The organism is Cohnella rhizosphaerae (assembly GCF_029525575.1).
GTDB lineage: Bacteria > Bacillota > Bacilli > Paenibacillales > Paenibacillaceae > Cohnella > Cohnella rhizosphaerae.
This window is the reverse complement of sequence record NZ_JAPDIA010000003.1, coordinates 2,360,750-2,571,642: the sequence shown is the minus strand read 5'-3', so window position 1 is coordinate 2,571,642 and position 210,893 is coordinate 2,360,750. Positions and strand designations below refer to the sequence as shown.

At 60.7% G+C, this 210,893-nt stretch carries 177 protein-coding genes, 25 pseudogenes and 1 riboswitch (1 of these 203 cut by a window edge); of the genes and pseudogenes, 53 read left to right on the top strand and 149 right to left on the bottom strand.

The genetic code is table 11. The features are described from left to right. Window positions 1-159: 159 nt before the first annotated feature. The gene (locus OMP40_RS17100; RefSeq protein ID WP_277533000.1) at window positions 160-825 is read right to left on the bottom strand and encodes a hypothetical protein; all 666 of its coding nucleotides are present in this window, start codon (window positions 823-825) and stop codon (window positions 160-162) included. A gap of 311 nt (window positions 826-1,136) precedes the next feature. Beyond that, window positions 1,137-1,931, bottom strand: a complete 795-nt coding sequence (locus OMP40_RS17095) for a nucleotidyltransferase-like protein (protein ID WP_277532999.1) — start codon at window positions 1,929-1,931, stop codon at window positions 1,137-1,139. A 268-nt stretch (window positions 1,932-2,199) separates the two neighbouring features. On the opposite strand from OMP40_RS17095, the gene OMP40_RS17090 reads away from it, so the two are divergent. Continuing rightward, window positions 2,200-2,574: a DUF2614 family zinc ribbon-containing protein gene (locus OMP40_RS17090; protein WP_277532998.1), complete on the top strand. Its 375-nt coding sequence runs from the start codon at window positions 2,200-2,202 to the stop codon at window positions 2,572-2,574. Window positions 2,575-2,638: 64 nt separating this feature from the next. On the opposite strand, the gene OMP40_RS17085 is transcribed toward OMP40_RS17090, so the two are convergent. The 8 genes and pseudogenes from OMP40_RS17085 to gatC all read right to left on the bottom strand — a co-directional run bounded on the left by OMP40_RS17085 (window position 2,639) and on the right by gatC (window position 10,313). Then, window positions 2,639-4,384 carry a glycosyl hydrolase family 18 protein gene (locus OMP40_RS17085; RefSeq protein WP_277532995.1) on the bottom strand — a complete coding sequence of 582 codons (1,746 nt, stop codon included), beginning with the start codon at window positions 4,382-4,384 and terminating at the stop codon, window positions 2,639-2,641. A 143-nt stretch (window positions 4,385-4,527) separates the two neighbouring features. After that, window positions 4,528-4,959 carry a Fur family transcriptional regulator gene (locus tag OMP40_RS17080; protein WP_277532993.1) on the bottom strand — a complete coding sequence of 144 codons (432 nt, stop codon included), beginning with the start codon at window positions 4,957-4,959 and terminating at the stop codon, window positions 4,528-4,530. Window positions 4,960-5,062: 103 nt separating this feature from the next. Further along, entirely contained in the window at window positions 5,063-5,731 is a 669-nt protein-coding gene (locus OMP40_RS17075; protein ID WP_277532991.1) for a hypothetical protein, read from the bottom strand. Window positions 5,732-5,757: 26 nt separating this feature from the next. Next, window positions 5,758-6,456: an MgtC/SapB family protein gene (locus OMP40_RS17070; protein ID WP_277532989.1), complete on the bottom strand. Its 699-nt coding sequence runs from the start codon at window positions 6,454-6,456 to the stop codon at window positions 5,758-5,760. An 84-nt stretch (window positions 6,457-6,540) separates the two neighbouring features. Next, the gene (locus OMP40_RS17065) at window positions 6,541-7,011 is read right to left on the bottom strand and encodes a GNAT family N-acetyltransferase (RefSeq protein ID WP_277532987.1); all 471 of its coding nucleotides are present in this window, start codon (window positions 7,009-7,011) and stop codon (window positions 6,541-6,543) included. A 71-nt stretch (window positions 7,012-7,082) separates the two neighbouring features. Continuing rightward, the gene (gene gatB, locus OMP40_RS17060; RefSeq protein WP_277532985.1) at window positions 7,083-8,528 is read right to left on the bottom strand and encodes an Asp-tRNA(Asn)/Glu-tRNA(Gln) amidotransferase subunit GatB; all 1,446 of its coding nucleotides are present in this window, start codon (window positions 8,526-8,528) and stop codon (window positions 7,083-7,085) included. Window positions 8,529-8,546: 18 nt separating this feature from the next. Then, window positions 8,547-10,001, bottom strand: a pseudogene (gene gatA, locus OMP40_RS17055) (Asp-tRNA(Asn)/Glu-tRNA(Gln) amidotransferase subunit GatA). A gap of 24 nt (window positions 10,002-10,025) precedes the next feature. Further along, a complete protein-coding gene (gene gatC, locus OMP40_RS17050) occupies window positions 10,026-10,313 on the bottom strand; it encodes an Asp-tRNA(Asn)/Glu-tRNA(Gln) amidotransferase subunit GatC (RefSeq protein WP_277532984.1) in 288 nt (95 codons plus the stop codon). A 393-nt stretch (window positions 10,314-10,706) separates the two neighbouring features. On the opposite strand from gatC, the gene OMP40_RS17045 reads away from it, so the two are divergent. The 5 genes from OMP40_RS17045 to OMP40_RS17025 all read left to right on the top strand — a co-directional run bounded on the left by OMP40_RS17045 (window position 10,707) and on the right by OMP40_RS17025 (window position 13,529). Next, window positions 10,707-11,579 carry an EAL domain-containing protein gene (locus OMP40_RS17045; RefSeq protein ID WP_277532982.1) on the top strand — a complete coding sequence of 291 codons (873 nt, stop codon included), beginning with the start codon at window positions 10,707-10,709 and terminating at the stop codon, window positions 11,577-11,579. A 27-nt stretch (window positions 11,580-11,606) separates the two neighbouring features. After that, window positions 11,607-12,026, top strand: coding sequence for an organic hydroperoxide resistance protein (locus tag OMP40_RS17040; RefSeq protein WP_277532979.1), 420 nt, complete (start codon window positions 11,607-11,609; stop codon window positions 12,024-12,026). Window positions 12,027-12,287: 261 nt separating this feature from the next. After that, window positions 12,288-12,683: an IS110 family transposase gene (locus OMP40_RS17035; protein WP_277532978.1), complete on the top strand. Its 396-nt coding sequence runs from the start codon at window positions 12,288-12,290 to the stop codon at window positions 12,681-12,683. Next, complete coding sequence (locus OMP40_RS17030) at window positions 12,676-13,242, top strand: transposase (protein WP_277531187.1); 567 nt, start codon at window positions 12,676-12,678, stop codon at window positions 13,240-13,242. The genes OMP40_RS17035 and OMP40_RS17030 overlap by 8 nt, the downstream gene beginning before the upstream one ends. A gap of 35 nt (window positions 13,243-13,277) precedes the next feature. Continuing rightward, window positions 13,278-13,529: a hypothetical protein gene (locus OMP40_RS17025; protein ID WP_277528396.1), complete on the top strand. Its 252-nt coding sequence runs from the start codon at window positions 13,278-13,280 to the stop codon at window positions 13,527-13,529. Between the two features lie 159 nt (window positions 13,530-13,688). Here OMP40_RS17025 and OMP40_RS17020 read toward each other — a convergent pair whose 3' ends face one another. The 14 genes and pseudogenes from OMP40_RS17020 to uptA all read right to left on the bottom strand — a co-directional run bounded on the left by OMP40_RS17020 (window position 13,689) and on the right by uptA (window position 23,784). After that, window positions 13,689-14,012, bottom strand: a complete 324-nt coding sequence (locus OMP40_RS17020; protein ID WP_277532976.1) for an ATPase — start codon at window positions 14,010-14,012, stop codon at window positions 13,689-13,691. Between the two features lie 158 nt (window positions 14,013-14,170). Further along, window positions 14,171-15,327: pseudogene (locus OMP40_RS17015) on the bottom strand (M24 family metallopeptidase). A 129-nt stretch (window positions 15,328-15,456) separates the two neighbouring features. Further along, window positions 15,457-15,942 (bottom strand): hypothetical protein, encoded by a 486-nt coding sequence (locus OMP40_RS17010; protein WP_277532974.1) that lies wholly within the window; start codon window positions 15,940-15,942, stop codon window positions 15,457-15,459. A 21-nt stretch (window positions 15,943-15,963) separates the two neighbouring features. Further along, window positions 15,964-16,389, bottom strand: coding sequence for a hypothetical protein (locus OMP40_RS17005; protein WP_277532973.1), 426 nt, complete (start codon window positions 16,387-16,389; stop codon window positions 15,964-15,966). Then, a complete protein-coding gene (locus OMP40_RS17000; RefSeq protein ID WP_277532971.1) occupies window positions 16,386-16,559 on the bottom strand; it encodes a hypothetical protein in 174 nt (57 codons plus the stop codon). The genes OMP40_RS17005 and OMP40_RS17000 overlap by 4 nt, the downstream gene beginning before the upstream one ends. Window positions 16,560-16,565: 6 nt before the next feature. Beyond that, window positions 16,566-16,715, bottom strand: a complete 150-nt coding sequence (locus OMP40_RS16995; protein WP_177244168.1) for a hypothetical protein — start codon at window positions 16,713-16,715, stop codon at window positions 16,566-16,568. A 53-nt stretch (window positions 16,716-16,768) separates the two neighbouring features. After that, window positions 16,769-17,653 (bottom strand): hypothetical protein, encoded by an 885-nt coding sequence (locus OMP40_RS16990; protein ID WP_277532967.1) that lies wholly within the window; start codon window positions 17,651-17,653, stop codon window positions 16,769-16,771. Between the two features lie 72 nt (window positions 17,654-17,725). Next, a complete protein-coding gene (locus OMP40_RS16985; protein WP_277532965.1) occupies window positions 17,726-18,220 on the bottom strand; it encodes a hypothetical protein in 495 nt (164 codons plus the stop codon). Window positions 18,221-18,649: 429 nt separating this feature from the next. Further along, window positions 18,650-20,107 carry an ATPase, T2SS/T4P/T4SS family gene (locus tag OMP40_RS16980; protein WP_277532964.1) on the bottom strand — a complete coding sequence of 486 codons (1,458 nt, stop codon included), beginning with the start codon at window positions 20,105-20,107 and terminating at the stop codon, window positions 18,650-18,652. Continuing rightward, window positions 20,104-20,349 carry a hypothetical protein gene (locus tag OMP40_RS16975; protein WP_277532963.1) on the bottom strand — a complete coding sequence of 82 codons (246 nt, stop codon included), beginning with the start codon at window positions 20,347-20,349 and terminating at the stop codon, window positions 20,104-20,106. The genes OMP40_RS16980 and OMP40_RS16975 overlap by 4 nt, the downstream gene beginning before the upstream one ends. Continuing rightward, window positions 20,270-21,664 carry a hypothetical protein gene (locus OMP40_RS16970; protein ID WP_277532961.1) on the bottom strand — a complete coding sequence of 465 codons (1,395 nt, stop codon included), beginning with the start codon at window positions 21,662-21,664 and terminating at the stop codon, window positions 20,270-20,272. Before OMP40_RS16970 ends, OMP40_RS16975 begins: the two co-directional genes overlap by 80 nt. Window positions 21,665-21,861: 197 nt before the next feature. Further along, window positions 21,862-22,497, bottom strand: coding sequence for an MBL fold metallo-hydrolase (locus OMP40_RS16965; protein WP_277532960.1), 636 nt, complete (start codon window positions 22,495-22,497; stop codon window positions 21,862-21,864). 12 nt (window positions 22,498-22,509) lie between these two features. Further along, complete coding sequence (locus OMP40_RS16960; RefSeq protein WP_277532958.1) at window positions 22,510-23,076, bottom strand: thioredoxin family protein; 567 nt, start codon at window positions 23,074-23,076, stop codon at window positions 22,510-22,512. Window positions 23,077-23,175: 99 nt separating this feature from the next. Beyond that, window positions 23,176-23,784: an undecaprenyl phosphate transporter UptA gene (uptA, locus tag OMP40_RS16955; RefSeq protein ID WP_217595448.1), complete on the bottom strand. Its 609-nt coding sequence runs from the start codon at window positions 23,782-23,784 to the stop codon at window positions 23,176-23,178. A gap of 337 nt (window positions 23,785-24,121) precedes the next feature. Here uptA and OMP40_RS16950 point away from each other — a divergent pair, with 337 nt between their 5' ends. Both OMP40_RS16950 and OMP40_RS16945 read left to right on the top strand, forming a co-directional pair. Beyond that, window positions 24,122-24,439, top strand: a complete 318-nt coding sequence (locus OMP40_RS16950) for a cupredoxin domain-containing protein (RefSeq protein ID WP_277532956.1) — start codon at window positions 24,122-24,124, stop codon at window positions 24,437-24,439. 87 nt (window positions 24,440-24,526) lie between these two features. Continuing rightward, window positions 24,527-24,838, top strand: a complete 312-nt coding sequence (locus OMP40_RS16945) for a dehydrogenase (protein WP_277532954.1) — start codon at window positions 24,527-24,529, stop codon at window positions 24,836-24,838. A gap of 92 nt (window positions 24,839-24,930) precedes the next feature. On the opposite strand, the gene OMP40_RS16940 is transcribed toward OMP40_RS16945, so the two are convergent. From OMP40_RS16940 to yyaC, 7 genes are all read right to left on the bottom strand, one after another. Further along, a complete protein-coding gene (locus OMP40_RS16940) occupies window positions 24,931-26,262 on the bottom strand; it encodes an O-antigen ligase family protein (protein WP_277532952.1) in 1,332 nt (443 codons plus the stop codon). 270 nt (window positions 26,263-26,532) lie between these two features. Continuing rightward, complete coding sequence (locus OMP40_RS16935) at window positions 26,533-27,105, bottom strand: hypothetical protein (protein ID WP_277532950.1); 573 nt, start codon at window positions 27,103-27,105, stop codon at window positions 26,533-26,535. Window positions 27,106-27,191: 86 nt separating this feature from the next. Continuing rightward, window positions 27,192-28,871 carry a histidine kinase N-terminal 7TM domain-containing diguanylate cyclase gene (locus tag OMP40_RS16930; protein ID WP_277532948.1) on the bottom strand — a complete coding sequence of 560 codons (1,680 nt, stop codon included), beginning with the start codon at window positions 28,869-28,871 and terminating at the stop codon, window positions 27,192-27,194. Between the two features lie 122 nt (window positions 28,872-28,993). Next, a complete protein-coding gene (locus tag OMP40_RS16925) occupies window positions 28,994-30,226 on the bottom strand; it encodes a class I SAM-dependent methyltransferase (protein WP_277532946.1) in 1,233 nt (410 codons plus the stop codon). Continuing rightward, window positions 30,193-30,855: a DUF6483 family protein gene (locus OMP40_RS16920; RefSeq protein WP_277532943.1), complete on the bottom strand. Its 663-nt coding sequence runs from the start codon at window positions 30,853-30,855 to the stop codon at window positions 30,193-30,195. Before OMP40_RS16920 ends, OMP40_RS16925 begins: the two co-directional genes overlap by 34 nt. Continuing rightward, on the bottom strand, window positions 30,825-31,595 hold the full coding sequence (locus OMP40_RS16915; protein WP_277533241.1) for an alpha/beta fold hydrolase: 771 nt from the start codon (window positions 31,593-31,595) through the stop codon (window positions 30,825-30,827). Before OMP40_RS16915 ends, OMP40_RS16920 begins: the two co-directional genes overlap by 31 nt. A 103-nt stretch (window positions 31,596-31,698) precedes the next feature. Then, window positions 31,699-32,310 carry a spore protease YyaC gene (gene yyaC / locus OMP40_RS16910; RefSeq protein WP_277532940.1) on the bottom strand — a complete coding sequence of 204 codons (612 nt, stop codon included), beginning with the start codon at window positions 32,308-32,310 and terminating at the stop codon, window positions 31,699-31,701. 312 nt (window positions 32,311-32,622) lie between these two features. Here yyaC and OMP40_RS16905 point away from each other — a divergent pair, with 312 nt between their 5' ends. Next, complete coding sequence (locus OMP40_RS16905; protein WP_277532938.1) at window positions 32,623-32,844, top strand: DUF1128 domain-containing protein; 222 nt, start codon at window positions 32,623-32,625, stop codon at window positions 32,842-32,844. Here the strand turns inward: OMP40_RS16905 and OMP40_RS16900 are convergent. The 5 genes and pseudogenes from OMP40_RS16900 to OMP40_RS16880 form a co-directional block, all read right to left on the bottom strand. Continuing rightward, window positions 32,841-33,056: a hypothetical protein gene (locus tag OMP40_RS16900; protein WP_277532936.1), complete on the bottom strand. Its 216-nt coding sequence runs from the start codon at window positions 33,054-33,056 to the stop codon at window positions 32,841-32,843. The two genes, OMP40_RS16905 and OMP40_RS16900, sit on opposite strands and share 4 nt — an antisense overlap. A gap of 143 nt (window positions 33,057-33,199) precedes the next feature. Then, a pseudogene (locus OMP40_RS16895) lies at window positions 33,200-34,922 on the bottom strand (IS1182 family transposase). Between the two features lie 155 nt (window positions 34,923-35,077). After that, window positions 35,078-36,669, bottom strand: a pseudogene (locus tag OMP40_RS16890) (UDP-glucose--hexose-1-phosphate uridylyltransferase). A 187-nt stretch (window positions 36,670-36,856) separates the two neighbouring features. Next, a complete protein-coding gene (gene galE / locus OMP40_RS16885) occupies window positions 36,857-37,843 on the bottom strand; it encodes a UDP-glucose 4-epimerase GalE (protein WP_277532934.1) in 987 nt (328 codons plus the stop codon). A 1-nt stretch (window position 37,844) separates the two neighbouring features. Continuing rightward, window positions 37,845-39,026, bottom strand: coding sequence for a galactokinase (locus OMP40_RS16880; RefSeq protein WP_277532932.1), 1,182 nt, complete (start codon window positions 39,024-39,026; stop codon window positions 37,845-37,847). Between the two features lie 215 nt (window positions 39,027-39,241). Between OMP40_RS16880 and OMP40_RS16875 the strand changes: the two genes are divergently transcribed. The 3 genes from OMP40_RS16875 to OMP40_RS16865 all read left to right on the top strand — a co-directional run bounded on the left by OMP40_RS16875 (window position 39,242) and on the right by OMP40_RS16865 (window position 41,301). Beyond that, entirely contained in the window at window positions 39,242-40,039 is a 798-nt protein-coding gene (locus tag OMP40_RS16875; RefSeq protein ID WP_277532930.1) for an AraC family transcriptional regulator, read from the top strand. A 148-nt stretch (window positions 40,040-40,187) separates the two neighbouring features. After that, window positions 40,188-40,355: a hypothetical protein gene (locus OMP40_RS16870; protein ID WP_277532928.1), complete on the top strand. Its 168-nt coding sequence runs from the start codon at window positions 40,188-40,190 to the stop codon at window positions 40,353-40,355. Window positions 40,356-40,383: 28 nt separating this feature from the next. Further along, complete coding sequence (locus OMP40_RS16865) at window positions 40,384-41,301, top strand: LysR family transcriptional regulator (protein ID WP_277532926.1); 918 nt, start codon at window positions 40,384-40,386, stop codon at window positions 41,299-41,301. A 75-nt stretch (window positions 41,302-41,376) separates the two neighbouring features. On the opposite strand, the gene OMP40_RS16860 is transcribed toward OMP40_RS16865, so the two are convergent. Together OMP40_RS16860 and OMP40_RS16855 are read right to left on the bottom strand one after the other, a co-directional pair. Further along, the gene (locus tag OMP40_RS16860; protein ID WP_277532924.1) at window positions 41,377-42,372 is read right to left on the bottom strand and encodes a glycosyltransferase family 2 protein; all 996 of its coding nucleotides are present in this window, start codon (window positions 42,370-42,372) and stop codon (window positions 41,377-41,379) included. Window positions 42,373-42,415: 43 nt separating this feature from the next. Next, window positions 42,416-44,209 carry a glycosyltransferase family 39 protein gene (locus OMP40_RS16855; RefSeq protein WP_277532922.1) on the bottom strand — a complete coding sequence of 598 codons (1,794 nt, stop codon included), beginning with the start codon at window positions 44,207-44,209 and terminating at the stop codon, window positions 42,416-42,418. A 184-nt stretch (window positions 44,210-44,393) separates the two neighbouring features. Between OMP40_RS16855 and OMP40_RS16850 the strand changes: the two genes are divergently transcribed. The 3 genes from OMP40_RS16850 to OMP40_RS16840 all read left to right on the top strand — a co-directional run bounded on the left by OMP40_RS16850 (window position 44,394) and on the right by OMP40_RS16840 (window position 45,432). Beyond that, complete coding sequence (locus OMP40_RS16850; protein ID WP_277532921.1) at window positions 44,394-44,705, top strand: YtxH domain-containing protein; 312 nt, start codon at window positions 44,394-44,396, stop codon at window positions 44,703-44,705. 92 nt (window positions 44,706-44,797) lie between these two features. Further along, the gene (locus tag OMP40_RS16845) at window positions 44,798-45,079 is read left to right on the top strand and encodes a hypothetical protein (RefSeq protein WP_277532919.1); all 282 of its coding nucleotides are present in this window, start codon (window positions 44,798-44,800) and stop codon (window positions 45,077-45,079) included. Continuing rightward, window positions 45,076-45,432 (top strand): hypothetical protein, encoded by a 357-nt coding sequence (locus OMP40_RS16840; RefSeq protein ID WP_277532917.1) that lies wholly within the window; start codon window positions 45,076-45,078, stop codon window positions 45,430-45,432. Before OMP40_RS16845 ends, OMP40_RS16840 begins: the two co-directional genes overlap by 4 nt. 165 nt (window positions 45,433-45,597) lie before the next feature. Here OMP40_RS16840 and OMP40_RS16835 read toward each other — a convergent pair whose 3' ends face one another. The 4 genes from OMP40_RS16835 to OMP40_RS16820 all read right to left on the bottom strand — a co-directional run bounded on the left by OMP40_RS16835 (window position 45,598) and on the right by OMP40_RS16820 (window position 47,630). Beyond that, the gene (locus tag OMP40_RS16835; protein WP_277532915.1) at window positions 45,598-45,945 is read right to left on the bottom strand and encodes a hypothetical protein; all 348 of its coding nucleotides are present in this window, start codon (window positions 45,943-45,945) and stop codon (window positions 45,598-45,600) included. Between the two features lie 95 nt (window positions 45,946-46,040). Then, window positions 46,041-46,817: a sigma-70 family RNA polymerase sigma factor gene (locus OMP40_RS16830; RefSeq protein ID WP_277532914.1), complete on the bottom strand. Its 777-nt coding sequence runs from the start codon at window positions 46,815-46,817 to the stop codon at window positions 46,041-46,043. After that, entirely contained in the window at window positions 46,814-47,257 is a 444-nt protein-coding gene (gene rsbW / locus OMP40_RS16825) for an anti-sigma B factor RsbW (RefSeq protein ID WP_277532911.1), read from the bottom strand. Before rsbW ends, OMP40_RS16830 begins: the two co-directional genes overlap by 4 nt. Window positions 47,258-47,303: 46 nt before the next feature. After that, complete coding sequence (locus OMP40_RS16820) at window positions 47,304-47,630, bottom strand: STAS domain-containing protein (protein ID WP_217595409.1); 327 nt, start codon at window positions 47,628-47,630, stop codon at window positions 47,304-47,306. 158 nt (window positions 47,631-47,788) lie between these two features. Here OMP40_RS16820 and OMP40_RS16815 point away from each other — a divergent pair, with 158 nt between their 5' ends. Together OMP40_RS16815 and OMP40_RS16810 are read left to right on the top strand one after the other, a co-directional pair. Continuing rightward, the gene (locus OMP40_RS16815; RefSeq protein WP_277532908.1) at window positions 47,789-47,941 is read left to right on the top strand and encodes a hypothetical protein; all 153 of its coding nucleotides are present in this window, start codon (window positions 47,789-47,791) and stop codon (window positions 47,939-47,941) included. Window positions 47,942-47,995: 54 nt separating this feature from the next. Continuing rightward, on the top strand, window positions 47,996-49,222 hold the full coding sequence (locus tag OMP40_RS16810; RefSeq protein ID WP_277532907.1) for an NAD(P)/FAD-dependent oxidoreductase: 1,227 nt from the start codon (window positions 47,996-47,998) through the stop codon (window positions 49,220-49,222). A gap of 39 nt (window positions 49,223-49,261) precedes the next feature. Here OMP40_RS16810 and OMP40_RS16805 read toward each other — a convergent pair whose 3' ends face one another. The 5 genes from OMP40_RS16805 to OMP40_RS16785 all read right to left on the bottom strand — a co-directional run bounded on the left by OMP40_RS16805 (window position 49,262) and on the right by OMP40_RS16785 (window position 53,173). Further along, window positions 49,262-49,804 carry a hypothetical protein gene (locus OMP40_RS16805; protein WP_277532905.1) on the bottom strand — a complete coding sequence of 181 codons (543 nt, stop codon included), beginning with the start codon at window positions 49,802-49,804 and terminating at the stop codon, window positions 49,262-49,264. Window positions 49,805-49,903: 99 nt separating this feature from the next. Further along, complete coding sequence (locus OMP40_RS16800; RefSeq protein WP_277532903.1) at window positions 49,904-50,752, bottom strand: CheR family methyltransferase; 849 nt, start codon at window positions 50,750-50,752, stop codon at window positions 49,904-49,906. A 121-nt stretch (window positions 50,753-50,873) separates the two neighbouring features. Further along, window positions 50,874-52,007, bottom strand: coding sequence for a PP2C family protein-serine/threonine phosphatase (locus OMP40_RS16795; protein WP_277532902.1), 1,134 nt, complete (start codon window positions 52,005-52,007; stop codon window positions 50,874-50,876). A 167-nt stretch (window positions 52,008-52,174) separates the two neighbouring features. Then, on the bottom strand, window positions 52,175-52,501 hold the full coding sequence (locus OMP40_RS16790) for a YflT domain-containing protein (protein WP_277532901.1): 327 nt from the start codon (window positions 52,499-52,501) through the stop codon (window positions 52,175-52,177). A 96-nt stretch (window positions 52,502-52,597) separates the two neighbouring features. After that, complete coding sequence (locus OMP40_RS16785; RefSeq protein ID WP_277532900.1) at window positions 52,598-53,173, bottom strand: DUF948 domain-containing protein; 576 nt, start codon at window positions 53,171-53,173, stop codon at window positions 52,598-52,600. Between the two features lie 384 nt (window positions 53,174-53,557). On the opposite strand from OMP40_RS16785, the gene OMP40_RS16780 reads away from it, so the two are divergent. The 4 genes from OMP40_RS16780 (at window position 53,558) to OMP40_RS16765 (ending at window position 57,577) form a co-directional block, all read left to right on the top strand. After that, on the top strand, window positions 53,558-53,722 hold the full coding sequence (locus tag OMP40_RS16780) for a DUF1328 domain-containing protein (RefSeq protein ID WP_277532899.1): 165 nt from the start codon (window positions 53,558-53,560) through the stop codon (window positions 53,720-53,722). 312 nt (window positions 53,723-54,034) lie between these two features. After that, window positions 54,035-55,063 (top strand): nucleotidyltransferase family protein, encoded by a 1,029-nt coding sequence (locus OMP40_RS43130; protein ID WP_277532898.1) that lies wholly within the window; start codon window positions 54,035-54,037, stop codon window positions 55,061-55,063. Next, window positions 55,063-56,244 carry a glycosyltransferase family 4 protein gene (locus OMP40_RS16770; RefSeq protein WP_277532897.1) on the top strand — a complete coding sequence of 394 codons (1,182 nt, stop codon included), beginning with the start codon at window positions 55,063-55,065 and terminating at the stop codon, window positions 56,242-56,244. Before OMP40_RS43130 ends, OMP40_RS16770 begins: the two co-directional genes overlap by 1 nt. Next, window positions 56,234-57,577: a hypothetical protein gene (locus tag OMP40_RS16765; RefSeq protein ID WP_277532896.1), complete on the top strand. Its 1,344-nt coding sequence runs from the start codon at window positions 56,234-56,236 to the stop codon at window positions 57,575-57,577. Before OMP40_RS16770 ends, OMP40_RS16765 begins: the two co-directional genes overlap by 11 nt. A 924-nt stretch (window positions 57,578-58,501) precedes the next feature. Here the strand turns inward: OMP40_RS16765 and OMP40_RS16760 are convergent. Next, entirely contained in the window at window positions 58,502-59,182 is a 681-nt protein-coding gene (locus OMP40_RS16760; protein WP_277532895.1) for a helix-turn-helix domain-containing protein, read from the bottom strand. 134 nt (window positions 59,183-59,316) lie between these two features. Next, window positions 59,317-60,519 carry an RluA family pseudouridine synthase gene (locus tag OMP40_RS16755; protein WP_277532893.1) on the bottom strand — a complete coding sequence of 401 codons (1,203 nt, stop codon included), beginning with the start codon at window positions 60,517-60,519 and terminating at the stop codon, window positions 59,317-59,319. A 424-nt stretch (window positions 60,520-60,943) separates the two neighbouring features. Between OMP40_RS16755 and OMP40_RS16750 the strand changes: the two genes are divergently transcribed. Then, on the top strand, window positions 60,944-61,258 hold the full coding sequence (locus tag OMP40_RS16750; RefSeq protein ID WP_277532891.1) for a hypothetical protein: 315 nt from the start codon (window positions 60,944-60,946) through the stop codon (window positions 61,256-61,258). An 85-nt stretch (window positions 61,259-61,343) separates the two neighbouring features. On the opposite strand, the gene OMP40_RS16745 is transcribed toward OMP40_RS16750, so the two are convergent. From OMP40_RS16745 to OMP40_RS41850, 4 genes and pseudogenes are all read right to left on the bottom strand, one after another. After that, entirely contained in the window at window positions 61,344-62,015 is a 672-nt protein-coding gene (locus OMP40_RS16745) for a tetratricopeptide repeat protein (RefSeq protein ID WP_277532889.1), read from the bottom strand. A 93-nt stretch (window positions 62,016-62,108) separates the two neighbouring features. Next, the gene (locus tag OMP40_RS41860; RefSeq protein ID WP_420871944.1) at window positions 62,109-62,480 is read right to left on the bottom strand and encodes an ATP-dependent helicase C-terminal domain-containing protein; all 372 of its coding nucleotides are present in this window, start codon (window positions 62,478-62,480) and stop codon (window positions 62,109-62,111) included. A gap of 305 nt (window positions 62,481-62,785) precedes the next feature. Continuing rightward, a pseudogene (locus OMP40_RS41855) lies at window positions 62,786-62,974 on the bottom strand (hypothetical protein); the annotation flags it as partial. Window positions 62,975-63,199: 225 nt separating this feature from the next. After that, window positions 63,200-64,147, bottom strand: a complete 948-nt coding sequence (locus OMP40_RS41850; protein WP_420871986.1) for a helicase-related protein — start codon at window positions 64,145-64,147, stop codon at window positions 63,200-63,202. Between the two features lie 731 nt (window positions 64,148-64,878). Here OMP40_RS41850 and OMP40_RS16735 point away from each other — a divergent pair. Both OMP40_RS16735 and OMP40_RS16730 read left to right on the top strand, forming a co-directional pair. Beyond that, on the top strand, window positions 64,879-65,442 hold the full coding sequence (locus tag OMP40_RS16735; RefSeq protein WP_277532887.1) for a hypothetical protein: 564 nt from the start codon (window positions 64,879-64,881) through the stop codon (window positions 65,440-65,442). 116 nt (window positions 65,443-65,558) lie between these two features. Then, entirely contained in the window at window positions 65,559-66,512 is a 954-nt protein-coding gene (locus tag OMP40_RS16730) for a D-2-hydroxyacid dehydrogenase (protein ID WP_277532885.1), read from the top strand. Between the two features lie 68 nt (window positions 66,513-66,580). Here OMP40_RS16730 and OMP40_RS16725 read toward each other — a convergent pair whose 3' ends face one another. Then, the gene (locus OMP40_RS16725) at window positions 66,581-67,417 is read right to left on the bottom strand and encodes a methyltransferase domain-containing protein (RefSeq protein WP_277532883.1); all 837 of its coding nucleotides are present in this window, start codon (window positions 67,415-67,417) and stop codon (window positions 66,581-66,583) included. A 235-nt stretch (window positions 67,418-67,652) separates the two neighbouring features. On the opposite strand from OMP40_RS16725, the pseudogene OMP40_RS16720 reads away from it, so the two are divergent. From OMP40_RS16720 to nagA, 3 genes and pseudogenes are all read left to right on the top strand, one after another. After that, a pseudogene (locus OMP40_RS16720) lies at window positions 67,653-68,517 on the top strand (MurR/RpiR family transcriptional regulator). After that, window positions 68,514-69,242, top strand: coding sequence for a glucosamine-6-phosphate deaminase (nagB, locus tag OMP40_RS16715; RefSeq protein ID WP_277532881.1), 729 nt, complete (start codon window positions 68,514-68,516; stop codon window positions 69,240-69,242). The pseudogene OMP40_RS16720 and the gene nagB overlap by 4 nt, the downstream one beginning before the upstream one ends. Continuing rightward, window positions 69,239-70,450, top strand: a complete 1,212-nt coding sequence (gene nagA, locus OMP40_RS16710; RefSeq protein ID WP_277532879.1) for an N-acetylglucosamine-6-phosphate deacetylase — start codon at window positions 69,239-69,241, stop codon at window positions 70,448-70,450. Before nagB ends, nagA begins: the two co-directional genes overlap by 4 nt. 53 nt (window positions 70,451-70,503) lie before the next feature. Here the strand turns inward: nagA and OMP40_RS16705 are convergent, their stop codons facing one another. The 4 genes and pseudogenes from OMP40_RS16705 to OMP40_RS16690 form a co-directional block, all read right to left on the bottom strand. Continuing rightward, on the bottom strand, window positions 70,504-71,169 hold the full coding sequence (locus OMP40_RS16705; RefSeq protein WP_277532876.1) for a hypothetical protein: 666 nt from the start codon (window positions 71,167-71,169) through the stop codon (window positions 70,504-70,506). A gap of 562 nt (window positions 71,170-71,731) precedes the next feature. Next, window positions 71,732-72,368: pseudogene (locus tag OMP40_RS16700) on the bottom strand (TVP38/TMEM64 family protein). Window positions 72,369-72,608: 240 nt separating this feature from the next. After that, on the bottom strand, window positions 72,609-73,370 hold the full coding sequence (locus OMP40_RS16695; protein ID WP_277532874.1) for an SDR family NAD(P)-dependent oxidoreductase: 762 nt from the start codon (window positions 73,368-73,370) through the stop codon (window positions 72,609-72,611). Then, the gene (locus OMP40_RS16690; RefSeq protein WP_277532873.1) at window positions 73,360-73,707 is read right to left on the bottom strand and encodes a Dabb family protein; all 348 of its coding nucleotides are present in this window, start codon (window positions 73,705-73,707) and stop codon (window positions 73,360-73,362) included. The genes OMP40_RS16695 and OMP40_RS16690 overlap by 11 nt, the downstream gene beginning before the upstream one ends. Before the next feature lie 319 nt (window positions 73,708-74,026). Between OMP40_RS16690 and OMP40_RS16685 the strand changes: the two genes are divergently transcribed. Together OMP40_RS16685 and OMP40_RS16680 are read left to right on the top strand one after the other, a co-directional pair. After that, window positions 74,027-74,329 carry a hypothetical protein gene (locus OMP40_RS16685; protein WP_277532871.1) on the top strand — a complete coding sequence of 101 codons (303 nt, stop codon included), beginning with the start codon at window positions 74,027-74,029 and terminating at the stop codon, window positions 74,327-74,329. 40 nt (window positions 74,330-74,369) lie between these two features. Further along, window positions 74,370-75,029, top strand: a pseudogene (locus OMP40_RS16680) (LCP family protein); the annotation flags it as partial. Window positions 75,030-75,050: 21 nt separating this feature from the next. On the opposite strand, the gene OMP40_RS16675 reads toward OMP40_RS16680, so the two are convergent. The 9 genes and pseudogenes from OMP40_RS16675 to trhA all read right to left on the bottom strand — a co-directional run bounded on the left by OMP40_RS16675 (window position 75,051) and on the right by trhA (window position 81,738). Continuing rightward, on the bottom strand, window positions 75,051-75,311 hold the full coding sequence (locus OMP40_RS16675) for a DUF1294 domain-containing protein (RefSeq protein WP_277532870.1): 261 nt from the start codon (window positions 75,309-75,311) through the stop codon (window positions 75,051-75,053). A 19-nt stretch (window positions 75,312-75,330) separates the two neighbouring features. Beyond that, entirely contained in the window at window positions 75,331-75,801 is a 471-nt protein-coding gene (locus tag OMP40_RS16670; RefSeq protein ID WP_277532868.1) for a DUF1904 family protein, read from the bottom strand. Window positions 75,802-75,974: 173 nt separating this feature from the next. Beyond that, entirely contained in the window at window positions 75,975-76,655 is a 681-nt protein-coding gene (locus OMP40_RS40195; RefSeq protein WP_338131140.1) for a metallophosphoesterase family protein, read from the bottom strand. Continuing rightward, entirely contained in the window at window positions 76,627-77,082 is a 456-nt protein-coding gene (locus tag OMP40_RS40190; protein ID WP_338131139.1) for a metallophosphoesterase, read from the bottom strand. The genes OMP40_RS40195 and OMP40_RS40190 overlap by 29 nt, the downstream gene beginning before the upstream one ends. Window positions 77,083-77,218: 136 nt before the next feature. Further along, window positions 77,219-78,508, bottom strand: coding sequence for a homocysteine synthase (locus OMP40_RS16660; protein WP_277532867.1), 1,290 nt, complete (start codon window positions 78,506-78,508; stop codon window positions 77,219-77,221). 101 nt (window positions 78,509-78,609) lie between these two features. After that, entirely contained in the window at window positions 78,610-79,077 is a 468-nt protein-coding gene (locus OMP40_RS16655) for an AAA family ATPase (RefSeq protein ID WP_277532866.1), read from the bottom strand. Window positions 79,078-79,171: 94 nt separating this feature from the next. After that, window positions 79,172-79,339: pseudogene (locus tag OMP40_RS16650) on the bottom strand (AAA family ATPase); the annotation flags it as partial. A 761-nt stretch (window positions 79,340-80,100) separates the two neighbouring features. Next, window positions 80,101-80,937, bottom strand: coding sequence for a sugar phosphate isomerase/epimerase family protein (locus OMP40_RS16645; RefSeq protein ID WP_277532864.1), 837 nt, complete (start codon window positions 80,935-80,937; stop codon window positions 80,101-80,103). 153 nt (window positions 80,938-81,090) lie between these two features. Next, the gene (gene trhA / locus OMP40_RS16640; RefSeq protein ID WP_277532863.1) at window positions 81,091-81,738 is read right to left on the bottom strand and encodes a PAQR family membrane homeostasis protein TrhA; all 648 of its coding nucleotides are present in this window, start codon (window positions 81,736-81,738) and stop codon (window positions 81,091-81,093) included. Between the two features lie 285 nt (window positions 81,739-82,023). Here trhA and OMP40_RS16635 point away from each other — a divergent pair, with 285 nt between their 5' ends. Next, window positions 82,024-82,926 carry an aldo/keto reductase gene (locus OMP40_RS16635; RefSeq protein WP_277532861.1) on the top strand — a complete coding sequence of 301 codons (903 nt, stop codon included), beginning with the start codon at window positions 82,024-82,026 and terminating at the stop codon, window positions 82,924-82,926. Window positions 82,927-83,139: 213 nt separating this feature from the next. Next, window positions 83,140-83,808, top strand: coding sequence for a DUF559 domain-containing protein (locus OMP40_RS16630; RefSeq protein WP_277532860.1), 669 nt, complete (start codon window positions 83,140-83,142; stop codon window positions 83,806-83,808). Between the two features lie 423 nt (window positions 83,809-84,231). Here OMP40_RS16630 and OMP40_RS16625 read toward each other — a convergent pair whose 3' ends face one another. From OMP40_RS16625 to OMP40_RS16580, 10 genes and pseudogenes are all read right to left on the bottom strand, one after another. After that, window positions 84,232-85,194, bottom strand: coding sequence for an ABC transporter ATP-binding protein (locus OMP40_RS16625; RefSeq protein ID WP_277532858.1), 963 nt, complete (start codon window positions 85,192-85,194; stop codon window positions 84,232-84,234). After that, window positions 85,161-86,220: pseudogene (locus OMP40_RS16620) on the bottom strand (ABC transporter ATP-binding protein). Before OMP40_RS16620 ends, OMP40_RS16625 begins: the two are co-directional and overlap by 34 nt. A gap of 13 nt (window positions 86,221-86,233) precedes the next feature. After that, the gene (locus tag OMP40_RS16615) at window positions 86,234-87,148 is read right to left on the bottom strand and encodes an ABC transporter permease (RefSeq protein ID WP_277532856.1); all 915 of its coding nucleotides are present in this window, start codon (window positions 87,146-87,148) and stop codon (window positions 86,234-86,236) included. A 3-nt stretch (window positions 87,149-87,151) separates the two neighbouring features. Beyond that, window positions 87,152-88,082: pseudogene (locus OMP40_RS16610) on the bottom strand (ABC transporter permease). A 129-nt stretch (window positions 88,083-88,211) separates the two neighbouring features. Then, window positions 88,212-89,909 carry a peptide ABC transporter substrate-binding protein gene (locus OMP40_RS16605; protein WP_277532853.1) on the bottom strand — a complete coding sequence of 566 codons (1,698 nt, stop codon included), beginning with the start codon at window positions 89,907-89,909 and terminating at the stop codon, window positions 88,212-88,214. A gap of 326 nt (window positions 89,910-90,235) precedes the next feature. After that, window positions 90,236-91,690, bottom strand: a complete 1,455-nt coding sequence (locus OMP40_RS16600; RefSeq protein WP_277532852.1) for a nicotinate phosphoribosyltransferase — start codon at window positions 91,688-91,690, stop codon at window positions 90,236-90,238. A 319-nt stretch (window positions 91,691-92,009) separates the two neighbouring features. Further along, entirely contained in the window at window positions 92,010-92,678 is a 669-nt protein-coding gene (locus OMP40_RS16595) for a GTPase (RefSeq protein ID WP_277532850.1), read from the bottom strand. Continuing rightward, on the bottom strand, window positions 92,675-93,718 hold the full coding sequence (locus OMP40_RS16590; protein ID WP_277532847.1) for a GTPase: 1,044 nt from the start codon (window positions 93,716-93,718) through the stop codon (window positions 92,675-92,677). The genes OMP40_RS16595 and OMP40_RS16590 overlap by 4 nt, the downstream gene beginning before the upstream one ends. A gap of 26 nt (window positions 93,719-93,744) precedes the next feature. Further along, window positions 93,745-94,551 (bottom strand): adenosylmethionine decarboxylase, encoded by an 807-nt coding sequence (speD, locus tag OMP40_RS16585; RefSeq protein WP_277532845.1) that lies wholly within the window; start codon window positions 94,549-94,551, stop codon window positions 93,745-93,747. A 186-nt stretch (window positions 94,552-94,737) separates the two neighbouring features. Further along, complete coding sequence (locus OMP40_RS16580) at window positions 94,738-95,034, bottom strand: late competence development ComFB family protein (RefSeq protein ID WP_277532844.1); 297 nt, start codon at window positions 95,032-95,034, stop codon at window positions 94,738-94,740. A 165-nt stretch (window positions 95,035-95,199) separates the two neighbouring features. Here OMP40_RS16580 and OMP40_RS16575 point away from each other — a divergent pair, with 165 nt between their 5' ends. Further along, on the top strand, window positions 95,200-95,412 hold the full coding sequence (locus tag OMP40_RS16575; protein ID WP_277532843.1) for a hypothetical protein: 213 nt from the start codon (window positions 95,200-95,202) through the stop codon (window positions 95,410-95,412). 1,418 nt (window positions 95,413-96,830) lie between these two features. Then, window positions 96,831-98,201 (top strand): FAD-dependent oxidoreductase, encoded by a 1,371-nt coding sequence (locus OMP40_RS16570; protein WP_277532841.1) that lies wholly within the window; start codon window positions 96,831-96,833, stop codon window positions 98,199-98,201. Window positions 98,202-98,287: 86 nt separating this feature from the next. Here OMP40_RS16570 and OMP40_RS16565 read toward each other — a convergent pair whose 3' ends face one another. Further along, window positions 98,288-99,790: an L-fucose/L-arabinose isomerase family protein gene (locus OMP40_RS16565; RefSeq protein ID WP_277532839.1), complete on the bottom strand. Its 1,503-nt coding sequence runs from the start codon at window positions 99,788-99,790 to the stop codon at window positions 98,288-98,290. A 122-nt stretch (window positions 99,791-99,912) separates the two neighbouring features. On the opposite strand from OMP40_RS16565, the gene OMP40_RS16560 reads away from it, so the two are divergent. Then, window positions 99,913-100,788 carry a helix-turn-helix transcriptional regulator gene (locus tag OMP40_RS16560; protein WP_277532837.1) on the top strand — a complete coding sequence of 292 codons (876 nt, stop codon included), beginning with the start codon at window positions 99,913-99,915 and terminating at the stop codon, window positions 100,786-100,788. Window positions 100,789-100,877: 89 nt separating this feature from the next. Here OMP40_RS16560 and OMP40_RS16555 read toward each other — a convergent pair whose 3' ends face one another. The 3 genes and pseudogenes from OMP40_RS16555 to OMP40_RS16545 form a co-directional block, all read right to left on the bottom strand. Beyond that, on the bottom strand, window positions 100,878-102,059 hold the full coding sequence (locus tag OMP40_RS16555; RefSeq protein ID WP_277532835.1) for a YecA family protein: 1,182 nt from the start codon (window positions 102,057-102,059) through the stop codon (window positions 100,878-100,880). A 74-nt stretch (window positions 102,060-102,133) separates the two neighbouring features. Continuing rightward, window positions 102,134-102,352 carry a hypothetical protein gene (locus tag OMP40_RS16550; protein ID WP_277532833.1) on the bottom strand — a complete coding sequence of 73 codons (219 nt, stop codon included), beginning with the start codon at window positions 102,350-102,352 and terminating at the stop codon, window positions 102,134-102,136. A 154-nt stretch (window positions 102,353-102,506) separates the two neighbouring features. Then, a pseudogene (locus OMP40_RS16545) lies at window positions 102,507-102,908 on the bottom strand (hypothetical protein); the annotation flags it as partial. A gap of 234 nt (window positions 102,909-103,142) precedes the next feature. Between OMP40_RS16545 and OMP40_RS16540 the strand changes: the two are divergent. Then, window positions 103,143-104,293 (top strand): annotated as a pseudogene (locus tag OMP40_RS16540) (zinc-dependent alcohol dehydrogenase). Window positions 104,294-104,830: 537 nt separating this feature from the next. Then, window positions 104,831-106,195, top strand: coding sequence for a bifunctional folylpolyglutamate synthase/dihydrofolate synthase (locus OMP40_RS16535; protein ID WP_277532831.1), 1,365 nt, complete (start codon window positions 104,831-104,833; stop codon window positions 106,193-106,195). A 54-nt stretch (window positions 106,196-106,249) separates the two neighbouring features. Here the strand turns inward: OMP40_RS16535 and OMP40_RS16530 are convergent, their stop codons facing one another. The 4 genes and pseudogenes from OMP40_RS16530 to OMP40_RS16515 form a co-directional block, all read right to left on the bottom strand. After that, complete coding sequence (locus tag OMP40_RS16530; RefSeq protein WP_277532830.1) at window positions 106,250-110,311, bottom strand: glycoside hydrolase domain-containing protein; 4,062 nt, start codon at window positions 110,309-110,311, stop codon at window positions 106,250-106,252. Window positions 110,312-110,399: 88 nt separating this feature from the next. Further along, window positions 110,400-111,989, bottom strand: a pseudogene (locus tag OMP40_RS16525) (glycoside hydrolase domain-containing protein); the annotation flags it as partial. A gap of 54 nt (window positions 111,990-112,043) precedes the next feature. Further along, window positions 112,044-113,747, bottom strand: coding sequence for an S-layer homology domain-containing protein (locus OMP40_RS16520; protein WP_277532828.1), 1,704 nt, complete (start codon window positions 113,745-113,747; stop codon window positions 112,044-112,046). Then, window positions 113,744-116,800: a PA14 domain-containing protein gene (locus OMP40_RS16515; protein WP_277532827.1), complete on the bottom strand. Its 3,057-nt coding sequence runs from the start codon at window positions 116,798-116,800 to the stop codon at window positions 113,744-113,746. Before OMP40_RS16515 ends, OMP40_RS16520 begins: the two co-directional genes overlap by 4 nt. 227 nt (window positions 116,801-117,027) lie before the next feature. Here OMP40_RS16515 and OMP40_RS16510 point away from each other — a divergent pair, with 227 nt between their 5' ends. Beyond that, on the top strand, window positions 117,028-117,423 hold the full coding sequence (locus tag OMP40_RS16510; RefSeq protein ID WP_277532825.1) for a hypothetical protein: 396 nt from the start codon (window positions 117,028-117,030) through the stop codon (window positions 117,421-117,423). Between the two features lie 85 nt (window positions 117,424-117,508). Here OMP40_RS16510 and OMP40_RS16505 read toward each other — a convergent pair whose 3' ends face one another. Then, window positions 117,509-118,360 (bottom strand): ATP-grasp domain-containing protein, encoded by an 852-nt coding sequence (locus OMP40_RS16505; protein ID WP_277532822.1) that lies wholly within the window; start codon window positions 118,358-118,360, stop codon window positions 117,509-117,511. Next, window positions 118,357-118,941, bottom strand: a complete 585-nt coding sequence (locus OMP40_RS16500) for a nucleotidyltransferase domain-containing protein (RefSeq protein WP_277532821.1) — start codon at window positions 118,939-118,941, stop codon at window positions 118,357-118,359. Before OMP40_RS16500 ends, OMP40_RS16505 begins: the two co-directional genes overlap by 4 nt. Window positions 118,942-119,446: 505 nt before the next feature. On the opposite strand from OMP40_RS16500, the gene OMP40_RS16495 reads away from it, so the two are divergent. After that, window positions 119,447-120,556, top strand: coding sequence for an FAD:protein FMN transferase (locus OMP40_RS16495; protein WP_277532819.1), 1,110 nt, complete (start codon window positions 119,447-119,449; stop codon window positions 120,554-120,556). After that, window positions 120,540-121,094 (top strand): ferric reductase-like transmembrane domain-containing protein, encoded by a 555-nt coding sequence (locus OMP40_RS16490; RefSeq protein WP_277532818.1) that lies wholly within the window; start codon window positions 120,540-120,542, stop codon window positions 121,092-121,094. Before OMP40_RS16495 ends, OMP40_RS16490 begins: the two co-directional genes overlap by 17 nt. 78 nt (window positions 121,095-121,172) lie before the next feature. On the opposite strand, the gene OMP40_RS16485 is transcribed toward OMP40_RS16490, so the two are convergent. Continuing rightward, window positions 121,173-122,093, bottom strand: coding sequence for a phosphodiester glycosidase family protein (locus OMP40_RS16485; RefSeq protein WP_277532816.1), 921 nt, complete (start codon window positions 122,091-122,093; stop codon window positions 121,173-121,175). 799 nt (window positions 122,094-122,892) lie between these two features. Then, on the bottom strand, window positions 122,893-124,308 hold the full coding sequence (locus OMP40_RS16480) for a DEAD/DEAH box helicase (RefSeq protein WP_277532814.1): 1,416 nt from the start codon (window positions 124,306-124,308) through the stop codon (window positions 122,893-122,895). A 202-nt stretch (window positions 124,309-124,510) separates the two neighbouring features. On the opposite strand from OMP40_RS16480, the gene OMP40_RS16475 reads away from it, so the two are divergent. Both OMP40_RS16475 and OMP40_RS16470 read left to right on the top strand, forming a co-directional pair. After that, window positions 124,511-124,894 carry a hypothetical protein gene (locus tag OMP40_RS16475; RefSeq protein ID WP_277532812.1) on the top strand — a complete coding sequence of 128 codons (384 nt, stop codon included), beginning with the start codon at window positions 124,511-124,513 and terminating at the stop codon, window positions 124,892-124,894. After that, on the top strand, window positions 124,891-125,526 hold the full coding sequence (locus tag OMP40_RS16470; RefSeq protein ID WP_277532810.1) for a DNA-3-methyladenine glycosylase family protein: 636 nt from the start codon (window positions 124,891-124,893) through the stop codon (window positions 125,524-125,526). The genes OMP40_RS16475 and OMP40_RS16470 overlap by 4 nt, the downstream gene beginning before the upstream one ends. Window positions 125,527-125,956: 430 nt before the next feature. Here OMP40_RS16470 and OMP40_RS16465 read toward each other — a convergent pair whose 3' ends face one another. The 6 genes and pseudogenes from OMP40_RS16465 to OMP40_RS16440 form a co-directional block, all read right to left on the bottom strand. Continuing rightward, window positions 125,957-126,673 (bottom strand): SGNH/GDSL hydrolase family protein, encoded by a 717-nt coding sequence (locus OMP40_RS16465; RefSeq protein WP_277532808.1) that lies wholly within the window; start codon window positions 126,671-126,673, stop codon window positions 125,957-125,959. Between the two features lie 33 nt (window positions 126,674-126,706). Continuing rightward, entirely contained in the window at window positions 126,707-128,110 is a 1,404-nt protein-coding gene (locus tag OMP40_RS16460) for an FAD-dependent oxidoreductase (RefSeq protein ID WP_277533239.1), read from the bottom strand. A gap of 21 nt (window positions 128,111-128,131) precedes the next feature. Next, window positions 128,132-129,130: pseudogene (locus OMP40_RS16455) on the bottom strand (glycoside hydrolase family 130 protein); the annotation flags it as partial. A gap of 28 nt (window positions 129,131-129,158) precedes the next feature. Then, the gene (locus tag OMP40_RS16450; RefSeq protein WP_277532806.1) at window positions 129,159-130,073 is read right to left on the bottom strand and encodes a carbohydrate ABC transporter permease; all 915 of its coding nucleotides are present in this window, start codon (window positions 130,071-130,073) and stop codon (window positions 129,159-129,161) included. A gap of 13 nt (window positions 130,074-130,086) precedes the next feature. Then, window positions 130,087-130,986, bottom strand: a complete 900-nt coding sequence (locus tag OMP40_RS16445; protein WP_277532805.1) for a carbohydrate ABC transporter permease — start codon at window positions 130,984-130,986, stop codon at window positions 130,087-130,089. Between the two features lie 69 nt (window positions 130,987-131,055). After that, window positions 131,056-132,063: an extracellular solute-binding protein gene (locus OMP40_RS16440; RefSeq protein ID WP_338131138.1), complete on the bottom strand. Its 1,008-nt coding sequence runs from the start codon at window positions 132,061-132,063 to the stop codon at window positions 131,056-131,058. A 245-nt stretch (window positions 132,064-132,308) separates the two neighbouring features. Between OMP40_RS16440 and OMP40_RS40185 the strand changes: the two genes are divergently transcribed. Beyond that, a complete protein-coding gene (locus OMP40_RS40185; protein ID WP_338131137.1) occupies window positions 132,309-132,500 on the top strand; it encodes a hypothetical protein in 192 nt (63 codons plus the stop codon). 83 nt (window positions 132,501-132,583) lie between these two features. Here OMP40_RS40185 and OMP40_RS16435 read toward each other — a convergent pair whose 3' ends face one another. From OMP40_RS16435 to OMP40_RS16420, 4 genes and pseudogenes are all read right to left on the bottom strand, one after another. Then, window positions 132,584-132,943: a helix-turn-helix domain-containing protein gene (locus OMP40_RS16435; protein ID WP_277533238.1), complete on the bottom strand. Its 360-nt coding sequence runs from the start codon at window positions 132,941-132,943 to the stop codon at window positions 132,584-132,586. A gap of 451 nt (window positions 132,944-133,394) precedes the next feature. Further along, a pseudogene (locus OMP40_RS16430) lies at window positions 133,395-133,652 on the bottom strand (DNA-binding response regulator); the annotation flags it as partial. A 271-nt stretch (window positions 133,653-133,923) separates the two neighbouring features. Next, window positions 133,924-134,196: pseudogene (locus OMP40_RS16425) on the bottom strand (response regulator); the annotation flags it as partial. 25 nt (window positions 134,197-134,221) lie between these two features. Then, the gene (locus tag OMP40_RS16420; protein ID WP_277532803.1) at window positions 134,222-135,973 is read right to left on the bottom strand and encodes a sensor histidine kinase; all 1,752 of its coding nucleotides are present in this window, start codon (window positions 135,971-135,973) and stop codon (window positions 134,222-134,224) included. 217 nt (window positions 135,974-136,190) lie between these two features. Here OMP40_RS16420 and OMP40_RS16415 point away from each other — a divergent pair. After that, a pseudogene (locus OMP40_RS16415) lies at window positions 136,191-136,663 on the top strand (DUF4385 domain-containing protein). Here the strand turns inward: OMP40_RS16415 and OMP40_RS16410 are convergent. Then, window positions 136,600-137,556 carry a hypothetical protein gene (locus tag OMP40_RS16410; protein WP_277532801.1) on the bottom strand — a complete coding sequence of 319 codons (957 nt, stop codon included), beginning with the start codon at window positions 137,554-137,556 and terminating at the stop codon, window positions 136,600-136,602. The pseudogene OMP40_RS16415 and the gene OMP40_RS16410 sit on opposite strands and share 64 nt — an antisense overlap. A gap of 89 nt (window positions 137,557-137,645) precedes the next feature. Beyond that, window positions 137,646-138,458 carry an AAC(3) family N-acetyltransferase gene (locus OMP40_RS16405; protein ID WP_277532800.1) on the bottom strand — a complete coding sequence of 271 codons (813 nt, stop codon included), beginning with the start codon at window positions 138,456-138,458 and terminating at the stop codon, window positions 137,646-137,648. 178 nt (window positions 138,459-138,636) lie between these two features. Here OMP40_RS16405 and OMP40_RS16400 point away from each other — a divergent pair, with 178 nt between their 5' ends. Beyond that, window positions 138,637-138,987, top strand: a complete 351-nt coding sequence (locus OMP40_RS16400; protein ID WP_277533237.1) for an MmcQ/YjbR family DNA-binding protein — start codon at window positions 138,637-138,639, stop codon at window positions 138,985-138,987. A gap of 41 nt (window positions 138,988-139,028) precedes the next feature. Here OMP40_RS16400 and hflX read toward each other — a convergent pair whose 3' ends face one another. Then, window positions 139,029-140,318, bottom strand: coding sequence for a GTPase HflX (gene hflX / locus OMP40_RS16395; RefSeq protein WP_277532798.1), 1,290 nt, complete (start codon window positions 140,316-140,318; stop codon window positions 139,029-139,031). A 463-nt stretch (window positions 140,319-140,781) separates the two neighbouring features. Further along, the gene (locus OMP40_RS16390; protein ID WP_277532796.1) at window positions 140,782-141,189 is read right to left on the bottom strand and encodes a DUF1801 domain-containing protein; all 408 of its coding nucleotides are present in this window, start codon (window positions 141,187-141,189) and stop codon (window positions 140,782-140,784) included. Window positions 141,190-141,321: 132 nt separating this feature from the next. Continuing rightward, window positions 141,322-141,406: riboswitch (ZMP/ZTP riboswitch) on the top strand. Window positions 141,407-141,497: 91 nt separating this feature from the next. On the opposite strand from OMP40_RS16390, the gene OMP40_RS16385 reads away from it, so the two are divergent. Continuing rightward, the gene (locus OMP40_RS16385; RefSeq protein WP_277532794.1) at window positions 141,498-142,358 is read left to right on the top strand and encodes a bifunctional 5,10-methylenetetrahydrofolate dehydrogenase/5,10-methenyltetrahydrofolate cyclohydrolase; all 861 of its coding nucleotides are present in this window, start codon (window positions 141,498-141,500) and stop codon (window positions 142,356-142,358) included. Then, on the top strand, window positions 142,355-142,990 hold the full coding sequence (locus tag OMP40_RS16380; protein ID WP_277532793.1) for a cyclodeaminase/cyclohydrolase family protein: 636 nt from the start codon (window positions 142,355-142,357) through the stop codon (window positions 142,988-142,990). Before OMP40_RS16385 ends, OMP40_RS16380 begins: the two co-directional genes overlap by 4 nt. A 335-nt stretch (window positions 142,991-143,325) precedes the next feature. On the opposite strand, the pseudogene OMP40_RS16375 reads toward OMP40_RS16380, so the two are convergent. The 10 genes and pseudogenes from OMP40_RS16375 to OMP40_RS16330 form a co-directional block, all read right to left on the bottom strand. After that, window positions 143,326-143,901: pseudogene (locus OMP40_RS16375) on the bottom strand (chitinase N-terminal domain-containing protein); the annotation flags it as partial. Between the two features lie 352 nt (window positions 143,902-144,253). Continuing rightward, window positions 144,254-147,292 (bottom strand): annotated as a pseudogene (locus OMP40_RS16370) (Ig-like domain-containing protein); the annotation flags it as partial. A 1,101-nt stretch (window positions 147,293-148,393) separates the two neighbouring features. After that, window positions 148,394-149,941 (bottom strand): ABC transporter substrate-binding protein, encoded by a 1,548-nt coding sequence (locus OMP40_RS16365; protein WP_277532790.1) that lies wholly within the window; start codon window positions 149,939-149,941, stop codon window positions 148,394-148,396. A 39-nt stretch (window positions 149,942-149,980) separates the two neighbouring features. Further along, window positions 149,981-150,865, bottom strand: a complete 885-nt coding sequence (locus OMP40_RS16360; protein WP_277532788.1) for a carbohydrate ABC transporter permease — start codon at window positions 150,863-150,865, stop codon at window positions 149,981-149,983. 13 nt (window positions 150,866-150,878) lie between these two features. Further along, window positions 150,879-151,904, bottom strand: a complete 1,026-nt coding sequence (locus OMP40_RS16355; RefSeq protein WP_338131135.1) for an ABC transporter permease — start codon at window positions 151,902-151,904, stop codon at window positions 150,879-150,881. 617 nt (window positions 151,905-152,521) lie between these two features. Beyond that, on the bottom strand, window positions 152,522-154,498 hold the full coding sequence (locus OMP40_RS16350) for an AraC family transcriptional regulator (protein WP_277533234.1): 1,977 nt from the start codon (window positions 154,496-154,498) through the stop codon (window positions 152,522-152,524). Next, window positions 154,452-154,835, bottom strand: a complete 384-nt coding sequence (locus tag OMP40_RS16345; protein WP_277532786.1) for a hypothetical protein — start codon at window positions 154,833-154,835, stop codon at window positions 154,452-154,454. Before OMP40_RS16345 ends, OMP40_RS16350 begins: the two co-directional genes overlap by 47 nt. 125 nt (window positions 154,836-154,960) lie before the next feature. After that, entirely contained in the window at window positions 154,961-156,121 is a 1,161-nt protein-coding gene (locus OMP40_RS16340; RefSeq protein WP_277532784.1) for a BNR-4 repeat-containing protein, read from the bottom strand. Window positions 156,122-156,874: 753 nt separating this feature from the next. Then, complete coding sequence (gene bshB2 / locus OMP40_RS16335) at window positions 156,875-157,531, bottom strand: bacillithiol biosynthesis deacetylase BshB2 (RefSeq protein ID WP_277532783.1); 657 nt, start codon at window positions 157,529-157,531, stop codon at window positions 156,875-156,877. A 27-nt stretch (window positions 157,532-157,558) separates the two neighbouring features. After that, complete coding sequence (locus OMP40_RS16330; protein ID WP_277532782.1) at window positions 157,559-157,903, bottom strand: YojF family protein; 345 nt, start codon at window positions 157,901-157,903, stop codon at window positions 157,559-157,561. Window positions 157,904-157,959: 56 nt separating this feature from the next. Between OMP40_RS16330 and OMP40_RS16325 the strand changes: the two genes are divergently transcribed. Beyond that, complete coding sequence (locus OMP40_RS16325) at window positions 157,960-158,085, top strand: hypothetical protein (RefSeq protein ID WP_277532780.1); 126 nt, start codon at window positions 157,960-157,962, stop codon at window positions 158,083-158,085. A 102-nt stretch (window positions 158,086-158,187) separates the two neighbouring features. Next, entirely contained in the window at window positions 158,188-159,180 is a 993-nt protein-coding gene (locus OMP40_RS16320; RefSeq protein WP_277532779.1) for an LLM class flavin-dependent oxidoreductase, read from the top strand. A gap of 873 nt (window positions 159,181-160,053) precedes the next feature. Here OMP40_RS16320 and OMP40_RS16315 read toward each other — a convergent pair. From OMP40_RS16315 to OMP40_RS16295, 5 genes and pseudogenes are all read right to left on the bottom strand, one after another. Next, complete coding sequence (locus OMP40_RS16315) at window positions 160,054-161,229, bottom strand: sugar ABC transporter permease (RefSeq protein WP_277532778.1); 1,176 nt, start codon at window positions 161,227-161,229, stop codon at window positions 160,054-160,056. Between the two features lie 286 nt (window positions 161,230-161,515). Beyond that, window positions 161,516-161,731, bottom strand: a pseudogene (locus OMP40_RS41845) (hypothetical protein); the annotation flags it as partial. Window positions 161,732-162,457: 726 nt separating this feature from the next. After that, window positions 162,458-162,745, bottom strand: a pseudogene (locus OMP40_RS41840) (ATP-binding cassette domain-containing protein); the annotation flags it as partial. Window positions 162,746-162,865: 120 nt separating this feature from the next. After that, entirely contained in the window at window positions 162,866-163,972 is a 1,107-nt protein-coding gene (locus OMP40_RS16300; protein ID WP_277532777.1) for a sugar ABC transporter substrate-binding protein, read from the bottom strand. Window positions 163,973-164,163: 191 nt separating this feature from the next. Continuing rightward, a pseudogene (locus OMP40_RS16295) lies at window positions 164,164-165,519 on the bottom strand (MATE family efflux transporter). A gap of 216 nt (window positions 165,520-165,735) precedes the next feature. Between OMP40_RS16295 and OMP40_RS16290 the strand changes: the two are divergent. Continuing rightward, window positions 165,736-166,416, top strand: coding sequence for a TetR/AcrR family transcriptional regulator (locus tag OMP40_RS16290; RefSeq protein WP_277532774.1), 681 nt, complete (start codon window positions 165,736-165,738; stop codon window positions 166,414-166,416). 434 nt (window positions 166,417-166,850) lie between these two features. Here OMP40_RS16290 and xylF read toward each other — a convergent pair whose 3' ends face one another. From xylF to OMP40_RS40175, 27 genes and pseudogenes are all read right to left on the bottom strand, one after another. Next, window positions 166,851-168,092: a D-xylose ABC transporter substrate-binding protein gene (gene xylF, locus OMP40_RS16285; RefSeq protein WP_420871984.1), complete on the bottom strand. Its 1,242-nt coding sequence runs from the start codon at window positions 168,090-168,092 to the stop codon at window positions 166,851-166,853. Between the two features lie 5 nt (window positions 168,093-168,097). Beyond that, entirely contained in the window at window positions 168,098-169,708 is a 1,611-nt protein-coding gene (locus OMP40_RS16280) for a response regulator (RefSeq protein ID WP_277532770.1), read from the bottom strand. After that, a complete protein-coding gene (locus tag OMP40_RS16275; protein ID WP_277532768.1) occupies window positions 169,701-171,146 on the bottom strand; it encodes a sensor histidine kinase in 1,446 nt (481 codons plus the stop codon). The genes OMP40_RS16280 and OMP40_RS16275 overlap by 8 nt, the downstream gene beginning before the upstream one ends. Beyond that, window positions 171,143-172,120, bottom strand: coding sequence for a sugar ABC transporter substrate-binding protein (locus OMP40_RS16270; RefSeq protein ID WP_277532766.1), 978 nt, complete (start codon window positions 172,118-172,120; stop codon window positions 171,143-171,145). The genes OMP40_RS16275 and OMP40_RS16270 overlap by 4 nt, the downstream gene beginning before the upstream one ends. A gap of 1,104 nt (window positions 172,121-173,224) precedes the next feature. Then, window positions 173,225-174,364, bottom strand: a complete 1,140-nt coding sequence (locus OMP40_RS16265) for a toxic anion resistance protein (protein ID WP_277532765.1) — start codon at window positions 174,362-174,364, stop codon at window positions 173,225-173,227. Window positions 174,365-174,393: 29 nt separating this feature from the next. Beyond that, window positions 174,394-176,082: a vWA domain-containing protein gene (locus OMP40_RS16260; protein WP_277532762.1), complete on the bottom strand. Its 1,689-nt coding sequence runs from the start codon at window positions 176,080-176,082 to the stop codon at window positions 174,394-174,396. 14 nt (window positions 176,083-176,096) lie between these two features. Then, window positions 176,097-176,837: a hypothetical protein gene (locus OMP40_RS16255; protein WP_277532760.1), complete on the bottom strand. Its 741-nt coding sequence runs from the start codon at window positions 176,835-176,837 to the stop codon at window positions 176,097-176,099. Window positions 176,838-177,114: 277 nt separating this feature from the next. Beyond that, window positions 177,115-178,923, bottom strand: coding sequence for a cyclic nucleotide-binding domain-containing protein (locus OMP40_RS16250; RefSeq protein ID WP_277532758.1), 1,809 nt, complete (start codon window positions 178,921-178,923; stop codon window positions 177,115-177,117). Between the two features lie 35 nt (window positions 178,924-178,958). Further along, window positions 178,959-179,090 carry a hypothetical protein gene (locus OMP40_RS16245; protein WP_277532757.1) on the bottom strand — a complete coding sequence of 44 codons (132 nt, stop codon included), beginning with the start codon at window positions 179,088-179,090 and terminating at the stop codon, window positions 178,959-178,961. 104 nt (window positions 179,091-179,194) lie between these two features. Next, window positions 179,195-179,717 (bottom strand): annotated as a pseudogene (locus OMP40_RS16240) (DinB family protein). A gap of 941 nt (window positions 179,718-180,658) precedes the next feature. After that, a complete protein-coding gene (locus OMP40_RS16235) occupies window positions 180,659-181,105 on the bottom strand; it encodes an iron chaperone (RefSeq protein WP_277532755.1) in 447 nt (148 codons plus the stop codon). Window positions 181,106-181,353: 248 nt separating this feature from the next. After that, window positions 181,354-182,250: an SDR family oxidoreductase gene (locus OMP40_RS16230; RefSeq protein ID WP_277532753.1), complete on the bottom strand. Its 897-nt coding sequence runs from the start codon at window positions 182,248-182,250 to the stop codon at window positions 181,354-181,356. A gap of 81 nt (window positions 182,251-182,331) precedes the next feature. Next, window positions 182,332-183,657 carry a Gfo/Idh/MocA family protein gene (locus OMP40_RS16225; RefSeq protein ID WP_277532752.1) on the bottom strand — a complete coding sequence of 442 codons (1,326 nt, stop codon included), beginning with the start codon at window positions 183,655-183,657 and terminating at the stop codon, window positions 182,332-182,334. Window positions 183,658-183,717: 60 nt separating this feature from the next. Continuing rightward, the gene (locus OMP40_RS16220; protein ID WP_338131134.1) at window positions 183,718-184,905 is read right to left on the bottom strand and encodes a DUF4091 domain-containing protein; all 1,188 of its coding nucleotides are present in this window, start codon (window positions 184,903-184,905) and stop codon (window positions 183,718-183,720) included. Beyond that, window positions 184,835-185,380 carry a carbohydrate-binding protein gene (locus tag OMP40_RS40180; RefSeq protein ID WP_338131133.1) on the bottom strand — a complete coding sequence of 182 codons (546 nt, stop codon included), beginning with the start codon at window positions 185,378-185,380 and terminating at the stop codon, window positions 184,835-184,837. Before OMP40_RS40180 ends, OMP40_RS16220 begins: the two co-directional genes overlap by 71 nt. Before the next feature lie 40 nt (window positions 185,381-185,420). Beyond that, on the bottom strand, window positions 185,421-189,536 hold the full coding sequence (locus tag OMP40_RS16215; protein WP_277532750.1) for an S-layer homology domain-containing protein: 4,116 nt from the start codon (window positions 189,534-189,536) through the stop codon (window positions 185,421-185,423). A 196-nt stretch (window positions 189,537-189,732) separates the two neighbouring features. Beyond that, window positions 189,733-189,921, bottom strand: coding sequence for a helix-turn-helix transcriptional regulator (locus OMP40_RS16210; protein ID WP_277532748.1), 189 nt, complete (start codon window positions 189,919-189,921; stop codon window positions 189,733-189,735). Window positions 189,922-189,941: 20 nt separating this feature from the next. Then, window positions 189,942-192,086, bottom strand: coding sequence for a hypothetical protein (locus OMP40_RS16205; protein WP_277532746.1), 2,145 nt, complete (start codon window positions 192,084-192,086; stop codon window positions 189,942-189,944). A gap of 124 nt (window positions 192,087-192,210) precedes the next feature. After that, window positions 192,211-193,506 (bottom strand): enolase-like domain-containing protein, encoded by a 1,296-nt coding sequence (locus OMP40_RS16200; protein ID WP_277532745.1) that lies wholly within the window; start codon window positions 193,504-193,506, stop codon window positions 192,211-192,213. 643 nt (window positions 193,507-194,149) lie between these two features. Then, window positions 194,150-194,323 (bottom strand): annotated as a pseudogene (locus tag OMP40_RS41835) (hypothetical protein); the annotation flags it as partial. A 121-nt stretch (window positions 194,324-194,444) separates the two neighbouring features. After that, window positions 194,445-195,011 carry a nitrilase-related carbon-nitrogen hydrolase gene (locus OMP40_RS16190; protein WP_277532741.1) on the bottom strand — a complete coding sequence of 189 codons (567 nt, stop codon included), beginning with the start codon at window positions 195,009-195,011 and terminating at the stop codon, window positions 194,445-194,447. Continuing rightward, window positions 195,008-195,397, bottom strand: a complete 390-nt coding sequence (locus OMP40_RS16185) for a hypothetical protein (RefSeq protein ID WP_277532740.1) — start codon at window positions 195,395-195,397, stop codon at window positions 195,008-195,010. The genes OMP40_RS16190 and OMP40_RS16185 overlap by 4 nt, the downstream gene beginning before the upstream one ends. 21 nt (window positions 195,398-195,418) lie before the next feature. Next, entirely contained in the window at window positions 195,419-196,405 is a 987-nt protein-coding gene (locus OMP40_RS16180) for a hydroxyacid dehydrogenase (protein WP_277532739.1), read from the bottom strand. Between the two features lie 94 nt (window positions 196,406-196,499). Then, complete coding sequence (locus tag OMP40_RS16175) at window positions 196,500-198,062, bottom strand: ABC transporter substrate-binding protein (RefSeq protein ID WP_277532738.1); 1,563 nt, start codon at window positions 198,060-198,062, stop codon at window positions 196,500-196,502. 86 nt (window positions 198,063-198,148) lie between these two features. Beyond that, the gene (locus tag OMP40_RS16170) at window positions 198,149-199,714 is read right to left on the bottom strand and encodes an ABC transporter substrate-binding protein (protein WP_277532736.1); all 1,566 of its coding nucleotides are present in this window, start codon (window positions 199,712-199,714) and stop codon (window positions 198,149-198,151) included. 179 nt (window positions 199,715-199,893) lie between these two features. Beyond that, window positions 199,894-200,832 carry a carbohydrate ABC transporter permease gene (locus OMP40_RS16165; protein ID WP_277532735.1) on the bottom strand — a complete coding sequence of 313 codons (939 nt, stop codon included), beginning with the start codon at window positions 200,830-200,832 and terminating at the stop codon, window positions 199,894-199,896. Window positions 200,833-200,845: 13 nt separating this feature from the next. Next, window positions 200,846-201,223, bottom strand: a complete 378-nt coding sequence (locus OMP40_RS40175; RefSeq protein WP_338131132.1) for an ABC transporter permease subunit — start codon at window positions 201,221-201,223, stop codon at window positions 200,846-200,848. A 133-nt stretch (window positions 201,224-201,356) separates the two neighbouring features. Between OMP40_RS40175 and OMP40_RS40170 the strand changes: the two genes are divergently transcribed. Together OMP40_RS40170 and OMP40_RS16155 are read left to right on the top strand one after the other, a co-directional pair. Next, on the top strand, window positions 201,357-201,746 hold the full coding sequence (locus OMP40_RS40170; protein WP_338131131.1) for a hypothetical protein: 390 nt from the start codon (window positions 201,357-201,359) through the stop codon (window positions 201,744-201,746). 345 nt (window positions 201,747-202,091) lie between these two features. Next, window positions 202,092-202,583 (top strand): hypothetical protein, encoded by a 492-nt coding sequence (locus tag OMP40_RS16155; protein WP_277532734.1) that lies wholly within the window; start codon window positions 202,092-202,094, stop codon window positions 202,581-202,583. 15 nt (window positions 202,584-202,598) lie between these two features. Here the strand turns inward: OMP40_RS16155 and OMP40_RS16150 are convergent, their stop codons facing one another. Continuing rightward, window positions 202,599-203,711 carry an ABC transporter substrate-binding protein gene (locus OMP40_RS16150; protein WP_277532733.1) on the bottom strand — a complete coding sequence of 371 codons (1,113 nt, stop codon included), beginning with the start codon at window positions 203,709-203,711 and terminating at the stop codon, window positions 202,599-202,601. An 819-nt stretch (window positions 203,712-204,530) separates the two neighbouring features. Here OMP40_RS16150 and OMP40_RS16145 point away from each other — a divergent pair. Then, on the top strand, window positions 204,531-206,321 hold the full coding sequence (locus OMP40_RS16145; RefSeq protein ID WP_277532732.1) for a glycoside hydrolase family 36 protein: 1,791 nt from the start codon (window positions 204,531-204,533) through the stop codon (window positions 206,319-206,321). On the opposite strand, the gene OMP40_RS41830 is transcribed toward OMP40_RS16145, so the two are convergent. Further along, a complete protein-coding gene (locus OMP40_RS41830; RefSeq protein ID WP_420871983.1) occupies window positions 206,322-206,765 on the bottom strand; it encodes a DUF4091 domain-containing protein in 444 nt (147 codons plus the stop codon). It lies immediately after the preceding gene. Then, window positions 206,746-207,837: a glycoside hydrolase domain-containing protein gene (locus OMP40_RS16140; protein WP_277532730.1), complete on the bottom strand. Its 1,092-nt coding sequence runs from the start codon at window positions 207,835-207,837 to the stop codon at window positions 206,746-206,748. The genes OMP40_RS41830 and OMP40_RS16140 overlap by 20 nt, the downstream gene beginning before the upstream one ends. Here OMP40_RS16140 and OMP40_RS16135 point away from each other — a divergent pair. Then, a complete protein-coding gene (locus tag OMP40_RS16135; RefSeq protein WP_277532728.1) occupies window positions 207,818-208,090 on the top strand; it encodes a hypothetical protein in 273 nt (90 codons plus the stop codon). The genes OMP40_RS16140 and OMP40_RS16135 overlap by 20 nt on opposite strands. A gap of 123 nt (window positions 208,091-208,213) precedes the next feature. On the opposite strand, the gene OMP40_RS16130 is transcribed toward OMP40_RS16135, so the two are convergent. Further along, window positions 208,214-210,893, bottom strand: partial view of a DUF4962 domain-containing protein gene (locus tag OMP40_RS16130; protein ID WP_277532726.1) — the 3' portion only. It continues 3,464 nt past the right edge of the window; the window shows 2,680 of its 6,144 coding nt (coding positions 3,465-6,144); its start codon lies off the right edge, out of view; the stop codon is at window positions 208,214-208,216.

Sequence of the window (210,893 nt, the reverse complement as noted above, 5' to 3'; positions counted from 1 at the left end):
AGCAGCCCATTTCAATGCAAGCATTTTTTTTAACCGCTCGGCATTTTCTTTTTTCGCTGCCGTTCGCCATGATCCTTCTGTCGAAGGCGGCGAGAATTAATTTATCACAGATGTACATGCCCCGTCAACACCAAATGTCGAATATTTTCGAGCTTTGTTTTAACGCCACGGAATGGTCTGAATGCCTTCGTTGAGCGTCGCCATATGCAGCTGTCCTTCCCTCAGGTCGATATCGGTCACCGGGCATCCCAAAGTTACGGATACGAGCGAAAACTGGCCGCGCAGCTTCGCCGCCCGATACAAGCCCCGGTCTGTGCAGAAGTATAAGTTCTGACCGAGCCGGACCGCGTTAAACGCAAAAATACCGGGCATGCGGAACCGTTCGAAGCCGCCCTTCAGATCACCCAGCACGATCTCGCCCCTTTCGGCGATTCCTAAAAGCGCTCCCTCCAGCGCAGCCAGTCGAATGATCGCCGTCTTTAAGGGAAACTGCTCCCACGTACAGGTCAAACGGTCGTACATGGCAATTCCCCAAGGCAAAGCTAAAAACATAAAGTGAGGCGTGGCAAATAAATCGTATACCGGATTTTCCGTAGACGCGATATTTCTCCACCCTTCTTTCGTACGGCACCATAGTCCTCGCTCAGTCGCCGCAAATCCGATGCCTCCCACCTCTTTGTACGCGTAACAGACGAAGGGAAGACGAAGGTCCGACCAACGCTCATTACCCAGCTCGTAAAGGCCATAGTTCGTACAAGCGACGATCGAACCAGCCGCAGCCTGCTCGAGGCGGTTTACGTGCACCTTTTGCGGAATGCCTTCCATGAACGCTTCCCATCCTCCCTCTTCGGCCGACCTCCAAAGACCGCGGCCTGCAGGAGAAACGAGAAGCCGACGATCGACAAGCGTTCGAACCGCGGACTGATGGAAGAGCAAAGGCTCCAAACGGGGTGAATTTCGAGACATTTATAATCGCACCTCATTTTCGATAATGAGAATCGTTATCAACTGAACTGATTATAGCTTCCCTGCTTGTATCCTGCAAGCTGATCGCAACATTTGCCCGGACGTCCAACGCCAAGCAGCATAAAAAAAGAGCCCTTCCTTAGGAAGGACTCCGCATCCAAGCCGAACGATTATTCAAAACCCGACGCCGTATAGCGAAGATCGAGTAAATGAAGGCCGTGCTCCTTGACGCCTCTCGTGATCTCCGCCACGTATCCGCGATGCGAGAGCTTGCGCAGCAATGGAGTAAGTTCAAGATTCAGATCCGAAAGCGACGGATGATCCTGCAATTCGGATAAACTCCAAGGCTCCGGACGGCTCTGCAAAATGCGCAAAAGCAGCGAAGAGGAGGTCTTCATCTTCGTCAACACGGCGAACTCGACGGCAAGAATCACGAGATTCACACGTTGCTCCATCGTTTCCCCGCTCGAAGTCAATTCGTCGTAAAGCTTAAAGATCCCTGGATTTACGCGTCTTACTTGTTCCCACAAGCTCGGTTCCGGGTGAAGCGTTTCTTCAATAATAACGATATGTGCCCAATGATTCAGCGCCGCCAATATATTCGTATACGCGTCCATCGCGTGTCGATCCTTCAAATTCTGCTTGGCCTGCGAATAAGCGCCCAAAAATCGCGAATATTCGCTGATGAGGCGTCTCTCGCGCAACTGCTCGGGCCACCGGTCGAGCCTGTCGCGCGTGACGGCAAGGTAGCCGTCTCTGTCCAGAAGCACCTCGCCGGTCGTCAGCCATTGAAAAAACGGCTGCCAATGCTCCCCGCCAGCGATCCAGGCGTTCAACCGCTCCGGCGTCGACCTGCGCACCATGATCGTCATGTCGCTCCACTTCCAATGCTCCTCTGACGCCTTGCCTTCGATATGGCCGTCTTCGTACAGCGCGAGGATCAGACGATCCATCCCGCCGATCAAGGAGGGGGGAAGCTTCGAGATTCTTTACGAGCAGCAGCCCGCAGAGCCGCTCGTCGGAGCCGAACAGCGCCGTATAAAATAGATTGGTGTCTTCAAGACGCTTCATGAAATTTCACCACCTAGTCAGGCTTTGAAGTGGCTTGCCTGCTATTTGTAGGCTATAATGAGATATCTCGATTCGAGGATAGCTCGACAGTTTATTTTAATTCTACGCCGGGAGCAAGTTTCCTGCCGACAGGCGAATTAAGATCATGGGGGCAATTAGGCAATGAAAATGAAGGCCAGCAAAATATCGACGATGCGCACTTGGGGCCTGCTGCTGGTGCTCGGCGGAATGGGACTCATGGTGCTCGGGACAAGCGGCATCATCCTGTTCGGACAAGTCGGCAAGATCATCGCCGCGATCTTTATGGTGATCGGCATTCTTACCTGCGGAGCAAGCATGTTTATCTATTTCTGGGTCGGCATGTTATCGACCAGCGCGCCAGTCATCGAATGTCCCGAATGCGGCAAGCGCACCAAGATGCTCGGCAAAACCGACCGGTGCATGTACTGCCACACGATCCTGACTTGGGATCCTTCCCAGGCGACGAACGCTTCGGTCCCGAAAGAACACGAACCCTCCCCGTCGACGACGGTATAAAAAAAGGCGCTCCGCCGTTTTAACGGCAAGCGCCTTTTCTATTGCATGATGCGAAGCAGAGGGCTTACGGATAACTTTGCAACGCCTTATCCAGCACGCTCCAGATATCGTCCGCAGCAAACGCGCGGGTCCAGGAAGCGACGCCGGCCAGCTTGTACTTCTTGACGAGCTGCACCCTCGCTTGAACCGACAACTCGTCTTCAAGCCAAATACGCTGCAACGCGCCGTTAGCTTTGAATTCGACGTAATGCTGTCCCGTCTCTTCGGATAACGCGGGTGTCAGCTTGTTGTCTTCGATCAGCTTCCGGACGGCGTCCATTCCGATCGCTTTGGACGATACCTCGACTTTTCCGTTATCGTCGGTCTTTTCCGTCCATACTCTCGTGTAAAACGGAACGCCCAAGATCAATTGGCTTGGGGCCACGCCGTCTTCCTTCAATATTTTCGTAATGGCGTTTTCCGTCCATGGCAACGATGCGACCGAGCCGGATACCGGACTTGCCGCCCAATGCTCGTCGTAAGCCATCAAAATCAGATAGTCGACGGCATCGGCGAGGCGTCCCCGATCGAGGTAAGCCGACCACATCTCGCTATTGGACTTGGGAGACACGTCGATCGATACGCTCAGCCCCTGCTCGTGCATAAGCGGCGTCAGTTCGCGAACGAATTGGATCAGATTGTCTTTATCTTTGGTATACACATTTTCGAAATCTAGGTTAATGCCCTGAACCCTGAACGTTCGCGCGTAGGCGATCAATTGCTGAATCATCGAACTGCGGGAAGCGTAGGAAGAAAGCGCTTCGTGCGTCATATCAGGTTCGAACGAATTGCCGAACATTGCCCATACTTGCATGCCTTTATTCCGCGCCCAAGCGGAATACGCGGCGTCGGCTTTGCTGCGAATATTGCCTTTGCCGTCCGAGAGCGAAAACCAGCTCGGACTGACGACGTTGACGCCGTTCCAGTCGCCGATTTTCGTCGGGTCCGGCTGAACGTTATAAATGGCGTCCCAAGTTAAATTAATCCGTTTGCCGGTCACCTTCCACGGCACATACGGCTCTTTTTGCTCGGTAACGGCGCCCGAAGCCGTCTCCTCGACGCCGACCAGCGCGATATCGCGCTTGCTCGCATAACCAATATAACCATCGGCGGCTTGAACTCGATACCAGCCCTCTTCTTCTCCCCATACGACGACGGCAGATCCGGCGGGCAGATCGTGCACGATCGGATTCGATTTTCCCGCGGCGCTGCGAAGTTTGGCGCCTTTCCCCCGTGCCGGCGCTTCGCCCTTTTGTATCGCGCGGCCCGGCTTCGTCAAGGTGACGATGCCGGTATCCGCATCCGTCACGGCCGTCAAACCGAACAGTTGCTGAAGCGGCGCGAACGGAAGATACAATGTGCCGTCCTCCGCTTTTTTGGCGCCAAAGCTCATATTGAAAGGCTTCGCATTAAGCGTCGCGCTCAGTTTGCCTGTCTTAAAATGAAGCACGCTCGTATCCGAGGTTAAAATAACGGAATCCGTCTCCGCTTCGTAACGTACCCCGTCTCCGATCAGTTCTTTGGCGAGCGGTAGCGGGATCCATATCCCTTCGCCTTCGCCCAACGCGTAATCTCCGGTCCAATCCCCTTCGCTCATGATCGGATGCGCCTTTGCCATATAATCCGGCTTGACGTGGGCCCGATTCGGCTGGGAGGACCACCATGCGAACGCAACCGCCGTGGCGGAAAGAAAAAATAATAGCAACAGGCCGAGGATCGGCGCCATTTTCCTGCGCCGCTTGCCGCGTCCGCCCATTATCGTCGTCTGCAATCTCTCACGCTCCTATGTCTATTCTATTAAAGGACGAATGAAAAGCCCGAGAGGTTTCGACCAATTTTTGCCCCTCGATATAACAAACGCGCCGGATGCCCGGCGCGGTCTATGCGAAAATATGGTTCAAGTCGATAGAGAAATCAGGAAATCGGTCCGCGGCATGACGGACATAGACCGTAAATCTCCATACGGTGTCCTTGCACGAGAAACCCTGTACGCGCCGCCGCCGCGCGTTCGACCTCAACGACCGGATCGTGATCGAAATCGACCATCGCACCGCATCCGGTGCAAATGGCATGATAATGATCGGATAAGTCGGCGTCGAACCGGCTGGAATCGTCGCCGTAGGTCAGCTCCCGGATCAGACCGGCGTCGACGAACAGCTTCAGGTTGTTGTAGACGGTAGCGACGCTCAAGCTGGGATACGCCGGGGACAACGACTTGAAAATATCGTCTGCCGTCGGATGCGAGGTGGACTCCATCAAGTACTTCAAAATCGCGTATCGCTGCGGCGTCATCCGGACGCCTCCGGATTTGAGCTGGTCCACGGCATGATAGATCCGGGTTTCCATGCTCCTCACAGCCTTTCCTTCGGGTTAAAGTATATTTTAAGCGGTTTAAAAAGGCGCTGTCAATGGCAAAGGCCGCCACGCGCGTGACGGCCCTTCTTCATGTTTAGGATTTGCGGCCCTGCTGGCCCCGATTTTCCCATAACCAGAGCGCTGCGCCTGCGCCGATCAGTACGATCGCGCCGACCATCGCGCCTGCGGAATGGAAGAGCCAGCGAATATTGGACGATCCGAGCAAAATAGCCGCTCCAGCCGCCAGCAGCACGAGGCTCAGCGCAGGGAAGGCGCGCGAATCGCCTTCGGCGCGGGCATCCGGACGCCCGTCCCAGCCAAGCGGCGGCTGACGATAGTAGTAGCCGCCGGAAGCGATCCGTTCGTTCACGGCTTCGGCGCTCTGCAGCGTATCGAACAAATTGTACAAGTAAATGATCGGCAGAAGCAGACTGACGAGCACGACGGTCAGTACGTTGCCTTCCATCTCCTGCACGACGAACACGACGCCGCAAATGTTGAGCGCAAGAAGCAGCATCATCATGACGCCCTTGCCCATGAGCCCCAGGTACATGTAGCCGGTTCCCGGGAAAATAAAAGCGAACAATCCCGCCAGAAACTTGCTTTTCTTTTTGCTCGCCGTCGATGCTGCGTTTTGATCGTAGCCGGGCGGGTAAGGCAGGGCGCCAGGATCGGTCCAGACGGTCTCTCCGGAGGAGCCCTGCGAGGTATTCGACGGCTGTCCCTGCGGCTGCTGCCATTCCTTGTTCTCGTTATTCATCATTCATCCCCCCGACATCAATTTTGGCGCTACTCCGCGGACACGGTCCGAATGCCCTCAAGCCTGCGCAACTGCTCCGCGAGCGATACCGCCTGCAGCGGATCGCCGAGCCGGATCGTAAGCCGGATCCGAATACCGCCTTCTCCCCTGCTCTCGATCGCGCTCTCGTCGAATTGCACTTTGATCAGCTTAGCTTCCTTCGCCTCCAGCAGCAGACGGATCGGCCCCGTGAGTTCCCGATCGGCTTGCGCCGCCAAGGTGAAGACGAACTCCCGCGGGTGGGCGACGTACCGCTTCTCGACGACGTTCAGCCCCCATAACACCGCGAGCGCCAAGAACACCGTAAAGGATGCGCCGACGTAGAAGCCGGCTCCCACAGCAAGGCCGATCGCCATGACGACCCACAAAGAAGCGGCCGTCGTCAAGCCTTTGATCGACTTTCCCGTAAACAGTATCGTACCCGCGCCCAAAAATCCGATGCCCGTAATCGCCTGCGCCGCCAACCGTGCCGGATCCCGGTTCACGCCGTACTGTCCGGTAAATTCGGAAAAGCCGTAAATCGACAGGAGCATGATCAGGCAGGAGCCCAAGCTTACGAGCGTATGCGTGCGCAAGCCTGCGGCATGGTTTTTGCGTTCGCGCTCGTAACCGATCAAAGCCCCGAGCAGTACGGACAGCAAAAGGCGAAGCATTAGGTGCCAATCGTCGATAACCCATGGATTGTCCAAGTCAGTATCACGCCTTATAAGTCACATTTTAATTGGAATTCGCCTGAAGCGGCAACGGCTTCCCGTCGGGGAGGGATGCCCGACTTAAGTCTTGGGCTGCAGCTTCATGGTGACCATCGTAATATCCTCGCGCGGATGGAAGGTGTCGACCGCGACGAAGCCATTGCGCCCGTAGAGCGCGATGGCTGGCAGGTTGCGCGCTTCGGCCGTGACCTCCCACCCCGGCACTTCGTTCCATGCTTGCATCATATGCACGATCAACGCGCCGGCGATTCCCTGGCGAAAATGGTCGGGATGCACCATCATCCTGCTGATGACGCCCGTACCGTCCTTGGCCTGCTCCGCGGCGATCGCGCCGACCAGCTCGCCGTCGTCGTCCCTGCAGCCCCAGAACGTCTCCTCCGACGCCTGGAGCGTAGCGATGGTGTCGTGAAGCGGCGGCAGATCGGGAGCGCCGATGAGCTCGGCTTCGATCCGATAAGCGGCGTGCTGAAGACGCCAGAGATCGCCGGCATCGTCCTCGCTGGTCAGGTCCAGCAGCTCTATCGTTGGCATCGGGCCAGCTCCTCCGGATGATTTTAAAAGAGGCGGCTTCCCGACTATCGGGTATGCCGCCTCAGCCAATCTTATGAATTTTTCAAACGATCCATGAGCAATTTGTTGACGAGCCCCGGGTTGGCCTTGCCCTTCGTCTCCTTCATGATCTGGCCGACGAGGAAGCCGATCGCCTTGTCCTTGCCGCCGCGGAAATCCTCGACCGACTGCGGGTTGGCCGCAACGATCCGGTCGACGATCGCCAGGATGGCGCCTTCGTCGCTGATCTGCACGAGTCCTTGCTCTTCGACGATCTGTTGCGGCAGCTTGCCGGATTCGAGCATCGCCTTGAATACGGTCTTGGCGATCTTGGAGCTGATCGTGCCCTTGGCGATGAGTTGAATCATCTCTCCGAGTCCTTGGCCCGTGATCGGAACCTGCTGGATCTCCAGATTGTTCGCGTTCAAGTAACCGAGGAGATCGCCCATGATCCAGTTCGCCGATGCTTTGGCATCGTCGGTATACTTCAACGACTCCTCGAAGAAGTCGGCCAGCTTCATCGACGACGTGATAACGCCGGCATCGTAGGACGGCAAGCCGTACTCCTGCGTATAGCGAGCCTGGCGTGCGTCCGGCAGCTCGGGAATCGAAGCGCGGACGCGATCCTTCCAAGCCGCGTCGATCTGTACCCGCACGAGATCGGGATCGGGGAAGTAACGATAGTCGTGCGCCTCTTCCTTCGAGCGCATGCTGAACGTCTTGCCCTGCGATTCGTCCCAGCGGCGCGTCTCTTGCACGACTTTGCCGCCGCTGTCCAGCACGTCGGACTGTCGCATGACCTCATACTCCAGGCCGCGCTGCACGCCTCGGAACGAGTTCATGTTTTTCAGCTCGGTACGCGTGCCGAACTTCTCCTGGCCCCAAGGGCGAATGCTGACGTTGGCGTCGCAGCGCAGGCTGCCTTCCTCCATCTTCACGTCGGAAACGTCGCAATATTGCATGATCGCCTTCAGCTTTTCGAGATAGGCCTTGGCCTCCTCGGGAGAGCGAATGTCAGGCTCCGACACGATCTCGACGAGCGGCGTGCCGACGCGGTTGAGGTCGACGAGCGAGCCCAGGCCGCCGTCCATATGCGTCAGCTTGCCTGCATCCTCTTCCAGGTGAAGCCGGGTGATGCCGATTCGCTTCGTCTGCCCGTTAACCTCGATGTCGATCCAGCCGTTCGAGCCGATCGGCTCGTCGTATTGGGAGATCTGATACGCCTTGGGCGAATCGGGATAAAAGTAATTCTTGCGGTCGAACTTGCACCAGTCGGCGATCTCGCAGTTGATGGCCATGGCGGCCTTCATGGCGTATTCGACGGCCTGGCGGTTCAATACGGGCAGGACGCCCGGATGGCCAAGACATACGGGGCACGTATGGCTGTTGGGCGACGCCCCGAACGAGGTCTCGCAGCCGCAGAAGATCTTCGTTTTCGTGTGCAGCTCCACGTGCACTTCGAGGCCGACGACCGTCTCGTATGGGGATACGGTGGACATGAGTGGTTGTTCCTCCTATTAGAGCGCCGGGCGCAGCTTGTGGAATTCGGTCATGCCTTCGAAAGCATGAGCGGCGCGCAGCACGGTCGATTCGTCGAACGGCTTGCCGATGATCTGTAGACCGACGGGCAGGCCGTCCGCCAGACCGCAGGGCACGCTGATCGCCGGCACGCCCGCAAGGCTAACCGGGATGGTGCAAATATCGTTCAGGTACATCGTGAGCGGATCGCCGACCTGCTCGCCGATGCGGAACGCCGTCGTAGGCGCCGTGGGGCCGACGATGAGATCGAAGCGCTCGAACGCTTGGTCGAAATCGCGCTTGATCAGCGTACGGACCTGCTGGGCTTTTTTTATAATAAGCGTCGTAATAGCCGGAGCTGAGCGCGTACGTTCCGAGCATGATCCGCCGCTTGACCTCGGGGCCGAAACCCTCGCTGCGGGACTTTTTTGTACAAGTCCAGCAGGTTGGCGGGATTCTCCGCCCTGACGCCGTAACGGACGCCGTCGAACCGCGCGAGGTTAGAGGATGCTTCGGACGAAGCCAGCAAATAATAAGTCGCGATCGCGTAATCGGTATGCGGCAGAGACACTTCTTCCCATTCGGCGCCGAGGGCTTCGAACGTCTTAAGCGCCTCCATGACGCGCGCCTTGACCTGCGGGTCGATGCCTTCGCCCAGGTATTCCTTGGCGACGCCGATGCGAAGACCCTTGATATCGCCCGTCAGCGCGGACGTATAATCTGGAATCTCGACGTTGGCCGACGTCGTGTCGCGCTTGTCGTGACCCGCGATGGCCTGCAGCACGTACGCCGAATCTTCGACGTTCTTGGTCAGCGGGCCGATCTGGTCGAGCGACGACGCGAAAGCGACCAGTCCGTATCGCGAGACGAGTCCGTAAGTCGGCTTCAGGCCGACGATGCCGCAATAAGCGGCCGGTTGGCGAATCGAGCCGCCGGTATCGGAGCCCAAGGAGAAATAAACCTGTCCGGCCGCGACCGAAGCTGCCGAGCCGCCGCTGGAGCCGCCGGGAACGCGATCGGTGTCCCAGGGATTGCGCGTCAGTTGGAACGAGGAGTTCTCGTTGGAGCCGCCCATGGCGAACTCGTCCATGTTCAGCTTGCCGATCGTGACGGATTGGGCGGTCTTCAGCTTCTCCACGACCGTCGCGTCGTAGATCGGATCGTAATTGGAAAGAAATTGGCTCGCGCAGGTCGTGCGCAGCCCCTCGGTGACGATGTTGTCCTTGATGCCGGCCGGCAGACCGTACAGCAGCCCCCCGTTCGGCCGTAACGGATGCATCCATGGCTTTGGCCTGGGCGAGCGCGCCATCTTCGTTTAACGTCAGAAACGCGCCGATCTTCGCGTCCGTCTCGGAAATCCGGGCCACCGAGGCCTCGACGAGCTCCTGAACGGACAAGTCTCTATGATGAAGCCTGTCGTGCACTTCGGACAATCTCAGGTTAAACAGCGACAATGCAGCTTCCTCCTCGGAGTTGTTCTATTCCAGTACGGCCGGAACCTTGAATTGATCGTCTTCGGCTTCCGGCGCGTTGCGGAGCACCTTTTCGATCGGCAAGGAAGCCTTCGGCGCGTCTTCGCGCATGACGTTCGACATCGGCAGCACGTGACTCGTCGGCTCGACGCCGGAAGTGTCGAGGCCGTTCAGCTTTTCGGCATATTTAAGGATGGCGTTCAATTGTCCTGTAAACTGCTCTTTTTCGTCGTCGGTCAGCGTCAAGCGCGCCAGGTTGGCGACATGCTCGACGTCCTTCGCTGTGATGCTCATGAACCGTTCCTCTCCTTTGCTTCGATACCCTTTCAATTCTCATTATTATATCGGACATATCGGGGGAACTCAATGCGCGCGGGCATTCCGAATTGTTTCATAAAGACTGGAATTGGGGAAATACTTAGATCGAATTGTCGGGGTAGTCGGGAGTAAACGCCATTATAAAAAACAGGGAGGTTGTCTCGATGTTGACTCGTCAAGCCTTCGAACGGCAGACGCCGCTGCGCGACAGCGGCTACGTCGAATTCAAAGCGGACAGGGACGCAGGCGCTGCCCGGACGTTGAAGGAATTGCTCGGCCCTCCGGGCGAATCGGGCAATTGGAGCGTCCGATACGACCATTACCAGCAGCTTCTTCAGATGCTGAACGCCGCGGACCGCCGGCTGACCGATGCGCAGAGGCAGTCCGTCGAATGCCGTTTTTTTTTTCGAGGAACCTGTCGCGGGAACGGAGCCGGACGAGAGCGACGGATGGGTTCAAGCATCGCGTCTGCTTACCGGTTTCGGTTCTCATCGCGTCGTCGATTATATCGCCAATCGCCGTTTTTCCAGTTATATGCAGCCGATCGTGCAATTAAGCGGCGCGCCGATCGGTTACGAAATGCTGCTGCGTCCGCTGCCCGAGCAGCCGCCGTTTCGGCCGTCGCAGCTTTTTGAAGCGGCGCGGGAAGCCGGACTTCACTCTTTCTTGGACCGCGAGGCGAGGAACAGCGCCATCCGTGTCGCTTCGCGCCAACTGCCGGCCGGCGTTAAAAAGTTCATCAATTTCCTGCCGTCTTCGATTTATCGCCCCGACCAATGCCTGCAGCAGACCTTTGAACGCATCATTATGAGCGGCATGGATCCGGCCGACTTCGTTTTCGAGGTCGTGGAGACGGAACGGATGGACGACGTGAAGCATCTGAATAAAGTGTTTGCGGCCTATCGTAATATGGGCATCCGTCTGGCCATGGACGACCTTGGCGACGAATTCGCTACGGTCGAAGCGATGGAGCAGCTGCAGCCGGACTATATCAAGCTCGACCGCAAATGGGTCGCAGGCTGCGACGCGGATGCGGACAAGCAGCGCCGGATCGAGGACGTGCTCGAGCGGGCGTCCCGCTTCCATGGCGTCGTGCTGGCCGAAGGCGTCGAGCGCGAGGAAGAATGGCGATATTTGCGGGAAGCGGGCGTACCGCTCATGCAGGGCTATCTGTTCGGCCCGCCTTCGCCAGTTCCGATGCCGGTCAGGTTCGAACGCACCGCTTCAACCGTCTCTGTCTGAATCGTACATTAAAAGGAGCGATAGGAAATGAACAAAATTTACACGGCGCAAGTAACCTCGAGAGGCGGACGCGAAGGCTTCGTCAAATCTTCCGACGGCAAACTGAACCTGAAGCTCTCCCAGCCGTCGGCTTCGGCCGACAGCGCGACGAATCCCGAGCAATTATTCGCTGCAGGTTACGCTGCCTGCTTTCACAGCGCGCTGAAGCTGATCGCGAAAAACAAAGGAATCGAGACGGAAGGCTCCGAGGTAGCAGCGGAGGTATCTCTGTTCAAAGGGGACGGCGCCGATTTCAGGCTTGCCGTTACGCTTAACGTGTCCGTGCCCGGTCTCGATGCCGATCAAACGCAGCAGTTGGCCGAAGAAGCGCATCAAGTTTGTCCGTATTCCAGGGCGACCCGCGGCGATATCGACGTCGAGGTCAAGACGGGCGCGCCGCAGCGTTAATCGCCTATATCACAAAACATTCATGATCCTGCCGGGTCACAGGCTATGATGAATATCTCATCGTAGCCTTTTTTTAGTGATTTCTAAGATACTGAAGTTGACCAGGTCAAGTTCGTGGTTTTTTGCGGTGGATCTTACCCCGAACACAAAACTGAATGGACAACCTTCGAAGCACAGGCTATTGGACTGCGAGTCCGGATAAAAAATTTTCACGTTTCAGGTTGTCTTCCTGGTTTTCATGATGGAAAGGAGCGCATGGGTATGCTTGAAGCCATTCTAGAGCGTTGTGCTGGACTGGACGTGCACCAGGAATCCGTCGTCGCTTGTGTGCTGTCCGGTCCGCTTGACCAAAAGCCCAAGTGCGAAATTCGCACGTTTGGCACGATGACCGACGAACTGCTGGCCCTTGGCGAGTGGCTGTCGGAACAAGGTTGTAGTCAGGTCGCCATGGAAAGTACCGGCGTGTACTGGAAGCCCGTTTGGAACGTGCTGGAATCCTTCGATTTCGATCTGCTGCTTGCCAATGCACATCATATCAAGAATCTACCCGGCCGTAAGACCGACATCAAGGATGCTGAATGGATTGCCAAGCTGCTTCGCTGCGGTTTGATCGAGAACAGCTTCGTCCCCCCCGGTCGATATTCGCGAATTGCGTGATCTGACACGATACCGCAAGAAGTTGGTCCAGGAAGCGACAGCGGAGAAAAACCGCATTCACAAGCTGCTGCAGGATGCCAATGTGAAGCTGACCTCGCACATGTCCGACATCTTCGGCGTTTCCGGCCGCCTGTTGCTCCAGAAGATTGTGGATCACGAGGTCATCACGATGGATTTTCTGGAGACGCACATGAAGGGTGCGCTAAGGCATAAATCTCCCAAGCTGCTTCAATCGCTTAACAGCCGCCTTCGCGCTCACCATCGCAGCATGATCCGTATGTCCTGGGAGCATTTGCAATACATCGAGTCCTCCATCGCTCAGATGGAAACGCATATTCGCAACTACACCAAAGACAAAGAGGAGAGCTTCAACCTGCTGCTGACCGTACCGGGAATCAACGAAAACGCGGCGGCCGTGATCTTGGCCGAAATCGGAACGGACATGAGTCAATTCAAAAGCGACCACAGTCTGGCAGCTTGGGCAGGTATGAGCCCGGGCAATCACGAGAGTGCGGGTAAAAAAAACGGCAGCGGGCAAGGTCCGGAAACAGTCAACTAAAAGCGATCCTTTGCGAATGTGCTTGGGCGGCCTCGATGACACGAAATACAAGGCTTTCTGCCCGTTATTGGTCGTGGGTAAAACGACTGGGCAAGAAGAAAGCGTTGGTTGCGCTGGGCCATACTTTGCTTCGAATCGTCTATCACCTCCTGCTTCATCGCCGTCCGTATCAGGAGTTGGGACCCGATTACCTGGATCGGCATCGCGCTGAACGTCAGCTTCGCAAGCAGTCTCAAATGATTAAACAGCTTGAAGAAAGCGGCTTTTCCGTCACCAAATTGGCTTAATGAATACTGACTCTACAACCCCCTAAGAACTTCCAAATCGGCAGTTCTATTTTTGCATGCGCGTCGAAGGCAGTACGTGCATGGCGATATTCATAAAAAAAAAGCTTCCGAATTCGCTTAGCAGCGGCTTCGGAAGCTTTTTTTTGTTGCGGCGGAAAATCAAATCCACGCCTTCAGGTTAACGAGGCGGATGAATTCTTCGCGGCTCTGAACCTCGCGCGGCGCCTCCTCCTCGGTCTCATCCAGCTCGCCGTTCATGATGCGCTTGAACAGCTCGGCATTGTGCGTCGCCAGTGCATAATCGATAAGCGCCTCGCGGCCGATCCGATCCGCTTCGAGCTCGAGCAGCACTTCTTCCAGTTCGACGTCGGAAGCGGGCACATAATATTGACGGTTCGCATTCGGAACCCGGATGATATAATCGAAGGCGCTGTCGTTGTTGCGGTCATAAGCGATGATATAGCCGTATTCGCCGACGGGCATGTTCTGCTCGAAACGGTCGTTTACGATGATGATCTTCTCCCCCCAGCTTCAGCATCCGTTTCTCCCTCCCCCTGATCAAGCGGACATAAATCGTAGGTAGCTGCTTATCCTACTATCCTACTAGATAACGCGACGATTGTCCAAGAGCAATAGACGCGTCAGGGTTGAAGAGGCAGACGGAAAAGCCGCTCCGGGGAAGCCGTAAGCGTGCGAAAGCCGTCTACGGTAATCGCGTACGTGTTTTCGATGCCCACGACGCCTCTGCCGGGGAACGTAAATTTAGGCTCGATCGCCAACACGACGCCGGGCAAGAGCGGATCGGAAAAACCGCGTGCGAGCACGGGCCATTCGTCGATCTCCAGACCGATGCCGTGGCCCAGGAAGCGGACCTGATCCGCGCCGAACCCCATGAAGTGCGCGGCCAAACCGGCTTCGTCCGCAAGCCGAAGCGCCTCTGCGTACAGCGATTCCGGGGAAGCCCCGGGACGCAGCAGTGACTCGACGTGCCTAAGGATGCGCACCGAGACGTCATATGCGCGGGACAGCTCGTCGTCCAGTTCGCCGATGACCGCGGTTCGGGTCTGATCGATCGTGTAGCCGTCTATGCAGCAGCCGATATCGAGCAAAATCGGCTCGCCTGCGACGATCTGCCTTCGGCTCGCGCTTTGCGGCGCCGCCGGCGTCAAGCCTCTGCCGCCGGCGGGTCCGTCGAAGTAAGAGGGCTCGGGCAGCCGCTTCTCCCGCCGCGACCATGCCGGTCATGATCTCCTGATTGTAGCCTCGCATGCGCATCAGTCCGATATGCCCGTGGCGACGCATCTCGCTCTCGATGATCGCCATGACTTCAAGCTCCGTCATGCCTGCCCGTATGCGGCCGAGCGCCAGGTCGAGAGCGGCCGCGGCCGCTTTGGCCGCCTTCTCGATCAGCGCGATCTCGCCTGCCGACTTCACCGAACGTACTTGCCGCATGATGGCCGAGCCATCCAGCAGCTCCGCATTCGGCACCCCCCTCCTGCAACCGCAGGAACAACTGCGCCGGCAGCACGTCGAGGTCTGCCCCGACGGCCGGACGGCGGCCTTCCGCGAACAGCTTCGGATAATCGCGGCATAGGGCGTCGCCGAAGGAGCGAAGCGACCCGAGAGGCGCCGTCCTCGCGGCCGACTCTCGGGTCGCCCTGCTGAGGCTGCGGCGCACATAATAGGTCGGTTCGCCCCGCTCGGGAATAAACAAGTAGCCCGTCTGCATGGAGCCCGTCCAATAATACAAGCCTACGTTTTGCGTAATCAAACATGCCTGCAGGCCGCTTGCCTTCATCAGCCGCTGAAGACGGTGCCGTCTTTCTAGGTTCTCTTCGGCCGAGCAATATTGGGTCTCGTTCAAATCGGATTTCCCCTATCGTATGCGCTTTTCTCTAGTTTATCACATACGGGAGCTTATCCATGCTCAAGCGAACACCAGCTCCGCCGTCCCCTTCAAATTCCATTCGATCGGATCGATGAACCCGAACACGCGCGGGCAAACGAGGCGAACGATCATAACGACGCCGGGTTTGCGCAGCGTGACCTCGTAATCGTAGGCCGTATTGATATATGTATAAGGGAAGGTATACTGCTCGTTGATCACGGCAAATTCCACGATCTCGGGCGCCGAATCCAGCCATTCTCCCTCAATCGGCGTCAAATCGGCAGCCGTCCGCAAATTGGCGGCAAGGTAGGCTCGCGCAATCGCTTCGGCTCGCGCGGGATCGATGGACACCGTGCCCGCTTCCAGCTTCAGCTCGTCCATTTGCTGGGCAGCCGCGTGCGCAGCCCGATCGACGGCTCGTTTGCCTTCGTGCAAAGTGCCGAGCGCCGTCTCCTCTTCGAGCTGCATCGCATGCAGCAGCCACCAGACAACGATCATGAGAAAGCTGAAAAATAGCTTGTGCAAGAGCGATGCTCTCCCTTCGCCTTACGGCACGTATTCGCTCATCTTCATGCCCGCCGCTGCCATCCGCGACGTGCTTGAAGGCGGATCGACGCCGATCAGCTTGTCGATATCCATCAGACCGTCGTACGGATAACGGATCACAAGCCGCAGACCGTCGCCTCGACGAAGCGGCACCGTCCCATCCGTTCCCGGCAAACCGCTCGTCGTCGTCACCTCGTACTCGAGCATCTCCGGCCTGAATCCGTAATCGGACAATCTCGTCCGGGAGTCGTCGATCATCGCCGCGTCGATATACCCGTACCGTCCGCTCGCTCCGACCTCCAGCATGTAATCGACCTCCTGCTGCAAAAGCGATTGGCGAAGTACGACCACATGCTTGTAGATCGGGGAAAACATAAGCCAGCAGAACAACGTCGCGAACAACACAAAAACAAGCAATTGCTTCATGGACTGATCCGGGCGATTGCGCCGGCCATTCCCGTGCCTGAATCGCGGATCGTGGCCTTGGTGCCCCCTTCCCCTCCCGCCACATTGATATAGATGAGCGCAACGGTCAGGATGAGCATCACTGTCATCAGCAGCTGTCTCATGACGAATTCCTCCTTGCTTCCGGACATCGTGCCTTAAGGCTCCATCGATCCAAGCGTCGTATTGGCCGTCGTGCCGTGCGTCTCGATACGCGCGCGGGTCCCCGTCGTGTCGTTCGCGACGATCCCGTTAAACATTAAAGCGACGACGATGAGCATCATGACTGTGATCAAAATATTCCGCATTATGAAGCACCTCCTTTCCTAGGGCCTGAATGCTTGCTCCCTTTTCCTCCGCGTCAGGGCTTCAACACTTCAAAAAGCTTCTGGGACTCCCGAACCCACGGATACAAAAAAATTTGAAAAGTATAAAGAATGGGCAAGCCCGCCAGCACGAACAAAGCGTACGATGCCGTCTCTTTTCTCCCCGCCTTGGCGAGTTCGATGCTCGCTTTGTACTCGGCCAGCACGTCCCTAAGCATCCGGTAAACCTCGTCGCTCTCGTGAAGGCGCATCGACCGCATCGTCTCGGAGAAGCTGTAGCCCTCCGAGGTGCCCAGCCGCTCTTTAAAGCGAAGGAGCGCTTTGTCCGCGTCGTAGTACCATTCGTTCAGAAGCAGTTGAAAGTCTCCCCGAATGATGCGGGTGTAAGGCATGCAGCGCATGAGTTTGCCGTGAAGGTGCAAGCGGGAGCCCATATAGTAGATCAACTGGTTCATGACCGCGATCAATTCCTTTCGGATCCGATCGCATCGATACCGCTTGAACGAATCCAGCAAAACCTTGTCGAACGCGGCGACGACCGCCGGTGCCGACACCGCGGGCAAGGCTTTCCACAACATTATTTCGGAAACGATGCCGAATGTCCCGCCCGCAGCTGCCGCGCAAACCGCCGTGACGCATATGAAGATCAAGCTTCTCCTGGATGCCAAATAGACCGCCGGCTCGAGTCTGATGCCGCAACCGGCGAGCAGCAGCCGCCTCTCCTGTAAAGCGGAGCTGTCGGTGACGCAGCCCGTCGCCCGGAGCCACCACTGCGGCGGACCGTGCTTCCGCCAGTTGGCGAACGTAATTTTCCATCGCGGCTTTCGGTACGTGACCGCATGCAGTACGAACGCGACGCCGACAGCCCCCGCCATAAACTGGACCAGCCATAGTACGTTGACATATAGCGTCTGACTCATGTCCGCCAACTCCGTTCACCTCCCAAGCAGGATCGGATTGATCGCCGAGAGACGCGTCGCCTCGTCGCTCGCTCACATTTTCCGCCTGGATAAATACAACCCCATCAAAAACGATCCGAAAATGAGCACCAAAGCGTTCAACAGCATGCGCCGGCCGCCCGGATCGGACAAGTAATACAAGGCGCTCGATTGTGCGTTCAGCCTGAAATTGATGGCCAAGAAAAGTCCCAGGAAAAACAAGGGCGTAAAGTTGGCCAAACGAATCTCGAGCAGCCTGTGGCGTTCGGCATGGTCGTCCATACGCGCTTTTCGCATATCGTCGATAAGCTCCCGCAAGTTGTCCGCGATGTTGTTGCCTTCGCTTAACGAGACCGCCAGCAAACTCGAGAAATAATCCGCCCAGATATGGCCGATGGACATCGAGAATCGCCTTAAGGTTCGTTCGTCGTCGTGATGGATGTTCAACTGCCGATAAAGCTCCTCGAATATCGCCTGCGTGTCGCCGGGCAGTTGCCGCTCTTCGATCATCCGCTGCAGCGCGGTGCGCACGTGCCTGGAGCCGTTCACAAGATAGCACTGATAAAAAAAGCTCGGCCGCCGGCAAAAAATTGAGCCTGGCCGAAATCTGACGGTTGATCAGCGACATTCGCAAAAGACTGTACGGCAGTACGGCAAGCATCGCGCCAAGCAGCGCCGCCGAGCGCAACGACTGAAACACGATGGCGCCTCCCGCGAAGCCCGCGATCGCCAACCCCAGCGCGAGCTTCCAAAATGCGCTCGGCTTCATCCGCCATCCGGAAGCCGAAAGAACGTCCGCCAGGTGCGTAAATAGCGGCCCTAACCAGGCAATGCTCGCTTGCGGCGCCGCATCCTCGGCTTCGTATCTGCCCAGTCGCTTGGAGCGGCTGTGACTGTCCTCCGCCAAAGCGAACAATGCCTTTAGCGCGGCGAACAGCAGCAAGAACAGCAAGCAGCCTGCCGCCGCAAGACCGGCCGTCAGCATGAGTCAACCCTTCGCATGTCGCTGAGCCAGGCGAAGCTCTCTGGATCGAGCCTGCCGATTCGTTCCCATGCCCGCTCCGACAGCTCTAATCTCAGCAGCCAAACATCCCGCGCTTCGTCGTAACGCGCCCAATCCCGAACCTCGATCGCATCGCCGCTGCAGACGTACTCCCCGATTCTGACCAGCTTCCGGCTGCCGCCCACCATACGCATCTCGAACCCGATCTGCGTGACGTGCTCCGCGATCCGGCGGGTCAATCGGAGCGCGTTCATCGCCCTGCCGTCCAGCATGCACATGTCGGTGATGGCATCGGGCACGTCCTCCAGGCTGTTCGCATGGACGGACGTAATGCTGCCTTCGTGCCCGCGCGTGCAGGCGCGTACGTAGATATTGGCATCCGCGTCGCGAATCTCGGCGTGACAGATTCGCTGCGGCGACTGGCGAAGCGCCAGCTTGAACGCCTGCTGCGGGCCGTGCTGCGGATCGTCCTCGTCCGCCTCGTATTCGATGACGTTTTTGTCGGGGAAGTCCCGCTGCAGCCGCAGCTCGAACCTGCCTTCGATCGTCACGATCCGCTCCTCGTCGGGCATTGCCGCGATCAATGCCTTGATCAGATGGGTCTTGCCGGTATTCGTAGGGCCGATCACGACCATGTTGAAGCGGGACTTCACGATGCAGCGCAGCAGCTTGTACACGGACTCGTCGATCGAGCGATATTCGGGCTTAAGCAGCGTCTGCAGATCGAACCGCCTCACGGTATAAAACCGAATCGTGAGCGAGGGCTGGGCCGTAAAACCGAAGCCGGTCATCGTCACCCGCGAACCGTCCTGCAACAGTACCTCCGCCCATCGCTTGCGGGGACTGATCGAGTCGTCGTTGAACAGCACCAGGTTCTGTTGGATACGCTCCACCTGCGCGACCGAACTGAAGCTGAAGGCGGAACGGGCGGCCGCGCCGTCCCTCACCTCGAAAATTCGCGTTCCTACGACTTGCACTTCCTCAAGCCCTTCGCGATCCTTGAGGACGAGCTCCAGCACGTTGAGGCCGATGACCTCCGCGAACAGCGCTTCGGCAAGCGAGCCGTAAGGCAGCGGGCCGAAGCTCGCATGCTGAAGCCGCTTTTTAATGATCCAATCGGATAAAATGGCGAGCAGCTCCTGCCTCTCCCGCGGAAACCCGATCACGGCCCGATTGAGCTTTTCCGCATAACGCCTTCGGTCTTCGTCGCTGAAGCCTCGCGGCGCCGCCAGCATATGGCGGGCTTCCTCCGTCAAGGCGCCGAGATCCTGGCCGCCGGCTCCCGAACCGCCTTCCTGCGAGGCGCCGTAAGGGACGACGCCCTGCTTGTCCTCCTGCAGCCGCGCCGCGTAAGCCGCCGCCGAGAAACGAGCCGACGCATCAAGCGGCTCCCCGATTCGATCTTCGCCGGCTTGCCGATAAACAGCCGTCATCGGCTTCTGCTCCTATGCTGCAGCAGCCTCCGCAGCCAGGGCCGCTCTGTTCGCTTTAGCCGCTCTTCCCAATTCAACTGCCGCAGCAGCGTGCCCGCGACCGGATCGAAAGCGGAGGCGTGCCGCTCGTCCGCCGCCAGCCATTCGTCCAGACGCCCGCTGTCAAGCTGCAGATGCACGCTCTCCGCGAGCTGCAGCTCGGTCAGCGAGATGGCTCCCGTTTCTTTGCGAATTTCCTTCATCCCAAATCCCCCCCGCGTGCCTGTATTTGCTCTGCATCAGCACTAAATGATAATTCGCTAGCGACAGCCCGAACTGCGAGCCGACTTGCCCTGTCCATCGGTTCACGTCTTCCTGAAAGTGCGTCAGGCTCCCCGTCGTCACCAGACACCGGTGATCTGCGGATCGCATGGCGCATACCGTCGCGGCGTTGTCCCAATAGGCGCTGACGTCCGCCACCGTCACGTCGAACGCGTCTCGCGCGGCCGCCAGCAGCGTGTCCATCTGCCCGGGCTCGTAATACTCGGCCTGGTCTCTCGCCAGATTGCCGAACAGCACGTGCAGGCCGTCAAGCCGCGAAGGCGCGAAGGCGTACTGCCTGAGCTTCGCGCCCGTCAGCGTGCCCGACTTCAGCTCCGGCCGCATGCCGCTGAGCGTGATCTCGGGTCTGTCGATGCCGAGATACAGATGCGTCTTGGCGCTTTTCAAATTCAGGCATAAATAGCCGACGCGCTTGCCCGTTACGGAGGCGATCCGGTAAGCGGTCCCGAACGCCGCGAGCGAAGTGCCGATATTCGGCGTCGAACCCGCGAACGCGATCAGCGATCCACGCTGGCCGCTCATGGGCCCGTCGCCTCCCCCCGAATCGAACGACGATGCGTCGAAGGCGACGATCAGCTTGGCCTTCCCGTCCTTGCACGCTGCGTCCAGCTCCAGCCACTGCGCTTCGGTCAAGTTCAGGTTGACCGCGTCGATGCTGCCGTTCGCATCCCGTCGGGAAGCGTACATCCGCTCCTTGTCTCCTTCGGCCATGGACAACAGATTCGAACTCTTCGGATTATCGATCTCTTGATTCGAAGCCGTCTTGACCGCCGCCACGACGACCGGATCCGCGAACAGCCGACGCGAAGCTCCGTCCTCCGCCGACAAATATACGATCGCCCGGTCGCCCGCCCGGATGCCGCTGGAGACAGACTTTACGTAGTCGCGCGGCACCTGGAAGGTCGCTTCCCCGACGCGCGGCAGCAGCCTGAACTTGTCAAGCTTCCATCGCAGCAGCGGCTCCCCGCCGCCCAACGGAACGGAAGACTCCAATCCGTCCGCTTCGTCCATGTCGACGATCATCTCGCCGGTAACCGCGCCGCTGGGCAGTCGAAGCTTCGTCAGCATCTCGCGGCCAAGCGAAGTACCGGCGGGCACGAACTGCTTCGGCACGACGACCTCCGTCGTCTCCGTCAGCCTGATCTGCCTCATCTGCAGCAAATAAACGCCGTAGACGAGCAAACCGGACAATACGGCCGCGGAAACGCTGATCCGTATTTGCCTTCCTCTGTTCAAACGACTAGCCTCCTTTTACGACGACAAACGAAAAAACGCAGGCGCAAGAGAGACCGAGCTCTCTGTCGCCTGCGTTCTTCGCAGCCGTTACTATACATATATCTTCGTACCGCCAATATAGCAGAGGAACGCAAGGGTTGTAAACCCCTTTTTTTCCATCGATCGACAATTTCCCGGGAAATCCGGAAGCGCCGCCATTAAGATAGTGCCGGTACGTAAGGATTTTCCCGTTTTTCTTCGCCGATCGTCGTCGACGGACCATGCCCCGGCAGGACGATCGTATCGTCCGGCAGCGGGTACAGCTTGCTGCGAATGGACTTCGCAAGCGTATCCTGATGGCCGCCCGGCAAGTCGGTACGCCCGACTGAGCGCCTGAACAACGCATCGCCGGCGAACAGCAAATCCCCGCAAACAAAGCTGACGCTGCCCGGCGAATGACCAGGCGTATGGCGCACTTCGAACGTCTCGCCGATCAACTGCAGCTTCTGTCCGTCCTGAAGACTATAGTCGGGAAGAGCGCTCTTGACCGGCGCGGTCACGTCGCTCCATCTTGCGGAGCCGTTTTTGGCGGGATCGGTCAGCCAGTCCCTCTCCAGCGGATGTAGATAGACGGGGCAGCCCCACTTCGCACGAAGCTCGTCCACGCCGCCGATATGGTCGAAGTGGGCGTGCGTAAGCAAAATCGCCTCGACTTGGAGACCCGCGACCTTGCGCGAAAGCGCCGGATCGGCGGTGCCAGGATCGATCACGATCGCCCGCGTCCGCGCCGCATCGACGACCACGTAGGCGTTGGTCTGCAGCGGACCGAGCGGAAAAGCTTGAAAAGTCAGCATCTCCCGGCTCCCTTAGACGCGCTCGAGCACGTCCTGCAGCTCCCAAAGGATGACAGGCGTGTATTCGGAGGCGTCGCCGTATTGCTTGACGATCTCCGTGCGAGCAACCGCGAGGTTGTCCTGATAATCGGACGCCTGATTGTCCGGATTCGCTTCCTTGAAGGCGATCATCACATCCTGCACATGCTGCGGACGCGGTCCCCACTTGCCCAGAAGCGCGCCGCCCGTGTCCGTGACGAGGACGATCGGAATCGAACGTCCGCCCAAGGTCAGGTGCTGGTCGATCAGGTCGAAATGCTGCTCGATGATCATGACCTCGGTCGGAATGCCGGCGGCCTCGAACGCGCGAAACACGACGGGTACGCTGCGCAGCGCGTCGCCGCACCAGTCCGCCGTGATGATCATGGCGCGAAGATCGTCCCGATTGTTCAACGATTCGAAAAACTCCCGGCTCTTGTCGTCGGGCCATGCGAAGCTGTCGTAGTTGGCGTTAAAGGCTTCCTTGTTCTTCTCCATCCCGTCCATAAACGCGCGCGGCGAGATGCCCTGGTTAAACTTGTGTGCGAGCTGTTGGCTCATGCGAATCCCTCGTTTCGACAACTTGAATGAACTTGATCCTATTGTAGCAATCCCTGCGGCAAAAGGAAAACCCATGTATACGAAAAAAAAGCAAATCCGTTAAATGGATTTGCCGCGCTTGCGCAGGAAGATATAAACGAAATAAACGATCAGTGCCGCTAGCGCGATCAAAATAATCGGACGCACGTAAGGCGCGGCTTTTTCGTCGATCTGCTCCCAGTTGTCTCCGAGCGACTTGCCCAGCCAGACGAACAAAATCGACCAGGGGATGGAAGCGAGCAGCGTCAAGCCGCTGAATAAAGCCAGATTCATCCTGGCCATGCCGGCCGGGATGGAGATGACCTGTCGCATAACCGGCACGAATCGCGCGGTAAACACGATAATCGGCCCGTACTTCTGAAACCATTGCTCCGATTTGTCGACATGCTTCGGCTTCAGATGCAAGAATTTACCGTAACGGTCCACGATCGGTCTGCCGCCGTAACGGCCGATCGCGTATAAAATCCATTGCTGGATGAGCGCCCCGATCACGCCGCACACGACCGCTCCCCAGAAGTTGACGTCTCCCTTCCAGACCAGGTAACCGCCGTAACCGAGCACGATCTCGCTGGGTATGACTTCGATGGCAAGACCGATGATGATGCCGAAATAACCGAGGCTTTCAATCCATTGAAGCAGCTGGTTAAGCCATTCGTGAACCGTATCCATCATAAACGTATGTACCTGCTCTCTTCATCGTATTTGCGTCGTTGGACAAACGCGATATAAGTAGGGGCCGGAACCTTTATTATTCTAGCATATCCGCGCCTCCCGATTCTACTTGGGCGCCGGTCCAGGTAGAAACGATGTCATGCGGGGACGGGCCCGCGCATACAAATGCAATAGGACAAAGCCGAAGAGGAGCGAACGGATATGAGCAGAGTCATGTTTATCAGCAAAAAAAAGAATTCAATGGTACATCGCAGCCCTGGCGATCGTCGTCCTGGGCGCAGCCTACGCGGGATGGCACCGGTCGCAGGCGGCTTCCGCGCCTCCGCCTTCGGACGTGCAAGTCCGGTACATCGTGACGACGGAATTCACTTCGAAGACGGACAGCGGGCAGCAACTCGAGGCGTATCGTTGGGATCCCGGCACGATCCCGGTGAAAAAGGGACAACCCGTCGAACTTCGCATTACCGGCGTAAACGGCGAGTCCCATCCCTTCACGATCGAAGGACTGGGCGTCAAGGCGACCGTAAACAAAGGTAAAACGACGGTCGTCCGCTTCACGCCAAAGGAAGCGGGCACCTACGCGATCGTCTGCGAGACGCATAGCGATCCGAAAGACGGCGTCCCGATGGTCGGTTATCTCGTCGTCCAATAGTTTCCCCCCGATTGTCGGCCGCCCGCCGCCGCTCGTAACCAAGCGCTCCGCTTCCGCATAGATTAACGCGGAGAGGAGCGCTTGTGCATGAAAAACGAATCAGGCAAGCACGCCGGCTCGCTGCCTACCGCCAGGACGATCAGGCGCGCGTGCGGCAACGAGCTGTACCGTACCGTGAAGCGGCTCAAAATATACGTACCCGACGCGAAGGTAAGGGAAGCGGAGGAGCTGTACGTACGCCGGGTTATGCTGAACCTGCTCTGGATCCACGAGCACCGCAGCGACCGCAAAAAGCTGGCGGACTGGTGGGAAGCCGAAGTCGCCGCCGATATCGCGAGCCTGTGGGAAATCGCCCCTGACCGTCTCGTCCGGGCGTTCCGCGACGCGTTCGGCGGTTGAAGCTTCGTGCGCAGTCCGCAAATAAAAGCCCGGCAGCGCCGCCTTCATAACGATGCGGGTGCTGCCGGGCTTGTTAGGGTTCGCCTATAGAATCAAGCAAGAGAGTCAAGCAAGGCTTGCGCCTCGCTTCGCCAGTCGGCGTCCCCGTCCCGCAGTGCCTCGCGCAGCCAAGAAGCGGCCTCTTCCGGGCGGTCGGCCAGTATCGCGCATCTCGCGGCGTTGACCTTGGCGGAGACGAACAGCCCCGTGCCGGACCACGGATTGGTCTTACCGGCGTACTGACGCGCGTAAAGCGCTTTGTATCGTTCGAAAAATCCGATGCCTGCGAGGCCCGCTTGCCTTGCCCCTTCATCGTCTCCTTCGTCCATCAACTGCTGCGCAAGCTTCGCGAACCTGGCGATAACCGCGTTTTGCGAGTCGCGATCGAAACGGGCGAGCCGCAGCGCCTCTTTCAAGTGCGTCTCCGCCTTTGCAACCTCGCCTGCGTCCGCGTAGGCCAGCCCTAGCGCATAATGCACGGTCGGCGAATCCGGCTCGTAGCGCAGCCCGGTCGACAGCAGGTCGGCCCGTTCGGCCGCCGGCAGCAACGCCGCGGCTTCAAGGCGCGGTCGATTCCACGGCGGGTTGGCCCGCTGGGCTTCGCGGAGCAGCGCGAGCTTCGCCGCCTCGCCCCTGGCCGTCTGCGCCGCTTCGTACGCGCCCGCCGCCGACTTGTAGCGGACGGCCGGCGCCGCGGCAGCGATCGCCGTCGCAAGCAGCACCAGCGCCGGAACGGTCAGCCCGACATTGCGCGCGGCCCTTGGGGCGTCCGCGGCGCGCATGGGCGCCAGGGAGCGCGCCGGCGCAGGCTCTCGCGCCGGCAGCGACAGATGCAGCGCCAGCCAGAACAGCAGCAGCAGCCAAATATAGGCATAGGACCAATCGAAGTCGACGCCTGCATGCAGCGCCAGCACGGCCGCGGGTCCCCAGACACGCCCGGTTCCCTGACGACGCCAAAGGATGACGGCAAAGCCTGCCAGCATGGCGAGCAGCGCTGCGAAACCAAGCGCACCCGTATCGATAAGCGCTTCAAGGTAACCGCTGTGCACCTCGTTGCCGATATACGGAGCGCTCTGGTACAAGCCTACCTGCATGCGCCAGGTCTCCCCTCCCGCGCCGAAGAGCGGACGGTCGGCGAACATGCGCAGCGCGTCCTTGTAATAAAGCGCGCGCGCGCCGGCGGTCTCGAGGTTGCCTCCCGCGCGTCCGCCAGAGCCGCCGTCGGAAGCAAGCAGCAGGTAAGCGATCGCCGCGCAGACCGCGAACACCGCCGCCCCGCCCCAAAACGTCGTGAGCTGCCGTCGCAGCCCTGCGCCGATGCCCGACGACCGCTCCCCCCTCGGGCGGTCGCAGCAGCAGCGCCGCCACGGCGTACGCGGCGGCAAGCCGCGGCCAGCGTCCAGGCTGCCGCTCCCGGCGTCCCGGCCTCCATCGCGAAAAATGCGGATCTGGCCGCGATCGCGGCGCCAAGCGCGGCAATTCCCGCTGCCGCGAGACCGTAGCCCCTGCGGTCCCTGCGATAGGACGCCAGCAGCGACACGAGTCCTGCGGCGGCAAGCGCGAGCATGGCCCCTCGCGACTCGGTCAGCAGCAGCACGGTCAGCGCCGGCACGAGCGAGACGGCCGCAAAGATCCTCGCGACGCATCCCGGCCGGTCAAGCTGCTGCCATAGGGCAAGCGCAAAAAAAAGCCGCAACGGCGCCGCAGGCGTTGGGGTACTGAAGAAAGCCGGCCAGCCTCGCGCCGGTCATCGATAAGGCGGCATCCGACGACCGGTAGACGATATCCGGGTAATGGATCCAGCCATACCAGCCTGCCAATCCGCCCCATACGAAATACAAACCGGCGACGTGCAGGGCGGCATGTCCAGCCGTCCTTCCGCCGCGCCGCGCGGCAAACAGCGCCGCCAGCGCGAGCCATGCGCCGTATGCGCACCATCGGAGCAGACTGTCCGCCGTCCCTTTGACGGACGCCGGGCCCGCCAGCCAGGCGCAGCCGTATGCGGCCGCAAGCCCCAGCGGCGCGAGCGCCCACCAAGGCGGCGCCCGTCCGACGGCGACCGCGGCGATCGACGCGACGGCCGCGGCGAAGAGCAGCGCCGACTCGAGGCCGTACAAGTCCGCGTCGTAAAATAGCCCCTGCTTGTAAGCGGCCCAGCATAACACCCAAGCAAACAGCAAGCCGCCGGCCAGCGAAAACGTTATCCGCAGCAATCCTTTGTAAAACATATCAAATCCCTGCTTCGTTCAGCGTCTTTTCTCTAGCGTAGCGGCTTTGCAGGCCCGCCGCAAGCGCGGCTCCGCTCTGCCCTGCATTAAGAGACGACGACCCGATTGCGCCCATCGTTTTTCGCTTTGTAGAGCGCCACGTCCACCTTCGCGAACAACGCGCGCAATTCTCCGGCGATGTCCGTCCGTTCCTCGCCTGCGTCCGAAGCGGCCGCCGCTTCGTCGCTTCCGTCGGTTACGATTCCCATACTGATCGTGACGCTTATTTTCTCGCCTGCGATCCACGCTTCGTTGCCGACCACGGAAGCCATGATGCGATCCGCCACCGCCTGCGCCTCGTCGCGATTCGTCTGGGGCAGGAACACCGTAAACTCCTCCCCGCCGTAACGCGCCAGCAGGTCGATGCTTCTAAGCGCCGAGCGCGCAGCCTCGGCCGTCGAACGGAGCACTTCGTCGCCCGCAAGATGTCCGTACCTGTCGTTGATCTGCTTGAAGTGGTCGATATCGAACAGGAGGATGGAGAAAGGAACGCCTCGCTGCTTGCAAAGAAAGGCTTCATGTTCGACGTAATGCTGGAAAAAGGTCCGGTTGAAGCAGCCGGTAAGACCATCCGTAATCGCGGCCTTTTCCAGCTTCTTGTTCGCGCGATAGAGCTCGTCCTGAATCGCGATCAGCTCCAGATTCCGCTCGTGGAGCGCTTCGTTTTTCTCGTTCATCTCGTCGATCAGCTTGCGCTGCTCGGTGACGTCGTAGAAGGCGACGATCCGCCCCTGCAAGCTCTTGAACTGATCCATCAACGGCGAGATCTGCAGCGAGACCGATCGGTAAGGCCCGTCCGTCAGCAAAATTTCCGTACGAATCCGATCCTCCGGATGATGCCTGTAACGGAACAGGAACTCGCTCACGTCGTTCGCGGGCTGTCCCGACAGCAAAATCCGTTCGAGATCGAAGGTCTCTCCCTTGACGAGGTGCGCGAAGCCGACGGCGCTGCGGTTGAAGTCCAACACTTTGCACGATTCGTCGATCACGACGATCCCGGTCTCCACCTGCTCGAAAATCTTGTGCTTGGCGGTATCGACCAGATCGAATACGCCGTACCGGTAAATCGCGACGACGAAACAAATATCGGACAGGACGATGCCTGTCGAGGTAAGCCCTTGAACCACGCCGAGCCAAGGCGACAGCACGACGTTGAACAGCAGGTCTAGCACCGCGAACACCGTGAGCACGAACATGCCGAGCAGGGAGGTGGCCAGCTGCTTGCGTTCGTTGAGCGAGCGAACCGTCCGGTGGGCATTAAACATATGGAGAAGCGCGATAAAGAAGTACGCGAATTGAACGAAAGTCATGATCCAGAACAGCGGGCCGTACTGCCGATCCGCGTACTGTCCGTCTTCCGGCTTCAGAAATTGGCCGAACGGATTGAAGATCGCGGACGCCGCGCAGAGAAGCGCGGGCATGAAAAACGCCAGCAGGCGGGGCGGTCTTCGCAAATAGTGCGTTCTCTTTGTGAGGAACAGCACGAAAGCGAGCCAGCCGGGCCCGAGCAAGCTTAACGCGACGAAGGATACGGTCAAGTAGAAATGCTGATAGGAGGGGATATCCGTGGAACGCACGCCGACCTGCCCCAGCGGCCAGAGCATCATGATAAAATGGAATGCCAGATAAGCCTTGTGCGTTCTGGATATCGGATTAAGGGCAATGAAAAGGCCGAGCAGCACAAACAGACAAACGAACAACAGAAAGTCTGGCCGGATAAATTCCAATCGGCTCACCTTTTCATGGAAAGACTAACCCATTAACCCGGGCAATTGATTTATTCTATCACAGGCCGGATTTTGCCGACAAGGCGAATGGCAAACATTGTAAAACCAAATCTTGAATTCCCCTATACCTTCGCTTTAAATTCCATACCTTTTTCCATATAAGGCGAAATCGATAGAAAATCCCTGAATTTCTCGTAATCCTGCCACGTTTGCGCAGAGACCGGCGAGCCTGTGCGGACGGCGCGAATGAGCAAATTTTTGGGCGTATGCTCCAAATCGATGAATTCCAGCATTTGCACCTTGTAGCCCGAAGCTTCCAGCAGTTGAGCGCGCACCGCATCGGTGACGAGCGCGGAAAAACGCTCTTTCAATATACCGTGCCGCAGCAGCGGCTTAAGCAACGGCTGTTCGATCTGGCCCATCAGCTCATGCTGGCAGCAAGGCACCGACAGGATGACCGACGCTTGCCAGCCCACGGCCTTCAGCAGAGCGGCGTCCGTCGCCGTATCGCAGGCATGCAGCGTCACGACCATATCGACCCGGTCGGCGTCCGCATAATCCGCGATATCGCCTACCGCGAACCGAAGGCGATCCCAGCCGAGCCGTTCGGCCAGCTTCGCGCAGTCCGCGATGACGTCGGCCTTCAGGTCGAGTCCGATGATCCGCACGCGCAGACCTGTCCTGATGGCGAGCAGATGGTACAGCGCGAACGTTAAATAAGACTTGCCGCACCCGAAGTCGACGATGGTCAGCTCCTTGTCGGCCGGCAAATGGGAAACGACGTCCGCCACCATCTCGAGAAACCGGTTGATTTGCCGGTACTTGTCGTACTTCGCCTTGATCACTCGCCCCTCGGACGTCATGACGCCGAGCGCTTCGAGGAAAGGCACAGGTTCTCCTTCGGGCAGCACGTACGATTTGGTTCGGTTGTGCGAGGGCGCCGGTTCGGCAGCGCCTCCGGCCGCCGCAGCCTTCGCCGTCGGCGCGCCGCGAAGAACGGCGGCCTTGCCCTTTTTGCTGACGAGAATCTGGATGTCGTTCTCCGGCGTCTTGAGCAGCGCCTGGCGGTAATCGCGTTCGACGAGGCGCAGCAGCTCGTCGGCGGCGTCGGCGGGCGCCATATTGTGATGAAGCGCCTTCGCGCCGGCGAACCGTTCGAATTGATAACGCAGCTCGCCTTTAAGCAGGACGGGACGAACGGCAATCTTGCGCGTCTCCTCCGACTTGCTTCGCGGTTGGCTGACGGTCGCCTGGATCAGCTTGCCCGCCTCGATCGCGCCCCTGACGAGCGCGCTCAATTCTTCCGTTGTCGTCTCCGCGCTCATGATGCCGTCTCCTTCGTCAGATTGTTCCATTGACGCACGCCTTCGCGCAGCTCGTCGCGCGAGAGTCCGCCGCGTTCCAGCGCCTCGTCATCCAAGGCCTTCAGCCTTTCGTAAAAGGACAGGCCTTCCTCGGTCCCGGCCTCCCCGGCATCGAACAGCTCGTACAAGCTGTTTTCCGCATCCGCGTAGCGCCCGGCATGCTCCTGCCATTCCCAAGCGGCGCGCAGCGTCTGCGCGGAGCCGTACAAGCGGGCCGGACCTTCGACAAGACGCTCCATCCGTCGCTCGAGTTCGAGACCTTCGACAGGCCCGTGCGTGCGGAGGACGTAGCCGATCAAGCGCAACGCCTTTTCCAGGCGCTGAAGGCTCTCCGCTTCGCGTCCCATATCCGCCAGCACGTCGCCCTCCTCCTGCAAAAAGGCGCCGATCGCTCCGATCGCTTCGGCGTCCGATCGCCCCCCGCCGCCGAACATCGCGATCAGGTCCGCGTCCGACAGCCCAAGCGCCAGCCTGGCCCGCATGCGCAGCTCCTTGCTCATGAACTCGTCGATCAGCAGCAGCGCCTCTTCGTGCTTGCCCTGCTGTTTGAGCCCCATCAGCGCGCCGAAGGCGACCGACATCTGATTGATCATCCGCATGAAGTAGTCGCGATCAAACATCGGCCGCTCCCTGCTTCGGCCCGGCGGCCGAGACGAACGAAAGGATCGCTTCGGCGAATGCCGCCGGTTGCTCCATCATGCCCATATGTCCAGCGCCTTCGAGCAAAACGTGCGTCACGTCCGGACCGGAGACCGGGAAGCGCTTGTCCGGGCCGATGACGTTGTCCGACGCGCCCGCCAGCAGCAGGATCGGAGCATCGAGCCCTTCCAGCACGCCGCGCCGGTCGGGACGGGCTCTCATGCCGAGCGCGGCCCCGATGCCTCCTTCGGGGGGAGGTGCCGAAGCCGATCGCCAGCGCGCGGTCGACCTGCGGTTGCAGCCGCGCCAGGTTATCCGGCGAAAACAGCTTCGGCACGAGGTCGCGGATATGCCCTTCCATGCCTTCGCTGGCGATGCGCGCCGCCACTTTGTCGCGATTCGCCTTGCCGTTTTCGTCGTCCGCGAAGGTCGTAGCGTGCAGCAAGCCGAGCCCCAGCAGCCGGTCCGGAGCGCGCTCCGCGAGCGCGAGCGCCGCATAGCCGCCCATCGAATGGCCGAGCACGAACGCTTGTCCGATATGCAAAGCGTCGAGCAACTGCAAGGCATCCTCCGCAAGCTGTTCCATCCCGTACGTTCCTCCGGTCGCCGCTGTCTCTCCATGTCCCCGCGCATCTGGCGCGACAACTCGCGCATGCGCAGTCAACAGGGGCAGCAAGTCGTCCCAATACGCCGCGCTGCCGCAATAGCCATGGAGCAGCACCAAGGGGGACGCCCCGTCCCTCGTCCTGATACGAGACTTCGAGCCCGTTATTTAATGTCAACCGGTTGCGAGCCATGCCAGCACATCCTTCCGCCGTTTTGTATTATTTTAACGAACTGTCGTCCTCGAACTCAAATGAAGCCGCCGCAATTCCCGTCGCGCGCGCGCCGAACGCGTCCGGACGCACATCGCCGAGCGCGGCGGCGGCCGCGGCGGCAATCCGCTTCGCCATCTCCATCACGGCGTAGAGCGAGGTCGTCTGCAGCGTCATGTAAGGCTTGGGGCCGAATTCGGCCACGACCGCCGCGACGCTGTAATCCCCGACCGGCGGGAGCGTCCCGCCCACAGACCTGGCCGGCTGCAGCGGTCCTTCGCCGAGCAGAAACTTTCCGACGTTCTCCGGCCGGCCCAGACAGGCGTCGATCGCGATCACGACGGCTTCCGCGGGCAACGACGACGCATTGCGCTCCAGCCTGTCCGCGTCGCAAGGCTCGCGCAGCGTGCCGATCACGCCGACGACGCCGCGCGCCTCCAGCATCGTGCCGACCAGCGGACCAAGGCTGTCCCCGGTCGAGCGGTCCGTGCCGATGCAGAGAAAGACGATCGGCTCGCCGGGATGCCTGACGAACGCGCTTCGAAAAAAACGCTCTAGCTCCGGCTCACCGGAAGCGGCAAAAAAAAATGGAAGCGGCCCTGGGGCGCGGTTTGCGGTCATCGTCAAGCCCCTTTCCGAAGTGATCCGTACGATCATGCAAAAATACAACGACCAAGGCCGGGACAGTGATTTTTTCTTGCGACCGCGCAAACGTATTCGATTGCTCGACTCACTGGGCAAAGCTCCGTGTTTTGAAAGGCCTCTCCATGTACTCCTTCATGCTGCTTCTCCCCGTCTAACGGATAGAAGATTCACCTTGGACGAACGGTTTCTCGTTACAGCGTATCACGCGACGATCGCTTATGCCAGCGCGGAGAAGGCTACGCTGTGATACAATGGGATGAGTTTATACAGAGAGAGGATGCTGCGCCAATGGATCTGTCCAAGCCGACACAGGAGAACGTAGAATATATGATTGAAGCGATCAAGACGAAGCTGCGGATGGCGTCGGGTGCCGCGATGCAAGCATCGCATTTCAACGCGGAGCGCTACGAGGATCTCAAGGACATATACGACATGGTCGCGTCCAAGGACCGGTTCAGCATCAGCGAGGTCGAAGCGCTCGTATCGGAGCTGGGCAAGCTGCGGGGTTAAACGGGCTCCGTTTCGTGCACGGGCAGACGCTTGGCCACGGCTTGGCCGCTTAGCGGCATTCCGTGCTGCTGTTGCTCCGATTCGCTGTCGTTCGGTCCGCTTAGCGGCATTCCGTGCCGCTGTCGCTCCGATTCGCTGTCGTTCGGGCAGCTTAGCGGCATTCCGTGCCGCTGTCGCTCCGATTCGCTGTCGTTCGGGCCGCTTAGCGGCATTCCGTGCCGCTATCGCTCCGATTCGCTGTCGTTCGGGCCGCTTAGCGGCATTCCGTGCCGCTGTCGCTCCGATTCGCTGTCGTTCGGGCCGCTTAGCGGCATTCCGTACCGCTGTCGCTCCGATTCGCTGTCGTTCGGGCCGCTTAGCGGCATTCCGTGCCGCTGTCGCTCCGATTCGCGGCCAATCCAGCGCTGGCCAAGCATCCGTCACGCCAAGCCAAAAGGGGCTGTCCCAAAAGCCCTCTAAAGTTGAAGTAGAAAGCTGAAATGATGTCAATAATAGCCAAACGGGACGAAGCAGAGGAATTTCCTGCTTGGTCCCGTTTGCGTTTTTGGTCGATGGCTAGCTTCTTGAGCAGATTATGGGCAAGGCAAAGCCATCCGACCTCGAGACTTACCTTGTCCAAGCCTCGAAGCAGAAAGCGCCGGAATCCCCGGTTGTTTTTTACTTGGCCGAATACACTTTCCGGCTCGATCATGCGACGGACGGATAGCTCATATCCTTCTTCGCTTCGCAACCGTTCCCGCATTTCATTCTTTTGCCGCCAGTACGTCAGGCTTACGGATATCTCCCGGTTACCTTTGGCTTTGGTGCATGCGGTTTTAAGCGGACAATCTTCACAGCTTGCGCTCCGGTAATGGCGCGTATGTATCTCGTAGCCACTCTCTGTCGTCGTTTTACTCTCGTAACGGAACGCAAGCTTCTGTCCGGCTGCGCAGGTCCAACTGTCTTCCTCTTCGTTGTAGTGCCAGTTGTCGATCTTGCCGATGTCTTTTTTCCAGGCTCTGCTCTTTTCTTTGTGGTAGGTGCCGTACTTTACGAGGGCATGGACCTGCTCCTTTTCCAGATAGGCATAGTTCTCCTCCCCACCATAGCCTGCGTCTGCAATGACGGTACCCGGCAGCTTGCCCAGCTTTTCTTTAACGCTCTCCAGATGCGGCTTTAGACATCTCGTGTCTGTCGGCCGCTGATGTACGCTGTAGCCGAGCACGAACTGGTTTTCCGTTCCGATCTGCACATTGTAGCCCGGCTTTAGCTGGCCGTTTCGCATATGATCTTCTTTCATCCGCATGAACGTCGCATCCGGATCGGTCTTGCTGAAGCTGTTCCGATCGCCCAAAAGTGCCTCTTGATGCTCGTATTTTTGAAGGCGTGGCAACAAGTCTTTCCGCAGCAAACGAACCGCTTTTTTTGAGCGGCTTGTCTTTGGGCTTCTCCTGTAGTTGTTCCTCTAGTCGCTGGATGGCCTGCTCCAGCCGGTCTGCCGTGAGCTCCGACGCTTCTCCAAGCTCCAGTAGATCAGCTCCGGCGTGCTCGGCATCCTCTTGCTGCTGCGCCTCTTCGATGGCTCCAAACAGCGTCCGCACCTTCTCTTGCAGCTTCGCGTGCTGCTTGACGACCGCCTTCTTCCAGACGAACGTGTAGCGGCCCGCATTGGCCTCAATCTTTGTCCCGTCGATAAAATAATGCTCGAGCTGTACATATTTTTCTTCCACGAGCAATTCCAGCACAGCCGTAAAAATCTGCTCGAGCACGTCCCTCATCCGTTCCGAGCGAAAACGGTTGATGGTGCGGAAGTCCGGCTGCTGGCGGCCGGCGAGCCACATGAACATGATATTTTCGCGGACGGCTTTGGCAATCTGGCGAGAGGAATAGAGGCGCTGCGTGTAGGCATAGATGATGACTTTGGTGAGCATTTTGGGGTGATAGCTATGCCGTCCGCCGCCGGGATAGGCTGCGTCGAACAAGGCGTCGCTCAGACGGTTCACCGCGCTATTCACGACGCGTACGAGATGATTTTCAGAAATATCCGTTTCCAAATCCATTGGCAGACAAAGTTGATCCATGCTATATTGAATGTACAAAGAAACCGTTCCTTTCGTAAATGGTTGCTCGACACTTCCATTTTACCAAAGAACGGTTTCTTTTTGTTTTACAAAAACAAAAACAGGGCTGCCCCTCAGGTCATTTTCATGATCCTTTTGGGACAGCCCCTTTTACGATGTCAAACCGCGTGCAGCTACTCTGCGCCGACGGGCTCGAAGCCCGCCGCCGCCAGGAAGCGCCCGAACGCCGCCCGGCCCGCGGCGTCCTGCTTGAACACGCCGGCGTCGCGCAGCACGGCGTGGAACTTGTCGCCCACGGCCGCCTGCAGCGCGGCCTTCGCGGCTTGCGGCGCCATCGCCGTGCCGTGCGCGGCGACCAGCTCCGCGATCCAATCCGCGTGCTTCGCGAGCGGATGCGATGCCCCGTCGTCATGGCCGCCGCCGATGGCCGCGGGATCGTACGCCGTCTCGCCCGTCAGCAGCGCCGCGATCTGCGACAGCTCCGCGTCGAGCCGGCCCGGCAGCACCGCAAGACCCATCACTTCGATCAAGCCGATGTTTTCCTTCTTGATATGATGCAGCTCCCGGTGCGGATGGAAAATGCCGTCCGGGTGCTCGTCGCTCGTGCGATTGTTGCGCAGCACGAGATCGAGCTCGTATTCGCCGCCTTCGGCGAGCCTGGCGATCGGCGTGATCGTGTTGTGGGGCACGTCGCCGCTCGCCGCATACACCTCTGCGGCCGGATCGCTATATCCGCGCCAATCGGCCAGCACCCGATCCGCCACGCGGAGCAGCGCCGCGCGGTCGCGGCTGCGCAGGCGCAACGCCGACATCGGCCACTGCACGATGCCCCCCGCGCACCCCGCGCTCCCCGCCGTGCGTCGCCCATTCCGCCACGCCCGCCTTTTCCATCGGGAATACGTGCCTGCCCCCCCTGGAAGTGGTCGTGATTCAGGATCGAGCCGCCCACGATCGGCAGATCCGCGTTCGAGCCGATGAAGTAATGCGGATAAGCGTCCACGAAGTCGAGCAGCCGCTCGAACGTCTCGGGCACGATCCGCATCGGCACGTGCTCGCCCCGCAGGATGATGCTGTGCTCGTTGTAGTACACGTACGGCGAGTATTGGAAAAACCACCGTTCGCCCCGCAGCGTGAGCGGCAAAATCCGCAGATTCTGGCGCGCCGGATGATCGGGCCGGCCCGCGTAGCCGACGTTTTCGCGGCACAGCAGGCACTTGGGATAGTCGGTCTTCGTCTGCGGCAGGCTGCGCAGCAGCGCGATCTCTCGCGGATCCTTTTCCGGCTTGGACAGGTTGACCGTGATCTCCAGCTCGCCGTCGTCCGTCGGATGCAGCCAGTAGCCGTTCTTCGCGATCCGGTCCATCCGGATGTAGTTGGAATCGATGTTAAGCCTGTAAAACCAATCCGTCGCCGTGCGCACGCCTTCCGCATCCGACAGCCTGGCGAAAGCGGCCGACGTCTCCGACGGACGGGGCATCAGCAGTCCCATGATGCGGGCGTCGAACAGGTCGCGCTGCGTCGTCGTATCGTCCGGGATCAGCCCCAGCGCGGCGGCCGCATCCAGCAGCGGCTCCAGCACGGATACCGGGCTGTCCAGCGTTTCCTCCGGCAGCGGGCCGCCCGCAGGCGCCGTCAGTCCGAACAAATCCAGCAGCGCGTTATGCGCGTCGTCCTCGTCCAGCTCGCCGATCATGCCGCGCTTCAGCGCGAAACGCACCAGCCGCCGGATCAGCGATCCGATCTCGTCCCTGCGCGCTTCCGTCATCAAGCCCGCGTCCGCGGCTTCGCCGTTGTTGCTCATCTCGCGTCATCCCTTCGTCTGCTCTAACCTTCCCTTGTCGCCGGCGCGGCCGGCGAAAACGCGCATTAGAAGCACATTATCGTGCAAAACGCATGCATGACGCATGCTTAACGCGCGCGCATCGCGCATTTCCACTCAACCCGCCGCATCTTTACTTGCCGTACCCGTCCGGATGCGCCGAATGCCAGGCCCACGCGCTCTCGACGATCGGGCGCAGATCGGCGAACTTCGGCGTCCAGCCGAGCTCCGTGCGCGCCCGCTCCGACGAAGCGATCAGCACAGCGGGATCTCCCGAGCGGCGCGGCACGATTTTCGCCGGAATCTCTCGCCCGGTCACCTCGCGGGACACGTCGATCACCTGCTTGACGGAGAAGCCCGTGCCGTTGCCCAAGTTGTAGACGGCGCTCTCGCCGCCTTCGCGCAGACGGTTCAGGGCGCGAATGTGCGCGTCAGCCAGATCGCTGACGTGAATATAGTCGCGGATGCAGGTGCCGTCCTCGGTCGGATAATCGTCGCCGAACACCGAGATGAATTCGCGCTGTCCAAGCGCCACCTGGAGCACGAGCGGGATCAGATGGGATTCGGGCGTATGGTCCTCGCCGATCTTGCCGCTCTCGTGCGCGCCGGCGGCGTTGAAGTAGCGAAGCGACACGTTCTTGATGCCGTGCGCGACGTCGAACCAGGAGATCATCTTCTCCATGGCCAGCTTCGTCTCGCCGTAAGCATTGGTCGGCTTGGTGCGGTCGTATTCGTCGATCGGCACCTTCTCCGGTTCGCCGTAAGTCGCCGCGGTCGAGGAGAATACGATGCGCGAGACGCCCGCCTTCTTCATCGCCTCGAGCAGCACAAGCGTGCCGTATACGTTGTTATGGTAGTATTTGCCCGGGTTCGTCATGCTCTCGCCGACGAGCGAATTGGCCGCGAAGTGGATGACGCCGTCGATTTCGTTTTCGGAAAAAATCCGGTCCAGCAGCGCTTCGTCGCGCAGGTCGCCCTTGTACAGCTTGCCGCCGAGCAGCGCTTCCTTGTGACCTTGGTACAGATTGTCTACCACGACGACCTCTTCGCCTTTGTCCAGCAGCGCCGCTACCGTATGGGAGCCGATATAGCCCGCTCCGCCCGTCACCAATACCGCCATATCAGTTCGCCTCCTTGATCTCGTGGACGCCGTCGCCGATGTCGCATACGTAAAAATCCGCCGTCAATCCCGTCTCCGCCTTATACTTGTCGCCCACCTCGGCGATAAAGCGCTCCGTGCTATCCTTGTGCACGAGCGAGATCGTGCATCCGCCGAAGCCCGCGCCCGTCATGCGGGAGCCGAGTACGCCCGGCACCTCGCGGGCCGCGGCCACCATCGCGTCGAGCTCCGCGCCCGTCACCTCGTACAGGTCGCGCAGCGAATCGTGCGACGCGTTCATCAGCTGTCCGAAGGCGGCCAGATCGCCCTGGCGCAGCACCTCTACGGAGCGGCCGACGCGGTCGATCTCTTCGACGACGTGGCGCGCGCGCTTGCGGACGATCTCGTCGGCGATCAGATGCGCGTTGTCGTTGAACTGGGCAAGCGTCAGCTGCCCGAGCAGCGTCAGCTCCGGAAAAGCTGCCCGCAAGTCGCCTACCGCCGCCTCGCACTGGGCGCGCCGCTCGTTGTACGCGGAATCCACGAGCCCGCGCCGTTTGTTCGTGTTGCCGATGACGAGCTTGTAATCGCCCGACTCGAACGGGACGAGCTCGTACTTCAAGGTGTCGCAGTCGAGCAGGATGGCATGGTCCTTGCGCCCGTTGGCGACCGCGAATTGGTCCATGATGCCGCACTTGACGCCGACGAACTCGTTTTCCGCATGCTGCGACCAGAGCGCGATCTCGACCGTGTCGGTCTTGCGGCCTTCGAGCGTCAGCAGCGCGAACGCGGTGACGACCTCGATCGAAGCGGACGAGGACAGCCCCGCGCCGTTCGGAATCTCGCCGTGATACAGAATGTCGTAGCCGCGCGACAGCGAGATGCCCCGCTGCGCCAGCTCCCAGACGACGCCCTTCGGATAGTTGGTCCAGTCGTCGTCCTCGGAGAAGACGAGACCGTCCGCCGGGACGAGCCGCGACTGCGGGAAGTTCGTGGACGCCAGGTGCAGCTGACGATCCGCGCGCGGACGGATGAGCAGCGTCGTGCCGAACGTGAGCGCGGCCGGGAAGACGGCGCCGCCGTTGTAATCGGTATGCTCGCCGATCAGGTTGACGCGGCCCGGCGCGGCGAAGACGCGGATGTCGGACTCGCCCTCGCCGAGGCGGGTGATGAATTGCTCGCGAAGCGTCGGATAATGAGGCATGGTGGGTTTCCTCCTGAATTAGGGCTGCGATTTACTACCAGTATAACGCCGGAACGCGAGAACGGGAAATGGCTTGAAATGCGGTCTCTATGGAGAAATGTGACTTCGTGCGGTACAATCGCGAAGAGAAGCCCCATAAGGAGTCGAATTCAGATGAACCGAGCCCCCCGATTACCGCGTCGCCTCCAATCCCGCGCGCGCGCTCCAGCAAGGGCTTGCCGCGCTGTTCGCGGGGGGAGAGCCAGACCCGTCCGGCGCACCGCGTCGGACCGAAGGTCGTCGATTACTACTTGCTGCACCATGTGGTCTCCGGGCACGGCGTCTTCGAGACCGAGGGACGCGTTCACGCGCTCGGGCCCGGCCATACGTTCCTGATCCGTCCCAAGCGCCTGTTCAGCTATGAATCGGACTCCGACGATCCCTGGCGGTACCGCTGGGTCGCCTTCGCCGGCGACGGGGCGGCGTCGTTGCTTGCCGAAGCGGGCCTGGACGCCGACCGCTCTATCGCCTACACCGGCGACGACGGGTCGCCCGACGAGCGATGCCGTCAGATTTACGAGGCGTTCCGCGCGCGGCGTCCCTCTGCCTCGCTTGAAGCCGCGGGCTTGCTTCATCTGCTGCTCGCCTCCTTCATGATGACCGGCGCGGAGCGCGCGGAGCAGCCGCCCATGGCCGATACGCACGGCGAGGAGCTCGTCCGCCAGGTGATCGGCTACCTCTCCACGCAATATGCCGAGCCGGTATCGATCGAGGCGATGGCGGAGACGCTCGGCTACAACCGCGCCTATCTGTCCCGCTTGTTCAAGCGCCACGCAGGCGTGACGCCGATCGCGTTTTTGACGCGCATCCGGATCGACCGCGGCAAGCGTCTGCTGCGGGAACGGCCCGAGTTGACGGTCGAGCAGGTCGCCTCCTCGGTCGGCTTTCCGGACGCTTTGTATTTCTCCAAGCAGTTCAGGCGCGCGTTCGGCACGACGCCGACGGGCTACAGGACGGACGCTTTGCGCTCCTGATCCGCGACCGCTCCGACTCGCGCTAACGTTCGCATGATGGCGTTTCCATCGATATTATCGATAATCGGCATGCAAATCGCTCGATAACCCCCGGTCCGGCGACGGTGTTAAGATATTCCTCAACCAAAGACCGAGGGGGGCGATTTAGATGTTGATCCAGGACCGGACGGCTTATAAAATATGGGAGAACGAGATCAAAGTCAGCGAGCGGCGCTGGGACCTCGAACGGCATGTTCGGGAGACGAAGCGCCCGCATGCGGAGCTGCCGGCCTCCTGGCTGGCGTTGATGCTGCTCGGCTGGCTGCGCGGTCACTGATCCGTCCTTCAGACAGGTGGTGGCAAAGGTGGACTTTATTTATATTCGTTCTTTTATCGAAGTAGCGCGCTGCCACAGCTTCACCAAAGCCGCCGAGAACCTGGGCTACGTCCAGTCCAGCGTCACGACGCACATACAGAAGCTGGAGCAGGAATACGGCGTGGTCCTGTTCGAGCGGTTCGGCCGATCCATGAGGCTCACCTCCGCGGGCGAGCAGCTTCGCGACACGTTCGAGCAGATCCTGGCGCTGTACGAGAGCTCCAAGCATCTGATCTCCAGGCCCGCCAAGGGACATCTGGACATCGGCACGATCGAATCGCTTTTCTCTTACTTCCTGCCTCCCGTCTTTCACCGGTACCGCCAAGTTTATCCGGAGATCAATCTCCAGGTGCATCCGATCACGGAGACCCAGATCCTGCAACTGATCAAAGCAGGCGAGATCGACCTGGGCGTCGTCCTCGACCAGCCGATCCAGGAGGAGGATATCGAGGCGATCAAGCTGCGCGAGGAAGAGCTCGTGCTCGTGGCGAGCCCGGGACACCGGCTGCAGCAGGCCGTCCAGATTTGCGCAGCCGATTTGAACGGCCAATCCTATATCGCGACCGAGCACACGTGCACGTACCGCAATGCCTTCGAGAAGCTGCTGGGCAAGCATGGCGTCGCTTGCGACGTGCATCACGAATTCGGCAGTCTCGAGGCGATCAAGCAGTGCGTTTCCTACGGTCTTGGCATCGGACTGCTGCCTCGGATCGCGGTCGTTCGCGAGCTGGCGGAGGGCAGACTCGTTCGGCTTCCCTTTTCCCACCCGGATATCACCTTCTATACGCAGATCGTCATTCACCGCAAAAAGTGGCGCGATCCCGCGATTCGCCATATGATCGAGCTGCTTCGCGAAGCGGCCGGGCGAGGCGGCGAAGGCGAAGGCGAGATATCGGCAGCGCTGTGAGAAATACGAAAAAACGGGACACTGCAGAGCGCCGACGCTCCGCGATGTCCCGTTTTCGATATTCGGCGACGCTATTCATCTCCGCAGCGCGTAAGGTGCGTGCTCCCGGGAATCGCGGGAGTCATCCGGCGCTGCCTCGAAGTTCAGCTTGTCCGCCACCAGGTAGAGCGGGCGCCGCTTGGACTCCTCGTAAATACGGCCGATATACTCGCCCAGCACGCCGAGCAGCGACAGCGTGATGCCGTGGAAAAACAGGCTGATCACGATGAGCGACGTCCATCCCGCTGTCGTCGTGTCGGTGAAAATGCGCTGACAGATGACGACGATCAGGTAGATAAAGCCTGCGGCCGACAGCAAAAAGCCGAGAATGCCGGCCAGCTTGAGCGGCTTGGTCGAAAAGGAGGTGATCGCGTCGAGCGACAACCGGACCATTTTGCGCAGCGGGTACTTGGTCTCGCCTGCGAAGCGCTCCTCGCGCGCATACTCCAGACCGATCTGGCGGTACCCCGCCCAGGCGACCATGCCGCGGATGAAGCGGCTTCGCTCGCGCATCCCGCTCAGCGCGTCGCACACTTTGCGGTCCATCAGCCGGAAATCGCCGGTATCGACCGGGATGTTGACCGAAGTCAGCGCCGCCAGCGTGCGATAAAACCACTTGGCGGTCGTTTTCTTGAACCACGTCTCTCCCTGGCGGGAGATACGCTTGCCGTAGACGACGTCATAGCCTTCGCGCCATAACGCCAGCATCTGCGGGATGAGGCCCGGCGGGTCCTGAAGGTCGGCGTCGATCAGGACGACGGCTCTGCCGGAAGCGTGGTCCATGCCCGCGGTCACGGCGATCTGGTGCCCGAAGTTGCGCGCGAAGTCGAGCAGCTTCACTCTCGCGTCCCGCCCGCAAATTCCCCGCACGATGGCGGCCGTTCGATCCCTGCTGCCGTCGTTGACGAATACGAGCTCGTAGCTCTCTCCCGTCGCCTCCAGCACCTCGGTCAATTTCGCATAAGTGGTCTCGATGACCTCTTCCTCGTTATACATCGGGACGACGACGGACAGCGTCACCACAGCAGCCATGCGGCTTCCTCCTCAACTTGCCTGAACTTCAGGACGAATACGATCAGAATCCCCAGCTCGGCAGCCAGCGTATGCCGAAGTTCATCCACTCGCGGCTGATGGTCATGCCGGTCAGGACCGGATAGAACCAGACGAACAGGACGGCGGCGCCGGCGATGACGAGCGCGGTGAACGTCCTGCCGTAGTACCAGCGCTGCTCCAGCCAGCGAAGCATCCACACGATGGACAGGATCAGCAGCGGCACCATCGGGAAGTAATGGTACAGGAACGTAATGCTGCGCGGCGACACCATCCACGGGACGTAAAACGACAAATACATGACCGCGATCGTCAGCACAATCTTGTCCCTGTTGCGCGCGCCCAGCCACCAGGACAGCAGCATGGCCGCAAGGCCGCCCCACCAGACGAGCGGATTGCCGATGGCGGCGATGCTCTGCGCATCGCCTTTCGCCAGGTCCTTGCCGCCGTAGTACCAGACCGGTCGAAGCATTTCGGGCCACGTATACCACTTGGACGAGTACGGGTGCTTCTCCTTGACGCCTTTATGATAGTTGTAAATGTCCTTCTGGTAACGCGGCAGATCCTTCAGTCCGTCGTCGGCTTTGGTCGCCTTTTCATACGGAATGTATGAAGCCGCGTAGATTCCCGCCGGAACCGCGACGAACAGGATCAAGCACGACAGCAGCGTGAGCGTCAGCTTCTTGAAGTAGGCGCTGCCGTATTCCCAGCGGGACTCGCGCCAGCGTCTGTATAGCGCCAGGAACAGCAGGACGGCAAGGCCTGCGCCGCCGTACATGTAGTTCCACTTGACCGCGGCGGCGCATCCGAAAAACACGCCGGAAAGCGCCAGGTAGCCGAAGCTTCGTCCGAAGCCCCCGCTTTCCCATTTTTTCTCTCCGTACTTGTACATAAACGTGTACATCAGAATCGTGAAGGTCACGCCGAAAACGTCGACGTTGGCCATCCGCGAATGGACGAGATGAAAGCCCTCCAGCACGAGCAGCAAAGCCGCGATGAACGCATAGCGCGTGCTTCGGAACATCGCCCTGGCCGCCGCGTAGAAAACCGGCACCATCAGCGTGCCGCACACCGCCGCCATGAACCTCCAGCCGTAAGGCGTCATGTCGAACAGGCGGATGCCGAACGTAAGCAGCCACTTCCCGAGCGGCGGATGCGTCCATTCGTAAGGCTGGATCTCATGGATGAATTCGTAGGCGGTGCGGCCGTGATAGATCTCGTCGAAATACATGCTGTTCCGATAATCCGGCCGATACGGCGCTTCGTCCTGCTCGTCGAATACCTGCTCGCCGCCGCCCGCGGAGGTCTCTCCCTTGGCGCCGGCGGGCTCGATGCCGGCGATGGCGATCCGCGCCTTCGTACCCGCCTCGAAAAAGCCGGCCTCGTAAAGGCTGTAACCGGTGCGTTTGGCCGTAAATTTCATGTACCGCGCGCTGACGGGCTTGTCCTCCGCCATCCAGGTGAATACCCTTCCCGTCTTGTGTTCGACCGTCAGATACGGCGACCAGTTCACGCCGTCGGCCGACGATTCGATCTGCGTCTCGCCCGCGGCGCCCGGCCCCTCGTACAGGCTGATGCGGCCGACCTGGCGCAGCTCCCCGAAGTCGGCTACGAAGCCCTCGCCCGATACGTCGGGTCTCCAGAACGTCTGCGGCGCATGCCGGTTGCCCAGATCGTGGAGCGACAGCCAGGCCGAGACGAGCATCAGAATCCCGATCAAAATAAAATCGATCCGGCCCCAGGGCCTTCTGTCCCGCTCCGATTCGCTGCGGCCCCAGCCGTACGAAGACAGGCTGCCGCGGTATTCTTGTGATTCCATGAACGTCCTCGCCCTCTTTGATCGTCTGCTACCTATTGCTACCTATTGCTACCTATTGTAGTCGAAAGCACGCCCTGCGGAAAGTCCGCATTGATTCAGCGCCCACCGTCAAGGGTAAAAAAAACTCAAGCAGGACGTTAACACTTATAACAAAATGGCATAGCCATTACAAGGAGGAATTCACATGGCAGGAATGGTAAAGGGTGTTGTTATCGGCGGCGTGGTTGGCGCAGCGGCAGCGTTGCTTCTGGCTCCCAAGCCAGGCAAGGAGACGCGCCAGGATCTGATGAACGCCTACAGCAAGTCCATGGATAAATCCAAGGAATGGGCTTCCACCGCCGGCAGCAAGACGCAGGAGCTGGCATCCAAGGTCGGTCAATCCGCTTCGGATATGATCAGCCAGACCAAATCGGTACTGTCGAACGCGAAGGACGGCATGAATACCGCCAAGGACGACATTACGAGTTCCCTTCAGGAATCCACGAAGCCGAACTGAATAACTTCCAAAAGCCAACCCCGAGCTTGCTCGGGATTGGCTTTTGTCTGTGTCAATTTCTGTGCCGATTCATGAAAAAGGGGCGAATCGAGATGAACGAATTCAAGCAGTCTGACGTACGCGAGTCCGTCGCCGAAAGCGCCGAAGTTAGGCCCCATGCGACGAGCGGGGAGAACGGCGATTACCGATCCGACGAAGACAGCAAGCCCTCCGGCCCGATCGAGACCCGCTCCCTCGACGAGGCGATGAACGGCTCGATGGTTCAGGACTTCGACGATCTGAAGCGTCTCGGCCGCGACATGGAGCGCGTGAAGACCGGCAGCGAGCTGAGCGAGGAAGGCCTTGTAAGCGACCCGATTCAGGAGGAGGCGTGAACGCCTCCTGTTGTAGCCGCTATTGGTCGCAATGGCGTGACTGTTGTTCCCACGCCGGTTTTCCTGGCCACAAACATATAGGTGACAGCTTGCCTCAGTTACAGGCAAAAATAGAAAACCATCAGTTGGGTATTCTGCGCACGTGCCGTTTCTGCACCGCAATGCCTGCAAATATACATCTATCTTCTTCCATGTCTGCCGTTTGGGACAAGATAGATGCAAAAGCGCAGTTATTTTCCTTCATCAGCCGGATTTCCGGCTTTTGCTTTGGAAATACCTGCATAATTGATAAGCGCAGTTATTTTCCTTCATCAGCCGGATTTCCGGCTTTTGCTTTGGAAATACCTGCATAATTGCATGTATTTCATGAACTGGCGCAAATCGGCAGAAAATGCATGTATAAATGCAGGTTTTCAATCTATCCGCGATTCCTACATTGAAAATTTGCATTTACTTATACGCTGAATCGTTGAAAAAAAGAGCCTCCGAAGAGGCCCTCATTTATGCTGCAACCGGTTTCACCCTGTCTGCTGAATGCCGTGCTTGATGGCTTCGCGATTGAGAAGCGACTTCAGATCGGATGCGTCGAGTTCCTGTCTGAGCAGCGTTACGACGTCGATGGAAGGTACGCCGTCTCTGACGAACTCCCCACCGGAGAGATGGTAGCCGAATTCCCTCGCAATGGTGTACGACTGGCAGAGTTGATCCGCCGCGTGTACGGCCTCTTGCTCGGATGCATATTCGGCTAACCGGTTGCCGTTGCCAAGTGGCGTTTTGCGGGATTGAATGCTAAGTGTATGGGCCTCGTCTTTTTGCCTGACTACGATGTCGCACTCGAAACATTCGATTCGATATTTAACCGTCATTATGTCCACCGCCTTCGGCGAAGTGAATGGTGTAGCTTACCGATTATTACCCGGCGGGGGGACGGTAGAAACAATTGATCGAATGGAAATTAATCTTAGTCCTCGTCGTCGCCGGGTTCGGTAAGCCAGCCCTTCAGCTTTTCGATGGCGCGACGCTGGATGCGGGAGATGCTCATCTGCGACACCTGCAGACGGTCGGCGGCGCTCCGCTGGGACAGCCCTTCTTCGTACAGGAGCAACAGCACCTGCCGTTCCTCGGGCTTCAGCTTCATCATCGCCTCCTGCAGATCGATGCGGCGGTCGACGCCGGCAAAGTCGTCGGCGGTGGAGCCGATCAGTTCGCCGAGCGTGGCGGTGTTTTCTTCCTGCGATACCGGCGTATCGAGCGAGACATAGTGATGCAGCTCGCGTCCGGCGAGCACCTCGAGCGTATCCTCGACGCTCATCTCCAGGAATTCGGCGATTTCCTCGACGCTCGGCGAGCGCTCGAGGCGTACGGTCATCTCGTCGATCGCTTGCTGCACGACGAGCCCCTTCTCTTTGATTCGCCGCGGCACTTGAATGTACCACGACTTGTCGCGGAGGTAATTCTTCATCTGGCCGACGATGCTCTTCATCGCGTACGGCTCGAACGGCATGCCCAGATCGGGATCGAACTGCTTCAACAGCCGGAACAGCGTCATTCGGCCGACCTGGAACAAATCCTCTTGCAAGCTAAGATGGCTGCGCGACATTTTGTGCGCGGCCATGCGGACGAGCGGCTCGTAGTGCCGGATGAGCTCCTCGGCCAGCTCGTTGCGCAACGTTTTTTGATATTCCAGCAGCTTCAAGATCGCGTCGTCGGGCAGACGGGCGCTCGATTGAAGACTCATACCGTTTCTTGGGCCAGCCGCCGTTTAGTTAGGATGACGCTCGTGCCCTGATTGCTTCGAATCTCCACTTCGTCCATCAACGCTTGCATCAAGTAAAGTCCCAATCCGCCCGACTGGATTTCATCGATGGACTTTCCATGCAAGGTGGACGTGGTCCGGTCGGTCACCTGTTCGAAGCTGACGCCCGAGTCGCTCACCGCGATCTGGAGACGATCTTCGTTCATGATCGTGAAGGATACCTCGATCTGGCCCGGCTGAGAGTGATCGTAAGCGTGCAATACGGCGTTGTTGCAGGCTTCGGAGACGGCAACCTTCATATCCTCGATCTCTTCGAATGAAAATTTCATCTTGGCGGCTATGCCGTACAAGGTCAAGCGGATAATGTCAACGAACTCGGCTTTGGCGGGTACCGTAAGCGTCACTGTCCCATCGTTTCTCATCGTTGTTTCGTCCTCGTTCCCTTCGGAATGTAAGTGCTCGCTCGCGTTAAGCATTGGGAGAAGCGGCCAAGAACGGGGTGATCCCCGTCATATCGAATAGCTTTTGAATCGTCGAAGGCACTTCTTCAACTCCGAACGGGGCGTTGCGAGCATGACGGGCCTTCACGATGCTGATCAAAATACCGATGCCGGTGCTATCGATGTATTTGAGATCTCGAAGATTAAGTACGAGCTTGCGGTCGGACAATTCCATCAGGGGCTCCATCACGGAGCGCATCTGCGAAGCAACCTCGAGATCGAGTTCGCCCGCGATCCGCACGACGGTCAGGCCGTCCAGATTTTCTGTTTGAAAAGTCAATTTTTCGCTTTGCATACGAAACCCCTCTCCGTTATTCATAAATTTTATTACCCCCGCCCCTGCCGGTTGAAACAGCCCTAAAGCTGGAAAAAGCCTTTGTTTTGGGCGGTCCGCGGTCGGGTAAAGAAGCATAACCCAGCGCAGGTTAAAATTACGCGAAGGAGCTGAACATCATGAACAAGGACGTCGACATCGAAAGGCACGAGGTTCAGGAAAAGTCGGATTCCAGCATGGTTTGGTCGACCTTCATCAAGTATGCCGCATATTTGATCATTTTCTTCGGCGTGTTGTACTTGATTATCTACTATCTGCTGCCGCTCGTCTAACGGACATTCCCTTTGGATATACTTGGACGAATCCCGTTAGATGGAGGCGTTCGATTGGAACCGCTATATTTCGGCTCTTTGCTCTGGCTCGCCGGCGGCGGCGAGCCTCCCCGTTATCCGCCCCTGTCCGGCTTATCTTCGCAATGCGACGTTCTGGTCGTCGGCGGAGGCTTGACCGGCACCATGGCGGTCGACGCATTGACCGCGGCCGGCATGTCCGTCGTCCTGATCGACGAAGGAAGGATCGGCGAAGGCAGTTCCGCCGCCAGCACCGGTTTGCTTCAATATTCCAATGATATCATGCTCACGGATCTCTTGTCCCGGCTCGGCGATGAACGGGCTTCGCATTTTTATCGGGCCTGCAAATACGCCGTGGAGCGATTGTGCCAGCTTGCGGAGACGCTTCCGGGCGACGTCGCGTTCAAACGCCGCAGCAGTCTCTACTTTGCCAGCGCCGACACGGACGTCCCCAAGCTCAAATCGGAATACGAGGCGCTCCGCGCCAGAGGCTTCAGCGTCGATTGGCTGGAGGAAGCCGACATTCGCGCGATCTTCCCTTTCGCCAAGCCCGCGGCGCTCGTGACGAGCGGCGACGGCGAATTGAACCCATATCGTCTGTCCGTCAGGCTCGCCGAACGGGCTGCGAAAAAAGGCGCGCGCATTTACGAAAATACGTCCCTGAAGTCCGTCGAAGGATCGAAGGGCGATTTTGCGTGTCAAACGTCGCACGGCATCGTGCGCGCTGCTTCTGTCGTTTACGCGGTCGGCTATCGTCCTGAGATCGCCGGCATCGGCAATCTAGCCATCAGGTATGCCCGTACCAGCGCCATCGCGACCCGCGTCTTGCCTTCGCTCGCGGATTGGCATCAAAGATGGCTGCTGTGGGAAACCGCAAGGCCCTATTTGTATGCCCGGACGACGCAAGACGGCCGCATCGTGATGGGCGGCCTCGACGAAAACATTCGCCGCCCCGTGACAGACCTATACGATTTGAACAAATATGCGAATCGGCTGCTCGAAGAAGCCCGCAAGCTGTTCCCAGGCTTATCGCTGGAAACCGAGTACGCATGGAATGCGACCTTTTGCGAATCCGCGGACGACCTGCCATGGATCGGCGAGGATCCGGAGCGTCCCGGGCGTTATGTAGCGCTTGGTTACGGTGGCAACGGTGCGGTATACAGCATGCTCGCCAGCGACATTCTGACGGACTTGCTCCAAGGCAAGACCAGCGCGTTGGCCGATATCGTCGGGCTCCGCAATCGAAGAACCGGTCCGCAATAACGCGGAGACCGGTTCTTTTTTCTGCGGCGACACGCGCCGTCAGTTAAGTACTTCGATAGCTCCGGCTTGACTCAGCAGGCTGCCCGCTTGTTCGTCGGGGCGATCGCCGACGACGACCAGATATCGGCCCTCGTTGACTTCGTCGGCCAGTCTGTCGGCATCGCCGTCCGGCAAGCCGAGATCCGACAGCACGTCGTCGGTATGCGGCCCGTCGCCGTCCACGTCCAACAGGCCGCCGCCCCGTCCGGTAAAGCCGGCGGCCACGATACCTGCAGGCGCGACGCCGCCGACGTAGCCGCCGGTGCCGCTGACGCCAGGCGTCCCCAGGAGCCCGGCCGCCGGAAGCGGAATTACGCCTTCATCTCCCCACGAAGAACCGTCGCCGTCGGAACGATTCCTAGCTTCCTCGATGCCGGCGATGCTCTCGACCTGGACCGCTTCGCTGGCAGCAAGCAGCGGCACGTTCTCCTCGCTCTTGACGATGACGCGAACGTCGCCCTGATGCGCGCCGTTGGCGCGAAGCAGCTCCACGGCGTCCAACACGCGTTGTTCGCTTTCAAAAATGCCGATCGTGACTCCCATGGCCATACCCTCCTTATAGGCGGCAAACGAACGCTTCGCCTTTTTGTAATTTTACCCGAGGGATGGCGCTTTGAACCGCGCGCCGCTTAACCGCATGCTTCAGCGAGGTTTGCGATAGATCCGGTATTCGTCGTTCCAGGTCTCGTAGCGTCCGGCAAAGCTCGTGAAGGCGACCGATTCCTTGTTGCCGAGCACGAGGAAGCCGCCGGGCGACAAGCTTTCGTACAACAGCGCATGGACCCGCTCGCGAAGCTCGTTGTCGAAGTAAATCATGACGTTGCGGCAAAAAATGATCTGAAACTCGTTAAACGAGCGATCCGTGACCAGATTGTGCTCGGCGAAAACGATTCGTTCGAGATACCTGGCATGCAGCATCGCTTGACCGTGATTCGTTTCGTAAAAAGACGCGAAGGGCGCCTTCCCTCCGGACTGCTCGTAGTTATGCGCGTACAGACTCATCCGCTCCTGCGAGATCAGGCCTTGCCGGGCGCGCTGCAGACTCGCCTCGCTAATGTCCGTCGCATAGATGCGGGAATGATTCAGCATCCCGATCTCATCCAGCAGAATCGCCATGGAATAGGCTTCCTCGCCGGTCGCGCAGCCCGCATGCCAGACGCGAATGAAGGACGCCTCTTTAAGGATCGGCATGACGCGCGCTCTGAGAATCTGGAACAAGCCGGGGTCTCGGAACATCTCCGTGACCGGAATGACCAGATCGGACAGCAGCCGCTCGAACGCGTCGCGATCGTGAAGCACGAGATTTTGCAGCAGGGAAATCGTCTCGAGCTGTTCGATCGAAGCGCGGTGCCATATTCTGCGGCGCAGCGACGGATAGGCATAATTGCGAAAATCGTAGCCGTACCTTTTGAAGAGCGCTTCCAGAAGGCTTTCGATTTCGATTTTTTCCAGGCGCTCGTCGTAGGGACTGTTATCTAAAAAATCGGTCAAAGTAACACCACGCTTCTTATGAATCGCCGTTCGCCGGCCTGCCGGCCAAGAGAAACTTTCCTTGCGCTCGCTATGTAAAGATGTTTCCGGCGTCGCAGAGCCGCCTTAACGCATTGCCTTTTTAACTTCGACCCTGACGAGGCAGCGATCGTCCGGCCGCCGGTCCAGCGACTCCTGGACGAGCAGGCTCTCGAGCGCTTTGTTGTCGCCTCCGGCCTCCAGGATCGTGCCCGTAAGCTGTTCGATCCGCTGCTCCATGTCTCCGGGGAACAAATCGAGCAACCCGTCCGTGAAAAGATGGAGCACATCCCCCCGTTCGCAGGCTGGCCGTCTCCATCTGCACGTTCATCTGCTCGAACATGCCGATCGGCGGCGCGGTGGTGCAGAGCTGCTGCGTACCGCCGTCTCCTCTCGTGATCAGGCCGGGCGGATGGCCGGCATTGACGTATTCGATGATCCCGTTCTCCAGATCGATCCAGGCGCATATGCCGGTACAATAATACTGAACCATCTCGTTCTCGTATTGCAGCTGCAGCAATCGCCTGTTCAGCTCGTGCACGATGCGCTTCGGAGTCACCGTCGTGCGCATCGCTTCATGCAGCACGGAGGCGGTGAACATGCTGATCAGCGAGGAAGAGATGCCATGTCCCATCGCGTCCATGATCGCGATCAAGTAATGTTTAGAATCGAGCGCATGCCAGGCGTACAGATCGCCCGCCAATCCCTCGGAGGCGCGAAAGTAAGCCTGCACGCTCAGATTATCGCCATCGACGTCGTTGGGCATGACGGCCTCCTGAACCTGTCTTGCCAGGCTCAGCTCCTCATGCAGCCTGCGATCCCGCTCTTTGTGCCAATCGAGTTCGGTCTTCAGGCGAAGGGCGGACCTGATTCGCGCCAGCAGCTCGATCTTGTTGATCGGCTTGGTCACGTAGTCGGTCGCCCCGGCGTCCAGCGCTTCCGCGAGCTTGCGCGAGTCGCCGATCGCGGTCACCATGATGACCGGAATATCGCGAAGACGCTCGTCTTTCTGAAGCAAGGCGCAAGCCTCGATGCCGTCCATGCCGGGCATCATGAGATCGAGCAAAATCAGGTTGATCGAAGTAGGCGCCTGAGCGCCGCGATTGTCCGATCTTAGTATATCGAACATCTCATCGGCTGAATAGGCGATCTGCACGTCCTCGTACCCCGAGCGGTTCAGCATCTCCCGGACAACCATCACGTTCATCGGATTGTCGTCTACGACCAAAATGCTCATTGTCCAATTCTCCTCGCCTGTATCATACGTTAAAGTTATCGCAGCCGACGGCCCGCTGTAAAGCAAAGCCGGCAAACGGGAATAAGGAATGAGCAGGCTTAAGCCTCTCATTCCTTATTCCCGTCAACCAGAATCCATAACCTTGGGAAGGGTCGCGAATCTCGCGATTAATGCTTAGCCAGCACGAGGACTTTGCCCCGATCAAGCTCGGCCTCGTATTGTTCCGCCTCGGCGGCGTCGAATCCGAGCGCCTTGATCTTGGCCCTTAGCTCGTCGCCCCGATCCCTGAACAGATTCGCGACGGATTGGATGACGCCTTCTTCGGAAGCGCCGATCGTGTTGGCGTTCGCCACGTCCGCGATCCGGTCCGTGCGGTTCTCGCCGTGCGCCAGCACGTAAATCTCCTCTTCCCGATAGCCCTGGCGGTGCAGGTCCTTGACCGTGTCGAACGCTTCGAGTCCGTTGTTTACCAGCTTGGCATAAGCTTTATCCATGTCGGTTCCTCCTTATCGATCGTTCCGTTATCTTCTTCGAGCGGTTGCCGCCGGATCGGCGACAACTTGCCTTGAAACTTGCCTTGAATTGATTTTTCAGCTGTGGCTGTGACCGTTATATACCCTTTGACCGCCCGGCTGAAACGGCTCCGGAACATACGCGGCGCTGTCGTACAAACGATGTTCCTCTTCCTGGCGTTCGGCGGCGAAAACCGCTTTTTCTTCCTTGCTCTGCTGCTTGGCGCTGCGAATCGCGGAGACGACGTTCATGCCGATCTTGAACCACTCGGTCCACGTTTTCTTATGCTCCGGACCGGGCTCCAGCGCGGCGACCTGCTGCCTGACGGCCCGGGAGAGCGTCGTGGAGATATCCTTCACGGCTCCCGTCGTTTCCTTCAGCGTCATGCCCGCATTGCGCGCGGCTTGGAAAAAGTCGTCCGTCGACCGAATCTTGTTTTTCACGTCCTCGGAGATGACTTTGACGTTGTTGGTCAGGTCTTCGACTTTCGTATGCAGCATTCCTACCGTCTGATTCGCCTCTTTGATCGTGCCCTGAACGGAGACCAGCGTCTCCCGGGCCGCCTTCAAGGTGACGATCAAGTATACGCAGAGGGCGGCAAAGCTAATCGCGACGACGACGACGCTCCAAGCCATCAATGCCTGGTTGCTCATGCGTATCACCTTCCTTTCAAGGGAATTTCGATTGTCTCTTGCTTAACGTCAATTACCCTAGCCGACACGCGGCGAAACGACGTATACGCGGTAAGCGTGCGCGCTCCCGGGCCAGCCCCTGTATGTCCCGCACGTAAAATCAAGAAGTTAATGTAGGATTAATTTGCCTTGATCCGCACCTGATTCAGCCGGTTAGGGCAGTGGTAAGGATGCAGCAAGATCATACCGACGCTCGAAACTAGCGGGAGCCGATAAGGGCGAACTGAATCTCTCGAACTTCGTCCTTCGGCAAGGCGTTAGAGCCGTTCGATAAAAGCTCGGCCACCCCGACCCGCCACGATCCCGCAAGGTATGACCATCATTTATACTTCAGGAGGCGTTCTTATGTTATACTGGGCATTTATTTTCCTGCTCGTCGCCATCGTCGCGGCCATCTTCGGATTCGGCGGCATCGTCGGCGCGGCAGTGGGCGTAGCCAAGTTCCTCTTCTTCCTGTTCCTGATCCTGTTCGTCATCTCGCTCATCTTCGGCCGTCGCCGGAATTTATAAAGCGATAAACGGGCAGAGTCGGGTAACGCTGCTTCATAACAGGCTGAATACAAGCCCATTATATAAGTAGCGTTATATTTTCGAAAAAATTCAACAGAGCTGAATTTAAAAGGCAATCGGCCGCGGGAACCCCCCCGCTGCGATTGCCTTTTTTACTGCGGCAGAACGTTCGGATCGTTCGGAAAATTCATGAGAAAGGAATGAATTTCTGACAATTCCTGTTTCATCGGACGTCGAAATGCGTTAATTAAGTACATGCCGCTTGCGCCGGATCCCGCGATGGCAATTTCCGTTACGGAGGTCGACATGTCCATGCAAGCATTGTTACTCGGCGCGAATCCTGGAGCGGATGGCTTGGGTGCGTGGACGACTCCGGTCGTCAATCGCCCCTGGATCGAGCATTGGATCTCGCAGGGACGCGAGCAAGGCGTCCTCGAACTCGTCGTCGCGGTCGGCCGGCAAGATCAGGCGGACCTTATTGGACTGCTTGGAGACGGTTCCCGCTTCGACATGCGCGTCTCTTATCTGACTGGTTGGGAGCGTCTCGGATCGGCGGGCGCGATCAAGCTGGCGGAGCCGCTGCTTCAGGACCGGTTCGTCGTCTTGCACCCCGCTGCCGTTCATGCCTTTCGTCTCGACCAGGCGATGGAGCTCCATGGCGACCGGGCGGCGCTTGTGACGATGTGCCTGACGCAGAGCGGACGCGATTCTCCTTACGGGATCGCGCAGCTCGGTTCCGAAGGGGACGTCCTCTCGCTCGTCCAAGGGTCAAGCAAGCAGAATGCGCCGTCTAACCTTCTCAACTCGGGCGTATACATGATGAGTAAATCCGCGCTGTCGCACATCCCGGCAGGACGACACGTCTCGTTCGAAAACGAAACATTTCCTCTCCTGATCGGCAATGGAAGCAAGATATCCGGCTACATGCCGGACAACTATTGTATCTTGGCAACCATGCCCGAGAGCTACGCCCAGCTTCACTGGGATCTGCTCGACCGCAAGCTTCCGCTTTCGATCAGCGGCACGGAAATGAACGAACAAGGCATTTGGATCGGAGAAGGCGCGGTCATCGGAGAAGGTGTGCTGCTCGTCCCCCCCCGTGTTGATCGGGGAGCATGTCAGGATCGGCGACAAAGCGATCGTCGGTCCTTATACGGTCATCGGTTCCCATTGCGAGATCGGCCAAGGAGCCCGGATCTCCAGGACGATCGTCCCTGCCCGATCGGTCGTCGGCGATTCGTCGCGACTCGACGGGCATGCGTTCGGATTTGGCGGTTCCGTCGCCGAAGCGGCGCTATGAGTTGGCAATTTCGCTACTACAAGCTGGAGGTGCGACATTAATGAGTCCAAAAACATTTCAAATCGCCTATGTGAGCACCTACGTACCGAAGAAGTGCGGGTTGGCCACGTATACCCACCATCTTCGGGAAGCGGTTCGAGTTGCCCACAACGGCATTTTTCCGGATCCGATCGTCGCCATGTGCAATGAAGACGAGCTGGAACTTTATAACGAAAGCTGGCATTTTCCCCTTCTTAAAAACGACAAAGAAGAATATCGCAAAATGGCGGACTATTTGAACCGAAGCGCCGTCGACATCGTCTCGCTCCAGCATGAATTCGGTATTTTCGGCGGAGAAGCCGGCTCCTACGCGCTCGAGCTGCTGAATAGGCTTAATAAGCCGGTCGTCACGACCTTCCACACCGTGTTCGAAACGCCGCAAGAGCCTTATGCCGCCGTTCAAGCCGAGATCGCGAAGCGAAGCGACCGCATTCACGTCATGAATCGCAAGGCGATCGGATATCTCAGCGACAATTTCGGAATTCCATTGGAAAAAATCTCCTATATCCCTCACGGAACGCCCGTTCCCAGCAAAGCGGACCGGATCCGCACGCGCAGCGAATACGGCTGGGAGCAGCGCAAGGTCGTCTTCCAATTCGGTCTGCTCAGCCGCAGCAAAGGCGTAGAACTGATCCTCCGCTCCATGGCTGCCGCTGTCAAGGCCGTGCCCGACCTGCTCTACGTGCTTGCCGGACAGACGCATCCCGAAGTGCGCAAGCACGAGGGCGAAGCCTACCGGGAGGAACTGAACGCGCTGATCGAGGAGCTCGGTCTGCAGCATCATGTGCGCATGATCGACCGTTACATCCCCGAGGAGGAGCTCACTTCTTTGCTGCAGGCTTGCGATCTGTACGTTACGCCTTATCCCGGCATGCAGCAAATTACGAGCGGCACGCTGGCTTATGCGGTCGGCCTCGGTCGTCCGGTGCTGAGCACGCCTTACATTTACGCGAAGGATCTGCTTCAAGGCTGCGAGGAGCTACTGCTTCCTTACGGCGACGTAGAAGCCTGGAGCGTGAAGCTCATCGAGCTGTTCTCCTATCCCGAAAAGCTCAAGCTGTGCGAGAAGCTCGCTGCCGATATCGGAAAAAGCATGCAATGGCCCGTCGTGGGCCAAGAATACCTGCAGCTGCTTGAACGGACCGCTGCGGAGAAGCGTTGGAGGATGGCCGATGTTATATAACTCCAAGGGGCGGAGCCATCCGCCCTCTTTTACCCATTTGCGGCGAATGACGGACGATACGGGGCTGATCGAGCATGCGCTCGGGCGCACGCCCCGCAGACGCGAAGGTTATACGACGGACGATAATGCGCGTTCGCTCTGGGCGGTCACCGAATGGCTGCGGGACGTGCCCGGAGCCGAAGTAAGCGAGTCGGATCGCGCTCAGTTGCTCGAGCTCGCGTCCATTTACCTGTCGTTCATGCTGTGGCAGCAAAAAGAAGACGGCTGGTGGCACAATAACGTCGCTTACGATCGCGCTCCCGAGTCGGAATCGGTCTCTTACGACTGCCAGGGAAGGTCGATTTGGGCATGCGTCAGCGCCTGGGTCGGGCTTCCCGACTCGCACAAGGACGCCGCGAAGGCGATGTTCGAATGCGCGATGCCCACGCTTGGACAACTCGGTTCGCTGCGCGGCAAGGCGTACGCGCTGTCGGCTTGCGCGCATGCGCTCGAGAGCGAGCGCCTCGGCGCGATCGCCTTCAAGCCGGGTTGGCGCGAGCAGCTCAAGACGCATGTCGTCCGTTTCCAAGACGAGCTGATCGAGACGTTCCTTCGCCATTCGGACGAGGAATGGCGCTGGTTCGAAACGCAGATGAGCTACGGCAACGGCGTGCTCCCATGGGCGCTGCTGCGTTCCTACCGGGTTACCCATGCGCCGGAAGCGCTCGAGATCGGCCTCGACAGCCTTTCCTCTCTCCACGCGGCGATGACCGCGGAAGAAGGCTGGTTCCGCCCGATCGGCAATTCCGGCTGGCGCACGCGCTCGAGAAGCAGCAAGTGGGACCAGCAGCCGCTCGAGATTTTCAAGCTGGCGCTGGCGCTCGAGGAAGGCGCCGTCGCGTTGGAGGAAGCGGGCAAGCAGGGCGTCGCGCTGCTGCTTGCTTACGATCAAGGCGCCGCGGCGAAGGGCGGCTCGGCGGAAGCGGGGGCGCCGGGCGGAGACCGCGGCACGGGCGGATTCCGCGGCGCAGGCGCTATACGGGCGCCGGAGGTCGGTATCGCGCTCGCCGTCAGGTCTGAGACGGAGGACGGCCAGGTCGAGAGTCGCGGCGCAGCCAGTACGGCTAGCGAGTCCGCCGCGCACGCGATCGAGGTCGCCGACTATGCGGCGCAGCTGCGGTCCGCGCGCAATCGCTGCCTTCAATGGTTTTTCGGCGACAACGATCTGGGCGCCATCATGGCGGACCCAAGCGACGGCAGCGGCTGCGACGGTCTCCAGGAAGACGGCCCCAATGTCAACTGCGGCGCCGAATCGACCATCGCCTATCTGATGACCGCGGCCTTGTGCCGCTAAGGGCTATCATAGGTTGTGCGGATCCCCTGCCGGGAGGCGGGGGGATTTTTGGCTACCTAAGCCCCTTGCCGCCGTATGTGCTTTCCCACGGCAGTACTTCAGCTACCTACGCTCGCATGCCGCCGTATGTGCTTTCCCTCGACAGTACTTCTGCTACCTATGCTCGCCTGCCGCCGTATGTGCTTTCCCATGGCAGTACTTTAGCTACCTACGCTCGCCTGCCGCCCATGTGCTTTCCATCGACAGTACTTCTGCTACCTACGCTCGCATGCCGCCCATGTGCTTTCCCACGGCAGTACATCTGCTACCTACGCTCGCCTGCCGTCGGATGTACTTTCCCTCGACAGTACTTTAGCTACCTACACTCGCCTGCCGCCGTATGTGCTTTCCCTCGACAGTACTTTAGCTACCTACGCTCGCCTGCCACCCATGTGCTTTCCATCGACAGTACTTCTGCTACCTACGCTCGCATGCGTCGGATGTGCTTTCTCTCGACAGTACTTCAGCTACCTACGCTCGCCTGCCGACCATGTGCTTTCCCCCGACAGTACTTCAGCTACCTACACTCGCATGCCGCCGTATGTGCTTTCCCTCGACAGTACTTCTGCTACCTACGCTCGCCTGCGTCGGATGTGCTTTCTCTCGACAGTACTTCAGCTACCTACGCTCGCCTGCCGCCCATGTGCTTTCCATCGACAGTACTTCTGCTACCTACGCTCGCATGCCGCCCATGTGCTTTCCCACGGCAGTACATCTGCTACCTACGCTCGCCTGCCGTCGGATGTGCTTTCCCTCGACAGTACTTTAGCTACCTACACTCGCCTGCCGCCGTATGTGCTTGCTTTCCCACGGTAGTACTTTAGCTACCTACGCTCGCCTGCCGCCCATGTGCTTTTCCTCGACAGTAGTTGATTCGGGAGTTAGTTAGAAGTCTCGTACGGGTGCAAGCTTCATGATTCTCCCGCCGGCAGAGCGCTCTAAAATCAAAAGTCCCTTTTGCTCAAGTTCAAGGGTGTGCCTGCCTATGGAGCGGTAACTTACTTGCAGTTGTTCGACCAATTCACCGATTTTCACGTTGCAGGTTTGCTCCCTCGCGTAATGCAGGATCGCCCGTTCGTACACGTTCAGCTTCGGCCGGTCCCTGGGAGCGATAAAGCCCCATGCCGAGAGCGCGGCAAGCAGCGTCTGCTGGCAGCGTCTTGGCTTCTCGATCATGTCGTCCCGCGAAAAGCGGAGCAGTCGCCAACCGTCGATGAGCAAATGGTTCTGCCTTTCCAGGTCGTCGGCATACTTCCACCGGCTCACGTCGCGCAAGTGCGTGCCGAAGGCATCCGCCTCCATCAGCAAACCATTGGGACGCGGGATCGGATAGAGAAATCCGTAGTCGCTAAAACGCGTTCCGTCCTTCAAATCTTTGATTTCCATCTCGGGAATCAGGCCCTTCAGATCCCCTCTTACCTCCCACCAAACGTTTTGAGCGAGCAGCTTCTCGTTGAATCTGTCCAGCAGCAGCCTTCGTTTCCGTTCGCCGCTGCTCGCCTTAATCGCCCTCTCCATCATCTCGTCGTATGCGCGCTCGAATGCCGGATTGGAATTCATGTTCATCTGCATGTCCTCCCTCAGAGAAATAAAAACAGGCCGCCCGCCGGATGTGCTCCGGTGAACGGCCTGTGCTTCAGGACCTTGCAATGATGTCATTGCTTATAACATACCTTTTGCGATGAAAAGATGCAAGCGTATTATTCCATTTCCTGCGCGCGCAGCTTGCCCAACGCCGCCTCGAAGTCCGCCGGCAGGGGCGCCCTGACCGACAGCCGCTCGCCCGTCCATGGGTGCGGCCAGACGAGACGTTCGCCGTGCAGTGCTTGCCGGGAGATTACCGTACGCTTGCCGCCGTAAAGGCCGTCGCCCGCCAGCGGATGCCCGATCGCTGCGAGGTGCACGCGGATTTGATGGGTACGCCCCGTTTCGAGACGCAGGCGGACGAGCGTATAGCCTTGAAATCGCTCGACGACCTCGTAATGCGTGACGGCAGGATCCCCTGTCTCGCTCACGCGGCGGCGCGTCGAGTGGTGACGGTCCTGTCCGATCGGCAGGTCGATCGTGCCGCGATCCTGCGCCAGTTCTCCCTCCGCCAGCGCGAGATAGATGCGTTCGATCCCTTTTTCCCGCATCGCTTTGTCGTACTGATAGTGGGCGAATTCGTTCTTGGCGTACAAAACGGGTCCCGTCGTCTCCTTGTCGATGCGGTGGATATGCCTGATGCGCACGTCCTGCCCCGTCATCTCGTAGTACGCGGCGACGCCGTGCGCCAGCGTCCCCCGTTGACCGCGTTCGCTCGGATGGACCTCGTAGCCGGACGGCTTGTTCACGACGAGCGTGAAGTCGTCCTCGTACAGCACGTTCAGCTCCATCCAATCCGGCGGAAAATCGCGAGCCTCGCGCGGAAACAGCGCAAGCCGGAGCGTAGCGCCCTGCTGCACGATGCCTTTGGTCTGCGCAAGCTTCGAGACCAGCTTCGGCGCGAGCGGCGTATGCTTCATGATCTGCTGCAGCGGCGCCGCCGCCAGCTCGCCCGGCAGGCGAAGCTCCATCCATTCCGCCTTGCGTCTCCCCTGCTTGAGCATGGCATCGTCCATGCCGGCAAGCGCGGCCGAACGCGGATCGGGCCGAACGCCGCCTCTGCCGCTTTTGCCGCTTGCGCCGTAGCCTTCGGTAATCGCACTTCCTTTCGCACGGCTTCGAATCCCCCCCGCCGCCGCTTCCGCGTCCCGCACCGGCAAAGCCTCGGGCTGCATCCGGTCTCGACTGCGCACGCCCGCCACTGCCGCCGCCTTGGCCGCCGCGAGCCGCGTTCGGACGGTCGCTCCCGTTTCTGCCCGTTCCGCTCCGGCTTTGCTCCGATCGGCCTCGCCGTCCGCCGGCGCTTCCCGCATCCGCATCGCCCCGGCTCCGCTGCCGATTAACGTCGCCGCCGTAGCGCGAGCCCTGCGCCGTTCCCCGGCTTCCCTGCTGCTGTCCCTTATGCTGCTTCGGCTTGCCCTGCCGATTGCGTCCGGCCCCGCTCATGCGCTTCAACTCCGTACTCTCATAGGTTCTTCTTCGCACAATATAAGTGAACGGCTTATGGATGTCAATTTCGTCAGCGACCGTCCTCGTTCGCGCCCCGTCCGTCGATTCCGATCGAATGCCGCGCGAGGGAGGTTTTGTCGGTTCCGGTCGGATCGGATTACAATTTGATTACAGACCGCGGTTTCGATGCTTCCGGACAAATAGCGTCAATTTACACCCGTATCCAGTCCGGGACCTTCGTGTTATTTTGAATTCGGGGACATGCCCCGAACATCGCCAAGGAGGCAGAGCGCTATGAGCACGAACGACGAGCAGCTGGACCAAGAGGTATTGGAAGCGCATACGGAAGAGCTTGGCGAGGAGGCTTCCGCGGAGGATACCGAGACCGTCGCGTCCGCTGAAGACTCGGACGAAGCAGAGGTCGAAGCGGCGCCCGCCGTCGAAGACGCCGTATTGACTGACGACTGGGCCGTCCAAGCAGATGCGCCTGCCGCATCGATCGAAATGGAGGAGGCCGAAGCGGACGCGGCCGACGCCGTGGCGGAGGAAGATGCCGAAGCGCTGGCGGAGGACGACGCGGCTGAAGAAGAAGATGCGCTGGCAGATTGATGAATAGCGGACTGCAGCGGGACCGTCGGCGATGGCCCCGCTGCATTTTTAAACGCCTTCCGGGCGACGATTCGGACGGCAAGCGCTAGCGGCCGCGAACGGACGATAGAAATGCCCATCTTCGCTCCCGCCGCTTCATATAGCGGGGAAGCGTGCGATAGACGCCCGTACAATCCCGGTAAGCCTGCTTCGCTGCAGCCCGGTCTCCGAGCCTTTCGTAGATTTTCCCGAGCAAATAATAAGCCTCGCACGAGGAAGCGTGGATATCCTGAAACGCCCGCAAATAAGCGGCGGCCTTCTCGTCGTCCTTGCCTGCCCAGGCATCGCCGAGCAGCAAGTAAGGCAGTCCGAACTTAACGCGCGGATTGATCTCCAGCGCCTCGCGCATATGTTTTTCTCCGCTCTCCAATTGCCCCAAAGCTAGCTCGCACTGCCCCAAATCGCTCCAATACTCGGCCGATTGCGCCATCCGGTCCTCCATGCCCGCCAGCAAGCTCCGCGCCTCTTCGAACTTGCGCATTCCGATCAGTTCATGCGCGAGCTCCGACTTGGCGGGCGTGTCGTGCGGGTTGAGCAGCAGCTGGCGCTTCAGCTTGTTTGCGCGGCTGCGCCGTTTGAACGGCTTGAGCAGACTCGGCGTAATGCCTAAAAAAACGCCGGTCGAGCGCATAAAAAAATGACGAGCAGTACGATAAGGGCCAAAAACGGATTGCCGAGCAGCCATGAGAGCAAAACGAAAATAAAAAAAGATTTTCATCGCGCAACCTCCCGATCGCCATCGCATCAAACGACAAGCCGGCGCGTGCGCGCCTGCCCCGATCATACCACATACCAGGAAAATAAAGGTAGTCTATACTCTAGGGCGAACCCGGCTCGTCGCTTGCGCCTGCATCGGATCGTCGGGCCAGTAATGCTTCGGATAGCGCCCTTTCAAATCTTTGCGAACCTCAAAATAAGTCTCCCGCCAGAAGTTGGCCAAATCGCGCGTGACCTGAACCGGACGCTGAGCAGGCGACAGCAGATGCAGCGTGAGGGAAACCCGTCCTCCCGCGATCCGCGGAGAGGCGGGCCATCCGAACAGCTCCTGCAGCCTCGCGTGCAACGCGGGCGCTGCGGGATCGCCGTAATCGACAGGCAAGCGGGAACCGCTCGGAACGGCGACATGCGTCGGCGCTTCGTCCTCCAGCCTTCGCCGCTGTTCCCAGGACAGCAGTGCGGACAAAGCATCCCCCCAGGTTCAGCCGCTGCAGGTCTCCTCGCGTCCGCATGCCCTGGACGAATGGTCCGAGCCAAGCATCGAGCCCCTCCAGCAGCGCGGCGTCGGACAGGTCCGGCCAGCCTTCGGGATCGTGAAGCCCTACGAATCGCGCGCGCTCCAGCCATTGGCGAGACGTCTTGGACCACGGCAGCAGGTCGAGTCCTTCGAGACGAATCCCGTCCAGCAGCGCCTCGGTCACGGCTGCCCGGATCCGGGTCGGGGAGCGGCCCTTCGCGCAGCGTCAACGCGCCGAGATAGATCGTCCGCCGCGCCCGAACGGCGCCTGCCCCCGTGTCCCAGGCGATCGTCCGGCGCTCGGCGATGCGATCGCCGAAATGCCGTTCGAGATCGTCTGCCCGCAGCGGCGCGGCCAGACGAATACGCCCTTCGGTCCCCTGGTCGTCGAGCTCCGCCGCGACGATCCAGGGCTCGCCGGCGAGCGGCTGTCCTTCGGGCACGTAAGCGCCCCTTCCCCCCCGACAGCGTGAACCTGCCTCCCCCCGCGGAGCTTGCCGATCCGATCGGGGTAGGCGAACGCAAGCAGCAGGCCGCAATCGTAGGCGGTCTGCTGCGCAGACCGGCGCATCGCACCCGCGGCCGGACCGCTTCCTTGAACAACGCCGGCCGTCGCAACCGTGCCCGCAGATGAAACCGCGCGCGAAGAATCGCCGCCGCCTGCGGTCTTAAGCTGCGCTTCGAACTGGCGCGCCTCCGCCAGCAGGCGATCCCTTCGGCCCGCCTCGATGCGGCCGTCGTTCGCCGCCAGCGCGGCAAGTCTCAGCGACAGGTCCGCGTCGCCGCCCTGCATCGGATCGCGGTCGCCTAGCAGCGCGGCGACCCGGCAGGCATCGGCCGCGAGGCCGAGCGGCTGCGCCCGCAGCATCATATGCGCGAGCCGCGGGTGCGCGCCGAAGCGGGCCATGGCCGAGCCGTGCGGCGTCGGGGCGCCGTCGGCGCCGATGGCGCCCAGCGCGGCCAGCAGCTCCCGCGCCTGCGTGTAGGCCGCGGCCGGCGGCGCGTCCAGCCAATCCAGCTCCGCCGGATCGGATACGCCCCACACGGCCAGCTCGAGTGCCAGCGGCGCGAGATCCGCTTCCCGGATCTCGGGCGTCCCGGCCGGCGCCAATTGCCGATGCTCTTCCTCCGTCCACAGCCGGTAGCAGACGCCCGGCGCCACGCGGCCCGCGCGCCCGCGGCGCTGATCGGCCGAAGACGCTGGAATGCGAGCCGTCTCGAGACGCGACATGCCGGTTCGCGGCGAAAAGCGTGGCGCTCGCATCAGCCCCCCCGTCGACCACGATTCGCACGCCCTCGACCGTCAAGCTCGATTCGGCCACAGGCGTCGCGAGCACGACCTTGCGTCGGCCGTTCGCGGCCGGCGCGAGCGCGCGGTCCTGCTCTCCCGGCGGCATGCTGCCGTGGAGCGCCGCGATCTCCACTCCTTGCGCGCCCGCGCTGCCAAGCAGCGCCGACAGAGACGCGGCCGTTCGCCGGATCTCCGCATAGCCCGGCAGAAAGACGAGCGCGTCGCCATCGTGCCGCGCAAGCGCACGCGCCGTCGTCTCCGCGGCCAAGCGCTCGACCGGCGCGTCGGACCGGCGATCGAGATAGACGGTCTCGACCGGATACATGATGCCCGCGCTCTCGATGACGGGCGCCCCGCCGAGCAGTTCTGCCACCGGTCCAGGCTCGAGCGTGGCGGACATGACGAGCAAGCGCAGATCGTCGCGGAACAAGCTTTTCGCCTGCAGGCAGAGCGCAAGCCCGAGATCGCCGTTCAAATTTCGCTCGTGAAACTCGTCGAATATAACGAGTCCTACATCCGCGAGCGAAGGGTCCTGCTGCAGCATCCGCGTGAGCACGCCCTCGGTCACCACCTCTACGGCCGTCTTCGGCCCCGCCTTCGTATCCATCCGGACGCGGTAACCTACGCGCTCCCCCCGCCCGCTCGCCAAGTCCCGCCGCCATGTACTCGGCCGCGCTCCGTGCGGCGATGCGACGGGGCTCCAGCATGACGATCTTGCGCCCCGCGAGCCACGGCTCCTTCATTAAGGCGATCGGCACCCGCGTCGTTTTGCCCGCGCCGGGCGCGGCGACCAGTACGGCGCCTCCGCGGTCCCGCAGCGCCGCCTTAATGTCCGGGATCGTCCGATCCACCGGCATCAACGACATGCGAACGCCTCCTTTTCCACGTCTGTGTAACCAACAGTATAGCATGTCCGCCCACCGCAGCAGGAGCCGCATTTCGCCGGCGCAAGGCTTGCCGCAGACCGTCGCCGTTTTCCTCATTTTCCCATAAGCGCAACTTCCCTTGTCCGAGTTCCGTCTAAAAGGTATCACGTCTCGAAAGGGGGAGATCGCCATGAAACTCCGAATCACGACCGCCGCACTGCTTCTATCCGTGTCGTTAGCCGCCGCCGGCTGTACGAATCACGATAAAAATGCCGAATCGACTTCCTCCGCTTCTCCGTCGCCCGAAGCCACGCAGACAGCCTCGGGATCCGCTTCCGCATCGGCGCCCGCCTCCGGCTCGCCCCAGGAGACCGAAGCCGCGCCTTCGGCATCCCCCTCCGCCTCCGCCCCGGCATCCAGCCCTGACGGCGAAGCTGCCGACGCCCCTGGTTTTCTGATCAGCCTGCCTTCGGGCAGCGAGTTCAAGCCGTTTATGCAAATCAGCGAACAAAGCGCCAAGAAGGTCGAGGCGGTGCTGAAAAGCGCGGAATGGGAAAAGAAGGAGAGCGTCGCCATGTCGACTTCGCCTTCGTACAAGCTGTCGGCGCTAGCTGGCGACAAGGAGACGGACGTTTATTATGTCTGGACCGCCGATGCCGACGCTTACGAACTCGTGAAGGAAAAAGGCAGCGGCTATGTCAAGCTGTCCAAAAAAGACAGCGCAGCGCTCGCGAAGCTGTTGCCCGCTTCTTAAGCCACGGCGCGGCTCCGCAACGGACCGGTTGGCCCAAAGGGCCGGCTCGGTCCGTTTTGCTTTGGGAATAAGCGCCATAAGCGGTACAATAGAAGAAATCGGAAGGAGGAATCGATATGCGCACGATCGTCAGCCTGTTCGGATTCGATCCCGAGCAGGAGCGGCGAATTCAAGCCGCGGCGCCAGGCTGCAACGTCATATTCGGCAAACCGGCCGAGCTCGACCCCGGACTGCTCGCGGAAGCTGAGGTGCTGTGCGGGTGGTGGAAGGCCGCTTGGGAAAAGAAAGCCGAGTTCCCCGGCCAGCTGAAATGGATTCAAACAGGCTCCGCAGGCGTCGACAATCTGCCCCTTAGCGAGCTCGAGACGCGCGGCGTCGTGCTGACGACCGCGAGCGGCGTACATCCGGTGCCGATGACGGAGACGGTATTCGCGATGTTGCTCGCCTTCACCCGCAAGCTGCATCATGCCGTCCGCCATCAGACGGAGCGCAAATGGGCGCGCTCGGAAGGCTACGGCGAGCTCCGCGGGCTTACGCTTGCGGTCATCGGCGCGGGCGAGATCGGCACCGAGGTCGCGCGCATCGCGCAGGCGTTCGGCATGCGTACATTGGGCGTAAGGCGCAGCGGGCAGCCCGCCTCGCACGTAGACGTCATGCATACGCCGGAGCGGCTGGACGACGTGCTGGCCCAGAGCGACGTCGTCGTGAACGTGCTGCCGCATACCGCCGAGACCGTTCGTCTATTCGATGCGGGGCGATTCGCCTCGATGAAGCCGTCCGCCCTTTTCATCAATATCGGCCGAGGCTCGGCAGTCGATACGGAAGCCTTGACCGAGGCGCTGCGCGGCGGGGCGATCGCCGGCGCCGGACTGGACGTCTGCGAACCGGAGCCGCTGCCCGCGGACCATCCGCTATGGGCGATGGACAATGTCATCCTCACGCCGCATATCGGCGGCGCGACCGAACGCTACAAAGCGCGCATGACGGATTTATTCGTGGAAAATCTGCAAGCCTATCTAAGGACCGGAACGCCTGCGAAAAATATCGTGGATTACGAGAAACGCTACTGACGCCTCTTCGATCGCAAAAACGCACGTCTCTCCGCGATAGGCGGAGGGCGGGCGTTTTCTGATTACCGTTAAAGCCCGAAACACTCAGAAAGTGCGCGCCTGAGGCGCTTCACCTGCTCGGCGGCATTTATTCGGGTTTGACGCCTTCCGCCGCCAGCATATACATATTGATCGAGATCGCTTCCTCGGCCGTCCATCGTCTGTACTCGGATTCCGCCAGTGCCCACGCTTCCGGGGTGCCATACCCGTCCCTTGCCATCTGGGGCCCCCCTGCTGGCCGCCGTATCCGCCCAAATGGAAGCTCTTGCCTCAAAGTCCGCCTGCCTTCGGTGCATCTCCTCATGCTGCGGGAAAACGCGGACGTACCGCAAGCCGACTGCTTCCATCAAAGCGGACAGCCGCTCCGCCACCGCGTTGTCCAGGCCCTTGTCCGCGCGCCATTTCAAATAAGCCGCGTAAAACTTCTTCATGCTGTCCGGCGGCTCCGGACGCCATTCGATCCTGTCATGGTTGTAGTCTGCAACCAGCACGGTGCCGCCCGGCCGCGCCGCGCCTGCCAAACTCGCCATCGCAAGTCCCGGGTCCGACAGCCAGACGAGCAGCCGTGACGCCGCTACGATGTCGAACCGGCGATCCGTCGCCAGGCTATAAACGTCCGCCACGTCAAAGCTTAAACCAAGCGTGCCTTCGTGTCTCGCCCGTGCCTCCGCGATCAGCGCAGCGTTGCTGTCGACGCCGACGACCCAACCCTGCGGACCGACGGCATCCGCGATGCCCCTTGTGATGGCGCCCGTTCCGCAGCCGACGTCCAGCACTCGAAGGCCCGGGCGTAATCGTTGCGCGAGACGCGGGAAGGAATCCGCGAGCGTGCGCGCGTTCAATGTATTTTTCAATTTGCCGTTCAATTCGGTTTTGCGGCCGATTTCCGTTTTTTTTCTTATCCATGAAGATGCCGCCCTTCGTACGTCGCTTTGATTGCAGCGATGCAACGACAGCTTATCAAAAACAGTCTATTGATAGAAATACATAAAATGAATCGAACTTATAGACCCGTACTATAAATAGACAAGAAAATTATTTTCAAATATAATAGGTATATCAAGTAATATATTTTCCTCATGAACAGGGAGGCAGGATCGCATGGGGATTTTGCAAGCGATCGAGGATCGGCTGGACACGCTGCATCCGAAGGAACGAGAGCTGGCGGAGAAAATACTCGGACAGCCGCAGGAAGCGGTCGGCCTGACGATCTCCAAGCTCGCCGAATGGACCGGCGCCAGCTCGGCCACCGTGTCCCGCTTCTGTCGCACGATGCAGTTCCAGAGCTTCGCGGACTTCAGGATGAAGCTGGCTGCCGAACTCGCGAGCCTGCCCGCTGCCGGACAGTACCAGGATATCGTCGCCGGCAATCCGTTGGCGGACATCGTGTCGGCCATTACGGCAAACCATGTCCGGTCGCTGAACGACACGACCAACCTGCTCGACCTGCAGCAAGCTGCGCGCGGCGATCTCGGCGCTTCACGGCGCCGGACGGATCGATTTGTACGGCGTTGCGACATCGGGACTCGTCGCGGAAGACTTTTTCCACAAGCTGATCCGGATCGGCAAGGCAGCTGCGGTCTTTTCCGATCATCATATGCAGCTGACCTCCGCAGCCTCGCTGACCGAGCGCGACGTCGCCGTCGGCATCTCGTACTCGGGCGAAACGCTCGAGATCATCGACGCGCTGCGCTATGCCGCGGAGCGGGGCGCCACCACCATCTCCATCACACGCTTCGGGCAATCAACGCTGTCCTCGCACGCTTCGATTCGCCTTTTCACCTCTTCATCCGAAGCGGGCATGCGGCGCGGCGACATGGCTTCCCGGATCGCGCAGCTTCATGTGGTAGACGTGCTCTTCACGGGTCTCGTGAGCGAGCATTTTGACGAGTATGTGCCGAGGCTGGAGCGATCGTTCCAGACCGTGCGCCAATATACAGGTAAAAGGGAGAGAAATCCGTCATGAATGTGCTGGTATTTGACGACAACGAAAAGCTGAACGAAGCAGGCGCGAACATCATCGTAAGCCTGGTGCAGACGAATCCGCGGGCCGTGCTGGGCCTCGCCACCGGCGGTACGCCGGTAGGCATTTATGAGCAAGTCGTCCGGATGTACAAGCAAGGACTCGTGAGCTTCCGCAACGCGACCAGCTACAATCTTGACGAATATGTCGGCCTGCCGGAGGATCATCCCGAGAGCTACCATACCTATATGCGTCGGCACCTGTTCGACCATATCGATCTGCCGGCTGACAGCGCGCATTTGCCCAACGGCAACGCGACCGATCCGGATGCGGAATGCGCCGCCTACGACGAGATGATCGAGCGCTCGGGGCAGATCGACCTTCAACTGCTCGGAATCGGTCATAACGGCCATATCGGCTTCAACGAGCCGGACACCGATCTCGTGCGCGGCACGCACGTCGTGACGCTGGCGGAGGAGACGCGCAAGGCGAACGCGCGGTACTTCGACGCCATCGACGACGTACCGAAGCAGGCGATCACGATGGGCATCGGCAGCATCCTCAAGGCGAAGACCATTCTGCTCGTCGTTCGCGGCGCGGACAAGGCGGAGATCGCCAAGCGGGCGCTGACCGGCCCGATCACGACGGACGTGCCGGCTTCGCTGCTGCAGACGCACCCGCGTCTGACGGTGCTGCTCGACCGCGCCGCCGCGAGGCATCTGTCATGAGCGGCCCCGCAAGACAGGCCGGCAACGCCTGGTCCGGCGGGACGCTGATCGCGAATGCCCGCATCGTCACGCCCGGCGGCGTCCTGGACGGCGGCTGGATCTGGCTGCGGAACGCGGAGATCGCGGCCATCGGCGGGCCATCGGATCCGCTGCCGTCCGCAGCGGCAAGCGCCGAGCGAATCGACGGCGACGGGGGCTGGGCGCTCCCCGGCTTCGTCGACGTTCATGTGCACGGCGGCGCCGGGCATGACTTCATGGATGCCGACGAGTCGCTGGCCGGTATCGAGGCGATCGCGCGGTTCCATGCAAAGCACGGCACAACCGGCATGCTGGCGACCTCGCTCACCGCCTCGCGCGAGGAGCTGACGGCCATGATCGACCGGGCGAGCCGGTACATGGCGGGCGATATGCCGTTCGCGCAGGTGCTCGGCGTGCATCTCGAAGGCCCGTTCGTCAGCCTCAAGTGGAAAGGCGCGCAAAATCCGGACTATATCGGCCCCCCGCAGCTCGATTGGCTGGACGAATGGGCCGCGCGTTATCCCGGCGTCCTTAAGCTTCAGACGCTGGCGCCCGAGCTCCCCGGCGCGCTCGACTATATCGAACGGCTGGCCTCGCACGGCATCGTGCCTGCGGCCGGACATACCGACGCGACTTACGAGCAGATCGTCGCCGCCGCGGACCGCGGCCTGCGGCACGCGGTTCATACGTTTAACGCGATGACGCCGCTTCACCACCGCAATCCGGGCACCGTCGGCGCGGTGCTAACGGATGACCGGATCAGCGCCGAGGTCATCGCGGACGGTCATCACGTCCACCACGCCGCGATCAAGGTGCTCTCCCGTTCCAAGGGCAACGGGAAGGTCATCCTCGTCACCGACGCGATGGCCGCGGCAGGCATGCCGGACGGCGAGGGCTACGAGCTCGGCGGCCTGCCCGTCGTCCTGACGTGCGGCGTCGCCCGCCTGAAGGATGGCGGCAACCTCGCGGGCAGCACGCTCACGATGATCGGCGCCTTCCGCCATATGGTGCGGGAGGTCGGCATCGACATTCCGGCCGCCAGCGCCATGGCCAGCGGCAATCCCGCCCGTCAGCTCGGGCTGGACGGCGTCACCGGCTCGCTCGAAGCGCGCAAGCGCGCGGACGTGCTTCTGCTGAACGAAGCGCTCGAGCTGCGCGCCGTATGGGCACGCGGCCGACTGCAAGAATAAATTTAATTTGGGTTGCCCCGATTTTCGCTAAAGCGAAGTCGGGGTTTGCTTTGTTAATAAAAGAGCCCCTTCCCTTCCTCTGAAATCCGATAATAACGATGACGCTGTCTATCCGACGCAACAGCCTCCAGCAGACCTCTCGATTGCAGTGACCGCAAGTTTTTGCGCGTCGAACTCGGACATAGACCCAAGCATTCGCGCGCCGAAGCAAAGCTGAACGCTTCTTGGCTATGCAGCGCCAATCGTAATAACTCTCTTTCGTTCACCTCCAGCTTTTCCAGCTTGTTCTCGCCAGCCGCCACTTTCCATTCGCCTATGATTTCATATAATGAGCGGCGACACGCTTCGGGCTTCTTCTCGATCTCATCGCGACTGAAAGGGACATAAATAAGACGCCTTGCTGCGAACGATCGCAGCCTGCTCTGTTCAAAATCGTGCCGCTCCCTCGTCATTTTCTCTACATGCGGAACGTATCCTTCGCATTCGAGCACCAAACGAAGCAAGCTGTAAAAGATATCCGCGTAAAGCTTAATCCCGGATTGAGACAAAAATTCATGTTCCAGCGCAAAGCCTTCCAGCGTCTTAAATACCGGTAGCGCAACGTTCTTCAGCAGGATTCGCGTGCCATAAAGGTCTCTCTCCAGCATCTCGCGGCGCATGCCTCTCGCTTCCTGCCGTTGCATCTCAATAAAACGATCGACTGCATGCTTTCTGTCCATGACCGCCCTCCATTATTGTGTTGGTCTTTTTTTTGGCCTGGAACGCAAAAACGCCGCCCGCTCCAAAGGAGGCGAACGGCGTGTGCTTCACGCGTTTATAAACTTATTCTATAAGAGCCGCTCGGAGATGTCGAGCTTTAAAAGAGAATTTGCCGCTGTAGAGTAACTTTTTTGCCCCTACAGCACCTTTTGGAGCGTCCCGCGAGCCTGCAGCGTAACTTTTTGCCTTTACAGCACCTTTTGGACGGTCCCGCGAGCCTGTAGAGTAACTTTTTGCCCTTACAGCACCTTTTGGACGGTCCCGCGAGCCTGCAGAGTAACTTTTTGCCCTTACAGCACCTTTTGGAACGTCCCGCGAGCCTGCAGAGTAACTTTTTGCCTTTACAGCACCTTTTGGAGCGTCCCGCGAGCCTGTAGAGTAACTTTTTGCCTTTACAGCACCTTTTGGACGGTCCCGCGGGCCTGTAGAGTAACTTTTTGCCCTTGCAGCACCTTTCGGACGGTCCCGCGAGCCTGCAGCGTAACTTTGGCCTTCACGATTCGACCTCTACGAATTGTCCAGTCAGCTAGGTCTTCCCGCAGTCCCTGCGCCCTCTCGCGCCTCCGTCCGTCTAATCCCATAGCTCTCGACCCGGCGGCCGATCCACCAGGTAGCGGCGACGAATAGCAGCGCATACAGCGCCTGCTCCGGATGTCGGAGGAACTGGGCCGGGTCGTGCCCGATAAAGGAGATGACGAACACCATGACCGCCTTGCCGAGCATGATGGCGACCAGGAACGAGCGGAACCGCATGCGGGCAAGCGCCGCGGCGATGTTGATGACGACGAAGGGTCCGACCGGGAAAAGGCTGAGCAAAAACACGTAGCTGAAGGCGTTGCGGCGCACCCAGCGCATGCCCTTGCTCACCCGCGGGCGCTCCGCCCACCGTTGCCAATAAGGACGGTCGGCGATCTTGCGGATGATGGCGAACGTGACGAGACAGCCCAGCACGATGCCGATCCAGGAATAGAGGAACCCCCCACCAAAGCCCGTACACCGCCGCGTTCACGCCAACGATGAGGATCGTGGGCAACGGCGGAACGAATGACTTCATGAAGGTGAGCAAGATGCCAGGCAAAGGGCCGTAAGCGCGGTATTGGTCAAGCCAATCCAGCAGCGTGCGTTCGTCTATGTGTCGCAATTCGTTCAGGAAGTCCATGTCGCGTCCCGCCTTCAGGTCCATCGGTCATTTCGTCAACGACAGCATAACCGATATCGCCGCGGAAATCCATGACTTCGGCATGTCCTTCCCCCGCCGCGCCTCGCGCTAGATGGCGTAAGGCACGACGGCGTCCGCTAACCGCAACCGCCTTTACATCGCCTTCTTCCCATTGCCGCCCCTAACCGCAGCCGCCCTTCCATCGCCGTCTTCCCATTGCCGTCTCTAGCCTCGCCGACTTCAGATCGCCGGCATCACGTTGCCGCCGCTCACCGGCACGTAAGCGCCGGTAATGAAGCTCGCGAGGTCCGAGGCCAGGAACGCGACGACGTTGGCGATCTCCTGGTCCGTGCCGCGCCGCTTCAAAGGAACGGTGCTCTCGTAAGATTCGCTGCGCTCCGTGCCGGCTTCGCGGTCGCGCTCGCTGATCGTCCAGCCCGGCGCGACCTGGTTGACGGTGATCTGATGCTCGCCGACCTCTTTGGCCAGGACGCGGTACACGCCGTCCATGCCGCGCTTGCCGGCGACATAAGCGGATTGCGTCGGAAAGTTCTGCATCGCGCACTCGGTGTTGATGCCGACCAGCCGGCCGCCGCCCTTCGCGATCATGTCCGGCACGAACGCTTTGGCCAGATGCACGCTCTGCAGCACGCAGGACTCGAACTGGCCGACGTAGTCTTCGACCGCCTGCTCCAGCACGCTTGTCCATTGATACTGGATGACCGCGTTCGCGACGACGATGTCGACGGCGCCGAGACCGGCTTTTACCGTCTCCTTCATGGCCAGCACTTCGTCCAGCTTGGTCACGTCCGCCTGCACGGTCAGCGCGCGCACGCCCGTCGCTTCAAGCTCGGCCTTGAGCTCCTCCGCCTTCGCGGCGTTGCCCCGATAATGGATGGCGACGTTGGCCCCGCATGCGGCCAGCGTCCGCGCCATCACGCGGCCCAGTTGACCGGATGCGCCGGTGATAAGCGCGGTTTTGCCCGACAAATTAATTTGCATGGCCATGTCCCTCCTCGACATGATCATCTCTGACGAAATCGATCTCCAGGAAACGCGCGACTTCGGTCTCCCACCGCTCGGCGACGAACGCAACATGAGCGGGATGCGCATTATAGCTGTCGTAATCGGCCTGCGACGCGAACGTCATCGAGAAGCCGTATGTATAATCGTTTTTAGGACTGACCTGCTTCAATACCTCGAAGTTTCGCACGGCCGGAATGGAGGTAAGTATACGCCAACCGTCCTTCAGGAATCGATCCGCCTCCGCAGACCCCTTCTCATGCTTCAGATCGAAAATGACCTGATGACGGATCGCCGAATCATTTGGCTTGGTCACCGATATCCCCCTTTTCGTTATTCGCCTTTAGCAATATACAACAACCTTTATTATAACAAAAATTGAATTTATCGAAACATCTCGCCAGTCATTCGAAATCCGCAACCGATCCGGTCTTCAAATCGTCAAATAATGTGGAATTTCTTTCTTTACTCTTAGGGCGAATGCCCTAAAATAGAAAGGGTTGCCTTCATTTTTTAATTTTAAATCAAGCGGAGGACTCAAATGAACACGCCTGAAAAAAAACGCGCTTGGGTGCGCAAAACGTTAAAGTACGCGGGGATCGTCGTCGGCGCCCTCGTCGTCATCGTCGGCAGCTATGCGGGATACCTGGTATATAAAGCGAACCACGCCATCAACCTCATGGCCGGCAACGAGCCCGCTCCTTCTCCCTCCCCCGTCCGCCTCGGCGTCCGGCGCAGCCGGCGAGCGGCAGGAGGATGCGGACTATGCGAGCGACAGCACGCTGATCAAGAAGCCCGTCACCTTCCTTTTGGCCGGCATCGACCGCAGAGAAGGCAGCGGCGGCACGCTCAACACCGACGTTCTGATGCTCGGCAGCCTGAATCCGCAGACCAATTCGGCCAGCCTGATCTCCCTCCCCCCGCGACCTTCAGCTTAAGCCGGAGGACCTAGGCTCCCACAAGGCCAATTACTACTACGCCTATTTCTACAACAAAGACAAAGATACGGCGATGGAGAACACGAAGGAATTTTACGGCGACCTGTTCGACTTCCCCATCGACTATATGATCATGATCAACTTCGACGGCCTGCGCAAGCTGGTGGACGCTGTCGGCGGCGTCGACGTCGACGTCGATATGGATATGCGCTACGTGGACAACGCCGACGGCACGAACATCGATCTGAAAAAAGGCTATCAGCATCTCGACGGCGCCAAGGCGCTCGACTTCGTTCGTTACCGCAAGTCGAACCGCGGCACCGGCGAATCCTCGGATATCGCCCGCAACGCCCGCCAGCAGCAGGTGCTGAGCCAGCTCACCGAGAAGCTCGCTTCGTTCCAGGGCATGCTCCAGTGGGGCAAAGTGCTCGACCTGCTCGGCAAAAACGTGCAGACCGACATTCCCGAATCGATCCTGCGAGATTACATTTACAACGTGAAGGAAATGAAGCCGGATAAGCTGAACGTGCTGCCGCTCGAAAGCCGTTGGGAGAGCCCTTATATCATCGTCAAGGAAGACGATCTCGAGCGAGCGCTCGATGCCCTGCGCGCAGAGGCAGGCATTCACGAGCCAAGCGACCTGAAGCTGGCCGACGTCGTCGGTCTCGATCCGTCCCCGGATCCGGACGACGCCAGATAACCTCCCCGCCTCGCGGCCAGATCAACGACCGAACCACACCATCACCAGCACCGCGTTCAGCACGAGCAGGGCAGGAATGCCCGCCGTGAAGGAGCGGTGCTTTGTTTTGTGGCGGAAAAAGCGCATGCCGAGCAGCATCCCAAGCGCGCCGCCGATCGTCGCGATCAGGAACAGCCGCTTCTCCGGCACGCGCCGTTCCTTGTGCATCGCCTTCGTCTTGTCGTAACCCATGACGATAAAGGAGATCAGGTTGACTGCCAGCAAGTAATAAAAAACGAGCATGTATGCACCTCCCGGTCGGCTATTCTCGCAGCGCGTCCCGCAAGCGGGTCGACATCGATCCTGCGGCCGCCGCGGCCGAAGCTTTGCGGGCGCGGGCCAGATCGTCCTTCAGCCTGGCGTTGTCCGCGCGAAGCGCATCCAGCTCCGCCTCCGCGGGATCGGCGCCGAACGGCTCGCCGTTCGCGTAATAGTCGGCCGGCCGATAGCTGCGGAAGGCGACCTCCGCTTCCCACACGCCGCTGCCGCGAATATGCCTGTCCAGGCAGCGGGCGACCGCGTCGCGGATCTCCCGTCCGCGCTCGAACCAGGCGACCTCGACAAAAGGGTAAGACGGCGCGACCCGGCCTCCGGCTACGCAGGTCGTATGGACGACCTCCAGCATGAGATCGCCCGGCTCGCAGCCGATGATCGCCGACAGTTCGTTCTCCAGCGATTCGCCGAAGGCCTGAACCAGTTCGACGGTCAAGCCTCTAAAGTATAAATGGGGCATAATGAAGCAGCTCTCCTCGCTCTATCTTTCTCTCTATTATAGTCCGTAACGCGCAGAGAGAGCGAGTCCGCACGTCCATGCGCTCCCCCGGCCTATTGCCCGGCACGGTAGGATGCGATACAATCGAGTTCAATCCCGACTGATGGAGGTGTTCCCGAATGGGAATGTCAGGTTCAAAAAAAGCGAGGCGCAAAGCCGTGCGCGAAGGCAAGCTGAATCCCGAAGCGCTGCGGAGCGAGTGGGTCCGCAAGCCGTATACCCAAGTCCAACCGAATAAGAAGGCCGATCAGCGCCGCTCCTTCTGCCGCATGCCGGGCACAAGCGAGGGCGCTGATCCCTTTTTTTACCGCCGCTTCCCGCGAGGCTTGTGGATTCTCGGCGCGGACAGCTTCCGCCCGCCGGCCAGCCTGATCCAGGTCTCGTACCGCGCGCCTTCCTCCTGCAATTCGATCACTCTTGCCCCCCCGTTTGAACCCCAGTCTGCCATAAGTATGATACCCCGTCGATCGCCCGTAAGTCAGCCGAATGCCGTGCAGCGTCCCTTCAAAATCGTTGATATGATCGTGTCCGCAAAACGTGCCGAGCACTCCGCCCGCTTCGACCAGCGCCGCGAACAGGCCCGAATTAAGCTTGGGGCACGAAATATCCTCGAACCGGCGTCCGTCGCACCGGCGCGTTCGCCAGACCTCCTTGTACTCGGGCAGCGGAATGTGAAAAAAGACGAGCGAGGGCAGCGGCGGAGCGCCCTTAGCGGGTAACGCGGAGGCTTTTTCCCTGAACCAGTCGATCTGACTCTCGCGAATCCAATCGTAGCCTGGAATCCGCTCAAGCTCGGAATAGCTGCCGGAGTCCAAAAAAATAGAGCGCGTGACGCTTCTCGCCGTTCGGCCCGCCGATCGTAAGCGCATAGTTGCCGACACCGTGCACCGCTTCGGGCCCGGCGCTCGCCAGGCATCCCCGCTGCCGGGTCAGCGTCTCCATCAGCCGGCCGCGCGAGACGTCGCCTTCGCTGTCGTGATTGCCGAAAACGGCCGCCCACGGCGTCCCGCTCTCCGCCACGGCCGCCACGGCTTGCGCGACGGACGCGTACGGATCCCGGCAGCCGAGACTGAAGACGATGTCGCCGGTAAAGACGACCAGGTCCGGCTTTTCTTCGCTTAACGCCCGTTCCATCAGCCGCCGCGTCCGCAGATCCTCCGCCTCGCCGTTCTGCCAGTGCAAATCGGTGAATTGCACGATTTTAAACGTTCCGTCTTTGCGGAACCGAAGCTTGCTCTCCATTTGCGGACCGCCTTCCGTTCGCCGATCGCACGGCCTACCCATATATATTCCCCCGCGTAACGGAAAACGACCTCCGCGGCCCGGTCGGCCGCAGAGATCGTCTCTCATCCGTAATCGCTATAAGCTATCGCTAAAATTACTGTTGGCTCGCTTCGATCGCCTGGCCGAGATCCGCCAGAATATCGACGATCGATTCGGTGCCGATCGACAGGCGGATCAGGTTCGGACTGACGCCGCTCGCGTTTTGCTGCTCTTCGGAAAGCTGCTGGTGCGTCGTGCTGGCCGGGTGGATGATCAGCGACTTGGAGTCGCCGACGTTCGCCAGGTGAGACAGCAGCTTGACGCTCGAGATCACCTTTTTGCCCGCTTCGACGCCGCCCTTGATGCCGAACGTCAGGATCGCGCCCTGGCCTTTGGGCAGGTACTTCTTGGCGAGCTCGTACGATTCGTGGCTTGGCAGGCCGGTGTAGCTGACCCACTCCACATGCGGGTGATTCTCCAGATAGCGCGCTACCTCAAGCGCATTCGAGCTGTGGCGCTCCATGCGCAGGTGCAGCGTCTCGAGGCCTTGCAGCAGCAGGAACGAGTTAAACGGCGAGATCGCGGCGCCCATGTCCCGCATCAGCTGCACGCGCGCCTTGATGATGTAGGCGATCGGCCCGACCGCCTCGCTGTAGACGACGCCGTGATAGCTCGGGTCCGGCGTCGTGAGTCCGGGGAACTTGCCGCTGGCCGCCCAATCGAACTTGCCGCCGTCGACGATGACGCCGCCGATCGAGGTGCCGTGGCCGCCGATGAACTTCGTGGCCGAATGTACGACGATATCCGCGCCCCACTCGATCGGACGCAGCAGGTACGGGCTCGGGAACGTATTGTCCACGATCAGCGGAATGCCGTTCTCGTGCGCGATCTTCGCGACCGCTTCGATGTCGAGCACGTCGCCCTTGGGGTTGCCGATCGTCTCGGCGTACAGCGCCTTCGTCTTGTCCGTGATGGCCGCGCGGAAGTTCTCGGGATCGGACGCATCGACGAACTTGACGTTGACGCCCAGCTTGGGCAGCGTCGTGGAGAAAAGATTATACGTGCCGCCGTACAACGTCGAGGACGATACGACTTCGTCGCCTACGCCGGCGATGTTCAAGATCGAATAGGTGATCGCCGCCTGGCCGGAAGCCGTCGCAAGCGCGGCTGCGCCGCCTTCGAGCGCCGCGATGCGGTTTTCGAACACGTCCGAGGTCGGATTCATGAGCCGCGTGTAGATGTTGCCGAATTCCTTAAGCGCGAACAGGTTCGCTGCATGCTCCGCGTCGCGGAAGCCGTAGGACGAGGTTTGATAGATCGGCACGGCCCGCGATAGCGTCGTCGGATCGATCTGTTGGCCGGCATGGACCGCCAGCGTTTCGGGTTGATATTGATGCTCGGACATGAGTAAGGTCAGCTCCTCGGAAACTTGGTAAGATTCGACAATGTATCAATTCGATTCTTATCGCTAAATTCCTGCAAGCTCTTTCTTATTTCCTAGTATTTTTATTGGAATCCAATGCGATTGGAAGCACCGCCCCAGTCCGTGCCGTTCAGCCAATCCCGCTTGCGCCCTTTGTCCAGATCGCTGCGCAGACCGAGCACCAGCTGCTCCAGATCGATATGGTCGTCATACCGCTTCTGCAGGGCCGCGGATACGTACAGCTCGTTGAGCTGCGCGAGCGAAAATCCCTGGGTACGCTGCGCCGCTTGGACGGCCTGCTCTTCTCCGGCCAATTCGGGCAGCCCCTTGCGGCGCAGGTAAGACAGGCGGAGCGACTCGTCCGGCAGCTTGACCTCGTACGCGCGATCGAACCGGCCTGCTCGATTAATTAGCGCGGTATCGATTTTTTGCGGATAATTGGTCGTTCCGATCAGGAATACGCCTTCCTTGGCCGTCGCGCCGTCCAAAATGTTCAGAAAAAACGACCGGCACGAATCGGGCATCGAATCGATGTCTTCGATGACGAGCACCGAAGGCGCCTGCTTGACGGCTTGCGGCGAATACTTCGCGAATCGATTCGCTGTTCGTATACTCGGTAATTTGCCAGTAAAAGACCGGCGACTCGACGCTTCCGGCGATCGATTTGACGAGCGTCGTCTTGCCGTTGCCCGGCTTGCCGTAGAGCAGGATGCCCCGCTTGTACGGAATCTGGTACTGCTCGAAAAACGTCCGGTCGCCGCCGAAAAATTCGTCGACGGAACGGAAGATCTGCTGCTTGAGCGTCTCGTCCATCACTACTTCATCCCGGGATATCGCCTGGGAGATCGGCTCGCGGCAATGCTGGAGGCCTTCGCGCGTGTCGGTGTAGACGTGCATGTTGCGCTCCTCCGTACGCCGCAGCTGCATGGCCTGAAGACAGGAGATAAGCTGCTCGTCGTCTGGCGCGAAAATCAAGTCCTCGGTCGAGAGCAGTCCCAAATGGACGAGCATCGGCATCCGAACCAGCGCGACGCGATATTCGGGATAAGCGAACAGATTGTTGCGGACCGACGGACGCATCCGGTAGTTCGTCTCGCCGAGCTTCGGCTGAAAAGAGATTTGGCGGGATTCGACAAGGTCGAAGACGGCTGCAACGTGAACGAGTCCCGGATAATCCGACTCGATGTCTTCGGCCAAGCCGTCCCATACGTCTCCTTGATCCGCCTGGTCGTAAAGCTTGAACTCGCAACCGAAGCGGTCCGAGAGCAAGCCGGCGATTCTCGCGACGGTCCTCGCATAATCGAAGTAGCGCTCCGTCCCTTCCTGGGCGCGATAATCGTACGAAGCGACGAATGCCGGCGTCTGTAAGGCGGTCTGTCCTGTTTGCATGCCAATCTCCTCCTTGGTTGTAAGGTATGCGGGAATACGACTGCGTCGTATCGTAGCAAAAAACCGCAGGCGCAGGCCCGCGGTCGTTCAAGACGCGCACGAATGCGACTCCTATAGAAGAAGCGCGCGGGCAGGATGCGGTCTTGCAAGTATGAAGTTCGTCGGCGATAACGGCGAAGCAGGCGCTATAGCAGTCTGGGGGCTGCCGCCGGCTTGAGTCCAGCCAGCTCGCGCATCTCGGCGAGCGCGGACCAAGGATCGCCGTCGCCCAGATAGGTAAGCGAGAGCGGCCCCTCGTAGCCGGCCTGCCCGGCAAGCTCGACGCATCGCCTGAAGTCCATGGAATCCAGCCGTCCGGGCCCGTCCTCCCTCGCCTTGGCGTGAACGGTCTCGGCATGCGGGAGAATCGCTTCAAGCTGGCGATACTTGTCCTGCTTGAAATTGCCGAAGTCGGCCGTAAGCCCGACGCTGCCGCCCGTCTTTTCGAGCATGCGCAGCACCCGGTCGGAGGTGCTCAGCGAAACGCCGAGATTTTCCGTGACGACCCGGACGCCGGCATGCCCCGCATATGCCGACAACAGCGCAAGCGATTCGGCGGCCCGGACGAACGACGCTTCGTCGTCGCCGTCCCCCGCGCCGACGCGGACGCGGCGAAAGCCGGCTTCGGCGGCCGCGTCGATCCATTCGCGGTACAGCGCCATTTCCGCGTCGCGCCTGGCCGCATCGTTCGTGCCCGGATCGCCGAAGTCGAGCAGCAGGGAGTTCAGCTCCACCCCCGCAAGCGCCGAGATCCGCCTTATTTCGGCCAGTCCCTCCGTCGAACGGTCCTTGAGATGCGGATAAGCGAGCTCGATACCGCCGTATCCTTCGGCGCCGAGCCGGGCGATCAGCTCGGCCAGCCCGAGCCGCTCGGGATGTACCTCTACGCTCGTCGTCAGCGCCGATGCATCAGCATCCCACTCTACGTACGTCAACGGACCCATCCAATTTTCAAAAGTCCAGCTATTGATATGATGCTTCATCCTGATCGCTCCCCCCCGACGAGCATGGTTAAACCGCATACCCCTAATTAAACGCGGAAAGCGTATTCCAAACCGCTCGCAGCAAAAACGGCGCTCGGGCATTGTTGGCCCAAGCGCCGGCGACCCATTTGGCGACCCATTTCCGGGGAAATATCAGTAGATCCGCAGAACGAACAGCAGAATGGCGAAAAAATGCGCGATCGAGCCGCCGAGCACGAAGAGATGCCAGATCGCGTGATGGTAGGGAAAGCCGCGCCACACGTAGAAGATCGCGCCGATCGTATAGAGCAGTCCGCCGCCGATGAGCAGCTGCATCCCTCCCGTCGACAGCGCCTCAGTGAGCGGTCCCCATGCGAACACGATCATCCAGCCCATCAGAATGTAGACCAGCGTGGACAAGTAAAGGAACTTTTTCGTAAAAAACGCTTTGAAAATGACCCCGCCGATCGCGAGCCCCCAGACGAGTCCGAACAACGTCCAGCCCAGCGGGCTGCGGAGCACGGTCAACAGAATCGGCGTGTAGGTGCCGGCGATGAACAAATAGATGCACGAGTGGTCGAAGGTCTCGAACAGATCCTTCAGCTTGCCCTCTTGGAGCGCGTGAACGAGCGTCGAAGCCGTATACAACAGGAGCATGGTCGTACCGTAGATCGCGAAGCTCGCCACATGCCAGGCGGTCCCGTACAAGCTCGCGTAAACGATCAGAATCGTTAGCGCCGATACGCTGAGCACCGCGCCCAATCCGTGGGTAATGGCGTTGGCCACTTCTTCTCTGCGTGTGTACACGTAGGTGTTCGCCATCTTCAGATCTCCTTCCGAATGCGGACTAGCTCCTTCTATTTTAACATCGGCTCTTTAAAAAACGAAACCGCGCTTCTTAGGTCAAATAGTCGATTAAGGGAAACGCTTGGAGGGGGAGCGGCGTCCAGGCGGCGCTTCTGCATTCAACATATGCGCGGACCCGCCCAGAGGTGAGCGCACGGCGCCGGGCGTTGTGTTCCTTCCGAATATGCGTGAGACGGGGCATCCAGGGGTACAAAGGGGTAGCAAGCTTAAGCGAATCGACTCAATAGGAGGGAATGGAATTTGGAGACGCGTAAATTCGGCAAAACCGACATGAAGGTGTCCGTCCTCGGCTTCGGCAGCGCCGAGATCGGCATGGACAGCTCGAAGGCGACCGACCGCGAGGTCGGCGATCTGCTCAACGCGCTGCTCGACGAGGGCGTCAACGTGCTGGATTCCGCATCAAGCTACAAGCGCAGCGAAAGCCTGATCGGTCAGCTCGTCTCGAGCCGCCGCAGCGAATACTATATTTTCAGCAAGCTCGGCGAGGGCGAGAGCGTCGGTCTTCCTTACCCGGATTGGGACGTTCGCAACGTGCGGCCCAGCATCGAGCGCACGCTGCGGGATTTGCGGACCGATTATGTCGACCTCATGATGATCCATAGCTGCTCGGAAGCCGTACTCCGCCAGGGCGACCTGATCGAGGCGCTGCGCGACCTGAAGCGCGAAGGCCTGACGCGTTATATCGGCTACAGCGGCGACAGCACGGATGCGCTGTACGCGGTAAATACCGGCGTCTTCGACGCGCTCGAGACGTCGATCAACATCGCCGATCAAGAGGCGCTGCAGCTCACCGTGAGCGAGGCGGCCAAGCGCGACATGGGCATCATCGCGAAGCGTCCGATCGCCAACGCGGTGTGGGTGCGCCAAGGGCTGGAGAATGCGCCCGACCCTTATATCGAGCGGCTGGAGAAGCTGAACTACCCGTTTCTGAAAAACGACTCCGACGCCATCGCCGAGAAGGCGCTCCGTTTTGTGCTCTCGGTCCCTTACGTGGACACGGCCATCGTGGGTACGACCAACCTGTCGCATTTCCGCCAAAACATCGGCTACGCGGCCAAGGGCAAGCTGCCCGATCGCGAGATCCTCGACATCCGCAATCGCTGGCTGGAGGTTCAGGAGCCGGCTTGGGCGGGGTTGAAGTAGGCGACAGCAGACCGGCAGTAGCACCGTAGACAAGCAGGAGCTGCGGAACGGCAGATTATAGCAGCAAGAATTGACGAATGTGTCCAATCTCGGGTTGCCGGCATGCGCCTCCCCCCTCTATAATGTAACTATCGAGACGAAGAACGTCCCGCCAGCATTCCCTTCGGGGATTGCCGACGGGGCGTTTTTATTTAGAACGGGAGGTTGGAGTCGATGGGATTCGAGCAGGCGCACGAAGCCTTTATCGCGCAGCATCTGTCTGCGAGATCGGGCGAGCGAAGAGGCAGACTCGAGCGCGGGCATCGTGAAGCGGAAAAGTTGTTTTGTAAAAACGTATGGTGGAAGCTGCACGGTCACTTCGACGGGCTGCATCCGGAGTACGAGGTGAGAGATTGGCGCGGCTTGTCGTACTTTTGCGATTTTGTATGGATCGGGCCGGCCGTCAAGCTGGTCATCGAGATCAAGGGCTTCGGCCCGCACGTACGGGACATGGACCGGCAGAAGTACTGCAACGAGCTCAACCGCGAGACCTTCCTGACCGCCATGGGCTATCAGGTTGTCAGCTTCGCTTACGACGACGTGGCCGCGAGGCCGGAGCTGTGCGTGACGCTGCTGCGATTGTTGCTGAGCCGCTTCCAGGCGCAATCTTCTCACCTCGGTATGGACAAGCTGCTGGAACGCGAAATTATTCGAATGGCCGCCACGCTTCCAAATTCCCTACGCCCCGTCGATATCGTACAGCATTTTCGAATCGGTCACCGGACAGCGCTTCGGGCGCTGAACGCCTTATGTAAAGCCGGGTTATTCACGGAAGTACGCGGACCGAAAGAAAGCCGGATCGTACGATACGAAGCAACGGAAGCGGCCTGGAGGTTGTTATGACGCAGTATTCGCCGGCCTATGGAGCGGATATCGTCGAGAGTAGCTGATTAGTTGTTAAAAGGCTGTTATTTCGGCGGCTCAAGGGGGGGGCAAGCTTTGATAGTTGTTAAAAGGCAGTTATTTCAGCGGAATATCCGAGTAGGGAGTCGCTTTTGGAGAATTAACTGCCTTTTGACTCTTATTCGGCGAGATTTATCGCGTAAGGCAGAATTAAATGCTTTTTGACACTTATCTGAATTGGCGTCACTGGGAACGGTGTTAAATTGCCCCGGGGGTGCCAGGCTTGATGGGGTTGCCGGGGTTGCCGGGGTTGCCGGGGGTTGCCGGGGGTTGCCGGGGGTGCCGGGGTTGCCGGGGGTGCCGGGCTACTGGCAAAAAAAACGCCGGAGGCGTATCCTCCGGCGCGGGTCTTGCGATTACTTATTAATAGAGGTGACAGGCGACGTAGTGCTCCGGCTTAATCTCTTTGAACTCGGGCATCGTCTTGGCGCAGATGTCCATCGCGTGCGGGCAGCGCGTGCGGAACGGGCAGCCGCTCGGCGGATTGAGCGGGCTCGGGATCTCGCCCTTCAGGATGATGCGCTCGCGCGACTTCTGCTGCTCGGGATCGGGCAGCGGGATCGCGGACAGCAGCGACTGCGTGTACGGGTGCAGCGGGTTTTCGTTGAGCTCGTCCGAATCGGCGACCTCGACCAGCTTGCCCAGGTACATGACGCCGATGCGGTCCGAGATGTGCTTGACCATCGCCAGGTCGTGCGCGATGAACAGATAGGTCAGGTCGCGCTCGCGCTGCAGCTTCTTGAACAGGTTGACGACCTGGGCCTGCACCGATACGTCGAGCGCGGAGATCGGTTCGTCGGCCACGATGAACTTCGGCTCGATGGCGAGCGCGCGCGCGATGCCGATCCGCTGGCGCTGGCCGCCGGAAAATTCGTGCGGGAAACGGTTCGCATGCTCCTCGTTCAGGCCGACGGCGTCCAATAGCTCGGCGACGCGTTCCGTGCGCTTGCGGCCGGAAGCCAGCCCGTGAATCTCAAGGCCTTCGCCGATGATCTTGCCGACGGTCATCCGCGGATTTAGCGACGCGTACGGGTCCTGGAACACCATTTGCATTTCCTTGGTGAACTTGATCCGCTCCGACTTCGTGAGCTTGCTCACGTCGCGGCCGTCGAACTTGATGCTGCCGGACGTCGGCTCGTACAGCTGCATGATCGTGCGGCCGGCGGTCGACTTGCCGCAGCCGGACTCGCCGACGAGCCCGAACGTCTCGCCGCGGCGCACGTTGAAGTTCAGTCCGTCCACGGCCTTCAGCACGCGGCCGCCGGACAGATGAAAATGCTTGCGCAGATCCGTCAATTCGAGAATAGGCGCGTTTGCGTTAGACATGTGCGGCACCCCCCTGCCTCGATCGGCCTGTCTACCTTGGGGGCGTCCGGATGGTTCAGCCAGCACTTGGCCGTATGAGCCGGTCCGTCGATCTCGAACTGCGGCGGATCGTTGTCCGTGCACACCTTCATCGCGTACGGACAGCGCGCCGCGAACGCGCAGCCCTTAGGCGGTGCGTACAAATCCGGCGGCGTGCCGGGGATGGACGACAGCTCGCTTTTTTTTGTCGCTGTCGAGGCGAGGCACCGACTTCAACAGTCCCCAGGTATAAGGATGACGAGGATTATAAAAGATATCGTGCAGGCTGCCCTGTTCGGCCACCTGCCCTGCGTACATGACGATCACGCGCTGCGCAAGCTCGGCGACGACGCCGAGATCGTGCGTGATCAAAATGATGGACGTGCCGGTCTTCTCCTGCACGTCGCGCATGACGTCCATGATCTGCGCCTGGATCGTCACGTCGAGCGCGGTCGTCGGCTCGTCGGCGATCAGCAGCTTCGGATGGCAGGCCAGCGCGATCGCGATCATGACGCGCTGGCGCATACCGCCGGACAGCTCATGTGGATATTGATGGATGCGGCCTTCCGGATTCGACATGCCGACGAGCTTCAGCAGCTCGATCGCCCTTGCGAGCGCCGCGCTCTTCGACAGCTTCTCGTGCTTGCGGATGCCTTCGGCGATCTGCATGCCGACGGTCATCGTCGGGTTCAGCGACGTCATCGGGTCCTGGAAGATCATGCCCATCTCGGCGCCGCGAACCTTGCCCATCTGGGACTCGCTCAGCTTGGTAATATCGGTCTTGCCTTCGTATACGATCGAGCCTTCTTTAATATAGCTGGGCGGCGTCGGCGTCAGACGCATGATCGTCTGCGCCGTGACGGACTTGCCGCTGCCCGATTCTCCCACGATCGCGAGCACTTCGCCTTTATCCAATCTAAAGGAGACGCCGCGAACCGCTTGTACCTCGCCCGCATGCATCTTGAACGATACGCGCAGGTTGTTCACATCCAATAGAGGCGTGCTCATCGGACTCTCCTCCTTATTTTCTCATCTTCGGATCGAGCGCGTCCCGCAGGCCGTCGCCGAGCAGGTTGAAGCTCAGCAGGATCAAGCTGAACACGATGGTCGGGAATACGAGACGGTGCGGATGATAGCGCATATAGGCGGCGCCGTCGCTCAGCAGGTTGCCCAGCGATGCCAGCGGCGGCTTGATGCCGAGGCCGATGAAGCTCAGGAAGGCTTCGGCGAATATGGCGGTCGGCACGACGAACGTGATTTGAACGACGATAACGCCGAGCGCGTTCGGAATGAGATGCTTAAGGATAATGCGAAAAGGCTTGGCGCCAAGCGCTCTGGCGGCCAATACGAACTCTTGCTCCTTTAACACGAGCATCTGTCCGCGCACGAGTCTGGCCATCGACACCCAGCCGGTGATGGCATAAGCCAATATAATCGTCGATACGCCCGGCCCGAGCACCATCAGCAGCAGGATGGAGAGCAGCAGGTACGGGATCGAGTAGATGACTTCGATGAAACGCTGCATGAAGTTGTCGACCTTGCCGCCGAAGTACGCGGAGATGCCACCGTACAGAACGCCGATCACGAGATCGAGCAGCGCGGCCATGATGCCGATGAACAAAGATATGCGCGCGCCCCACCAGACGCGCGTCCACAGATCGCGGCCGAAATCGTCGGTGCCGAAGTAGTGGGCCGCCGACGGGCGAAGATTGACTGCGCTGGGATTCTGCGTCTCGTAATCGTAGCCGCTCACAAGCGGCACGATGAGGGCGAGCAGCGTGACGACGATCATGACGACAAGTCCGGCCATGGCCAGCTTGTTTTTCTTCAGGCGCCGCCAGGCGTCCTGCCAGTAACTGACGGAAGGGCGAAGAATCGCTTCTCTGTCGCCAGACTTGACCGCCGGCTCGAATTGGCTCTTGGCGATGTTGTCCACTCGTTATCTCCCCTTCCCTAACCGAATCCGCGGATCGACCAGGCCGTACGCGATATCCGTGATGAACATGACGAAGATCAGTATCGCCGCGTAAAAGATCGCAAGACCTGCGATCATCGTGTAGTCCGTCGTCAGGATCGACTGCACGAACTGATGGCCGAGCCCCGGCACGGAGAAGATCGTCTCGACGACGAGCGTACCCGTGACCACGTTGGCCGCGATCGGACCGAGAATGGTGACGACAGGCAAAATGGCGTTGCGGATCATATGGTTCCAGACGATCGCGTTGCCGCCGATGCCCTTGGACTTCGCGGTCTTGATATAATCCTGGCTGGCGACGTCGAGCATCGATGCCCGCATCATGCGCGCCAGAATCGCGATCGTGCCGAACGACAGCGCGAGCGCCGGCAGCACGCGGTGCTCCGGTCCGTTCCACAAGCCGGGGGGCAGCCACCCGAGCTTAACGCCGACGAAGTATGAGAGCAGCGGCCCGATGACGAACGAAGGCACGGAGATGCCGATGATCGCGATGAGCATCGCGGTGTAGTCTCCGGCCTTGTTGTGCCTCAGCGCCGCGAAAATGCCAAGTAAGAGGCCGATGATAACGGCAAAAATCAATGATTCGATACCCAGCTCAAGCGATGCCGGGAAATTGTGCTTGATGATCTCGACGACTTCGCGCGTCGGATATTGATAGGAGACGCCCAGGTCCCCCTCGAACCACTTGTCCCATATACTTCAAGTATTGCTGCCAGACGGGTTTGTCCAGGCCATATTGCTCCCGCAAAATCTGCAGATTTTCGGGCGACAGCTTCGATGCGTTCTCGCCGAACGGATTGCCCGGCAGCAGCTTCATCAGGAAAAACGTAACGGTAACGACGACCCACAGCGTAATGATCATATAAAGAAATCTGCGCAAGGTGTACTTCAGCATGGAAAACCCTCCCTTCAATGGATTTACAAGCGTCAAGCACATGAAGGAAGCCGTTCAAGAACGGCCTCCCTCATGGTTGGCGTTGACTGTACCAGGTGCGTTAGTCGTAAAGCGAGCTTGACGCTTGTCTTATCCTTCGAAGTGAGCCCACTTCAGTTCGAAATCGGGACCGTAAGGCGGCAGGATCAGATCCTTCAGCTTCGGATTGATGACGAACGGCGAGGAACGGAAGTACAGCGGCGTGACTGCGGCTTCGCTCAGCAGGATCTTCTCGGCTTGCGCCATTTCGTCCGCGCGCTTCGCGTTGTCGGTCTCAAGCTGCGCGGCCTTGATCAGCTTGTCGTATTCGGCGTTCGACCAGTCTTGCGTGTTGAACGAACCGCCGGTGAGGAACATGTCGAGCCACGTCATCGGATCGTTGTAATCCGCGCCCCACAGGCTGCTGACGATCTGGTAGTTCTTGGAGAGTTCGCGATCCAGACGGTTCGCGTGCGGCAGCGGCTCGGTCGTGACGTCGACGCCCAGGTTCGTTTTCCATTGGGAAACGAGGTATTCGAGCATCTTCTTGCCGGTCTCGGTGTCGTCGCCGATGATGGACAGCTTCGGCAGCTTTTGGCCGGATTCTGCGAGGCCTTCGGCCAGCAATTCCTTCGCCTTGGCTGCATCGAACGCGGCTTCGGTGTCGCCGACGACCGTGCGGAAGTCCTTGCCGTTGCCGTCCTGGTTGCCGGCCGGCACGAAGCCGGTCGAAGGGACGGAGCCGTTCTTCAGAACGAGGTTGGCTACGCCTGCGCGGTCGATCGCCATCGTGAACGCTTGGCGTACCTTGACGTTGGCGAATGCCGGAACCTTCGTGGCCTGGAAGTTCAGGTAACCCGTGACGAGCTCCTTCTTCATTTGCAGGTCAGGCTTGCCGTCGTATGCGAGCATCTGATCGCCCTTGACGTCCGCATAGTCGGTCGCGCCCGTCTCGTACAGGTTCAAGCCCGTGGCCGTATCCTTCACGATGTTCAGCGTAACCTTCGTCAGCTTGACGTTGGCGGCATCCCAATACTTGTCGTTCTTCTCGAGCACGAGCTGCTGCTCGTGATCCCACTTCGTCAGCTTGAACGGACCGGCGCCGAGCACCTTGTCCGCATCCGCGCCGCTCTTGTCGCCTTGAGCGGATACGAACTTCTCGTTCTGCGGGTAGAAGTTCAGGAACGCGAGCTGGGACGTGAAGAACGGAACCGGGTGGTCCAGCGTAATCTCCAGCGTCGTGTCGTCCTTGGCGACGACGCCCATCTTGTCCTGGGCGGCTTTGATCGCGGCATCGTCTTTGGCGGCGAGCACGTCGTTGCCGCCCTTGATCCAAGCGACCATGAAGGCGTAAGTCGCCTTCGTGCGCGGATCGACGGTGCGCTTGTACGAATAGGCGAAGTCCTTCGCGGTCAGCGGATCGCCGTTCGCCCAGGTCAGTCCGGACTTCAGCTTGATCGTATAGACCAGGCCGTCTTCGGAGATCGTCGGCATGCCGTCGGCGAGCGCCGGCTGCGGCTGCAAATCTTTATCCAAACGGTACAGACCTTCGCTGACGGCGCCGAGGATCGTAAACGAGGCGGCGCTCTCCGCGATCGATACGTCCAGCGCGGGCGGATCCGCACGGTAGTTCATCACGAGTTCGGTCTTGGAGGAGCTGGACGGCGCGCTCGCGCTTGCGGACGAGCTGGCGCCGGAGCTGGCGCTTGGGCTGCTGCCTGCGTTGTTATTGTTGTTGCCGCAAGCAACCAACGAAGCGCCGAGCAGCGTCAACGTAAGAATACCTGACACAATCTTCCTTGTCTTCATGTACTGGCCTCCCCCAGAATTTTGATCGAGCAAATTTCGCATGAACTTTTTCCAGTTTTCTAGCGGTTGCTCTCTCTCCTAGGCGATTATAAAGCAAGATTATTAATAAATCTATGATTATTTGCACAATTTTTAATCAAACGTTGAAATAATTTTTACGTGTTTTAGCGTATAAAAGCGGTTATTCTTTAACGCGTTTTCCCTTTACCGATGGAAAGTGATAAATGAAAGCGAATTCTTTTGTGAATTATTCATAAACAATCGTTCAATAGAACCATTACATGTCACTAGCATGTCAGTTACCAGATATTTCACTTAACTGGAAATCACAACGGATCGTTTTGCGTATGTTCGGCGATTAAATCCATCTTCAGCTTCCAAGCTTTTTCGCTCAAGTTGACCCGATACAGCTCCGGATTAAGCTTGCGCAAGTACTGCGGCCAAAATTGACCGAGCTGCGCGTCATGGTATGCGCGAATCTCTTCGAGCGAAGGCAGCGGAACCGCAAGTTCGCCGTCGACGATCACCGGCTTCAGAAGCGGCACGGCGTCGTAACGTTCGATATACTTGTGAATATAAGGATGCACCGGGTCAAACAGCTTGATCCGGCGTCCTTCGCGAATGTCGGCTTCGTCTTTGAGGGCGATATAATCTCCCTCCGCCTTGCCTGTATCGCGGCCGATGATCCGGTAGACGTCCTTGAGTCCCGGCGTCGTCACCTTCTCCGGATTGGCGGAGATCTTGATGACCGGCTCGAACGCGCCGTTCCTGGAGATCGCGACCATCTTGTACACGCCGCCGAGCGAAGGCTGATCGGCCGCCGTGATCAGCTTCGTGCCGACGCCCCAAACGTCGATGCGCGCGCGCTGGCTTTTCAGATTGTCGATAATGTGCTCGTCCAGATCGTTGGAGGCGGTGATCTTGACGTAGGAGAGCCCGGCCTCGTCAAGCATGTCCCGCGCCCGCTGCGAGAGATAAGCCAAGTCCCCGCTATCCAGACGGATGCCGACCATGCGCTTGCCCGACGCTTCGAGCATCTTGCCGATCCGGATCGCGTTCGGCACCCCGCTGCGAAGCGTATCGTACGTATCCACGAGCAGCGTCACCTGGTCCGGGAGCGCCTCCGCATATTTGCGGAACGCCTCCTCCTCCGTGCCGAACGCCTGCACCCAGGCATGCGCGTGCGTTCCTTTGGACGGGATGCCGAACAGCATGCCCGCCCGCATGTTCGAAGTCGCATGGAAGCCTGCGACATAGGCCGCCCTGGCCCCCCAAACGGCGGCGTCCGCTTCCTGCGCCCGCCTGGTGCCGAACTCCAGCAGCAGATCGTTGGGTGCGACCTGCCGGATTCGCGAAGCCTTCGTCGCGATCAGCGTCTGGTAATTCAGGAAATTCAGCATCGCCGTCTCGATGAGATGCGCTTCGAAGAGGCGAGCTTCGACGCGCACGAGCGGCTCGTTCGGAAAGGCCAGCGTTCCTTCGGGCATCGCGTGCAGGCTGCCCGTGAAGCGGAAAGAACGGAGCGCCTCGAGAAATCCCGGCGCGTAATTTTCCTCTTGCTGCCTCAAATATTCGAGCTCCCGTTCTCCGAAGCGCAGCGCCTCGATGTAGCGCACGATCCGATCGAGACCCGCGCAGACGGCATAGCCGTTGCCGAACGGCAGCTTGCGGAAATAAATCTCGAAGACGGCCCGCTCGTTCAGCGTTCCCTGTACCCAGTGCGCGTACATCATATTGATCTGGTACTTGTCCGTATGGAGCGTGAGACCTCCCTCGTCCATCGTCCGTCCTCCTCCGGGGCAAGGTCGGATCGGCGATCCCGCTCCCGCCGATCCGATCTTCCTGTATTATGCGTGCCCGCCCGGGCGTTCATTCCCTTGGCAAACGCGGAAATGTCAGCCACGCGTCGCAACGCGAAAAGCCGGGCGAAAGCGCCCGGCCAAACCTTGTATAAAACGCGATCCCGTGCCCTCAAAAACGAATGCAGGATGCCGCAGCGCCTGATTCCTCTCCATCCCGGTCCTCCTCGGCATGAGACGCGCGCCCGCCGTGCGGCGGACGATTTGCCATAATCATACCCGAATGGAAACGAAACGAATCTCAGAACCCCGGCGGTCCGAACGCGAACCGCTCGATCTCGGCCAAGCCGCTGCGGTCTCTGGCGCTGTACCACGCGAACGCCCCGGCGAACTTGCCGGCCAGCTCGCGCCGCAGCGGCTCCCGCTCCTCGGGCAGCAGCCCGTCGGCGAAGCTGCGGACGAGCATCGTCCGCTCCGCAAGTCCCGCCTTGGCGATGCCGGCCAGCAGCCTGTCGTCCGCGGCATGCAGCTTATCCTTGAACACGAGCAGGAGACGGTCGAACGAGCGGTATGGAAAAAGACGAAAAAACGCCTCCGCCGGATGCGCCGCGGTGCCGTGGCCGGGCGAATCGACGAACACGGCTTCTCCGCACCTATGGATCAACGCGGCATTCGGGTCGTGCGCCCAGGAGGTCGCGTCCGTCCGCTGGCCGACGACGGGCCTCGGCACGCAGCCGCGGTCCGTCAATAGATCGAGAAGCGCCGACTTGCCCGCCCCCGGCTGCCCGAGAATGGCGATCTTGCGCGTTCGCGGGATCACCGCGAGCTCCGCGGCGAGCCGCCTCAGATTGCGCTCCAGCACCGTCGGCTCCGCGCCGGCGCCTGTACCGCTCCTTGCGCTTCTTGCCTTCGCATTCGCGGGTGCGCCCGTGCCTGTGTCGCCGACCGCGCGCCTCGTCTTCGCGCTCACGGCTGGCGCTCGATTCCGAGCTCCCGCTCCAGAATCCGCTCCGCCAGCTCGTGGCAGTCGTTCAAGTACGACTTGCCGGCGGCGACCGTCATGCCGAAGCCGGCTGCGGCCGCGATCGCCTGGCCGACGATCGGCACGAAGCGCCCGACGGCCGTCGACGCGCTTTTGCCCGCGAACTTCTTGAGGAGGAGCATGATGCCCTCCTTGGTTCCATAGTCTAGCACGCGCTTGCCGAGCGGCAGCAGCGACGGGATCAGCTTGTTCACCTTCTCGTCGGTCAGCCCGTAAGAGGCCCGGATCTCGGCGAACATCTTGTACATGATGGACATGTCGACCCCAACGTTCACGCCGGGCACCGGATTGAGGCCGTTGGCGGCGGCGAGCCCGGCGTACTTGTATACGGACTTCTCGCACGCATCCTTCTTCGCCTCCAGGTGCGCAAGACTGAACGCCTTGGCCGAACGCGCGTACTTCTCCTGCAGCGCCGGCTCGAGCGCCGCCTTGATCCCGTCCACCAGCTCGCTCAAGCCCTCGCGGGTCCGGCAGCTGACGAAGTAAACCTGTTCGGGCGCCCCGACCTGGCGCGCGACGTCGGCTGCGATCTCCGCCTTCAGCTCGTCTGTCGTGCGCCCGTCCTCCCACAGGTCGTCGAGCTTGTTGCGAACGAACAGGCAGATCCGCCCTTTTTCCCGCAGCTCCTTGAAGAAGGCGGTGTCCGCCTCATGAAACTTGCCCGCGAATACGCACAGGAACAAGTCCAGCTCCTCCGGCCGAAACCGGTCCATCCACGCGTTCGGCGGAAACCGGGACGTTCCGTATCCCGGCAGGTCGACGAGCAGCAGCTCTTCGTGGGCGATGATCTGCGCCTCCACCGTCGTGTCGGTCGTCACGCCCGTGCGCGCGACCGGCTGCCCGACGATCTGATTGATGAGCGAAGACTTGCCCGATCCGGGCTGCCCGAACAGGGCGATCCGGAGCTTGGCGTTCTGCTCGTCTTCGATATCTTGCCTCAACCTCGCCGCATCTTCTCTAAGTCCCACCGCAGCTCCCCCTCTTCGCGCAACGTCTAACGAATGTTTTTACCGTAGAAAATCTCGTCCATCTCGATCTTCAGCCGCTCCGCGATCTCCGTCTGCTCGGCCTCGCTCAGCTTGTCCTTGGTGTAACCGAACAGGTAGTTGTTGAGGTCGAACTCGCGCAGCTTGCACTTCGTATGGAAGATATGCTCCTGGTATACATTGACATCTATCATATCATACGCATCAATGACGGCGTCCGGAATGTAATTCTGAATGGAATTGATGTCGTGGTCGATAAACAGCTTCTGACCGTTGATGTCCCGCGTGAATCCGCGCACACGGTAGTCGATCGTCATAATATCGGTGTCGAACGAGTGAATGAGATAGTTAAGCGCCTTGAGCGGCGAGATCTCGCCGCAAGTCGAGACGTCGATGTCCGCGCGGAACGTGCTGAGACCCTCGCTCGGATGATATTCCGGGTAGGTGTGCACGGTAATGTGGCTCTTGTCGAGCTGCAACGTGACATTGGCCGGCATCGGGCCGGGCGACTCCTCGTACGATTCCGTCGGCACCTCCACGATCGGCCCCTCCGACACGAGCAGCGTCACGCTCGCGCCCTGCGGCACATAATCCTGCTTCGCCGTGTTCAGGACATGCGCGCCGATGATCTCCGCCACCGCGTTCAGAATCTTGGTCAGCCGGTCGGAGTTGTACTGCTCGTCGATGTAGGCGATATACGCCTCCCGCTCTTCCTTCGTCTTCGTGTAGCAGATGTCGTACATATTAAAGCTCAGCGTCTTCGTCAGGTTGTTGAACCCGTGAAGCGTGATGCGCTGCTCGTCGGTAAGCGCCATATCGCTCGTCCCCTCGCTTCTGTTCGGATCGTCTCCTTATTATGGCTGAGGCCAGTAGCCCCAATCCTCTAAGTATTTACCCCGATTGCGGCAAACCGGAGCATGAACGCGGGAACGTCGGGATTCGTAAAGGGCGGGCTGTACGAAAAAGACCCGCGGTAAGCGGGCTTTCGAGGCGAATCGGGGCTATTCGGCGAGCTGGTGCTGCGGCTTGGACTCCACGATCTGCAGGGAACGCGTGAGCTCCTGCAAAATGTCCGACTGCATCTGGGGATTCATATAGAGCGCCTTGATGTACGCTTGACCGGCCTGCGTGGACGTATATTGCGGCTTGAGATGGTTCAAGGTGAGCACGATGATGTCCGTCGCACACTTGTCGCAGCCGCACTTTAACGAATAGTTGGGCAATATATGCTCTTCGAAGAAGCTCACGACGATCGGTTCCATCGCATTGAATACAGATGATGCTCTCGCAAATTCCATCGCGTATAAAACTCCCTGTTGCCGTATTATTTCAATCAGCATATCACAGCGCCAAGCCTGCCGTCATTAGACCTAAGTGCCAAATGTTGCGGGCCGGCATACCCGTTAAGGCCTCCCTCGGATTGGGTAATGGAGACCAAGCGACAAAAAAAGGAGTGCTGCCCGATGTCCGAATATAAAGACTATGCCGCCGAGCTGCCCCAGTTCGATCCCGGTACGCCGGAGATCACGCCGCCGACCTCGCCCGAGATCTCGCCGGTCGTGCCGAATCCGGAGATCGTCCAGAATCCGACGCCCGAGATCAAACCGGACGCCGTGCCGCCCGACGTCAAGCCGGATGCGATCCCGCCGGAAGCGCCGCCGGAGCAGCCGAAGTAAGGCGCGGCGAACCCAATAGCAAGTGGAAGCGGGGACCGCACAGACCTTGTGCGGTTCTTGCGTTTGCGCGGTGGCTTGTGGGGCCAATGCGGTGCGCGGGCCGTGGCTCGGGCGCCGCGGGGGGAACCGCACATTTTTTGTGCGGTTCTTGCGTTGGCGGGCTGGCTCGCGGGGCTGTTCGCCGCGCCGCGGGCGGAACCGCACATTTTTTGTGCGGTTCTTGCGTTTGCGGGCTGGCTCGCGGGGCTGTTCGCCGCGCCGCGGGCGGAACCGCATATTTTTTTGTGCGGTTCTTGTGTTTGCGGGCTGGCTCGCGGGGCTGTTCGCCGCGCCGCGGGCGGAACCGCATATTTTTTTGTGCGGTTCTTGTGTGTTTGCGCGGCGTAGGCCGGTCGTGCGAATGGAGATGGTCGCGCAAACGGCGACAGGTTGTGCGCTCTGCACATCTGCCGTTCGACACCAAATCTCCCTCCCTTACCACTAGGGCGCTAGGGCGCAAAAATACACGATAGCCAGCCACCAAACCCGTTTTGGCACATCTCTCGCGCAATCTGCATGATACACGCTCGTGAAAAGCCTATTCGCACAACTCCCCCCTATGAATGATGCATTTTTGCGCGATGGCTGCCGGCAACAATCGTTCCTCGGAAAACACTAGAGAGGCTCTTGCGGCGCTCCGATTCACATGTGCTTTCGAGGGAAAGTACTTAGGCGATCATACGGCGCTCCGACGTCCATGTGCTTTCGAGGGAAAGCACTTAGGCGATCATTCGGCGCTTCGACATCCATGTGCTTTCGAGGGAAAGTACTTAGGCGATCATTCGGCGCTTCGACGTCCATGTGCTTTTGAGGGAAAGTACTTAGGCGATCATACGGCGCTTCGACGTCCATGTGCTTTCGAGGGAAAGCACTTAGGCGATCATACGGCGCTCCGACTCACATGTGCTTTCGAGGGAAAGTACTTAGGCGATCATTCGGCGCTCCGACGTCCATGTGCTTTCGAGGGAAAGTACTTAGGCGATCATACGGCGCTTCGACGTCTATGTGCTTTCGAGGGAAAGTACTTAGGCGATCATTCGGCGCTTCGACTCACATGTGCTTTCGAGGGGAAGTACCATAAGTTTTGCGCTTTATCGAGCCCTATTCAAGCTATCGAAATTCAGCGTGGGCTTCAAAAAGTAGTTTGTGATTATTTTCACTTTATCTATTGCATTCCTCTGCGGAGTGGCGTATATTGGATTCATCAAGACATTGTGATTTAAATCACAATATGTGGAGCGAGATTATTCAGTCAGAATCTTGAGCGGGAATCGGGTAACTCTTAGGCTACGATTGCTACGATGCCACGGATGCTCGCTCACCTTTTCGCCAACTATGTGAATTTTATCACAATAATTGAACGCAAGGAGGACTTCCTTATGAAAATCGTCGTTATCGGCTGCACACACGCCGGCACAGCTGCCACCATCCAAATGGCCAAACGTTATCCCGACGCAGAAATCACCGTGTACGAGCGCAACGACAACATCTCGTTCCTGTCGTGCGGCATCGCGCTTCATGTAGGCGGCGTCGTGCAAAATGCGGAAGAGTTGTTCTACGCCCACCCCGACACGCTCGCCGAGCTCGGCGTGAACACGCGGATGCGTCACGACGTGCTCGCCGTCGATACGGTATACAAGACCGTAACCGTCCGCAACTTGGAGACCGAAGAGGTGCTCGTCGACAGCTACGACAAGCTCGTCGTCACGACCGGCTCGTGGCCGATCGTCCCGCAGATGCCGGGCATGGATCTCGACCGGGTGCTCCTGTGCAAAAACTACGCGCATGCCCAGACCATCATTGAAAAGGCGGCGACCGCCAAGCGGATCACCGTCGTCGGCGCCGGCTATATCGGCGTCGAGCTGGTCGAGGCGTTCCATCAGCTGGGCAAAAGCGTGACGCTCATCGACAATACGCCGCGAGTCATGTTCAAGTACCTCGACAAGGCGTTCACCGACATCGTCGAAGCCGATATGAAGGAACGCGGCGTCAGGCTCGCGCTCGGCCAGACGGTGACGGCCCTTGAGGGGCTAGAAGGCAAAGTCGCCCGCGTCGTCACGACGGAAGGCGCGTACGATTCGGACCTCGTCATCCTCTGCATCGGCTTCCGTCCGAATACCGACCTGCTCAAAGGCCAGGTCATGATGCTGCCGAACGGCGCGATCGTCGTCGACGAATTCATGCGCACGAGCTGCCCCGACGTATACGCCGCCGGCGACAGCTGCGCGATTCGCTACAACCCGACCGGGAAGGCCGCCTACATCCCGCTGGCGACCAACGCCGTCCGCATGGGGACGCTGGTCGCCATGAACATCATGGAGCCGCGCGTCAAGTATATGGGCACGCAGGGCACGTCGGGCATCCGGATGTTCGACCTCAACATCGCTTCGACCGGCATGACCGAGCAGGCCGCCGTCGATGCGGGGCTCAAGATAAGGACGACGACGGTCAGCGACAACTACCGGCCGGAATTCATGCCGACGTACGAACGGGCGCTGGTCAAGCTCGTCTACGAAGCGGACGGCGGACGCCTGCTCGGCGCGCAGGTGCTGTCGAAGGCGGATCTGACGCAGTCGGCCAATACGCTGTCGGTATGCATCCAGAACAGGATGACCGTTGAGGAGCTCGGATTCGTCGACTTCTTCTTCCAGCCGCATTACAACAAACCCTGGAACCTGCTGAACCAGGCGGGCCTGCAGGCGGCGGCGGAGCTGGAAGCGGAGAAAGCCGGCACGATAGCTGGCGCCTAAGCTAGAGACGGCGACCAGGCAGAAAAAGGCGATGCGGAGCCCGCTCGGGCTAGAAACGCATCGCCTTTTTTCATGTCATGCCGCGATTACAGTCTCGCGTGCCTGACCTGCAGCAGCTGCCCCACCTTTTCGAACAAAGCGGCATTGTGCCCGACCGACAGCGCGCAGTGATGCGTCGGCGCTTCGGCGAACCATCTCGTCAAGTACGCGTCCGGATGTTCGCGGAAACGGACCGGCGTCTGCGTGTTGCCGATGCGCATGATCGGCCCGTCGGTCGATTCGCCTTCGCCGCTGATCAGCTTCAGCCTGCCGTCTCCCGTCTGCGTCACGTTCAGCGTCGTGACCGGACCTGGCGCGACCTTGGCTTCGACCGAGACGCCGGTGCCCTGTTTGCCGTGGTACAGCCCCATCCCGCGCAGAATCGGCTTGCCTTCGGCAATCGCGATATGGAACGGCCCGTCGTGACCGAGCAGAATGGTGCCGTCCACATAATCCGTGACCACAATCTCCGAAAAACTGCCGCCTGTGCCGAGAATGTCGCAAATTTTCATCGCCACGGCCGTTTTCAGATCGCCTTCGCCCGAGCATGGAATGCCGCGGGCCGTGAGCAGCGAATGCCCGACGATGAACCCGCCCTGCAGCTTCTCGTACGCGCCGCCCGGCGCGCCGTGATAGTAGTAGGCCAGCGCATCCAGATCGTATTCCCGGACCAGCTTCTCTTGCGCCGCAGCCACCCGGCACGACCATTCGAGCTGTTCGTCGGTAGGCCGTCTTGCGATCGGATCGGAGGGCGAATCGCCGCTGATCTCGAACATTTCCCGCACTTCCGCCAGCTTGCGCGCAACCTCGTCCGCCGTCACCGATTGAAGCTGACGGTCCAGATCGCACATTTCCAGCACCTCGACGTGCATGCCGGTCTGCGCCTGGATCATCGTGAAGTCGCTGTACATATCCAGCATCCCGCTGTACGTATTGCCCAAAAACCCGAACCGGCTGTGCCGGAGCGTCCGCGGCACCGCTGCCGCCTGGGCCCACGCCCGGATCTCCAGCCATGCGCGAATCGCTTCCTCCCGCTCATGGGTAATCTCGTTCGTCAGGGAACCGGCCGGCGTGGCGGCCAGCCCGAGCAAGCCGTTCACGACGCGGAAAGGAATGCCCGCCCTGTTGAACGCGTTGGCGAACTCGGGTACCGGACAGGCGCCGCAATGCGCCAGCCACTCGCCCGTCGTCGTCGCTTCATAATTGATGCGTTCGGTCGGCTGCAAATTCAAAAATACGACGGGAGCTTTGTTGATCTGATGCACGGGCAGGACGGTTGCGCTCGTCGAATACGTGGCCGCATGGCAAAACACCAGGTCGACGTCCCGAAGGTTCAGCCACTCGCCTGCGCGGCGGCCCTCGCCTTCCGTATCGACCAGTCCGAAGTTGAACACGTCCGCCCACCCGGACAAGCGGCCTTCGATAAACTTTCCGTAGCCCTCCAGACGCTCGCGCAACCCGGGAAACTGATCCCAATAGGCGCGCAGGCCGACGGAATAAAGACCGATCCGCGCTTTTCGCGGCGGCTTGATCGGCTGCAGCAGGGACATGACCATTCCTCGTTTCCTCGTTTAATCATACCTTTCTCACCAAATTGTAAACGGTTATAATCCTTATATCATCGAAGAATGTTGACCAAAAATACGACGATCTTGCAAGGAGGGCGATTCCCTTGCCCGCTTCTTACGTCAACGTCTCTCCCGCCTGGTCCGCGGATTCGGTCAGATTGATCGCTACGCCGTCGGAGTTCGCGCGCTCCGCCTACTACTTCGTCCAGGAGGTCGGGCACTTTCATGCGGCCGTCCCTTACTTTACCGAGCGCGAGGGAATCGACTCTTATCTGGTCGTCTATACGGTAGCGGGATCCGGGCGGCTCACGTATCGGGACAAATCGTACAGTCTCGCCAGCGGACAAGCGTTTTTTATCGACTGCAGGACCTATCAGCATTATTCCGCCTATGGAGACGGAACCTGGGAGCTGCTCTGGGTCCACTTGAACGGCAACCAGGCAAGCCGTTATTACGAAGCTTTCTGCGGCTATTCGCCGGCACCCGTCGTCGATGCAGGCGGCGGCTCGGTCATCCCCGGACGCATCCGGGAGTTGATCGGCCTTCATCGCGCTCGTTTCGCGCACACCGAATTGCTGAGCTCCAGGCTGCTGACCGACGTTCTGACGGAGCTGGTCGTCATCGCTTCGGGCAGCGGACCGTCGCCGGGAGACGTGCCGGCCTACGTCAATCAGGCGGTCCGGACGATCGATTCGAGATACGGGGAAAAGCTGACGCTCGATTCGCTGGCGGCGGCGCTGGCGGTCAGCAAGTTTAATCTGTCGCGGGCTTTTAAGCGGTATATCGGGCTCGCGCCCATCGCCTATCTCATCGAGGTGCGCATCAACCACGCGAAGGAATATTTGAAATATTCGGATGCGCCGATCGCCGAGATCGCGGAGCGGGTCGGGATCGACAACGTCAGCCATTTCATCGATCTGTTCAAGAATCGGACCGGCTTGACCCCGCTTGCGTACCGCAAGCAATGGAGCAGCCGCTGAGCCGCGGCGCAAAAAAGGCTTGGCGCGCGATCGCCCTCCACAACGGGCCGATTCGCAAGCCAAGCCTTTTTTACATGCGAAGAACCGATTCAGTCTCCGACCGCGCCGCAGCATTTCTTGAACTTCTTGCCGCTGCCGCAGGGACAGGGATCGTTGCGCCCGATCTTGCGGCCGGTCTGGATCGAGATGACGTCGGCATGATGGGATCGCTGCGGCATCGCAAGCACGTTGGACGGCACGCCGCCGCCCACGGTCATTTGAAGCTCGTCCGGCCGATGTCCCTTCAGCACCCATTGCCGCGTGCCGTTGTTCAACCGGGCAAGCAGCCCGCCGACCTCCTGGACCGTTTGCCCATCCTCGATCGAAAACTCGAACTGCAAAATTTCGAACGCCGCGCTCATCGACTTGCCGTTCTTGAACGTATCGGCGCAGATCTCGACGATCGTGTCCGCTTCCAGCATGTCTACCGCGTATTCGTTCGCCAGATACCCGGCCAGCTCCTGATGCGCCTTCGTCCGTTCGACGTATTCGGGCTCGCCCGCCTTCAGCAGCTCCGCCTTGGCGAATTCGCGGTAAGGCAGCTCCCGCCGCGCCTGCTGAATGCGCAGCAGCTCCCGAGGCTCTTCGACGTCTAGATTCGCATACAGGCCGTCTTCGTCGAAGTCGAACATCGCACGGAAATCCAAGGCATCGACGAGCACCTCGAACAGGTCGGGACCGTCCTCCGGCGTTTCTCCCGTCAGCGCGATCAAACGGGCTTCCAACTCGGATTCTTCGAGGACGCCATAGTAGTACAGAAGCCCCTGCGTGAGCTTGATGTGTTCCGTGTTGCGTTTCACCTGGGCCGGCGTGCCGGACAGCCCTTCCAGCCTGGCGAACCGTTCGACCAACTCGGTCGGCATGACCAGCGACTTCTTGCCCTTCACCTCTCCGGGAAACGCGATTCCCCGCTCGGCTAAATAGTAAGCGACCGGCCCGGATTCCGGAGGCTCCGTCATCAGACCGTTATTTTTGACCAGCTTGCGAATGAGCGACCACCGTTCCTCGTCCCAAAGCCGGGTCGATTCGGCGGCGTGATCGGCCAACGCGGGCAAGAGCCCGCCGACAAGCGCGTCTTTATCTTTTTCGTTCTCCCAGTCGTATAGCTTGAGCAGTCTCGCCATTTTTTGCAGCGATTCGCGCGTCTGTGGCATCAAAGCGTCCTTCAGCGCCAGCGGCCAAGCCAAAGCCGGCCACTCGCCGTTAAGCTTCATATGATCTGCCATCATCATCCTACTTCCGTTTTAATAAAAACAAGCCCGATCGACGAACGCCGGGCCTTTTGCCGAACCCTGCGCAGAACGCTTCAGACGCCCGTACGTTTCTTCTGGTTGTTCGGCTTCTTTTTGATTTGGCTGCGCATCTGCTTCACGTCTGTCGAGAAGCCGCTCTGCTGTCCGCCGCCATGCGCGGCTTCCTGCTTTTTCTGGGCCAGCCGCTGCTTCATCGCTTCCGCCAGGCTGATTTTTTTCTGTCCCGGCTTGTCCGCGGAGGCGGACGCGTTCGGATCGCTGGATTGTGTCATGCTCATCGCACCCCATTGTTAATCGCGATTTGTCGCGTATCAAGCTTTTTTCATTATAACGCGGGTACGCAAAAAAGAGCCACGCCTTTGAGGGGCGGGGCTCAGCGGATTGGCCCGAAGCCGAAACGAAATTCAGGGCCGGCCGAATTCGAAGTCAGATACGTTCTCCCGGCGGCAGCGGGCCGTCCTCGGACAAAATGCGCGGCAGCTCCCGGTCGATCGCCTGGTTGCGGATGGCGCTGTCCGCTACATTGTCGTCGGCGGGCGAGTTGGCGACGACGTCGTCGGCCAAGCCGTTGTCATGGCCGATCAGCAGCAGGAACCGCCCTTTGTCCACTTCGGGCGCGTACTCCATCGCTTCCCCGTTCGAGAGGCCAATCTCCTCGAGCCGTCCCGACAGTTCGCTGTCCCCGCCGGCCTTGAAGATGCGCTTGACCTTGCCGAGCAGCGAATCCGAGCCTGCGCCGGCCCCTTCTACCGCGACGAGATCCGCCGCCTGTCCCAGGTTGCCGAGGCTCCACGACTCCTCCCGGTCCGCGACGACCGTCAGATCGTGGTCGGAATGCCCCCCTTATTTTCAAGGACTGAATCGCGTCGATGACTTCCTTGCTCGTGTCGAATACGCCGTATACGGTCATGGACATCTGGGCTACCTCCGTTTGCTGTACATAGGATATTCAACTTTACCCTCGGCGACCGCGGATTAATCGTTGAAGGAATTGTCATCCTACAGGGTACTTAATAATGATTCGCCACAACGCGCAACAGGACGAAGGAGGACGAAACGAAAATGCGGGCGGTAACCTTCCAGGGAAGCAAAGATATCCAGGTCAAAGAGGTCGAAGATCCGAGGCTCAAGCAAAAAGACGACATCATCGTTCGCATCACGTCCACGGCGATATGCGGCTCCGATCTGCATATTTATCTGGGGGGGCATGCCTACGCGCAAGGACTTCGTCATCGGCCACGAGCCGATGGGCATCGTCGAAGAAGTCGGACCCGAAGTGACCCGCGTCAAAAAAAGGCGACCGGGTCGTCATTCCTTTTAACGTGTCTTGCGGCAAATGTTATTATTGCGAGCACGACATGGAGAGCCAGTGCGACAACTCGAACCCCCACCCGCCGCTAAAGGAGATCGACGCCGGCGGCTACCTCGGCTATACCGAGCGCTACGGCAATTATCCGGGCGGTCAGGCCGAGTACCTGCACGTGCCGTACGGGAACTTCATGCCGCTCGTCATCCCCGAATCGTGCGAGCTTCCGGACGAGGCGCTGCTCTTCCTGTCCGACGTGCTGCCGACCGCGTATTGGAGCGTCGAGAACGCCGGCGTGAAGCCGGGCGACACCGTGACCGTGCTCGGGTGCGGGCCCGTCGGACTGATGGTGCAAAAGTTCGCCGCCATGAAAGGCGCGATGCGGATCATCGCGGTCGACAACGTCCCTTATCGTCTCGAGCACGCGCGCAGGATGAACAACGTCGAGACGATCAATTTCGACGAGCATGACGAGGTTGCCCTGCACATTCGCGAGATCACGCGGGGCGGCACGGACGTCGTCATCGACTGCGTCGGCATGGACGGCAAGAAAAACGCGCTCGAGAAAATCGGTCAAAAGCTGAAGCTGCAGGGCGGCACGCTCAGCGCGATCGATATCGCGATGGACGCGGTCCGCAAGTTCGGCACGATCCAGCTGACGGGCGTGTACGGCGCGCTGTACAACATGTTTCCGCTAGGCCACATGTTCGAGCGCAACCTGACCGTGAAAATGGGACAGGCGCCGGCCATCCACTACATGCCGAAGCTGTTCGACATGATCGTCAAAGGCGAGTTCGACCCGACCGAGATCGTGACGCACCGCGTCCCGCTCGAAGAGGCGAGCGATGCGTACAAAATTTTTAACAACAAGGAAGACGGGTGCATCAAGGTCGTGCTGAAGCCTTAGTGAGAGGCGGGGCGGGCTGTCAGGGAAGAGAGGTAGTGCTGACAGGTAGTGCTGACAGGTAGTGCTGACAGGTAGTGCTGACAGGTAGTGCTGACAGGTAGTGCTGACAGGTAGTGCTGACAGGTAGTGCTGACAGGCAGGACGGTGCTGACAGGCAGGGCGGATGGGCAGTAGGGATAGGCTGTGCGGAAAGGCTGCGCGGACAGCAGAAAGGACAGCCCTTCGTTCGGGGTCGAGCGGAGGGCTGTTTGGCGTCGCTGGCTTTGGTATAATGAACGGAAAGCGTAGCGGACTGAGCGTCCGCTATTTTGTTCGAATCACGCTTTGAAGAGCCGCGCACGGACCGAGCAGACGTTATTTCGCGTAAAACGCCGTTAACCGCCACATAACTTACGAATAACGGCTCCTGAGTCCGCTGCCGCCTGCACAATGAGGTTTTGCGCATAAATAACGGCTTCCGGGTCCGATTCCGTCCCACTGTCATGGCTTCCCTCGTTCACACAACCCATCGTAAAGTAAAGGAGCTCCCGTACGCGCATGTCGATCGCCAACCAACGCGAGGCCGAAGACCTCATCTACCGCTCCTATCTGCGCGCCGCCCCGCATCTGCCGTCTGCGGGCGACGAGCGGGTCCGCCATCCGCAGTTGACCCGCCGCCTGCTCGATCTGCTCGGCGCGCCGGATCGCGGGAGGCGATTCGTGCTCGTGACCGGCAGCAAAGGAAAAGGCTCGACCTCGCGTCTCCTCTCCTCCTTGCTCAGCCATCTGGGCTGCAAGGTCGGCCTGTTCACCTCGCCACACCTGGTCGACTACCGGGAGCGGATGCGGATCGACGGCCGGGCGATCGGCGAAGCGGACTTCGTGCGGCTGGTCCGTCGGATCGAGCCCGCTTGGACGGAGATCGAGCGCGGCTTGGATGCGGCTGCCTATCAAGGTCCGGTCGGCGTATCGCTGGCGATCGCGGTCAACTGGTTCGCGGAGCAAGGCACCGACATTAATGTCATCGAGTGCGGAAGAGGCGGACGCTATGACGACGCCAACGTGCTCGCGAACGAGTGGGCCGTCGTCACGGCGATCATGGAGGAACATGTCCGCGAGCTCGGCCCCGGCCTTGGCGACATCGTCCGGCATAAGCTGGGGATCGCGAAGTCTGCGGACACGCGGTTGTACATCGGGGAGCAGCGAGACGACACGCTCGATGCGATCAAGATGGAGTTGGAGTTGAAGTGCCGAACCGAGCGCACGGCGATCGCAGGCGAGGCTTTTATCGCCGAGCGTGTTGGCGTGTCCGCACGGGGAACGACGTTCGACGTCCGCACCGGACGGGCGCTGTACCGAGGGTTGTCGCTGCCGCTGCTCGGCGCGTTCCAGGCCGACAATGCGGCGCTTGCGGTACAGGCGTGCGAGGATATCGCAGGCGCGGCGCTCGATCCCGCGACGGTCGCCGCCTGCTTCGCCGGCCTGCAATGGCCCGGCCGCTGCGAGATCGTGAGCCGCGAGCCGCTCACGATCGTCGACGGCGCGATCCATCGCGACTCCGCCGCCTACCTGGCGGGCGTCGTACGCTCGCTGGGCCTTGGAGCCGGCGCCCGGGTCGCGGCGGTCGTCGGCGTGCCCAAAGACAAGGACTATGCCGGCGTCATCGAGACGCTGGCACAAGTAGCGGGCCGCATCCTCGTGACGCGGCCGGATGTCAGCCACCTCGCGTTCCCGGAGGACGCGCTTGAGGTGGCCAAGCTTTATTGTCCGGAAGGCTGCGCCGCCTACCCGCTGCTCGCCGACGCGCTGGACGCCCTACGCGAAGGCCCGCTGCCCGACTGCATTCTCATCGTCGGGACGCAGACGCTGATCGGCAATGCGAAGCGGCTGTATGGCCAGGATTTGGAGGATATCGGGAAGTAAATACAAAAAAGAGCGCCGCCGATTCCATTGTGGAACCGAACGGCGCTCTTGTCTTTAGCCCTTCCTCGAATAAATCATACGATCCAGATTGCCGATATACAGCAAGCTGGAAGTCGTGCTTCCCTTGAAGACAACGCAGAGCGTCTGCTTGCCGGTGAGCGTCCGGTTCAGCGCGGCGCCGGCTGTCTTGTACGAGCCCCAGCCGCTGCCCGTATTCGGCAGGCTGACGGCGCCGACGAGCTCGCCGTTCTTGTCGTTCAGCCGAATCTCGGCGACGACGTCGGCGGGCACCCGGTTCGTCGGCGCGTCATAGACGATGTCGACGTAATTTTTGCCGAGCGTGCCGAACTCGAGATCCTTGTAGGTCAGCCACGCGCCGGTGAAGGTGTTGCCGACCGTGGTGCCGCCGTTGTTGCCTTCCGTTTTAAGCGGATTGTTGTTGAACGTGTTTTTGTCCGTCGACCACTCGCTGCGGCTCTCGAACTCGACGTTGAGATCGGGCTCGCTGAGCGAGAAGGCCGCGTTGTCGAAGTTGCCGATATACTTGTAGGTGGGCGTCGACGTGCCCGTGAGCACGAAATACACGTCCTGTACGCCGGACAGCTTCTTCGTCAGATAGGCTGTCGCAGTCTTGTACGTGCCCCACGCGCCGGCCGTCGGCGGCGTCAGCACCTTGCCGACCAGCTCGCCGTCCGGCGCGCCGAGTCTGACTTCGACCGCGGCATCCGCCGGACAACTCACGGAATTGCCGCTGTACTCGACCGATACTTGGTCGACGCCGGCGTTGCCGAAGTCCATGCGCTTGAACGCCAGCCACGCGCCGTTAAACGTATTTTTAATCTGCTTGCCGCTCTTGCCGTTCTCGGTGGCAAGCGGCGAATTGTTGTACGGATTCAACGCGGTCGACCACGCGTCGTAGCTCTCGAGCTCCAGCTTGGCATAGTCGGTCCGCACCGGCTGCTCCGGCACCGCGAACGAGAACGCCGCATTGTCGAAGTTGCCGATGTACTTGTAGGTCGTGTCCGTCGAGCCGGTAAGCACGAGGTAAACGTCCCTGACGCCGGTCACGGTCTGCGTTAGCGCAGCGGACACGGTCTTGTACGTGCCCCATGCGGCAGCGGTAGGCGGTACGCCGACTTTTCCGATCAGCGTCCCGTCGACGGCATCCAGGTGAACCTCCACCGCAGCATCCGTCGGTACGCTCGTGCTGTTGCCCGAATATTCGACGCTGAACTGATTGACGCCCTCGCTGCCGAAGTCCATATGCTTGTACGCCATCCAGGCGCCTGCGAACGTGTTGGCGACCTGCTGGCCGCTCTTGCCGCCCTCGGTCTTGAGCGGTCCGCCGTTGACGGGGTTCACGCTGTCGGACCAGGCATCGTACTTCTCCAGCTCCAGCTTCGCATAGTCGCCGCGAATCTTCCAGTTGGCGAACGTCATCCGGTCGAAGTTGCCGATATACGGCAGTCCGCTGGTCGTGCTGCCATGCATGACGATATACAGCGTCTGCTTGCCGGTCACGGTCTTCGCAAACTGCGCGTCCGCCGTCTTGTACGACGTCCACTCGCCGCCCGTGCTCGGAAGAGCGACGGTGCCGAGCAATTCGCCGTCCACGCTGCCGAGGCGAACCTCCAGCCTGGCGTCGGCCGGCACCTTCGCGGCAGGAGCCGCATATTCGACCGTGATATGATTGGCGCCTTCGGTGCCCAGATCGACATCCGCATAAGCGAGCCATGCGCCGTCGAACGTATTGGCGACGACCGTGCCGCCGTTGCCGTCCTCGGTCTTGAGCGGATTGCCGTTAAACGTATTCACGGCAGCGCTCCACTCGCTGCGGCTCTCGAATTGCACCTCGCCGGGGTCCGTCGCAGGCGGCTCGTCCGGCTGAATCGGATCGAGCGGCGGCAGCGCCGGCTTGACCGGAATCGGCAGCGGATCGGGCAGCGGCTCCGGCTGCTCGGGCGGTTCTTCGCCCGGCGCGGGCTTCGGCTCCGGCTCCGATACGACCGGCTCGGCGAGCCACAAGGAATCGTAGATGTCGCCGTCAAACGCGTCGACCAAATATACGTTTACCTTGAACTTTTTGGCGTTTACGTTAAAAATCTGCGATACCTCGAACCCGCCGGCCTCGACCGGCATGGCGCTGCTCACCCAGGCCTGGTCGTTGCCGTCCATCAGCTGGATGACCGCGTAAGCAGATCCCTCATAGTCGCCCTTCAGCGTCCCCGTGACGCGGACGTCCATATTGCCTTCCCGCCCGACGTCAGCCTGCAGATCGTAGACGTTCCACTGAATATCCGACGTATAAGCCGCATCGGAGAGCAATGCCGACCCCGAGGTCACGCCCCGCGTATCGTCGGCCTTGATCCGCACCTGCACCTGACCGGCACGGTAGGCGAGCGGTCCGACGGTCTGCGGGTTGGCGGTCGCCGGCTTCCAGCTCTGTCCGCCGTTCACGCTGAACTCATAATCCTTGGCCTGTTCGAAGCCGGAAACGTACGTCCAGCCGAACGTATTGGCCGTATCGTCCTGGACCGGCGCGGTCGGCGCCGCCGGCTTGACCATCGGAACGACGGCCTCCAGTCCCAGATCGAAGGCGATGTCCGAGCTGGTCGCGTTCACCTGGTGAACCTCGGCGGCCAGCACGTTCGTGCCTGCGACCAGGTAAGAAGGATCGATTGGATACACGTTTACGTTTCGCTCGTCTCCGACCGTCGCATTGGCGTAGGTGCCGTAGCTCACGGTGCCCGACGGCATGTTCGTACGGATAATCTCGCGCCCGTTCAGGTACACGACGGCCCCGTCGTCGCGGATCAGACTGGCGTTCAGCTGGATGAGCTGCTTGGGATCCGCCACCTCGAACGTCTTGCGGAAATACGTAGTCGGATACTTGTTGTTGGCATCCGGGCCGTAGCTCGTCTTCGTTTTCGCATAGTTTTTACTGTCGTAGCCGAGCGGCGCCGCGCCGGCGGCCCAGCCGCTGTCGTCGAACGAGCGTCCCGTCCATCCGTTTGCGGCCGCCTGACCTTTGTCCAGATACTTCCACTCCGCTCCTGCGGGGACAAGCGTCTGGCGTGCCAGCGCATTGTCGACCGTCGCGCCGTAGTCGGCCGTCGGCGGAGCCGCGCTTGCGGCAGCGCCCCAGCTCGTGTTGGGCGCCGCGCCCATCTCGAACGAGATCGTGCCGCCGGCCATCATGTCATCATAATTGATCCAGGCCTGATTGAAGTCGGCGCCGTTCAGCTTCGCCGATTGAATGAAGCGGTTTTCGCTCGAAACGTTGTTCGCCTTGATCGTGAACGTCTTGCCGCCGTCCAGATGCAGCGTCATCTCGTCGAAGATCGGCGAGCCGATCAGGAAGTACGGATCGCCCGGATTGGCCGGGTAAAGACCCATCGCGCTGTAGACGAACCAGGAGGACATGCCGCCCGCATCGTCGTCCATCGACGGCAGATAGCCTTCCGGATCGTCGCGGTAGACGCGCGATTGGATCGGGTAAGCGTACGGACCGTGGTTGTGATACTTTTGCGTGACGACTTCCGTGGTGAATTCGCGCGCGTAATACTGGGTCAGGTAAGGATGTCCCAGGTAGTTGAACAAATAAGGAACCTGCAAATCCGGCTCGTTGATCGCCATATATTCGTCGATCGCGAAGAAATGCTGCAGATCCTGCGCCATCGCCTGCTTGCCGCCCATCAGGTCGGCCAGCCCGCCGACGTCCTGCGGCACGAACCATCGGTACGTCCACAGGTTGCCCTGGTAAGCGTACTTGTCCACCGCCGTGACGTCGGTCCTTGCGACCGTCTGGGCGTTCGGGGTGAAAAAGCCGCGCTTGTCGCCTTTCTCGTCGACCTGATTGGCGTTCCATAGCGACTTGTAGGACAAGGCGACCGCTTTGTATTTTTCGTAGGTCGTCTTATCTCCGAGCATTGCGGCCAGCTTCATCGGGAAGTAGGCGCTGTACGCCTTTTCCAGCTTGCCCGAGATCTCGCCGTCGCTCACCGTATAGTTGTCCGTGTCGACCGCCATGCCCTGAAGCGCCTTGTACGCGTCGAAATCGGCGAAGCCCTTCGCGTAGGCGTCCAAAATGACCGCGCCGTTGAACTCGTTGCGCACGGTCGGGCTCGGCCAGTAGCCGTCTCCCCCACTGCACGTACGAGCCTCGGGTGCTGTACAGGTCGACCATCGACTTCACCATGTTTTCGTACCGCTTCGGATCGAGCACCGAATACAGCGCGTACTTGCGGAAGTCGTCCCAGGTCGACCAGCCGTTGTAGTACTCGAAGTCCTCGCCCAGCTCGGAGGCCTGGCGAATCGTGTTTTCGTCCCGGCCCGCGCGGAACGTGCCGCTTGAGCTCGTGACGTTTTTCGGATGAAGGAAGGAATGGTACAGCTGGGTGTAGAACACCCGCTTGTTTTCCTCGTCGTCGTCCTTGATCTCGACCTTGTTCAAGACATCGCTCCAGGCGCTTCGCGTGCGCTGATGCTGCGCCTCGAAGTCCCAGTCCGGAATGTCGTGCGAACGCTCGTACTTCGCCTGCTCGACGCTGATGGTCGACAGACCGACCTTCGCCTGGACGACGGCATTGTTTTTCGTGTTAAAGTTCAGCCATACGCCGCTATTGGAGCCGGTTCGGGTCGCCACGGCGCCGACCGAATCGCCCTGCCAGGACGAATATGAGTCGAAGTCATGATCGAACTGGATCGAATAATAGATCGTATAATAGCCGTGTCCGCAAACGTTTTTGGACTGGATCATGCCGCTGATTTCGTTCGCGCCTTCTACCTTCAGGTTGGCGTCCACCATGCCTGCATAAGAGTTGGACAGATCGACCAGCACCGAGCCGGTATCGGTCCCCGGGAACGTATAGCGATGGAAGCCGACGTTGTCCGAAGCGGTCAGGTCGACTTTGACGCCGCTCGCCAGCGTCACGCCGTAATAGCCCGGAGAAGCGTATTCGCTGCGCTTGTCGTATTGCTGCTTGTATTCGCTGCTATTCTTCGTAAAAGAGCGCGTCTCGGGCATCATCAGGATGTTGCCGCCGGCGCCGCTGCAGCCTACGCCGCTGAAGCGAAGCTGGGAGAAGCCCTTCAGGAAGCGGTCCTGATAGTAGTAGCCGCTGAAGGCGCCGCCGTCGCCGTCGGGACCGACGGAAGCCAGGCCGAACGGCATCGTCGGCCCCGGATTGGTCTGCCCGTTGTCACCGAGCGTGTTGATGAATGGATCGACGTAATCGACGGGCAGCAGATCGGCGGCCGGAACCGCGGGAATCTGGTCCGCTTCGACGCCGTAGATCTCGACCTCGTAGAGGCGCGCCGTATTGTTGTCGTAAGCGGCCTGATCGATATAGACGCGGACGTACCGCGCGGAAAACGTCGGCACCTGGCGGTCGACGAGCGTCTGCGCGTTGTTCCGCACGACGTCGATATCTTCCCAGGCCGTGCCGTCGTCGCTGCGTTGAAGGCGGTAGTCTTTCGTATTCCAAAACGGACTGTTCGCAGATTCGCCGATGGCCGCGTTTTTAACGACCCACTGGTTGATATTGTAGGTTTTGCCCAGATCGAGCTTCAGCCATTTCTTTTTAACCTTGGTATTGTCGCACCATTTGGTCGTGAGCTTGCCGTCGACGGCTGCGGACGCCGACTCGTTGGCGTTGCACTTGCCGGAAGCCGTGGCCGTCGAATTAAGGGCGACGTTCCAGGTTTTCGTATATGTGTCGGCAGCGGTCTCTTCCGCCTGCGCCGCGCCCGGCGCCGCCGACGACAAGACGCCGTACAGCAGCAGCGCAGCCATCGCGGCCGCAATCCACCTTTTTTAACATGGGGTTCGGATCCTCCCGCACTTGGATTAGTTCGTGGCGACCGGCAGCAGCCGGTCGATCATCGCGGCGGCTTCGGCGCGCACCACGGGGTTGTTGGGGTTGAACCGCTTCCCGTCGCCTTGCATCAGGCCTTGCGTCGACGCTTGCTCGACGGCGGCGGTCGCCCAGGCGGAGATGTCGGCTTGGTCGGCAAATACAGTCTTGCCTGCGCTTGCCCCGCTTCCGCCGCTCAGGCTGAAGTATTTGGCCGCGCGCACCAGCGCGACCGCCGCTTCCTCGCGCGTGATCTTGTCATTGGGCCTGAAGGCGCCGCCGTAGCCGGACAGAATCCCCAGCGCGGACGCCATGGCGACCGGTTCGGCATAGTACTGGCTTGCTGCGACGTCCTTGAACGATTGAGCAGTCCCGGCAGCGGCAGTCGGCGCTTCGCCCTTCCAGTCGACCGCGCGCATCAGGATCGTCGCGAACTCCGCGCGGGTGATGCTCCGCGACGGCTCGTAATGCGTCGCGTCCACGCCGGTGACGATATGCTTGGCCGCCAGCGAGCGGACCGCCGGTTCGGACCAATGCGACGACAGATCGACGAAGCGCTTGTCGTAATGAAGCACGGCATAGGTCGAGAAGTGCTTCGGCTTAAAGGTAAAAATGCCGTCGCTGACCGTGCCGCCCACATACTCGGCCTGTTCGCCGTTCAAGTAGTAGACGCCTGCCGTTTGCCGGGAGATCGCCGCTGCCTGCTCTGCCGTCAGCTTGATCGTTACCATGGCCTGCTTTCCCAAGTCGTGGATGTCCGAGCTCGCGCTGCCGGACAAGAGCCGGATGTCTACAGAGAGGATGACGCCCGTGGCCTTGAAGGACGCATCCGTACGGATCAATCGATCGATCCGGCCTTGCAAGTCGTCCGTCAACGAGGTATTCAGCGTCAGCCGGACCTTGGATTGTGCGTCGCCGGAAGCGGAGATCGCTCCAGCCGGCAGTCGGATCGTGACATCGCCTGCGGACAGGACCAGTTCCCGGTTGTTGTCGCTTAGCGACTTGAACGAAGAAGCCGGCAGCTCTAACGGCGTGCCGCTTCTGAGAGCGGCCGCAGGCAGCTCGATGGTGACGCTGCCGCCCGGCTGCTTGATCGCGGCGTCCAACGTATCGGCGCCCACGATGTAGCGCCCGTCCTGCGTAAGCTCCGGCTGCGCGACGGATCCGGATGCCTTGCCGGCTCCCGCCGGAATGGCGGCTCCGTTTGCAGGCGCGGTTCCCGGATTCCCGTTGCCGGGGTTGTTGCTGCCCGGATTCTCGTTGCCCGGATTCTCGTTACCGGGGTTCTCGTTGCCCGGGTTCTCGTTGCCGCCGGCGAGCTTATCGACGACCGCGAACGTCTTTTGCGCCGAGTCCGAGCCGTAGCCCGCGATTACCGTATAGGTGCCGTAAGGCGCCAGATCCGGATCGGACGGAATCGTCAGCGTCTTGGCATAGCTGCCGTTCGCCGCCGTGAGCACGTCGACGTAGAAGGTCGTCTTAGCCGGGCTCACGATCTTCAGCGCGACCTGCGCGCCGCTGCCGGCGCCCGTGCCGGACAGCGTGATCGTGCCGCCGCGCAGCACCTCCTTCGCGCTTACGGCAAGCTCGAACGGCGCGGCTGCGTAGCCGGCTGCCGGCGAGAGCGCGAATATCCATAACATGACGGCCGCCACGTATTTCTTCACCGCATTCATTCCTCTCTCTCTGTCCGTCACTGAAGCACCTTCGCTCTCGCCAACTGCTCGGGCAGGCTCAGATTGCTGTCGAATTGATCGAGCACGAGCACCTTCACGCTGTACTCCGCGCCGCTGACATCGAAGTATTGCGCGATGCTGAGCTTGTCCTTCTTGAGCGGCACCGCGTTGATCAATTGCGGCGTGTCTCCCTTGAGCAGCTGGAATACGACATAGGCATCGCCGTCGTACGCTTCCAGACGCTCCACCGTGACGTTCGCCTCAAGCTTGTCCCCTCGCTTCAGCCCGCCTGCGATCTGGTACGTGTCGAGTCTGCCATTGACCGTAAACGGCGCGTCGGAGAGCAGCGGCTCGCCTTCCGCGGTGCCGGCCGTTTCATCGGCTGCAACGCGAACCTGCACTTTACCGGCAGCATAATCCAGATCGCCGACCGGCTGCGGATTAACTGTGGCCCGCTGCCAGGAGACGCCGCCGTCGACGCTGAATTCATAGTCGGACACCTTGTCGTAGCCCGGCACGTTCGTCCAGCCGAACGTATTGCGTCCGTCGTCGACCTTCGGCGCCGTCGGAGCCGCAGGCGCAAGACCTGCCGTGCTCGCGAAAGCCGCGTCCGAATTGTCCCGCTTGTCTACGGATCGAACCGCGAACTTGTAGCCCTTGGACGCGCTCGTCCCTTCTACCGTGTAGCTGTAGTCGGTCTGTCCGGCGGCAACCGGTACGTATACGCTCCAGTTGGCGCCAAGCTTGCCCGTCGCCTCATAGATCCGGAAACCGCGGATCGCGTCGTCCGCGCTGGACGCAGGCATACGCCAGGAGAGCTTCGTCTTGCCGGTTCCCGCCGGGGCTGCCTTCAATTCCTCTACGGTGGCAGGCTTGCCGTCCTTGCGGACGATCGTGTAGGTATCGAACGGCGCGTCTTCGCCCGATTTGTAGGAATCGATCGTGAAGCTGTCCTCCGTCATCCGGATACCCGAGTAGATCGGCTTGTACGGCTGCTCGAAGACGGCGGCATAATAACGATCGACGCCATTTTGAAGATTGTAGTACTTCGTACCGGCCGAGTTGTTGATCATATACAGCGTGCCGTCCGGGTTCAGCGGGTTGCCGCTGGCGTCCTTCTGAATGTTCGCGACCGGCTTGTCGCCGTACATTTGATAGGAACGCATGAACGTATGGTCGTGACCCTGCAGAACGACGTCGATGCCCAGCTCGTCGAATGCCGGGTAGAGCGTATCTCGCAGCGCCAAAATATCGGTGTCCTTCGCATGATTGCCGAGCGAGTAGATCGCCTTGTGGAACGCGACGACCTTCCACTTCTTGTCCGTCTGCGCAACCTCTCTTTTCAGCCACTCGATCTGCTGTCCGAACGATTCCTTCTGGTTGTCGTCCCAACCGATATCCATCGTATTCAGCACCATGATATGCGCGTCGCCGTAGTCGAACGCGTACACGCTGCCCGGCGGCAGCGGCTTCTCGATCGAGTTGTTCGGATAATTGAGGTGGTAGTAGTAGTTATCGTTATAAGGCCCTTCATGATTGCCGACCGCGGCCATCAGCGGCAGGTTCATCAGCAGTTTCTGCGGCTTGCCGAAGTAATCCAGCCACTGCGACTCCAGCGCGCCCGCATCCACCTGGTCGCCGGTCATGACCATGAACTTGGCGTTCGGATAATCGTCCAGCGCGTTGCCCAGCGTATTGGCCCACACCTCGTAATCGTTCGAGTTGGAGCCCTGGGAATCGGTCATGTAGAGGAACTCATAATTGTGATCGTCGTTGCCCTCTGTCGTAAAGCTGCCAGCCTCGCTCCAATGTCCGTCGTTGCCTACCCGATACTGATAAGCCGTGCCTGGCGTCAGGCCGTCCACGAGCACTTTGTGACTGATGAAGGAACCGGTCGTGGAGCTCGTAATCTTGAGGTTCGTCAGCACGCGCGTCTCTTCCGGCTTCCCGACGTAACGCTTCACGTCCTGCGAATCGAACGACTTGCCTGCGGGAACGACCTCGACGATGCTGTCCAAAATGTTGGCCGGCGCCGCGTTCGGCTTGTCGTAAGGCGTGTACCAGGCGAACGAGCGGTTCGTCTTGGCGCTGCCGTACAGCGACATCGCGATCGCGATCGGCTCGTAGTTCATGGCCTCCGAGTTGTTGGAAGGCGTGAAGCGGAAGGCCGCTACCGGGGTGCCGTCCGACAGTTGCAATCCCGCTTGCCCGTCATAGGAGACGTTCAGCCGCTGGCCCGGCTTGACGACCGTTCCCAGATTAAGCGTCAGGGAAGCCGGCGACGCTCCGGCGCCTGCGGCGAGGATCTGAATCGGCTGATCGTCGGCCGTCGCGGTCAGATGATCCTTCAGTCCGGCCGGCGGCGCGCTGAGGTCGGCATACGTGGTCATCGTGACGCTTAAACCGTCCGCGGGAATAAAGCCGGATACGGGTCCTGCATATCCTTCAGGCAAGTAGAAAGCCGAAGCCGGCACGATCTCCTTGGCTATCGTTGGCGTGGACCACCTGAGGTAAAGGTTCGAGCCGCCGAAGTCTTCGAAGTACTCGATCTTGATCTTGTGTTTCGTGCCGCCGGCCAGAGAGACCGGCGCGCTCGTCTGCTCCTTGTCCCAATCGTTCACCCAGTGATCGATGACCGGCTGATCGTCGATCCAAAGTCTGAAGCCGTTATCGCCGGTCATGTAAAACGTATAGTCGCCCGTCTCCGGCGCAAGGAGCCGGCCGGTCCATCGCGCGTTGGCGCTGTCCTGCTTGCCTGTCATGCCCTGCAGCACAGGATCGAGATTCGTAAAATTGATCTGCGAATCGATCGTCGTGCCCTTATAGTCGCCGAAGTCGAAGCTGCCCGTGCCGGCAAAATATTCGCCGAGCAGACCTTGGCCGCCTACGTCGGCCTGCACCGCTCCGTTCAGGCTGGCGCCCGTCTCCGAAGCGACCGTTGTCACGACCGCCGGAGCTCCCGTCGTATTGTCGTTTCCTGCTGCTTGCACCAGGTAATAGCCTCCGGAAAAAACCGAAGTCCACAGCAAGACAGCCGCCAGAAGGCGGCTTGTCCGCGCGGGATTTCTTTTCACTTCCATTCCTCCCAATGAAAAAATCGCCATTCATGAGGTAACCTTACGCTTTGGAAGCGCTGCGCTTATAGACATGGAGTGTAAAGAGGCCGTCAAATTTCGGTAAAACGCAACAGGAAGAGACCGTCGGCGAGGGAAAACTTTTTCTGCGATTCGCGCATAATCCGGAAATCCGAAGCCATGCTAATCCACGGCTCACCATCACAAGTCCGGGAGGAATCGCCGTCATGAACAACTTCAACCTGTCCAGCCAAATCAACCAATGCGAGCACCTGATCCAACAGCTCGTGAACCAAACGCAGCAGGCCAGCCAAATGTATCAGCAATTGCAGCAGCAAGAGCAGCAAAACGCTTCTCGCCTCGAGGAGCTGGCTCAACGCGAGCACAAGGCCGCCCAGATGATCCAGCAAGCGCTGCACGGCCACCAAACGGCGATTCAGCAGCTGCAGCAGGTCGGCCAAATCTGCCGTCAGCTGGAGCAGACGGTCAACATGCAAATGTCGCAGCAAGCGATGCAATCCCAGCCGTCCTCCACCCAGTTCGGCGGGTTTAATGCGTTCCCGCAGCAACAGCAACAGCAGCACTTCTCGCCGATGGGCGGCATGAACAGAAGCTTCCAATAAATCGTCCCATGCAGACGAACAAAGGCCGCCTGCTCCGATGGCTTCATCGGAAACAGGCGGCCTTTCTCGATCGTAAACGTCTCGCTCACAGCCGCTCGAAGCGCAAAGCGATCGCATCCCTGTAAAGCGCGGACAGCTCCGCTTCGGTCTCCGGGCGCTGCCGGTAATGGTCGCCCAGCATGACCTTGTGGTTGAGCTCGATGACGAGCGGCCCATGCAGCGCGGTATCGAGAATGTCGACGGAGCAGAATGCCATATCCAGCGCCGCGGCTGCCCGCACGGCGAGCGGCGACAGCCGCTTGCGGTCGGCGGCGGGCACCTCGACGGATCGCGCGCCCTCCGCGAGGTTGTGCTTCCAGGAACCGCTTCGCCGCTTGCCCACCCAGACGCGGGCTTCCCCGTCCAGCACGACGATCCGATACTCGAGCTCCGCCTCCCGATACGGCGAGATCGCCGCATGCCGCTCGAGCGCAAAGACGGCGTCGAGCGCTTCCCGCAGCTCATCCGGCCTGCGAACGCGGTATACGTGCCGCCCCTGCGCGCCGTCGTCCGGCTTCACGACCGCGTCGCAGCCGAACCGGGCGAATGCGGCTTCGGCGCGCAAGTGCGCTTCGGCGCTGCCGCCGCCGAACCTGTAGCCCGGATGCGGCACAAAGAGATGCTCGACGCACGGCACGACGGCCGCACGGAGCGCATCGGACGCGGCGGATTTGCTCAGTGCGAGCGCCGACGCGGAGCTCGGATTAAGGCCAAGCTCCGCGTCCGTCATCAGGAAGCTCGACGCGCCTTTGCAAGCGCGGTACGTAAGGTCCGGCGTGATCGTCTCGAACGATACGCCTTCCGCCTCGCCGGCCCGCTGGATCAGCTTCAGGTAAGGGCGGGTCGTGCCCCCCTGCCGGCCGTCGCGCAGCCCCCTCCAGCCGAACGAGCCAATCATGCCCCTGCGGGAATTGCGCGCGCAGCGCATCCCGCAGCCAAGCGCGCTCCGTCGCATCCAGGCTCGGCAGTACCGCGTTTATGTCCATTTCGTCTTTTTCCCGGATCGGGACGCTCCCGCCCTTGTACAGCAGCTGAATCTCGGGTCTTAGGTAGGGAATCCCTTCGTCCGTTCGGACGAACAGCTCCGCCGCGGGCCTGCGAATCGACCTTGTTCTCCGATATGTCCACCAGCCGTCCGAGAGATCGACCAGCATAAGCTGGAACGCCCACGGCGAAGCCGAATCGCGCCTGACCCAAATGTCGGTCTCCTCCGTCAGCCGATCCCCCCGCGCCAAGCCGGGTCAGACGTCCCTTTTCCGCCAAGTGAAGCTCCCAATCCGCGCCCAGCCGCGCATAGACCGATGCGTAATCCGCGAGCGGCAGCAGTACGTCGATATCGTCATGCGGCCGCGTTTGTCTGCCGAGTCGCAGATCCAGCGCCCATCCGCCCGCGATGCCCCACGCCCCATCCCATTCTCCGAACAACCGGTGGATCTCCGCCACGCCTAGCGGCGCCCATACATTCGCTGCGTCTGCCATTTTCGTTTCTCCCGTTCGCTCGTGATGCTTCTATTGTAATGGAAGCCGCGCGCGTTGCGAACCATGCATCTTCAGCCAACTTTCAGTCTCGTTTAAATGGCGTTTAAGGTTGACGGCGCATAATGGGTTTATCGATGGTCAAGCATACATGTTTTTATAAAAGAAGGAGGGCGCTTATGGCCCAGCAAAAGTGGATCAAATGGATCGTCGGACTGTCGGGCGTTGCCGTATTTACCGGCTTCGTCGGGTTGATATCGGCTAACGGGGGAGACGAAGCCGGCCCCGACGATCGATCAGTCGGGCAGCTCCATCGCGCAAGGCGACGATCAGATCACCGACCAGTGGCAAAGCCAAACGGACGAAGGACAGTCGGGCGGGTTCGAACGCCGCGGCGGACGCAGATTCGGCGACATGGGATCGGGCGGCGGCACGGAGAACCAGATGCCGTCGAACGGCCAAGGCAGCATGCGGACGCACGCATCTTGATGCAAGGAGGCGTAGTAAGATGGAGAACGACAGCTTCAGGGCGATGAATACGACGATTGCCACCCAGGGCTTGCCGGTTCGCTGGCGCGCGCAAGCGAGAAGCTGGTTTGCGTTCGCGGAAGCGCAGCTGAGCCGATTCCTTCCGGACAGCGAGCTGTCGAAGCTGAACCGCGCGGCGGGCGGCCCGTTTCTGGCGACGCCGCTGCTCTATCAGGTGCTCGCCGAAGCGGATCGCTATCATCGCGAGACCGTCGGGCTGTTCAGCCCCTACCTGGGCAGGGTGATGGAGCGGCTCGGGTACGGGGAAAGCTTCGAGCGGCTGAGTCCCGCGGAAGGAAATGACGGCAGCTCGTGCTGCGCTGATGGCGCGGCAGCGGAAGGAATTGCGCATGGCGGCAGGATCGCGGGCAGGATCGAGCTTGGCGGCAAGGTGCCGGCTGCGGATGCACGAGGCGACGGGTTGGCGGGTGCGGATGCGCGAGGCGGCGGGTTGGCGGATAGGAATACGCGGAACGGCGGATTGGCGAATGCGAGCGAGTGCTTCTCCGCTGCCGAGCTTGACCCGGGCAGCCGCGCGATCCGGCTTCGGGCCGACGTTGCGGTCGACCTCGGCGGCATCGCCAAGGGCTGGACGGCCCGGCATTTGGCGAAGCTGGCCCGGCAGGACGGCGTACGGACAGGCGCCGTCGGCGCGGGAGGCGACCTGATCCTGTGGGGCTGCCCGCCGGAAGGCTGGCGGATCGGCGTGGCGGATCCCTGGCGCCCGGAGCGTGACGCGACGAGCCTCACGCCTCGCAGAGGCGCCGGCATCGCGACCAGCAGCGCGGTCAAGCGGCGCTGGCAGGACCGGGGCGGCAGCGTGCGCCATCATCTCGTCGATCCGCGCACGGGCGATTCGGCGCGCACCGATCTGGCGCAGGCGACCGTGATCGCGCCGGATGCGGTCATGGCCGAAGTATACGCCAAATGCGCGTTGCTGCTGGGCGCCGATGAAGGCCCGGCCTGGCTTGAGCGGACGAACCCCCGCTGCGCGATGATCGGCGTTCGGTACGACGGCTCGCTCGTCTACGGCGGCGATCTGCAAACGTATGGGATAGAGGAGCGTGCGAGCGATGAACGGATTGGCTGATTGGCTGACCGTGTGGACGACGACCCGCGCGGCCGGCATTACGTGTTACCTGCTGTTGTTCGTGTCGACGGGCGCCGGCATTTTGACGAGTCTCAAACGGTTCGGACCGAAAACCCGCGCAGGCGTGCTCTTTCTCCACCAATCCGCCGGCTGGTTCGGCTTCTTGTTCGGCGCCTTGCACGGGGCAGTGCTGCTGTTCGACAAATACGTCGGCTACAGCCCGCTGGAGCTGCTCGTCCCCTTTACCGCGCATACTCACCCTTACTTGACGGGAATCGGCACGCTCAGCTTCTATATCTCGCTCGTCCTGATCGCTTCGTCGGACATGATGAAGCGGCTCGGCAAAAAAACGTGGCGTACGATCCACTTTCTCGCGTTCCCGGGCTTTTTTTATGGGGCTCGCCCACGGACTGCTCCTCGGCACCGACGCCGGCCAGCCCTGGATGAAATGGACGTATATCGCGACCGCGGGCCTGATCGTCGCGCTCACCCTTTTCCGCATCGCCTTGCCGAGCCCGACGGGCGTCTCGAAGGCTAGAGCGAAGGCGGCGGCATGAAGCCGCAGCAAAGCGGGCATGACCTCCTCTGACAGGAGATCATGCCCGCTTTTTCACGTTCAGCCGACGCGCACGACGAGCGCGTTGCTCAGCAATCGCCCCGGCTTCGTCAAATATTTTCCGTCCATCCACAGCCCGCTTGAAGCGCCGCCGTCGAGATTCATCGCCTGCCAGGCGCCGGCCTGCTTCATGATCTCCGCCAACTGGGGAATCGTCGCGCCGCTCGTCGTGAGCAGGATCAGCCGATGATCGCGCGTGATGCCGAGCGCGCTGCGCGCCCCGCCGTTCGTCAATATTTTCGGATCCTTGAAGCCTTCGCCGACGATATCGAGCGCGACTTTGCCGTTCGCGACGAGCCGCGGTCCCGCTTGCACGGCGCCTTCGACTGCGCCTTGGTCGAAGCGGTCCATGAACGAGAGACCGGGGACGATCTCCGCCAGTTGATCGGCGCCGTACAGGAAGGTCGCCCGCTTGTCTCCGGAGCTGTTCTTCTTCAGCTTGCCGCTCCCCGCGATGTAGCCGTAGGGCGCTTTGTAGTCGCTATCCGTATAGGCGTCGAAAAAAGTGCCGTTGATCGCGACCTTCGCTTTGGTTCGTTTCGCCATGCTGCCCAGCTCCTCGACCTTGCCGATCCGGTCTCCGGCGAGCACGGTATCCAGGCGTACGTCCGGATGCAGCAGCGAGACGGTGACGACCTGCGCGTCGAAGCTTTTGCCTCCGAGTTTGAAGCGCTTCGCAGCTTGCTCGACCGGCTTCATGTCCGCCGGATGCTTCCCTCTTGCGACGGGAAGCCGCAGCGAAGCGCCGTCCTGCGCGACTAGCTGCGCCGCATCCGGATCGCGCTCCCAGCGAACCGTCCAGCCGAACGCCGAGGTTAACGCAGACAGCGGTACGTACAAGCTGCCTCCTTTGTTGAACGGCGCCGCCTTTAGCGTCAGAGAAGCGCCGTTCAGGGTCGCGGCCGCGAGGCCGGACGACATAGAGAGCGCGTTTCCCTCGCCCACCGTGATCGTTATGGTGCGTCCATCCTCGCCTTGTCCCAGCCACGCCCCCCGCGAAACCGTTCAGCGAACGAAGCGTGATAAAGGATCTCCCTTGCGTATCCACGTAGATCAAACCTTTCGCAGGCACAGCCGCCGCCGCAACCGTTCGGGCGCCCGATGCCGCCGAGGTCAACAAGACCGCGATTACAGCAATGGCAGTCACGAACCACAACCAACGTTTCATCATCTTCTTTCTCTCTCTCCTCTGCCTCATGTATTGTCTATATCGGCAGCAAGCGGTTATCAAAGAAGCCGATGTCCTCCCCCTCTGCGGAAAGTATGCCCGACTGATTATCTACTCGGTTTATTTCCGGTTGGGACTTCTGGGGCGATGGGCCGGCGGGTTCGGTGAGGTTTGTTTCCGTTGGGACTTCGGGGAGTAGAGAGTGACGGATGGGCGGGAATAGTTGCTCTTCAAGACATTATCGGCGATGAAGGCGACGCTGGAGCTTAACAAAAAAGGAATCACCCGCATCGACCATGGATCGCGCAAGACATTCCTTCGCAAGGTATTTAGCAAAAGTACGCGATAGGCAAGCGCATCATTGTGCTGGACTTGTCTATCGCGCAAATCTGCATCATACACGTTTGCAACGCCGCAAGCTAAGACGGCCGCTGTATCACACACTTTTGCAGGATACGTGCGACCAAAGCGCTTGGAGCAGCGGCGGAGTTACGCTCGCCGCTCCTTTTCGCACTCACGCGCCATCGCGACTCTGCGGCGATTCGCGCGCTATTATGAGCGCCGCGTATCCGTCGGCTGCGCCTTCAGCGAGAACGGACGCGGCCCTTGGTGCGGACGCGCCGCCTGCTGCTGGCGCCCGCCGCCCTGCGGCTGGCTCTGGCGTCCTTGCGGGGCCGCGCCGCCGCGACCGGCGTCAGCCCGTCCGCCCTGGCCTGCGCTCTGACGCCCTGCTTCCTGCCTGCCGCCGGCCCCGTCCGGACGCCCGCCGCCTTGGCGCCCGCGGCCGCCGCGCTGCCGCTCGCCCTCTTCCTTCGGCTCGCTTGGCGCAGAGCCCAGCGGATACGGATGCCCCGTGATCTCGGGAATCTTCTTGCCGATCAGCTTCTGAATATCCCGCAGATACGGAAGCTCCTCTTCTTCGCAAAGCGAGATGGCGGTGCCGCTCAGACCCGCGCGGCCCGTACGGCCGATGCGGTGCACGTAAGTCTCGGGCTCGTTCGGCAGGTTAAAGTTAATAACGTACGGCAGCTCGTCGATGTCGATGCCGCGCGCGGCGATATCGGTCGCGACGAGAATGCGCGTCGTGCCGTTCTTGAATCCGGCGAGCGCGTTCTGACGCGCGTTCTGCGACTTGTTGCCGTGAATGGCCGCGGACGAGACGCCCGCCTTGGCCAGATGGCGCACGACGCGGTCGGCGCCGTGCTTCGTGCGGGTGAACACGAGCGCGGAAGCGATTTTTTTGTCGCGCAGCAGGTCGAGCAGCAAGGTCTGCTTGTTCGCCTTGTCCACCAGATATACCGACTGCTCGATCCGCTCGGCCGTGGAGGATACCGGCGTCACCTCGACCTTGGCCGGGTTGACGAGGATCGTCTGCACCATCTTGGTGATCTCCGTCGGCATCGTCGCGGAGAACAGCAGCGTCTGCCGCTTCTGCGGCACCTTTGCGATGATGCGCTTCACGTCGTGCACGAAGCCCATGTCCAGCATCCGGTCGGCCTCGTCGAGCACGAGGATCTGCACGTGGGACAGATCGATGAAGCCCTGGTTCATCAGGTCGATCAGTCGGCCCGGCGTGGCGATGACGATATCCGCGCCGCGCGCGAGCGCCTCCTCCTGCGGCTTCTGGGACACGCCGCCGAAGATGACGATGGCGCGCACGTCAAGGTGACGTCCGTAAGCGCGCACGTTGTCGTAGATCTGGATCGCCAGCTCCCGCGTCGGCGTCAGCACGAGGGAGCGGATCGGGCGGCGCTTGCCCGGCGGCTTCTGCTGATCGCTGAGCAGCTGGAGCATCGGCAGCGAGAACGCGGCCGTCTTGCCCGTGCCCGTCTGCGCGCAGCCGAACAGGTCCCTGCCCGCGAGCACGACGGGAATCGCTTGCTCCTGGATCGGTGTAGGCGTCGTATAGTTTTCTTCACTCAGCGCTTTGAGAATCGCCGGCTTGAGCTTGAGGTCGTTGAAGTTCATGGAATCTCCTTTATGTTAAGCGTATCGTACAATGGTCATGCCAAGCATTATACCCTACCTGAGACTGGGATTGAAAGGCGCAGGCGCCATATCGACGCCCGAAAATGCAAATAAAGGCAATTTTCGCGATCGTGCGAAGCTTATCTGCGCCGATTCTGCTACTATTAGATAAACTGTACCCGTTTCGAAAGGAAGGCTACCCATGATGAATGATGGCGCGCAGGCGCATGCGAGCGGCCGCTTCAAAGTCGTTACGCTGTGCGGATCCACGCGGTTCAAGTCGGAGTTCGAGCGCATCAATGCCGAATTGACGCTGGCGGGCAACGTCGTCATCTCCGTCGGCGTCTTCGTTCACGCGGAAGGCTCGGCAGTCGACGAAGCGCAAAAGCGACTGCTGGACCACGTTCATTTGCAAAAAATCGACATGGCCGACGAGATCCTCGTCGTCAATCCGGGCGGTTATATCGGGGACAGCACGAGGAAGGAGATCGAATACGCGACGCACACGGGCGTACCGGTCCGCTACCTCGTTCCGCCGGCTCCCAGCGATCCGGACGCGCCATCCGATAGGAGGGAACTCCCATGACCTTGATCGTGCATGCCGAATCTCCCGAAGGACGCCGCTTGCGGCAAGCCGATCCCGTTCTGGGCCGGCTCATCGAACGCGTCGGAGAGATTCGCCTGTCGCCGAGCCGCACGCCGTACGAAGCCCTCGTCGGCTCGATCGTGTCCCAGATGCTCTCCGCCAAAGTCGCCGGCGTGATCAAGCAGCGGCTCGTGACGCTCATCGGCGGACCGCTGACGCCCGAGTCGCTGCTTGCGCACGACGAAGAAGCGCTGCGGAGCGTCGGCCTCTCCTACGCCAAGATTCGCTCGATCCACGATCTCTCCCGGCGGACCTTGTCGGGTGAGCTGGACTACGAAGCGCTGGCCGTCCTGCCGGAGGCGGAAGCCGTCGTTATGCTGACGCAGGTGAAGGGGATCGGAAAATGGACGGCCGAGATGTTCCTCATCTTCTCCCTCGGCCGACCCGACGTACTCTCGCTCGGAGACGCCGGCCTGCAGCGCGCCGCCCAGTGGCTGTACGGACGCCTCAATCCCGACGAAGCGCCCGGCTTGCCTCGCACGGTACGCGGACCGATGGAGTCCATACCGGAGCATCGCCTGCCTCTACTTGTGGCGGGCGATCGACGACGGCTACGTGGACGGACGATCTGAGCTGTAGCGGCGCAGGCATGAGCGGCACGATTCGAATGATGCTGTAGTGGCAAGAAGTTACTCTGCAGCCTCACGACATGATCCAGATGATGCTATAGGGGAAAAATGTTACTCTACAGCCTCGCGACACAATCCGGATGATGCTGTAAGAGCAAAAAGTTACTCTACAGCCTCGCGACACGATCCGGGTGATGCTGTAGAGGCAAAAAGTTACTCTTCAGCCTCACGACATGATCCAGATGATGCTATAGGGGAAAAATGTTACTCTACAGCCTCACGACATGATCCGGATGATGCTATAGGGGAAAAATGTTACTCTACAGCCTCGCGACACATTCCGGATGATGCTGTAAGAGCAAAAAAGTTACTCTACAACCTCGCGGCACGATCCGGATGATGCTGTAGAGGCAAGAAGTTACTCTCCTCTACTTCACGGCCTCCCCTTACAATCGCAAACAAGCGCAGGCGGGGGCCTGCGCTTGTTTGCCGACGGACCGCGCTGCGGCCGCCAGTGAACCTCTGTTAGACCAGCTCTAAGCTCTAGATCCGCTCCAGGAACGGAACCGCCATCGCGGCGATTCGGGCGTGCCCCCCGCGCGTTCGGGTGCAGCCCGTCGTCCGTGAACAGCGGAAGCGTCAGCCGGTTCAACCCGCTCTCCGCATACAAGTCCAGCACGGGAAGCGCGTATTCGCGTCCGAGCGCGGAGACCGCTTCCGCATAGTCGCCGAGACGGTGTCCCGGCGCGTTGGGCCGTGCGATATCGTAGCCGTCCTTGTCCCGCTGCAGCGGCGTCCACAGGCTTAAGCGGCAGCCCGGATTCGCCGTCAGCACCGATTCGATCAGCTTCCTGTAAGCGCCGACGAAGGTGAGCGGGTCGTCCCCGTCCCGGCATCCGATCGGCTTGTCGAGCCGGTAGTCGTTCGTCCCCGCGAAAACGGTGACGAAGTCCAAGCCGGCGTCGACCGCCGCCGCCATGTTAACGGTGGCGCCTTCGTCGGTCGCGCCGCCGGCCGTCATCGGACAGCCGCTCCTGCCGTAGTTTAGCACCTCCGACAAGCCCAGCGCAGCCTGCACGATCGGCTGGTAGCCGTTAGCGGCCGTGATGCTGTCCCCGAGCGTCCCCCAGCGCTTGCCTTGCCACTTCACCCCGTTCACGCTCCAATCCGTATAACCGTTTCTTTACTCCGCCGCCGAAGACGCCGAAGATGCCGAAGCCGCCGCTTGTTCGCCCAGCCACGCGCCCTGCTCCACGAGCAGACGCCGAAGCTCGGGCACCCGAATCCCGCGCGAGCCCGTGCCTTCGCGCATCGCCAGCGCCGCCGCGGTGCCGGAGGCCTGCCCCATGGCGAAGCAGTTCGGCATGACCCGCAGCGAGCCCTGCACGGCGCGATCCGACGATGCGGCGCGTCCCGGCACCCACAAATTGTCGATGCCGACGGGCAGGAGCACCCGGTACGGCACGCCGTGCGACTGCCCGGGCTCCAAATGCGTGAAGGTCATCTTGCCCTTGCTGTTCGCCAAGTGAATGTCGATGTAATAAGCGTTGCGCGCGATGTCGTCCGGGAACGAGCGGGCGTTCATGAAGTCCTCCGCCGTCAGGACGTAGTCGCCCTGGATGCGGCGCGTCTCGCGGATGCCGACCTGCTCGCCGCTCGCGACCAGGTGCGCATGCTCGAAGCCCGGCACGTACGTTTGAAAAAACAGCAGCTGCCGCTCGACCAGCCGCCGCCCCTCGATCGCGCCGCGCGTCAAGTCTTCGGCCTTCGTGCCGTCGATGCCGAACACGTGACCGAAGTTGACGCCCACGAGGTAATCGTTCACCCAGGCCAGGCCCGAGATCGACTTGCGTCCTTCGGGGAGCGCGCCCTCCGCGATCGCCCGCTCGACCGTGGCGTGCAGCTGTCCGGAGTCTCCGGTCTCGTCAAGATAGCGGCGAAAGCGCGCGCGGTCCACGTTCGCCAGCAAATAACACATCGACCCTGGCTGCAGCTCGCCTTCTTCCCCGCCCTTCTGGAACGGAACGCCGGCCAGCGCGGCGATGTCCGCATCGCCCGTGGCGTCGATCACGTACCGCGCGCGGATCGCCGAGCGCCCCGTCTTGTTGACGACGACGATGCCCTCGATGCGCCGGCCGTCCGCCGACTTCAGCACGTCGTAGACGAAGGAGTGGAAAAGCGTGCGGACGCCGTGCTCCCCGAGCGCGTCGTCGTATACGCGCTTGAGCGTCTCGGGGTCGATCGGCACCCAGTCGAGCGTGTCCTTGTACTCGCTCCGATAGTCGGCGTTGCACGCCTGCTTCATCCGTTCCATCAGCGCCATGCCGATGCCGCGGACGATCGGCTTCTCCTTGTCCGTGAACGGGCAGAACGCCGGCACGAGCGACACCGTTCCCATGCCGCCGAGGTAGCCGCGCTGCTCGACGAGCAGCACGCTCGCGCCGTTCATGGCGGCGGCGATCGCCGCGCCGATGCCGGACGCGCCGCCGCCCACGACGACGACGTCGGCCTCGTGCGAGACGGGAATGTCTTGAGCGGGCAGCGTCACGCTTTTCCCCGGCTGTCCGACCTCTCTATCGAAGCTCATGCCCCGGCACCTCCCCCCTTCGCCTTCCAGGCAGAGCCGAACCAGATCGTTCACGTCCGCCGTCGCCAGGCATTCCACCGTATCGGCCGCGCCGTAGTAGATCTTCACTTCGCCTGATTCCTCCAGAATCATGCCGCCGGGGAAGATGACGTCGTTGCGGAATCCGCCGTCCGTCTCGTAGGGCGCCTCCGGCGCGAGCAGCGGCGCGCGGGACATGCCGACGATCTTGCCCGGATCGTCCAGGTCGAGCAGCATGATGCCAGCCGAATAACGCTTCCTCCAGGCCGGCTCCCAGCCGTTCTTGCCTCGCGACGGATCGATGTCCACGGCGTGAAACGTCGTCAGCCAGCCCTTGTCCGTCTTGACCGGCGGCGCGCCGGGACCGATCTTGTCGTTGGCGAACGGCACGTGCTCGACGCCCATCACGAGACGGGAGCCGCCCCAGTAGCGCAGGTCCGGCGAATCGGACAGCCACATGTCGAAGCGGTCGACGCCGCCCCGGCTGTACACCGGGAACGGACGCTCGAGCCGCACGTACTTGCCGCCGACCCGCTCGGGGAACAGCACCATGTTGCGGTTGTCCGGTACGGACAGGCTGAGGACGTCGAAGCGGCTGAAGTCGTCGGTGACCGCGATGCCGCCGCGCACGCCGTGCTTCGTATCGACCGCGAAGCACAGATGGCAGCGGCCGTCGACGACGGTCAGCCGCGGATCGTACACGCGGGTCACTTCCTCGTCATGCCAACTCCAGCAGGGTGCGGGCTGCACCTCCCAGGTCACGCCGTCGTCGCTGTAGGCGAGCCCCAGATTCGTCGTGCTGTGCGGCTCGATCGTGCCGAGCGCGGCATTGCCGTAGTCGTTGCGGAATACCATCACGTACTTGCCTTCGTACTTGGTCACGCCCGCGTTGAACACCATCGCCGGCCCGTACGGCACGTCCTCCGGCTTCAGAATCGGATTCGCCTGGTGCCGGCGGACGAGCGTGCTGGACGCCAGCGCGCCAATCGTCGATACAGTCATGGTTTCCCCTCCATAATGATCTCTATGTCTAGCCTTTGACGGAGCCGGCCGTCGCCTGCATGAACGACTTGTTGGCAAGAATGTAGACGACGAGCATCGGCAGGATGGACAGGCAGGCGCCGGCCATCATCAGGTTGAGCTGCATCGCCGCCGACGAGCCGTACCGGAGATTGGCAAGTCCGACGGTCAGCGTCTGCAGATGCGGATCGGTCAGCGTGAATACGAGAGGCAAAATGTATTCGTTCCACGCATGGCGGAAGGCGAAAAGGCCCGATACGCCGAGTCCCGGCGCGAGCAGCGGCAGGATAATCCGGTAGAAGGTGCGGATGAAGCCGGAGCCGTCGAGCATGGCCGACTCGTCGAGTTCGCGCGGAATCGCCTTGAAGAAGCCCAACAGGATAAAAAAAGTACTCGCGTGCGCGCTGATGAGAATGAGGATGACGCCCCACAGCGAGGAATTCAGGTGCAGCTTGACCATCAGGTCGAACTGCGGCCGCAGCACGACCGCGCCGACCGAGACGAACATCGTCGACGCCTGAAGTCCGACGTACAGCGCCCTGCCTGGAAAAACCCGGCGGTCGACGACATACGCCGCGGCGGCGGCAACCAGCAGCGTGCCGACGGTCGCCGCGACGCTCATGTAGACGCTGTTCCAGGTGAAGCGGGCGAAGTTGCTTTGGCGCCACGCCTCCGCGTAATTGCCGAACTGCCAATCGGTCGGCAAAATATGGCCGCCGCTCATCAGATCCGCGTTGGTCATCAGCGAGCCCGTCACCGTCATCAGGATCGGGAACAAGGTCAGGGCGGCGACGATCAGCAGAAATAGCCAGAGGACCGTCCGGCCCGCGACAGCCGCGAACCGCGCGCCTGACAGGCCGGAGGCGGCGCCGTCCCGGCGCTTGTGCGGGACCGGTTTGCCCATTGCAGCCGTTTGTTCGTTCATGCGAATCGCCTCCTTAGAACACCTTGTTCATTTTCCGGCTCATCCAGTAGTAGACGGCCGTGATCATGCCGACGATGATGGCCGTCGTAAAGCCGACAGCGCTGCCGTAGCCGAACTGCTGGTCGACGACCGCGCCGGACGTAGCGACCGGGAAAAGCAGCTTGTACAAATACAGATACATGACCTCGGTCTTGCCGATCGGACCGCCCTCCGTCATGACCATGATGCTCTCGTAGCCCTTCAGCGCGGCGATGATGGCCAACATGATGATGATCTGCATGACCGGACCGAGCATCGGCACCGTGATGCGCCAAAAGCGCTGCGCGGGACCCGCGCCGTCGATCGACGCCGCCTCGTACAGGTCGTGCGGAATGCTCTGCAGTCCCGCCAGGAACAGCAGCATATAGTTGCCGACGGCGCCCCACACCGCCGCCAGAATGACGGTCAGCATCGCATGCTTCGGACCGAGCCATTCGAACGGGCTGCCGATGAGGTGATACTTCATGAGCAACTGGTTGACCATGCCGTTGTACGAGTTGAAGATCAGGTAGAATACGACGGCGATGACCGCCGAGCTAATGACCGTCGGCATAAAAAATACCGCGCGCAGGAAATGGCGCCCGCGAAGCCTGCCGTTCAGGATGACCGCCAGCAGCAGCGACAGCGGCACGGTGATGAGCAGCTTGCCGCCGGCGAACACGAACGTATTGCGCACCGATTCCCAGAATGCCGCATCGCGCAGCAGCCGCCTGAAGTTGTCCAGCCCGACGAACGTCTCCGCGCCGTAACCGGGATAGTCGTAAAACATATAGCGCAGCACCCAGATCAACGGGTAAATGCCAAGCGCGACGGTGAGGATGACGCTGGGGAGCAGCAGCAGCGAGTTTTCTCTCAGACGGGTCCAGCGCGTCATGTCTTCCACTCCTTCCGGGGATAACGAAGGGCCTTCGCCAATAGCGCACGAAAGCCCCCGCTTCCTTCTCTATCGTCTTGCGATTACGACCCCAGCTTCGACGGATCGAAGGACGGATTCGGCTTGCGTCTTGACGTCGCCCTTCTCGACCGCTTTGGCCAAGGCGTCATTGTAGCGCGTATTCAGATCCGTGACGACCTTGCTCACGTCGCCGCCGCTCAGCATGTACTTGAAGAACGCGTCGGCATAGTTCGCCCCTTCGGGCGTCACGCTCGGAGAGACCGGCCAGATCGAATCGTGCTCGCCGACCAGGAAGCCTTCCATGCCGGGGATGTCCGGGCTCTTGGCCTTCTCCGCGATGCTCGGGACGACCGAGATGCCGAAGCCCTGCTCGTGATAAGCGGTCAAGATATCGTCCTGATACATGTATTCCATGAACTTCCATGCCGCATCCTTATGCTTGGACTTGTCGCTGATGCCGAGCCAGGTGCCGGCGGAGACGATCTCCGACGTGCCGACCTGCTTGCCTTCGAGCGTCGGCGCGAGCGCGGCGCCCCAGTTGATCGTCGTCGGGAATTGATCCTTGTACACGCCTGGCTCCGTGGCGAACGAGAGGTACATGCCGATCTTGCCGGCCGCGAACTGGGCGCGCATCGGATCGATGTCGAGCGTCTCGGCGCCGGGCAGCACGCTGCCGTCGGCCCACATTTGCTTGAAGTATTCGACGACCTGGCTGTAAGGCTTGAAGTCGAACTGCGCGGTCTTCAGGTCGTAACCGAGCCCCTGATAGCCGCTGAGCGACAAAATTTCGCGCATGGAACGGTCGAACGCGCTTTTCGGGTTTTTGAAGTTGAGCGCGAAGCCGTAAGCGCCCTCGCTCTTGCCCGCCGCGGTGATCTTCTTGGCGTCGTCGACCATCTCCTGCAGCGATTGCGGCGGATTGGCGATGCCGGCCTTGTCGAACAGATCCTTGTTGTAAACGAGGCGGAGCGTCTGCCCCGAGTTCGGCAGGCTGTACAGCTTGCCCCCGAAAATATTGACGCCGTCGAGCAGCAGCGAGGAGAACTTCGTCTTCATGTCGTCCGTGACGTATTCGTCGATCGGCGCCAGATAGCCCTTTTTTGACGAACGTCTCCGTATTGGCGCTCTTCAGACGAAGAACGTCCGGCGCCTTGTTGCTCGAGAAGGCGATGTCCACGCTCTGATTGTAATTCTCGGACAGCACGGTGAGCTCGACCTCGATGTTATCCGAATTTTCGGCATTGAACTTGTCGATGAGCGACTTGATATATTCCTGGTCGTGACGGTCGTCGGTCCAGTACGTGATGACGGCCTTCTCGCCGGATGGCGCCTTGGAAGGCGCCGCGGACGACGATGAAGCCGCGGACGACGCAGGAGCGGAGCTTGCGCCCCCGTTGTTCGAGGAATTGCCGCACGCTGCCGTGCCGATCGCGAGCACGGCCGTCAAGCCGAGACCCAGGCTCTTTTTCCACATGTGTAACTACCCCTTTTGATCGTATAGTGTTGCTACGTGTTCATTATAGGCGCGGTCCGCCTGCGGGAACGTACGGCGAGTCGACTGTCCAGGGCGACATTCTTACGGTCTTGGCGTCCGGTCGCCGCCGGCGGCGTAGCTGTCCCGGAATTCGGACGGCGTCATCCCCGTCACCCGCTTGAACGTCTCGCTGAAATACCGCCGCTCCTCGTAGCCGACTTCGGCCGCGACGTCCTGCACGGGCTTGCCGCTCAGGATGAGCTGCTTGGCCCGGTTCATCTTTTCGCCGGTCAAATATTGCGTGAAGGTCAGTCCGGTGACGCGCTTGAACAGGCTCGAATAGTAGCTGACGCTCAGGTGCGCTTGCGAAGCGCATTCGCTTACCGTGACATTGCGGGCGAGACAGGACTTCAAGTACTCGAGCGACTTGTAAATGACCGCCTCCCCCCTCCGAGCGCGCATGGCTGCGCACCAGCTCCGCGCCGCTCGCGCACAGCAGGCGAAGCTGCTGCTGCAGGCCGGCCAGCGTCGCGCCCGCGGAGGTGCGCTGCGCCTTGTACCGGTCGACGAGCGGCTGCAGCTCCGGCTGCGGCACCAGTTCGTAGAGCGTGCGGATCGCCGCGGCCGCGAGCTCCTCGTACAGACCGAGCAAATAGTCGGGGGTCGGCTGCGGCTCGAGGCGGCCGAGCGCTTGCGCCATGTCCGCGAGCAGCGCGGTCGCGCGGTCGGCGCTGCCGGCGCGCAGGACGAGCAGCAGCTCGTCCTTGTGCTCGAGGGCGATCGGCTCCTGCCGATCGGTCTTCGGCAGGCTGCCGTAGCCGATCGCGCCGTTGCCCTCCGTATACAGATGGTAGGCGAGCGCGGATTCCGCCTGCCGGTACGAGTCAGGCAGCTCGGCCACCTCCTCGACGCGTCCGCCGGTGCCGACGGACACGGTGAACTTCGTGTAGCGCTCCACGTTCTGGCAGACGCGCTCCGCGATCTCGTCCGTCCCGAACAGGCCCGGGTCGTTCAGCACGGCGGCGAACCGGTCGTCGCCCGCCCGGAAGACGACGCAGCTCGCGTGCCTCGCGATCGTCTCCTCCGCGATATTCTGCAGGGAGAAGCGGATCAACTCCACCTCGCGGACGGACAAACCCGCCACTTGCGCGGGGAAGCCGTCTATTTTCATCAGCATGACCGTGAAGCCCCGGGGGAGCCAGCCCGACGCCCAGAAACGCCCAACGCCGCTCCGCCCGCTCCCAGGTCGTTCGGTGGCGGACGAGCAGCGAAAAGTATTCCTGCCGGAGCAGCGGCATGCTCTCGCGCACCTTGCGCTCCAGCTCCTTGCGTCCGAGCGACTGCGTCCGCTCCTCCAGCGCTTTTTCCTTCGCGCGCAGCACGACGTCCGAGATCTCCGTCTCGGTGAAGGGCTTCAGGACGAAGTCGAACGCGCCCAGTTGAACGGCCTGCTGCGCATAGTCGAACTCCGCGTATCCGGTGATCAGAACGACCTTGCACGACGGCTTCAGCGCGAGGACCGCCTTCAGCATCTCCAACCCGTCCATCCGGGGCATCCGGATGTCGGTGACGACGATATCCGGCATCGTCCGCTCGACGAGCGCGAATCCCTCCTCGCCGTTGTAGGCGGAGCCGGCCAGCTCGATGCCGCGGGACGCCCAGTCGATCGCGGTCAGGCCCGCGACCACGCTGCGGATATCGTCGATGACGATCATACGTACGCGTTCAGCGTCTTCCATCTTAATCCTCTCCTCTCAGCGGTATGCGCAGCGTGATCGTCGTGCCGCGGTCCGGCGCGCTCTCAATGGAGAGCCGCGCCTCGTCGCCGTATACGAGCTGCAGACGGCTGACCAGATTGTCCAGCGCATAGCCGCCGCTCTCGCCTTCTGCGCGGCTGAGCTGCTTGACGTCGACCGCGTCCATGCCGCGCCCGTTGTCCCGAACCTCCACGATCCAAGCGTCGCCGCCGGCATCGCGCCGCGCCGCGATGCCGATACGGCCGCCGTCCTCCATGTCCTTGAAGCCATGCAGGATCGCGTTCTCGACGAGCGGCTGTAAAATGAGACGGGGGACCGGCCGGGCGAGCAGCGCGTCGTCCTCGACGCCGACCGCATAGTCGAACAGGTTCTCGTAGCACAAGCTTTGCAGCTCGAGATATTGGCGGACATGATCCAGCTCCTTGTGCAGCGTCGTCATCTCCCGCCCCTTGTTCAGACCCAGCTGGAACAGGCGGGACAGCGCGACGATCATCCGCTGCGAAGGCTCGACCTGCCCCAGATTCAGCTTCCAATAGATCGTGTTCAGCGTGTTGTATAAAAAGTGCGGATCCATCTGTGCGGACAGCGACTTGATCTCCGCGGAGCGCTTGCTCGCCTCCGCCGACTTGACCTCGTCGATCAGCACGACGATCTGCTCCAGCATCCGATTGAAGCGGAAGCCCACTTGCGCCAGATCGTCCTCGCGGTCGCTATCGAAGCGCGCGGTCAAATCGTTGCCTTCGACCCGCTTCATGACAAGCTGCAGTCCCTTGAGCGGGCGGAGCAGATAGCGCGTGAACCAGCCGGACAGCAGAAAGGTAACGAAGAAGCTAAGCGCCGTGATGAGCAGAATCGCCCATTTGACCGCGTCGAGATCCTTGAGCACCTCGCTCTTGGATTGAACCGCCACGACCGTCCAGTCGTTAAGACCAAGACGCGCGTAGTTAAGCAGATAGTCCTCGCGGCCGAGCCGGACCGTCGTGTACCCCGCTTCCGCCTCGCTCTTGAGAAATGCCGACGCGCGGCCGCTGCGCGCCGTCTGTCCGGCGAGCGGATCGTCGTCGGCATAGACCAGTCCGCCGTCCGAATTCAGCAGAAACCGCTCGGAGCCGCCGGAGGCCGGCGAACCCACGATCTGGCGCAGACCGCTCTCGCGGATGTTGACGACGACATAGACGTCGGTTGTCGAGAATTGGGCGATCGGCAGCAGGATCAGGGAAACGACGCGAGGATTGCCCTTGAACAGCGGGTCCTCGTGTCCTTCGATCCAGATGTTGCGCTTCGCCTTCGCGGCGCGCGCGTAAAGCGCCGTATCCTTGAACGCGACGGACCGGTTCAAATTCATCGGCAGCGGATAGAAGTCGCCGATCGGCGTGGAAATATAGATGGATTGAATGAGCGGCTCGGCGATGCGGGCCTGGGAGAAGACGTTGTCCATATTGGACATATGCGTGAAGTAAGCGCTCGCATTTCCGCTCGCCGCGTCCTTCAGCATGTTCTGGAACGAATTGCTGATCATGAACGTCATCATGACGACCATCAGATTGTTCAGCTTTTCGTCGACGACCTGCGCCGACTTGGCGACCGTATCCTGGGTCAGCGTCAGCGCCTTGTCCTCCAGGATGCGCGCGGTCGTCGTGTAGGAGAACAGGCCGGTAATCAGAATCGATAAAACCGAGATGACCAGGAAGGCCGACTTGAGCTTGTTGCGAAAGGAGAGCTTGGAGATGTTCATCGATAGATCACGCCTCGCGATTGAAGTCGGTTGTATCTCCGATTATGTCATTGTGAACGCGTACCTACAAATATAATCGAGCCGTCCGGCGGGCGGGAGCGGTGAACGTACGGTAAAGGGATACGATTCGACGGCGTCGGGCGGAGGGAAGGGGACCGACGGGGTAAAGCATAAATAACGAAGCGCGGCATGGCGCCGCTTGAGGAGGAACGAACGCATGAAACCGTTCGACTATTCGCTGGACTACGACGGCCTCGATCTGCGCGCGCATCCCGAGCTGTACGCGGTGGGCCGCGGCGAGCAGGGCGTGCTGATGGTGGAGCCCTACAAGAGCGAGATACTGCCGCATTGGCGCTTCAAAACGCCGGAGGAAGCGGAGGCATCGTCGGTAAAAATTTACGATATGTTCCTGGCTTACAAAGCCGCGGACGACTTCGTCGGCATGGATATGGCCCGCAAGTTTTTGCAGATGGGCTTCACCCGCGCCCGCCGCTACGCGAACCACAAGAGCGGCCGGAAGTATGCGTCCGCCGACGGCGCCGAGCTGCCCGACCGGCAAGACCCGGTCAAGGCGGAGTCGGCGGCGATCTTCAAAAGAAATGGGACGAGGCCCGCACCGATCCCGACTACTTGGCGATGAAGAAGCGCCATCGGGAGCGGTACGAAAGCGACCGCGACAGGCGGACATGAACCGCCCCGCTTACAAACAGCCCAGCACCCAGCCTTCCAGCGCGGCCGTTCGCAGCTCGTCTGACGTGAGCGTCCCCAATCGAAAATACGGCGCGAGGACGCCTGCCCGATCGCGCTGCTGCGCCCACTCCGCGACGGCGAAGGCGTCGGTCTCGTGGTCGGAGAGCGTCATGCCGTATCGCGCGGACGGAGGCGAGGCCTTGTAGGCGAGACGTTCCTTGCATATTTTCGGATAGACCTCCGCCACGATATGTCCGTCGATCGGATGGACAGCCGGCTCCCCCCTCGACAGGCGCGAAAATATGATCGTAGGGCCAGCACTGGACCCGGCCGCGTTCCGTACGCAGCCGGAGTTCGGCCAACCAGGGCAGCCCGGCATGCGTCGAATAGGATACGGTTTTTGTCATATGCCCGTACGTGCGGTCCAGGTCCAGCACGCTGCTGGCTCCGACGGCGTAACGCGCCTCCGTCAGACGCAGCAGATCGGCGTTGCGGTACGGCGCCCCGTTTTTCTTGCATGCGTCGACGGACGATTGTCGCGTGTCCCAATGACGAGAGAGCCAAACAAGAAACGCGTCCCAGGAGCGCAGCCCGTAATATGCGAGCTCGGACTTCGGATACGAGAAGCCGTGATCGATGCCGACGAACACGCGCCTGTCGGTCTGCGCCAGCTCCGACATCAAATAACCGTACAGCCCGGAGCGCGACCACCTTCCCAGCGGGTGACGGGGATTGCGCACGACGGCGGGCGGCTCGTCGCCTGCGGCTCTTACGACCGCAAGTCCGGGTATTTCTTTGTCGGGAAGCCCGGCTCCCGAATAGTCGACGCCGATATAGACGTCGAACAACGAATCTCGCAGCGTCATGCCGTCGCTCCCTCCGATTTTTCGCATTCCGCAAGGCTCGCAGGGAGCCTTCGTTGCAAGCGATAGTTCCGAGCCCTCGTTCCGACTTCATTGTTAGCCGACTTCGTTGTTAGCCGTCATTCGCGGTTTCGGTTCTCGCGCAGCCATGTCCCCGCGGCGTCGACCGCCTCCCTGGCCCCGAACAGCCGGCACTCGGCTTCGCCGATGCGGCCGGACGCGACATGCCCGCTCTTGTCGAACAGAACGCCGATCCGCTCGAAGTCGTCCGCGTCGTACGCATAATCCTCGAACCAGCGCCATTCGCGCTTCCCGCCCGACCGGACGGCCGCGCCCATGCGCTTCATCGGCATGCCGGGAAGCCGGGCTTCGGCCAGATGCATGCAGGTGCACGAATCGTACCCTGCGCCGAGCAGCAGCACCTTGGCATCCAGCCCGCAAAGCTTGCCGAGCGGCGAGGCTTCCCCGAACTGCGGCGTCAGCGGGTGCCCGGATACGATGTAGGCGGCGTGCCTGCCGTTGGCCGTGAGGGATACCTGCGGATGGTCGGAGCGCAGCGTGCCCGGCCAGGTCCGGAACAGCTCGGCGATCCGCCCCATTCCCCGCGTCGGCGTTAGCGCCGGATCGAACGCGGGCATCTCGCTATAGATCGTCTCGAGCCAGTCCGCCGGCACCGCCGGATGCTGCCATTCGGCCGGATCGCTCCAGTCGCCGCTCTGAGCGGGCATGACGAGCGTGCCTTCTTCGCCGACAGCCTGCAGGAGCGCCAGGATCACGGCCTGCGGACCGCCGCATACCCAGCCCATGCGGGACAAGGAGGAATGGACGAGCAGCGTGTCGCCGGGCCGAACGCCCAGCTGCCCGAGCTGCGCCGTTATCGTCGATATCGTGTTCGGCCGCCTCGTGCGGTCGACGATGTCTTTTTCGCTCATCGCGCATCAGCTCCATTCTTAAATATTGATTGCAATTAAAGCGTCGAAAATCGCGCGTCGGAATGGCTTAACTTTTGTCGCCCGGCGTGTTATATCTGAAGGATACATACGCGAATGGAGGATTCCCGGATGAACGTCCCGTCTCTGGTCAAGTACATCCTGACCAAAAAAAGGCGCCATTAAAGATTATCCGTTCGGCGACCAGCCGCTCGTGCTGAAGGTGTCGGGCAAAGTGTTCGCCCTGGTGGACGAACGCGGCGAGCCGCCTTCCGTCAGCCTGAAGTGCGATCCCGTCCTCGCGGAAAGCCTCAGGCAGCAGTATGCCGCCGTCATTCCCGGCTACCACTTGAACAAGATGCATTGGAACACCGTTCGTCTCGACGGCACCGTGCCGGACGCGGACCTGAAGGCGATGGTCGATCATTCCTACGATGCGGTCGTGAGCAAGCTGAGAAAAGCGGATCGCGAAGCGCTCGAGATGCGTTTAGCCCCGTTTCCCAAGGACGGGGACGCCCGTCGCAACAAGTAAAGTTCAAAAAAGCGGACCGCCACGAAGGCGGTCCGCCTCTTTTAATTAACGCGCACGAACAACTCGCGGTACCGCTCGTAATCCGCCGCCCTGCAGCTGAGCGACAGGCGCGTCCCCGTTTCCTCGTACTCGGTGCTTCTTACGTCGGCATGCTCGTTGAAGTAAGCGACGAGTCGGCCCTGGTCGTACGGGATCAGCACCTCGCCCTCGACATAGTCGCCGAAGACGCGGTCGCGAATCAGCTTCACGAGCTCCTCGACGCCTCGGCCGCTCGCAGCGGACAGATACACGATGTCGCCGTCGATGCGCGGGTAGTCGGCGTCCGGCAGCAGATCCGCCTTGTTGTAGGCGTAGATGGCCGGAATCCCGTCCGCGCCCAGATCCTTCAGCGTCTCCCGGGTGACGGCGATATGCTGCTCGAATTCGGGATTGGCCGCATCGACGACGTGAATGAGCAGATCGGCCTCGGACACTTCCTCGAGCGTGGAGCGGAACGCCTTCACGAGATGGTGAGGCAGCTGGCTGACGAAGCCGACCGTGTCCGCGAGCAGAAACGTTTTGCGGTCCGGCAGCGAGATGCTTCTGACGGCCGTCTCCAGCGTGGCGAACAGCATATCCTTGGCCAGCACGCGCTTGCCGGATTCGGGCTCGTAGGCGGCGAGCAAAGCGTTCATGAGGCTCGACTTGCCTGCATTCGTGTAGCCGACAAGGGCCACGACGGGCACCTCGTTTTTCTGGCGCTGCTTGCGCTGGACCTGGCGGCGGGCGACGAGCTTCTCGAGGTCCTGCTGCATATGCGAAATGCGTTCCTCGATCCGACGGCGATCGAGCTCGAGCTTCGTCTCCCCGGCGCCGCGGTTTTTGAGTCCGGACCCGCCGCCTTGGCGTCCGAGCGATTCGCGCAGGCCCACGAGCCGAGGCAGCATGTACTGGAGCTTCGCCACCTCGACCTGCAACTGCGCCTCCTTCGTCTGCGCGCGCTCGGCGAAGATGTCGAGGATCAGAATCGTGCGGTCGATGACCCGGCGCTCCAGCGCGGACTCCAGGTTGCGGATCTGGGAGGGCGACAGCTCGTCGTTAAAAATGACAGTCGAAGCGTCGAGCTCCGCGGCGATCGCCTTCAGCTCCTCGACCTTGCCGCTGCCGATATAATGGGCGGAATTCACGCGTTCCGCCTTCTGCGTCAGCTCGCCGACCGTCTCGATGCCGCAGGCGTCGGCCAGGTTGCGCAGCTCTTCCATCGCATATTCGAAGCCGGGCGCGTTGTTCAGCTGAACGCCGACGACGATCGCGCGCGCCAGGTTGTTCGGTTCGATATTTTCTCGTTCCATACATTCATCATCCTCTCATGATCGAAAAAAACAAAAAAACACAGGCGTCGTCCGCCTGCGCTCAGGGTGATCAGATCGAGGAAACGCGATTCGCCCGACGAGGGAAAATCGCGCTCGAAATCATGCCTATCCAAAGGCCGGCCGCCGGCGGACGTCCAAACGTCCGCGAACAAGCGCAGCTCCCGCGCGGGTTGCCTTCGAATGTAGACAGACTTCATCTGAGTCCCCTGCCCGCAGGCAGAGCTTGGGCGCTAATCATTAGCCGACCAAAGTGCGAACTCGGATGTAGTCTATCACACGGCAACCCTCCGTTTTCGTAAAGTAAATCGATTCTAACACATGCCGCAGCGCCATGGCAAACGCTTCCTCTTGAACAGGCTGCCGAACGGCGACGATTGATGCCAGGCTGGTAAAACGAAACCGGTCCGTACACTGTCAACGCAACTTGCCGAGCACCGCAGTCTCAGCTCGTCGCCTCCAGCCACCGCCGCACGGTTTCGCCGATCTTATCGGCTTTTTCCCGCACGTCGTCCATATCGACGAGCTTAACGATCGCGCGATCGTCGGCGGCCCATTCGAGCAGCCTTGTAGGGTCCTCTCCCAGCGTAGCGCGGACATTCAGATCGTTTTTCTTGGCGCCTGCATGGAAGACAAGCCGGATCATCCCCTTGCCCTGCAGATTAAACGTGACCCGATCCTGGCCGTCAACGCTGTAGCTGGGCGCATTCCACTTGATGCCCTCGACCAGACGGGCGTCCGCGTCGCGCACAATCGCGCGCAGCGCCTCGATCTCCATCTTCATCGGGTGCTCGAGCTTGTCCATGAAGTCGGCTGCCGCCAGCTCGGCAGCCGTTCCCCTCTCCTTTGGCATCCGGTGCACGCTCCGCTGCTTTCGCTTTTTTTGCGTTATGTCCATTTTACCATTCGCTTCCTCCTTCCGACACCTCCCTCGCGTTGCGCGCCAGTTTCCAATCGCCGCTCGGTCTGTTACTATAGTAAGCAATAAACCGCATGCGACTGGCGAGATCAGTGGAATCGACCACGAGGGAGCATGCGGCGGGACCCTTCCGTTCGCCTGGGAGAAAAGGATCCGCGCGCAGGACTCGTATGCGAGTACGAGCCTGCCGCGGGTCCTTTTCGTTTTACATTTCAGATTCCCAATTCAAGGAGGAACGAGGCATGGCGACGATTCTGAAAGCCAAGGAAGCCGCGGAGCGCATCTACGACGACGTCCGCTCGCGCGCGCAGGCGCTCAAGGCGACCGGCATACAGCCGCAGCTGGACGTTATTTTAGTCGAGGGGGACCCCGCTTCCGCGTATTACGCGCAGGCCAAACGAAAAATCGCGGACCGGCTCGGCATCGCCTATCGCCTTCACGAGCTGCCGGCCGACGCGACCGAAGCTTCATTATTGCAGTTGATCGCAGAATGCAACGCGGTTCCAGCCGTCCACGGCATTTTGCTGGAGCTGCCGCTTCCCGCCCATTTGTCCGCGCGACGCATCGAGCGGGCGATCGCGCCGGCCAAGGACGTCGACGGCGTATCGCCCGCCAACAAGCTCGCCGTCGTCACGGGCGAACCCGGCCTCTACCCGGCTACGCCCCAAGCTTGCATCGCGCTCGTCAAGCATTACGGCTATGCGCTCGAGGGTGCCGACGTTACGCTCATCGGACGCGGCCAGACCGTCGGGCTGCCGCTCTTCCATCTGCTGCAGCGGGAGCAGGCGACCGTCACCGTCTGCCACTCCCGCACGCCGGATATCGCGAAGCACCTTGCGCGCGCGGCGTTCGCCTTCGTCGCCGTCGGCCGCCCGGATACGGTGACGCCAAGCATGATCCATCCCGGCCTCGTGCTCGCAGACGCCGGCATCAACGAGCTTGCCGACGGCAGCATCGCCGGCGATGTCGCCGCAGGCGCGGGCGAGCTCGCTGCCGCCTATTCGCCGGTGCCGGGCGGCGTCGGTACGCTGACGACCGCGATCGTATTCAGAAATTTGATGGAGGCGATCGATTGGCAGCAAAAGGAGGCGACGGTCGAATGAACGACATCTCGTGGGAGCAATCGATTCGGAGCTTCATCGGCCAAGCGGGCAGCGCAGACCCGACGCCCGGCGGCGGCAGCGTCGCCGCGGTCGTCGCCGCGCTCGGGGCCGCGATGACTTCGATGGTCGGCCGGCTGTCGCAGGGCGACAAATTCGCCTTGATCCGGCCGCAGGTCGAGGAGACGCTTGCGGAGATGAACCGTCTGAGCGCCGAGTGCGAGACGCTCATGCATGCGGACATCGCGTCGTTCGGCCGCTATATGGACGCGCTGCGTCTGCCGAAGGCGACGGACGAGGAAAAAACGCGGCGCCGGGATGCGCTGCGCGAAGCCGCCGCGCAGGCGACCGCGGTGCCGCTCCGGCTCATGGCGCAATGCCGGGAGGGCTTGACCCATACGCTGCGTATTGCCGAGGGCGCCAACAAAAACGTACTGTCCGACCTGGCAATCGCCGCCATATTGCTGGAAGCCGCGGCACGGTCCGCGCTCCTGACCGCGGAGATTAACTTCGCCGCCCTCGGGGATCCGCAGCTTGCCGAGGCCTATGCCGGGCAGGCGAACGAAGAGATGCGCCGTATCGCGGATATGGCGGGGGAAGCGCAGGACATCGCCCGCCGCAGGATGCGCGAATAGCCTGCCTCCTTCGCCCCGCTTTGTTCGTGGACCGAGGGGACGCTATTTTCGTTAAAAGTAGCCCGGGACGTGCGAGGTTGAGCGAAATAGGGATGCGGCACATTCTTAATTGGCTGGAGAGGTGTGATCTTGAGACAATAGCGATGTGGCGCATTGTTATTCGGCGAGGCGTGCGAGATCGAGCGCCACTAAGGATGCGGCACATTGTTGATTGGCTGGAGAGGTGTGGAAGTGCCGCTTGAATCGTGCAGAAACATACAAAAGAAAACCGCCCCCCTCAGTCAACGGCCGCTTGTCGCAGCCGCGTCGCAGAGGAGCGGTTTCTTTTTAAATCATTACTTCGTCACCTGCACGACCAGCGTCTCGCTCGACGTCGCTCCGGCCGCATTGGCGAGCTCCGCGCGGTATTCGTAGCTGCCCGGCGCCCGGCCGGAGACCGCAGTCTTCGCGGATTGCGCGGCCGGCGTGCCGGCGGCGAGCTGCTGCGTATCGATCAGCTCGCCGTTCTCGTACAGCCGGTACGTCCCGCCGTTCGTGCCCCACCACATGTTCATCGACACGTCGTAGCTGCCGTCGCCGTCCCAGTTGTTCGCGGACAGCACCGGCTTGCCCGGCTTCGCGTCCTTGACGGTGACGGTCAGCGTATCGCTGGTTGTCTTGCCATTCGCATTGATGAGTTCGGCCCGATAGCGGTAAGTGCCGTCGGTTCGTCCCGAGATCGCCGTGACCGCCGATTGCGCGGCCGGCGATGCGCTGGCGAGCGACTGCGTATCGATGAGCACGTCGTTCTCGTACAGCTTGTAGACGGTGCCGTTCTCTCCGTACCAGAGGTTCATCGCGATCTTGTAGTCGCCGTCGAGCAAGCCCGTGTCGTACCCGTTGTCGCTCGAAAGCACCGGTTTGCCGGGCAGCCCAGGCCCCTCGGTCGCCTCTTCGCCCTTGATCTGCTCCGCGGTCAGCGTCACCGTGCCGTACGCCGCGATCTTGCCTGCGGCGTCCAGCTCGTACACCGCGACCGCGTTGCCCTCGGCGGCGGCGAGATCGCTGCCCCCCCGTGTAGTCGGCCGCGCCGGCCGGAGCCGTGCCGCCCAGATCCGGCGCCGCCGGCAGCTCGGCTGCCGCCTGATACACGGCCGCCTTCAGCGCATGGCCCGCCGGCACATCGCCCACGGCCAGCCGCGTCGTGCCCGCGGCCGTTCCCGGCGCCGCCGTCACGCTGAGCGCGGCCGCCGGATACGGCGCGATGTCGGCGGCGGCGAGCTGCCGCGCGCCGAATCGCGCGATCTTGCCCGTCGCCGTCGCCGTCTCGTAGACGCCGACGTAAGCGCCCGCCGCTGCCGCGGGCAGCTCCAGCGCGGTCCCGCTCGCAAGCGGAACCGCCCCGCCCGGCAGCGTCGCGCTGCCCAGCTTCGGCGTCGCGAGCGGCGCCGCCGAGACGACCAAGTGCAGGCTGTTCGCCGCATCCGAAGCTACGGCGGTCACCTTGGTCGAGCCCGGCGCGCTGCCGGGCGCGACCGCGAGCGGCGTCGACAATGCCGGCGCCGGCTCCTGCGGCACGACCGAGAAGCGGACGTCGTCGAACAGCAGGTAGCCGAACCCGCTGGCGTAGAATCCGACCTTGCCCGACGGACGATAGCCCGGGTCGGTGGCGTCCAGACGCAGCGCCCCGTTTACGTACACCTTGAGATGTCCGCCCTCGGCAATGACTTTTACGTCGTACGTCGTATCGGCCGCGAGATCCCAGCCGGTTTGAGGCGCCGTTTTCAACACGGCCCAGCTGCCGTTGTACAGCACCCAATCCGACGTGCCGTCCGTCTTCATCTTGTAGCCGATGCGGGTCGATGCGGTCGCGTCCTGTCGGTCGAAAATGTACAGGGTGCCTCCGCCTGTCGGCAGCGTCGGCGGCGTCCGGAGCTTGAACTCGAGCATGTAATCCAAGAACGTCTTATCCAATATCCCTGTCGCGCCGTTTAAAATCTTATACCAGCGGTTCCCGCTCGCGTCCAGATAGATGCTGCGGTTCGGGTCGACGGGCCAGCCGTTGCCGCCCGACTCGAAGTTCGTGAAGTGCATGACGTTCGAGACGATGACCTGAACGGCCGCCTTCGCATTCGCGTTTTCGACCGAGGTGGCCGTGATCGTCGCTTCGCCCTCGCTCACGGCGGTAACGACGCCGCTGGCGTCTACGGCCGCGACCGACGGATCGCCCGACGTCCAGGTCAAGCCCTTATTCGCCGCATCGACCGGATCGAAGGATACGGCGAGCTGCTTCGTCTCTCCGGCGGTGATGCGCACCGGATTTTCCGTCGGGATCACGCCGGACACGTCGGTCGTCGACGCCTTGAACTGGATGTCGTCGAACATCATGTTCGTCACGTTGTTGACGTAGAAGCCGACCTTGCCGGTCGCGTTGTGCCCCGGATCCGAGCCCTTCATCCGGAAAGCGCCGTTCACGTAGACGCTGTAGTCCGAACCCTTGACGAGCGCCTTGATGTCGTACGTCGTATTCGGCAGCAGATCCTGGCCGGGCATTTTCACTTCCTTCAGCACCGCCCAGGCCGAGTTGTACAGGAGCCAGGACGACGTCCCGTCATCCCGCACCTTGTAGCCGATCCGCGTCGAGCCGCTGCCCGCCTGCTTGTCGAAGATGTACAGCGTCGCGTAGGCCGGCATGACCTCGGGCGTCTTGAGCTTAAAGGTCAACTCGTAGTCGGTAAAATCCTTGTTGATGAGCGTCGACGCGTTGTTCAGCAGCTTATACCACCGGTTGTCGTCGACCTTCACGATCGAACGGTTCGCGTCCTGCGGCCACAGGCCCGAGCCGTTCTCGAAGTCCGTTCGGTCCATGACGCCGTCGCCGGCCTCGACGTGCACCGCTGCGACGGTCGTGAGCGACGGATTAGCGGCCGAAGCGATCGTAATCGTCGTATCGCCGACCGACTGCCCGGTGACGCTGCCCGCCGCGTCAACCGTGGCGATCGACGGATCGGCGGACGCGAACGTAAGCGCCGGATTGCTGGCATTCCATGGCAGGACCGCTGTCTGCAGCTTCACCGATTTAAAGCGGTCGACCATGACGTCGTCGTTGTACACCGCGACGCCGGTCACCGGGAACGCGTGCGGTCCCGCGGTCGTTCCTGGCGTTCCTGACGTGCCGATGTCGCCGAACGGAATCTGCGGGAAGCCCGGAATCTGCGTGTAGGCCGGGGCGTTGGCCGCAAGCGTCAGGTCCCCGCCCGCCAGGTTGACGAAGCCGGGATCGGTCGTCGTCACCCAGTTGTTCGCGTACTGGACCAGGTTGAACTTGTCGTAAGCCCCGTACACGTTGGTCGTCACGCTCCGGGTTACCGTCGGATTGTAGACGATATTGCCCTGGAACGTATTGGAATCCGGGTAGTAGCGGTTCTCGTCGAAGAAGGTCGCGAGCTCCGGATACTTGGTCAGGTACGGCGTGCCGACGAAGTCGTTGTTCGCTTCGAACAGCGCCTGCCACTTCGGCATGTAGTTCTTCGGGATCTGGTCGTCCGGCTCGTCGCCGAGGAACAGGTCCGCGTAGTCGTACGGCACCTTCGCGTCGACGAAGATGTTGTTGCGCGATAAAATGTACGAACCTCCGTTGTTCTTGATGGCGGAGTTGCCCATTTTATAGAAGATATTCTCCTCGATCTTGAGCCCCATCGTGAAGTTGTCGGGGTAGATGCCCTCCACGCCGGCCTTGCTCATCCCGATGTCGTGGAAGTAGTTGCGCCGGATGACGGTGCCCCGCTGCTGCGGCGTCTCGCCCGCGTTCATGTAGATCGCGCCGAGATCCGAGAAGCTTTTGCAAACGTCGTAGATGTCGTTGTACTCGATCAGATGGTCGTTGCCGAAGACGAGCACGCCCGGATGGGGCGCGTCGTGCAGCTCGTTGTGCGACATCCGGTTGCCGACGCCCGACAGGATCACCCCGGGATTGTACGCCTTGTGATAGTAGGCGAAGTCGTGGATATGCGAGTTCTCGACGTAATTGTTGCCCGGCGCGAGCGTCGTCTTGTTGCCGCCGCTGAGCGTGACCGCGGTGCCGCCGATATGGTGGATATGCGAGCCTACCACGCCGAGGTCGGTGCCCGGCGCGCCGTCGAAGATATTGTAGAAAAACCGGCTCTGCGTATTGATCAGCACGCCGCTGTTCGTGAAGTTGCGGATCTCGCTGTTCACGATGCGCACGTGGCTGCCGCCGACGATGACGGCCGCCGAATCGCGCCCGTTTTCGAGGATGAGCTCCTTGAAATCGATGTACGAGGCGTCGATCGAATTGATCATCGGCGTCTTCAGCATCGTCACCGTGATCTCGGGATTCGCGGTCTTGAACTCGGCGTTCGGCAAATAGTAAAGCTTGCCGGCGCCCCTGTCGATGTAGTACTCGCCCGGCATATCGATCTCCTCGAGCAGGTTTTGCGCGAAGTGGAAGTCCGGGTACCAGTTCTTGAACAGGCCGCTCATCTCGCCGTAGCGCAGGGTGATCGTCTTGTTCGCGGTGTCGATCGCGGCGATCTTGTTGTACGACCATTCCCAGCTATAGCCGAAAATGCCGTCCAGCCAAATATCGTCGGCCTGCGTCCAATATTGCGGCCGGTCGTACGTATACGTGAACGTGCCGCCGCGCGTCTGCAGATCCGCGTCCTTGCGCGTCGGGCCCGGGTCGAGGATGTCGCCCATCTGGACCGTGCCCTCGTTCGGCCAGCGGGCGAGCGTCATGCCCTGGCCGTTCACGTACAGCTCCATCGGCGGCACCTGGCTCAGGTCGTTGGCCAGATAGTAGCCGTGACGGCTCATCGCGCCGTAGTCGGTGATGCCGAGCGCGGCGAGATCGATCTGCAGCACCTTCGATCTCGCATCCTGGCTGATGATCCGGCTCAGCACGGCGTTGTCGGTCACCGGCGCGAATCCGCTCTTCGGGATATCTCGGCCGCCGGAGAGACGGACCGTCTCTCCGGGATACGCCATGTACGTGATCGTCTTGCCGGCTTCGCCCGAGTCGTCCGCGCCGAGCTCGAAGCTCGACGTCCGCTCGTACAGCCCTTCTCTCAAATAAACGGTGACGCCGCCGTCCGGCAGGCCGCCATTCTCCTTCATGCCGCGGATGGCGTCGCGCGCCTTCTCCAGCGTCTTGAAGGGCGCGGCGATCGTGCCGGCGTTGGCGTCGCTGCCGTTCGTCGCGACGTACAGAACGGCACCGGCTTCGGGCGCCTCGTCGGTCGCAGCGGATACTTGCATCATCGGAAAAGCGCAGAACAATACCATCAAGCCTGCGAGCCAAGCCGTCATCCGTCTTTTCATGTGCATGCGTTTCCATCTCTCCTCAGCGTATGAGTCTGGAACACCGCGCCCGACTTCGGCGCCTTTCTGGTTGCCGCGGACCGCTTAAGCGATTATTTTTTTGAGACCCGATGTCTTCAGGTATTCCTCGAATTGCTTGGTTACCTCTGCGACGTACTTTTCCTCGCCGGCTTCCTTCAGCTTCTCGTACAGGCCCGGCCACGTCTTGTCGAAGTCGAGCGTGCCGGTCTGGATGCCTTTCTTGTACTCGCCCCATACCGCGTTCAGGTTGGCGATCTCGGTGACGACGGGCTCGGAGTTGAACTTGAAGCCGCCGACGGGGTTCAGCTCGGCCGTTTCGTTGATCTTCTTCGTTTGCTCCCATACGTCCTTCGGCTGGCCTTCCTTCAGGTAGCTGTTGAACACGTTGCCGAAAATGAAGTCCATGTTCGGACGGTACTTGGAATCCGCCGTCGGCGTGATGAAGCCCTCGGCGCTCTTCGTATAGTGCTCGCCCTCGATGCCGTTGCTGATCAGGTTGTAGAGCTCGGCGTCGCTGTTCATCAGGTTGATGAGCATCATCGCGCGCTCCGGATTTTTGGACGTGCGGCTGATCGACAGGTTCGTCGTCGCGGAGTAGCCGTTCGTGAACCAGTCGCTGATCGGCACGATGACGACGTCGTTGCCGCCGTTGCGTCCTTTGACTTCGGCTTCGACGCCCGGCTTCAGAACGTTCTGGAAGTCGACCGCGATCTGGCCTTTCGCCCCGTAGTCGGTCATCTTGGCGGTCGCCGCGTCTTTGTAAATGTAGCCGGCTTTGTACCACTTGCTCGCCAGCCTGAACGTATTCAGCTCTTCCTCCGGATAGCGGTACAGCTTGTAGGTCGGGTCGCCCGACTTGATGAAGAAGTGATCGTCGAGCCCCGGCACGCCCCAGTACGTCGCGTCGTGCAGCACGGTGTTGTAGTAGCCGTTAAACGGAATGATGTCCGGCTCGCCTTGCTTGATTTTCTCGAGGAACGGCTCGATGTCTTCCATTTTCTTGATGGAGGCGGTGTCGAGCTGGTATTTGTCCGCGAAGCGCTTTTGAATGATGAAACCGTATCGCGAGCCGTTGATTTGCTGGTTGGCGACGCCGTAGATCTTGCCGTCGACCGTGAGGCCGTCCCACATGTACTGCGGCATGTCGGCCTTCAGCGCAGGCGCGTATTGCTCGATGAGATCGTCGAGCGGCTGCAGCGCGCCCTTGCGAACGAGCTCCTCCGGCTTGATCAGGTAGCCGGTCCACATGATGTCGAACGTCTCGCTGGCGGCCAGCACGGTGTTCATCTTTTGCACGTAGTCGCCCAATGCAACCGGTTTCAGTTTGACGGTCGCGTTAATCTTCTCTTTGACGATCTTGTTGACCGCGTCTTCGACCTTCTGCTGGTCCGGCTGCATCTGGTTCAGCGGATAGTACCACGTCAACTCGACCGGCTTGAGCTCGGAACCGCTCGATGCCGTCGCCGACGCGCTGGACGCCGCCGGGGACGAACCGCTCGCGCTAGGCGAAGCGGCGTTATTGCCCCCGTTATTGTTGTTGCCGCAAGCCGCCAGCGCGGTTGCGGTCAGCAGCGCGATCGCCGCCGTGGAGCCGATTTTTCTTTTCAGCATTCCTGTGACCTCCTAGTGTTTTGCTCTGATTCGAATATGTTAACCCTTGAGGGAGCCAACCGTAAGTCCTTTGACGAAAAAACGCTGGAAAAACGGGAACACGATGAGCATCGGCCCGCCCGCCAGAACGGCGATCGCCATCCGCGCGGAATTGTTCGGGAAGTGCGACAGATCGATGCCCAGCTGCTGGGCGAAGTCCGAGTTGGCCGTAATGAATTCGATGCTGTTCAGCGTCCGCACCAGCAAGAGCTGCAGCGGCACCTTGTTCGGATCGTCGATGTACAGCATGGCGTTGAACCATTCGTTCCAGTAGGCGAATGCGATCAAGAGGCCCATCGTCGCCAGGGCCGGCGTCGACAGCGGCAGGATGATGCGGAAGAAAATCTTGAACTCCCGCGCCCCGTCGATCTTGGCCGACTCGATCACCTCGAACGGCAGCTTCGACAGGAATCCTTTCATCACCATGATGTTGAACGGCGACAGCAGAACGGGCAGGATGAGCGCCAGCAGACTGTCCTTCAGGTGCAAATACTGCGTAACCAAAATGTAAGAAGGAACGAGTCCTCCGCTGAACAGCATCGTGAAAAAAACGTAGAACGTGGTCATTCGGTTGTACCTGTAGTCCGGACGGGAGACGACGTAGGCGGTCATCGCGGTAATGAGCAGGCTGACGATGGTGCCGACGACCGTCACGATCAGCGTCACCTCGTAAGCCCGGAACAGAATGACCGGGGAGTCTAGCATGTAGCGGTAGGCGTTCAAGCTGAAGTCGCTCGGCCAAAATTGGTAGCCGTGCTGCGTCAGCGCCTGTTCGTCCGTTAGTGAAACGGCGACGACGAGCAGGAACGGCAGGATCATCAGGATGGAGAGGACGACGAAAAACAGGTGGATCAACGTGCGCGGGATCGGTCTTGCTTGCTGCATCTGCGATTCCTCCTTACCACATCGAGTGATCCGGGTTGATTTTGCGTACGATGCCGTTCGCGACGAGCACCAGGATGAAGCCGACGACCGATTGATAGAAGCCTACCGCGGCGGACATGCTCACGTTCCCGACCTCGCGAAGCGCCCGGTATACGTAGGTGTCGATGACGTCCGTGGAGGAGAACAGGAAACCCGAGTTGTTCGGAATGAAGTAGTGAAGGCCGAAGTCGCCGCGGAACATGCCGCCGATCGAGAGAATGAGCATGATGATGATGAGCGGCGTCAGCAGCGGTACGGTAATTTTCAGCGCCATCTGCGCCTTGGTCGCGCCGTCGATCCGGGCGGCCTCGTAATAATCCCCGCTGATGCCCATGATGCCCGCGAAGTAGATGAGCGTCGTGAAGCCGATCGCCTTCCACAGATGTACGACGATGAGGATGACAGGCCAAGGGCCTGAATCCTGATACCAGCTGACCGGCTCCATGCCCAGCGATATCAGCAAGCGGTTGATGAAGCCGTCCGAATGATTCAGGAACGCGTAGGCGATGTAGCCCACGAGCACCCAGGACAAGAAGTGGGGCAGGAACAGCGCCGTCTGGTAAAATTTCGTATACTTCGCCTTCAGCTCGTTCATCAGCACCGCCAGGAACAAAGCGCCGAGCGTCGTGATCAACATGTAGCCGGCGTTGTACAGCACGGTGTTGCGCGTGATTCGCCAGGCGGTGTCCGTCGTGAACAGGAATCGGAAGTTGTCCAGGCCGACCCATTTGCTCCCGAACATCCCGAGATCGTAACGATAATTTTTGAAGGCGATGATGAGTCCGATCATCGGCAGGTACGCGAAGATCAATTTGTACAGAAGCCCGGGCAGCGACAGCAGGAACAGCTCCCGGTTGTTTTTGAAGTGCTTGAGCTCTCTTCGCATAAACGATTGGCGCTTCGGCTTGTTGGCGGTGCCGGCCGGCGGCGACGATTGCGCTTCGGCTAATGCGCTTGTGCGGCTCTGGTCGCTCAAGGCGACCGATGCTTTGTTCGGCATGACGAATGCTCCTTCCCTTGCTTCCCCTTGCTGCCATGTTGCTCCGGCTTGCAGGTCTAACGATAGCGCAGGGAGCTTCGGAGACGGTACTGTACATATGCAGGATTCCTGTAAACGCCGGCTGTACGTATGCCAGAATGCTGTAACGGCGCGGCTTGCGGGCTGTACAGGCGCTGTACAGTGAAGTGCAGGTGCAGTGCAGGTGCAGTGAAGTGCAGGTGTAGTGCAGGTCCGGAGTTGCGGCCGGGTTCACGACAAACAAGCCAGTCGGATGTTAAGGCCGACCGGCGCGTCAAAAGAAGTCTCCATCGGCACCTCTTCGCACAGATGACCACCCCGCGCGTCGCAGTAACGTCCGTAAACGCTACTTGCTCTCTAACCCGCTGTTCTCACGGAAGTAACGTCCGTGAACGTCACTTCGATCCGCCAATCTTCTGTTGTCCCGGAAGTAACGCCAGTGAACGTCACTTCAAGTCGCCAACCGTCCGTTGTCCCGGAAGTAACGTCCGTGAGCGCTACATCGACCCGCCACCCCGCCACCCTGGCAAGCTTGACTCAGTAGATTTGCGCAGCAAAAAGCCCGTACCGGGTTACCGGACGGGCATGCTCACGAAGGCTTACGTATTGCGTTCGATGGCGGACTTGAGCCTGTATTCTTTGGGCGTGACGCTGTACCTGCGCTTGAACAAGCGGTAAAAGTAACTCTCGTTGCCGAACCCGACCCGCTCCATGATCTCCGATACCGTCAGGTCCTGCTGCTCGAGCAGCATTCTCGCCTGCGCGAGCCGCGCGCTGTTGATCCGGTCGACGACCGTCTCCCCCGCCTGCGCCTTGTACACCTGGCCAAGATAAACCGGGTTCATCTTGAGCATGTCGGCGATCTTCTGGACGTTCAGGTCCGGGTCGGCGAAGTGCTTGTCGACGATCTCCGCGATCGTGTCGGCGAGCAGCCGGCTCTTGTCCTCCTTGCCGCTCTGCCGCTGCTCGAACATCTCCCGCGCCGCGGCGAGCAACACTTCTCTCGCTTCGTCCAGCGTCTCGGTGCCGACCAGGCGCCGGTTGACCGCGTGAAGGTCGACGGATACCGGATTCAGGTTGAATTGGTTCATCTCGCCGAGCGTGTTGCTGATCGTCATCCCCATCTGCAGGAGCGCCGAAAACATATTTTCGAAGCTGAACGCGCCGATCGCCCGCTGCCAGCTCTCGATCGCTTCGGTCGTCTGCGCCAGGTTCCCGCTCTTGAGCCCCTCGATCAGCTGCTTGTCCAGCTCGCCGGGAATCCGGAACTGCTCGTTGCGCTCGTTGGCTTCGATATCCTCCGGCTCGATGACCGCGCCGTGTCCACGGCTCATCCGGTAATCGGACTGGCGCAGCGTCAAGGCATAGTGTCGCGAGATGTCCCGATAATGATCGAAGGTTCGGCTCAAAGCGACGGTGAACGAAACGCGGTAGTACGACAGGATCGTCCCTTGCAGCTCGCGGAACCGCTCGCCCAGCGCCTCCAGGCCTCCTTCGCCTTTGCCGCTGACGATAAATACGAGATGGCCGTCCTTGATATCCGCGTATTCGCACCCGTAGTCGAGGCGAAGCAGCTCTTCGCCGATATTCGCGATGGCAAAGGTAAAGAGAGATTCGGAGCCTTCGCCCGATGCCGCGACGAGCGTCTCCCGCCTGTCGAGGCGGACGACCGCGAGCCTAAGCGCGCCGGACGCCGCGACGTCGATGCCGTATTGCTCCCGGTTCTGCCTGAACTCGGCTTCGGATACGGCATCGCTTCCGCCGAGCAAGCTTCGCAGATGGTACACCTTCGCGATGTTGCGTTTGGACGCCTCGTCCCGTTCCAACCCCTTCAGCTTGTCGACCATGCCCATGTAGTTGGCGGCGATCAGCGTCAGCTCGTCCTCGGCCTGCGGATGTCCGCGCGGGTCTTCGGGTATAAGGCTGAGCAGGCGTCCGACCGGACGATACAGCCGCAGGGAGAAGAACACCGACAGCAGCACGGCGAACAGGACGACCGACAGCATGACCCCGATCTCCGTCCACTTCATCCGGTTCACGTTCCCCAGTACCGAATCGTAGTCGCGCAGGCTCAGGATGCGCCAGTTGTTCATCCCTTTTCCGAGATAGGCGACCTTGTACTTCTTCCCTGCATGCCGGTAGACGAAGTCTTCGAGCGTGCTGGACGACGCCGCGATCCGCGGCATCACCTTGTCCTTGAGCGCCAGCTGGGCCGCGGACAGCGGCTCGCTCGACATGAGGACATTGCCGTCCCCGTCGGTCACGAGGAGCAGATCCTTCTCCCGGTCCGCCAGCTTGTTCAGCGCCTTCACGTTGTCCAGCAGCCAGTCGGGCTTCACGGTCAGGATCAGCACGCTGCCGTTGACCGAGCCGAGCGAGGGACCGTCGTACAAAAAGCACGCGAAAACGTCGATCCCGCTGCCGCCGCCGTCCAGATCGAGCGGCATCAGCTGCAGCTTCGGAACGTCCGGATGCTGCTGCAGGTAGCCGCCCAAAACCTCGTACAGCCGGCTGTTGTCCATCCCGTGATTAAGCGAAGAGAAAAAGCGCTTCTGGCTCGGGTTGTAAAACGCCACGGCATGCAAATAGGGCGACTCGGCGACCGTGCGGTCGAGCCGGTCGATCTTCAGGATGCTCTGCCGGTAATCGGCCCCCCGCCTTCAGCGCGATCAGCTCGTCGTCGTTGAACAGGGAGACGGCCATGTCCTTGACGATGCCGTTCATGTTCTCGATATTGTAGTTGATCTGCGTGAGCAGCTTGCGGTCGGCGTCGTTCTGCAGGCTGAGCACCTTGCCGCGGGCGTTGACGTTGAGCAAATAGGCGGTCACCGCGAGGGTGACGACGACGAGCATGAAGCTGAGGAGAATTCGCTGCAGGAACTTGCGGGTGCGGAGCGTTCGGAACACGTTCATAAGACTTCTCTCCCGAGTTGCATTCGTGCACTAACTATAATCGCTCTTTCTTTTTGTTGTCAACGGATGGCAAAAAAGAGAGCGTACGGACGCTGCAAGCGCCCGCCGCTCCCGTTCACCTCTGTTCAATTGCGTCCGTAGTACAGCTTAAGGTTGGCGATATCGACCAGATACAGGATATCTACGCCGTTCGCGTTCCGCTCGACTGCCAGGCGCTGGATCGGAATTCCCGGAGCAAGCGACGCCTGGCTCCAGCCCGTGCCCGATTCAGCGGCCATGAAGGCGCGATCCGTCCCTGCGGCCGTTGCGTAGTAGACGCGCGATTGCGCGCCCGTCCAGGTGACGTCGATGGCGGCCGTCGTTTCGGAAGCGTCGTAGACGGTCTGCAGATTCCAGCCCGTCGCGCCGCGGGTCGCCTGTTTGACCGAGAACGTCGTGCTTCCCTCTTCGCGGTAACGATAAGCGATGACCGGCTTGTTCGCCGAATCCACGGTCAGCTTGGCGCTCTGCACGCCGGGGCCGCCCGGATCGCTGCCGCTCTGCACGTAAGCCTCGGTCGGCGCCATCGGCTGCACGATGTCGGCTGTCGTCAGCGATACGGGTACCGATACGGGCGTGCCGTCCGCTTTGGAGAACGCGTTCGTGGACGGACTGTATTTAAGGTACGACAGCTGATGGCGCAGCGGGCTGGCCGCGAAGTACGCCCATTCGAACAAAATATGCAGGTCGCCGTTCGCGTCAAACGCCAGGTCGTCCGGGTACACCGAGCGATTAAGCGTTGAGGCGATAACCGCGATCTGACTCCACGTCGAAGCCGCGTTGTCCCAGCGCAGCAGCACGCCGTTGCGCTTGCCGGCTGCGTCCTGGCTGGACCGGACGAGCAAGTACAGGTCGCCGTTCGGCGCCGTCGTCACTACCGGGTATGTGACCTTCATCGTCTGGTCCGGCATGTCGGCCGCGTGGTTTTGCGGCGCGCCGCCGACCGTATCCGACCGGAAGTAATGCCAGGCCGAGTCGTGCATGGAGGCGAACACGTGGAAGCGACCGCTGCCGTCCCGCGCGATCGACGGCTGGTTGTGGCCGTTGTCGTCCACGTACTCGGCCACCTTGGCGCCGTCCATGACGGGGATGTTCGACCAGGCTCCCGCACCGTCGCGCCTGGCGATGTATACTTTGTGCGTGCCCGCGGTGCTGCCCGGCGCGTTGTAAGCCATGTAGGCATACTCCAGTCCGGTGCCGTAAGTCTCCAGCGGACTCCACCAGCCCGCCTGATTGCTCGAATCCATCGCGTACGGCACCTGTGTCAGCGTCGCAGCCGCGCTCCCCGTCCCCCGCGGGCAGCAGCGAGACCAGCGCAAGCCCCGCGATCCACGTTTTGAGCTGCTTTTTCCAATTCATCATTCACCTTCTCCTCTCTATCGCTTGGAATGAACCGCATCTTGCGGAGCGGCCGCTTCGGCAGCGGACGCCGGTGAAGCGTTTGCATGAACGGCCGCCGGAGTCCGGCGACAGGTTTATCGTATCATGCGGACCGCAGCGCGCGTCAGCAACAAAATGATGCAAGCGATAGAACAAATTGAGGAGATTCGAGGGCGAATAGAACAAAATTTTGAAGGAAGCAGGCAGTAGGGGCGAGCGCCGGGAGCCATGAGGATCGGAAGCGTGCACGCAGATCGATAGTCGGCACTTGCAGCCGGAGCCGGGGGGCAATGTATGCACGTAGATCGATAGTTGGCACTTGATGCTGGAGTCGGGGGGCAATGTATGCACGTAGATCCATAGTTGGCACTTGCAGCCGGAGCCGGGGGGCAATGTATGCACGCAGATCGATAGTTGGCACTTGAAGCCGGAGCCGGGGGGCAATGTATGCACGTAGATCGATAGTTGGCACTTGAAGCCGGAGCCGGGGGGCAATGTATGCACGCAGATCGATAGTTGGCGCTAAATGCGGGTTAGCGGGCCCTGGACCGGCTGCCAGGTCCCGTTCCGGGCGCCAGCAGCCTTGCCGAAGCCACGCGCCCGAAGGCGCGCGCCCTGCTTTATGCGAACTTGTACGTCCAGAAGCGCTCGGTGCCGAATCGCTCCTGCACCTCGCGGTTTTTGTGCGGGTTTTTCTCGAACAGCTGCGGGACGTAAAACTGCGAGCGATGCGACAAAACGGATGCGATCTTCTGCTTCAGAAATTCGCTCACGTCCACGATGACGTCGGGAGCGCCGATCGACTCCTGGTGATTGTGCGAAAAGGCGAGGCAGTGCACGGGCGGACGGGCGGACGGATCCAGCTTGCCGATCGTGCGGACGACCGCCGCGCCGGTCGCGTCGTGATCCGGATGGACCGCGAAGCCCGGGAAAAAGGTGATGACGAGCGTCGGATCGAGCTCCGCCAGCAATTCTCCGATCTTCAGATCCAGCAGGTCCTGGTCCTCGAATTCGAGCGTCTTGTCGTGAAAGCCGAGCAGCCGAAGATCCTGAATGCCGATGGCCTTGCAGGACTGCTCGAGCTCGCCCTTGCGGATCTGAGGAAGCGTGATCCGGTTCGCGAACGGCGGATTGCCCATATTGCGCGCCCTTTCGCCCAGCGTCAGACAAGCATAGGTAACCTGGGCGCCCGCCGCGATACGCTTGGCCAGCGTGCCCGAGATGCCGAAGCATTCGTCGTCCGGATGCGGCAGCACGACTAGTATACGTTGTTCCATGAATCTCTTCCTTTCCCGATCGTTAGATTAAAAGGGCTCGCGGCTAAGCTGCAGGGCGACGACGAGCTTGCCCGAGCTGTCGTGTCCGGCCATGATCAGGCGCTCCGCGTCGGTCTCGTCGTAATGCGTCAGTCCCTCTGCGTAAATCCAGCCCTTTTCCATTTTCAAGCCGACTCTGTACGGTCCGTTGCCCGAGATCGAACCGATGCCGAAGCGTATCAGGGCGTTCGTGATGAAGTTTGCCGCCGGATGCTTGGTGCTATCGTTGTGGGCCGCGTAAGCGCCCGTCGTCAATTCCAGGTGTATGTACAGGTCCTGATTCTTGAGCGAATCGATCCTGTTCTGTATTTCCACGGTTTGAATCGGTAGCATGTCTGCGCCTCCTCCGCTATTTATGATTCAATATACCACAGTCAAACAAACGGCGCATGCGCGCGGTCCAGATCGCGGCCGATATGATCGAGAACGAGGTGTACCATCCATACAACGTAGAAGAACAAGTCGAACACAACCTGCAAAAAGCCGACAACGCGCTGTCGCTGATCAAGGAATAGCGCAAGCCGGGCGCCTTCGGCGGCTTTTTTTTATGGCCGAAGATATGCTACGGTATAGGTAAAGCCATGCGAAGACGGAATTCGGAAAGGAAATGTACGCGCATGAAAGTAGGAATCCTGGATCAAGCTCCCATCGTGAAAGGCGGCAACGCGCCCCAGGCGCTGCGCAACGCCGAGGAAATCGCCGTCCTCGCGGACGAGCTCGGCTATCATCGGATGTGGATGGCGGAGCATCACAACACACGCAACTTCGCGAGCACGGCGCCGGAGATCACCGCCGCGCGGCTCGCCGCGCTGACGAAGCGCATCCGCATCGGCACCGGCGGCGTCATGATGATGCACTATTCGCCGCTCAAGCTGGCCGAAGTGTTCAAGACGCTCAGCGCCTTTTCCCCGGGGCGCATCGACTTCGGCGCCGGCCGCGCGCCGGGCGGCGACCACTACTCGACGCGCGCGCTCGCCGAAGGTCGCGCGCATCTGCCCGGCGACTTGTACGACAAGCTGCACACGACGATGCAGCTTATCGCCGACCGCGCGCCGAAGGACCCGCTGTACGAGGGTCTGCTGGCCTCGCCTTACGAGGTGCCGCTGCCGGAAGCATGGCTGCTCGGCTCCACCGGCAACAGCGCCGTCCGCGCGGGTCGTCTCGGCGTCGGCTACTCGTTTGCGCAGTTTTTCAACGGACAGATGACGCGGGAGATATTCGACGCCTACCGGGATAACTTCGAGCCGTCGTATTTCATGCCCAAGCCGATCATCCTCGTCACTTACTCGGCTACGGTCGCCGAAACCCGGGAGGAAGCCGAGTACATCGCGAAGCCGGCCGACCTGATGCGCCTGTCGCTCATGCGGGGCTCCCTGCAGCAGATCATGACGCCGGAGGAGGCGCGGGATTATCCGCTGACCGAGACCGACCTTGCCGTCATCCGCGAGAACCGCAAGCTTCATCTCGTCGGTACGCCCGCCGAGGTCGCCGACCAGCTCCGCCGGGACCGGGAGCTGTACGGGTTCGACGAAGTGATGATCAACAGCATTCCGCACGGCATGGATGCGCGCCTCAATGTGTTCCGCTTGCTCGCGCGGGAACTGCTGTAATAGGAATGGGTCTGAGGTGGGCTGGGGGGGGAACCTGTATGCGGGACGTGAAGAACTTTCTCTGCCGGCGCCCTCCCTCCGCCAAGTGTCGATTTAAGTCGACACATTCAGACCTGCGGAGCCAAATACAATCCAAGCGTTGATCTAAGTCGACATGATCGCGTACGGAATTAAGCCTGTCCCGCATACGCTCCAAAACAGGCAGCGGCTGTGCTGCGTCCCTTGTTGCGCCTTCGCCCACATTTTCGGCGGATCCAGCTGAGGCTAACAGATTTTATACGGCCCTCTTTGTATACCCTATCGATAGCCGAGGCCATGTAGCCGTTTGAGATAGCCCCTGCGAATTCGCGCCCGATCTTCCGTCGTCGTGCAGACGATCCCGCACCTCGCGCCGACCCAACAATAAAAAACCGTCCGATTAGATCGCCCGGGCGGCCCAATGATGGCGACGATACGCTGGCCAATTGTAACGGCTGTCGGATGAGCCACCTCGTACCGGCGGTTTCGAAGATTGACGGGTATAAAAACCTGCAACTTTACATGTATTTTCTGTCGACGCGCGATACTTGATGCAATACCTGCAAATATGCAGGCAAAATTAAAGCGCAAGCCGGAAATTCGGCTGACGGCGTAAAATTACTGCGTTTTCGCATCTATTCTTTACAAAAGGGCAGATACCGGCGGAAATAGATGTATATTTGCAGGCATTGCGGCAAAAGGATCGACAGGCGTTCCGCGCGATACCAGTTTCGACTATCCGTCATAGCGCGCTTCATTGTACGCCAATGGCCGCCCTATGGTGATCCTCAAAAAAAGCCGCCCCATCCCCCCGTGAATCTCGCGGCGGACCGGAACGGCTCTGGCAGCTTGCCCTTACGCTCTCTTCTTGCGCGTCATGACGTCGAAGATGACGGCCGCGGCCAGGACGCCGCCGCGAATCATGTACTGGTACGAGATGCCGACGCCGAGCAGGTTCATGCCGCTGGTGAGCGAGGCCATGACGATGGCGCCGATGATGGAGCCGGTTACTTTGCCGACGCCGCCCGCTGCGGATACGCCGCCGACGTATGCGGCCGCGATCGCGTCGAGTTCGAACAGCGTGCCCGCCGTCGTCGTCGCCGATTGGAGACGGGCCGTGTACAAGATGCCGGACAGCGCGGACAGCATGCCCATCGAACCGAAGACAATGTAGGTGATTTTTTTGACGCTGATGCCGCTCAGGTGCGCAGCCTCGGGATTGCTGCCGACCGCGTAGATATGTCGGCCGAGCACCGTCTTGGTCGTCAGGAAGTGATAGATCACGACGACGGCCAGCATGATGACGACGGTCCAGGAGAAGCCGTTGTAGCCGGCGATGATCCAGGTGATATAAGCGATGATGGCCGATACGAATACGAGCTTGACCGCGAAGATGCCGCCCGAGACGACCTCGAATTCGTACTTCAGCTTGTTGCGGCGGTTCGCGAATTCAAAGTAAATATACAGCGCGATGACTACGAGTCCGAGAATGAGCGAGAGCACGCTGAGGCCGCCGACTTCGCCCAGGGACGGGATAAATCCGTTGCCAAGCGCGTTGAAATGCTCGTTTTTGACGATGATCGTCCCCGTCTTTTCCGTGACTAGGAGCAGCGCGCCGCGGAAGATGAGCATCGCCGCGAGCGACGAGACGAACGCCGGTATGCCGATCGATGCGACCAGCACGCCGTTGAACATGCCGATGACGATGCCCAGCACGAGGATGACGGGAATCGTGATGTAGACCGGCACGCCCCAGTCCGACAGCATGATCGCGGCGATCGCGCCCATGAAGCCGGCGGCGAAGCCGACCGACAAGTCGATGTGCCGGATCACGATGACGAGCGTCATGCCGACGGCCAGCACGGCGGTGTAGCCGGTCATGTCGAGCAGATTGCTGATGTTGCGCGACGACATGAACAGGCCGTCGGTCATGATCGAAAAGGTCAGCATGATGACGAACAGGGCGATGTACATGCCGTACTCGCGAATGTTCACCTTGAGCAGCGATTTGGCTTCATTATAAAAATTCATCGACGATACCTCCTATTGCGTGGCGAGCTCCATGATTTTTTCCTGGCTGGCCTGTTCGATCGGCAGTTCGCCCTTGATCTTGCCTTCGGCCATGACGTAGACGCGGTCGCTCATGCCGAGCACCTCCCCCGAGCTCCGACGAGATCATGATGATGCTCATCCCTTCGGCGATCAGCTTGTTCATGATCGTGTAGATTTCGAACTTCGCGCCGACGTCGATGCCGCGGGTCGGCTCGTCGAGAATGAGCAGCTTCGGACCGACGAACAGCCATTTGCCGAGCGATACCTTCTGCTGGTTGCCTCCGCTTAAGTTGCCGACGATCTGCTCGACGGACGGCGCCTTCACGTTCATCGATTTTTTTGTATTCGCTCGCGACCTTGACCTCTTCGTTCTGATTGATGATGCCGCCTCTGGCGATGCCGTGCAGATTGGCGGCCGTGACGTTGCTCTTGATGTCCTGGAGGAGAAACAGGCCGTCTCCCTTGCGGTCTTCCGTGACATAGGCGATGCCCGCTTCGATCGCGTCGCTCGTATGCTTGAACGAACGGCGCTTGCCCTCCACGAGCAGCTCGCCTTGCAGTTTATAGGACTTCGGATTGCCGAAGATGCTGAGCGCCAGCTCCGTCCGCCCCGAGCCCATCAAGCCGGCGATACCGACGATTTCTCCTTTTTTTAACGTGCACATTGGCGTTCTTGACGACGTTTCTGCCCGAAGGCGCGTCGTAGGCGGTCCAATCGCGGACCTCGAGGATCGTGTCGCCGAACTTCTTGTTCGCGCGCTTCGGATAGATATCCTCGATCTCCCTTCCGACCATGTTTTTAATGATGACGCCTTCCGTAATCTCGCCCTTGGCGCCGTCGAGCGTGCAGATCGTGCGCCCGTCGCGCAGTACCGTCGCCTTGTCGGCGATCGAGATGACTTCCTTGAGCTTGTGGGAAATCATAATGCAGGTAATGCCCTGATCCTTCAGTTCGCGAAGCAGTTCGAGCAGGTTCTCGCTGTCGTTCTCGTTGAGCGCGGCCGTCGGCTCGTCCAGGATGAGCAGCTTCACTTCTTTGCTGAGCGCCTTGGCGATCTCGACGAGCTGCTGCTTGCCGACGCCCAGGTCCTTGATCGGAGTCTCGGGATTGACATTTAGCTTTACTTTTTTTGAGCATGCGCTTGGCTTCGACGATCGTGCGGTTCCAGTCGACGACTGCGCCTCGCTTCACTTCGTTGCCGGCAAAAATGTTCTCGTAAACGGTAAGATCCGGGAATAGCGCAAGCTCCTGATAAATGATGGCGATGCCGGTCTTGACGCTGTCGCTGATCTTGGAGAACGCCTGTACCCGACCGTCGAACACGATGTCGCCCGAATACGTGCCATGCGGATACACGCCGCTCAGCACCTTCATCAGCGTGGACTTGCCCGCGCCGTTTTCCCCGATCAGGCAGTGGATCTCGCCCCGTTCGACCTTGAAGCTGACGTCGGTGAGCGCCTTGACGCCCGGGAATTCCTTCGTGATGTTGTTCATTTCTAAAATATAGTCGCTCATTCTCTTCACTCCTTAGGCGCAGCGACGTTCGGTAACGGCGGGAATCGCGATAGACGCATCTATCACGATCCCGCGCTTTAAGCTATAGGCCGGCCGGAATTACAGTCCCGTGAAGTCGCCCGCTTTGTAATAGTCCGAATCGATGAGTTCCTTCTTCACGTTGCCCTTGTCGACGACGATGACGTCCGTTTGCTTTGCCTTCACGTCCACCTTGCCGTTATTGTAGGAGCCGGTCGTCTCGGGCGTCTTGCCGTCGAGGATGGCGACCGCCATGCCCATCGCGTCCTTGACCAGCGTGCGGACGTCCTTGAATACCGTCATGGATTGCTTGCCGTCGATGACGTACTGGATGGAGGCCTTCTCGGCGTCCTGGCCGGTAACGACGTAGCTCGTGATCGCCTTGTCGGAGGCGAATACGTCGGCGATGGAGCGGGCCGTGCCGTCGTTCGGCGCCAGGATGGCGACGTCGCCCTTCATGTCGGCGGCCGCGGAGGTCAGGTGCGTTTGCGCCTTGTTCTTGGCTTCGTTGGCGTCCCAGTTCGTCGTGACTTGGCCGATGATCTTGCTCATTTGCTCGCGGGTCAGGTCCTTCGTATCCTTCAATGCGACCGCTTCGCTGGAGTTCGCGATCTTGAACGTGCCGTCCGCGATCTTCGGCTGAAGCGTCTGCCATGCGCCCTGGAAGAACAGGAACGCGTTGTTGTCGGTGGCGGCGCCGGCGTACAGGTAGAGCGGCTCGCCGCTGCCCTTGGCGTGGTCGACCAGGTATTGCGCTTGCGCAGCGCCGACAGCGACGCTGTCGAAGGTGACGTAGTAGTCGACCGCGTCCGTGTTGGTGATCAGACGGTCGTAGGAGATGACCTTGATGCCTTCCTTCTTGGCCGCTTCTACCGCCGCCGCCGCCGCGTCGCCGTCTTGCGGACAGATGATGAGGACTTGAATGCCTTTGTTGATCAGCGTCTCGACGTTTTCCTTTTCCTTGGCGGAGGAGCCTTGGCTGAACAGGATATCGGTCGTATATTTCGTGCCGGACAGCGCATCCTTAAAGCGTTGCTCGTCCTGTACCCATCTCGGTTCGTCCTTCGTCGGAAGCACGATGCCCACGCTCACCTTGCTGCTGCCGCCATCCTTGCCGCAAGCTGCGGCGACCGCCGCGAACAGCATGACGACCATCAGCAGCGCGATCGTTTTAAATCCTTTTTTCATTTCGTTGTATCCCCTTTCGAACTCGTCGGTTTTTCTGACAAGACAAATATAGCACCGGACAAGATGCGTGAAAGCGCTTATCGATAGCACTCTTTTGCGACCTTCTGCAAAAATTTAACCTGGTCGGGAACGGCAAAAAAACCGCACCTGAACGGTACGGTTTGCGTTGCTTGACGGCTTGGTCCGTGGTTTTACTGTGCCAATTGCGCAAGATCCGGCTGCAATCTGTTGCGCAGCGCGTACAGCATGATCCCCCCCCGACCAGGAACGCTACGGCATCCGCGATGACGAGCGACCAGACGACGCCGTGGAAGCCGTTCATTTGGTTGGCGATATAAAGGACGGGAATGAGCGTGATCCCTTGAATGACGGACATGACAAGAGCGGCGGTACCCTGCGCGGTCGCTTGGAAAATCCCCCGTGAACAGCGAGGTCATGCCCGTAATGAACAAGGATAGGAACGTCACGTGCAAAATGTAGCTGCCCATTTCGATCAACTGCGGGTCGTTCGTAAACCAGCCGATCAGGTGGTCGGATACGAGGTAGACGACGATGCCGAAGACGACGGCGAGCGCCAGGATCGTCTTGATCGTGAAGGAGATCGTATGCTTCATGCGCAGCTTGTCGGCCGTAAAAGAGAAGGCGATCAGCGGCACGACGCCCTCGCACAAGCCCATCAGAATAAACTCGGGAAATTGCAGCAAGCGAGACGAAATGCCGTAGCCCGCGATGGCTTGTTCGCCGTATTCGACGAGGTAATGGTTAAAGATCAGCGACATGGCCCCCAGGAATACGCTCATGACGAAGACGGGTACGCCGATCTTGAATACATTGCTCAGGATGTCCTTGGTTACCTTGAACCATTTAGCCGAGATGGTTAGAAACGAACTTTTATAGCCGATATGGAAGGCGAAAAATACGCACGCGACGAGGTTCGATACGACGGTGGCGGACGCGACGCCGATCACGCCCCAGTGGAGGACGAAGACCGCGAGCGCATCGAGCGCGATGTTCACGACGACGCTGAGCATCATGCCGACCATCGACGTGATGGCCGAGCCTTCCGACCGCACGATATTTTCCAGGGTGAAAAAAAGCACGACGAACGGCGAACCGATCAGCATAATCGTGACATAATCCTTCGTGAATCCGAACGAATCCGGCGTCGCCCCAAGCCCGTGCACGATCGGGTCGATCAAAGGCAGACCGACGGCCATCACGATAAGGCCGAGAGCTAAGCTGCTGTAAAAAGCGAATGAAGACAGATGCTTCACGTCGTCGTATTTTTTCTCTCCGAGCAATCGGGAGATGAACGCGCCGCTGCCGATGCCGATCAGATTGCCGAGCGCCATAATGATCGCGAACAACGGCAGCGTGAGCGCGAGCGCGGACAGCATGGCGGTACTGTCAAGCGTGCCAAGGAAAAAGGCGTTTAAGATCGAGTAGATCACGCTCATTGAAGTACCCAGCATCATCGGCACGGCGAAATGGGCTACGGCTTTGGCGATCGGCGCTTTTTCAAAATAGTGGAGGTTTGCAGATTCCATGGGAGTCACCGCTTTCTTGGGTTTGATCAGGCTTCGGTCTAAACGTAGACAGCCGTCTAAGTTTGCAGGCGCTCGTCTAACTTTTTGGGCAACCGTCTAACTCAGCAAGCACCAGTCTAACACCGTTAGATTGAACCTTACAGTGTTAGATGATATCATGGGTTTATGAACCTGTAAAGAACAATCTTACACTGTTAGACAAAAGGGCGGATACCGATGAAAAAGCAGCAGCCGCAAATATCGGAGGACAAGATTTTGGAAGCCTCGTGGGCGCTTCTGGAAGAGGAAGGCATCGAAAAGTTCAGCATGAGACGCTTGGCCGACCGGCTGGGAATCCAGGCGCCCTCGCTGTACTGGTACTTCAAGAGCAAGCTGGATCTCTATCAGCGCTTGGCCAGCCAAGTATCGCGAATCGTCCTGGAGGAGTATCGTTCGGAAGGGGACTGGAAGGCTCAGCTCGCTGGAATTGCGACGACGATACGTAACGTGCACCGCCGATACCCTTGCTCCACGCAGCTAATGATGCTGACGCTCCCGCACGAGCCGGACATCATTCGGCTTACCAACCGCATGCTGCGCTGCCTGGAAGCGACGCCGCTTGCGCAGGAGCAGAAAATACAGACGGTGCTTGCGCTCGTGAATTACGTTCATAACTTCGTGCTGGACGACTACCAGCATCAGCGCAACGTGGCCGCGATGATGAACGACCAGGGAGACTTTCAAAAAGGCGGGATGATTCGCCTGTTGGACGACATGAGCGAGGAGGATGCGGGACTGTTCCGGAGGCTGTTCAAAAGCGGCATGTTCGAGCTGATGGGGACCGACCGGTCGTTCGAATTCGGCTTGAACCTGATTCTGCTGGGGGTCGAGCAGGTGATCCTGGCGCAGGAAAAGTAGCGAAATGGTGCACGTGAGAATCAGGAATAGCTGCATTACAAAACGGTGCCGCAGGTGTCGCGCTTGCGTTAAAGATGCACATTTTTTGTGCATCTTGACGCTACCGCGAGGCGTTGTGTTTGCCCTAAAGATGCACATTTTTTGTGCATCTTGGCGCGGCAGTGGCCGCGAGGCGTTGTGTTTGGCCTAAAGATGCACATTTTTTGTGCATCTTGGCGCGGCAGTAGCCGCGAGGCGTTGTGTTTGCCCTAAAGATGCACATTTTTTGTGCATCTTGGCGCGGCAGTAGCCGCGAGGCGTTGTGTTTGGCCTAAAGATGCACATTTTTTGTGCATCTTGGCGCGGCAGTGGCCGCGAGGCGTCGTGTTCGCCCTAAAGATGCACATTTTTTGTGCATCTTGGCGCGGCAGTGGCCGCGATGCGTTATATTTGCCCTAAAGATGCACATTTTTTGTGCATCTTGGCGCGGCATAAATCGCACGGCGTCGCGCTTGCTCAAAAAAGAGGCTGGCGTTTGGGCCAGCCTCTTGCGGTTTTGGACTTAATGTTCCCCCCTGCTTCACGTTCTTGTACACTTCCTCCCGCGTGTGGAAGCCCTCCGCGATGATCGTCTCGTCGATGTTGGACTTGTCGACGGCGATCGGCGAGAGCAGCACGGACGGCACCTCGATCTTGCCGTTGTTGACCTTGCGGTCGGCGCGCGGGTCTTCTCCGCGGGCAAGCTTGAAGGCGAGCTCGGCGGCCTTCTCGGCGAGCAGCTTGATCGGCTTGTAGACGGTCATCGTCTGCGTCCCTTCGACGATCCGCTGCGCCGCCGCGAGATCCGCGTCCTGGCCCGCGATCGGAATGCGGCCCGCCAGCCCGCGCTCGGCCAGCGCCTGAACGACGCCGCCGGCCGTCGCGTCGTTGGCCGCGATGACCGCGTCGATGCGGCCTGCGTTCGCGTCGAGCGCCGCCCGCATGTTGGCCAGCGCGTTCGCCGGCAGCCAGTCCTTGCTCCACTGGTCGTATACGACGCGAATGTCGCCGCCGTCGATTTTCGGCTGGATGACGTTGAACACGCCCTGCTTGAACATATGCGCGTTGTTGTCCGTATCCGCTCCGCCGATATAGACGTACTTGCCCCGCGGCACCTGCTTCAGAATGGCCTGCGCCTGAAGCTCGCCGACCTTCTCGTTGTCGAACGAGACGTACAGGTCGATATCGGCGTTGTTGACCAGCCGGTCGTAGGCAAGCACCTTGATGCCCGAGGAGTGGGCGCGCTTGACGATCGCCGCCGTCGCCGCTGCGTTGTGGGGCACGATGACGAGAATATCGACGCCTTCGCCGATCATCGTCTCGGCCTGCGAGATCTGCTTGGCGTCGTCCCCGTTCGCCGCCGCGATGACGACCTCCGCGCCGAGCGCCTCCGCGGCCGCCTTGAACAGATCGCGGTCGCGCAGCCAGCGCTCCTCGAGCAGCGTGTCCATCGCGAAGCCGATCTTGATCGGCCCGCTATGGCGCGGAGACGCCAGTCCTCCTCCTCCGCCCTGCGTAGCCGATGCTTCAGGCGCATTGCCCGGTTGCCCGCCGCTGCCGCCGCCGTCGCAGCCTGCCGCCAAGCCTGCCAGCATAAGCCCGAGAGCCAGCATAAGCAGCGGATTCATCACTCGCTTGGCGCGTTTCCACGATTGCATCATGTTCACGGTCCCCTTTTGCCCAACAGCGTTTTGCGGTATTCCGTCGGCGAGACGTCGCACATTTTTTTAAACACCTTGCTGAAATAGTTCGGATCGTGATACCCGACCTCGAACGTGATCTCCTTCAAGCTGCGTCCGGGATCGCCCATCAGCTTCTTGGCCTTGTCGATGCGGCACTCGGTGAGGAAATCGATGTAATTGACGCCGAGCTGCTCCTTGAACAGCTTGCTGACGTAAAAAGGACTGAGTCCCACCCGCTTGCCGATCGCCTCCAGCGAGATATCCTCGTGGGAATGCTCGTAGACGTACTGCTTGATCTGCTGGATCGCATCCGGCCTGACCTGCTCCTGATGCGTCTCGAACGCCTGCCGCATCCGCGCGAGCAGCAGCGCGGTCTCGGCGCGCAGCTGCCGATAATCCCGGGCCTGCACCGCAAACAGCGGCGACTCCGTCTCCACGCCCATCTCGAGCAGCACGCGCGAAGCGAGCCAGAGCAGCTCCAGCGCCCGCTGCTGCCCGAGCAGCAGGTCTGCGCCCTCGCTCTCGCTCCGCCTCAACAGCTCCTGGACGTCCGCCTCGATCTGTTCCCATTGCCCAAGCCGGATGCGGTCGAAAAACTGGCGCTCCCACTGCTTCGCCGATATTCCATCCCGGGCCATGCCGAGTGCCGGCGTATCCGCGTAAAACCGGTATCTGACCGGCAGCGTCGGGTCGGAGGACGCGATAAGCGCTTCCTGGTAGGATTGCCGGATCTGGTCCAGCGAATCGCAGACGCCGCCGATGCCGACGAAAGAACCGCCGGATCCCGGCAGGCCCGCACCCGACAAGCCCGAGTCCGGCAGGTCCGCACCGGACGGTGCAACGCCGCGCATCCCGGCGTCCGCGACCGACAGCAGATCGCGCGCCAGGGCCAGCGCCTGCGAGCGGTACGAGCGCGCCGGATCCCGGAACGCGATGACCGGAATATGCCGCCCGTACATAGCGCCGACCCAACCGCCGCCGGCCTGTCTCGCTTTTTCCCGTATGGAGCCATGCAGCCCTTCAGCGCCCTGCGGCAGCAGCACGCACATCGCGAACGGCCCGCTCCTTGCGCCTTCGCCCAGCAGCCCGACCAGCTCGTCGAGGTGAACCTCGTGCACATGGTCGAACAGCAGCTGCGTGACGATATCGGCCTCGATGACGGGCAGCACCCTGCGCAGGGTATCCTCTTGCCGCTTGCTCGTCTCCGCCGTCCGCCGCTCCTCCTCGATCTGGCTTATCGCCTTGCCTACCGTCGCCACGATCTCGCTCGCCTTGCTCGGCTTGAGCAGGTAGTCCTTCACTCCGAGTTTGATGGCCGATCGCGCATATTCGAACGTGTCGTACGCCGTGACCATGATGAATTTGATGCCCGGCTGCGCCTGCGAGATGACCTCGATCGCCTCAAGGCCGTTCATGCCCGGCATTTTAATGTCCATCAGGATAAGGTCGGGCTGCAACGACGCGGCCATTTCAACGGCGACTTTTCCGTTTTTCGCCTGCGCGATGTCAAGCTCGGGGAAGCCTTTTCGCAGAATCGCCTGCAACCCGTCCCGTTCGATCTGCTCGTCGTCCACGATCAAAAGCCTAGTCATCGCTATCGAATCTCCTTATCTTCGGTATTTGCAGGACGACCGTCGTGCCCTCGGGCCCGCTCGCGATGTCCATGACGTCGTCGATGCCGTAAAACAGGCGGAGCCGTCTGACGACGTTGCTGAAGCCGATGCCGGTCGAATGCCCTTCCGCCTCCATGGGGCGCTCCTCGAGAATCTGTCTGACTTTGTCCTCCGACATGCCCGGTCCGTCGTCGGCGATCTCGATCCTCACCCGCTCCTCCCCGTCCGTTACCCTGAAGCGGAGCGTGCCGCCCTCCTCGCTCGGCTCGACGGCATGGATGACAGCGTTCTCGACGATCGGCTGCAGCGTAAGACCGGGGATCTGAACGTGCAGGCACGACGCGTCGATGTCCGTCTCGAAGCGGAGCCTGTCGGTAAAACGGGCTTTCTGAATCTCCATGTATTGGCTCAGCACCTTTACCTCGTCGTACAGCGTGACGGACCGGTCGAGCCGCTTCAAGTTGTATCGCAGCAGGCCCGCGACGCTCGCGAGCAGGTCGCTGGTCTCCTCGGAGCCTTCAAGGTAAGCCTTCTTGGACAGCGTGTCGAGCGTGTTGAACAAGAAATGCGGATTGATCTGGCTCTGCAGGCTCCGCAGCTGGCTCTCCTGCAAGAGCAGCTTGTTCTGCTGAAGCTCCCGCTCGAGCTGGGCCTTTTGCTGAATTTCGGAGATCAGATTGTTGATATTGACGCGCATGCGATCGAACATCTTGGCCAGGAAGGAGATCTCGTCGTTGGACTTGACTTCGACCTTCAGGTCGAACCGCCCGCGCGACAGCTCCCGGGCCGCCTGCGTGAGCTTCTGGATCGGACGCGTGATGCTAAGGGAAAATCCGTATGTGAACAGCAGCATGAGCAGCGTGATCGTCAGCAGCAGCCAGACGCCCAGCTTCTTGAGCTCGGCCGATTGCTCGATGATGCCGCGGTAGAACCGGTCGTACGTCTTCAGCTCGGTGTCGATCAAGGTGAGCGTCATTTCCGAGATGTACTTGGAGATGCGCGTCGCTTCGAGAAAAGCGTTCGCCGAATCCTCGGACTCCTTTTCGGATTGGAAGAGCAGCGAGCGGTCCACCGTCTCGAGCAGCGTGTCGATCAGATTCATGTAGTTGGTAATCGCGAAGTCGTTGTCCGCGTTCCGGAGGTTGATGACCCCGAGCCGGGCTCTGCGCAGCTCTTCCTTGCTTCTGTCGAGCAGTCCGAGGCGGGCCGTCGTCGGCTCGAGCCGGTAGTTGTTGAGCGCGGCGATCGTCTGCTGACTCGCGGTCGTCACTTCGTTCATGCGCAGATATCGCTGCAAAATGTCGTTGTACTGCTCCTGCGTCTTCTGGTTGTAGTAGGTCAGCGTCATCCAGATCGCGACCATGATGAACAGAACGATGGCGGCGAGCGTCCAGATCTTGCGCTGAATGCTCGTCATGGCGCCTCCTTCAGCTTGAGCATCCGGATGTCGGTCAGGTAGCCGTCGGTATTGAGCGGCATGATCTCTCCGCTCAGCCATTTGACCATCAGGTTCACGCTCATCCTTCCCATCTTGTCCGGGGACTGCTCGAGTACGCCGTCGAGCTTGCCCGCTTTGAGCAGGTCGAGACTGTCCGAGCCGTCGTCGAACGTGTAAATATCGTACGGCCCTACCTGCGAGCGCCTGCCGATCTCCTGGATCATCGCGTCCGCGATGCTGGCGTTCACGGCGACGAAGGCGTCGACGTCGGGCAGCTTGTTCATCATGTCCTGCGTCGCGGCGATGACCTGCTCGCGCGTTTCCCCGGTCTTCGCGTAGGCCGTCTTTACGCCGGGATAGCTTTTGAGCACGTCGTCGATGCCCTGAATGCGCTGCCGTTGATAATATTCCTGCCGGTCGTCGCCCATCAGGATAACGGTGCCCGACGTGCCCATGTCCGAGATGAGCTGCCTGGCGATCATCCGTCCGGCCGCGAACTGATCGGAGCCGACATACGTTCGCCGGAGACTCTCGGCCATCGGCACATCGCTCCCGACCGTAATGACGGGGATGCCGTAGAAGGCCGCTTTGACCTTCGTCAAATTTTTAAAAGCCTCCGTATCGAGCCCCTGAAGAATGATTCCGTCCACCTTGGAGGCGATGGCGATCTCAAGCTTCTTCAGGAAATCGTCCTGGTCTTTGTTGTAGCTGCCCCATATCTCGATGCCGGCGCCGCTCGCCTTCGCCTCGGCCTTCGCGCCGGCGGCGACCTCGTTCCAGAACGGCGTATCCAGCTCCTGCGTGATAAGGACGAGGCGGTAGCGGGGCTCCCGCTCCGCCCGCGTCTGCGGAAGCTCCCCGTCGGAACGGAATACCCGGTCCGCCGAACGGACCGTAAAATATAAGAGGACCGCGCATAGGACGCCGATCAGGATCAACAACGATTTGCGCAAGCGAATGACTCCGTTTCCAATTGGAATAGCTACATCATAGCAGAGGCGAACGGAAGATCAAGCGCGAAGATGCCGAGCAGCCGGGCGCGGCCTATTCTCGCGGGCCTCTCGCGCCGCCCCGGGACCGCACAATTATTGTGCGGTTCTCGCCACCCCCGCGCTCGCCGTTGCACGCCGGCTTCCTCTCGCCCTTCGCGCTTCTCGCGCCGCCCCGGAACCGCACAAATATTGTGCGGTTCTCGCCAACCCCGCGCTCGCCGCTGCACGCCGGCTTCCTCTCGCCCTTCGCGCTTCTCGCGCCGCCCCGGAACCGCACAATTATTGTGCGGTTCTCGCCACCCCCGCGCTCGCCGCTGCCCGCCGGCTTCCTCTCGCCCTTCGCGCTTCTCGCGCCGCCCCGGAACCGCACAATTATTGTGCGGTTCTCGCCAACCTCGCGCTCGCCGCTGCAAGCCGGCTTCCTCTCGCCCTTCGCGCTTCTCGCGCCGCCCCGGAACCGCACAATTATTGTGCGGTTCTCGCCCATCCCGCGCTCGCCACTGCACGCCGGCTTCCTCTCGCCCTTCGCGCTTCTCGCGCCGCCCCGGAACCGCACAAATATTGTGCGGTTCTCGCCAACCCCGCGCTCGCCGCTGCACGCCGGCTTCCTCTCGCCCTTCGCGCTTCTCGCGCCGCCCCGGAACCGCACAATTATTGTGCGTTCTCGCCCATCCCGCGCTCGCCGCTGCACGCCGGCTTCCTCTCGCCCTTCGCGCTTCTCGCGCCGCCCCGGAACCGCACAATTATTGTGCGGTTCTCGCCACCCCCGCGCTCGCCGCTGCAAGCCTGCCGCCGCTCGCCTCACGCACCGTCGCGCCGACCCGAGCCTCGCCTAAAAGAAAAGCCCGGCCGTCTGAGAACCAGACGTGCCGGGCAGGCTTACGAAGAATGGCGCATGAGGCTGGGCAAGACGTTCTTCACTAGGCGTTGGCTTAAAAAAGACCAGCCTGTTGTTGACCCGCTTGAAATGCTGGACTTGCTTACAACCCAAGCTTGTTGCCACGCTGGAGATGCGGGATTGGTTTACAAACCCAGCTTGTTGCCCCGCTTGAATTACTGACTTGCTTACAAGCCCAGCTTGTTGCCCCGCTCGAGACGCTGGATTTGCTTTTCTCCGGTGTCCGCCAGCTCGCGGAACTGGTTGATCGTCTCGCGCATCTTCGGCAGCGCCTCCTGCTTGAACGCGCTGATCGAATCGAGCGCGGACAGCACGTCGGTGAACGCTTGCTTCATCGTATCGACCGAGATGTTCGCCTCGAGCGCTTGCTTGTGAATCGCGGCGCCCTGGTCTTTGAGCATCCGGGATGTACCGGCGATCAGCTCGTTCGTCGTCTGGTTGAGCAGCTCGATCTTCTTCAGCACGATCTTCTGATTGTAAAGCGCGCTTGCGACGGTGACGGCGATCTTGAGCGCGGACACCGTGACGTTCTTGGCGCGGTCGACGCCGCGAATGAGCTCCTTGTTGTTCCGCACGACGACTTCGATCGCCATGATGCCCTGCTGGTTGACGACCTGCATCTGCTGCAGATCCATCAGGCGCTGGCGCAGCGGGAACATGACCTCTTCGGTGATAAAGCGGATTTTCTCGGGGTCTTCTCCCCTTACCTTCGCCGCTTCGACTTGCTGCTCGATCGACGCATCCATGAGCGTGCCGAGCTCGATTTCCTTTTGCAGCTTCTTGGTCAGGTCGCGCAGCGTCTGCTGCTCGATTTCGAGCGTCGTATTGTCGTTTTTGAGCGTCGTCTTGCCCTTGTCGAGGGAGACGATGATGTCCGCGATGACGGTGTCCGCCTTTTCGTACCGCGCGAAGTAAGCGCGCAGCGGATTGAACAGCTTGCCGAGCAGTCCGTGCTTGGCGAAGTCGACGGCGCTGGGGTCGAGATCCTTGAGCTGGATGTTCAGCTCGGAGAGCCCCTTCGCGACCTGGCCGCCGTCGTCGCCCGTCTTCGACAGGTTGCCGACCGTGATTTGAAGCAGCTGGTTTTTCTCGGACGAAGACCGCATCGTGTTCATGCCGAACGTATCGATCGACTGGAGGATGCCCTTGCGATTGTCGAGCGATTCGAGGTCGAGCGACATGATCGCGTTCACGTTGTTGTCCGCCAGCTCCTTGAGCTTGGCGACTTCCTCGGGTACGGGCTTGACCTCTTCTTCGATCGCGACCTTAATTTGTTCCTGGCTTGGGACTTCCATCGAAAATGACATCTCGGGTCCACCTCTCCTATGGCTTAAAGTTACATTTGCACGTTAAACAGATTGCCGAGCTTGTAGACGACGTCGTCCGTGTCCGCGTTGATGCTGGCTGCCTCGTTGATGCTCGAAATATTTTGCAGCGCCTTGATGTCCGCGTTGTAGCCGACCGTGTAGATCGGAATCTTGTAGCTCTCGATGAGGCCCTGGACTTCCTTGAGCTTGAGGCCGACGTTCGTCTCGCCGTCGCTCAGAACGAAAATCAGCGGCTTGACGTTCGGCGTGGCCGCCATGTAGTCCTGCAGCATCTTGAGCGCGACGACGACGCCGTCGAACGTCGCCGTACTGCCGCCCGCCTGCAGGCCGTCGACCGCGCCGACGAACATCGACTGCTGGTTCGTATCGTACTTGGCGATCGGCAGGTTGATCGTGACGGCGCTGGAGTACGAGACGAGTCCGATGCTGTTGTCGCGGCCAAGGTACTTCTGCCCCTTGAGCAGCGACTCCTTCAGCCGGTTCAGCGGCTCGCCGTCCATGCTGCCGGAGACGTCGGAGACGAATACCGCGGCGATCGGCTTGGCGCCGTTTTTCTTTTCCTTCCACACCTTTTGCGCCGCGATCAGCGTGCTGCCGTCGACCGCGCCGACCGTCGGCTTGTAATCTTCCAGCCCGTTGAAGCCCTTGCTCTTGGCCGCATCCTGATACTTGGTCTGCGCCGCGAACTCGGCGAACTTCTTGACGATCTCAAGCTTCGCGGCGGAGATGTTGCCGAGCGCGTACAACGGGCTGTCGTGCCGGGCGCCGAACGGCGTGAACACGTAGCCGCCTTTCAGATCCGCCGCGTTGACGTAGGTCTGATACTCCAGCACGAAGCCGTCTAGCGCGCCCGACTTGGCGGCGTCGCGCATCTGCAGCGTCGTCGACGCGATGAACGGCACGTTTGCCTGGAAATTCTCGAAACCCTGGACCGCCTTGTCGCTGAGCAGGTTCGAGCTGTCGAACGTCTTCAGCGCGGCGACGAGAAAGTTAAGTCCGGTCGAGCTGGCGAAAGGGTCCGTGTATCCCATGGCGAACTCGCCGGCCGCGATCGCATCGGTGACGGTCTTCACGCTCACCGAGCCGTATTTCTGGACGAGCGCGTCGTTTTTCGCCTTGGAGATGACGATGCCCGGAACGTTGCCGACGAGACGCTTGGTCACGAGCTGCGTCTTGACGCCAGAAGCCTTGACCATCTCGCCCCACAGCTCGTTGGACGGCGTGTAGGCGTCCGGCACGTACTTGCCGGAGCGGATATAGTCCGCCGCCGTGCCCGAAGCGATGTTGCGCAGCTTGACCGAGACCGTCTTGCCGCCTACGCTGATATTGGCTTTGTTAAAGTCGTTCGCCACGTCCGTCAGCCATCCGTCGTTGCCCGTGCCGGACTTCTCCGTCGAGGAGAAAATCTCCGCGAAGTCCGAAGTCGTGCTGTCGACCGTGATCGGGAACTTGGCGATATCGGGCAGCGAAGCGGCGACGTCGACCGGATCGAGGTCGATCTGGCCCTTGACCGGCGTCTCCGTCGTGACGTCGATATTGTTGTAGAGCTTGTTCAGCCGCTTGCCCGCGTCCTCCGTCGCCACCTGCTTGTCGGACTTGCCCCAGTTCGTGGACACGTTGACCCCGATGTAGACGATCGCGAACACGACGATCAGAATGATGCCGGTTACCCATAAAAACTTTTTGCCGCTCCTCAATGCGCTTGCACCCCTTACTGTTTATAGTACTTGGTTTGCTTGATCAGCGAGTCGATCTCCACCATGGCCGGCATCCGCTCGATGTCGCCCGGCTCGATGCTGTCCAGGCGCGAGATCTCCAGCAGCAGCTTGTCGAGCTGCAGGAGCATCTCCTCGTTGGTGCCGATCGCGTGCTTGATGTAGGACATGTATTCGTTGTAAAAATCGGTTTTCTCCTGGAGCAGCTTCGGCGAGTAGCGCGCCGACTTGCGCGTCATCACCCGCTCGTACTCGGCTTCGTCGAACACGCCGAGCCGGTTGAGCACGCTCTTAATGTTCAAATAGAATAGATTCTCCACTTCTTCGGCCACCCCGGAAAACTTGGAGAAGCTCATCTCCGCGGGATCGAAGCGCTGGTGGAGCACTTTAAGCAGCGTCGCTTTTTTCTTGTCCATGCGGTCCATCTGCTCCAGCGCCAGCGCGATATCCTCCGCTAGCGCGCGGACCTTGCCGTACTGCGCAAGCGCGCTCGCATAGTCCTCGCGGGTCTTGATCGGCTTGGAGGCAGCCAGCACGATCGACGATCTGTAGAGCCAGTTGTAGCTGCCGTAAATGATCGCGATGGCGCTCGCGGCCAGCAGCGTCACGCCCAGCGCCGTCTCGAACGCGCCGCCGCCGATCGTCAGGCCGGCGAAGGCGGGCGACAGCGCGATAATATTCACGAGGGCCGCGCCGACCACGACCCCCAGCATTTTCAAATAGTTCTTGGCGACCAACGCTCGTAGCCCCTTCCCTCTGTGTATGGATGTCCGGTCCGCTCGCTATGCCTGCTATGCTATGAATATGCGATCGATCGGGCGCTCAGTTCATATACTTAAATAGTACCATATAACGCTAGGATTCGAGGGCCGCAAACAAAATATCCCTTTGCGCGATTGCCTTCGACAGCGCGGCGGCGTCGCCGCCTTATATGGTGAATACGTAACAGCGGCGTAAGACGTTACTCTATTTTTTAAGAGTCGTACGCCGGGCTCTATTTGCCGCGCGTGGCGTTCACCCTTTGGCCCTCAGCGCGCGGCCGCAGCGGGCGCAGTAGCGCGTCTCCCGCGGGGAGACGGTGCCGCAGCCGTCGCAGCGAAGCTCGCCGGACGCTTGCGGAACGGCGTCGACGTGCCGCACCGGCTCTTGGACGTACGGATTCAGCGCCGCGAAGGCTTGGTGTTCTTCCCTGCTGCCCGCGCGGACCAGCAAGTAGAGAAGACCGATGCCTGCGCCTCCGACCGCGGCCATCAGTCCTACCTTCGCGAGGCCGCCTGCGAACCGCAGATCCCAGAGCGCATGCAGCGCGACGACGGCCGCGAGGAGAATGAGCGCGCTCCACGGCCGAATGCGCAGCCTCGTCCCCGGCCCCGCGCCGGAAGCGCGCGCCGCGGCGATCCAGATGCCGGCCGCGGCGATCGCCGTCCAGGTGCCGTGGCCGAAGGGCGACAGCAGCGCGCGGATCCAGAGCACGGACAGCATGCCCGCGGACGATGCTTCGCCAAGATGGGACCAGCCGTAGATCACGCTCTCGATCGCCGCGAACCCCATGCCCGCCGCCGCGCCGAAGACGACGGCGTCCATCAGGAAGCGCATCTGCTTCGTTCGAAGCAGCGCCAGGCAGACGAGCAGCTTGGCTCCTTCTTCGATGACGGATACCGTCAAGGGCGCCCTGAAGCGCGTGAAGTCGCCCTGATCCGCGCCGAAGAGCGACACATGCTCCAAATACCAGGCCAACGGGACGGCGACGACCGCGGAAGAAAGGAAGATCAGGCCGAGACGAATGGTGCTGAACCCCAGCAGTTGATGTCCCCGAATATAAGCGACGAATGTCACGGGACCTACGAAGCCGCCGACGATCAGCGTGACGAAGCTCAGCCAGTCGCTGCGCGCGATCACGGCGAGAACGGTCAGCAGGACAAAGGCGCCGCCCAGCCACAGCAGCGCGTCGACCCACCGCTCCTTGGCCCTGGGCAGCGCGGGATCGGTCACGACGGCAGGCGTTGCGGCGCCCACGGACCGCGGCGTCAGATGCGGCGCCCGAATGCGGAGCATCTCCATGAACTGCCGGCGCACGGGCGCGTAATAGTCCAATATGTACTGAAATTCGCTTTTGCCCATCACGAGCAGCTCGCCGTCTTCGGCGGCCGTCGCCGTCGCCTCGGCCGGCGTACCGGACAGCAGACCGATCTCGCCGAAAAAGTCGCCTTCCCGAAGCTGCGTTTTTCGCCTTCCTGCCGCGCGAACGTCGACGCGTCCCGCGCCGATCATATAAAAGCGGTCGGCCGCATCGCCCTCCCGAACGAGGACGTCGCCTTTCTTTATGGGAAGGACCGTCGTAATCTCCGCCAGGCCGCGGAGCTCGGCGTCGGGGATATCGGACCAGATCGAGGCCTTGCGCAGCAAACGGTGGATCATGCGGATCCGGACCGTGAGCAGGAGGCTCTCGTGGAATAGCGGACTGCGCTCGGCGAGCAGCTCGAACGAACGCCGGTCCAGCCGCAGCGCCTCGACTTCGCCGATGGCCGTCACCGTCGCGGTCCGGCGCTCGCGGCGCAGCAGCCCGATCTCGCCGACGAGCGCACCGGGTCCAAGCTCGGCGAGCAAGAGCGTCTTGCCTACCAGATTGCGCGAGGACACTTGTACCGAACCGCGCTTGATAAAGTAACAATCCGTTCCCGTATCGCCCTCCACAAGCAGCGAACGGCCGTCCTCGAACGAGACGGGCTCGATCGAAGCGGCCGCGATGCGGAGCTCTGGTTCGGGTATGCCGCGCAGCAGGGCATGGTCGCCCAGAAACGCGATGATGTCTTCTCTGGTCATGGCCGCTCTTCCGTTTCCGCGCGGGACCTGCCCGCTTATCTCATATTGCCGACGATTGCGCTGCGGGAATCCTGCATTTTTTGAATGAAGATCGACGCGTTCGACGGCACCGGCGTATCCGCTTTGGCGTGGCCGCCGAACGATCCGAGGAGCCGGTTCGAACGCAAACGCAAAGCCCCTTACAAAATAAATCCGTTATTTCCAGTTTATTATGCGGGCAGGGGAGCGTCAATGAAAAACGAGACGGTTCGGCGCGTGCCAAGAGACTCGCTCAACGGTTAAGAATGCCCAAGTACTGAACCCATGGGCCGACATCCGTCTTGTAGCGCTGCGCCATCGTCCTGACGATCTGCGCAAGATGCGTCAGATCGTGCACGACCCATGCGGAGACGAGCTCCCTGGCTTTGACCGTGCCGAACGCCGGATGCGCGCCGGTCCGCTCCAGGACATCGTCGGTATCGACGAGCGCCCGCAGGCGCTCGATGCTGCGGGTTCTGAGCTCGGAGAACTCTTCAAGCTTCCGGTTCGTCGTCCGTGGCTCGGCGCTCAGGTGCGCATGCCGGTCGAACGCGGGAAACGGCTTGCTCTCGCCCTCTTGCAAAATAAATGCCAGACGCGGAATCCAGTTCGTCTTCTCCCCCCTCGATCAGGTGGCCGACGACTTCGTCCGGGCTCCAGGTGCCTTCTCCTTCGTCGCAGTCCAGCCAGCCTTCGGGCAGTCCGGACAGGAGAGAATCGAGCGTCTGCGGCGTGCGGCTAAGGATGGCGATCGCTTCTTCCAGTTTAAAATTCACGCAAAGTCCTCCTTTGGATTGCAGAATGGATGGAGCGGGGGTCGTTAGCTTGACGGCTGGACGCTAGCTCGAATCGGGTTGCGGGTATTAGCGTGAGTCGTTTAGTCTTCTTTAGAAACAAACCCGCTCGGTCCGGGCATCGCTGCGCCACGGTAGTCTCAGGTAGAAACAAACCCGCTCGGTCCGGGCATCGCTGCGCCACGGTAGTCCCAGGCAGAAACAAATCCGCTCGGTCCGGGCGTCGCTGCGCCACGGTAGTCCCAGGTAGAAACAAACCCGCTCGGTCCAGGCGTCGCTGCAGCTCGGTAGTCCCAGGTAGAAACAAATCCGCTCGGTCCGGGCATCGCTGCAGCTCGGTAGTCCCAGGTAGAAACAAACCCGCCCGGTCCGGGCGTCGCAGCGCCACGGTAGTCCCAGGTAGAAAAAAACCCGCTCGGTCCAGGCGTCGCTGCAGCTCGGTAGTCCCAGGTAGAAACAAACCCGCTCGGTCCGGGCGTCGCAGCGCCACGGTAGTCTCAGGTAGAAACAAACCCGCTCGGTCCAGGCGCCTGCGTCACGGTAGTCCCAAGTAGAAACAAACCCGCTCAGTCCAAACGTCGCTGCAGCTCGGTAGTCCCAGGTAGAAACAAACCCGCTCGGTCCGGGCATCGCTGCGCCACGGTAGTCCCAGGCAGAAACAAATCCGCTCGGTCCGGGCGTCGCTGCGCCACGGTAGTCCCAGGTAGAAACAAACCCGCTCGGTCCGGGCGTCGCAGCGCCACGGTAGTCCCAGGTAGAAACAAATCCGCTCGGTCCGGGCGTCGCTGCGCCACGGTAGCCCCAAGCAGGAGCAAACCCGCTCGGTCCGGACGTCGCTGCGCCACGCTAATCTCGAGCAGCGGCATACTTCTGAGCATGGGAACTAGGCCAGACGATGGCCCATCGGCGAATCCCCCGCTCTGCTAGAGCCGCTGGGCCGGTAGGCTGCCCGACCGCCGCTCCAAGGACCGCCCGAGCTTCAAGCTTTTTTTGCCGCGCTTCGCTTCGGCTCGCGATTTGTTCTGAATCGCCCTGTAAACCGTGATTCGGCCGATCAGCTCGAGCGGCAGCGGCCTGTCGAGCGGGAACTGCACCGAGCCCTTCGCCCCCTTGTACGCCGACAGCTCGTCCTTAAACGCCGCGATGCCGTCGGCGCCCGGATAAAATCCGATATGGTTTTTGAACGCCGCGAAGTGGACCAGGTTGCCGTGCAGATCGAAAGTCGGCATTTGATAACTGATCTTCTCCTTCGCTTCCGGCGCGGCCGAGCGGATCGTAGCCCGGACGTCCTGCAGCAGACGCTGAATCTCGGGCGGGAAGGTCGCGATGTAGGCTTCCGTCGATGCGAACGCGTGGCGGTTTTCATCCATGGCAAGGCGCTCCTTTATAGATCGAATTGGAGATGACTCTATTTAGTATATTCGAAATGATCGCGCAACGGAAAAGAGAGGCCGCGAGAGTCAGCACTGCGATCGATGAGTAGCGAGGCGGAAAACGGGCTATCGGAAGGGCGCGATAAAGGTGTGAAAAAGAACGCAAAACGACAAAACGGGACGAAGCCGAAATCGCTTCGTCCCGTATCATCCCGCCGGCCGTTAACCGCTCCGCCTCATGCGATTCAAGGCGTCGGCGTGCCGCCGTTCGCGTTCAGCGTCTCGCCGCTGACGTAGCTGGATTCCTGGCTCGCCAGGTACACGTACGCCGGCGCCATCTCCGCCGGCTGGCCCGGACGGCCGAGCGGCGTCGTCTCGCCGAACTTCGCCAGCTTCTCCGTCGGCTGGCCGCCGGCGACCTGGAGCGGCGTCCAGACCGGTCCCGGCGCGACGACGTTGACGCGGATGCCCTTGCTCGCCACCTGCTGGGCAAGCGCCTTGCTGAACACGTTGATCGCGCCCTTCGTCGTGGCGTAATCGAGCAGAATCGGCGCAGGCTTGTATGCCTGGATGGACGACGTATTGATGATCGTGCCGCCCGGCTTCATGTGCTTGATCGCCGCCTTGCAGATCCAGAACAGGCCGTACACGTTCGTCTTGAACGTCGCGTCGAACTGCTCGGTCGTGAGCTCCGCGATGTCCGTCACGAACTGCTGCATGCCCGCCACGTTCGCGAGGATGTCGAGGCCGCCGAGCTCGCGGACCGCGGTCTCGACCAGTTGCTCGCAGTAGGCCTCGTCCTTCTGGTCGCCCGGCACCGCGACGGCCCTGCTCCCCGCCTCCTCCACCAGCTTGACGACCTGCCGGGCGTCCGCTTCCTCCTCCGGCAAATACGACAGCACGACGTCGGCGCCCTCGCGCGCGAAGGCGATCGCCACGGCGCGGCCGATGCCGCTGTCCGCCCCGGTCACGATCGCCTTGCGCCCGGCGAGCCGTCCCGTGCCGCGGTACGTCCGTTCGCCGCAGTCGGGGATCGGGGTCATCTCGACCTGGAGTCCCGGCGGCTCCTGCTCCTGCATATATTCGGGTCCCGCCTTCGGATACTGCTGCGTCGGATCCTGCATCGTATATTGGTCGGCCATCGGATCATCCCTCCATTAAGCGCTTCGCGTTTTTAACTGATAGGCTCAAGCTCCTTTCTATATAACCTTCTCGGCCCCGCTTCAAACGAATACGTCGTCCCAATCAATCTCGACCGTCCGCCCCGTCGCCATCGATACGTCCGCGCGGAAGCCCGACACATGCCCGACGATCGAGTGCGCCAGAGCGGTCGAATAGCCCGCGTCGGGATCGCCCCGGACGACCCGCAGGAAATCCTCGACGAGACGATGATCGCCTCCCCCCGTGCATTTCCCCCGGACACCCCGATGTCGACTTTTCGCTCCGAATAAACGCCGCCTTCCGTCCACGGATCGGGATGCCGGACGACGAACGCGCCTTCCTCCAGCTCGCCGTAAATCTCTCCCTTGGTCCCCGTGATATGCACGGTCCTGCATGCCTTGGCGGCGCCGCCCACAAGGCTGTGAGCGGCCGTGCTCCCGTCCTCGAACGCGAACTGCACGACCTGATGATCCACGATATCGTTGTCGCAGCGCCATACGCAGCGGCCGAACCGATTGTCGACAGCCAGGCTGGCCAGCTTCTCCTCGTCGCTCAGCCGCACGCCGTCCAGGTAACCCGGCCACACGTACACCGGCCACAGTCCCCCGCTCGACATAGAGCGTCTTGGCGGAGTAAGGACATGTCGCTTCGATCGGACAATCCGTCACGCATCTTGTACCCGCTCCTTCGGGCGCACGGTCCTCGCGGAACTGCGAGCGCCGGCCGAAGCTGCCGACGCGGACCGGCTTGACGCCGGTCTTGAACCAGGAGATCAAGTCGAGATCGTGACAGCATTTGGCCATGAGAAAAGAGGAGCCGTCCCGCTCCAGGCTCGCGAACTTGCCCCGTACGAAGGCGGTCGCCATATGGTGATAGTCGACGTTCTCCTCCGTCTGGACATGGACGACGTCGCCGATCTCGCCGCTACGGATGACCTGGTTCAAAGCCTGGTAAAAGGGTGCGTAGCGCAGCACGTGGCAGATCATCACCTTACGTTCGTGCGCCTCGGCGACGCGATAGAGCTCGAGGACCTCTTCCTCCGAGATGCCGATCGGCTTTTCCAGCAGTACGTCGTAGCCCTTGCGGAGCAGCGGCAGCGTCGTCCGTACGTGCAGCGCGTCCAGCGTCCCGTTGATGACGGCGTCCGCCAGCTGCGGCCGGGCGACGAGCGCTTCGACGCTCTCAAAGCACCTGTCCGCCGGCAGACCGTACAGTCTCGCCGTATGCGCCCGTCGCTTCGGATCGGGCTCGACGACGCCGACGACCCGCATGGCCTTCGGATGCTTCAACGAATAAGAGGCATAATTCATCGCGCGGCTGCCCGCGCCCACGATGACGACGTTGACAGGCTCGCCCAACGCGCCAGCCTTGTCGGAAGTTCCGTTCACTGGGATTCACTCCTTGGCAAAATGACGGCGCAGGACGTGTCGTCCTGCGCCGCGTTCGTATTAACCGATATGCGCCTTGATCGCCGCGTTCACCGATTCTCTCAAGCCGAGCAGCCACTCGGCGTCCCGCGGATACGCGCTGAACGTCAGCGGCTCCTCCAGTCCTTCCTCGATCAGCGCGAGCACGCGCTCGCGGCCGACGAAGCCTTCTAGCAGCTGCAGCGCGCGCAGGTCCTGAAGGGCTTCGTAGAACACCTCCAAGCGGATCGATTCGACGGGCGTCCCGTCCGCCCCCGGGTAGACGAGGAACGCGTCGCCCGAAGGAAACGCATTGCCCGCATCGGTCACGCGATAAGGGTCGATCGCCTCGAGCGAATACTGCGTATTCCAGAAGTTGTAGCCCCAGTGCAGGAATCCGGCGATTTGAAACTTGTAGAGCTGAATGCCGATCACGCGGTTGCGGGCAGACGGCATGTTGAAAAACCGGTTGGACACCTGCTTGTATTGCGCGCAGCAGTAGTAGGTCCACAGCTCCGGCACGCCCCGCTCCAGGAAAGGGCCGATATGATCGTTGGACGGTATCGGCCGCCGCACGAGACCCTGCTCGTAATAAGCGTAGTCGGTGAGCGCGTCGATGATCGGCAGCTCGCCAAGATGCGCCTGCATCAGCTCGCTCGCGCCGCGGTACCAGGGCATATGCTCTGCAAGCGGTTCGTCGGAAATGTGGAAATAGCTGCGGTCCATGAGCCCGCGCCGGCGAAGAAAGGCGACCAGGCACGGCAGGAACGCGCCGAGGAACGCTCTGTATTCCTCGCCTGCGGAGTCCGTGTCCCAACCGAAAATCCGCCGATACGTCCCGTTGTCGTCCGCCATAATCTTAGGCGCGTGCTTCGCGCCCCATTGCGTGAACAGATGCGAGAATTCAAAATACTGAATGCCGACCCGGTCGCACATCGCGACCCAGCGCTCCAACCGTTCGAACCCGAAAACGTAACAGTCCCCGTCCTTCGTCACGTCCACCAGTTGAACCGTCGGCCGCTCGCCGCCGACCGCGGTGTCGAGCGGCGGCGTAAACAACGGGGTCAGCACCATGTTCATGCCGTGCCGCGCGGCCGTGTCCAGATAGCGCTCGACGAGCGACCAGTGCGCTTCTCCGAACACTTCGACGCCGTAATAATTAGCCAGGCAATCGCCATGAAACCATTCGGTATGAAGAAGCGTCTGCGGAGGCAGCTCCGCGCCGATCACCTCCAGCTCGAAGCGCGCCTCCCCCGAGCGGTTCGCCGTCCTCGCCCGCGAACCGGACGAAGACGGGATGAATGCCCGCCGGGGTATCGGCATCGGTCGTTACCGTAATCCACACCGACCGCCACTGATGGCGAAAACCGGTCACTCCCTTTTCCTCCTGGATCGGGAACAGCGGATCGGGGTACAGCCCCGGCGTCGACCGAAGGATGTAGTCATCGTGGTCGTACTGGCTGGCCAGCTCCGCCGGCGACAATCCCACGGATCTGAGGGAGACGCGGTCTCCGAGCGCGGAATGCGCGCTCACGGCGATCTGCTTGGTCAACCTCGGCGCGCGGTAAGCGACCTGAAAGGCGTAGGTCTCGCCCTTGAGCGCCGAGCCGCGCGCGCGCGGGACCGCGCTCAGCGGTTCGTCCGCGAATACCTTCTCCAGGGAATGCAGGCACCGGGTTTCGAACGGCGCGTCGGGGTGGGTCATGACAATTCTCCTTCTGTTAAGTTCTAATGCATCAATTGAATTAGGCGTTCCAGTCGCAAAAGCGGATTATAGCCGCTTGAAGATGCGGTACAGCATCGTCGCGGTCTCGGCTCTCGTCGCAGAGGCATCCGGCTTCAACTGTCCGCCGCTCCCCCTGGACGATGCCGGCGCCGACCATCGCGCCTACGGCTTCCCTCGCATAGCCCGAGACGTCGTCTCCGTCCTTGAACGTGGTCAGATCCGCCGGCCCGCCGGTCAGATCGAGCTTGCCGGTCAGCTCCAGCGCTCTTGCGATCAGCACCATCATATCCTGGCGCGAGATCTCAGCCCGCGGATTAAAGTTGACGCCGTCCACGCCGTTGGTGATGCCGAGCTTCTTCACGACGGCGAGCGTGTCGTAGAAATAATCGTTCTCCGAGACGTCCATAAAATTGCCGGCGCGGTCTACGTCCGCTTTAATATCGAGCATCCGCACGAGCAGCGTCATGAAGTCGGCGCGCGTGATCGGCTTGGCCGGATCGAACGTCGATTCGTTCGTGCCCTGGATGATGCCCGCGGCGGCGAGCGTGCCGATCGCTTCGTCCGCCCAGCCGTACTTCGCGTCTACATCCTTGAAGATCGCGGCGCCCGATGTCGGTGCCGGCGCAGGTGTCGGCGACGCGGTCGGCGTTGGCGTAGGCGACGGCGACGATACCGGAGATGGCGTCGGCGTCGACGTAGGTGTCGGAGTCGGCGTAGGTGTAGTCGTCGGCGTTGGCGTCGGAGAGGTCGACGGCTCAGGATCCGGCGTATCGCCCTCGACCGTGACTTCGAGCTTGGAGATGACGGCCTTCACCGGCATTTTGTTCGCGCCGGAGAACATGCCGATGCCTGCCAGGAAGTCGCCGTCTTCGAATTCGACGGTCGTGCTGCCGATCGATACCCATGCGTTTTCTTTAAAATAAAATCCTTCGACGGCATCGCCTTGCTTGACCAGCTTCATCTGGAACGGCGCATCGATGCTCTTGCCTTGGTAGTCGAGCAGCAGACCGGTCTGCGAACCCCAATACTTCTGCTGAGCCACGGGCTTCTGCGCGTCCAGAATGCTCTCCTCGTTGCGGAATACGTAGCGAAGCACCTTGCCGGTACCGTCCGTGCGGAAATGCACGTGCTTGGAATCCGCCGTATCCTCGGCGCGCAGCATCAGGCCGACCGAAGCCGGATCGCCGGCGCCGAGCGAGTCGATGGTTGCGGTCAGCGTAACCTTCGCATTCGTGTCGTTCACGTGCACGGGCTTGCTGAAATACACGAAGTCGTCGGACACGTTCCAGACGTTGTCGCCTTGGCCGATCAACGTATAGGTCGCGTTCGCCACCGTGGCGAAGCCGCGGCTGTTCGTGCCGTAAGTCCGCACGGACCAGTCGCCGATCGGGGACTGCTGCCCGTCCGGGAATACCGTGACGACCTTGGTAGCGGCCTTCGTAATGCCGTCCTTGACGGCGATCGCCTCGATCGTCACCTGTCCCGGCGCCAGCGCCGTATAGGATGCTGCGCCGCCGGTCGCGCCGTCGATGCGCAGCACGCTGCTGTCGCTCGACGTGAACGTGACATCGGCGTCGGACAGATCGGCTGCCTGGTCGTTCTGCTGCTTGCCGACCAGCGGGATCGTGCCAGTGCCGCCTACCGTAAGGTTCGTATTCGACAGGTTGATGCTTACTTCCTTGAGCAGCGAATCGCTGACGCCGGATTCAAACGGCGTAGTCTCGAACACGCCGAAATCGTCCGCATAGGAATAACCGTTCGTTTGGACATTGCCGCTCTTGTACACACGGATAATGGCAAACGTGTTCGTGGCGCCCGTCCGGAACGGCACTTCCAAACGCGTATACTTTTCTTCCGCCGTCGAAACGTCTCTATCGGGTTCGCCGAACTTCGTCACGCCGACGATAACCTTTTCTCCGGGTTCGTTGTAAACCCAAGCGACCAGTTTATAATCGGTGTTCGGCTTGAGGTTGTTGATCCTCTGCTCTTCGCCGCCGCCCTTTGCGAGCTTCAGCCTGGTTTGATAGCCTCTGTTCTTCCACACTTCAGTACCGGTTGCGCGCGGCACTTGCTCAAGGAAGTTTTTGGCCAGGGTCGAGTCCCAGGAGAGCCAATTGTCCAGCGTTCCGAAACCGCTGTTTTTGACCAGGTTCATATATGGGATATTGATCTGCGTATACGTCGGCGTCGGCGGATGGTCAAAGTCCGGTCCGACCGTCCAGTCCGTGCCGCCATACTCGTATGCGCCCGCATCCGGCGCTGCGCCGACATAGCCGTCCGTGATCCCCTCGATGACGGCCCCCGTGTTGATCGCCGTGGACCCGGCGCCGAGACGGAAGTTTCCTTGCGCCGCATCGACGAAGTTCACGCCGCTCGCCGATACGACGTTGAACCCGCTGGCCGTATCCGGCGTCAGATCCGCCTTGTTCGTGAAGATGTTGTTGTAGACGCGCGAGCCGTACAGCTCTTGCGCATACGGAGCGGATCCCCAGTATCCGATGCTGCTCACGTCGTTGTTGGCGACGGTGTTGTTGTAGATGAGCCGGTAGTTGCCCGGCGTGTTCAGCTGAATGCCGACGTTATTGTTGTAAATAACGTTGTGGTGCACGACCGCGTTGTTGGCATAATTGTCGAAGTAAAGACCGACGCTCATGTCCGTGCCCTGGCTGTCGTGAATCAGGTTGTGGTGGATCTCGCTGTTGCCCATATCGGCGCCCCAGCTGTAGATCAGCGCGCCGTCGCGGGACAGCCACATGCCGTCGTGAAAATCGTTGTATTGAATTTCCGCGCTGCCCCGGTTCCAGTAAAGAAGGTAGCGCCCGGAATTATACAAGTCGTTGTGGCTGATCAGGTTCTGCGCGCCGCTTGTCAGCTTGACCACCGGATCGTAGGCCGCAAAGTAGCTGCCGTCGTGAATGGAATTGTTCACGAGCCGGTTGTTGCTGCCGTCGATATTGACCAGCGTACCGGTAGAATAGGAAATTTCGCTGTTTTTAATCTCGTTGTTGCTGCCGCCGATGTTGATGCCGCCGTTTAGCTGGTGGGCGACGGACGTGCCGTGCGATTCGGTCGAGAAGTACAAATACTCGGCCGTGATGCCGTCGAGCACGTTGTAGCTTGCGCCGCCGTCCATCGGAATGCTGCCGGCGAACGTCTGCAGCCCTTCGACATGGATGTAAGAGCGTCCGCTCAGGTCGAACGTTTTCATGCGCTGCTTGATCTCGACGTTCTCGGGCACGCCGCCGTCCGGCGCCCACAGATAGACCTTGCGCGCTGCCGAGTCGACGTACCATTCGTGCGGCGCATCCAGCTCGCTGCGCAGGCCGGACAGGTAGAAGGTTGATCCGAGCTCCGGCCACATGTAGTCGAAATTCTGAATGATGAGCGGGTAGCTTAGCGTATGCGTCGCTGCGTCAAAACCGGTGATCTTGGTCGACACCGGATCGTAAGCGTCGCCGCCCCGCATCCACATCGTCGCGCCGACCCAGTAATCGTCGGCCTGCGTCAGCTGATCGCTGGACAGCGTCGTTTCCGAGCCGCCGCTCGCAATCCCGACATGCTGCTTCAGCTCGGGAAACGTATAGTCGTCAATATTGGGCCATCTTGCCTCCCAAAGCTTCGTGACGTCTCCGCCGTCCCGGATAAAGAGCTGGTTCTGGTCGCCCAGGCTGTCCATCCCCGCCGGAAGGTCCGCTACATAAATATGTCCGGCATCCTGCGTCCAGCCGCCGATCTGTTCGGTGCCGCTGATGACGACCGTCGCGCCGGGCGCGGCCGCATAAGTAATCGGCTTGTCGCTCGTGCCGCTGACGGCCGGTTTGACCGTCTCGCGATAAGTACCCGAGCCGATCAGGCACAGATCGCCCGGCTGCAGCACCTCGGCGCACTGGCTGATGGTCTGGAACGGCGCTTGTTCGGAGCCGGCCGCGTTGTCGTCGCCGGTCGTCGATACGTAATACGTAGCGCCCGTCACGCTATACGTAATCGATGCTACGCTCTGGTTGCCCGCGTCCGGAACGATCGTCCCAGGCTCGGCCGCCTGAGCGCCCGTAACCGGAATCAATCCGAAAATCAATAACGCAATCATTAGTGCCGCCATGCTGGACACAAGCTTTGATCTCTGTTTCTTGTACAAGAACCATACCTCCTCTTGTCTGATGGCGAATCGGCGTTCATCCGCACTCATAGACTAGCAGGACGTTAAAGAAAAAAAGTGCAAAATCTGCACTTTTCCCCTTCCCCGCGCTCCTCGATATGGATTTTAGTGAATTACATGCCGCACCCCTATCGCATTTCTGTCACAATCCCCTTACATTCCCATCACACTTCCCTTACATTCCCATCGACTTTTTGATCCGGTAATCCTTCGGCGTCGTCCCGAAGCGCTTCTTGAACAGCTTGAAAAAGTAGCTCTGCGAGCTGAAGCCGACCTTCTCGGAGATTTCGTTGACCTGCCAATTGTTCGTTTCGAGCAGCAAAACGGCATTTTGCAGCCGAACCTCATTAATGTAATCGGCCACCGACACGGTTTCGTATTTTTTTAAAGATGCGTCCCACGTAAGCCGGCGACATCTTGAGCAAATCTGAGATCTCCTGCAGGCTGAGGTTTCCGTTGGCGTAGTTCGTCTGAATGACGTCCTTGATCGTATCGACGATGACCTGCACCTTGTTTTCGACGACCTCTTTGTGGTCCGCGAAGATCGGATCCAAAATCTGCACGAACGCTTCGAAAATCTCTTCGAGCGTCTCCTTCTCGAACACGAGGCCGTCGATGGAGCGCAGATCGAGCGTCAGCGGCGACACCTTGTTCTGATTGATCTCCCGGATCGTCTGCTTGATGATGATGCCGACGTGGACGACCGACTGAATCACGGCGTCCGAGCTCATCTCGGAGATGACGCCGCGGATGCGTCCGAGCTCCTGGTGAACCTGCTCCTGCCGGCCCGACTTGATCCCTTCGATCAGCTTGCGTTCGAGCTCTGGCGGGATCTGCGCATCGTGGTTGTCCTCCCGGACCCGGACCGTGTCCGGCGTGATCACCGCGTTCGCGCCGACGTTCATCCGATACTGCAAATAATCGAGCGTCCGTTCGTAGGAATACGTCAGTTCGTTGTACGAAGGCACGATATCGCTGAGCGCTACGGTAAAGGTGATGTGATAAAGATCGTTGATAATCTTCTGCGACTTGCGCATGAGCGCCGAGATCCGCTCGTACGTTTCCTCGTCGGGCTTGCCGATGTCCAGCAGCAGCACGAAGTGCTCCTCCCGAAGATCCACCGCATCGACGGGGATCACCTCGGACACGACCTCCTGCACGATGTTGGAAATGGCGAATTGCAGCAGCTTGAGGTCCAGTCCCCGCGCGGCTTTCAGTTTTTTTGTAGTCGTCGACCTTCAGAACGCCCAGCATGAACGGCCACTCCAGGTCGGTCTTGAGATACCCCCGCTCCCGGTAGGAACGCAATTCGTCCGCGGTAATCGCCGTGCTGTCGGTCACCAGCTTCCGCAGATTGTAGGAGTAAATGATGTTCTCGTTGCCGGCCTGCCGCGACTGCTCCGATGCCAGCTTCTCGGCCAGACTGTCGTAAATGTCCGATACGTAGCTGAATTCGTCCTTGCCCTGCGGACGCTCCAGCAGATTCACGCCGGGCATGCGCGCCGTCTGCTTCAGCAGCACGTTGACCGGATTGTACAACTTGCTGGATACGAACAAAGAAGCGAGAAGCGCCAGGAAAAAGGAGATGGCGGCTACGGTAATGAACACCTTTTTCAACTGCTCGATCTGGGCCAGCACGCCGGTATAAGGCTCGATGTCCACGATGACCCAATTCGTCGACGCGTTCGCCATGTAGTTCACGATCTGCTTCTGGCCGCCGTACGCGTAGGTGAACTGGGACACTTCTTGCTTGGACGCGTCGATCCGCTTGTAGATCTCGTTTTTGAGCTCGGCGAGCCCGGCGTCCACCGGCGCGATCGGGCTGTAGATTTCCTTGTTCTGGTCCACGATAAAGATGCGGTTGGACGGATTGTCGGACGTGCGGTTCATCAGCTCCAGCTTCTGGAACAGCCATTCCGGTTTGATATTAATAATGAGAGCGCTGTCGGTTTTGTTGTAGGCATCGATGGAGTCGTACATGTAGAGCGAGAAAATTTCCTGCATGTTTTGCGGACGTTCGGTGTTGGGCGCATAGGCGACCGGCATCAGCTGCATTTTGTAAAGGGGCTTGGTGCCGGCCAGATAGCTCTTCGTAATGTCCATGAGATTGCTCTTGGGGTTCGATATCGAATCGTCGCCGCTCGTAAAGTAGGTGTCCCGCTTGCTGTTGTAAAAAACGATGGAGTGGACGAACGAATTGTAAGCGATCGTCTTGTTCAGCTTGTTGATCCGCAGCGTATCCTCGAACCGGTCCGGTTCGCGGCTGAACAGCAGATGCGCCATGTCGTTATCGTAATATAACGAGATCGCGAAGTTTTTGACCGTCTCGTTCATGTAAGAAATGTTGTAGTTGATCTGGGAGAGCACCTTCTCGTTGGCTTCCCGCTGGGCGTCGAGGCTGATCTTCTTCGAATACATGTACGCGGACAGCAAGGAAGCGAGCATCGACGCCACGATCAACAGATTGATCGAGAGCATGATGCGCATCAGGTATTTGCGTTCTCTGTATTTTCGCAGGTAGTGAGTCATGGCTGATCCCTCCTCTGCCTTAACCTTAACAGGAAAATAAACAAAGAGAAAAGTGCAAAATCCGCACTTTTCTCCATTATAGACAGCATGTGAACTACCATTTTACAGTCGTTGAAATGATTCCCTAATGCAGATTGCACGCGTCGGCGTAGCATTCGCCGCCGTCCAGCGCGCCGCCGCTGGTCGCATAGAAGTCCGGCGTCAGCCTGAACGTCCCGGCAGACGCCTCGATCCAATCGCCCTCGGGTCTCGGATGCCGACGCTTCATCGCCGCCCAGTGCAGGTAGTTCTGACCGCCGTTGGATTCGATCAGTCCCATGGACAGTCCGGGCAGGGGCGCGAGGCGCGCCGCCAGGTTTTTGTTCCAGTCGACCATGAGGGGATTGGCCGTCAGGTCGGCGCAAAAGCACGGAATGCGGTAGGCGGCCGCCGTCCGGGCGATTCTCAGGCTCATGCTCATCGTCTTGGCGACGGGCTTGAGCGCGAACGCGCCGTAGCCCATCTGGATGCGCGCCAGCGCGTCACCCTCGTCGTGCACGCTCTCGTCGCCCGCGACCCGGACGGGCAGGTCCGCGACGCTCGCTTGGATATGCTCGGGGAACGGCTCCTCGACGACCAGGATGCGGTCGAGCGCGCCCATTCGCTCCGCCGCGTCGATCAGCCGGCACAGCGTATCCTTCTCGCCGTATCGTCCGTTGATGTCCAGATAGTACGCGATCTTCCCGTTGCCGGTGTGCGGGCAGTCGCGGTTCTGCGCGATCCGGTGGATGTCCGCCAGACGGCGGATGTCCCAGTCCAGCATCTTGGCGGAATCGCCGTCGCCGTCCGGATCGGACCCGAGCTTGATCTTCAGGACGAAGTACCCCTCGTCCAGCAGCGACTCGACATCCGCCGCAGTCATCCCGTAGGAGACCACCGGCGTGCAGGCCAGCCGGTCGTGGCGGGCCGTCAGGGTCGAACGGTAGGCTTGCGGGATCAGGTCGAAGAAGGCGGCGTCCGGATGTCTCTTCCCGAGCAGCGCCCAGGCCGCATGGTCGACGGGCACGAGCGCGTTCAAGGCGAAGGTCGCGCGGAGCGGACCTCCGCTCCATTCGCGGTCCGCATAAGCGCGGGCCTGGCCGGCCAGGTCGTCCAACAGGTCCAGCGGCGTCGCGAAGGATGCGCCGTCCGCGACCTTGAGCGCATGCGCGGTGATCGCCTGCATGAATGCATTGCCCCGCTCGTGGCCCCATCTCGCATGCACGTCGGAATCGGACCACAGCACGCTCTGGACGCCAAGCCCGGTAGACCGGTTGCCGCGCTCGTCCGCCAGGCAGACGACCGACTGCCACAGCTCGTCGACGTATCCGCCCTTGAAGCCGAATGGCGCGGCGAGCGGCTCCCGGATCGTGCCCATGCTCGTCTTTTGGATCGTGATCATCGCGTTTGCCCCCTGGCTTGCATGCGGTATCGAATGGCGAAGTCCGCTCCGTCGTACCCCGGCTCCGAGGCAGCCGCCGCCTCTTCGAGGGTGACGGCGCGTCCCCCCTTCGAGCCGGGAGCGCCTGGCGGCGATCGCCGCCAGCTCCGCTTCCAGCAGTTCCCCCTAACGCGGGTACGGCGGCAGGCTCGCCGGCCAAGTACGGCAGCGTAGCGGCGAGGAACGATCGGTACAGCCCGTCCGGGTCCACCTGGATATGACGGACCTCGCGCTCCGAGACGATCGTCGCGTAGAACGGCAAGTAGCCTTCGGTCGCGCCGACGCCAAGATAGCCGCTGCGGCCGTCGTTCCATAGAAGCTCGATCCGGTGCTGGATATGAACGCCGGCGAACCTTACGCTCGCAATTCCAGGACCCATGATGGCGAGCATCAGCGCGTAAGCATGAATGCCATAATTAAAGTCGTCGACCGAGCAGCCGGCCAGAGCGGCGACGAGCCGGTCCGCCGGATCGCGCGACCGGCGCCACGCCTCGGCTTCGGCGCAGAAGCGCAGCGACGAGCCGCCCGCGATCCGGACGCCGGCGCGCGCCCAGGCGAGCAGCTGCCGGATGTCGCGCGCGTTGCCCGCCATCGGCTTGTCGATCAGGATCGCCTTGCCCGCTTCGGCAAAGGGACGCGCCCGCTCCACGTGCAGATCCCAATTCACGCTGTGGACGATGGCCGCGTCCACGAGCGCCGGCATGGCCGTCAGCCTGTCGCAGACGACCGCAATGCCGTGCTTCGCGGCGAACGCTTCGGCCGCGCCCGCGTCGTGCACCGTGCCGCCGTCGAATACGGCGACGACCTCGTGCCCGAGTTGTCGCAGGATCGGCACCCACGCGTTCGGGTGAGACGTATCCAGATCGACGATTCCGATTTTCACAGCGCATCCCTCCTTGTCAGGGCTCCATTCTTCCCGGCAGATGCCTGGCCCGGTCCGCCCGGGCGAAGTAATCGTCGAGCCGCTCGAGCCCGAACTCGGCTACGATATCGTCCGCCGTGACATCGGCTGACTCGCTCGAGAGCAGGACGCAGCCGAGATAGCCCGGATCGTGGATGACGGCCGCAGGGCCGTATTTGTTCTTGATATCGGGGAACTTGGCGTCGTTCTCGTCAATATGCAGAACGGCGTAATCGAGATTGACGCGGGTCGTAATAAAGGAATAATAGTTCGTGCTGCTGGCCGCGACTTCCCCGAGCGGCGTCACGATCGTGCACGGCGCTCCGGCCACCGCGCCCGCGAAGTAGGAGCGGCAGGCATAAGCCCAATAGCCCTGCATCAGCCCGCCGTGATACATCGAAGGGAACAGGATCAGATCCGGCTTCTCGGCCGCGTAGCGCCGCAGCAGCTCCTCGAAGTTGAGGTCGAAGCAGATCGCGGCCGCGACCCGGCCGAAGTCGCATTCGAAGAGGGGCGCCTCCCGCCCATACAGGATGTTGGCGCGCGTATGCTCGTCGGGCGTCAAATGGTTCTTGCGGTAAGCCCCCCATGACGTTGCCTTCGCGGTCGATGAGCTGCATGGCGTTGCGCCAGGTGCCGTCCGCGGCTTCGGTATGCGCCGGATAGGCGACGTAGCAAGCCGTGGCGCCGCGCGACGCCCGCGAAGAAATCGCGTATCCGGTCCTTGCGCGCGCGGTAATACGAGAGCCGCCGATCGAGCGGAAAGGTTAACGGATCCGGCCTGTCGCAGGCCTCCGGCAGGACGATCAGGTCCGGCCGGTCCGGCAGCACCCGGTCGAGCTGCGCCTGCCAATGGGCGATCATCCGCAGGATCGCCTCTTCGTCCGATACTTCGGCCGGCACGGCGAGCGGCCGCGGGCCGAGACAGCTGATGGTCACGTAATTCGCCATTGCGCCTGCGCTCCTTTCTTCTCAAGCCAGCAAGTGCAGTTGGTCCGCCCGCACTTCGCCTTCGAGCGGTTCGCCGTCCATGAACGCCTCCGCGTCTTCGACGACGGCCTGCGCAAGCCGCTGCAGCCCGTTGTTGACGGCCCCCGCGATATGCGGCGTGAGCACGACGTTCGGCAGGCCGCGGAAGGGATGGTCGGCAAGCGGCGGCTCGGGATCGGTCACGTCCAGGCAAGCGAAAAACCGTCCCTTGCGCAGCTCCTCGGCCAGCGCCTCCTCGTCGATGACCGAGCCGCGGGCCGTATTGATGATGACGCAGTCGTCCTTCATGAGCGCCAGCCGCTCCCGGTTGAACATGCGGTAGGTCTCGGGCAAGGACGGCAGATGAATCGAGACGACGTCGCTCTGCGCGAGCAGCTCTTCGAGCCCGGCCTTGCGCGCGCCCATCTCCTTCGCCCGCGCCTCGCTGACGAACGGGTCGTACAGCGCGATGTCCACGTCGAACTGGCGCAGCAGCTTGATATAGTGCGAGCCGGCCTTCCCCGCGCCGACGACGCCGATCGTGACGTTGTACACCTCCCGCACGTTCGTCCCGTCGCCCCAGCCGCCTTCGCGCGTCTCGCGGACGAGCCGCCACATATCCTTGAGCGACACGATGGTGAAGCCGAGCGCCGTCTCCGCCACGCCCTTGCCGAGCGCGGCCGTCGCATTGGACACGCGGACGCCTCTGTCCCACAGCTCCTGCGTGACGATCGGCTTCACGGTGCCGGCGGCGTGCAGCACCAGCCGCAAATTCGGCGCCGCGTCCAGCACCCGCGCGGTCAGCGGACCGCAGCCCCAGGACGTGATCGCGATGTCGGCGTCCCGGATGAGCGTCTCGAGCTGCGCCTCCGACGGGTCGCCGACGGTATCGTTCACGACGACGTCGCCCAGCTTCCGCAGCCGGTCGAGATGCTGCTGTTTGAATACCTTCTCCCGCTGTTCCTTGCCCTGCAGCAGCGCGATTTTCATCTGCTTAACCTCCCTTACCGCGAAAGAAAATAGACGGGGGGCGAACCCCGGTCTATTTTCCTCGTCGGCCATTCGATCCATTTGATCGCCTGACTTATTGCTTGCCGTTGGCGGCCAGCCATTCGTTCAGCTGCTTCTGCTTCTCGGCGCGGATCTTCTCCGCTCCTGCCTTCTTCAGCTTCTCCTCGTAGATCGGCAGGTACTTCGCCGGGTCCAGCGTGCCCGTGCCCAGAGACGCGGCATATTCGCCGTTCACCGCGTTGACGTTGGCAATCTCCGTCTTGACCGCTTCTCCGTTGAAGACGAAGCCGTTATACTTGGATACGCGCGCATCGCCGTTCATCTTGATCGTCTGCTCGATCTTGTCGGCCGGAGAACCTTCGGGCAGATACTCGTTGGTGATATTGCCGAAGATCCAGTCCGTGTTGGTGAAATAGCCCGCGGTTTGGTCGATCTTAATGAAGTCGCCCGTCGTCTTCGTGTAGTGCTTGCCTTCGATGCCGTAAACGAGCGTGTTGTAAAGCTCCTTGTCGGTGTTCACGAGCTCGAGGAACATCATCGCGCGCTCCGGATTTTCGGACGTGCGGCTGATGGCGTTCAACGTACTCGCCGCTCCGGTAAAGACAGGCTCGCCAAGTGGCACGAGCACGACGTCGTTGCCGCCGTCGGCCGCCTTGTACTCGACCTCGGAGCCCGGCTTGCCGGTCCAGTCGAACCAGACGGCCGTCGTTCCTTTGTTGTAAACATCGGCTGCGGACTTGAGCGTCGCGGCGTCTTGGTTAATGTATCCTTTCGTGTACCAGGAGTGAGCGAGCGCGTAGTTCGCCCTCATCTCGTCCGTCACGTCGGGAAGGACGGTATTCGTCTCATCGGTATAGTAGACCGGCACTTTGGTGTCGATGCCGTACAGCAGCGCCGTGTAGAAGCCCTTCTGCGTCCCGAAGGGCGTGATGCCCGGCTCGCCTTCCTTGATCTGCTTCAGGAACGGCTCCAGGTCTTCCATCTTCTTGATCGTGCTGACATCAAGGTTGTACTTGTCGATGAACCGCTTCTGAATGACGACGCTCGCGCGCTGGGCGGAAAATTGGAAGTTCGGCACCGCATAGATCTTGCCTTGGAGCGTGGCGTCGTCCCAGAACTTCTTTTCCAGCGAATCGTACAGCTTCTGCCCGCTCGTCTTCAGCAGATCGTCGAGCGGCAGGAACGCGCCCTTCAGCTGATTCTGATCGAACTTGAACAGCCAGCTGGACGTCCAGACGATGTCCATCTTCTCGCCGGAGGCGGTCATCGTGTTCATCTTCTGCTCGTAGGTGCCGAAGTCGATCGGACTCAGCTTGACCGTCGCGTTGATCTTTTCCTTGGCGATCTTGTTGACCGCGTCGTTCACCAGCTGTAGGTCGGCGTTCGCCGCGTTTTGCGGATAGTACCAGGTCAGTTCGACGGGCGGGAGCTCGCTGCTCGCCGAAGGGGAAGCGCTGCCGGAAGCCGCGGCCGATGCGGTCGCGCCGGCGCTGCCGGAAGCGGAGGCGCTCGGCGAGGCGTCGCCGTTGTTGGAGGAATTGCCGCAGCCTGCCGCGGCAAGCGCAACGCCAAGCGAGATCGAGGCGAGGAGCGTGGTTCGGAATCCGGATTTGCCGTTCATTGTTTTTTGCAACATAAACCCTCCCGATATGTTGGATGTCGATGCCATTTCATGCCGTGCAGCATGCCTCGCCACTCGTCCCGTTTTGACTCACCCCGCGCTTAGCTCTTGCCGTTGGCGGCCAGCCATTCGTTCAGCTGCTTCTGCTTCTCGGCGCGGATCGTTTCGACGCCGGCCTTTTTCAGCTTTTCTTCGTAGATCGGCAGATACTTCGCCGGATCGAGCGTGCCGGTGCCGAGCGATGCGCCGTACTCTTCCTTGACCGCGTTCACGTTAGCGATCTCCGTCTTGACCGGCTCCGTATTGAACACAAAGCCCGTGTACGGGGATACGTACGCCTCGTCGTTAACCTTGATCGTCTGCTCGATCTTGTCTTCCGGAGCGCCTTCGGGCAGGTATTCGTTCGTGATGTTGCCGAAGATCCAGTCCGTGTTCGTGAAGTAACCGGCGTCCTGGTTGATCTTGATGTAGTTGCCCGTCGTCTTCTCGTAGTGCTTGCCTTCGATGCCGTAAACGAGCGTGTTGTAGAGCTCCTTGTCGGTGTTGACGAGCTCGAGGAACATCATCGCGCGCTCCGGATTTTTGGATGTGCGGCTGATGGCGTTCATCGTGCTGGCCGCGCCGGTGAACGTGGACTGCGCCAGCGGCGCGAGCACGACGTCGTAGCCGCCGTCCGCGACCTTGAACTCGACCTCGGAGCCCGGCTTGCCGGTTACGTCGAACCAAACGGCCGTCGTGCCCTTGTTGTAGGCATCCGCGGCGGATTTGAGCGTCGCCGCGTCTTCCATGATATAGCCCTTCGTGTACCAGGAATGCGCGAGCTCGTAGCTGTGCTTCAGTTCGTCCGTTACGTCCGGCAGGACGGTGTGCGTCGTGTCGTCCCTGTAGACTTCGACCCTGTTGTCGATGTTGTACATGAGGCCCGAGTAGAAGCCTTTGGTCGTGCCGAAAGGCGTGATGCCCGGCTCGCCGTCCTTGATTTGCTTCAGGAAAGGCTCGATGTCGTCGATCTTCTTGATCGTGCCGAGATCGAGGTTGTATTTGTCGACGAACCGCTTCTGGAGCACGAGCGAAGGGCGGCTGGCCGAGACTTGGAAGTTCGGCACGGCGTAGATTTTGCCGTCCAGCGTCGCGTCGTCCCAGAACTTCTTTTGCATCGAATCGTACAGCTTCTGTCCGCTGGACTTCAGCAGATCGTCGAGCGGCAGGAATACGCCCTTCTTCTGGTTCGTATCGAACTTGAACAGCCAGTTGGAGGTCCAGATGATGTCGATCTTCTCGCTGGCCGCCGTCGTCGTATTCATCTTCTGCTCGTAGGTGCCGAAGTCGATCGGCATGAGCTTGATCGTCGCGTTGATTTTTTCCTTCGTAATCTTGTTGACCGCGTCGTTGACGAGCTTCAGGTCGGCGTTCGCCGCGTTTTGCGGGTAATACCAGGTGAGCTCTACAGGCTCAAGCTCGCTGCTTGCCGAAGCGGAGGCGCTGCCCGAAGCCGCGGCCGACGCCGACGCGGTCGCGCTGGCGCTGCCGGAAGCGGCGGCGCTCGGCGAAGCGTTCGAATTGTTGTTGGAGTTGCCGCAGCCTGCTGCCGTAAGCGCAGCCGCCAGCGAGATCGAAGTGAGAAGCGTAGTCCGGAATTTGAATTTGCTGCTGTTTGTTTTTTGCAACGTGAACCCTCCCGAGAAATGTGTGAATGATATTGCCTATATCGATAGATTAAAGGCCGCCGCGCAACCGTACCGCCTTCACCGCCTTTCCGAGCGCCTTTAATGCGACATCCTGAGTGCAACGATTCTGATTGAGACGTTCTGATTGCGACATCCCGGTCGTGGATAGCCGGTCTTGCTTAACCCTTGATCGCGCCTACGGTCAACCCTTTGACGAAAAAGCGCTGGAAGAACGGGAAGACGATCAGCATCGGACCCGCGGACAGGATGGCGATCGCGAACTTGGCCGCCGTCTTCGGGAAGTTCGCCAAGTTGAAGTTGGACATGACGAGCGCGAATTCGGGCCGCGAGGTGATAAAGTCGAGCGAGTTCATCGTACGCACCAGCAGCAGCTGCAGCGGGACCAGTCGCTCGTTGTCGATGAACAGCAGCGCGTTGAACCATTCGTTCCAATAGTTGAACATGATGAACAAGCCGAGGGTCGCGAGCGACGGTTTGGACAGCGGCAGGATCAGCTGCACGAAGATTCGCCATTCCCGCGCGCCCTCCACCTTGGCGGACTCGACGATTTCGAACGGAATCTTGGACATGAAGCCCTTCATGATCAGCACGTAGAACGGACTGAGCATCCCCGGCACGATCAGCGCCCAGATCGTATCCTTCAAGTGCAAATACTGCGTGACCAGAATGTAGAACGGGACGAGCCCGCCGCCGAACAGCATCGTGAAGAAAACGTAGAAGGAGGTCGGCCGCACGAGGCCGTAATCCCTTCGGGACAACGTATAGCCCATGCTGGCCGTCAGGATCAGGCTTAGGATCGTGCCGACGACGGCGACGAAGATCGTTACGCCGTAAGCGCGAAGGATCGCGTCGGGCGATTTGAAAAAGTACTCATAAGCCGAAAAGGAGAGCTTATCCGGGATCATGCGGTATCCGTGATGCAAGATCGAATTTTCGTCCGTCAGCGACACCACGATAACGAGCGCCAATGGCACGACCATGCTGAGCGTAATCAAGATAAAGATGAGATGGATGATTAGGTTCGACCATTTGAAAGAAGACTTGGCCCTGGCGGGCTGGACGGCAACGGCCTTGGCGGGTACAGACTTGGCGGTCATGGAACTGGCCTCCTTAAAACAAGGAATTTTCTTCGTTGATTTTGCGGACCGTATAATTCGCGGCGACGACGAGCACGAGGCCGACGACCGATTGATAGAGACCGACGGCGGAGGCCATGCTGACATCCCCTAGCTCGCTGAGCGCCCGATAAATATAGGTGTCGATAATGTCCGTCGTGGCGTACGTCATGCCGTTATTGTTCGGGATGAAGTAGTGAAGCCCGAAGTCGCCGCGGAACATATTGCCGATGCTCATGATCAGCAGAATGATGATAAGCGGGGTCAACTGGGGAATCGTGACGTTGGTGATCATCTGCCAGCGCTTCGCGCCGTCGATCTTGGCCGCCTCGTACAGCTCCGCGTCGATGCCGAGAATGCCGGCGAAGTACACGAGCGCCGAGAAGCCGATCGCTTTCCACAGATGGACCGCGTTCAGAATGTAGGGCCAGACGTTGGCCTTGAAGTACCATTGGACCCGGTCGAACCCGAGCCCCCTCGAGCCAACCGTTCAGGAAGCCGTTCTGGTGGTCGAGGAACGCCATCGTAATGTAGCTGACGACGACCCACGACAGGAAGAAAGGCAGGATCATCGCGGTCTGGTAAATCTTCAGCCACTTCTTGGCGACTTCGTGGAGCAAGATGGCCACGGCCAGCGAGAATACGGTCGTCATGAACATGTAGCCCAGGTTGTACAGCACCGTGTTCCGCGTGATCCGAAAGGCGTTTTCGCTCTCGAACAGGAACTTGAAGTTTTTGAAGCCGACCCATTCGCTTCCCAGAATGCCCTTGTCGTACACGTAATTTTTGAAAGCGATAATTACGCCGAACATCGGGACATACGACATGATGAAAATGTAGATGATCGCGGGAAGCGAGAAAATAAACAATTCGCCGTTCCTGCTCACAAACTTTAAAAACTTGCCGCGTTTCATCGGCCGGCGTCCTCCTTGCTGCTTGGATTTGCGTCTTGCCCTTGCTCATGCCTTGACGATATCGCCGTTTCGGGACCAAATAAAGTGAAGAAATCGTACTTTACTCTCCGCAGAAGTGCGCGATTTGCTTTTTTCTGCCCGATTCCGCGCATGCGGCGGCCATACGAAAAAAGCCGCTGAACGGACGGGGAAAATCCCGTCGTTCGCGGCTGCGGCTGCATGTATGCGGGGCTAAAGCAACATGGCGTGAAAGGTAAATTCGGCGGCGGGCGGTACTAGGGCGAGGATAGCGATGCGGCGCATCGTTATTTCGCCGGAGATTGGTACTTGGGCGGCAATAGCGATGCGGCGCATCGTTATTTCGCAGGAGATTGGTACTTGGGCGGGAATAGCGATGCGGCGCATCGTTATTTCGCCGGAGATTGGTACTTTGGCGGCAATAGCGATGTGGCTCATCGTTATTTCGCCGGAGATTGGTACTTTGGCGGCAATAACGATGCGGCGCATCGTTATTTCGCCGGAGATTGGTACTTGGGCGGCAATAGCGATGTGGCGCATCGTTATTTCGCCGGAGATTGGTACTTGGGCGGGAATAGCGATGCGGCGCATCGTTATTTCGCCGGAGATTGGTACTTTAGCGGGAATAGCGATGCGGCGCATCGTTATTTCGCAGGAGATTGGTACTTTGGCGGCAATAACGATGCGGCGCATCGTTATTTCGCCGGAGATTGGTACTTTGGCGGCAATAGCGATGTGGCGCATCGTTATTTCGCAGGAGATTGGTACTTTGGCGAGGATAGCGATGCAGCGCATCGTTAAGCCGGCCCGGCCCGGCTACTTCTTCCCCTTCGCCTTCAGCCAAGCGTCCAGCTGCTTCTGCTTCTCCTGGACGATCACGCCGGCGCCCGCCTTCGCGAGCTTGTCCTCATACTCCGCCAGGAAGCGCGCCGGATCGATCGTGCCCGTGGCGAGGGCGGGATAATATTCGTCGTTGACGGCGCGCACGTTCGCGATCTCCGTCTTGACGGCGTCCGGGTCGAACTCGAAGCCGTCGAAGGCGGATACGGCCGCTTCTTCGTTCGCGCGTATCGTATCCTCGATCTTGCCGGGCGGCGAACCTTCGGGCAGGTACTCGTTGCGGATGTCGCCGAACACCCAGTCCGTATTCGTAAAGTAGCCGCTGTCGGGATTCGTCCGGATGAAGTTGCCGGTCGTCTTCGTATAATGCTTGCCTTCGATGCCGTAAACGAGCAGATTGTACAGCTGCTTGTCCGTATTCACCAGCTCCAGCAGCATGAGGGCCCGCTCGGGATGGGCGGAGGTACGGCTGATCGCGTTCATCGAGTTGCCGGCGCCGACGAAGACCGATCCGGCGACCGGCACGAGCTGCACGTCGTAGCCGCCGTCCGCGGCTTTGAACTCGACTTCCGAGCCCGGCTTGCCCGTAATATCGAACCACACCGCCGTGTTTCCATTATTGTAGGCTTGCGCGGCATCCTTGAGCGTAGCTGCGTCTTCATTAATATAGCCCTTCGTGTACCAGTCGTGCATCAGGACGAAGTTGGCCCGCATCTCCGCGGTGACGTCCGGCAGCACCGTCGGCGTCGGATCGTTGCGGTAGACCGGCACGTTCCAGTCGATGCCGTACAGGAGATTCGTATAGAAGCCGCGTGTCGTGCCGAACGGAACGACGCCCTTCTCCCCTTCCTTGATCTGCTTCAGAAAAGGCTCGATGTCCTCGATCCGCTTGAGCTTGCCGACGTCCAGCTTGTATTTGTCGAGGAAGCGCTTCTGGATCACCAGGCTCGGACGCATCGCGGAGATTTGATAGTTCGGGACCGCGTACGTTTTGCCGCCAAGCTTGCCGCCGTTCCAGTACTTCTCGTCCATCGACGCGAGCAGTTGCCCGCCGTATTGGCCGAGCAGATCGTCGATCGGCCGGAACACGCCTTTTTTTGGCGTTGGTCGACCACTGGAACAGCCAGTTGGAGGTCCAGAGGATGTCCATCGGCTCGCTGGAGGCGACGATCGTATTCAGCTTCTGCTCGTAATTGGCAAAGTCGATCGGCCGCAAGTCGACGGTGGCGTTGATCTTGTTCCGGGTAATTTCGTTGACCGCGTCATTCACGAGCTGCTGGTCGGGATTCGCCCCGTATTGCGGGTAATACCATACCAGGTCCACCGGCACCAGCCCGGACGAGGCGGTTCCCTCCGCCGCGCCGGACGAAGCGCCCGTTCCCGCGCAGCCCGCCAAGACTCCCGCGCACAACATGCAGATGACGAACGCCCATGCCCGCCGTTTGCCAATCCTCCGTTCAATCGGTCTGTCCAAGATCAACCGCTCCTCCTCGATGCCTTTTGTCCCCTACTGTATGTTGCGATCGTTCACTTATTTATAAATATAGCAATTCGACCGTCCCATTGCGTATACAAAAGTGCATTTTGGCGTGCTTCCTCCATGAGAGCAATCTGGTACGCTTGCTTCGGGAGCCCCGGCATCGAGGTCCGGGATCCGTGCGCGATCCGACTTCATGCACGATCCCGACTCCATGCGCCATCCGACTCCACGCACGATTCGAAAGACGCCATCCGAACGAAGCAACCTGAACGACGCGATCTGCGAAGGGGGGATTAAGATGCGATTCGAACTGCCGCCGCTGCGCGCGGCTGCCCGTAGCCGCTTCAGGCTCCGGCTGGTACCTTCAGGGCGGATTCCATGCACCGGCAGCGGGCGAATATCCGGCGTTCCGCGCGGACCGGCTCAGCGTGTCGCTGGCTTCCGCGGCCGACGGCACGCAGACGGTCTCCGTCGTCAACGACGGGCCCGAGCCGCTCGCGATGCGCGAGATCCGGCTGGAATGGTCCGCCTCCAGCCTGGGCGACCGGCTCGATGCGCGGGATTACGTCCAGCTCCATCATGCCCGCGATTTCTCCGGCCATTCCGGGGTTCGCCCGCTCCATCGGCCCGCCGCTTGGTCGCCCGGCGCAGAGCCCTCCGGCATGGTAAGCGTCATCTGCCACCGTCGGACGGGCGCCTGCATCCTGCTCGGCGCGCTGCCGCCCTTTGGCGATTGCTTCGTCGATATCGCGATTCTGCATGCGCAGCCCCATCGCGACGGCGCGTTCGGACTCGGCTTCCATCTCCGCGCCACGCGCGAGCTGGATCCGGGTGAGCACGACGTCCTGGCGCACCTGATCGTGCTGCAAGGGGACGACGGCATCGCGCTGCTGTCCGAATATGCGGAGCGGATGCGGCAGCGGCTCGCCGCGTTGCAATATCGTCAGCCCGCGGCCCGCATCGGCGGCTGGAACAGCTGGGATTACTATGCGGGCGCCGTTCAAGCCGAAGACGTGCTGGCCAACGCGAACGCGGCGAACAAGCTTTTCGGCGCTGGCTTGCGGTACGTCGTCATCGACGAAGGCTACGAGCGCCAGTGGGGCGTCTGGGACGCCGGCTGGAAATTTCCGCAGGGGCTGGATGCCCTCTGCGCGCAGATCCGCGCCGAAGGCTATGAACCCGGCATCTGGACCGCGCCGCTTATGGTCGGCGTGTATACGCCGCTTTACCGCGAGCACCCGGACTGGTTCGTCGGCGACGAGAAGGGCGACCCCTTTGTCGAAAATGCGGGCTACGGCAGCATGGTTCAGCTGGATGTGACGCACCCGCAAGTCGAGGCGCATATCCGCAAGACGTTCGAGCGGCTTCGCGCCGCCGGCTTTACCTATTTTAAATGCGACTTCGCCCAGCTGCTGCTCGGCGCCTCCGCCTTCCACAGCAGCCGCATGTCGCACGCCGGCATGATCCGGCGGCTGTTCGAGGTCATCCGCGAGGCGATCGGGCCGGATGCCTACTTGCTCGCCTGCGGCGCGCCCTACGAAGCCGTCATCGGCATCGCGGACGCGCACCGCACGACGGGAGACATCCACAATTATTGGAGCCATATTCGCCAGAATATCCGCTCGATGCTGGCGAGATGGTGGATGCAGGGGGCCGTCGGCAATACGGATCCCGACACCGCCATCGTACGCTGCCCGGATACGACGGACGACCGCCGGCTCAACCGCCGGCTGGCGAAAAATCCGTGGGGACTCGGCGGCGGCTGGGCGGCGGGCAGGGAGATGAACCTGGAGGAAGCCAAGACGCTGCTCCTCGCCTGCTATGCCAGCGGAGGCGATCTCCTGCTGGGGGACGCGCTCGACAAGCTGAACGGCGTCGGCACCGGGCTGCTCGCCGGCCTGCTGCGGCAGCCTCCGGTTCGGCGCGGCATCCCGCTTAACCTGTTCGCGCCGGACGGCGACGAGCTGCCGGTCGTCGCGGCCGAGACGGACGACCCGGACATTCGGCTGCTCGCGCTGTTCAATCTCGGCGACGATTACCGGACGCAGCGGATTCCCGAATCCTTCCAGGCATCCGATCTCGCGTGGACCTCATTCTGGACCGGGGAGGCCGTGCCGGCTACGATCGCCGGGGAGGCTGCGCTCGCGCCGAGAAGCGCGGTCGCGTGGCTGATCTCGCGAAGCGGAGCGCCGGTGCTTGAGCCGAAGGCGCGGCCCTGATCATCGGGCCTCCGATCCGGCCGCCAGCACGGTCAGCAGCTCCGCGATCACGCCGTCGTAATCCCGCTCGTCGAGCGAGATCAATTCCTCGACGCGCCGCCTGGCGTCCCGGTGCAGGTCGGCCGGCGACCGCCACCGCAGGACGCTTTGCAGGCGCGTCTCCAGATGCGCCCGATCTCCGCCTTCGCGGACGTACCGGGCGATGATCTCGTAATCGCGGATTCCCTTCTGCAGCAGCTTGTACCGAAGGCTTAGCAGCGGCCGGCCGTCCCTGCCCGGATAGACGAAGTTCGTGTCGCCCGCCGGAAAAAACGGGTTGTGATACGAGATCTTGCGGAGCGGATCGGTCGGCCATACCGTGTAGTTCCAGCGCAGAAAGCCGTCCAGCTCAAGCTGCCAGGCGATCCAGGGAATGGCGCGCGCCTCAAGGAGGCTGGACGAGATGAAGGTGTTCGGATGCTTGACGTCGCAGGCGACGTAGTAAAGCGTCCGCCCCGTCTTGCCCTCCCCTCATTTCCATGATTTGCTCGTGCTCCTGGCCCGCGCAATCGAGGATCGGGACGTGATCCACGATGCCCTCTTCCGCCATGAAGGAAGCATGGGCGATCGCGGCCTTATATTGGAAGGAATGAGCCATCTTGCGCATGGCGCCCAGCCGCTCGCGGAACAGCGGGAGGTCCGACGGCTCGTCGGCCAGCACCCGGACGCGTTCGATCCAGCCCCGCTCGGCGAAATGGCGCTCCAGCGCGACGACATACGCCTCGAACTCGCTTTTTTGCCGGATGAAGCGGTAAGTGCCGTTGGACTCGTCATAGTACCGGACGCGTACGGCATCCGGATGATCCGCAATGACGCCGCCGTAGCCCGCATCCTCGATCACCCAGATATTGAGCAGGCCGAACACCTCGATCTCGTCCGCGATGCCGTGCCGCTCGCACAGCTCCACGTATCGGTCGAGCGCGCGGAAATCATAGGCCCAAGCGCCGTCCGCACGCCGGGTTACGCCGACGATGCTGTACTCGAACAGGTTGGCCGGATCGATCCGGTCGTAGCACGAGCCCTGGCCGGACCAGGGAATCTCGGAGACGACGAGCGAGACGGCCTTCTGGCCGAGCGCCGCCAGCGAGGCGACGTACGGCTCCAAAATCTCGAAGTGCAGGTCGCTCCACAGCGGCGCATCGTATTTGCGCGCGAGGTTGGCGTTGTGCTGCCACAGATCGAGATAAAACGTATTGTTCGCCGGCTCGTCCAGCGTCACGTCATGGACGACGATTTCGAACTTCAGCGTCGCCTCCACCCGCTCGTCCTCGAACATCCGGCGGCGGTAAACGGTAATCTCGGGATAGTAAACGCCCGGACCCGCGCCGGCGCCGATCTCGGCTTCGATCCAGACCGGCTGCACCCGCCGCTTGTCCACGCGGATCGAAGATTGACGGAGGACGATGTCCGATTTGAGCTGACGGTCGTCGTCTTCGACGAGACCGATCAGGCTGGCGGTGACGCCCCCCGTCGGCAAGGCCGGGCACCCGGACGCTCACGCGCAGGACGTCGATCGGCCCGCGCTCGTCGAACGCGGCATCCTCGCCTACGCAGACCAGCAGCTCCTCGTCCGCGTAAATGAGCAGCTGCGCGGCCGCCCGGTCGCGCCGTCCGCAGGAGACGGATACGGAGCGGTCGGCTTCGAACGGCGCGTCGAACTTGTGATAGACGCCGAATACGTATTTATAGCTGTCGGGGGCGAGCCCCATCGTGATCTTCATGTCCAGTAATTCCTCCGATACAAGGATGCAGACGGCGCGTTGGCGCGCCGTCTGCATGGTCCTGATGTTTAATGAATGGATGTTTAATGAAAAACGGTTTTTATTCGCGCGGCCGATCAGGCGTCCGCAGGTTCAAGATTGAGCGGCGGCCGCTCTTCTCCCGCCTGCAACTCGTCGCCGTATACGGCGTCCGGCACCGATGTCGCCTCTTCGCTCGCCGGCACTGCCGCCTCGGCGGAAGCCGCGTACGAGAGCGCGTCGTTCGTGTTGTACAGGACAAGCTTGTCCAGCGTGTACTTGCCCGTGAACCGCTGCGCGGTGAACTTGAACAGCTCGAAGCCTTTGACGACGTTGTTCGGATCCATGAACGGAATGTTCGTCACGCGATAGACGCCCGTTGCGGGGTCCAGCGTGCCGCCCGCCGCGATCGTGCCGCCGTAAGTCTTGAGCGAATCCGCCTGCACGGTCAGCATGTAGGTCTTGGCCGTAAAATTGAAGTCGAAGCGCAGCGTCACCCATTCGTCGGCCGGCTGCTTGTAGACGTTGTAGTCCGTCAGGCGTACGAACGTCGGCGTCCCGTTGACCAGCTTCTGATAGCCGAGCCCGCCGTCGGAGAAGCCCACGAACTCGCCGAAAACCTTGCCGTTGCCGGCCAGATCGATCAGGTAGTGGCCGATGTTGCTGTCCAGCTTGGAAAACTTCGTGCGCGTCTCCAGCGTCACCAGACCGCCGATGCTGCCCGTCGTGCGCTGAAGCACGGGCGACGAAGCGTAAGCGTCGGTCGAAGGATCGTAGTTGTCGATCGCGAGCAGCCCCTTGCCGCCGAGATCCGGAAGCGGCACGGCCTGCACGGATGTGCCGCCCGTCTTGGTATAGGTCCAGCCCGCGCCGTTCGAGACTTCGCCGGTCGCCCACGTATCGAACGAATCGTATACCATCTTGCCGGTTGCCGGCAGGGTGACGGTCAGCGTCGGTCCGTCTCCGGACTCGCCGCCGGCCGCGTTTTTCGCCTGAACGCGGAACGTGTATGTCGCGCCCGGCGTCAGGTCGGCCACGTCCAGCGTCGTGCCCGTCACGGTGCCCGCAGGCACGGCGGCCGACGCCCCCCTCCGCCTTATACACCGTATAAGAAGCCGCTTGACCGGAACCGGATCCTGCCGTCGCAGGATCCCAGGCGAGCCGCACCGCGTTCGTGAACGTCAGTTCCGCGTTCAGCGCGGCCGTCGCGCTCCAGGTCGGAGCGCCGGCCAGCGTCACCGCCAGGCTTCGCGACTCGGCGGACGCCTTGTCGCTCTGGTCGACCGCCCGGATCGCGAACGTATACGCGTTGCCGACCGTCAGGCCCGTCAACGTCGCCGTATTCGCGCTCGCCGGCACCGTCGTTTTCAGCGTGCCGTTCTGATAGATCGCGTAGCTCTTCACCGCGGGATCCGAAGAAGCGTCCCAGGCGAGCGTCGCCGACGTGTCGGACTGCGACGCCAGCCGCAGCTTCGGCGCCGGCAGGCTGTCCTTGATCGAATCCGTCGGATAGACGGCCAGATGGTCGAACGAATACTTGCCCGTATACCGCTGGGCGGAGAAGCGGAACATCTCGAAGCCGACGAGCGTCGCGCTCGTATTCAGGAACGGAATGTCGTCGACGCGGTATACGCCGGAATCGCGATCCAGCTGTCCGCCTGCGACGAGGATGCCTTTGTAATCCCTGAGGCCGTCCTCCTGTACGATCAGATCGTAGGTTTTGGCGTCGAAGTCGATGTCCCAGCGGATCGTCATCCACTGATCCTTGGGCTGCTTGTAGCCTTCCGCCAGTCGGATGTTCGTCGAGACGCCGTTCACCATCTTCTGGAAGCCGATGCCGCCGTCCGAGAAGCCGACGAAGCCGGCGAAGACCTTGCCGTTGCCGCTCAGGTCGATCAGATAGTTGCCGACGTCGTGATTCACCTTGGAGAACATCGTCCGCGTCTCGACGGTCAGCTTGCCGCCGGTATTCGCGATGGTCTTCCGCATGATCGGCGAAGACGCGTATTCGTCGGTGGACGGATAATAGTTGTCGATCCCGACCAGCGCCTTGCCGCCTTCCGGCAGACTGGCGGTCTGCACCGACGTGCCGCCCGTCTTGGTGAAGGACCAGCCGCTGATATCGGAAACCTCGCCGTCTCCTACCCAGTTGTCGAACGTATCGTAGACGGGCAGGACGACGGACGAAGGCAGCGTCGCGGTCACGTCCGGACCGTCGGTCGTTGCGTTGTTCTGATTGTCCTTCGCCTCGACCTTGTACGTGTAGGTGCCGCCTGCCTGCGTAACGTTCAGGTCGATCGTCGTACCCTTCGCCGTGCCGACCGGCAGCAGCGTCGAGCCGCTCACGCGATAGATCTGATATTCGCTGACCTGGCCCGCATTATCTACGGCCGGCGTCCAGGTCAACCGGACCATCTTGTTGGACAGGAACCGGGTATGCACCGCCGCGTCGGCGCCCCATACCGGCGGCGTCGTATCCGTCATCAGGACGGTAAGCGGCGCAGAACCGGGCGCCCTGAACGAGCGGTTGCCGCTCGTATCGACGGCCGTCGCGCGGAACGCATATTCCTTGCCCGAGGACAGCCCCGTGATCGTAGCCGTATTCGTGCCGAACGGCACGGTCAGCTTTTTCACGCCGTCCATCTCGATCTCGTATTCCTTCACGGCCGCATTGTCCGTGGACGGATCCCAACCGATCGTGACCTGCCCGTCCGCCTGGGCAACCTCATGAAGATTGGCCGGCGCGGACGGACGGACCTCGTCGTCGCTTACCTTGATCAAGCCGATCCAGTCC

Excerpts from the sequence above, each read along its gene's own strand:
- OMP40_RS16570 (WP_277532841.1), top strand. The coding sequence starts at position 96,831 with ATGAAAATCGTCGTTATCGGCTGCACACACGCCGGCACAGCTGCCACC.
- OMP40_RS16445 (WP_277532805.1), bottom strand. The coding sequence starts at position 130,986 with ATGACGCGCTGGACCCGTCTGAGAGAAAACTCGCTGCTGCTGCTCCCC.
- OMP40_RS16765 (WP_277532896.1), top strand. The coding sequence starts at position 56,234 with ATGTTATATAACTCCAAGGGGCGGAGCCATCCGCCCTCTTTTACCCAT.
- OMP40_RS16795 (WP_277532902.1), bottom strand. The coding sequence starts at position 52,007 with ATGAGCATTTTGGTCGTAGACGACAATCCGATGAACGTGATGGTTGTC.
- OMP40_RS16405 (WP_277532800.1), bottom strand. The coding sequence starts at position 138,458 with ATGAGCGAAAAAGACATCGTCGACCGCACGAGGCGGCCGAACACGATA.
- galE (WP_277532934.1), bottom strand. The coding sequence starts at position 37,843 with ATGGCGGTATTGGTGACGGGCGGAGCGGGCTATATCGGCTCCCATACG.
- OMP40_RS17020 (WP_277532976.1), bottom strand. The coding sequence starts at position 14,012 with ATGCCCGTCGGCGAATACGGCTATATCATCGCTTATGACCGCAACAAC.
- OMP40_RS16235 (WP_277532755.1), bottom strand. The coding sequence starts at position 181,105 with ATGGATGAAAACCGCCACGCGTTCGCATCGACGGAAGCCTACATCGCG.
- OMP40_RS16870 (WP_277532928.1), top strand. The coding sequence starts at position 40,188 with ATGTTGATCCAGGACCGGACGGCTTATAAAATATGGGAGAACGAGATC.
- OMP40_RS16325 (WP_277532780.1), top strand. The coding sequence starts at position 157,960 with ATGCGCGCGGTCCAGATCGCGGCCGATATGATCGAGAACGAGGTGTAC.
- OMP40_RS16360 (WP_277532788.1), bottom strand. The coding sequence starts at position 150,865 with ATGCAGCAAGCAAGACCGATCCCGCGCACGTTGATCCACCTGTTTTTC.
- OMP40_RS16695 (WP_277532874.1), bottom strand. The coding sequence starts at position 73,370 with ATGCAAATTAATTTGTCGGGCAAAACCGCGCTTATCACCGGCGCATCC.
- OMP40_RS16880 (WP_277532932.1), bottom strand. The coding sequence starts at position 39,026 with ATGCCTCATTATCCGACGCTTCGCGAGCAATTCATCACCCGCCTCGGC.
- OMP40_RS16790 (WP_277532901.1), bottom strand. The coding sequence starts at position 52,501 with ATGGATAAAGCTTATGCCAAGCTGGTAAACAACGGACTCGAAGCGTTC.
- OMP40_RS16815 (WP_277532908.1), top strand. The coding sequence starts at position 47,789 with ATGAACAAGGACGTCGACATCGAAAGGCACGAGGTTCAGGAAAAGTCG.
- OMP40_RS16990 (WP_277532967.1), bottom strand. The coding sequence starts at position 17,653 with ATGAGTCAGACGCTATATGTCAACGTACTATGGCTGGTCCAGTTTATG.
- OMP40_RS16580 (WP_277532844.1), bottom strand. The coding sequence starts at position 95,034 with ATGGAATTTGCGAGAGCATCATCTGTATTCAATGCGATGGAACCGATC.
- OMP40_RS16250 (WP_277532758.1), bottom strand. The coding sequence starts at position 178,923 with ATGACCAGAGAAGACATCATCGCGTTTCTGGGCGACCATGCCCTGCTG.
- OMP40_RS17100 (WP_277533000.1), bottom strand. The coding sequence starts at position 825 with ATGGAAGGCATTCCGCAAAAGGTGCACGTAAACCGCCTCGAGCAGGCT.
- OMP40_RS16185 (WP_277532740.1), bottom strand. The coding sequence starts at position 195,397 with ATGGCGAATTACGTGACCATCAGCTGTCTCGGCCCGCGGCCGCTCGCC.
- OMP40_RS16995 (WP_177244168.1), bottom strand. The coding sequence starts at position 16,715 with ATGCGGAATATTTTGATCACAGTCATGATGCTCATCGTCGTCGCTTTA.
- gatC (WP_277532984.1), bottom strand. The coding sequence starts at position 10,313 with ATGAGCATCACAGCGAAGGACGTCGAGCATGTCGCCAACCTGGCGCGC.
- OMP40_RS17075 (WP_277532991.1), bottom strand. The coding sequence starts at position 5,731 with ATGATGAATAACGAGAACAAGGAATGGCAGCAGCCGCAGGGACAGCCG.
- xylF (WP_420871984.1), bottom strand. The coding sequence starts at position 168,092 with ATGCAATCGTGGAAACGCGCCAAGCGAGTGATGAATCCGCTGCTTATG.
- OMP40_RS16850 (WP_277532921.1), top strand. The coding sequence starts at position 44,394 with ATGGCAGGAATGGTAAAGGGTGTTGTTATCGGCGGCGTGGTTGGCGCA.
- OMP40_RS17035 (WP_277532978.1), top strand. The coding sequence starts at position 12,288 with ATGCTTGAAGCCATTCTAGAGCGTTGTGCTGGACTGGACGTGCACCAG.
- OMP40_RS17000 (WP_277532971.1), bottom strand. The coding sequence starts at position 16,559 with ATGTCCGGAAGCAAGGAGGAATTCGTCATGAGACAGCTGCTGATGACA.
- OMP40_RS16535 (WP_277532831.1), top strand. The coding sequence starts at position 104,831 with ATGTCGATCGCCAACCAACGCGAGGCCGAAGACCTCATCTACCGCTCC.
- OMP40_RS16410 (WP_277532801.1), bottom strand. The coding sequence starts at position 137,556 with ATGCGAAAAATCGGAGGGAGCGACGGCATGACGCTGCGAGATTCGTTG.
- OMP40_RS17045 (WP_277532982.1), top strand. The coding sequence starts at position 10,707 with ATGCGCAGAGGCAGTCCGTCGAATGCCGTTTTTTTTTTCGAGGAACCT.
- OMP40_RS16200 (WP_277532745.1), bottom strand. The coding sequence starts at position 193,506 with ATGATCACGATCCAAAAGACGAGCATGGGCACGATCCGGGAGCCGCTC.
- OMP40_RS16475 (WP_277532812.1), top strand. The coding sequence starts at position 124,511 with ATGATGAATGATGGCGCGCAGGCGCATGCGAGCGGCCGCTTCAAAGTC.
- OMP40_RS16165 (WP_277532735.1), bottom strand. The coding sequence starts at position 200,832 with ATGACCGCCAAGTCTGTACCCGCCAAGGCCGTTGCCGTCCAGCCCGCC.
- OMP40_RS16490 (WP_277532818.1), top strand. The coding sequence starts at position 120,540 with ATGAACGGATTGGCTGATTGGCTGACCGTGTGGACGACGACCCGCGCG.
- OMP40_RS16845 (WP_277532919.1), top strand. The coding sequence starts at position 44,798 with ATGAACGAATTCAAGCAGTCTGACGTACGCGAGTCCGTCGCCGAAAGC.
- OMP40_RS16175 (WP_277532738.1), bottom strand. The coding sequence starts at position 198,062 with ATGTTGCAAAAAACAATGAACGGCAAATCCGGATTCCGAACCACGCTC.
- OMP40_RS16630 (WP_277532860.1), top strand. The coding sequence starts at position 83,140 with ATGGGATTCGAGCAGGCGCACGAAGCCTTTATCGCGCAGCATCTGTCT.
- OMP40_RS16575 (WP_277532843.1), top strand. The coding sequence starts at position 95,200 with ATGTCCGAATATAAAGACTATGCCGCCGAGCTGCCCCAGTTCGATCCC.
- OMP40_RS16855 (WP_277532922.1), bottom strand. The coding sequence starts at position 44,209 with ATGGAATCACAAGAATACCGCGGCAGCCTGTCTTCGTACGGCTGGGGC.
- OMP40_RS40180 (WP_338131133.1), bottom strand. The coding sequence starts at position 185,380 with ATGACCCACCCCGACGCGCCGTTCGAAACCCGGTGCCTGCATTCCCTG.
- OMP40_RS16705 (WP_277532876.1), bottom strand. The coding sequence starts at position 71,169 with ATGGACAGAAAGCATGCAGTCGATCGTTTTATTGAGATGCAACGGCAG.
- OMP40_RS17005 (WP_277532973.1), bottom strand. The coding sequence starts at position 16,389 with ATGAAGCAATTGCTTGTTTTTGTGTTGTTCGCGACGTTGTTCTGCTGG.
- OMP40_RS17025 (WP_277528396.1), top strand. The coding sequence starts at position 13,278 with ATGACACGAAATACAAGGCTTTCTGCCCGTTATTGGTCGTGGGTAAAA.
- OMP40_RS16440 (WP_338131138.1), bottom strand. The coding sequence starts at position 132,063 with ATGAAGACGAAGTTCTCCTCGCTGCTGCTCGACGGCGTCAATATTTTC.
- OMP40_RS16730 (WP_277532885.1), top strand. The coding sequence starts at position 65,559 with ATGCGCACGATCGTCAGCCTGTTCGGATTCGATCCCGAGCAGGAGCGG.
- OMP40_RS16600 (WP_277532852.1), bottom strand. The coding sequence starts at position 91,690 with ATGGACGAGGGAGGTCTCACGCTCCATACGGACAAGTACCAGATCAAT.
- OMP40_RS16660 (WP_277532867.1), bottom strand. The coding sequence starts at position 78,508 with ATGTCCGAGCATCAATATCAACCCGAAACGCTGGCGGTCCATGCCGGC.
- OMP40_RS41850 (WP_420871986.1), bottom strand. The coding sequence starts at position 64,147 with ATGTATCCGGTCGAGACCGTCTATCTCGATCGCCGGTCCGACGCGCCG.
- OMP40_RS16365 (WP_277532790.1), bottom strand. The coding sequence starts at position 149,941 with ATGCTGAAAAGAAAAATCGGCTCCACGGCGGCGATCGCGCTGCTGACC.
- OMP40_RS16265 (WP_277532765.1), bottom strand. The coding sequence starts at position 174,364 with ATGTCATTTTCGATGGAAGTCCCAAGCCAGGAACAAATTAAGGTCGCG.
- rsbW (WP_277532911.1), bottom strand. The coding sequence starts at position 47,257 with ATGAGAAACGATGGGACAGTGACGCTTACGGTACCCGCCAAAGCCGAG.
- OMP40_RS16510 (WP_277532825.1), top strand. The coding sequence starts at position 117,028 with ATGAACAACTTCAACCTGTCCAGCCAAATCAACCAATGCGAGCACCTG.
- OMP40_RS16390 (WP_277532796.1), bottom strand. The coding sequence starts at position 141,189 with ATGCCAAAGGAGAGGGGAACGGCTGCCGAGCTGGCGGCAGCCGACTTC.
- OMP40_RS16905 (WP_277532938.1), top strand. The coding sequence starts at position 32,623 with ATGGATCTGTCCAAGCCGACACAGGAGAACGTAGAATATATGATTGAA.
- OMP40_RS16555 (WP_277532835.1), bottom strand. The coding sequence starts at position 102,059 with ATGATGATGGCAGATCATATGAAGCTTAACGGCGAGTGGCCGGCTTTG.
- OMP40_RS16760 (WP_277532895.1), bottom strand. The coding sequence starts at position 59,182 with ATGAACATGAATTCCAATCCGGCATTCGAGCGCGCATACGACGAGATG.
- OMP40_RS17040 (WP_277532979.1), top strand. The coding sequence starts at position 11,607 with ATGAACAAAATTTACACGGCGCAAGTAACCTCGAGAGGCGGACGCGAA.
- OMP40_RS16835 (WP_277532915.1), bottom strand. The coding sequence starts at position 45,945 with ATGACGGTTAAATATCGAATCGAATGTTTCGAGTGCGACATCGTAGTC.
- OMP40_RS16500 (WP_277532821.1), bottom strand. The coding sequence starts at position 118,941 with ATGGCAGACGCAGCGAATGTATGGGCGCCGCTAGGCGTGGCGGAGATC.
- OMP40_RS16180 (WP_277532739.1), bottom strand. The coding sequence starts at position 196,405 with ATGAAAATCGCGCTGCTGCAGGGCAAGGAACAGCGGGAGAAGGTATTC.
- OMP40_RS16330 (WP_277532782.1), bottom strand. The coding sequence starts at position 157,903 with ATGCTACCGATTCAAACCGTGGAAATACAGAACAGGATCGATTCGCTC.
- OMP40_RS17090 (WP_277532998.1), top strand. The coding sequence starts at position 2,200 with ATGAAAATGAAGGCCAGCAAAATATCGACGATGCGCACTTGGGGCCTG.
- OMP40_RS16450 (WP_277532806.1), bottom strand. The coding sequence starts at position 130,073 with ATGAACGAACAAACGGCTGCAATGGGCAAACCGGTCCCGCACAAGCGC.
- OMP40_RS16300 (WP_277532777.1), bottom strand. The coding sequence starts at position 163,972 with ATGAAAAAAGGATTTAAAACGATCGCGCTGCTGATGGTCGTCATGCTG.
- OMP40_RS16565 (WP_277532839.1), bottom strand. The coding sequence starts at position 99,790 with ATGTCCCTGCTGCAGCCGATCAAGCCGCCGCGAAAAGCGCGGATCGGT.
- OMP40_RS16860 (WP_277532924.1), bottom strand. The coding sequence starts at position 42,372 with ATGGCTGCTGTGGTGACGCTGTCCGTCGTCGTCCCGATGTATAACGAG.
- OMP40_RS16275 (WP_277532768.1), bottom strand. The coding sequence starts at position 171,146 with ATGACGAGCATTCAGCGCAAGATCTGGACGCTCGCCGCCATCGTTCTG.
- OMP40_RS16770 (WP_277532897.1), top strand. The coding sequence starts at position 55,063 with ATGAGTCCAAAAACATTTCAAATCGCCTATGTGAGCACCTACGTACCG.
- nagB (WP_277532881.1), top strand. The coding sequence starts at position 68,514 with ATGAATGTGCTGGTATTTGACGACAACGAAAAGCTGAACGAAGCAGGC.
- OMP40_RS16230 (WP_277532753.1), bottom strand. The coding sequence starts at position 182,250 with ATGGCCGACCAATATACGATGCAGGATCCGACGCAGCAGTATCCGAAG.
- OMP40_RS16280 (WP_277532770.1), bottom strand. The coding sequence starts at position 169,708 with ATGACTAGGCTTTTGATCGTGGACGACGAGCAGATCGAACGGGACGGG.
- OMP40_RS16900 (WP_277532936.1), bottom strand. The coding sequence starts at position 33,056 with ATGCCGCTAAGCGGCCCGAACGACAGCGAATCGGAGCGACAGCGGCAC.
- OMP40_RS16975 (WP_277532963.1), bottom strand. The coding sequence starts at position 20,349 with ATGAAGGAAATTCGCAAAGAAACGGGAGCCATCTCGCTGACCGAGCTG.
- OMP40_RS16805 (WP_277532905.1), bottom strand. The coding sequence starts at position 49,804 with ATGGGAGTCACGATCGGCATTTTTGAAAGCGAACAACGCGTGTTGGAC.
- OMP40_RS16830 (WP_277532914.1), bottom strand. The coding sequence starts at position 46,817 with ATGAGTCTTCAATCGAGCGCCCGTCTGCCCGACGACGCGATCTTGAAG.
- OMP40_RS16945 (WP_277532954.1), top strand. The coding sequence starts at position 24,527 with ATGAAAAACGAATCAGGCAAGCACGCCGGCTCGCTGCCTACCGCCAGG.
- OMP40_RS16780 (WP_277532899.1), top strand. The coding sequence starts at position 53,558 with ATGTTATACTGGGCATTTATTTTCCTGCTCGTCGCCATCGTCGCGGCC.
- OMP40_RS16980 (WP_277532964.1), bottom strand. The coding sequence starts at position 20,107 with ATGACGGCTGTTTATCGGCAAGCCGGCGAAGATCGAATCGGGGAGCCG.
- OMP40_RS16205 (WP_277532746.1), bottom strand. The coding sequence starts at position 192,086 with ATGACTCACTACCTGCGAAAATACAGAGAACGCAAATACCTGATGCGC.
- OMP40_RS16355 (WP_338131135.1), bottom strand. The coding sequence starts at position 151,904 with ATGCCGAACAAAGCATCGGTCGCCTTGAGCGACCAGAGCCGCACAAGC.
- OMP40_RS17080 (WP_277532993.1), bottom strand. The coding sequence starts at position 4,959 with ATGGAAACCCGGATCTATCATGCCGTGGACCAGCTCAAATCCGGAGGC.
- gatB (WP_277532985.1), bottom strand. The coding sequence starts at position 8,528 with ATGTCCACCGTATCCCCATACGAGACGGTCGTCGGCCTCGAAGTGCAC.
- OMP40_RS16820 (WP_217595409.1), bottom strand. The coding sequence starts at position 47,630 with ATGCAAAGCGAAAAATTGACTTTTCAAACAGAAAATCTGGACGGCCTG.
- uptA (WP_217595448.1), bottom strand. The coding sequence starts at position 23,784 with ATGGATACGGTTCACGAATGGCTTAACCAGCTGCTTCAATGGATTGAA.
- OMP40_RS16290 (WP_277532774.1), top strand. The coding sequence starts at position 165,736 with ATGAAAAAGCAGCAGCCGCAAATATCGGAGGACAAGATTTTGGAAGCC.
- OMP40_RS16745 (WP_277532889.1), bottom strand. The coding sequence starts at position 62,015 with ATGAAAATCTTTTTTTATTTTCGTTTTGCTCTCATGGCTGCTCGGCAA.
- OMP40_RS16925 (WP_277532946.1), bottom strand. The coding sequence starts at position 30,226 with ATGGAACAATCTGACGAAGGAGACGGCATCATGAGCGCGGAGACGACA.
- OMP40_RS16435 (WP_277533238.1), bottom strand. The coding sequence starts at position 132,943 with ATGCGCGCTCGGAGGGGGGAGGCGGTCATTTACAAGTCGCTCGAGTAC.
- OMP40_RS16735 (WP_277532887.1), top strand. The coding sequence starts at position 64,879 with ATGAAACTCCGAATCACGACCGCCGCACTGCTTCTATCCGTGTCGTTA.
- OMP40_RS16750 (WP_277532891.1), top strand. The coding sequence starts at position 60,944 with ATGAGCACGAACGACGAGCAGCTGGACCAAGAGGTATTGGAAGCGCAT.
- OMP40_RS16960 (WP_277532958.1), bottom strand. The coding sequence starts at position 23,076 with ATGAGCCAACAGCTCGCACACAAGTTTAACCAGGGCATCTCGCCGCGC.
- OMP40_RS16340 (WP_277532784.1), bottom strand. The coding sequence starts at position 156,121 with ATGGATTCGAGCAATCAGGCGGGCTGGTGGAGTCCGCTGGAGACTTAC.
- trhA (WP_277532863.1), bottom strand. The coding sequence starts at position 81,738 with ATGGCGAACACCTACGTGTACACACGCAGAGAAGAAGTGGCCAACGCC.
- bshB2 (WP_277532783.1), bottom strand. The coding sequence starts at position 157,531 with ATGGAACAACGTATACTAGTCGTGCTGCCGCATCCGGACGACGAATGC.
- OMP40_RS16785 (WP_277532900.1), bottom strand. The coding sequence starts at position 53,173 with ATGAGCAACCAGGCATTGATGGCTTGGAGCGTCGTCGTCGTCGCGATT.
- OMP40_RS16685 (WP_277532871.1), top strand. The coding sequence starts at position 74,027 with ATGCGGGATACCTGGTATATAAAGCGAACCACGCCATCAACCTCATGG.
- OMP40_RS16755 (WP_277532893.1), bottom strand. The coding sequence starts at position 60,519 with ATGCGGATGCGGGAAGCGCCGGCGGACGGCGAGGCCGATCGGAGCAAA.
- OMP40_RS16920 (WP_277532943.1), bottom strand. The coding sequence starts at position 30,855 with ATGTTTGATCGCGACTACTTCATGCGGATGATCAATCAGATGTCGGTC.
- OMP40_RS16320 (WP_277532779.1), top strand. The coding sequence starts at position 158,188 with ATGAAAGTAGGAATCCTGGATCAAGCTCCCATCGTGAAAGGCGGCAAC.
- OMP40_RS16505 (WP_277532822.1), bottom strand. The coding sequence starts at position 118,360 with ATGATTGGCTCGTTCGGCTGGAGGGGGCTGCGCGACGGCCGGCAGGGG.
- OMP40_RS16495 (WP_277532819.1), top strand. The coding sequence starts at position 119,447 with ATGGAGAACGACAGCTTCAGGGCGATGAATACGACGATTGCCACCCAG.
- OMP40_RS16420 (WP_277532803.1), bottom strand. The coding sequence starts at position 135,973 with ATGAACATCTCCAAGCTCTCCTTTCGCAACAAGCTCAAGTCGGCCTTC.
- OMP40_RS16550 (WP_277532833.1), bottom strand. The coding sequence starts at position 102,352 with ATGACACAATCCAGCGATCCGAACGCGTCCGCCTCCGCGGACAAGCCG.
- nagA (WP_277532879.1), top strand. The coding sequence starts at position 69,239 with ATGAGCGGCCCCGCAAGACAGGCCGGCAACGCCTGGTCCGGCGGGACG.
- OMP40_RS16625 (WP_277532858.1), bottom strand. The coding sequence starts at position 85,194 with ATGTCTAACGCAAACGCGCCTATTCTCGAATTGACGGATCTGCGCAAG.
- yyaC (WP_277532940.1), bottom strand. The coding sequence starts at position 32,310 with ATGACCGCAAACCGCGCCCCAGGGCCGCTTCCATTTTTTTTTGCCGCT.
- OMP40_RS16935 (WP_277532950.1), bottom strand. The coding sequence starts at position 27,105 with ATGTTTTACAAAGGATTGCTGCGGATAACGTTTTCGCTGGCCGGCGGC.
- OMP40_RS16460 (WP_277533239.1), bottom strand. The coding sequence starts at position 128,110 with ATGAGCTTCGATAGAGAGGTCGGACAGCCGGGGAAAAGCGTGACGCTG.
- OMP40_RS16485 (WP_277532816.1), bottom strand. The coding sequence starts at position 122,093 with ATGTCGTCCGGCCTCGCGGCCGCGACCCTGAACGGCGCTTCTCTGACG.
- OMP40_RS16315 (WP_277532778.1), bottom strand. The coding sequence starts at position 161,229 with ATGAATTTTTATAATGAAGCCAAATCGCTGCTCAAGGTGAACATTCGC.
- OMP40_RS16345 (WP_277532786.1), bottom strand. The coding sequence starts at position 154,835 with ATGAACGTGTTCCGAACGCTCCGCACCCGCAAGTTCCTGCAGCGAATT.
- OMP40_RS16675 (WP_277532870.1), bottom strand. The coding sequence starts at position 75,311 with ATGCTCGTTTTTTATTACTTGCTGGCAGTCAACCTGATCTCCTTTATC.
- OMP40_RS16385 (WP_277532794.1), top strand. The coding sequence starts at position 141,498 with ATGGCGACGATTCTGAAAGCCAAGGAAGCCGCGGAGCGCATCTACGAC.
- OMP40_RS43130 (WP_277532898.1), top strand. The coding sequence starts at position 54,035 with ATGCAAGCATTGTTACTCGGCGCGAATCCTGGAGCGGATGGCTTGGGT.
- OMP40_RS16380 (WP_277532793.1), top strand. The coding sequence starts at position 142,355 with ATGAACGACATCTCGTGGGAGCAATCGATTCGGAGCTTCATCGGCCAA.
- OMP40_RS16965 (WP_277532960.1), bottom strand. The coding sequence starts at position 22,497 with ATGCTGACTTTTCAAGCTTTTCCGCTCGGTCCGCTGCAGACCAACGCC.
- OMP40_RS16605 (WP_277532853.1), bottom strand. The coding sequence starts at position 89,909 with ATGAAGACAAGGAAGATTGTGTCAGGTATTCTTACGTTGACGCTGCTC.
- OMP40_RS16480 (WP_277532814.1), bottom strand. The coding sequence starts at position 124,308 with ATGAACTTCAACGACCTCAAGCTCAAGCCGGCGATTCTCAAAGCGCTG.
- OMP40_RS16645 (WP_277532864.1), bottom strand. The coding sequence starts at position 80,937 with ATGAAGCATCATATCAATAGCTGGACTTTTGAAAATTGGATGGGTCCG.
- OMP40_RS17065 (WP_277532987.1), bottom strand. The coding sequence starts at position 7,011 with ATGCCAACGATAGAGCTGCTGGACCTGACCAGCGAGGACGATGCCGGC.
- hflX (WP_277532798.1), bottom strand. The coding sequence starts at position 140,318 with ATGGAACGAGAAAATATCGAACCGAACAACCTGGCGCGCGCGATCGTC.
- speD (WP_277532845.1), bottom strand. The coding sequence starts at position 94,551 with ATGGCGCTTACCGACGAGCAGCGCATCACGCTTCACGGGTTCAACAAC.
- OMP40_RS16670 (WP_277532868.1), bottom strand. The coding sequence starts at position 75,801 with ATGCCCCATTTATACTTTAGAGGCTTGACCGTCGAACTGGTTCAGGCC.
- OMP40_RS40190 (WP_338131139.1), bottom strand. The coding sequence starts at position 77,082 with ATGGAGAGCAAGCTTCGGTTCCGCAAAGACGGAACGTTTAAAATCGTG.
- OMP40_RS16470 (WP_277532810.1), top strand. The coding sequence starts at position 124,891 with ATGACCTTGATCGTGCATGCCGAATCTCCCGAAGGACGCCGCTTGCGG.